Below are 201,271 nucleotides of genomic sequence, written 5' to 3' on the forward strand. Positions count from 1 at the left end.
AGACAAGCTTGCAGTTTTCAAGTGCTATAATTTTATTATTATTTTCATAGGCCGAAAAGAATTAATACGAATATTCATTCATTGGTTCCTCATTTTAGATAATCAGAATGTAGTTCAGGCAATTCACAATTACTCAATAAAACATTCAAGTGTTTTATGGTTATAAAGAGGTTTTACTATACTATGAAGTTCAACAATAATCAATCCTTTGTAACATCCTGGAGTGGAGGGAAAGATAGTTGCTTTGCCCTTATGGAAGCGGTAAAATTAAACGGGAAGCCAAAGGTTCTTATGAATATGATGAACGAGAATGGTTTGGTATCAAGATCTCATGCTATTCCGGAAAAAATTTTACATCAACAGGCTATTGAACTAGGTTTGCCAATGATCACTGTGCCATCTACCTGGAATGATTATGAAAGAAATTTTATAAATACTCTTAGACAACTCGTTGAAGAGTATGAAATCAATTCTGCGGTATTTGGAGATATTGACTTCGACTCCAACAGAGCCTGGGAAGAAAAGGTCTGTGAGGCAGCAGGCATAACACCTATATTACCATTATGGAAACAGGACAGAAAAGATCTTGTGATAAAAATGCTGGCAGAGGGTCTTCACTGTGTTATTGTTTCATGTAATCAGCAATTGGGAGAAGGCTTTTTGGGTAAAAAACTTGACGATGATTTAATTAATAGGTTAGAAGAGTTGGATGCCGATGTTTGCGGTGAAAATGGAGAATATCATACCCTTGTGGTGAATTGCCCACTATACAGAAATGAACTTAATGTTGAATTTTTGGCTAAAAGAAAACATAATAATTATTGGTTTCTGGAAATGAAGCTAAAACCATGAATGCTATCAGAAAATATTTAAATACAACTCTTTTGGAAAGATTCCATCTGGTGCAGACACCAGCCAGGGCGGAGGAAATGAACTTAATATTGAATTGACAACTAAGAGAAATCATAATAATTATTGGTTCCAGGAAATGAAGCTTAAAGGATGAATACAATCAGAATAAAAACATGCTCACGCTGCAACACAAATTTCTCATGCAGTACAGAAAACTGCTGGTGTAATGAATTGCCTCCAGTTATGTCCTTGCCAGATGAAGGAGACTGTTATTGTCCTCTTTGCCTGAAGGCGATAATTAGTGAAAAACTTGGAGTAGACGCAGTATCTGAAAATAAAGGAAAAACTGAGCCTTTAATAGAGCAGGAAGACTATTATTATAACGAACATGGGAACTGGGTATTTACAGCCAAGTATCTTTTAAAAAGAGGCTATTGTTGTAAAAACGGTTGCAAACATTGTCCGTATGGGTTTAGAAAGTAAAGTGTAATATTTTTAAAAAATAATAACCTCAGAAAAATGAATAATAACAAGCTTGGTTTCAATTTAAAATAAAATATTTCAGTCAATGCCCTATTTTTACTTTATCTTTTTAGTATTTCATTTTTTGTTCTTTGTTAACCTTGAAAGCTATTCCCAATCTTTTTATAAATATGAATTCCGAATATTTAAAGAAGGCAAACTCATTACTGATAAATCCAGAAACGTTCGGGTAGAGGCAGGTAAGTATAATTTGTATACTCAAAAGTATATCAGGCTCCCGGACACTTGTACCGATCCTGGGAAATACTGCTTTACCGGTCTCTTCGATTGCTTGGAAGAATCTAATGAAAAACTACTTTTAAAAATATTCACCAAGAATGATTCAATGATCATATATACCAGTGTATCATTAGACTCACTGGTTTATATGCCAGGTGAATATTTTTTTGATCAAAGCAATGCAGGTTATTTTAATATAGTAGGGAGTAAGCATTGAATTAGTAAGTGATCTTGTCAGATTAAAACGCAAAAGGTCCCATCAATGGAGCAATAAAAAGCCATCTTTTTTTACGAGTCTTCAACACGCATTGGATGAATATGAGGATCTTAAGATTGATCCGCTTGATTCTTCGATTTTTGTTACAAAAAAATATAACTCCTTATTATCTACAAAAGATCTGGGAGCTCATTGGAAGAAAATTGAACCAAGGTTTAATGATAAAATCCGAAATGTATGTTTCACAGATGATGGCAACAAATATCTGATTATAAAAAGAGGAGATCATACCTTTAAATGTGATTTCAATACTTATTTTAAAGGTGAGATTTTAATGGATTCCATTGAAGACAAGGGATGGTATCATTTTGAATGTCCGGAGAGTAATGCAAGACATCAATTTGCTTTTAAACTGAATAATAATTTTTTTGATGATAATTATTCAAAAGATGATTGCGATAGTTGTCCTGTAACTTATAGAGACCTAGGGAACCCAGTCTTTCAAATGAAACGTAATGTTAAGTTTTGGAATACAGCTGCTCATAAAATGGAATATGTAAACTCTGAGTATCCCATGCTTTATGAATTCAATCATAAAAAGGTTTTGCTATTAAACCATTGTTTCCTGTACTCTGAAGATGGTAAACGCTGGAAATATTATCCATTCCGTGATTTTGATGAATACAGACCATTTGAATATGACAGGTGGCTTCATTCTACAGAAGTATCCTACTTTTGTTGGCTGGAAGGGAAGGGACTACTATTCAGATATAAGGATATTGGATTGTTTTTGATAGATGTTTATCATTGATAACCGACTGCACAGACTCCCCGCCGGTGCCTGCACCGGACGAAGAGGAGAGATTATAGAATGATTATGACTATTGCTACACGGAGAAAACGACTATCTTAATTTTTAAATTGTCTACCTTTGAAACTGCAAGTCAATAGACTTGCTCTTATTTGTGGGTTGAAGTCAACAGACTTCCAACCAGAGAGCGCTATACTTTTAGGTCATGAGGACTTTTCCTTATGCAATCAACTTAACATTGTTTTGTATACAACAATCGGCTGTTTGGTCATCCTGAGCCCTGCTACGGATCTGATAGTCAAAAAATAATTTGCTATTTAAACCACCATTCTACCTGATAGCTTAATTTTATTCATTTTGAGAGTTCAGAGAGTTCAGATACTTCACAAGGTCAGCATGACAAAGTAAAGTTTATTAAGTTGTCAGTTATGATGCAGACACCAGCCGGGGAGAAGATTGCAAATTCGCAAGAGCCGAAGTAAATGGATATTACAGCAATCCATAAGCTATCGACTTGGAAAGCAGTTCTCCTGTATTTTTTGCATCCATCTTCTTCAGCATCTTCTTCCGGTGGTTATAAACAGTATGCTCACTTATAAATAGCATGTCGCTGATTTCATTGCTCGATTTTCCATGCCTCATTAAGTTCAGAATCTCAAGTTCTCTTATGGAAAGAATATTTGGCTCAGGATCTGAAAGGTAATTTTTTGAAAAAATGGGATGATAAACTCCACCTTCATTCTTCTTTGAGATTCCAAGAGTCATATTTCCGTCATTCTTAAAATCACTGATATCTGTAACCAGAATTAATGCTATACTAGCTTTTTTACAGTCATCACCATGAATAATTGACAATTGCTGAAGAAAACTACCAAGAGATCCGTCTTTACGAAATGCATTATAATTAAAAGTAACGCGCAGGTCTTTGATTTCCTCAAGACTTGTGCAACGATCAAAATGATCGAACATGATAGGGAATATTTGATTATGAATAATTTTAAGCTGTTCCTCCGGCAAAAGGGATATCGTCATCTGAATACCCTTCTCATAAAATTCCTCCTGTGAATACCCTGTTATACTTTTAACACTTTCACTCATGTAAATGTAGCTCAGCGTCGAAAAATCCAAAATACTTACCACCCCATGAAACTCCTTTAACAGTTGAGATAATTGAAGAATATCAATCAGGCCTTTTTCCCTTTCGCCTGTCAGCCGGTGCTCTGATATATAACCGTTAAATATCTTTACTGCTTCCTTGTGGTGATGTATATAAGACTTAGGGCTTTGTTTGGAATAAGGCATAAATATTCGAACTGTTTTTCTTAATCTATCCTAAGATAGTTCATTTTACGTAACTCTCTATATTTTTACTAGTTTCAGGAAAAGCTTTTTAACAGAAAAACAAGTGCTTACGTCGGAAGCATAAAAAAGCTTCCTTTCCAGAGCAGCCTTTTAATATAATATAGGTTTTTAATATATAGCAGGGAGTATACCATATAAAGAAACGTAACATAAATGCTATTGAGTCCAAATACAATCCAGATCTCCAATCTGGTGCATATTGAGTCGTTCCGGATTCAGATTTGCTCGGGATTGGGATCAATCAGAAAAGCTGGGGATTGATCTAGTTGTTTCAAGATCCCCCTCCCCGGAGATATCTGCACCATAGCAGTCAACATAACATTGTTTTGTATTCAACAATCGGGCTGTTTGGTCATCCTCAGCCCTGCGAAGGATCTGATAGTCAAAAAAAGTTATTTAAACTACCATTTTACCAGAAAGCTTAATTTTAGTCATTTTGAAATCTCAGATTCTTCGCAGGGCTGAGAGTGACAAGGAAAGATTTTGTTAAGTTGAAAGCTATGGTGTTTGCACCGGACGGAACCTTTTCTTAACTGCTTAACCTACAGAGTGACCAGTCAAGGACAGGCCATGGAACGGATAGGGAGATTTCCAATGCTCGCTATTACTTTGTTGTCTTTGGGCTTTTTAATTGGTATATTTAGTTGTGAAAAAAACATTTGTCTTTTTGCTTCATTTAGGCTTCTGGGCTTGCTATTTCCTGCTTGTATTTATCGCTTTAGGTTTATACTACAGAAGCAACCATGATATATCCCGTGTGATGAATGCTTTAAACACCATTTTGCTATTTGCATTTATTCCTTCCGTCGGATCCTTTTATTCTTATTATTTTCTTTTGTTTGCAAGATATCTTCAAAAGAAGAAGATATTTCAATCCATATTCATAGGAATACTTATTTCATTGGTAGTAGCCATCTTGGCATATATTTTACTGCGCTTTTTTATAGAATCGGGCCGCATCATTGATATGGATGAGGGAGGTAAAAATGGCAGATCTACTGCACCTCAGACAATATTGGTGATGACCATTATCGGCTTGTTGAGCGGAGGAGTTGCACTCGTCATGAAAGGATTCATCACCTGGTATAATGAAATAAAGCTCAAGGAAATTTTGAGGGAAAAGAACCACGAAATGGAGATGATGCTGATAAAAAAGCAATTTGATCCTCATCTCTTGTTTAATACCATTAACAATATTGACTCATTAATTTTAAGAGATGCCGTTTTGGCTTCTGATTATCTAAATAAGCTATCGGATATCATTCGATTCGTACTTTACGAAACACGGGCAAATGAGATCCTGCTTTTGAAGGAAATAGAATATCTGGAAAAATATATCGCTCTGCAAAAGATAAGGACTGCCAATGAGACCTATGTTTTTTTTTCGGTAACAGGTACTATTGGTGATAAATTAATAGCCCCCATGATCTTTATTCCATTCATTGAGAATGCCTTTAAGCATACTACCAATAAGAAAATGGAAAATGCCATTACGATTAAGATTAATATTGATGATGAATCTATTCGTCTCACCTGCGAAAATAAATATGATTCAAAAACGGTTCCGCAAACATCAGGTGGATTGGGTAATGAACTTATTAAAAAAAGACTAAGTCTTATATATCCGGATAGGCATACGTTAGAGGTTAATAATGACAACGAGTTGTACCGAGTAAACCTGATTATTAAAAATGGATAAGTATACCTGTGTAATAATTGAAGATGAGCCCCTGGCTCTGGAGAAGGTGAAAAGCTTTGTAGAAAAAGTACCTTTTCTGCAGCTGAGTGCCACCTTTGACAATGCGCTGACGGGACTGGCCTATCTGAACAACAACAAGACAGATGTATTATTTCTTGATATTAATATGGACGAGCTTTCCGGGATAGAGCTCCTCGAAAGTACAAAAATCAACAGCCAGGTTATTATTACAACCGCTTACCAGGAATATGCTTTGAAAGGATACGAACTGAAAATAACCGACTATCTTTTAAAGCCATTTACTTTTAATCGCTTTTTACAGGCGGTGAACAAAGCTCAGGAGAACCTGACTCTTCGTAGCTCAGAACCTCCTCTTGAATTCATTTTTGTGAAAACCGAAAATCGTCTGGAGAAGATTATGCTGAATGAAATCGTATATATTGAAGGGATGAGAGACTATCGGAGAATTCATACGCTCAACAAGAAAATTATGACTCTTCAAAACTTCAGTGAATTCGAAAAGCTGATTCCTTCAAGCCTGATTTGTAGGGTGCATAAATCATATATGGTGGCCCTCAATAAAATAGAGTCTATAGAACGTGGTCGGATTAAAATTGCTGACCAACTGATACCCATCTCTGACACCTATAAGGAAGCTTTTTATCAGCACATCCAAACCGGAGCTTAATCTGGCTATTTATTTCACAGAACAAAAACGGCAACATGCAGACATCCTTCCAGCTTTTGCATAATTAAATTTCTGGGCCAGAACCATTTCTATTTCTTTGTTAAAAAAATCAGGGAAATATGAATAAAAATGTAACAAAGGGAATTGTACTAGGTCTGATTTTCTTATCCGGAAATTTATTTAGTCAGACAACTGAAGTAACACCTGAAAAAGCCCCGGAGGCAACCAAGAGCCCCCAAACTTCTTTCCACTTTATATTAAATGCCGTAGGTTCAAACTTCAACTATGGTAAGTCAAACAGAGCTATGGCAGATTACAGGAAATCTGTTTCAGGTGTACAGGTAGGTGGGTCATTTCAGGCAGGTATCACTCCACGCTTGTCGTTTGTGTCGGAAGTTTACTTTGTAATAAAAGGCGGCAAACTGAAATCCAATAATCCTTTGACCACCGAGGAACAAACCACGAGATTATACACCATTGAATCACCGGTACTGGCGCGAATTCACCTTGGAAAATTCCATGTGAATGCAGGCCCTTCCATTGCCTACAATCTTGCGGGAAGACTAAAAAGAGATGAGTCTGTCGAAAAACTATCTTTTAGCAATTCAAATGGAGGATTTAAACGCCTGGATGCAGTAGTTCAGGTAGGTGTAGGATATACATTTCGTATAAAACAAAAGCAGTATGTCGTGGATGTGAGATATTCTTATGGATTAACAAATATCTCCTACGACAAAGAGATATATAACAGATACCTCACCCTTAGTCTGTATGGTTTAAAACCGTGGAAAAGAAACCCGCTCGGAAGAAATTAAAAAGTCTCTGCTTCTTACAGCCGTAAAGGTTTTATCAACCATAACGCATTAAGGAATTCAATAAATCTTAAAAACCAAAAAAATGAATGCAAATTTAAATGCCGCAGGAGTCATGATTAGCCAGACAGTGCCAGCCCCGGTAAGTTCGCACCGAAAGTCTTCACTTACTGCAGGTATACTTTACCTGCTCACTTTTGTTTCGATTCCGACGTTTGCTCTTTATGATCAGATTCATGCTCCGAACTATATACTTAGTTCTGGTTCTGGCACTGCTGTGATTATCGGAAACATCCTTGAGCTAATTGTAGGGCTCACATGTATCGGCTCTGCCGTTGCACTTTACCCTGTGCTCAGAAAGCAAAATGAAGGAATGGCACTGGGCCTGGTAAGCTTGCGGATACTGGAAGCGGCGACCATCTTCGTTGGAGTAATGTTCCTTCTGACAGTGGTCAAGTTGCACCAAACGTCAGCAGGAACTGAAGCATTGGTCAACAGCAACACACTGGTTATTATGTATGACCGTATCTTTCTTATCGGGCAGAGTCTCATGCCAGCCATAAACGACATATTGCTTGGCATCTTACTATATCAGTCGAGGTTGGTACCGCGCAGCCTTTCGCTTATCGGAATAATCGGGGGACCTGTACTTTTAGCAGGTGACTTCCTTATATTGTTTGATTTTATCGAACAGCGTGCCCCTTTGATTGCGCTCACTGCTGTTCCTGTTGCAGTATTTGAGTTCTCACTGGGGGTGTATCTCATTGTAAAGGGCTTTAAGCCCACGCCCGGTACTCTAAACAAATAATAGAAACTCTCCTGTATGACTTATGGGGAGGCAACATTCGGATTAGAAGCGTGTATATATTTGCTCTATGCGCTTCTATCCTTCAAAATATTGATAAAAAACTAATAAGACTTTAACAATGAAAGCAGTTGTTTATGAAAAATACGGGTCGCCTGATGTTCTCGAGTTAAAAGACATTAACAAACCTATTCCTAAAAGAAATGAAGTATTAATAAGAGTTTATACTACCTCCGTATCGGCAGGCGATTGGCGCTTACGAAAGGCAGATCCGTTTCTTGCAAGATTATTTAATGGATTGTTCAAACCCAGAAGAGTGAAAGTGCTCGGGTTTGAATTGGCAGGCGTTGTGGAGGAGGTCGGGGAAAAAGTTCAGTCGCTTAAGCGAGGCGATGCTGTTTTTGCATCGTGTGGCTTGAGATTTGGTGGCTATGCAGAGTATGCATGCCTTCCGGCCAATGAATTGATTTCATTAATGCCTTCGAATATGACATTTGAAGAGGCTGCTACGGTTCCAGTTGGCGGACTTACTGCATTGCGTTTCTTGCGACAGAACAATGTCAAGGCCAATGATAAGGTGCTGATATATGGCGCATCCGGAAGTGTGGGAACTTTTGCTGTGCAGATTGCAAAATCATTTAATGCTGAGGTTACTGCAGTGTGCAGTACCGCAAACACCCGTCTGGTTTCACAGCTTGGTGCACATCACATTATTGATTATACCCAAACTGATTTTTTAAAAGCAGAAACTCGTTTCGATTTTGTATTTGATGCAGTAGGAAAAACCTCAAAATCTGCATGTAGACATTTATTAAAACCGGGAGGTAAGTTTATTACTGTCAAGGGTTCTCCGAAATCAAGGCCTGATGATCTCTCGACCTTAAAAGAAATGATTGAAGCCGGAAATCTTATCACGGTAATTGACAGAAGATATACACTCGAGCAAATAAGAGAAGCACATGCTTATGTTGAATCATTCCGTAAAAAAGGAAATGTTGTTATCAATATAATACCGGGTCAGGAGCAGCAGCAGCTCTGACAACAAAGCAACTTTCAGATTCCTGATTGAAATTGCAATTTGTTTTATAACTATCAGATCCTTCGCAGGGCTCAGGATGACAAAGAAGGGACTATGCTTATCGCACTGTACTTTGCCTTCGTCATGTTGAGCTTGCGAAACATCTGAGCCTTCCAACAGAATAAACTTTACCTATCTTTAGGATTCTTGCTTGATATTGCTAGTTTATTTATAACTATCAGATTCTTCGCAGGTCTCAGGATGACAAAGGAAAGCGACACATTTAATACGAGGCGTTACCATGAGGAATAAGTGACTCATTTGAAAAATTAAATTTCATCATTCAGAAAATTCCATTCAGGATTAAATTCATCAATCAACTTCACTTTTTTATCTCTTGTCCACCCTTTTATTTCTTTTTCTCTTTCTATAGCATGATTTATATAGGAATGCCTTTCAAAATAAATAAGGTTATAGCAAAAATATCTTCCTGCAAAGGTTTTCTTTTTTCCCTTACAATCTTCATAATGCTGATTCATTCTTGTATAAAGATCATTTGTAACACCTACATATAAAACCGTCTTTTTCGGATTTGTAGTTATATAAACAAAGAAATTATAATCTCTCAAACCATTTAATTATTTAAAAATTGTATCCATTGTATAACCATCTGAGTTTTCAAAAGAATGGAACATGAAATATCTGTCAGATTCTTGCTTGATATTGCAATTTGATTTATAACTATCAGATCCTTCGCAGGACTCAGGATGACAAAGAAGGGACTATGCTTATAGCACTGTGCTTTGCCTTTGTCATGTTGAACTTGTGAGACATCTGAGTTTTCCATAAAAATAAACTTTACCTATCTGTCAAATTCTTGCTTGATATTGCTAGTTTATTTATAACTATCAGATCCTTCGAAGGGCTCAGGATGACAAAGAAGGACTATGCTTATAGCACAGTACTTTGCCTTTGTCATGTTGAGCTAGCGAAACATTTGAGCTTTCCAAAAGAATAACCTTTACCTATCTGTCAAATTCTTGCTTGATATTGCTAGTTTATTTATAACTATCAAATCCTTCGCAGGGCTCAGGATGACAATGAAGGACAATGCTTATAGCACTGTAATTTGCCTTTGTCATGTTGAACTTGTGAAACATCTGAGCCTTCTAAAAGAATAACTTTAACTATCTGTCAAATTCTTGCTTGAAATTGCAATTTGATTTATAACTATCAGTTCCTTCGCAGGGCTCAGGATGACAAAGAAGGGCTATTCATATAGCACTGTAATTTGCCTTTGTCATATTGAGCTAGCGAAACATCTGAGTTTTCCAAAAGAATAACCTTTACCTATCTTTCAAATTCTTGCTTGATATTGCAAGTTTATTTATAACTATCAAATCCTTCGCAGGCTCAGGATGACAATGAAGGACAATGCTTATAGCACTGTAATTTGCCTTTGTCATGTTGAGCTTGTGAAACATCTGAGTTTTCTAAAAGAATAACCTTTACCCATCTTTCGGATTCTTGCTTGATATTGCTAGTTTATTTATAACTATCAAATCCTTCGCAGGCTCAGGATGACAAAGAAGGACTATGCTTATAGCACAGTGCTTTGCCTTTGTCATGTTGAGCTAGCGAAACATCTGAGCTTTCCAAAAGAATAACCTTTACCTATCTGTCAAATTCTTGCTTGATATTGCAAGTTTATGTATAACTATCAGATCCTTTGCGGGGCTCAGGATGACAAAGGAAAGTGACATTCTCAGTGCACGGGGAGGCTATTCTGGATAATGCAGCTTTCTAAAAATTCATTCATGACCAGATCTACCACCTGCTGATTAAATAGCATATTTAGTGGCCGGATCACTCCAGGCACTTTGCCCTGCCGATGCTACTGCAGCAACTTTAAACCAGTATTTTGTACCACTTTCCAGATTCTTTATAGTAGCTCTGGACTTGGTAGAAATAATGGCAACACTCCAGCTTTCATCTTTGCTCAAGTCTGATGTAAGCTGTACTACATAACTCTTAGCACCTTTTACTGAATCCCAGGAAAGCTCTATTTCCTTTTCATTGGCTGCCACAGCCAGTAAGCCTTCCGGTGCTGAAGGAATTCCAGTAGGAGTCTTTGAAGCTTTTACGCTCATTCCCGCCAGCTTAATTTTGATTTCATCTCCCTTTGCTGTGCTTTCTACAAAAGCAGCCAGTTGATTCAGGACAGCATCAAGCTCTGATGATTTGTCATCTAAAATACTGTACTTGGTTGAAACAGTTTGTCGGGCTAGCTTTACATCTGCATGTGCTTTTTCCAATTCCCCAATAGCAGAACCCACTGTTTCCAGTGATGGAATAGGTGAAGGAAATTGTTCGTTTGCTGTAAGTGCCTGTACAATTTGTCTGGCGAGAGTAAGTTTTTCTTCTACGGAAGACCCTCTAAGGTTAAGCTTAACCTTTGCTTTTTTAGCGGTTGTCATAGCTGATATGTTTAATGTTGATAAAAAAATGATGGGACAAAAGTTTAAATATTGCCAATCAAATGCAAGAAATTTTTAAAAAATATTTTGTTGCATCTGTTTATGTGTCAGGTGTTTTTATGATTTTTTTTAGGTAGAAAACAAAGTCTACTAATATATAAGAAAAAATAGAAAATAAATAAGAAGAAAAAATTTCAATGACAAAATCAATTTCAGAATAAATAGCTCTTTCACCTATCTGAAATTCTAAAAAAGCATTGATTATATTCATTCTGATAAGTAAAAAAAACAATTTTATTGCATGTAAATCAGAATTACAGTCTTGCAAATCAGAATTACAAGCTTGTAAACTGAAATTACAGTCTTGCAAATTGAAATTACAAACATGTAAATAGAAATTACAAGCATGTAAACTGGAATTACAAGCATGCAAATCGAAATTACAATCTTGCAAAGTGGGATTACTGTCTTGTAAATTGTAAATTCAAGTTTGAAAAATGAAATTACAGTCATGCAAAATGAAGCCTCTTCATGAAAATCATTATTTCTTTGAATGAAATGATATACACACGAATGTTATTTCGGATATTATGACCTGTCCGAGGTTTGGTCTGTGGGAGTATTGTAATTGGATGAGGGGATCAGCTTCTCCATTTAGCTGCGATTCGATTATTTCTCATCCCAAATCCTTCTTAATAGTGGAGTGATTCTAAATTCTTCAATTTCGGATTCGTATAATGTCCATTTGTATATTGTATACTTGTGGATTTCAAAATCCTGATTTAAGAGATCTCGTACTTGATCTGCGATGTTTTCGAAGTTCTTCTTATTCTCAAATTCATCTAAAGCGTATAGAATAGCCTCCATTAAGACAAACTTTTCATCTTCATCTGTGATTTGTCCATATTCTTTAAGGCATATGTTAATGTCAATTTCATTCGAAATTTCCAATGGCCAATCCTGCATCCAATCTTTACAGGTCCAACCAAATTTATTGATTAAGGAATCTATAGCTGCCTTAGTTGAATATCTTGGCTCAGGTTTTCCTGTCTTCATATTTTTAATATTATCCAATTTTAACCAATATTCCAATAATCCTTTAAGGAAGATATTTAAAGCAAAAGCCAGGACTTGCCTTCGCATGGGGATTTAAAAAGAATAAATGATATGGTAGATGGTAATGTATTCTCGGAAATCCTCGTTGACCAAACGAGGACTTTTGGGGCAATGTCAAATAGACTTCAATCAGAGGGAGGAGTTGTTTATGTATGCTGCAAAAATAATGTAACAGAAATGCATATGATTCAGTAACTTCTTTTACAAAAAAATCGTAGGTTACAACATATTTTATATATTTGCCATTGGGACTATTTTTAATGCTATTATTTTGTTTTTTAAAGATTTTTGTGTGGTGCGTTTATAGTGCATAAGATAATCCAAAGATTTATTTTATAGGGATAGAGGCTTAGGCCTATTCATTAGTACCTCAAGTTATAAATAAACTTGCTTTCATTTTGTGGGAAGAAGTCAAATAGATTTCCGCCAGAGGGGAGATATAAGTTGGATAAACGCCATATTGCATTTATTTAAATGTTAGCACCATTTGTAGATTAATAGCTAGTATGTCAGGGCACGGAGCAAAGGTTTTACGATTGTTACTTGTAAGTATTAAATCATAGTTGCTTATTTTACTAAGCAAAATATAAATATAATATGTAACTGTAGTTTATTTTTACTTTACTATGTATTATTACTATAACTATATTCCTTCTACTGTTGAAGACGCTTTTAGAAAACTTCAATCCTATATATACTTTGAAAGTACGGACTTATATTTACGAAATCAATTAGCTGAATTTATTTCTGATGGAAAAATAGATGAAAAGCTAGATAGTATAAGTAAAAAACTATCTGAAAATGAAGGCACATTTAAGTATAGTGACATTAAATTAAGATATTATCCCAAAAAAGTATCAAATTCTTTTAAAAAGATTGATTCAGCATATATTCCACCAAATTTTTACACCAATCAAATTTTTACTGATAATGCAGAGGTTGAAAATATTGCAGTTTTTGCTGACGTACCAATGGAACTTCAAATCATTGCAGTACTTTGGATTCTTAAATATGGTTTTGTATTGGATAAAAATCTTAGTAAACATTGTTATGGAAACAGATTAATACTCCCAACTAATGAATTCTCTGGACAAGGAAGAAGTTTATTTAAACCTTATATAAAGCAGTACCAAAAATGGTGGTCCAATGGTTTAAGAGAAGCAAAAGAATTATTAGATAAGGGTGAAGATGTAACCATAATTACATTTGATTTCAAAGATTACTTTCATAGTGTTGAATTAAATTTTTCTGTTTTAGAGAAGGAGTTGTCAGAATTGCATAATGACTTTGATCCTAACGACATTATTCATAAAGTATTTCGAAAAATTCATGAAGAATATAAAAAATGTTTAAGGGAAATAGATCATCCTTCAGCAAGTTTATCCATGGAAGATGTCGTACCCTTACCTATTTCATTGTTAAGCTCATTTATTCTAGGAAATTGGCATTTAAAAAAGTTTGACAAAGAAATTTTAGATAAACTAAATCCTGTTTATTATGGTAGGTATGTCGATGATAATATTGTTGTTATAAGAGACTCTGTGATTAAAGAATTTAATAAAGAACATATAGAAGATCTAAGACAAAATTTCATTAAAGAATATGCATTTTTCGAAGACATAAGAGAAGAAAAAAAGATTAACATTTTAATGTATTTCATTTTTAAATACTTAGATAAAATATTTGTACCTGCAGTTGATGCAAAGGTAAAAGACAATTTGAAATTTCATCTACTTCAAAATGGCCTTTCAAATATTTTTTTACAAAACGAAAAGCTTTTTATTTACCAATTTAATGCAGAACATTCTCCGAATTTAATAAACAAATTTATTGAAGAACAAAAGGAAAGAAGTAGTGAATTTAGATTTTTGTCAGATGATGCAGATGAATCATTTAGCGATTTTGAAGAAAATACATTTGAATCAAACTTTGAAACTATTGATGTAAACAAAGCACGCTTTAAAAGTCTTGAGGATAATAAGTTTAAATTATCAGTCTTTTTTGCCAAACTAATCAAAAGGAAAATTTTAAATGGGAAAGATTATAAAAATGATGAATTAAACAAAATACAGAAATATTTTCAGGGGATTTACTCGATTAAACACTACTACTTTTGGGAAAAGCTATTTACTCTATATGTGGTATCGAATGACCATGAAAAATTTTCTAAACTATTAATTACAATAATAAACCAACTCGAAAAAATTCAGATAAAAAGTCAGATAAATATATCAAGGGAAAAATTAATTGGTTCTTTAAACAAGCATTTAATTTATTCTTTAGAAATGTCTTTAGGCTTGAATCCACGATTTCTTACAAAGAAGATCTTAAAAATTGTTGAAGAAAAAATTACTCATAATTTAAATATTAGAAAATTTAGAAATTCACATTTACTGAGAAAACAATATATTTATTATCCTCTAATTCAATTTACTCAAAGCATAAAGGATGATCAATCATCCTTATTTGATCCTAATTTTTTTAATAGTAGGGACTGGAAAGAAAAGGATTTTTTGATTATTAATAAATCTTATATTCCTTATCGAGTAAAATTTTATGAAACTTGTTTATTTACCTTTTACCAAACAATTTATTTAAAAACCATCCACCAAAATCTTAACAACAAAAGATGGCTAAATGATATTTTAAATAGTGAAAAATATTTAAATGACTCATTTGATTTATTTTATAGGATCAATATTTCGACATTTTCTCAAGATAAAGAAGTGGTACGTGATAAATACTTCAAATTAGGCAATTTAGACTCCTTTGAAGAAATAAAACATGATACTGAAGGGAGAGTAAAAGATAATTATAAAAATTTTGAAACATCCGAAATATATCTTCAGAATGGGAGTAAAGAGTTAAAAACATGTCGTATAGGCTTAGTAAATCTTTATGTTGATTTTGTGAATTATGAAAAAAGCTTAGATGGAAAACCTAATTTATCATCTGACAGGATTGAACTATATTCTTCCATTTTAGATAAAGTGAATGAGATAAAAGATATTGATTTATTTGTTCAGCCAGAATTAAGTCTACCTCATGCACTTCTATATACTTATATCAAAAACTGCGCTAATAAACAAATTGGGTTAGTTTCTGGAGTAGAACATTTAAAGGCGAAAAATGTAGGTTATAATTTTGTTTTAACATCATTGCCTATAAATGTTTTTGGTGATAAAGATGCTATTCCAATCATTCGCCTCAAGAATCACTATGCACCTGAAGAGGAAGAATGGATTAGAGGCAAAAAAATGGTTGTTCCTAAGCCAAATCCATACCGTTACGACCTATTTGTCTGGAGAAATGTATATTTTGCAACATATTATTGTTATGAATTGGCAGATGTATTTCATAGAATGGCTTTCTATTCTAAAATTGATTTTATCTGTGCTCCAGTTTGGAATGTTGATACACATTATTATAATAGTATCGTAGAATCAGCCAGTAGGGAATTACATTGTTATTTTATAAAAGTAAATACATCACAATATGGAGAAACAAGAGTAACGAGACCTACTAATATTGATAGAAGAGATAAAGTAAGAGTAAAAGGAGGGACAGTGGACGACTATAAAGTTGCTGTACTTGTTGCAGACTTGGACATAGAAAAATTAAGAAAATTTCAAAAATTGGAGTATTCCGCACAGAAAGACCTGAATAAAGATAAAAAATGGTTTAAACCTACTCCCCCAGATTTTCCTGTTGAAAGTGTATGGATTAGAGACAACAAAAAAATGTTTAGTGAAAAAAGAAATGAGGATTAAGAGATAGCCTATTCAATTTCTATGACTTGAAGATTAGAAAATAACTATTACAATTTATCCGCTTAAATATTTTATAATCACGGTTTCCAGATAACCTCTATACGCCCATCACAATGAGTTTTATTTAATTTTGGGGGGCAATATCTGCCGGAATGGCAGTAGCTGCCCCCGGGGGCAACTTCCCGGAATAAGGGGGCAATATGATCTGGGATCTCTAGCATACACTAAAGGCTTTATGATTCTTTAAAGTTAGGAATATTTTTCTTGAGAATTTTAATTAAATCAGTATGCTCTATATTTTTAGAATTTTTATTATCATAAACTCGATCAAGCATGCTTACTTTAATTTTAACATTTAATTTAATTATTGAAATTAACAATTCGAGGTTAATTTTTACTCCATAAAAATATTCTTGTTTCATTTTTCTGAAATTAACGTTCTTCATTGATAATATAGAAATTGACGAATTTGAGAAGTTTACATTTTCAAAAGTAACATTTTCAAAAACACAATCACCTAAATAAGATTCGGAGAAATCACAATTTTTAATTAAACATTCATAAAATCTTGTACAAAACATTTCAGTATGTGAAAATTTACAATTTATGATATCAGAACCTATGAATTGAGAATCATTAAGATCTGAATAACTGAAATTAATATTATGATTTATGACACCACCTACTCTTCCAAATAGAGTTGCATCTATCCTAGTCAAATCCTGGAAGCTTAAATCGTCAAATCTGAACGAGGAAAAGGAATTGCCTAAAGTTTTTAAATAATCAACTACTTTCTGCCTCGTTTTAATGTTTGATAGATAATTGAATTCAGGTGAAAGTAATCTTAAAAATAACCATGTTCCATTAAAAGAATATAATGAACGTAAAATTGGGTCTTCCTCTTTATTTGAATCAAATGAGTATAGAAAATCTTTAGCAACAAGATCATTAAAGAAAATATTTACCCTTTGGGCAATATTATCTTTATTATCAATTTTAGCAATCATTTGCATTAAATACCCTTCAATTTCTCTGCTAATAGGTTGTAAGGAGAATAATTCATTAATTAATTTTAGAGCATCATGAAAACTATTAATAACATACTTCCCTTTCATATCTTTATTTATAAACTCGAAAGAAAAACTTCTAACTAATTTTTCAGCTACCATAAATTCTTGAAGAGATTTATGAAGGAATTCAATTGCAAAGTCTTTATCATTTCCATTTTCAAGTATATCTTTTTCGCTTTCTTTAAAATAAAAGGAAATCATTATTCCTTTAATGCTTTCCCTAAACTCCAAATTGCCTAACTTTTCTAAGTAACTTTTTACCGAGCTCAGATTCATTAGTTCTTTTTTACTTATGTATCCATTGCCAGACTTATAAATTGCGAATGCGATTTCCTCAATAATTTCTCTTAAATCTTCTTTCTCGATGTTTTTTAAATTTTCAATTTGACCATCTTGGCTATACCTCCTTTCAATCAAATCTGTAAATAATCTATCGTATAAAGCTGTTCTATCAGTATACTTGTCAACTGGAGTTGATAAAGAGGCTAAGATGTGAAGAAGTAAGGGCTGTTCTATCAGTTCACGAATATATCTCTTTTTCTTGTATGAACTGATTTGTGAAAGTGTCAACCAAGAGTCTGGGTGAAATCTTTGATATTTTTCAACCCATTCATTTTGATGTTTTTCATCAAAAGAGTCAAGTTGAAAGATTAGTATATCTTCTTTTTTTAACTTTTCTAATTCAATATATCCGTATCTAGATGTTATTATAATTTGCAAACTATTGAATTTTTCTGTTTCTCTAATCAATTCTCGACAAAGTCTTTCAATATCATCCAGACGCAAACCTTCTTTCATAAATAATTCATCAAGTCCATCAAGTACAAGTACAGATTTTCTAAATGTGTGTTTGTTGATTTCTTTTTCTGTTAAAAAACACGCTTCTTCATAAAGTAAACTTAGTGGATTATTAATAAGATTTTTACTGTCTCTAATATCTTTAAGTTTAAAGTAGAATATATCTTTATTTCCAGATTCGGATGTCAAATGATCATAAACAAGTTTTATGCAAAAGGATGTTTTTCCTTGTCCTGGATATCCTAAAATTAGGGCTATGTTGGAAGTTTTAAATAGACTGTTATTAACGTTGTTAAAAAAGTGACTATTAAAGTAAGAATGTATGGAATGAAATTCAGTATTTTTATAGAAAAAGTCTCTTGAAGTATTGTTTTCCAATTTTAATACACTTTGATTGAGGATACAATATTCATGAGCTTTAAAATCTGGTTCCACATAAATATCTTTTAATGTCATTCCTTTTGCATCATTCATTACTACCTCATAATATCTCTTTTTTAAATTTTGGTAATACTTGCTTAGATCTTCTTTTGCTTCAATTTTCTCAAATTGATTTTTCAAGGCTAGCTCAATTAAGGAAAGTTGATTAATGTTATTAGTTTTATATAAAGTTTGAATGATGTCAATTTTATCAATAATATTTCTACTACTTGTAAATTTAAATTTTCTGTTACTTTTTAAACTAAACTCATTAATACATTTTTTTATGTGAATCTTTATTTTTGAATCGTCATATTTTTTTTGTTTCTCAGTGAGAATAAAAATATATAATGTATCACAGTTTGATTCGGATCCATATTTAAAAAATTTTGAGATGCAATCTTTAATCTTAGTGTTATTATTTGTGGATGTTATTTGAATGGCTATTCCTCTACTACTGTCGACTAAATCAATTGACGGATAATTCTTTTTTTCTGAATTGATATTTTTAAAGTTTGCATCATAGATAAGATTAAAAACTTCGATTAATGCATTTTCTGCGTAAATATTTAAACTATAATCTCCGATTGAATTTAATATTTTGACATTTTCTGATAATCGTGATAAAAATTTAGATATTGACTGAATCAATAATATAGTGTTCATTGGAAAAATATTAATTTAATAAAAACCTTTAATAGAGCTAAAATATGTTTTTTTGCACAAGTTAATAAACTTTCTTTTATTTGTGGGCTGATATCAATTAGACTTCAACCAGAAGGAGTGAGAGGTGGATTTATGATTTTGAGAAATAATAAATATTGTTCAAGTTCAATTAATAAATACTATTGATACCACTTCTCGCGATGCTATTAGTATTCCATAAAAACATCATTCAGGTAGTCGTCTCATTGATTCTCTAATCATAGTTTAGCTGGTTTTAAAAGTCCTTACTTTTCTTCAAAAAATCTATTTCTTCAATTACCTTCTTATTACAAATTACATCGATAAAAAACAATCCGTCTTCATTGTGGATAGTCAAGTTTAGTAGATATTCTTCCGGTTTTTTAACAAGATATTGAAACGTATTTCTATCCTCGACAAAGGATAACTTATTTACTGGTTTCCCTAGTTTTCTTGTAAGTTCGGTTTCACTTTCTCCGCTTTTAATATCTAATCCAATTTTCCTGAATATTTTATCCAGTATCGGTTTTTCAAATTCACTAAGATATAATGAAATACATTCTAAAGACTCCGGTAAGTCATAAGGTCTCAGGAAACTGCTGAATCCATAGATTTCTCCTGTCCATTGCTGGTCTAGATATTCATATCCGGAAGTTAATTCAATTTCTTCTTCAGAGATATAATCTTTTAATCTAATGGATGAAAATTCTTTGTGTGAAATCATCAGTGGATGTTTTTGTTTTCAAAGATGAAATTAGCCATTTTAACGGAGATTCGTACTGTTCAGGATCAATTATCAGATTAACAAATACTATTGACACCACCCATGATGCCAATAGTATTCCATAAACATCATTCAGGTAGTCGTCGATTTTTTAATCTAATCATAGTTTAGCTGGTTTTAAAAGTTTACTATTTCATTTGTTCTCCTGTATAAATAGGAGATAAGGAGCTCTGATAAAATTCACAGATGTTGACTTCAGTTAGGTACACCAATACTCACCTCGATAGTCATCGCATGGATAATCGGATCATAACTTAGCTGGTTTTAAAAATTTTTACTTCTTTAGTTCACCTGCCTTTGTAAAGAAATCAATAAGCAGGTAAAAGGTCTCTGATGTTGTCTTCAGATCGGAGCAGTAGACGTCGTTTTCTGCATAGTAGATGTACATGAAGAAGACATAGATCAGCACCTTGTTCATGTCTTGTGGTGAGATCAGCTTGAGCAGGATGTCCAGCTCATCGATGATTTCCTGATTGAGTACAGTGTCTTCTTGCAATATAACAGCTACTCTCTTTAATGGATTTGTTTCCATAAAATGTTTGTTGGGTTTTGAGCTTCGTTCCGCAAGCGGTTAAAAATAAGACATAAAAAAGCGTGGAACAGTAGCTACTGGGATAGAGGTACCGCGAAGAACCCGAAATACAATAGCTAAGTCCACGCAATAGCGGAACACCTAGCTATTCTTGTATTTCTGAAAATTCGCGGTTTTCTACACCCAAGAATATGCTAACGCAATTTTATTATATGTAAAAGTCTTTTAGTCTGGACTCTATTCGATAATCATTACAGTGTTTAGGTTGAACGAGGCAAAGATAGGGAAAAAGTTGAAAGTTGAAAGTCAAAAGTTTAAAGAAAAGAGATGATAATATATTTTAAATGAAGGTGATACGAATTTTGAAATGTACGGTTGAAAGAAGTTTTAAAAGTCAGTTTGAGTAAGTCAGCATTTTGGTTTTATGATTTTAGTTAAGGCTTATAGAAAAGGATAGTATAGTTGGGCGCGCTTTATAAAAGTGCGTCAGCCTGGTTTTCAAAGGATTATTATCGCCTTCTGTGTTTTTGTGATTTTTCTTGTCCAGGAATAATTTAAATAGGTATTTTTGTAGATGAAATGTTGAGGTGAGTATACTATTGAGCCCATATTTTTATGGATATATGAAGACCATTTTACTCCTATTTTTTTAATTATAATTGTCTGTATAAGGACATCTTTCAAATAATATATGTTCAAATTTCTTGTCAGTTTTACCCTTCTTTTAAAGCTTGTTCTTTTATCCGGAAATGCTATCGGACAGATATCGAATGATACTTTGTATTTCAACAGAACGCAGAAAATAAAAAGTATAACTCAAAGAGAAGGCAATACAAAACGCATTGTCAAATTTCATGAAAACGGGAATAAGGCTGAAGAATACACACTGGTAAATGATACGCTGGAGGGTGTTCAAAAACAGTGGCATACTACCGGAAACCTTTCGTCTGATAAAAATTATTACAAAGGATTGCTTAATGGTGTTTGTCGTAACTATTCGCCTTCAGGAGTATTATTGTATGAAGGAAATTATGCGATCATAACCAGAAACAATAAGGCCGTATCCGTTATGAATGGCTTTCAAAAAGAGTTTTATCCAAGTGGAAAGGCATACCGTTTTACCCATTACAAAGAAAACAAACAAGATGGTCCTAAAACTGAGTGGTATGAAAGCGGAATAAAAAAGGAGTTGCGTAATTATAGTAATGGGCATCAATACGGCAAGTCCACTGCCTGGTATGAGAGCGCAAAACTAAAATATACAGGAAGTTTTGATACCATCATTTCGAAAACAAATAAGAATGCACCTGCCAACTCTGTGAAGTCTGGAAAATGGAAAACCTATTACAAAACAGGTGAGCGGGAAAGTGTGCGTTTTTATAAGAGAGGTATGAAATCCGGATTGCACGAAGAGTGGTTTGAAAATGGACAAAATAAATCGAAGATCAACTATAAGGATGATCTTAAATATGGCTCTAATTATGAATGGTATTCCAACGGAAAACTTCATTTTAAATATAGTATTTATAGTACTTATGACTCTACATCAAAAAAGGTCATATCACACTATAAAGGAGCATATGAAGAGTATGAGGAGAGTGGAATGCCGGTAAAAACCTGTACATACAATAAATCAGGACAACTGAATGGCAAATGGCTCAAATATAATAAGGGATCTCTTGAGGAAGCAGCTGATTATAAAAATGGTTTAAAAGTGAATGCAAATAAGCTCTACCATCCGAATGGTATGGTAAAGAGCGAAAGAAGTTTTGTAATATCCAAAACAGGCAATAGAGATACGAGTTTTGCGCAGGGACCTTTTAAAGAGTATTATCCTGATGGAAAAATCTATAAGGAAGGTCATTACGTGAATGACAAGATTGAAGGTATTACTACAACATATAACCCCAACGGAGGTCTTCAACGGGAAACATTTTCTCTTAATAAAAACACCTCTGTCCTTCGTGATTACTTTGAAAATGGCAAGCTAAGAATGGAAGCTGATTTGTTTATCGATTCATCCACATCAGATATAAAGGCTAGCATAGTGCCAACGAAGTATTACAGCAGAGAAGGGAAGCTGTTAAAACGAATCTCGACCTACAAGGGAAAAGAACAAGGACCTTCTGCTGAATGGGATCTGGAGGGAAACCTAAGAGCAGAATCATGCATTTTTCAGGAGTATCACAACAGAGTAAGTTCCTGGAATTCTTTTTATTATTCCAATGGACAATTGATGAAAGAGTATTATAGTTCATCAAGGGGTTTTTATGGACCTTTAATAGAATGGTATATAGATGGGAAATTAAAACGCATCAGCGAAATACCTTTGTATGAAGTCTCCTGGCTTCAATCGGGAGAAGTAGCGAACGTATCTTTTTTTTCTCCACATAATCAAAATGAGGTCAAAGATACTATTATAGACAAGCGCTGGGTTGAAAGTCTTTATAAGAAATTCAGTAATCCTAAAGTCAAGAGTCTCAGAATAGAAGGGACGGAAGATGGCTATGTAGCCAGTTATTACGATGACAAGCAGGTAAAATTTGAAACCTACCTGAAAAACGGAAAACCGGACTCCATTTTCAGAGGATATTATCCGGATGGCAGGTTGATGGTAGAGCAAATGCTTAAAGAGGGAATACTCAATGGTAAATATACGCTCATGACTACTAATGGAAAGATACGTGGTTCCGGATATTATAAAATGGGCGTTCCTTATGGAAAATGGATATTCAATTCTCAATCAGGCCTTCCAAGCGAAGAATTTGAATTTGACAGTAAAGATGAAACACACAAGAAGTATATATATAAAAAGGAATTTCATGAAAACGGAACGTTGAAGAGTTATTCAAACTATGAAAACGGAGACCCCAGCGGTATTCAGAGAACCTGGCATCCTAATGGACAACTGGCATCTGAATATGTCATAAAAGATAAAAAAGCTTATGGGCAGAGTCAGTATTATTATTCCAATGGAACAGCAAGCAGAAAGGCCTTCTATGAAAACGGAAAAATTCAGGGTCTTGAGGAAACCTGGTACGACAATGGTAATAAGGAGAGATCACAGCAATACATTGATGGAAAAAGAAATGGGCCTTACAAATTTTGGTATAAAGATGGAAAGCTGAGAGTGAGCGGAATTTTTCTGAATGATTTGGCAGATAGCCTTTGGGTCTATTATGACAGTACAGGAAATTTTGATTATGAACTCACATATGAAAAAGGAATAAAAAAGTTACCTGAACTTAATGAACCCTGTGCATGCATAGAAAAAGAATATTACCCTGGATATGAACAACGCATCGTTTCTCTTTTGGAAGATCAGGACATTAGTATATGGGAATTTCCTTTTCATGAATCGTTAAAAAAATACCTACCTTCAATATATTCTTCTAACCTGCACGCCAATCCATCTCCATTCGAAAAAAGTTCCCGCTATTCAATGACACTGACATGTGATGAATCAATAGAGATAGGATTACCAGACAAAAATGGGGTAAAACTTGTGTTTAATCCATGCTATAGAAAAGGTTGGGTAGGTAAACTTGATCTTTCTGCTTTTATTTTTTCTAAAAGACCTCAACAAACAGGTATATCCCTGAAGTCAGAAGTTATGGCATTTAAGTTTAATAAAGCTTTATTGGTGTCACAGTCAAAAGATTTGGATGCACTTGCCTACTTCAGTTTAAAGTACCTTGGATATAATAAACAAGGAATATCAATTGAAGAACCCAAAGCCGTCTGCTTTATTCCGTCAAGGATTGGATCAACAGATGTATCCGTGACGCTCGATGATTTTCATCCATTGATTCTTGTCTCACCTCAGGGAAAGAACCGAAACTTTGACTATGAATCATCGATAAGACTATACGATGATCTGAAAGTCATCACATCCAATAACGAAACATTCGCAGGAATCATCAATGGTAAAGGTAAAGTCTCTTTCTCCTATGATGGTTCTAAACTAAATCTTCCAGTTAATGAATGTATTATCGGTAAAAATTTTATTGCAGGAACCTTGACGATTGACAACAATCTTAAACAAGAAGATAGCATAGAGCTGACTTCAGAAAAAGGTATTATTAAAACTTCTCAGAAATCATTGATCAGACATTTGACTGACCAAGGGTTCAAAGTTGCTGTGAATGTACTTGAAGAAGGAAACAAAAATCTACTTATCATCAAATTTGTATACATACAATAAAGGAAGAAACAATGAAAAGCATCTTTTTTATTATTTGTTTTTTGATTCAGTTAAGTCCAATAATGGCTAATGATGATAGGACAGTGACAGATTTGTACAACCATAAAAAAGTTGCCTATAAAACTGTATATACTGAAATAAAGAATTCCTCCTTTAATTTATTTGAACCAATAGATTTAACATATCCCCAATTGAGAGAGAAGAATGGAATAAATAATATAAATGTAATTAACAGAAAGTTACAGCAATATTGTGAGTCAGTAATAAAGACAGATTCTTTTAAGTTTGAATTTCAAGAACATGCAAAACTGACATTTATAAATTCAATCAAAAACTTAGAACGCAGGTCTCATTATTCTATAGATCTTCATGATTATTATGAAAATTTCCTACCGGAAATAAATGATATTAATTTCAGTTTTTCTTTTTTATTTGACGACCTGCTCAAACTCAATGTTGAATATGTCTATCATTTGGGATCAGGAAAGTTTGATGAAAATACATATTCGTATACCAAATCTTATTATATATCACTCAAAAATGGCAAGACTTATCTTAGCAATTCTCTGTTTGATGAATCCAAAATTTCTCAATTAGAAAATTACCTAAAGACGAAAGCAAATATTCTGTACAAGTCAATTTCATTGGATGAAAAATCTGAAAGCCAAAATTCAGAAGAAGGATATGAAGAGGAAAGATATGAAGAGGAAGGATATGAAGAGGAAGAAGAGGGTTCATATGTAGAACCTGAAGTTCCCGAGTCCGATATGCCCTTACTACTCAGTAATCTTGATTTTCAGATAACACCTCTTTATGTTAGTTTTAGAATTCCGGATGATTCTCCATATACCTCTAACTTCAAAGGACAAGGCGTATTCTTGTATCTTGATATAAACGAACTTACTCCTTTTATTAATCTTTCAGGCCCATTAAAGGCAATAGGCTATTTCGAAAAGAAATATACGACGAATCGTACCAATGCTAACATATATAAAGAACAGCATAGTTTCTGGCAGCCGATGGATAATTATATACAGGATACTCCATTCATTCATGGCCCAAAAGGGGTGAAGAGCATTACTTATTTTGTAACACATGAACATAATAATAGCAAGAACGTCTCATCTCCCAGAATGTCTTCCAAAAAAATCTTTAATACAAGAGGCCTGTTAGAAAAGAAAGAAAGCTATTCAGAGGGCATGGTTTATTATATAATTAATTATTTCTATGATACAAACGATAGATTAGTCAGGCAAGAGAATTTAAATCTGAGTAGCGAAAAGTCTGATATCTCAGATTTTATTTATGATAAAAAGGGAAATCTGATCATGCATACCCATAAAGATGAATATAACATGATTACAGAGAAAGTTTATTATTATCGTGGTGATACCGTATTCGAAGATTGCCGGGACAAAAATGCTCCATTTGAACGAAGGATTAATATTTATACAATTAATAAATATGGAAAAATAATAACTTCATATACGTGGGGGGAGGAATCACAATTTTTTGATATTTATGATCGGGATAAAAAAATGGCAACTGTCAATAGTAGATATCCTAAGCTTTATAATACCTTATTTTGCTATAGTACAGATGGTCGTTTGCTTACATATGAATATGATCATGATAGAAAACTATATGAATTTATATACAGTGCAGATAATAAGTTAACCAAAATAGAGCATATCCAAGGTCAGCGGGTAGTTGAAAGAAGTGAGTATTCCTATGGGGAAAATGGATTGCCGGTTAAGATCACACGATGTGAAGGGATATATAATTATTATGATTTTAATAATAAAAATCACTATATTCTGGAGTATGAATTTTATTAAGAGGCATAGGCTTTAAATAGCAAAATTATTATGTGACTTATCAGATCTTTCACAGGACTTACAGCTGATTGCAACTTAGTAAACAATGTTAAGTTGACTATGGTCAGAGTCAATGCGCTGGGATAAAAGGAAAGGAGCAACAGTTTGAGCAACAGCAAGAGATAAATGTGACTCAGTAAGGGCGCTCCCCGGCCGGTGTCTTCACCGGACGGAATCTATCAATCACAGCTTAGACAAAATATTCTCTGTAATCTGAGATAAAAGAATACCTTATCTTCAAATAAATTGAAGCAGAAGATCGATAGTCATCAGGCATTATTATTCTTAGCTTGTTTAATTCAAGAATAAAAAGGAATAATAAGCGAAAAATGTAACCCTGAATTTTACAATGCAGCACTTTGGGAAAGATTCCGTCCGGTGCAGACACCGGCCGGGGAGGAGGATCTGATAGAACCATTTACCAATTGTTTGTTAAACAATGTAAAATAAAAAAAGCCCTAACATAGAAGCCGGGCTTTTTTTAATTTGTTTGTTTTACTAATGATTATTACCTTCCAATAACCAGCTTACCATTAAACAATTCTCCATCGCCAGAAAGAAGTCTGTAAATATACATTCCGTTTGATAATTTCTCAGAAGGCTTATAGGACACAGGCACTGTTGTACCTCCTGTTATTTCACCTTTATAAATCTCTGCAACTTCTGTACCTCTTGTATCAAAAAGTTTCAAGTTGACAAATTGGGACTGAGGAGAATAGATTTGGAAAATGGTATACTCAGTTAATGGATTCGGTGCTACCTGAATAAATTTGTTCAGATAAGTCAAGCCAGAATTGATCTGAAGCGCTTCGCATTCTGCTGCATCCGTAATCTCTTCAACAAATATGGTGTCAGAGCTCGCTGTACATCCAATTTCATTAATGACTTTCAATGCAATCTTTCCAATCGAATTTACAGTAATCTGAGAACTACTTTCTCCGGTAGACCATGAATAAGAGGCCATATTAGCAGGGCCTTTTAATATAAGCGGTTTTCCTTCACAAAACTTAAATTCTGTACTTGCTGTAATCAATTGTGCAGGGAATGAATGAACTACAAAGTTTATTGAATCTTTGCTGCTGCAACCGCTGGCATCTGTTACTTCAATAATATATTTCCCCGAAACGCTTGTTGTAAAGCTGTTGGAATTTATTCCGTTAGACCAGCGGTAAGAAGCATATACCGGCAACACATTCAATTCTGTTGTATCTCCGGAACATACTGCTGTTCCTTTTGAAGAAAAAATCTTTGCAGGAACATGCTCTATAACATTAACATGATTTTGGGCTATATCAAAGATCGTATCCGATACAGAACTTACAATTTTTATCAGATAATCATTTTCTGTTGGAATATCTGATGGGAGAGGCCAGTAGAAGCTTTTAAGTTTGTCCGGAACATTTGTAGCCACCACGTTATATGTATTTCCCTGATCGGTTGATACATAAATATCCAGACTGTCTATGCCAAAGGAGTTCCATTCAATTGCATAACCGCCACCCTGACATATCGGTTGTTTTGTATCTGGTTCTTTCAGTCTTACAAATGGTTTTGCTTTAGGAGAGAAACACAAATCTGAAGAGGATTTTGACTCTTCGTTTCCTGTATTATCACGGGCTATAGTGTAAGCACAATACCTTTTATCCGGATCTCCTTTGATAGAAATAGTTGAATCAACCGGGATCTGTGATGCGTATTTTGTAAAACTATTTCCATTATCGTAAGAAAGGTATAAATCATAGTTTTTTACACCTGAACCACCCAGCCCATAATCATCTTTAATAGTTACAAAATAAGCATAAGAGGAGTCAGCAACAACATCACTACGCTTATAAGCCGATAAAGGAGGAACCGCATCAATCGTATTAAATATCGCAGGCGTCAGAAGCTCTTCCTGAGTATCAAATATAATGGACGCTACAGCATGCACGGTATCACCTGTAGACGAAACAGCATCAGGGATTATTGTAAAGTTAACATAACCTTCGCCTCTTCTGGTTATGGAATCATTGATAAGTAAGAACCCAAGATGGGCAGCGGGCTCATTTCCGGTTTTAGGGTCTTTAGATTCAAAGATCCAGAACGCTTCCTTCTTCAAAACATCTATCCCTGCAATAACATCAACGATCACTTCAAGAGAATCCTTTACATCCAATCGACCGGTATAGTAGGTACTGTTTGGTGGTACTTCAAAAGCGAAATTTCCGAAACCAAAACTACCAAGCCTGAATGAATAAATGTTCAGATGAGGGTCAATCGGAGTGCGTATTACAACCTTTTGTGCAGGAGCCGTTGCGAACTCAGGATCATTTTCAAAACGAATGGTATAAGGGAGGATGTCTTTTACAGAAATCCACCTCTGAGGGCCAAATCCTTCAGGACCGAGAATGTCATTTGGATCTCTTGGAAATACAACAGGAATATCTATGTCGTCATCATCATCGTCGTCATCACAGTCCTCTGTTTTAATCTTAACTTCCGTAGAATCCCTTTGAAAACATCCGGAACTGTCCGTTGCTGTAACCTGAAAATCTCCATCTCCACTAACCTCTATTTTCTCTTCAGTTGATCCTGTTGACCATTTTAGCTTACATTCCGCACAAACACTGGTGACTGCATGTAACTCGACATCCTGGTCTTCAGCATCGCTGCAGAAAGTCCTGTCGCCCCCGCCTTCAATCTTTACTCTTGGCTTGTCTTCCAGCACACCGACATTAATTGATTTTTCAAATATACAACTGTTACGGTCTCTTATGATAAGATAATAATCGCCCCTTGGTATATCATGAAGATGATCTTCTGTAGAGCCATCATTCCAGAGGAATGTATAAGGACCGTTTTTACCTTTCAGTGTTACATCTATTTTCCCATCTTCTTTTCCATTGCAGGTTGCAGGAGTAACTTTTATCTCTACCTGTGCATAGCCTTGCAGACTGAATGAACTGACAATGAGAAATAACAGGATGTATTTATAGGTATATAAAAACGCAGAAATATGATTCTTCATAACGTTTACTTTTTAATGTCTTTTAAATTAAGTGTAATACTGGCTGTCGGACTGATTTCACCTTTGTTTGATACTGCGGCAACTTTAAAGGTATATGCAGCACGACCAGGATTATTGATTTGAAAAATGAACTTTTGCTCCTTATGTAAATCACCTTTTGTAATTTGATGAAAGGCCTTTTCAGAACCTTCATCCGCAAAAAGCAGATAGCCTTTAATGTCCTTGATTTGTTCTTTATTGCATTCCCAGGAAAGGTCCACATATGATTTGCCTTTTTCTTTTCTCAATGCTGCCTTTAAATTCTCTGGCGAAGATAATTTATAGGAAGGCAGATAAAGAGGAGAGACCGAACTCTTTCTTGAAACTACTTCACCAATGGCTTCCACCTGATAGACATTGACTTTTTTTGCATCTTCAGGATTATAGAGTTGTACAACATATTTTCTGCTTTCCTTTAGAAGATCTTCAGGTGTAGCAATAATGTTTCCGTTTACCAGTATATTAAATCCTTTTATTGCTGTTTCTTTTGGATATTCCCAGGACAACTCTGTCAGGTTGTTTTTATTAAGAGTAGCAGAAAAGGAATTGAATAGGGGAAGGTTCAAAAGCGGAACACTGCATTTTACAGTACTTCCTTCTCCACGCATACCTTTTTCATTTACAGGAACAATGCTGAATTGATATTCTAAACCTCCGTCTCCGGATATTTCATATAAGATTTCATTGCTTTTAATAAGAGGAATACTGAGGTTTTCAATAAGCTTACCGGTACCTTCTTCATCTGAAAGAAACACAAAACCAAAGGTGTTCTTACTTGTGCTTTTCGCCCAGGAAAGATGTACATGAGGTTTGTCCATAATCATTTGGAATTCAGCTTTAAGACTGTCTGGTTTCACAGGAATTTTTACTCCGGTGTAGAACACGTCAGCAGGACTACCAAACCATTCCTTACCTTTCTTATCTGTAACTGAAAGTCTGTATATATATCTTTGGCCATACTGAAGGCCGGTAGTATCGGTATAAATTTTATTCTTATAATTCAGCTTCGTTATTCTGGTAAACTGTAAAGTGTCAGCATTTCTCCTTTCAAGATAAAATTCTTTGATCCGCTTTTTATCGGATAGGAGAGAGTCTGTTTTCCAATATATCCGGAGATCAGTATCATTTACAACCGCTATGGAATCTATGGAAGGTGTAGGAAGCCCCTTATACAAAGCTGCTTTAAACTTAAACTCAAAAGGTTTAAGTTGTGTCTGAAGAATTGTTACAGGAGTAAAAGTATAGGTATAATCAAGCAAAGCATTGGCACTTTCATCTGTAAACAACCAATGCAGTTGTCCGTTATCAGACTTTTGATATCCGATTAATTCTTCTGTAAGGTTCGTAACTTTTCCTGATTTATCTTCTTTTCTGCTGATCTTAAATCCGAATAGTCCTGCTTTAAAATAGTCTTTTTCATTCACTGACCAGATAAGTTTTACTTTTCCTTTGTTCACGCTTGCATCTATTACAGGATTGATTTTAACATTCCCGGGAGAGAACGTAGCGACAGGTTGTTCAGACTCACGTCCATCTTCAAATACATAAAATAATCCATAAGCTGTATTTTCAGATTTCTTAAAAGTATGATCAATAAAAGCGAATCCTAAAATTAATGCCACACTATAGTCCTGCTTCATATTTAATCTGTCACCGGATTTAAGACCTCCTGATTGCTGAAGCTTTTGAAGCAATTCTTCTTTAGTGATCTTACTTAATTTGCCTTCTGAAAGGTATTTTAAATAAGTTTGTTGAATGCTTTTGGCTTCATCATCATCAAGTCCCAGATTTTCCCAATTCCTTTCATCAACCTGAGGAAAGATTACCTCCTTGTTGAGTTTATACCACCCCGTATTCCTACTTTGCTTTTTTATATTAAACCCAACCAGATTTTGTGGCCAGTCATAGGTCTCCCAATAAAGCTTTATAGCCTTATCTGTTTCTCCACCCCTCAGGCTTGCCCCGCTTCTTTGGGCTAAAACCTGATATGCAGGATTAAGAAAGATAGCGACTATGAAAAGTAATATCAGTCTATAAATATTTTTCACAACTGCTTATATTAGAATTTTAATACAATAGGACGGCTTTCCTCTTCATGATCAGCTCCTGTGAATTTCAGATGTCCTTTAAGTATTGTAAATGATCCATCATAGCTCATCTCCATATCACCGTCTACATTGACATTGGAGGATCTGACACAATCAACACAGGTAGCGATACAAGGCCATTTGACACTTACTCTGCTTATTCCGTTAACATGTGTCTTTATGATTCCGGTAAAACCTTCAGAGTTCACCTGTGTATTGAATGACCCTCCCATTTTAAGACTGAAGTATCCATGTATTCCAAAGCCCAGCCTGGTATCTGAATTGTCCGCCGTAACACAATTCGTGGGATCAAACCTTTCAGGATAAATGATCTGCATTTCTTTTGAATAGTCAATAGCTCCCGTAACGGTTCCTGTGATTCCCTCGTCATCTCCTGCGGCTCCTCTGAGATCAATTGAACCATTCATTGTTACCTGCTTCATAATGTGTCCTGAGATTCCCATAGCCTTTGCGCTCCATCCACTTTGATTCACTTTGAAGTTCATTTTTCCTGTGGAAAGAGATAGTAAGTTACCGTTTCTTGCCGGAATTTTGAGAGAGGCATTAGTACTACCCGATACATCATTGGTGCCAAGTAAATAGGACGCTTTCAGAGCACCTTTAAAATAATGAGGTGATCTTGCAGGCACTCTTACTTCACCCTCTAGTTCAAGAGAGCTTTTGTTTCCAATCACAAGTGTTACATCTCCTTTAAGTCCTATAATATCAGCAGCATCTTTGATTCCCAGAACAAATCCTATCAGGTACGTTCCCTCACTTGCAGAATTGTTCCTGTGATCATAATTATAGCCGAAGCGACCACCCAGTTCGTCGATACGAATAACTGGGCCTACAGGAAATCCCTTGGCTGACTGCATTGTAAGTTCAAAAAAACCATAATTAAAATCCTCCATGGAGCCAAGCACTACTTCTCCTCCGATTTTTATTCCACCTTCAAGCGATCCAGTATATTTTCCTCTGAACGCATCATTGCCATAACTAAGACTTGCTTTGATTGTAAGCGGATAATTAGTGGATTCAAAAACAAGTTTACCAATAGAAACAGAACCTTCACCTGATATAATAAAATCTGTAACATCACATTTGGTAGACTTACCGATCTCAAGATTGGCACTGATTGTCAAACCTTTGTCTTTGACATATATCGCTTTACTTACATTGAAATTAATCTTCTTATATTTAACTTTTCCTTTAAAGCTGAATATAGTCAGTTCTCCATTGATGATTTTAAATTCACTAATTTCGAATGGATTCTCAAAATCCTGATGTTTTGCTTTTATTTTACTTCCGCTGATTTCATGTAAATTAAACTCATAGTCAACCGTAGTACTTAGACTTCCTTCTATTTTGCAACCGAATGCAATGAGATTAGAGAACTTGGCTGTTCCTTCCGCAGCATTTCCATTCATACTGACATCTACGGTTACTTCACCTTTGGTATTCTTGATTTCTTTGATTGCTATCTCTGCTTCTCCATCTTTAAATACAATATCGTTTTCATCAATTTTCCATGTGAATTTCCATCTTAGCTTTTTAATTGATGCATTAAATCCCTTGGTGGAAAAGCTCGCACTGTTTTTAGCTATAAGCTCTGCGTTCAAGTCCCCTTTGGAAGTAAGGCTTCCTTTAGCTTCCGCAATAACTGAAGTGTTCTTTTTTAATTGGATTATTACATTTTTTACACCTCCGAAATCATACTCTCCTTCAAAACTTGTAGAAGAAGTATATCTGTAAACGAATTCTCCTGATGTGCCTTTGGCTAACTCTGCAATACCACCTAATGAAACCGCCTCTACCTGATTAATTGTAAATTTTGTCTCACCTGAGATCGCTCCGTCTGATGTTACTGTCAGTTTCATACCTGTCAGATTTGCCATTATAGGTCCGAATTGCCTTGTAGGAGCTTTTCCACTCCATTCAAGTGACACTTCTTTAAAACTCATTTCGGCTCCGCTACCTTTCTGTTTCCATGAAGCTCTCACGCCATCCAGATCTATAGATACCGGTGTATGGAAGAAACCTTTCATATCAAGATGCAACCTGACTTTATTGGTAGAATAAGAACAATACCCATCGCCGGCTGAACCTGTTGATTGAATGGATTCAGTTAAATGTATCCGGAGCAATCCAAACTTCACTTCTCCTGACAAATCAGGGCAGCACTCTTCCGGATCACCTATACAGATATTTTCTTCCGAATAACATGTTTCTGTTTTATTATCTGCCGCTTGTTTATCTTGCGCTCTTACCTTTATTGTTGCTGGCTCAGTGGATGCTTTTACTCTTCCGTTACTTTCTCCGATGGTAGCATCTGATCCGCTTGCTTCTGAAATTGACCAGACAATAGTCCTTCCACTTGGTTCTGTTGTAACTGTTGCCAGTGATGTTGATCTCCCGTCAGCGGGCAAAGTAGAAGGATTAAATTTAATTCCTTTAACCAGAACAGGAGTGATGGTCACAGACTCCTGACAAGTAAAACCGTCAGCGTCTGTTACACGAACTACATAGACAGTTTTCACATCTGGCACTGTTATTTCTGGATTAGCTTCACTAGAACTGAATCCTCCCGGAACGGAATGCCATTGATAGGTGTATTTATCCGGTGAATCAGGGCCAGCTGTAGGACTTCCTCCAAGTCTGACTTTTGTTCCCGGACATTCTGTTCTGTTTTCTCCAGGATTTATATCTATAGCAAAGGTATTTTGCATACATATAAGGAGAAAGAAAAGTACAGTCGATAATTTAAAATATGCTCGCATTGGAATCTTCAATTTTTATATGATGCTAAAATTATTTCTTTAGAATTTTTAATTGTATATGAGCCCATGCAGAGACAAAGAATGTTTTATCACTGATCGCTCCTGGCCTGAGCACTCCTTCCGGGCCCTCTGGTTCGGTAAAATCCATATTCAGAGACGTAAAATAATACTGCAGGTCCTGAACTGACAGACCCAAAGGTACTTTGGCACCTGTACAGACGATAGTTCTTCTTGGTGTAGGAATATCAATATTTCCTCCATTGGCAAAATGAACATGTATCGGAACGATCTGTCCGGCTCTTGCAGATCGAGGATGATCCAGATCAGTTAGCAGAAGTTCTTGTGTAGATTTCTCAACTCTGAACCCATTGAACTTAACAGCTTCTTCTCCTGAGACAGTGTCTTTGGAAACAACATCATAGTATCCATGCTCAGCTCCATTCAGATCAAATGTCGCATATACTTTGGTCGGATTTACATAGAACACTTTGCTTGCCTTTATCGGACGATTGTTGCCGTAAATATAAAATTCACAACCAGGATTGAATTTAGCTCCCTGAATACAAGTCGTTACAGGACCGGAATCTCCACCGACATCAGTTTTCACTGAGCGTATCTCAAAATGAAGGATCGATGCTTTTAACATGATAGACTGTGTATGAGTAAACTCATTTTCACCATATACCATTACATAGTAAGTTCCAGGTTTCATTTCACTGATGATAGCTTCCTGATTCCCTGAGAATGGACGGCTGAATGCAGCATCATAGATATTTCTTGTAGGAGCATCTCCATATCGGATATACAACTCATTATGATTATTCTGATCTGCGCCTGTCAATTCTACCAGAAGGGTTTCGTTCTGAAGTGAATCAGGAATTACGACTTTGTACATCAGACTGCCTTTATGAGCAAGCATAGTATTTTCAGCAATATTCAAAACAAGCTCTCTGACATCCATAAGAACTGGATTCAGACTTGATGTTTCGTTATTGTTTTCATCTGTTTCCGGAATCTGATTTCTTGCATCCGTTCTTGCTATTATATAGTAAGAACCAACGGATGCATTAGTAATACGGAATGTGCCAGTATATGTATATGAACCATTCTGAGGTAATGTCATGTAAGTTCTGCTGCTTCCCAGATAAACATCATTGATATCCCATGTTTTGTTTCGGGACAGGTAAAACTGATCTTCCTGAGATCCATTAACCGGATTGATTCCTTTATTCATTATTGTCCAGGAAATTTTAATATCATCACCAGCAGTGTATTGATCTTTATCCGCTTTTACTTCAGATATTACAAGATCAACAGGCAATGGCATTTCTATATGAATAGGAGAGGCTGCAAGGTTATTACTTTCCTGATCTGCTTCATACTGCGTATTTTCCTGATCCGTTTTAACCAATATGATATAGTTTCCGGATTCTACCAATGGTAAATTAACTTCTTTGCTCACACTGTAACTGGTTCCGGCCACAAGAGAATCAGACCGGTCAACAGATCCCAGCAGTTTGTCGTTCTTATCAATAGTAAAGTCAGTTGACAGGTAAAATTTATCGACCCATTTTTTAGGACGGGTTGTACCTGTTCCCTGGTTGGTTACAGTATATTGAATAGTTATAGGTTGGCCTGATATTCCTTCTTCAGGAGCCTGGAGATCCGTTATTGCCAGGTCAGGTATTGTGTTCGCTATGATTTGTACTGGTCTGAACGAATAATTATTATTCCTGATTCTATCGCCAGAGTTTGTTAAGGTTTTTCCTTTATGAGTATAGTCTGCTACCACAATCCAGTAATATTCACCGGAGATCGCTTCTGGTATTTCAACTTTACGTGCACCAAAATAAGTTGCCGCTGTATCAAGTGCATGTTTGCTGAAGTATGATGATAAATAAATATCAGTTCCTGGTTGCCAGATGGTATCTTTAGAAAGATACACTGCATCATCCCATTCGGCATATGCTCCCTGTCTACCGATATTTTTCACATTCCATTCTACCGGATAGCTGACGCCGGTTAATACACTATCCGGAGCTTTCAGATTCAGCAGTTTAAGATCCGGACCGGGGCCATAAGTGACAGCAACAGGACCGTACATCGTGATGTTATTGCTTTCATCCGTATGCTCATATATTTTATTTGTTGCATCTGTATACACATAGAAGTAATAATCACCTTCTTCAGTCTCAAATGGTATTGGCACATCTATAGTATATTCATAGGAGGAATCCTTCTGTAGTATAAAGTCCGCCCTTGCACCTGTTAGTAACAATGTATCTTTTTTCTCCAGATCAGGAGAAGGGGATATATAGATCTTATCTATCCATGAAGCAGATTTGGTTGCTGCTTTTCCTTCGTTCGTCACTTTGATCTGAAGTGGGAATACGGAACCGGTTTCTGCTTCATCTTTTGCGGCAGTAATTTTACTTACTTTAAGATCTGCCCATGGACTAAGGTTTACTGCCACAGGCTTATTAAAGATGTTATTGACATTTCCTCCGGTCACTTCATAGATTGTCCTTTCAGCATTGGAATGAATCTGTAAATACACAGTCCCATTGGCTCCTTCCGGAATCCTGATTGAACCTGTTAAAGTTATTGTATCATTCGGGTTTAATATTCTATTGGTCACCACTTTTACCACCGATCTGGATTTCACCTCAGTTACATCAGATGCAACAGATTCCTTTATAAATAAGCTATCTGTCCATGAGATTGAATTAACCGCTCCGGCCCCTTTGTTTCTGACAAGGTATTGGAAGTAAAGCATTTCACCTGAATTTACTGTAGTATTTAAAACAGTAGCTTTTTCCACTATTAGATCAGGAGATTTGATTGTAAGTATAGAAAGACTTCTTCCAGCATTATTACCTTTATTCTCATGTTCAAAAACTTCATTCTCACGGTCTGTTACGACAAAGATGTAATTGGCTCCTGTGATATTGTCAGGGATTGTAACCATCGCTTCAGCAGTATAGCTTTCTCCCAGATTAAGTGTTGAATAATTAGTTCTTGAACCAATCAAAACAGCTTTTTTCTCATCAAAGAATACATTATTGGTTATGTAAATTTCATCTTTCCATCTACCGGTATTGGTAGCAGAACCTCCCTGATTTTTAACAGTCCACGTTACCTTGATCTTATCCCTGTTACTTGCTGTTGCAGGTATTGACGTGACTGTCGGTACAAGATCGGAAGGAGGCAGGAGCGTTACTGTAATAGAATTGCTTCTTCCGAAATTGTTATTGTTATAAGCATGCTCAAATATCTGATCATCCTGATCTGTCATTACATGAATAAAGTACTTTCCAAAAATTCCGTGAGGCAATGTTACAGCTACTGTGTTGGTATAATACTTTCCACCTTCCAATTGTCCATTGTGAGGAACGGTAGCCAACACAAGCGCTGATCCTGAACGGAATACTGAATCAGCGGAGAAATAGATCTGATCTTTCCAGATACTGGAATTTGTCTTACCCTCACCTTTATTGATAACAGTATACTTCAAATCTACTGTCTGACCTGAAAATACATTAGATAAAGTTGATACTTCCTGTACCTGAAGATCTGGTGGAGGAGTAAGGTTTACCAGTAAATATCTTTTGTTTCTATCTATATTATTAGCGTGATTCAGCTCTTTTATTTCATTATTCTGATTTGAAACAATAAATACATAGTGCGTACCGCTTACTCCTTCCGGCAGTCGGATTGTTGCAGATGAGATATATGACTGTCCAGAATCAAGAGATGTTTTATTCGCTACTCCTGTTAAATATGAATCAATTCCATATTCAAAGGTGCTGTCACTTGATAAATAAATTTTATCGAACCAATACTCTTTGGCTACAGTTTTTCCTGCACCTGAATTCTTAACCTCCCAAGACAACATGATCTCTTGTCCTGAGAATGCGGATGCCGGCACAAGTACGTTTTTCACTTCCAGATCCGGAAGTTTTCTCAACTCCAGTTGTTGTATAGGTCCGGCTGTTTCTGCACATGAGTTTTTAGATGTAATCTGCCAGTTGTACTTTTTGCCATATACCAATCCGTTTTCAATACGATACAATATCTGATTTGTGTTCTGAACAAAAGGCATCTCAGGAATGGTTTCGCTTGCATCCCAGATACGGATATCATAGTGACTTGCATTAAGCGCAGGGCTCCATGATAAGGATAGAGGAAGGCTTAAGTCCGCCTTATTATTTAATGGGATAAGATTCTTCACTTCTGCAGGCGCCACAGGATCAATTACAGTAATCTTAATTGAATCTGAATACAGACAACCATATTCATGTCGCCCCCTTACTGAATATGTCGTAGTTACAAGAGGACTCACTTCTATAGAAGCTGAAGTTGCACCAGTTGACCACAGATAGTCAGCGCCATTGATAAGACTTAGCTGCGCGGCATCTCCTTTACATATTGTCTGATATCCTTTTCCATCAATTACAATATGAGCCTTTTCCGGATATTTAGTGGAAACTGAAGCGGTTCTGGTACACATATATTGATTGAATTTCTCAAGCCTGTAAGTACCAGTGTCAGAAATAGTAATCGATTTTGATGTTGCTCCGGTTGACCATCTGATACTATCTGAAAAATTGCTTTCCAGAGTTATGGTCTGGCCGGGGCAGAATGTTAAATCATTACCTTGTAAAATAACAGGTTGCTCAGGAAGAGGTAATACGGTGACCTTTACATTTAAATAATCATTACCAATCTGATTAGCACATCCATTGGTAGCTTTTACTCCGTAAACTCTTGTCTCTTCTGGTTTTACCTTAACCCTGGTACCCACGTGTCCATCTGTCCATAAAAACTCTTTTGCTTTTCCTGAAACAGACAAGGTTATTTCAGTTCCCTGACAAATAGTAGTATCAGAACTGATTCCAGTAACTATTGGAGCTTCATAGATAATCACCTTAACTTTCTGCTCATATTTACAACCTTCCTTATTTTCAATAAGAACAGAATATTCAGTTGTCGTATCCGGATTAACAGTGATGGAACTTGCTGTTGCTCCTGTACTCCATTGATAATGATATCCGTTCTCTACAGTAAGGGTAGTAGATTCACCTTTACAGATTTCCTTTTTGCCAACTATATATGGAACTTTAGGATCTTCTATTTTAACTGTAGATGTTTTAACACAACCATGTTTACTTACATGGCTTAATGAATAAATACCCTGGCTTAAGACAGTAATGTATGGTGTCGTATCCCCTGTTGACCATTTTATATGTTCTGAATAGTCTGAAGATGTTAGGGTAATGGCGTCTGTCTCACAGAATGACAATGTACTGGAACCTGTAGCAACAATAATAGGAGCTTTTTCCGGGCCCGGTAAAACATCAACCACGATGGAGGAGGAAACAGTTTTATCTGAACATACACTACCAAGAGCAGTCACAGTATAAACCGTTTTTACAGTAGGGTTAACTTTAATCGTCGAACCAGACATTCCGTTTGACCAAGAAAAACGAGTAGCACTACCCTCAACTGTCAATACAGCATCACTACCAGGACATACTGCTGAATCTCCCTTTATGGAAGTTATTTTAGGAATCAGGTTTCCAGCCCTTACACTAACTGTAACATTACCTTCCATTTCACAACCATCATCTGATTTGTATTTTACATTATAAGTAGTTGTCTTACTTGGAGACACAACAATTGCACTTGTAATTTCTCCTGTTGACCACAAGAATGAATGTCCACCGTTAATAACAGCCAGCGAAACTTCCTGACCAGGGCATATAGTGGTTGCAGATGTGGACAATCTTGGTATAGGCGGACTCTTGATTTCTATTTGAGCTGATGATGAACAGCTTGAAAGAGGTGCGATATGTTTTACTGAATAATAACCTGGGCTACCTATTTTTATTGATTTAGATGTTTTTCCTGTTGACCAGATAATATTATCCTTAATACTTGAGGTAAGAGTCACAGAATCCCTGACACAAGCTCCGCCAAGACTTCCTACAGCGGTAATGACAGGTATTTCAGGACTAGGAATCACATCCACTATTACCGTGTCTGTATTAAAGCAACCATAAGTATTGTAAGCTTTTAATACAAAGATGGTTTTATATCTCAAATGGACAGGCTGCACTTTCTGAGTGGCATAAACAGTTTCTGAACCTCTGATATGCCATGTATATGTATTCCCGCCACTGGCAATGAGAGAATATTGAGCACTCTCACAAATAGTTGTGTCCTTGCCTGCATAGGCTGTTGTAGCAGGGAAGTGGTGAATGACATGATTCATAATAGAATCATTATCCCTGTTTGAATCATTATCTAGTGTTGTAAATATATCAAAAGAATATAACGTGTGATCGTTCATCAGCACCGGAGTCTTAAAGGTATAGTTATAAGATTGTCCACCTTTAAGTTTTATTCCTGTGAGTTCTTCACTGATCTTCAGAGTATCATTAAGCACATAGTGAATAGTTATATTTTTCAGTGTGTCTACTCCGAAGTTTTGAAGTTTTACAGCAAGGTATTGATTGCCATCCAACGTACATCCGCTCTTAGGGCCAATTACAGAGGTAATCCCTATGTCATTAGTAATTAATCCTGAGCCGAATTCATCAGCCCCAATATCAGGAGTTTGGGCATGACGGGTATGACCTTCTATATCTGTTTTGACAATACTTACAGGGATACCTGCTCCATCCAGATTTGACTGGCTTACACGTGGGCTTGTATAACTCTCGAATACAGGATCAATTGATAAAGAATGAGTATCCATTCCAGTAGCAGCCTGAAACGATTCAAGACTTTTATAAGATGAGTTCTGCCACATAACAAGCGTTTCTCCGGCAGAGAACAGATCATTATAATCGGAAGTGATTGTTTGAGAACCAGAAACGTTTATAGAACGACCTCTTCCAAAGTGAGCGAATATGTTATTTTTTACCTGAATATTTCTACCTGACTGAATATTGAAGGCTTCATATTGATACGTACCAGTTCCTGATATCCTAACACTATTGTGATAAACCCCTGCATTATCGCAAGAACTGAGATGGATCCCGATATTCTCTTCAGATTGTGTAAAACTAATGAAGTTGTTGTAAATCAAAATAGGTTCAGTAGTACTTCCTGTAGCTGTGTTCAGATAAATACCTTTACTTCTTGTTCCCGGAATGATAGTCTGATTGCCTGAAATACGCAGACCATTTCTTGAGTTAACAGCATAAATTGCATAATAATAGTTCTCATGAGAAAGTGGAGTAATAATATTATTTTCTACAACTGTATTTCTAGGATAGTTAAGATAAATACATGACTTAGTCTGTGTATGGAAAATATTTCCTGAAATGATGTTTGTTTGCGGATTTGAACTGGTTCCATCCATATACAGGCCATAAGAACCATCCTGGAATACATTACCTTCAAAAATATTTCCTGTTGAAGGGCTTGTAGCTGAGATCAGATATTGGCTTCCGGAATAAGTATATCTTTTTCCACTAAGCACACAATGCTGAATAGTGATATAATTTGTTCCTTCTTTCATTACCAGCACATTGGCATAATAAGTATCCAGTGCTTTTAATGTAATGCTCTTAAATGTTATGTAATTGACTCTTTTTAAAGAAACGATATAGTTTTTGTCAGATGTTGATTTAGAATTGATTGTCGTTTTGGTACTGTCTCCGGATGCGGACGTAAAGGTTACATTGTTAACGGATGATATTCCCGGAACTTTTGTTATTTCAATCTGTTCATTATAAATCCCGTCTGCCGCTCTGAACTCTACCGGACCTGAAACGCCGTTATACATAAGGGCTTCTGTCGCTTTGGTAAAGTTAGGGAAATCTGCATCCGTTCCACCGATGGTATAAACACCTGAAAGAGCAGGAGAGATGTTCTTTATGTTTATTGTATCATTTGATGTTTCTGTATCTGCTGTACCATTAGGATTTGAAACCCATGCTTTCAGCTCATATGACTTTTGTCTTTCAAATTCATATATACCAAGGTTAACCGATGTACTTCTCTGAGCTCCTAACGATCCGCTCCATGTGATACGGCTTTGCACTGATCCGTTTATAGTCCAGTCAATGATTGCACTACTCAGAATTTCTGAACCATTATTGAACAATGTTACTGTAACTTCCTGTGATCCGCTGGCAATAGGAGGTACCGGCTGTACCATTGCGACAAGGGAAGCATCTGTTCCTGAAGGGTTAAACTCATACGCACCTATATCCGTAAGTGATTTCCTTGTTACTCTATTAATATCAATATTGAGACCACCAACTTGTGGAGCTATGTCATTTAATTGAGCATTAGAGATAATACCTTCAGATGCATTTTTAAAGTTCGGATTAACTGCCAACGACTGATTATCTTTCCCTGTTAGTTGCTTCCATTCTTGCAGATCTTTGATATCTTCATTATAGAAGCCAGTATATTTTCCTTTTGAATAAAGGTTATTGTAGTTGGAAGAGAAAGATCCTTGTTCAAAGTAAACCACATATCCTTCATCCAAGACAGCAAGATTGTTGTTAAACAGCCTGTTGTTATTTCCAAGCAGTTTTACAGCTGCAACATCCTTGTCAAGAGAGGTACTCTTGATTCTTATTGTATTATGATATATTTCAACATTATCGGAATAGTAAACATAAATACCTCTTGCAACAGATGTTCCTGTAATATAGATGTCATTATTCGCTATCTCCTGAGTTTGTGAACTGTTCAATGATGTGAGATCTATACCCGAACCGCCATTGCTAAGGGTTATTCTATTTCCAATAACACGGCATTTCGTAATCATACTTGATAGTTTTATACCTGCCACGTTCGGGAAACTGCTGTTGCTTTCAATTTTGTTGTATTGCACTGTAGGTGCATCCAGACTAATAAGGTATATAGCTTGGGCATAGGAGTCTTTAAACTCATTTGATTGAATCAAAAGTCCTTGCTGATATTTACTGTAAGTGCTTAGACCAGATACATATACACCATATCCGGCTTTATTAAAGAGCGATCCTTGAATGATAAGGTTATTGTTGCACAGGTCACCTGCTTTAGAATAAATAATGGCCTGATTAACTGTTGAATTGGTGGATGTTACTCCATTAAACACCACATTGGATACTGTAATGTTATCTGATCCGTCTTCTATGCTCAGCGCTCTGCTATACAATGCACTGCTATTGCGGAAAGAAATATTTCTGAAGGTAATTCCATCTGCTGAAACTAATTGAATCAGATAGTTTTTCTCTGAACTACCTGTATTGGATATTTCGACATCTGTCTTGGCCCCGCTCTCTGATTGGAATACGACAGAGTTTCTTTTCGAAGCACCAAATATTGAAGGTATAACAACCTGTTCATTATAAGTACCTTTTCGAATGTTGAACTGGACAGAATCCGCTACACCACCTTTAATCAGAGCATCTACAGCATCACTGATCTTAATAAAGTCCGGATTAGTTCCTCCGATGGTATATAGCCCTTTTAATGCAGGATAAATCGGACCGCTTATGACAGTGTCATTGATACGATTATTATCCTCCATACCATTTGGAGCCTCTGTCCAGACTTTTATAGTGTAAGCTGTTTTAAATACAAAGTTGAAATTCCCTAAAGTTACCAGAGTGGTATCTCCCAATGCAAGGTTGCCAGTCCATGCAAAATCAGGTTGTTGAATTCCATTGATCGTCCAGTGAATGGTCGCTGATTCCAATGGAATGTCTCCGAAGTTTCTTAATTGTATTGCAATTGGCCTTGTCCCCGGAAGAAACGGCTGAACAGGACTTGCTATCTTATAGATACCTGCATCATTCGCATCAGGAACATTTTCATCTGCACCGATAGAAGGTTTAGTCAAACTTCTGATTTCACCATCAATATCTTCCTTAACTGCCGGAATTACTTTTCCGAGTGTATTCAATGCTACTTCCGAAGAACGCAAAATAGTATCAGACTGAAACTGAGGGTCAAGAGCGAAAGAATTAAAGTCAACACCTCTGGCTACCTGCCAGTCAATAAGCTTAGCATGAGAAGCAAAAACACTGGAACCTTTTGTATAATAGTTGTTATAATCCGAAGTCAGAGCTGAGGAGATATCATCAAATGAAGATGCAAAGCCCGGCCCTGAATTAGCAAAGATGTTATTTACAACGGACAGATATTTACAGGTATAACTTTTATAAGCACTGGCATTTAATGAAGTGCTCGTGTTGAGTACAGAATTGAAATAAACTTGTGTATACTCTGAGTTAGACAATTCAATACCATAAATATTGTTTGTGCCTCTGACCGTTATAAAGTTATTGGCAATAATTCCGTTTTTTGCTGTTACATATTCTGCCAGTATTCCTGAAGAACCGTATACAACTTCAATTTTATTTTTGTTGATCAGAAATGCGTCTGAAATGGTTCTGACAGAAATTGCATCGTAATAAATATTTGATTTTCCGGAAATGACTTTATTACCTGTAATCTGTATGTTATAGATATAGCCCACATAAATTGCACCTGACCCCTGTTCTTCAAAGTAGTTGTTTCTTATTATATTATTTCTGTCGTTTCTGCTTACCGAGCTTATGTATACACCAAAAGCTCCATCTTTTATGTAGTTATTTTCAATAAGGTTATTATTGTTTGAAAATTCACTTGAGTTCACATAAAAGTTTATGACAGCAGCGTTAGTGGTTGTTAAATTATTAACACCATCAAAATAATTGTCTTTAATTATATTGTTATCGGCACCGTTAAGCAAGTCTATGCAGATACCATAAGTAGAGGTTGGAACGAAATCAAGATCAATTATTCTGATGTAGTCTGCACCTTTCAACTGAATGATATAATTATCTGAAGACTTTGATGCAAAAGTAAGTTTAACAACTCCTTCTGACTTTGGCTTAAAGGTTACAGTACTTGTATCTGAAGTTCCGTAAATTTCCGGAATTATAAATTGTTCTGTATAAGTATCAGGTTGCACATGGAATTCCACATTCCCTGCAACACCAGCTGAAGTAAGTGCAGCAACTGCTGATGTAAAATTTATAAAGTCCGAATTCTCTTTACCAATAGTATAAATACCGCGCATTCCGGCACGCAGGTTATTCACTTTTAGTGTATCGTTATATGGATTGTTATCAGAAGAATTGCTTATCCATACTTTTACAGATATAGTTGCTCCTGATACAAGATTAAAATCTCCTACAGACACTTCAACGCTTTCAGAAGGGGCAAGCGAACCAGTCCATACTTTTGCAGTTTTTAAAGTATCGTTTACTGACCAGGACAGGTTAGCAGTTTCAACTGTTTCACTGCCATTATTGAAAAGAATTACTTTAACAGTCTGATTTCCAGCCGGGACTGGTGCAAGGGGAGAGGTTACAGATAATAATCCAAGATCACTTCCGGATATCATGTTTTCGTCAGCTCCAAGGTCAGGGTGTTCACCACGAAGGTCACCGTCTATATCAGTAGTAAAACCAGGAAGGGCTATTCCTCTGTTGTTGATCCGCGGATCGTTTGTCTGCCAATCTTTAGCAGCAGTAAATACAGGATCAATGTACAAAGAGTGCTGGTCTTGTCCTGTTGCATTCCAGGACTCTTTCATGATACCGTTATTATCCAGGTTAAAGAGATATTGTCCTTGTGAATAATAGTTATTATAATCGGAAGTAATCGTTTTTGAATTGTTGATAGTTAATGCAAACCCCAGGTTCCTGCTGACAGCTATGTTGTTTTTTATAACGCAGTTTGTGGTATTGTCTATACTAATACAAGTTGAAGAAGCATGATTATTATTGAGAATGAATGTATTGAAGTAAACCTTGAAATTTTTCGCTCCATAAATGTCTATTGCTTTTGCATTTTTTGATCCTCTTATATTGATATAGTTATTGGCTATAACAGTCTCCACTGTATCCGGATTTGATGCTGTGCTTACATAAATACCGACAGAACCATCACTTACATTGATTTTGTTACCTGTGATTATTTGTCCTATTGTACTGAAAAGGTAAATTCCCTGTTCTTTGTCAATGTTTATCGTATTATTTTTAATAGAGGAGTAATACTGATTGGATAGGAAGATTGCTGTATATTTCTGTCCGCTAAATGTGTTATTGACTATTTGATTGTATTCATCATTTCTGCCTGATGATGAATTACCTGATAAGGATATACCATAATTTCCATACTGAATATCATTGTTAATAAACAAATTGTACTTATTGTTTAATCCTGCAGTATTGGAATACATTTCAATTACATTATAATACCCCTGTGTAGCAGAAATTATTCTGTTATTTAAAAATTCGTTACCTGTCGTCCCATTAATTAAGCTTACCACTACTGAATAAGAAGAATTTTCAGATTTTATAGTGATATTCTTAAATGTTACATGATCAGTACTGTCAAGTCTCAATACATAGTTGGAAGACGAATTTCCTGAGTAATAGGAAAGCGTAACTGTTGAGCTGTCAGAATTTTCCGATTGAAATATCACTCTTCTTTCAGAATTTGAGCCTTTAATTTCTCTAAGTCTTATTTGTTCCTGGTAAGAACCCGGTCTTACGTTAAATGTAACTTTACCTGCTATGCCGATATTATTCAAAACAGCCGCAGCTGCAGTGAAAGTAGGAAAATCGGGATTGGTTCCACCTATGGTATAAACACCACTTAATGGTGCGCCTAATCCTGGAACAATTAATCTGTTGTCCGTAAGGTCAATATCAGTGAGGCCATTTGGATCAAGTGCAGCTATTTCGAACTTATACAATTGTCCTTTCTTAAAGTCAAAATTACCAATTACAATGGTATCAGATGTATTAGCCGCCAAATTGCCAGTCCAGAGATAATCTGTCTGGGCCGTTTCGTTGATTTTCCAGTTAAGAGTAAAACTATTGATTGCAGTAGTTCCGTTATTCCTTACAATAACAGATACCGGATTTATACCTGCAGAAAAGACCTGGTCAGACAGGAGGAGCTTGTGCAATACAAGATTTAATCCTTCCGGATCAAACTCTGCTGCTCCAATATCAGGGAACTGACTTCTTGTTATATTATTTATATCATCTGTTACAAGAGACGTTGATTTTGCAGTCCCGTTTAGTTTAGGGTTTGTAACCATATAGGAATCCTCTTCAATCATAGGATCAATTGAAGATGAATTATTATCATGCCCCGAATATGCTTTCCACTGATGTAAAGTGTACTGGCTGCGGCTGGAGTTATAGGAGTATATGATGCTGGTACCCTTGGTAAAATAGTTATTATAATCAGCCTTTATGTTTAAATAATCATTGCTGTTACTGAGGTAAAAAGCATTACTGGTTCCATAATTGATAAAATGGTTATTATATATATCAATGGAGCTTGAATTGTATAAATAACCGCTATATTGGCTTGTATTGCTTCCTGCTCCTATAAATGTATTATGATAGATGTCAGCTTCCTTTGAATAAGAAATAATGAATGGTCTGGAAGTCGATGCATTCCCTGTCCTTACATAGTTATTTGCTATCAGGGTTCTTTTTGATGCTGTTGCATTAATATTATCCAGATAGATGCCATAACCACTGTTAATATTGATACTGTTTTTCAGGATTTTTATTCCTTCTTTAGCATTAGAAAGATCAATGGCTCTGAAATAGGAATTAGTAGATAGGGTTGTAATTTTATTTGATATTATCTCCGTATTGGATCCATTATACATTCTGAAGCCACGAGAATACTGGTTCTTTAAAGTATTGCCTTTCAGTATCATGGTCCCTGATATATCAGAAGGTTGTGAATACACTAAGAAACCGTAAGCATTATTTTCCATCAGATTATTTTCAAAAAGTAAATTTCCTGACGGGTTTGTTTTGCCTGATATATATACGAGTGAATAGTTTTCTCCTTCACTGGTGGTTTCTTTACCTGTAAATACGTTATTGGAAAAATGTATATCGGAAATGTCTCCCTGAAGGTCAATGGCTTTTGCATAATAATCACCATTGATCTTAAAGGTCATATTCTTAAAATAAATATGGGAGATGTTTTCCAGTCTTACGACATAATTTGAATCATAGTCATATTGATTTACATAATAGCTCAATGTTACCTTGCTGCTGTCTCCGGATTCTGACTGGAAAACAATTCTGCCTTCGGGTCCGGAACCTGATATATCAGACAAGGCAATATGTTCATTATAGATGCCATCTCTCACAAGGAAACTTACACCTCCTTTAATACCACCATTTCGTAGCTGGCTTTCAACTTCTTTGAAAGAGGTAAAGTCAGGAGTTGTTCCACCAATAGTATAGGATCCGGATGGTAAAGCTGCATATAAGTTATCCTGAGAAAGAATGTTATCACCTGGATTTAAATCGTCCTTATTATTTGGTAAAGAAACTTCTACACTAAGTGAATTTCCTTTAAGAAAAGGAAAACTTTGAGGGCCAAGGTTTATCTCTACAGACTTTCCTTTTTCAAGATTGCCATTCCATTTTTGGACAGGTTTAATTTCACCATTAAATGTCAGTTGATAATCAAAAGAAGTGATCTTTTCATTTCCGCTGTTAACTACTTTGAATTTTACATCATAGTTACCGGAAAGGAAAGGTGCTACAGGTACAATTAGTGCCTGCAAATGCAAGTCTGCACCTGAAGAGGTAAACTCATCCGCTCCGATATCGGGATGACTGGCATCTCTTGGTTTACCTTCCAGGTCTTGTAATACTTCAGCTATAGGAATACCTGCTCCATCCAGTGAGCCTTTTGTACACTTATATCCATTTTCCTCAATAAATACAGCATCTACAGAGACTGAATTAGAATCAATTTTTGAAAGAAGCTGCCAGTCGCTCAGCTTTTTCAGTTGCTTTCCATTGATCCAAAATGTGGTTTTACCTGCGGAATAATAGTTGTTATAATCAGAAACAATATCAGTAAAAGTTTCATTAACATTGAAGGCTGCAGCAATTGCCCCTCCACGTGCACACACATTGTTATTGTACAATTCAATCTTATTGCCCGTTCCGCTAATATTGAGACCTGAGCTTTGTTCATTGGTATTGGTAATATTCAAGGTATTATATACAATTGCAAGATTCTGACAACCTTCTGCAACCATACCGTATACATATGCACCTCCATCCCCATGGAAAGCATTATTGCTTATTAGCGAACGCCTGCCTTCTGAAGAAGTTATATTTCTTACATAAATTCCATAGCCTACGATATTGACATAGATATTATTCTTGTCAATGGAAATATTTTCAGCTTTATCAACATATATACCTCGGTAATTCTCAAGCCTGGTCGCTTCAATTTTGTTCCCATGTACCTTTAGATCAGACATATTAACAAGATACATAGCTCCGGAAAACTGTCTTAAAAACGTGTTGTTTTCAATAGTCAGATTCTTTATAGTTTTACTCCCATTGTAGCTTTGGTCTACATAAATTCCATAAGACCCCAGGAATATGTCATTATCCTTTAAAAGAATATTATAGCATGGAATACTGTCTGTTCTCCCAAAATAGATAGTAGATGAACTTCCTGATCCAGAATTATAGTTTTTACCTAAAATTTTATTGTTGATAAATGATATATCATGTGATCCCTCTTCAAACAGAACAACGGTTCCATAGTCATAGATAGAATAGGAATTGGCTATTGTAAGGTTTTTAAATGTTAAATATGAAGCCCTTTTGAACGCAAGAAGATATTCTGCACGAGTGTTTACATCTCTTTCAATTATCGTACTGTTTCTGTCTCCGGAAATGGATTGAAAGGTAATTGTATTCAAAGGGGAGGCACCTGTAATGGCTGGAAACTTCTGATTTATATAATGTGTTCCATCTGCAAGATTAAACACCGTTGGTCCGCTCACACCCGCATCAATCAACGCATTCAGCGCTGCGTTTAAATTATCAAAATCAGCATTCTCTGTTCCTACACTATAGCTGCCTTCAAGAGCTGTATAAATTGTCTGGGTTATGGTATCCTGAACAGCTGGAGTATAAGTTCCATTAAGGTCAGATACCCAGGCTTTAAATACATAGTTCTTCGCTTTCTCAAAAAGTATTTTGCCAACAGAAAATTGATCTTTATTAAAGCTATTGCCGGAAGCTGCATCCAGCCCTTTTGTCCATTTGAACGAAGTCTGAAGTGTACCGTTAATCTCCCAATTAATCGTAGCTTCCGTAAGAGTCTGAGTCCCATAATTGGTCAGAGATACCCAAACGTCCTGATTCCCCTGACGTACACTTATCTTAGGTTCCGGCCTGTCTAAAGCTGCGCTTATTTCAGAAGGCTTATTTTTAAGACTCAGGATATTGGTTCTTAAATTAGTATACCCTGCTTGAGGAAAAACATACCTCATACTATTCAAGGTACCAAAGATTACAGTTCCTGCTCCCCACGGCTTTTCTGCAAGTACGATATGTGAATGATTTTCTTTATTAACAAGCAGTGGCTTTAATCCGCTGCCCTTGATAATCATATTTGCTCCGTTGTTTGTACTATATCCCCAGAACTCTTCTCCAACAGGCTTTTTAGGGTCGTTGAATATTTTATGGGTAATGTCTGAAGATATAATTGTATCTGAAACAAAGTTCGGATCCAATGATACCTCGCCAAATCCTAATAATAGCGTATTTCCATACATAGGATTGGAATTGACAAAGAGGATGTTCCCCTTTTTTACCCAGTCCTCAAATTTGGTTTTATTCTGGGTCCAGTAATCATGCATGTAACCAAAATGATACTGTTCTCCCTCAACATAAATGTAATTAATACCTGAGTTAAGTAATGAATCCGTATTAACCGTCTCAAATTCCAGTTGTTTCCACTTTCCAACCCCAAATGCCATATCCATACTTTGAGCAAAAGAGGTATGTAAAGTACCACCTCTTCTTGAGACCATCATAACCTGTGCTTCAGATTTGATTACAAATGCAGTAGTAAGGAAGAGAAGAAGAAAGCAAAAGGATAATTTATTTTTCATTATATTTTTCTGATTAAGAAAATGCTTAAATTTTATAAACCTGATCTCTTTGTTGAATGAAACAATTGATCAGTTTTTAAATCATTCCAACATCGTGATAAAACAATGCTTTTGGTGATTTAACTATATAATATATAGGAGCTCAACTGGAGAAAAGGAAATACCTGGACTTGAATTGAAGAAAAAGTAAATTTTGAAAAGCATGAAAGACTTCCCTTTCATTGTAATCGATTGAATTGATCATTATAATCTTATTAAAAGCCAGATACATTGAACAATCTTCAGGTTCTGAATGCTGTAGCGTCTGGATATGTATTTCAAGTCCCCCTTGATATATTACAGTTCTACAAAATTATCCTGCAAAGACCATTAAATAATTAACAATTGTTAAGAAAGCTTTGAGTTTTATTATTTAACACCTTATAATTTGATTTATAGTGGGTTATTTTATCCACATATATTGTCTTATGTGGAACTCTTGCTAATACATATTTAATGAATAATTAGAACAGTACTCCAGGTTATTTTACAAATGATCGTTTTGGCTTTAAGAACGTTTTTTGGGCGAATAAGAATGTTCTTTTTTAATTTGATAATGAGGGACTTTGAGAAAAATCAATTGAAAACATTGTTTATAAAATGCTTTGATGAAAAGTATGAAGAAATTAACATTTTAACCATTTATTATGAAGAAGGCTTTATAACTTCAGGTTGAGGTGCATAGTGCAAAAATACTTAAAGAAGTATATTTAGATCTTAGAAAGACAGAATAATAGTTGGATCAAATAGTGCTACAAAACGTCTCATTTTTAGTAACAAAGCAAAAGTATTGGCAATTCCCAAGATAGACTTTTTAAACCCTTCAGAAGCAAAATTATATGTAAAGTCTATCAGATTTAGATGGGCAATAGCCTTATAGTATGAGAACCAATTGCATCCAATAAAACTTTGCAAAAATTAAACTATATTTATATTTAGTTTTTAAAGAGTATAAATTATTAAAATGGCCTATAAGCACAATTTCTTTTTACTCATTGCAAGTTTGTTGCTTTCTTATTTTTGTTACGGGCAAAAGGAATCTTCTTCAACTCTTATGAACACAAAGCAAATGGATGAATTCGAACTTACTCCGAAAAATGCACATCCTAAAGCGAAAAAGCTTCTTAAGGAAAGTTTCTATTGGAGCCCTATTGACCCAACCGGTCCATTTGGAAGTGATGAAGGATCAGATGCATTCTACGGATTCAGACAATGGCGCTTAGCAAACAAAAGTACAAGTCCTTTAAATTATTTAGATGAATTGATTAGTAGTTGGGACTTTCCAAAGTTTGACTTGAATGAATCGGACACTTCAATAATAAAAGAATATATCACAGCCAAAAGCAATACAAGCTCTGATGTTTTTAATAATGCTGTGTTAATGGAGCAATTCAGGCAAATAGCAAAATCCTCCGGAAGCGAATTCAGCGAAGAGCAGTTTAAAGAGCTAATAACAACTATATCAGGAAGTATGGGAGGGACCTTTTTAACAGGAATTGACAATGCCGTCATAGCAGTGGGCTTTGGTCAATTTGTATTAGAAGGAAAGATTGATGAGGATATAAAAGCTTTAACGCAAACTGCTATTAAGAGAGAACTCCTCCCCATCCTTATCGAGAAATGGACAAATGAATATCAGGCAACAAGAGTGAACCAACTGAACCAAATGCTGAAAGTTTTGGATAAGATGAATCAATAAATACCCAATAAAAAAATAAGATCCGTTTTTTTAAACGAATATTAAAACCATTGTATCTGCAATCCAATAATTTTCATGCCTTTCTCATTCCAACAAAATCCCTTAATTTTGAACAGGAAAGGACTTTAAATGAGCAAGCCAATACATGAGTACGTTATAGAGGAGGTAAACTTTGCTTCGTTCAACAAAGGGCTTCTTTTTACCCATAGTTCAACCCTTGTCGCTACCGATTCCAGAAGTTTTTTCGATATTCAGCCTGAAATAATTGATATTGATTTCATCTCATTTTCAACCCTTTCCAACCTCAGAGATTCACCAACGGTTTCAGTCAGAAAGGAGGAGAGCTCATTAAAGTTTACCTGCACATGTGGATTTCCGGGAGACAAATTATGCAGTCATCAGATCCAGATCCTTTACAACCTCATGGATCGAATGAACCTGCGGATTTTCTTTGATGAGAAACTAAGACATGAAAAAATAAGAGAAGCAGCCAAAGAGTACGGACTTGAAAATGAACCTGATCCTGATGAGCTCTTTCAGATAGAATATGATCGGAGAGCTGTTGCCATAAAACCCAGGCTTAAAGGACTATTCGCAGTTAATGATTTAACCAATGCTTATTTTAAAGAGCATGTGCTGCCTAAGAAAGAAGTGCCTCAGGAAGAAGAGTTTGATTCTTACAAGCAAACCATCCTTGTATTTGGAAAACATCGTTACTACGACCACTTTGTTATAGAGCTGTTTGAAGCAGAAACTACTAAAGATGGAAATATCAGGAACCCTTTAATTCCCATCAATTCAATAGATTCCGTCTGGAAAACACAGGATGTTGACATACTTAAATTCTATGCTGCAATTGCCGGTTGTCAAAATAATTATTCCGAAACAAAATCACAATCAGATATAGAAGGCTTAAAAGCTGTTGTAAAAAATCCTTTAGGTCTGCCTGCATTCTTTCACGATCATAATATTACTGAAAAGATAACTGCTCAATCCATTTTTCCCGTCAGTCTTAAAAGCTCACGAATGGAGCTTGCACTTTCTGTTGATTTGAAAGAGCGCTTTCATGAAGTATCAGCAGAACTGGTCATTGAAGACCAGTTGTATAATCTGAAAAGCCTTCAGCTGAAATTCGGTTATTTCATCCGGATAGGAGAAACCATGCATCTAATAGAGGATGAAGACCTTGCCAGAGTGATCAGCTTCTTCAGACAACAAAACCACAAAGTACTCATACATCCTTCCAGGTTTGATGCCTTTCAGCAAACTTTATTGGCAGGACTGGAAAATAAATTTAGGATTACCTATTCACATATAAAAAAAGCAGCGCCTGCTTTGCTGGAGGAACAAGGCTTTACAGCGCCTTCCGAAAAAATCATCTACCTTTCTGATTCTGAAAACTATGTACTTATCACTCCGGTGATGAGATATGGTAATGTAGAAATACCAATCCTTTCCAAAAGACAGATCTATACAAAAGATCAGAATGGCAATACTTTCCTTGTAGAAAGAGATCAGGATGCTGAAGATCGTTTTGTTGCATTCTTAGTAAGACAACATCCGTTCTTTCAGGAACAGCAGAATGGTGATTGCTACTACCTGCACAAACAAAGACTCCTGGAAAACGACTGGTTTCTGGATGCATTTGAAGAATGGAAAAACTATAGTATTACTATTTTAGGTTTTAATGAATTGAAGAGCATTCAATACAGCCCTAACAAGGCTTCCATTAACATAAAGGTCAACAGTGGCATCAAATGGTTTGAGACAACCATAGATATAAAATTCGGCGATCAGAAGGTTTCATTAAAACAATTACAAAAATCAGTAAAGGACAAAAGCCGCTACATTCAGCTGGATAATGGAACGCTTGGAATCCTTCCTGCTGACTGGCTAAAGAAATTTTCAGCTTACTTCAATGCCGCAGATATTGATGTGGTAGCAGGAATGTTAAAAACTCCCAAAACAAATTTTAATGAAATCGCAGAGCTGTATGAAGAACATCTTCTTTCTGATGAAACACGTCATCAGATAAAAAATTTCCGCCATGCTTTTGAGCATTTTGAATCGATTCAGGAAATAAAGATCCCGAAGGAGTTAAATGCCACCCTTCGCGAATATCAGAAACAAGGCCTTAACTGGCTCAACTTCCTTGATGACTTTGGCTTCGGAGGTTGTCTTGCGGATGATATGGGTTTGGGAAAAACAATTCAGATCATTGCGTTTATTCTTCTACAAAGAAAGAAACAGACTCGTAATACGAACCTCATAGTAGTACCTGCGTCCCTGATATATAACTGGCAACAGGAGATTGAAAAATTTGCTCCTTCTATAAAAGCACATACATTTCACGGAGCAGGAAGAATAAAAGATATCTCTGACTTTGACAACTATGAAGTCATCATTACAACCTATGGAACATTATTGTCAGATATATCTACTCTGAAGAAATACAGCTTCAACTATGTCATTCTTGACGAATCTCAGGCCATTAAAAATCCTGAGTCACAAAGATACAAAGCGGCCTGTTTGCTCCGATCCCGGAATAAACTGGTACTTACAGGTACGCCTGTTGAGAACAATACCTTTGACCTCTTCGGACAATTTTCTTTTGTCTGCCCTGGCTTGCTTGGCAGCAAGCAACAATTCAAAGGACATTATTCTATGCCTATAGACAAGTTTGAAGATAGCGGAAGGGCAAAAGAGCTTCGCAAAAAGATCCATCCGTTTTTATTAAGAAGGACAAAAAGGCAGGTAGCAAAAGAATTGCCTGAAAAGACTGAGATGGTATTGTATTGTGAAATGGGAGAGCAGCAAAGAAGTATATATGATGCCTACGAACAGTATATGCGGGACTTCATAGCTGCAAGAAATGAAGATGAGCTAAATAAAGAACATATTCACTTCCTGAAAGGGCTTACAAGATTAAGACAACTTTGTAACTCCACAGCATTGATCAGTGAAAATAAAGCTTATGGAGAGGACTCTTCTAAAATAGATGTATTAATGGAGGAGATTGAGAACAAACATCAGGAACATAAGATCCTTGTTTTTTCTCAGTTTGTATCCATGCTTGACCTTATAAAAAAGAGACTTGAAGATAAAGGTATTCCACATGCATATCTGACTGGACAAACAAAAGAACGAGCGTCTGTAATCAATGAATTCCAGAAAAATGATCAGGTAAGGGTTTTTCTGATCAGTCTGAAAGCTGGTGGTACAGGCCTCAATCTGACAGAAGCAGATTATGTCTATCTGGTTGATCCATGGTGGAACCCAGCGGTAGAAAATCAGGCAATTGACAGAAGCTATCGAATAGGTCAGAAGAAAAATGTGGTGGCTGTGAGGCTTATTTGTCCGAATACAATAGAGGAGAAGATTATGAAATTGCAGCAGACCAAAAGGGAACTGGTGAATGATTTAGTAAAAACAGACAGCTCTATTTTAAAGGCCCTCTCCAGGAAGGAGTTGCTGAGTCTGTTTAAAAATGTATGAACTGGGACTGGAATTTATGGGATTAATGAAAAATAAAAATTGTCTGAACTGGGATCCATGGGATTAAAGGATAGACAGGATTATCTTCGAAAACCTTTTTACCCAAATAATAAAGTCAACTATAAATCAATTGTTCTTGTTTTTATAAGGAACAATCGATAGGAATGATATGGCTAAAATTGTCTGAATAGGATCCATGGGATTAAAGGATAGACAGGATTATCTTCGAAAACCTTTTTACCCAAATAATAAAGCCAACTATAAATTAATTCTGCTTGTTATTTCATAAGAACTAATCGATAGGAAGGATATGGCAAAATATGATAAAAAGGCTCAGGAGAAGGTCGAAGAAAATATCAAAGAGATGAAAGAAGGGAAGCTCAAATCAGGTCGTTCCAGAAAACCCGTAAAGAGTAGGAAACAGGCAATCGCAATCGGACTTTCTGAAGCCAGAAAAGAAGGAGCCAAAGTTCCGGAGAAAAAGAAATAAATTTCTTATATGAGGGCTTTCAATAAAGGAAGTCCCTCATACTTTTAGTTTTCAGCTTTCTACTTTAAGCTTATTTTAAACTTTTTTGTAACCATTTTCTTGTTCAGTTACTCTAATGAAGTATAACACAAAACAAAATAAAAATGGTAACATCAAATACAAGCACGCTAAGAACTGTTTTTAATTTATTAAAATTCACTTATGTAATTGTACCAATTGCTGCTGGTCTGGACAAGTTTACAAATATTCTTACCCACTGGGAAGATTATCTTAATCCAAGCCTTGAAACCATGCTGCCTTTTTCTCCTCACATATTTATGATGGTAGTAGGAGTCATTGAAATAATAGCAGGAGTCTTAGTATTGGTAAAACCACAAATAGGAGGACTTATCGTCGCAGCATGGTTAACACTTATTGCAATAACCCTTATCACAGGCGGTCACTATTTTGACGTAGCTGTAAGAGATTTGGCAATGGCCATAGGAGCATTTTCTATGTCAAGACTTTCCGCTTTTGCCGTTAAATCGTATTAGAGAAATGTTAATTATTGCACCACATCAGACAACTCACAAAACGCAATATAAGAGTAGCGACATGAAACTTGACCAATATTCAGACGGAGAAATTATACAAAAAATCCTGGAAGGAGAGATTGCATTATTTGAAATACTCATCCGAAGAAACAATGCACATCTGTATAAAACTGGCAGGGCTTATAGTTACAGTCATGAAGACACCCAGGATCTCATGCAGGATACTTTTATAAATGCCTACATAAATTTGGCAGGTTATGAAAATCGTGCTTCATTCAAAACCTGGATAACCAAAATAATGCTTAACAATTGTTTTAGGAAAAAACAAAAATCAGGTTATAAGAATGAAATTCCTGATGAAATCAAAACAGAATGTACTCCTATGTTTGCAGATGAACAGTCAGCTGATATGACTAAAACCATTCTTACCAAAGAGTTGGGACTGGTTATTGAAAATGCTTTACAGCAATTGCCTCTGGACTATCGTTTGGTATTCTCCTTAAGGGAGATAAACGGAATGAATGTTTCTGAAACATCCGACATATTAGGGATAAGCGAATCAAATGTAAAAGTCCGGCTCAACAGGGCAAAAGGTATGTTGAAAAAGGAAATTGAAAAATCTTACACTCCCTCAGAAATTTTTGAGTTTAACCTTGTATACTGCGATGCAATGGTCAAAAGAGTAATGGTAGAAATAAAAATATAATAAATGAACGCAATAACTGAAATATCAGATATAGGAGAGGAGCATATCGGCACTTCCATTGACACTCCACTACGTAAAGATGCCTTTGAAATGGATGATGAAGTTAAGATAGAACTTATTCAAAAACATTTTAGGGAAATCATATTTTTGTTAGGTCTAGACTTAAGGGATGACAGCTTAAACGGAACTCCGCACAGGGTAGCTAAAATGTATGTAAAGGAAGTTTTTAGCGGATTAAATCCTGCAAACAAACCTCGTATTAAACTTTTTGACAACAAGTATCAGTACAATGAAATGCTGATTGAAAAGAATATAACCCTTTATTCTTATTGTGAACATCATTTTGTTCCTATTATCGGTAAGGTCCATGTCGCATATATTTCCAAAGGAAAAGTAATAGGTCTGTCTAAGATAAACCGGTTGGTGCAATACTATGCGAAAAGACCACAGGTGCAGGAACGCCTTACCAATCAGATAGCCGAGGGCTTAAAAGAAGCTTTACAGTCTGAAGATGTGGCTGTAATTGTAGACGCAGTACATCTATGTGTTTCCTCCCGGGGAGTTCAGGATATTTCAAGCAACACCATTACAGCAAACTATTCAGGAGCTTTTCAGGAAGCAAAAAAAAAGGAAGAATTTTTAGGATTGCTAGGGAAGTTATAGGGTTTGAAGTTTTAAATAAATCTTATTACTAATTTATTTTATGTTTATCAGATTCTTCGCAGGGATCACAATGAACAAAGAAAAGAGATTTTATCAAAGCTACCTTTGCAATGCCGAATTTGTGAAATATCTTAACTTCTTAAGCTGCATTTCTAAGTACAGGTTTCACTAGAGCTTCATCCCATATTGAAATAAAGCCACCTATTCAGGAGGTCTTACCCTTCATCTTGTAAAGTTTTCTTCAGCCCCAGGGTGAGGTGATAACCGACACCTTGGGGTGAAGTCTTATTCTGTTTACAAAGTTAAACTCACAATCCTTTATATACCTCAAACCTAAGAACCTGTGTTTCTATGCTTTTAGTATATTGGTTCACAAATGTAAACTGTATTTTCGACTTCAGAATACATTAATCAAAATACATTCTCGGTATCAAAAGTTACATTATCAAAGAAGCTGCTAACTTAACTTCAATTCAAAAAAGGGATTACCATATTTCTAATTTGGAATCAAAAGAATATATAAAGTTTAAGAAATTAAAATGCATTACTCACTAAGCAGAATAAAATGATATTAATAACTCAAATTTTACTTATTCAGATTCAAATAAAATAATTCAAACTATAAGCCGTTGAGATCTTGTTTTTAAATAATTTTAAATAATAATTTTTAACAACTTTTATAATGAAACTTTTGAGTTACCTGAATTTCATTTTGTTTATTTCAATAATACATTCAGAAGTCATCGCACAAGATATACGTTATACTATAAGCGGGAACGTGCGCGATGCAGGAACCAAAGCAGCATTACCTGGTGTAATGATACTGGTATCTAACGGAGGTGAAGGAACAACAACAGATGCAAAGGGTTATTACAACTTATCTGTTTCACCTTCTGATTCTGCTGAAATTACCTTCTCATTTATTGGTTACAAAACTGTTAAAAAAGTGATATCCGTTAAATCTGACGTACGACTAGATATATCACTTGGAGAAGAAGCTGCTGAGATAAAAGAAATAATTGTGGAAGGGAAGAAATATAAATCAGTAAGTGATGGGGCAGATATTAGTAATATCGAAATACCAATCGATCAGATTAAAGATGTACCAACACTAATGGGAGAAAAGGATGTTTTGAAAACCATTCAATTAATGCCCGGTGTTCAAAAAGGAGGTGAAGGTACTGCTGGTTTGTACGTGAGGGGAGGAGGTCCTGGTGAAAATCTTTTCCTGCTTGATAATGCTATAGTTTATAATCCATATCATCTCTTCGGATTTTTCTCTTCGTTTAATGGCGATGCACTTCAACGTGTAGAACTTATCAAAGGTGGGTTTCCTTCAAAATATGGAGGAAGACTGTCTTCTGTAGTTGATATGGAAATAAGGAATGGGAACAATGAAAAAATACATGCAGAAGGAGGTATCGGACTAATTGCCTCCCGTCTCACTGTAGAAGGACCAATTAAAAAAGGGAAATCTTCCTTTATCGTTTCTGGTCGAAGGACTTACCTTGATGCACTGATGTTTCCGTTCCTATCTTCAGAAACCAAGGCAGGCTATTACTTCTATGACTTCAACTGGAAATTCAATTTCGACATTAATCCTAAAAACAGGATCTATCTGAGCGGTTATTTTGGAAGGGATAAATTCTTTGCAATTTTTAAAGATAGTTATAGTGATACTCGCGCCTGGTTAAAATGGGGTAATACCGCAAGCACCTTAGCATGGGACCACATTTTTAATGAAAAGATAAGCTCTCAGACATCGCTTATTTATAGTAATTATATTTTTGATATAAATAATGAAGAAAAATACCAGGATGAAGTCAATAAACTACGCTACTGTTCCAATGTAAAAGACATTTCATTAAAGCATGAATTCAATATATCAGCATCTTCTAGTCATTCATTAAAAATAGGACTGATCTCTACTCTTCACACTTTTAAACCTGAGGCTGTAGTATACCATGAAGAGAATTTTAATGATGTAAATTTTGACAATAAAATTCGTGCTTTAGAATCTTCGGTTTATGTTCAGGATATTTTTAAACCTGTTCCTCGTCTTACAATCAATGCTGGAATCAGATTGTCCAGCTATATTACAAAAGACAAAAATTATTTATTTCCAGAGCCCAGAATTAGCGCGGGATACAAGATAAGGGAGGATATTGCAGTTAAGGGAGGATTTGCAATAATGAATCAGTATGTACACCAGGCTACCAGTGGAGGTTTAGGCTTACCATTGGATCTGTGGGTTCCAACATCAGAAAATATAAAACCTGCTCAGTCAAGACAATTATCCCTGGGGTTGACAAAGGATTTCCGCGGGAAAAATGTGGTTGGCAGTATAGAAGGATTTTATAAGAAAACGAACAGAAGTGTAGGATTTAAAGAGGGAGCTTCTTTCTTTTTGTCCGAAGAAATGGTAGAAAAGGATAAAAACAGCTGGAAGAAGAATCTCACACAGGGACAGGGCTGGTCATATGGTCTGGAATTTTTACTTCATAAAAAAGCAGGAAAATTTTCCGGCTGGATCGGTTATACCTTATCATGGACTCAGTTGCAATTTGACTCCGTAAATTATGGTAAGAAATTCTACGCACGTTACGACAGAAGGCATGATATCTCACTTGTCAGTATCTACAAGTTTTCTGATAATGTACATTTTTCTGCAACCTGGGTTTATGGAACCGGCAATGCCATCACTATTCCGAATGCTTCTTATGGAGGCATAGCTCATAATCCAGGTAGCAGTACGTATGGTGGTAGGGATCTTATAGACTTTGGAGGAAAAAATGAGTATAGAATGAAGCCATATCATCGGTTGGATGTAGGAATCAAGTTTATTAAGAAATTTTCATCAGGCCGCGAGAGAACCTGGGATCTGAGCATTTACAATGCTTATTCAAGAAAAAATCCATACTTCTATTATATGACTGCTGAAGGAGGCAGAAATGTCATTAAACAGGTATCTCTTTTTCCTATTATCCCTTCAATAACCTATAACTTCAAATTTTAATTTCACATGTATCGTATACTTCTTAATATCATTTTTATTGCAGGCGTGTCTTCCTTGCTTTCAGCGTGCATCAAAACATTAGACGAAAAAGATATGCCCAAAATTGAATCTAAGCTTGTCATTGGAGGATATATTTCGCCTCAGGATACGATCGTTAAAATATTTGTAGGAAAATCAGTTCCGATTTACCAGAAGAGTAAGGGTTTCAATGCCAATCCTGTGAAAGACGCAACTGTATTATTGTCCGGCAACGGTGTTTCTACTTCGCTTCTTTATGATGAAAAATTATCATCCTATACAATTCCTGCTTCTCAATATCCGATAATTCCAGGAGCCACTTATCATCTCATAGTTTCCACTCCAGAAGGCTATTATGCTGAGGCAGAAACCATTGTTCCAAAAGACATTAATTCGAGTCTTAAATTTAGTTTAGATACTATTGAAAGATCTATCAATTATACATATTCTGGTAAGAGTCTTCAAATTTCAGTTTGGTGGGATGATATCCAAAATCAAAACAATTATTATAGAATTTATGGTGAGGCAGGGACAATCTATGATTCCACTTATTATAGTCCAAAATATAAACACTACAATGAGATATATTTTGATACGAAAAATATTGCGATTAAAGATATCGGTTATGAAAATGGTAAAATAGGACCTTTCAAGACAGATACACCACTGGAAAATATGAATAGGCGACTCAGTGATATTGGCCTCACTCTATTAAATACGGACAGGAATTACTATGAATTTTATAAAAGCTATGATTCAAATTATCAGGAAAATTTTTTCTCTGAACCCCAAAATATATATACGAATATAAAAGGAGGGTTAGGAGTATTTGCCTCTTACCAAAAGTACACGGTAAAAATAACTCTGAAATAAGCCCTGACTTTAAACTTTAAATTGCTCCAGGAAATATAATTTGATATATAACTCCTGGAGCATTTGAAGAACCTTTTACTATAAATCAAATCTTATTAAATGTCTTATCGCACCATTGAAATGTCTGGTCTCAATAATTTTGAAATTCCACTTCAGATAAAGTCTGATCAGTTGAGGAGTACAAGTGGCAAGAAGAAATTTACAACCTTGTTCTCTTGACTGTTCAAAACAATATCCTTTCAGAAAGGTCCTTTCCAGATTGTATAGATTGCCATCAAAATCAGTAGTTGAGAAAAGTGTTATTATTTCTCCATATTTCTCTCCAGTCATAGGAGGCTGAAAACCAAATTTGTCGAATTGGCAATAACTGCGATCATAGAGGCCGCCTACATAAATAACGCTTTGGGCCTTATCATTTCTAAATGAATACATAGTTATATGTTCATTAGGAATATTAAACCTTATGGTTTTTTTTTCATCATCCCAATTCCATATACTCCTTAAAAAATTTTGTTCCTTCAACTTATTAAAAGCTTTATAAAAGTGCTTCTCAAATTCTTTTCCATCTTCGGGATGATCAAGATCAATTCTTCTGCAAAAATTATCTACAACGTATGTTTGCATATGTATTGTTTTTTATGATTAAACCATTTGAACACACTAGTCAATGATCTTACATTTTATCCTTGAGTTTATAAATATTCTGAGAGCTATAATCAGTACTTTACTTTTCGGAAAGGCAATAACTTCATGGACCAATTCATGCGAATGGCTTTTGCTCTTAGATTATATTCGATCAGGACTTCTTGAAAGGTTAACTAATAATGTAAAAGTATGCAAGATTCGAATCTACATTATAGGGTATTTTACCAAGGGGTGTTTTGAATTGAGGGAAGAATAGGTTTAAGAAACAAACACTTTTAAATGTAATAATTTATGTTTCATACTTTCGGATATTAAAAGGTTCAGGCCTCTGTAAAAAACAATCAGCATATGAAAAAAAATGACAATTACTATAAGCCGCAGCCAATCCGGAAGGAATCTTTTATTTATTTACTACTTTAATATTTTCAATAGAGAGAGGAATAGATGTAGAGAACTAACACTTCTTAATGTTATAATATATGCTTCGTATTATTATAAGTTAAAAGGGTTAAGATGTATTAGTAAAAAATAGTGCTGTAAAAAAATGGACAATTCCTATAGGCAGCAGCCACAATCCAGGAATCGTCCACTTAGAACTTAAAACTTATTACTTAAAACTTTTTATTGTTTTATTACTTTAATTGTTTCCACAACTTTGTCGTTCACAAAGAACTTGCAGATATAAAATCCTTTTTCAAATGTTGAAGTATTAATTAAAGATTCTCGATCTGAGCTAGAATTAATATCATTAAATACAGCGACAGTCCTGCCTGAAAGATCTGAAATTTCAATTGATACTGAGCCATTGTCAGAACCAGGTAATTTTATGTTCAGGTAATCAGAAAATGGGTTTGGGAAAACCGTAGCCTCCAAAGCTTCTTCCTCATTTTCATTAGCTATACTTTCTCTCTTATCATCCTTGTCAAAGCATCTCAGATCTAATTTAAATACCAGAAAGTCTGTGCTGCCGCTGTTTCCATCTGTAATGTCTCCATCTGCCCCCATTGATTCTCCGCCAATAAGAATACTTTTGCTGTTCAGACCAAGGCTGGCCCAAGGAATATCTGCTTCACTGCTTCCGTAAGTTTTGTCAAACTCTTTATTTCCCTGAAAATTCGTTTTTACGATCCAGAAATCACTTAGTCCGTTGTTTCCATCAGTGACGTCACCGTTTGCGCCCCATGTATAACCACCTAATAGAAATCCATTATTGGTACCAATGATCTCTGTGAAATTATCAGAAGAGGAACTGCCATAAGTTTTGTCCCAAACTTTATTACCATGAGCATCCACTTTGATGATCAAAGCATCTGTATCACCATTGTTTCCATCAGTGATGTCGCCGTCTGTAGATGAGGTCATACCAGCTAGGAGATATCCGTGACCAGGTGTGGAACTTAGCGCAAATAACTGATCTTGCGATGAGCCACCATACGATTTATCCCAGATTTTATTTCCATGGAAATCCGTTTTTATGATCAAGAAATCAAAGCTTCCATTATTTCCATCTGTCACATCTCCATCAGAAGAGGTGGAGCGTCCTCCAAGTAGATATCCGTCGTGTGTTCGGATAATAGAAGATAAAATATCATACCCCGAACCTCCAAAACTTTTATCCCAGATCTTGTTCCCGGAATTATCCACTTTAATGATCCAGAAATCATTAAATCCTTTGTTAGGAACAGATACATCTCCATCAGATGATTCTGATATACCAGCAAGAATAAAGCCCCCATTTTTTGCAGGAATAATTTCAAGAAGATCGTCAAGGCCCGTACCGCCAAAGGTTTTGGTCCACACTACATTTCCCGCATTGTCAAGTTTAAAAATCTGCCAGTCCAGTATAGTAGAATCTGTTTCGGTTAATCCTCCGGCAAGATAACCACTTCCATCGGGATAAGGAACAATAGAGTATAAAATCAGGGAAGAGGCTGGCAGAGGATTTTGCCATACCACATTTCCGTCTTCATCTGTTTTTATTATAAATCTGGTACCTCCGAAAATATACCCTCCTTCGTTTGCGGGAGCGATAGTCCACACTCCTTCAGGGCGTGTACTTCCATAAGTTTTGTCCCATATTTTTCCGGAAGCAGGAATTACTGTTACCGTTATGGCCGTTCTAGGACCGATAGGGATTCCCCATACATAGGTTTCATAATAATAAGTAGTGGTAGTTGTAAGGGTAGGAGTTATAAAAACTTTACCCGTGCCAACAGGAGATCCACCCACTGGCACTGTAAACCATTTCACAGTTTGTTTAGGGCCCGCATCTGCTTTTAATTTAACACTGGATCCTGAACAAATGGTAGGATTCCGGTTTCCTGAAAGCAAGCTAACAGAGAGATCCGCAGAGTTCTTTGAACTACTTTTGGCTTGTAATGGAATGACCAGGGTTAGAAAAACCATTGAAATCATAAGACTCCATTTTGCATTTAAGAATACATCATTTTTCATCATGGTATATAGGTTTAAAGTTAAACAATGAATTAAATCTGGTTTTAAAAATCCTGAGTTCCACTTTATCTCTCATTATAAAAAAATAGTTATCCTCTGTACCCAGCAATAACTAAGTGCAACCCGCGTCAATCAAAAATGTTTAAAAAAGCTTAAAATTTTTATTGATTGAAATTCATAAATGCCAACAATTGTAATGGTGTTTATAAAAAGATATAATATTAAAAGATCAAATAAATAAAAAATATATTGTTAGCACTTGCATGTTAGTTTAAAAAGTATTTATATAGCGCAACATTTAGGTTTTCGATCAGCTGGAGAACCTGCCACTACCAGATTAATAATTTTATTTTACAGTTTAGCCATTACGAAGAAATCAGCTAAGATTTCTTTCAATAAATTCTTGTGGCTTTCAAGATTGCTTTTATAACAACAATAGGAGAGACGAATCCCGGGCTGTTTCTTTTATTTGTTATTCAATAAAAATTTGCTTTTAGATTTTAGTAAAATTTTCTAATTAAACAGTATCTGCATAGATACTGTCAGAATCAAATATTACCTATTCTTTTATACCCTTGCTAAGGGAATGTTATGTATTACTATTTAACATATAAATAACAATGACATTATCAAGAGAAGATATTGAACCCATACTGGAAAAATTACAAAACTGGTTATCCAATACAAATATAGTGGGGATGTATATTGGCAAAAAAAGAATTGCTGGCCTGAATACTGGTCAATGGGCAGTGGTGGTGCATGTAATACAAAAGAAACAGCTATCGGATCTTAATAAAGATGATTTCATACCAACATCAGTTGAGTTTCCTATGCCTATCCCAGGAGGAGGATACATAAATGAGTCCGTTCCAACAGATGTTGTAGAAAGCGGACCTGTTGTGGAACAGGGCAGCCTTGATAATTATAAACGCCCATGCCCAGGTGGATTCCAGGTAGAAGGTGAGGCAGTAGGTTTGGTTGGGACACTTGGTGTAAATATTGAATATCAAGGAACATATCGCCTACTTTCATGTAATCATGTTCTTTCAAAAAATGGACAAGCCCAAAATTATGTGTACCAGCCGGTGGATAGCTTGTGGAAATGGAATGGACTTGCAGATGTTTCCGGGTACATACCTTTAACACTTTATCCAAACAGGAATGAGCCTAATCCTGAATTTAACGAACAAGATCTCGCATGGTGTGATATTGATCCGACCCTTGGAGCACCTAACATATATTACCTTGGTGTACCCAAAGGAATCAGAAAACCTAAAGTAGGAGAAAGAATCAGATTGGTAGGAGCGAAAACTGGAAGTGTACAGACTGCCAACATACAAAGCATAACTTTCAGATGTGCTTCAAATTTCTGTAATACCGGACAATGGGCTTTTTATAAAAATCTCATACAGCTGGATCAGGTGATTACAGTATCAGGCGACTCAGGAGCCGCATACATGGCTGATGATGGATATATTGTGGGATTACATATGGCTGCAGATTCCTTAAACTCATATGGCTGTATGCTTTAGGGGGATTTCCAGCCAAATATGTTATGAACATTCATGAAGGTTCTTCCAGCTTAATTCTTTTGTTATCAAGTTGGTAAGACTTATACCTTAACATATCAAATAAAATTTTTAACCACTATAAAAAAAGGAGGCATTATGAACACTATTCCAGGTGCAGAAATTCTGGGCTTTGGCTTCAATATTATGGGAGAGTACAACGAATCATCCATTACTTTCCAGCTCTTTACCCATAAAAAACAAGATGCAACAGAGTATACTTATCCACCCACTGGCGTCACCTATCAGGTTCCGGACAATACTACAGTTTTAACACAAAATGATACATCCGGATCAACCAACGTTTTCACCACGCGTCAGCAATTCCAGAGTTACTTCTCAGCCAAGGCAGGCTTATCCGGTTCAGCAGGAGGATTCAGTGGAGAATTCAATATGGCCTATTCTCAATCTTTTAACACGGAAAACAGTTATTACTATGGTGTGTCAGAAGCTAATTACCAGAGCTGGCAATTGCTGATGAACAGCACCAATTCACAATGGCTTTCAACTTCTTTTACCGAAGATCCTGCAGTCCAGAACCTTCCTTCCAAGTACACCAATGAAAACAAAGAATGTTTCTTTGCTGTATTCAGAAAGTTTGGTACGCACTTCATCTCCAAAGCAACCGTGGGAGGAAACCTTTCTTATTTTGTAGCCATAGATCAAAGCTTCAGCAGTGATCAGACTCAAATACAGGCCAACCTTGCACTTGAATATAAAGGCGTATTCTTTTCAACCAAAGCAGAGGCAGAGGCTATCTGGAACCAGCTCGGTGAACAATGGGCTGAAAACCGAATTGTAAAAGTCGCAGCAGAAGGTGGGGACACATCTACTTTGGAAGCGCTTAATCCTGGCTTTGGAGATTCCGAAAATTCAGTTTTCACTTATTGGAAGTCGGCAGTAATGGAAAATCCTTCCATCATTTTATTTCAACTGACTCCATTATCAGAGTTATTTACAGGAGATACTGCTTCTGCCATTGCAGAGGCCATTAAGGTTTATACCAACAGTGCCATTGTTGCCACTGCCAATGCCGATGTATCTTTCGGACAAGGACCGGGTGGAGGAAATTATATCACCTCTTCAGCCATCATTGTAAATGGTGAAGTAGTACTTCCTGACCCTGTTCCGGTTACTCCACATCCCAGAGTTATTAATTATAATGGACGCAACTTCGTATTTCCAATCGGAGGATTTCAGATAGCAATATTTGACAGCGATTCTATGGAAGTCATAATGAGTCACAAGTATTATGTGGATAACACTTCATTGGAGACGGAACAAAATGTATATAATGAGATTATGAATGATATCAACGAGATCATTCAGACAAACTATACAGTTGTTATATCCGGCTTTGCAGTCGATCTTATGAATTATCCTACTACGGAATTCGCAACTTGGCTATATTCCTGCGGAGCAACGCTAAGTGGATGGAAGCATTATTTCGGCTTTACAGGAGTAACCGGAGTAGTTAATTATGTCTGCATTTGCAAACACGGGCAACTTCCGGGAACAGCCATTGAACAATTCGATTATGTAATGGATTGGATCTATGAGCCAAAAAGTATAGATACCGCTGCTGAAGTATTATTATATTCCAATCATGGAGAAGATCATATCAAAAAGTCTCCAAGTAATTTCGGAGTGTTATCATAACAATAAACAATCCAGGTGAAAATAACCGAAGTGGACGATAAGTCGCTTCGGTTTTTCTTTTTTTATAAATGAATCAATATGAAAATACTCATCATAGGTCAATTCAGCCATGCAACCGGGCTGTCACGTATTACAAGATTAATAGCTAAAGGATTGTCTGAAATATTTGAAGTACACATCCTGGGTTTTGATACAGATGAGAAGAGTAAAGAAACCATCAAAACATCTAAATTTATTCTGCACCATAACACCTCACCTGTAGATATTTTTGCTGAAGAAACTCTTCAAAGTCTTGTCAATAGCCTAAAGCCCGAAGCTATTTTAATTTACCATGATCTCTGGCTCATCCCCAGGTTTACGAAGTCTATTTTCAAAAGCAATCATAAATCAATACTTGTAGGTTATACACCACTAGATGGAAATATTCTTCAGTTAGATAGTATTCGACAATTAACTTGTCTTGATGCACTTGTTGTATTTAATGATTTTGGATATGCTGCACTTAGAGGCGCCGCGCAAAAGGCAGGAGTAGCCCAGAACAAACCCTTTCATAATATAGCTGTAATTCCACATCCGCTTTCTGAAGATAAATTTTATCGATTAGGAGGGGAGGCATTGCCCTCTTCCTTAAGGCGACTGGCAGCCAGAAAGCAACTTTTTCCTGATAATCCGTCAAGCTGGAAAGGTTTCTGGGTTTTGAATGCCAATAAAAATCAGCCTAGAAAAAGAATAGACATTACTTTGAAAGGCTTCGCAAAATTTGTTGAAGACAAGCCTGATGATGTTCGGCTCTATCTGCACATGGCCACGAAAAATTCATTTACAGACATAGAAAAAATGGTGAGAGAGCTTGGTCTTAAAAAAAGGATTATTTACACAGCAGAAGGTAAACAGCATCCAGAAGTTCCTTGTGAACAATTAAACCTTATCTATAATGCCTGCAATGTAGGTGTAAATACTTCTATGGGTGAAGGTTGGGGACTTGTAAGTTTTGAACATGCAGCAACCGGGGCTCCCCAGGTTGTACCAGATCACAGCGCCTGTGCAAATATCTGGAAAGAAGCTGCGGAATTAATGCCAATTGAAAGAAAAACATGTGGATATACCATGCTCGAAGGAGCTGAAGTTTCTCCTGAAGCATTGAGTAAATCACTTGAACGACTTTATGCAGATAAATTGCATTATGAGCATTTGCAAAGACAGGGCTTACTAGTGACCCAAAACAAAGCTTACCATAGAGATGAAGTAGCAATTCAGTGGAAAGATTTATTCCTGAAACTAACTTCTGGAGTTTATGCCTGAAAACCAGAACCAGAATATCTGTTTTATCAAACAATATGGTGAAATAAGAACAGGAACCAACCTTATCCGGGCTTTGATAGAAGAAATTTTTCAAATACAGAAGTGCTGATGCATGTTCTGGGGGACAAACATAGTCTGCCTGCGGATTATAAAAATTTAAGAAATGAGCTTATAATAGAAGAGGATCTTATACATAATAAACTTATTGAAGCGACCTGGTCTAAAAGTTCCAGAACGACTGTTCGGGATGATAGGATGCAGATGGATTATAATAAAATCAATAGCAGATCAGCTTAAAGATTGTATCGTCAGCGAAGCGATGAAATTTCTGATTTCAATTAAAAATCCGTATTCCTGGACAGCAAGTGTGCTAAGGATTTCCGGCTGACAATTAAAATATAAAAACGAAGAAAAGAGATACATGAAAGTCCTTGAAGAATCGGTGAATCTATTTAACATAAAATATAAATCCTGGATTGGCCTGGAGCAGGACTATCCAGGACAAACCTTTGTTCAGACAAGAAGATCTTATTGAAAATCAACCGTTAGTACTGAAAAAACTAAAGAATAAGTTTAATTTTAACCCGGTAAAGGATTATCCTGAATCCATAGAGAAAATTGTACTTCCGGCACATTGGGACAATACTGAAATGCAAATTCATTTTGAGCATTTCGGCAGGGAGTTTTATCGGGAAAAAGAATATATGAGAACATTGACGCCAGCGATGCTGCGGACTCTGGAAATGACTACAGACTGGCAAATGCTGGAAGCGTTAGGATACATACCAGAACGAATTAACCTAAAAAGGTAAAACAAGAGTTTTTTTAAAATATTCAAATTTTTACCCCAATAATCAGGATAAACTCAGCGAGTGGAATAAATGCAGATCAAAAATTGCAATTGAATATGGGTATAGTAAAAAATCAAAAACGAGTACTGATATAATGGCGGAATAATAGTTCTTAAAATTGAAAAAATAAAAGTTTAGCGGCTTAGTTGAGCCCAAAATAGTCAACAATATTTTAGGTAAAAGAAGAGAAGGACGTGTTTAAGGATATTGAAATTTTTGTCATTATAATATTATAACTAGTAGACTAATATTTAAAAAGCTATAAGGGTGGATTCTGTGATTTCCTATTTAACATAATATAAATTATATAACTCATCCATACGCTAAAGCCTTACGCTCAGTTACATAATGATATTATGTTAACCATCCAAACCTAACACAACCGCACGACCCAAACCCGAAAGGTTTGTCTGGAACTGCCAGCTTTCTCCATGCTCTCTTTATCATTATTCAAATAAAAAAAATCAGATCCGAGTCTGAGTTGCCAGAGTCAAGTAAGTTATATAATTTGTCGTTATGTGTAAATAGCCCCGCAAGGCCGTGCCCTGGGCCCACACTTGTGTAATCCCATCTCACAAACCTTGCGCACCTATTACACAACGAAATTTAGTTTTTTCCCACCGCACTTTTTGGCCGACCCACTCGCATAAGTAATTCAAAACCAGCAGCCCACAGGCCAACCCAATTGGTTTTGCATTACACATGCTTAGCCAGCGCTTTTTAAAGCTTGTATATCCGGTCAAAGTACAATTTGAATCCGTACAGCCGATTCTCAGGCCGAGTAATCGTACAGATGATTCTCAGACCGATCAGATTTCCCAATTTCGTCCGGCAGGATTCGGAGTCTCGTACAGCAGAAAAAATCCAATTTAAAATCGTACAGGCGATTCTCCAGCCGATCAATTTTCCAAATTCCTGGGCTCCAGGACCGAATTTCCGTCCTCGTATACGCCGACAAAATCCATTTTGAATCCGTACAGACGATTCTCAGACCGATCAGATTTCCCAATTTCGTCCGGCTGGATTTCGGAGTTCCGTACAGCCAGAAAAATCCAATTTAATTTCGTACAGCCGATTCTCAGGAAGATCAATTTTCCTAATTCCAGGTCGAAGATTCCGACCTCGTAAACGCCGACAAAATCCATTTTGAATCCGTACAGGCGATTCTCAGACCGACCAGTTTTTCCAAATTTCGTCCGGCCGGATTCGGTGTCCCGTACAGCCGGAAAAATTCTTTTCAAAATCGTACAGGAGATTCTCCAGCCGACCAATTTCCCAAATTCCCGACCTGGACTCCAGGTCGAAGATTCCGTCCTCATATACGCCGACAAAATCCATTTTGAATCTGTATAGACGATTCTCCAGCCGATCAGATTTTCCCAATTTCATCCGGACGGATTTTCAGATTCGGGGACTCGTAAAGCCGGAAAAAATCATTTTAAAATCGTACAGACGATTCTCAGAAGTGCAGTTTTCAGGAATTCCTGAACCAGACATCTGGACAGAATTTTCAGGATCGTATATCTGGCATGGCTAAATCAAATAACATTAAAAGGGTGGTGGCCGAACCATCAGCGAGGGGAGCGTAAGCCTGAGGGAAGGAGCTTTGATGGTTCTTGATTTTTCTTTGGTTCGTTTCTTTGTATCAAAACAAAGAAATGAACAAATCAGAGTCAGAGTCCGAGAATTTAATAACCATGAAAATTTAGCAATTATAACAGGAGAGGAGCTTAAAAAATTTAAACCTAGTTAGTTTTATCAAAATCCTTCTTGAAATCTCTGTACTCAATTTTTTCCTGCTACTCTCCTGCCCTATGCTGAATGTTAATGCAAAAAAAATATAATTTGTCAATATTTTTAATATATTTACCTCGTGGTATTGTATTACCGCCCCGTTTTTTGACATGCTGTTTTAAGATAAGCTATTGCTTGTGACCATTTCCATAATGACAAAATGCCATTTATTGATACTACTATTTATTGATGCTCCATACTAGAAACTTGATCTACTGAAAACTTTGATTTATACTGAATAATCTATCTGCTGAAAACTTCGATCTATACTGAATAATCTATCTGCTGAAAACTTCGATCTATACTAAATAATCTATCTGCTGAAAACTCCAATCTATACTGAATAATCCATCTGCTAAAAACTCCAATCTATACTGAATAATCCATCTGCTGAAAACTTCTATCTATACTAAATAACCTATCTGTTGAAAACTCCGATCTATACTGAATAATTTATCTGCTGAAAACTCCAATCTATACTGAATAATCCATCTGCTGAAAACTTCTATCTATACTGAATAATCTATCTACTGACAACTTCGATCTATACTGAATAATCCATATGAACCTACATTTAAAAACTAAGATAGGAAGCGGCCTAAGTGATTGTAAATTTTAAATCAAGTCGACAAATGGGCTGTCTTTAACTTAAATCTTATAGCAATGAAGATTAAATTTTGTGTTAAAATTAAGCCTAAACATATATATAAATTAGTAAGTGGGATTGCATTATTGATAACAATTCTGAAATATCTACTTTAAATTAAAACGGCAGCTTCTTATCGGAGCTGCCGTTTTTTTATATTCCAATGGAATATATATGAAGGTAATTATTCATCATTATCCTAGAGTGAACTTAAAAAAAATCCCTTCCTCAACCTCCCCGCAAAGACAATGCGGAAACTGTCCCTTTCTTTGCTTGGATCAAAGAAAGGAACCAAAGAAAATCAAGAACCAAAAAAGCTTCCAGCCCCTCTCCTCCCCGCACCTCGCTTTTGGTTCTCCCCTGCGCTCTCGGCGTGTTTCGCCAGCCCTCAAAATCCAACCGCACACACATCCTTCAACTGATACACCGGCCTCCGGCCGCTGTATTAATAAGGTTAATCTTCTTCAAGTTCTTATAAACCTTAGGAAAGAATTTAATAATATTTTATATTAAACGACTAATTATTAATGCAAATAAAATAATGGCAAGCCTGATTTTAAGAAAGACTCCCCAAAATTGGTATGAAGATCATCTTAAGTTTACTCTGGAATTAGTTGAATCTTTCATCAATAGTACCGAAAAGCAAATTTTAATAAGCATTCAAGAATTCATTAATACGAAAGAGACTATTGATTATGACGAAGATGATGAATTGAATACTATTCAAACTGTCGAGATGCATAATGGGCTAGATAGCTTAACTTGGGATATTGATACAATATTTAAAGAACATTTTCCAAATCTTCAAAGGAGGTCTGCCTTTATAACATTATTTGGTTTTTTAGAATATGAATTAGATCAGTTATGTATTCTATTTGAAAAAAATGAAAACTATAAAGTTCAATTAAAAGATTTTAAGGATTCTGGGATAGAAAGATCAATGAGTTATTTGGAAAAAGTAGCAAATTTAGGAGACATAAAAGTCAATAATAATACTTGGGATGAAATAAAGTCGATAAAACTAATAAGAAATACAGTTGTTCATAATGATGGAAAACTAGTTTCCTCAGATGGTAAATCAAGAACTGCTGAATTAATCTATATTAAAAAATGTATTTTTCTTGAAGGAGATAATGAAATAATTCTCAAAGACGGTTTTTTAATTCATGTATTAAGGATTTTTGAACAACTATTTATTAAGCTTGATAATTTGATTAAGGATAAGTATAAGAATGGTTCTAACTAGCTTATGGGAGGCTTATTTATTTGATTCCCCAAGTTATTCTTTGCTAAAATCAAAATCCATATCTCTGGGACAAATAACCCACTTATAAAAATTATCGAAACATTTTTTATTAATATATTCCATCTCCGTTTCACTAGCATGATATACAACCTCACCCTTATATTGCTTAAATGGATAATCTGATTTAAGAGTTTTAGGGTTATGAATGTAAACTAAATAATTGGGGGACAAAGGAAAATATATTTCAGTGTTAAAATTAAACCAATCAATATCTATATTTTCAATAATAACAGGTGAATCAGTTGTATACCAATGATCACCTTCTTTAGCTTGTAAGAAAATAAAATTTAATTGAGCAATTTCTAAATTAAATTGATTCATTAAAATTACACTTGCTCTATTGATGAGATCATGAGTTGGTATTTCAAAGTACTTTTCATCTATTCCGGGTACATGCCTTGAAAGATATTTAAGAAAATGAATACGATCTTCGGAATTCAGAACGCCTTCAATATGCAGTCTAAAAGGCATAGATCTAACTAAAAGATTAGCAACTACCATAACTAAATATGTTTGTGAATTGCTGCACAACCTTTTATTATTTTCTAGTTCATTTAAAATTTGAGGATATTGAGTTTCTATTATTGAACTATAATCTTCTAAAGCATAGGCAACTTCTTTATCGGTACTAACAATAGTAAATATATTATCCTCTGTTAAAAAAGTTTTTATACTTTTACGTCTAGGTTTATGAAAACCTGGCTCAATAAGGCAAACCTTGGGTGTAGTACCTTGTAAAAAGGAAAACTGCTTTAAGTAAACATATGGAATTATGTGTTGGTCTTGTTTTTTTAATGAGTCATTTACCTTTTCTGTCTGAGAATGGATACTAGCATAAGTTAATTTAAATAAACTTTCTAACCATTCATGTTTTTCCTCTTCATCCATTTTTTTTAGTTTCAAACTAAGATCATCTTTAATTATTTTCCTCTGCTCTTGAGAGAGTACTATATCTTTTGACGATTCAAAATCTGAAATAAGCTGAAGTAAGAGTTGATCATTTTCTATCTTTTTTATATCGACAAATTCTTCAAATTTCTCTTTCAGTTTCACTGAGAATGATTCTAGCTGATATTCATTTTCAGCAGACAAATAATTTTGAAGTTTTGATGATGCATTTTTCTTTACTTCATTTAACAGAAGAGACGCGGCTTCTGTATATTGTTTTTCATCCATCAATTCCACAAATTTTTTTATCTCTATCTCCATATTTATTTATAAAGTATTTAAGTAGGTTCAATTCAGGTCTACAATTTTCATTGTTCAACCGTCTTATTATTTATTTACCTATTTTTCTTCTTTAGTTAAGTGTTTAATAATTTCTTCGTTCGAGTTAAATTGTCCTACTTCACTTAAGTAATCAAAATAAAACTTAGTCTTTTCATAAAACATACAATATATTTCTCCGTTTTTAACCCAAGTTTTTAGTAAGTAATTTTTCTTGTGATTAATGTCTAAAAACAAATGACAATCTGTATTTCGAGCGATTAAGTATGTCCATTGTCTCTTATTTTTCCAAGTTGCTTTATAGAATTGCCCGGATTTTTCAATATCAAATGTATTTTTGAAATATTTAGTTGCATCTACAATCCAAGTTAATCGCTGATTAGATACACGTTTATAGAATTCTATTCTTTCTCTTACAATCCTGATATCTATGGGGGAAAGTTGTATTTCGATGATCGTGTTATTGTTGCCCACAATATCTGCCCGGTGTTCATTATTTTCACCAAAAATAATTTCACAACTATCATCTTTAACTAAAGATTTCCAATTGCAATGCCATATTGTTTCATTTTCATACCCCTCAGGCATTTGAGGTTTATCCCCAATATATGACCAATATTGCCTGAGTTCACCGACTTTAGCTTTTACTGGCATTCCAGACCAAGGACACTCTCCAATATCACCAGATATCGCATACTTTGCTCTTAATCTCTTTCCATTAAATTTTGCTATTTGCATATTACAGTTTTTACTTTTACGATATCAGGAATCATCAATTACTATTTTTAATTTTTATTATACTAACCCTCAAATCAACTTATTCTTCAACGTTTTCTCTTTCGACTTTTCTTTCTCCTACTTTTCTCTAATAGTTTTTTTATGCCACAAAATGCACCGAACGAAACACCTGCTGCTAAAGCTATTTCCATTAGAGACCAATTTTTATCAATGATTTTAAAACTTTCATCATCGTCATTGTAATAAACAATCCAGTCTTTCAGCCTAGTTTTTTCAATCAATTCTTCTTTAAGAGACTTTTGTATTTCTGAAATATTCTGAGCATTATAAAACTCTTTTAGACTTATTTCAATAACTGGTTTATTAATACTTTTCAAAATGGAGACTTTACCTGGTTTATCTTTTAAAAAACTTGTAACAGCGATTTCTACAATCAAATCCTGATGTCCATTACTTAGAATTAAATCCGGTCTTATTCCTTCTATCGATTGTTCCAATCTAACCTTACTGTATTCAAACTTTATGTTGCTTTCGCCCTTCTTTAAAACGACATAATTATGAGATTCAAAAATTCTTTTGGACTCAAGATGTAATTCTGTTTCACTCTGGCCACCAGAACATCTTGAAAGTTTATCAAAATGAAAAAAGCAACTTTCCTTTATCCGCGAAATCCGCGATCCCACTTGCCCTCCACATTCGGGACAAATACATCCACAATCTAAACCAAGGCCTGGCTCAAATTCATTAACATTAACATACTGTCCATCCTTTATTGCCCAAGTCAATTCTGCAGCCATATTTATATGATCAATGATTTATAGAATTAAGATCAAATTCAATTAACATATTTTTGAATAATTTACTATTTGGGCGTGGTCTCAAATCCATGCCCACAAACCTACCCATATTTTCGACACGGCTGTCCGCTGCAAGTCCGCGCAGACACACAACCAACCCTTAGCGGGCTTTCCACTTCCATCCTCACGCATTGACTTTTCATGCCTTTTTCGTACCTCAAAAGCATTCAAAGTAATATCGGATGTAAGAGTTACGAAATTTACTTTTATTATTATTAAAGGCCAGATCAAATTTCGTAACACTTACAATTTTATAAAAAAATATACTGGAGAATTAGTGTCCGAATATCACCCCTTTGGTAAATTATCAGTTAAGTTAAATGTAGTTATTATCTCTTTAATGTAATTAGGATCTTTATCAAAGTCCTTGTTGAATTTCTTAATTACAATGCTTTCAAAATTTTCATTTTCCTTCCATAGACTTTCAACTGATCGATTTCTGAAATGTCGCTTTTCAGCTTTTTTTAATTCCAAATGAAAATAATCAATAAGGTCATTTAGTTTTATTTTGCTAAAAACATTTAAATGATCAAGAAAAAAGGTTAAATCAATAAAAGTTAAATCTCTAATTCCATTAAACGATTGATGTAAATTTTCCTGGTCGATTCTTCTCCTAAATTCTTTCTTAAGATAATTATTTATCCCATATACTCTAAAAAACTTATCCGTGTAAACTATAATGGGATAAATCACAATATTTCTTGTTTTTAGATTTAACTCATTATATCCTTTTTCCTCAAAAGGCTCTTCCGTAAGTTTTTTTATTTGTTTAACAATTTGACCTATGCCCTTTTTTTTAGTGTTAAATTTAATATCTATATGTTCTTTTATCTTTTCATAAGAGTAAGAGTTTATAACATCAGTTGAAATGTATGTATCTTTTAATTCAAATAAATAAATGTACTTGCCATTTCGAACATACGCATCTGGAAAATTTGAAGTACCATTATCAAAAAGGACTTTTGCATATCTACTTTTAAAGATATATTTTACAATTCTCTGGAATGTATATTTCTCTGTAATATTTGATGAAATGTATTTTTTTAAATCTTCAAATTTTGTAAATTTTTCATTCTCCTTAATTCCAGAATTTGAGTAAAAGTCAAAAAGTAACCCATCATACATTTTATTAGTTATGTAGTTCCAATTAAGAACTAAATATTGTTCTTCTCCAATTTTATATAATGGCTTATCTTTAAAGCCTGTAAAATTTTGCTTACTTTTTTTGTATCTTTCTTTGTATTCATGAATATTTAATGACAATGATTCAAGCAGATATTCATATCTATCAGACTTATTCAAAAAGAATTTATAAAAACCACTTCCTTCCTTTTCATTGAGATTAGCCCAACCACTTTCCAACAAGTTTGATAACCCAATAACATAATCCCATCCTGTTTTCATACCATTCTTATTCAGAAATTGGATTACGTATTCTTTGTAAGGAGAATTATGCTCTAAATAATTTAAAAAAATCATTCCCTTTATCATTTCAGGAATTGGATAGATAGAATGATTTACTTCAATTTGTTCAATTATAATGGGCCAAGTCTTTATTGAAAAAAAATCGTCATCTTCATTAACAATTGACTTATCAATAGCGTCAGTATAATTTATATTTATTCTTTCAACGATTAAAAGATATGCTTTCAAAAAGTTTAAATCCGCTTCAGCTGCCCCATCTGATGCTTCGAAGACTCTATAATTGAGTAACTCCCAGTGAATAAATTCAAGATTGTATAACTTTGCAAAAATTACTCCTTTATATTTAGCAGTTAACTTCTTAATTATTTTATTTCTTAGTACAGGTTCCTGCCTTCTTAATAAAATCCCCAAAATTTTAAATTGAGTATTATTATCATCACTTTTTACATATAGCTCTGCGTTAATAAATGCAAGGAAAGTTATACATGTTTCTGAAGGAATATTTTTCAATAAATCTTCTAGATTTGGAATTGGTTCATCGAAAATATCTGTAAAGGCCGGAGTTGGAGTAAATCCCATCTTATTTATTCATTAGTTATTCTTACTAAAGCTCCCAAAAATTATTTTGAAGAATGGAAAACTCCTCAACATCCTTTTGTAACTTTTTTTCTGGATAATTTAAATGACAGTATATTATTCCAATTCCTAGGATTAAATATTTCAGCGATGCAATAATATTCCCCAAATCTATATCCATTCCTCGTCCTTGAAGGAAGTGAGTCATTATACCGAAATGTTCATACTTTGAATAATAGGTATAAAGATCGTAAACCTTTGAATACTTTTTAGTCAGCTTGTGGCTATTAATTCTAGTGAATAACTGTTTAGGAGTGATAAAATTCTTATCAATTAAGTTTTTCCAAGGTTCATCAAAATCAAGTTCTTGGTTGTTAAATAAAAAATTATAGTCAGAATGCAGTTTTATAACTCCCTTTTTATAATGCTCTTTTGTCAAAATACCATTTTCTATTGCGGTATTTAAGTATTTCAGAGAATTTTGAATTTGATCAGAAGCTAAACAATTAATTTGATCATTGTATTTTTTCTCTCCTTCAATATCATCCTGAGATTTTATGTCCGAATAGTAGGTATTTAGGAAGGCTATTGTCATAAAATCTAAAAGACCAGTTCGTGTAATAAGCCCAATGGATGTTTCAACTTTAGGATTACTTCTATAATGGATTAATAAAATTTTTATACTTTCAAGTCCAAACACGAACCTTTCAAGATAGCATATGTATGTAAATACAGATAATTCATAGTGATCATTAGGAAACTTTGATAATGAAGAAACACCGATTTTATTAATTTGAGATAACAACTCTATAGACTGTTTAAGTTTTTCCTCATTTTCCTTAGATAGCTTTTCCATAATAGCGACGATGCAACATTGAATAAATATGTAATAATTTAACTTAAAAAATTTAATTTTAAAAAAACACTCCCTAATTTGATCATTCTCAAAACATTACTACCTTTACAACTCACCATAGCTGGTTGATAATAAAAACAACCCAACGTTTTTGAGCCTTTTCAGATGGATAAGGCTTTTTTTATTTTATAGCTACTCATAAAACTCCTTTCTCAATTTCAATCTTACAATTTCTACATTAAAGTGCGTTGGCCGAACCATCAGCGAGGGGACGCAAGCACGTGGGGAGGAGCTTTGATGGTTCTTGATTTTTCTTTGGTTACTTTCTTTGTATTAAGACAAAGAAAGTAACAATACTAAAGAGATGTTCAGTCCAACAAGAGCTTACCCATTCAATTTTTAAAAGAAAAAAAGAGCTCGTTCCTCTACCCCAACCCATCCGTTAACATCACGCATTCACCACACCAAGCCAAAGCAAATCTACGGTTGTTGCTTCGGGAGAATGCAAGGGTGCGCTTCGCCTGCTCATAAAAAAATCTCCACCCTCCAACCGCACAAAAGGCCATCCCGCCCGGGTAGTATTTTTTTATGGCAGCCCTTGCATCAGCCTCAGCAAAACCGTGGGAACCGCTTTTCCTTGGTGTGGTTGCCAGGGGCACACTCAAACCCTATTCGTTATGTACATTTATCATTTTTGTCGTCAGTTCTTTGGTTGGTACTTATCCTTCCGTATCTGGTCAGGTTGCAGGCTCCGTGTCAGCATTGGTCCTATTGGCAGCTTCTGGGAGTTTTCCTTCCGCTTCCTATGGTTCGAGTTCTCACTTTCACAGCTCCCTTTTTAGGGGGCTTTTTTCATTTACTATTATGGGAAATCCATTTCAAGTCCGCACACACAGGCAATACAGAGCCTACAAAGCTGGCAAGTGGGCCAGGTATTACTGGCTGAAAGGCCAGCATTACAAACGCAGCCATATACGCTGCTTTGGCTATTCATGAAAAAAGCGGCCTACCAGCCGCTTTTTTTTGTGAATGCTTAAATTTACTTATTTTTAGATCTATATTTTTTCAATATAAACTCAAATTCTTCTTCAAGACTTTTAATCTTTTCCTTTGTTGTATCCATCAAACTCGTTGAAAACATATAGGGGTATAAACTTCCTCCAAGAACACTACTTGCTTTACATTCAGCCCTCAAGTCTCTATACTCTGTCCATTTAACAATGGCTTCATCAAATAATCTTTGATCAAAAGTATGCCCGTCGAAATCTTCGGTTCCATTTAATGTTTTAATCAAATCAAGAAGAATGTTTAACTCCTTATTAACATTTTTAAAATCTTCAGAAGCTTTAATATTTTGATCTGTTTGAGTTAGAGGAGCATTTGGATGTAGAAGATGCCAAATAAAACTATTTGCGCCTTCCAGGAATATAATACAATTATTTAAATTGTCTAAAATTTTTTCTGTATCCAGTTTAGTATTAGTTGCAAATTCATGACAAAAAATATGTCTTAATTCAAAAGTGCTTTTTATACTTTCTATAATCACACCGGAGATTTCCCCCTCACTATATTTCTTTATTTCTTCAAGGAAATCTTTCTGGATTATTGTAGAGATATTAGAGTTGATGTCTTCCAAATTGTTAAATGGAAGTATGTGAGCAATAAAATCTCCAACTGTTAAAATTTTGGTCTGGATTGCGGCAACGATTTCAAAGTCCAGCTTAATATTCTTTGATTGATTATACTTGGCAACATTTTCACTAAATGGCTTTCCAAAGTCCACTATTTCCTTTATCACTGATCTAAAAAATGCTTCGAAACATGCAACAGTTGAAATTGGAATATATTTTAAAAATTCAATAGACGATTCTTCATGGAAAATAGCATTTTCCAAAGCATTTCCAATTCTTGGTAATCGAAAAATCAATTCATGTCTTGAATTGTACTCTGCTCTTGATTTAATTAATATGATCTCTTCAATTAAATCCCTTTTCTTCTTTTCCATAATTATCAAAATTAAAAATTAAAGAGATTTTCCCAAACATTAACCACGTCAGGCAACAGCAAAAATACGGTTCCTTGCTTCGGGAGTTGCAAGGGCAAGTAAAGCCTGGCCTATTTAGCCACCCCACCACCCTCCCACCGTAAATCGGCCATGCCCCTTGCAACAACCTCAGCAAAACCGTGGGCTGAGGCCATTGCCTGTCGCGGTTGGCAGGCTGTTACTTAAACCATTATATTTATGTCCTACTACAAGCATGCGCAGTATAGCTACTCGCACAAGCTCAGAGTTTCCATTGCCAAGGGGCGTCGGTCCGCCTATGGTCATTATTTAGCAGAAAAAGCCTTAGAGCGGCAGCGGGCTATCGCCAAGTACAAAGACCGTCGGCCACCTGAAAAGCCCTAGACCATGCCGGGCCTCGCCCGGCATTTTTTTGTTAATTTCAAATTACTTATTAAATGCGAGAGGATGTCCACGACATTGTTGTCATCCATCCTTCTTTTATGCGCGGAGGCCGAACCATCAGCGAGGGGAGCGCAAGCATGTGGGGAGGAGCTTTGATGGTTCTTGATTTTTCTTTGGTTACTTTCTTTGTATTAAGACAAAGAAAGTAACAAGTCCAAGCAGATTACTAATTAAGTATTTAACCTGTTTTATGAGAAAACAAAAAAGCCCTTCCATAAATAAAAGGGCTTTTAAAACTAAATACTAAACTAACCTAAACACAAACCTTCCCCTTAATCCCATCCCCTACCGACACCACAATATTAATCACCAGCTTCACCACAGGATTTTTCACCATCGCAGCAATGGCACCAAGAGCAACCTTGGCATTGTCCCAGTTTTCACAAAAGATCACCTGAGCACTTTTACCTTTGGTTTTAGCTTCAAGATTAACACTGACATTTTCCAGATTGGATAACATAGCTAACTCTTTCATAATTGATAAAAATTTAAGGTTTAAAAATATTTAAAAACTATTACTCTCCAAGGAACACAAAGCCTTGGAGAGTTTTTTTACTTAAAACTTACTACTCACAACTTATAACTTCGTTAGAACACATTCGTAATCTTCATACTGTTACTCTGCGCCAACAAATACGGCCTGCTGGCAACCATCTGGTAGAACTCAACTCCTATACAGGCAACCAAAGCACTCGTTGCAAGCAAAGCCGGAGCTGGAGTAATTGTCGGAGTGAGCTCTGTTATAGAACCGACAAAACCACCAATAGGAATAAAGATACTCGAAGAAACAGCATTATGAGCATTGCTTGCAACATCTGTAGGTACATACTTTTTGGAAGTTTCATCAAACTCATATGAAGAAATTACACTCACAGTAGCTATGATCTTAAGGTGAGTAGCACCCTTAGGATAATGAATACTATTATCAGTACTGAAATCCGGAACAGTAAACGTCGCTGCCGTACGATCCGTATTCACTGCCACACTATACGGAGCAAGGAATACACTGTCAAACAAAGTGAAACGGTTAAAATTAAAACCAATAAGCAGGTCTTTATGCTTTAAGACCTCTACTGGTCTTTGACCTCTGGCTCCCGAATCAGCCCTGTTGATCATGATCCTGAACTGCTTCATAAGAGAACTTGTAACTCTGGAGTCAGACATCACATCCAGATAAGTTTGAAGCCCAAGGCGCAAAGCCTTACCGGCTGCCGCAGAGCCTGCAAACTCCTGATTGTTTTCTCTGGTACGCCTGAAGTTCGCATCAGAAGCAATCTTCTCCTTGGACGGACCATTTGTTTCTCTTGATAAGTTTTCACCTTGTTGTTGGTAAAAAGTGATTCCACCTAAGGAACCTTTGAGTCGAATTATGCCTTTCTGTCTGGCCATAGTCTTAAAAGTTTACGGTTTATAAAATTTATCTCAGACTTAAAAAATAAGCAGCCATTAATGCGCGCCTCAAAGCTGCAGCTGGTTTAAATCCTTGTCAGATAAACGACAAGTTTAGAGCCATAATTCAACAAAAAGATATGATTCCACACAGAGTACATCCCAACTATGCTTGAACCAAGAAAGATTCTTTAAAAGTTTATATCCTCTTTTATACTAAGCATTATTCTTCATCACCAAAATGTATTGAATTAGCTAAAAATGTTATATCTTAGGTATATAATTATAATAATATGTCACACATAAATTTGGACGACCTTTTCCATGGAAAAGAGGTTAATGAATCAAAGAAAAATTTAGCATCTGAATTATTATTGCTACAGGGAAAGTACTCAGATATTTTTGAGGATATAGCAAACACTGACAAATCTCAAGGCGAAATAACCAATCATTATATATTAATGATTACAGATCATAACAAAACTTTTTCCATAAGATCAGATTCCCAATTACCTGATTATATAAAGAAGGAAATGGTGGCCTGTTTTAATAAGAGTTTCAAAAAATAACTTTACAGGAGAAGTGCGTTGGCCGAACCATTAGCGAGGGGCGTGTAAGCTTCGAGGGGAGAAGCTTTAATGGTTCATGATTTTTCTTTGGTTCGTTTCTTTTTATCAAGAAAAAGAAATGAACAACTCTGAGGCAGAGAGCTCAATAATTGCAAATGAATCTAGCTGAAATACTTCCCCTCTCCTTTCCATTTTAGCTTTAATACTTTCCCCTTCCAACTTTTTTCCTATCTTTGCAACTCAACCAATATCAGAACACTATAGATTAAAAGAAGCACAAAAGACTATTATTACATATAAAAAATTGCGTTAGCATATTCTTGTTCTAGAAAACGGCGAACTTTCAAGAAATACAGGAAAAGCTGGTGTTCCGCTATTGCGTGGGGCTTAGCTATTGTATTTCGGGTGCTTCGCCGTACCTCTAGAATAGTAGCTACAGTTCCACGTAATTTTTTCGTATAACTCCAACCGCTTGCGGAACGAAGCACAAAACCAACAAACATTTTATGGAAACAACTCCAGAAAAGAGAGTCGCTGTTGTCTTACAGGAAGACACAATTCTTAACCAGAAGATCATTGACGAGCTGGACATCCTGCTTAAGCTGATTTCACCGCAGGACATGAACAAGGTACTAATCTATGTCTTCTTTATGTACATTTATTATGCAGAAAACGACGTATATTGTTCTGACCTGAAAACAACATCAGAGATTTTTTATCTGCTCATTGATTTCATGACAATGGCAGGAGAACAAATTAAAAAGTAAAAACATTTAAACCAGCAAAACTATGATTATTCGATTGACAATACGACGGCTGCCGAGATAAGATTACAAATTCAATTATCCATATTAATCCCAGGTGTTATAAAATCTCCTTGGGTCTATATTATGGTTAACTTTTTTATTAATTGAGGATGAATAGAAGTTAAGAATTCTTTAATATAACTGTGTATAGTTTCCTCAATCCTGATTATAAATTTAATTCTGTTTTGTCTATGCCCTTTAATTTTATCTTTTATTAAAAACATAGGAAACTTTTTTTTAAATTCCATATCTAAATCCATTCCAAGTCGTTCCATTCCTTCATAAATAGACAATCCAAAATCTATCTCAATTTTATCTTTTTCTGAATCAATATAAATACCTCTATGAGCATTTAAATGCCTTAAATCAATAAGTGATTCGAACGCAATAAAGAAGTTATCGATTATTCGCATTGGCTGACTATTTTTATCGAGCTTTCCAATAAGATTATTCCATGAACATTCCTTAGCAGTTATTTTTAAATCATAAACTTCATTTATTAGTAATTTCATTACTTCAAGTATCGTATGCACTTTATGAGATAGCACTTCTGTGTGGTATTGTATATATGTTAATTCATTAATTCCATTGCTTTGTAAGTAATTTTTATTATTAATTCTTTTTAAGAAAATCTTAATAAAATGAATTTGCTCAACGACATGAAATAAATTATACTGTAGCTTGGTTACTCCGGAAATATATTTCTCAGTATTGTTTAATAGATGAAAATTATTGGCACTAAAATTAAAGCCATTTCTCAAATGAAAATCTTTTAATATTGATTCATTCAACTCAACTAACTTAATAGTAAATGGATTTTCCAAATAAGCATGCTGCGATTTCATCTTCACTTTAGTTTTCATCTATTTTGATTATTATCCTTTTCTCTTTGAATTTCTTTTTAAAACCAGCTTCAACTGTAAGCCTTCTATTATGTCCCAAACGACCTGTATTGCTCTGATCTGAAAACAACATCAGAGATCTTTTATCTGCTCATTGACTTTTTCACGATAGCAGGAGAACAAATTAAAAAGTAAGAACTTTTAAACCTGTTTAATTATGATTATAAGATTGACGATAAGACGGCTACCGGGGCGAAAATTGGCTAAAATTACATTTTTTGCAAAAGAAAAAATACTTCCACAAATCAAGAATGAACAAATTATTTACGGGCTAAAACTAGCTTTCAACTTGGGCTAATTTTGGGATCAGCAACATGATTACCTTAATCCTTTTTTAAAATATCTGACAATTTTAAAATTTGAAGCGGAGGGCCGTCATATTGAATCTTCTTTAAGTTGCAAGTATAATGATCAGTTGCTAATGAATGATCCTTTATTAACTCCAATAATTCTTTTGTGTATTCAATCATAAGGTCATATAGGTCTATTGCTTCTTTTTTATCTATAGCTTCCCCGGAATCGTGGGATAATTTATTACCAATATTAATAATTTTTGTCAACTCGTCTTGTCTATTTTTTGGCTTATAGCGCTTTACCATTGCCTGTAAAGGGCCTAGAAGTAGCTCACTATAATCCTCTTTGAAAGATGCACTTCCAGTATTCTCAAATCCCCAAAAAGAAACTTTATGTTCAATCAAACAGCACTCTATTTTTAAGATAAACTCAAATATCCTTCGGGCTGTATTGGCTTTTTCACAAATAGAATCTTCATCCGATTTGTCAATTTCTAATAATTGCAACCTTCTTTTTTGTAACCTTTGCATACACTCATTAAAATTTATTTTAAACAACAACTCTTGAGATCGGTCGGCGCAAAGAGATGTATTTTTAGGGATGATTGCTACTGAATAAATAGGGCTATTCAAAACATCATATGATTCAAGCACAGCATCTGTAGTTTTTTCAATAGTTAATGCAAAATTTTTTACCTCTTTAAAAGAAAAATTACACTTACCATTGTTTAATATTTTTTTTATATTTTTCCTTTTTAAGGCATAACCACGCAAAAAAATTCCAGACAAAATATTACTATGATATGAAAGTAAATCTTTAAATTTTAAAACTAGACCATCCCTGTACCCTGCATCGGTATCTTCTTCTTCGATTAAATAAATTAAACCATTATCTTTATCAATGTGGCATTTATTTAATCTATCCCACCCTCCATAGTCTAAAAAATCTACTATTACCAACCCTTCAGTTTCTTTAATTACATTTATAAGTAATTGTGCAGCTGTTTCAATATCAAAAATTTGTTCAGGATATTCTTTCAAAATATCTTCAAAAATCTCATTACCGTTTTCAATAGGATTTTTTTTCATCTTTAATTCTATTTAAATACACTTGTTTACAACATAAATTTCAACAAAATAAAACTTTCTATACGCAGCATATCTGCGCACATGTTTTTTCTTGTTAACTTTTTTCTGAATTATAAAAGGAAACATAAATTTGAAAATCATATCTGCTTGTATGCAAAAATAGACGGTTATTACCTACTTCTATATTATTAAAATCTACTTGATTTTATATTAACTGCTTTTTTAAAAGAAAGGTAATTATTATTCATATTAAAATAGATAGACTTAAGCCAGGGCTGGACAGCGATGTGATAAAATGCTATTTCAATTTAAGTCAACTTCATATATGTTTTCCAATCTGTGTACTCTAATGTATTTAAGATGTTTGTAATAAAAGTTATCCCATCATTGGAAAGCTCTCCAACTTTATCAAGATGTTCATATTTAACATCTTTAAGCAAATACAGAGGGGCAATATAAGACCTTGTACTTAAAGATTTTCCGAAGCCAATTTTAAAACCAATCCTAAAATGTTCTTGTTTTAATTCAATGTTTTTAAAAACAGGATTATTTGATGTTGTTAACATTATACCTGTATAATCAGCATGTTGATCTTCCCAATAAACAAAAGGATGGTTGTAACATGCTGGAGAATAGAATTTTCTAAATTCATTTTTTAATTTATAGATTTCTCCTTTATTCATATAGTTAATTTTTTACACTTTAAAAAACTAGTTTATAGTCGAACGTTATATATAGAATAACCAAGGATATTAACAGACTCCTTTTACTCGAAAATATCTTTTAAAATTCCACTTGCAAATTTTTCCGATTCATTATCTATCTCTTTCAATCCTTTCATTTCGCTTATTTTTATCATTGCTTCTGAAACAAAAACGAAAAGAGAAAACCAAACAGCTATTCGAGGATTATTTAAGGAAAACTCATTCATTTTATTTTCCACGTCTTTAGTCATCATACATGAATTTAAAGAATCCTTCCACTGTTTTTTCTGATTTTTATCTAGATTATTCAAATGATTCATGAAATCAAAGTCTATATTCTCAACTTTATGAACTATGTTATTTCGAATTTCTGATAGCATTTTTATGAATCTTATTTGAGAATCTGGTACTAAATCATATGCCTTAATGATTTTAATTTTATTTGACTGATCACCATGCAATGGCAACCTTTCAATGAATGACTTCAATTTTATTTCATTTACTTTAACAACTATCAATTCGGTAATAATTGATTCTATGAGAGCATGAGACTTTATTACTAAAGACCAATCATCCTCCTCAAGTAATGATAACAAAAAGTCAGTCTTAATAATTAAATCAGATTTTAAGTTATGTGAAATATCTGAAAGTAGCTCTAAGGCCTTTTCTTTGTCAATGTACATTAGCTAAGTGCTCCTTTAAAAATAAATGAAATTATCTTATATACGCGAACGGTGCTTATGTTTACATTTAATATCTAACAAATTACCCATTTCTATCCTTTATTCAAATTACCACATTGATTTTTTAAAATAGCAAACTGATACATATTGTATCACAGAGGAAGACAACACTTCATTTGCTCTCAGACAAATGTCCAAAGACTCGGAAATAGGTACAGCTAGGCTGGTTTTTGCTCAACCATACTAAATTCTGTTACAATTTCATTTTGGAAAAAACATAAAAGTTCATCAAGTATTTTATTCAGCATCGAATCTTCCATATCGAGTAAAACTTCACTCATTTGGCATAATGATGCTGTAGTATATTGAACCGGATCTAAGAAACCGCAATCATTGGGTCCAGCTAAGAAATGATAAGATTCATATTCTTTTAAACTAAGTTTGTTTCTAATTCCTGAAACACCTGCATGTACGCTTTCATTTGCCCACGCGTAAATTACTCTCATGTTATCAATTCCAACATATTTTTCAAGTTCTTTAAAGTTCCTTTTTCCTTTTGGTAGATCTTTCATAGTCCAGCCATAGCTTTCAGAAAATTCTTTGCCATATCTTAAAATTATCGCATCTCGTTGTTGGGTCAATTCTTTCCATTCATCTTCTCCAAGTTTTCTTAGGTCAAGAGCTTCCTCACAATTCCTATACTCTTTAGCCTTTTTATACAATTCAATTACTTCATAGTCATTATACATATGTATGATTTCATAGTCTGAATCGTATAAATATAAAAATGTTACCGACAATTCGTGAAGTGTTCTCCATCTAGCATGAGCACCATCTGCATAACCATTCTTGATTAATACTAAAATTTCATTTGCCACCTGACAAGCTCGTACATGAATAGAAATTAATGTATCAAGCTTAATATGGTCATCAAAAGTGTCAAAAATTTTAAAGTATTTATTATAAGTTATGGAATTAATCTTTGCATTTAGTTCCATAAACCCTTCGAAAAGTTTTATTCCCAAATCATAATTCCGAGATACTTTATTGACAATTTCTTTTTCTCGTTTCCTTGAGTCGTTTTCCTCCTCAAAGCAATACTTGAAAACTTCCTCTAGCGTACCTTTTGAGATACTTTCAATGACAATTGGAAGTTTTTCATTTATCATTTTGCCAAATTCCTCCTCAGAGTTTTTATAATTTTTTTTCAATTTCTCAATAAACCTTTGAATAAGGTTTTCAATATAATAAGGCTCTTCCATGTGATTTTAGTGTTTAGATAATACCTACTTATTTATATACACATCCTTGATATAATAAAGAATTCTACCGAATATTTTTAATTCTGTGATTTAGCCTGCCCTTAGACATTGATTCAAAAATGAGCAACGAATCATCCTTACCTATTTTTCAAATTTGCTCAATTTGGTTTTATAGGATGGATAATTATCTCTAAAAGCTAGGTCAATGTGATTATAACAATTAATTACAAGTTTAATAACATCAATGATTCTTGGTACTTCAATTTGCTCTGTACCATCAACCTTAATTGAAGATAGATTTTTGATTGATATAAGTTTCTTTGTTTTTTTTTTACCTGAATCTAAAAAGAAGTAATCAATGTGATGATTTAGGCAATGATATTTTATCGCTAAATTTCTGCCATCTCCTATTTTATGTTTACAAATGTTATTTATATAATCAAAAAATTCTTGGAAGGTAAAATAATGATCTTTTATATTTAAAAGTTTTCTAGCTTTATCATTTTTAATATCATTCAAGTAAACCATCAAGTCTAGAAAATCTGTTAATATTTCCGATACCACCAAAAACAATCTAGTATAATATCTGAAAAGAGCTGTATTATGCTTTGAAGAAGCAAAAATAACCTTATCAAATTTTCTATCTGTCAATATATCCGTTATGTGATTGTTCCATTCTCCTATTGAACAAAATATGCTATTATGCTTATCTCCTTCTGTGTAATTATTTTGCCACAAGCATTCAAAACTATCAATTATACTATCATTAATGTATCTTTTTCTTTTAGTCTCAGCTAGCCAATACTCTTTTACTTCCAACCTTATTTCTTTGAATGTCCTTGTCATAATAAATATATCTTTACGATTAAAATTTACATTAATATTCATTTAAGATAAACCTGTTACACAAATCATTTTGATTTAATATAAATGGATAAATATAATTTCATTAAATATTTCATAAAATTGAAACATTACTACGCAGTCTACTTGCGTAATAAAAAAATAAAACTAAATTTCTTTTCGTAAAAAATTTATTCGACCAAATAAAATAGGTCGGATAAACCTACAAATCTTTAGTTTATCCGACCTTCATATTAGAATAATAGAGCATTTGCTTCTCCTTTCACTCTCTTTCTAAATTCATCTATTATATCGAGAACTTCTTGATAATAGCAAATATAATGCTCCTTCATACCATCTTTTCAAGTCTAAAAGGATTTTAATGAACCTGCCCAATCTAGGTTATTGATTAAAACCAAATCGATAAAAGATCAATATTTATTATACTGTTTATCCGTAAATTTTTATTCAATAAAAGACTTAGTTGAAGACTCAGACAACTTGTAACTTTGAAAGATTTTTTACCTTTTCAAAATAATTATCCCATACTTCATCTTTATCATGCTTCTGATTAAGAGGGTTTGATCTGTCATTATAAAGGAAAACTTTTACAATTTTGCCACTATCATCTCGAAAGATCCCTTCTTCTCCCCATGCAATTTCAATCAAAAGTTTTTCCGAAATTTTTTCGTATTTTGTATATACTGGCATATCTAAAAAATCCTTACCAGGATTTCCTTTATAGCTTGTATTATTATAACCAAGGGGCATATACTCCCGGTTAAACGCCATCCATTCTCCATTGATATTTTGGGCAATTCCATAGGGGAGATTAATTCTAAAAAAATCGTTTAGCATATTTGTATCTTTTTATTTAATGTTTTAAAACTCAAAAAAAATATCATCTTTAATTTATATATAATTCATTCAGAATTACTAAAAACTATGAACAAATTAATTCTTTGAAATAAATTCTTTACGATGTTTCCATTGCTCTAAAATAATAATTACAAGGTTTGAAACTTCTATCATTGTTTTAACAAAGTCGGTTTTATCACTCTCACTAAAATTATGTACAGATGCCCCAACTGCCATTTGTATTTTTCTATCCTCTTCCTTTATGTTGGCAAAAAAATGTTTTTCGCTCAAATGTATATATCCAGAAGTTGTACTGTAAAGTTTCAATGTTCCTGGAAAAATTTTCTCTAAAGATCGAGCCAAATAATTATCAGTTAACAAGTTTCCTTTGGAATCCCTATACCGATTAATAGGATTCCCCTCAAGATAATGTATAAATAAATCATCATAATTAGACACCAAAGTTGTTGCAAAAAATCTCAACACATTATCTAATTGTAACCTTATTAACGGAACGGCACAAATGTAATTATTCTCCCTAGCTAGCGAAACAAAACCTTTCGTTATCTGCAATGCACGGTTATTTACGGCAGTCGACAATAGATCCATTGAATAAATTTTTTTATCGCCGGCATTTATAATCCTTAACGAGCTTTGAAGAAATTCATTCTCCAACTTTTCTAGCTTTTCTATAAGTTCATTTAATTGACTCATATATTTTCATTTATAGTTTATGGTTTTTTCTTTCATTTCAGATGAAGTTGTTGTTATTTAGGAATCTCATCATAGAATCCCTAAAGCCAATATACCTTCTTTTTCAATAAGTTATATCTGATTTATACATAACAGATTTATCATTTGCGGACTTTAATGCACGAATTCTGACTTGTACAATAATCATATATACTACCAAGTGAAAGGCTAAAGACAATAACCAACAATTCACGTTAAAACTGATCTTTTTGATCGCATTTCTTTTTGTCATTGAATGAATCAAAATTAAAGACACACTGCGCATTCAATTTGCGTACTCTTTAAAAAATCACATTTATTTAATTATTTAAATAGTGGTTGTATTGATTCTTCAAAAAAACATCCCTATATCCCAAAGTACCATTATGTCCAATCACCAATAGAAAAGCAAAAAGCGCTAAGGTCGAACCATTAGCGAGGAGCGCATTTCTAAATAAAATAACTCTCCAAGAGCTTTCTCCTTGGAGAGTTAAATAAGAAGCCCTCTTCTTAAAAGACATCCGCAATCTTCATACAACTCATCATTTCAAGCAAATACGGCCTTCCGGCAGACTCCTGATAAAACTCAATAGCAATACATGTTACCAATCCTACAGCATCAGGAACCATGTTGTTTACATTCAATTGAACAGCCAGAGTTATCGCATCTTTCGTTCCATCCAGTGATTTTAGGTCAGAAAATTCAGGTATACATAACCTGTTAATAGTTGGCTCAACAGGTAAATATTTATTTTGATTTATATCAAACAAATAATCAGAGAATACCAATACTGACAAGATAATTCTAAAGTGAGTTGCACCTTGTACTTTTGATACTCCTGAAGATGCTTTAAATGTAGGTATGGAGAGAGCAATTCTCTTCCTGTCTTCATCAACTGTCAGAGTATAAGGTGCCTTAAAGAGATAATTGAAATTGACTTCTTCTTTAAACTGAAAGTCAAGAAACAATTCTTTGTTAGCTTTTAACTCAACAGATCGCTTTCCTTCCTCTCCTTTACCACGATGAATCAATTTATTAAAGAGACCATTTATCCGTCTATAAAGATCCTTGTCAGACAAATGATCAATACAAGATCCGAATGACTTTTTAAACATCGATCCAATAGCAGTTGCAGTGCCAAACTCCTTCGCATTGTTCTTTGTAGAGCTATATGCAGGATCATTGTTTATTTTGTTTTTAGAAGCTGAAGAAGGATTGCGTACATAGTATTCACCGTTCATCATGTAATAGATTTTCCCGTCAATAAATCCGATCATTTTGTTCGGGCCCTTTTGTTTTGCCATAGCTTATGTTTAAAAATGGTTAGAAAAAAAAACTAAAACCTTAACGCACGATACTTGAGTGTTTATTATATCTTGTATCAAAATATTTACAGAAATAAACGGCACAATAAATGTACCATAATACATTTTTATGATCTTATATTTAATATGATTATCCTTCTTTTGGCCCCACTAAAAAGCAGTTCAAGCATACTACAAGCATAGTTCAAGCGTAGTTCAAGCATAGTTTAAGCATACATGACTCATACATGACACCTATAAGACATATTCATGACTCGTACATGACATCTATACGAGTGCTGTATGAGCCATATATGACATATGCATAAGTAGTAATTTCGGGTACTCTTCGCCTGTAGAAATCTTAATTGTTTTGTTAGAATTTTAATTCAATCCTAAATCATTCATAGATTAATCTTATATTTGAATATCATATCACCAATATCTATTTATGTTTCTTTACCATTTTTCTGATTTAGAACTTTCAGTCAACGCTAATTTTCCTGTTGGTAATTTTGCCAAAACAGTTGCGCAAAATCCAATTGCTCAAAAATTCGAAGAAGAAATGGAAAATATTAGGAGGAATTATACTCCAACAAAGCCTTCAAGATTAAATTGTATTTTTGCTTTTGATAATGCAACAGCTGAAGGCTTTAAGACAAACAGAAAGTTTCTTTATGAGTTAGATATTCCAGAGACTTTACATCCAAGCATACATAATTATGAAGTTGGATCATTTTTTTCTGAACTTCTACTCAAAAACAACATTCAACTAATATTAAGTGAGGTAACTTTGATGGAAGATTATTGGACTTGTCCGGACCTTTATATTAACTCTAATGGTCAAATACTAAAATTTGTAAAAGAATATTTAATACCTGTTCCTGTTAGAATTAATAGGGTGATTAACTGGAACTAATACCCAACCCAAGCATCTGCACACATTCCATGCCCACACCGCCAGCCCTGCAATCCAAAGGCATGTAAAGAGTGCATCTGCCCCACCCTATTAAAAAAATCCCTCCTCAAAAAAACTAAATTTCTCCCGCCCAAACCGAAGCTATATTAACATAACGCAGCCATTATACAACACATATACATGTTAAATATCTGACTATTAAACCTATACATATTCAGTAATATATTACCATTTGACCCATATACTTCTTCAGCTTTCTCCCTTTTAGACTTCATTTAGATTTTATGAATTCGTACAGACGGTCCTCGGACCGATCAACTCTCTCAATTTTTTCCGGCCAGGTCTCTGATTTTTCAGTCCTCTAATACACGGACAAATTCCATTTTAAATTCGTACAGACGATTTTCAGACCATCAGATTTTCCCAGTTTCGTCCAGCCGGAAAAAATCTTTCTAAAACCGTACAGACGATTCTCCAGGTAAATCAATTTCCCTAATTATCCTGGCCGAATCACAGTCCATCCTTTAAATCACAAAAATCACAGTTCAGACAATTGCCCGGACAAACCCGGTGTCCCGTACAGCCTGAAAAATTATTTTCAAAACCGTACAGGCGATCCTCCAGCCGACCAATTTCCGCATCTGCACACATTCCCATGCCCACACAGCCAGCCCTGCAATCCAAAGGCATGTAGTTTGTGAATACATAATGGGGTAAATTTTTAATGGGTCTACAACAGTTATTCTGTTGTAAATATTAGGGATTGATTCCTTTAAAATCTATATTTTTAAAAATAACAAAAGGTCCGGGAAAATTTCCCGGACCTTTTGTTCACTAAACTAACTGATACTTGAATTTATTTTGTTTTCAGAATTTTCAGAATTTCTCTGCTGCCGTCTGTATAAATGACAGAGAGGTTGTAAATTCCAAATTCGAAATCTTTGCCAAATTCGAGATCGGCCCCCTGAGATATCGAGGCATTTGTATAAATCTGCTTTCCCTGGACATCTGTAACATAGATCATTTCTATAGCTTTTTCTGCTTTTAGAGTAAATGTTTCGATTGCAGGGTTAGGTATTACAATAAGCGATTTTTCATTGGTTTCAGCTATTCTTAAACCTGAAGCTTTGCAGACATTGATATTTTTGATAAAATCTGCTACCTGAGAAACTGGCTGTCCGTTCCATCTTAACCTGAAGACCAGATTGACATTTGAAGCTGTGACAGATGAAGTGATATTCACGGATTTGGTTGTAAAAGCAGATGAAGAATAACCTGAAGGAGCAGCTACCATTGACTGAGCAAGCTGCGGTCCGTTATTGGATGAGTTCAGTCCCTGTGCAAAACCAACATCTACACCTGTGACAGGTGCACCAGCATAATCTTTGAAATCAAAGCTGATCGTATAAACCTGTCCACTTGTCACGCTTATAGTTTTACCGGTTTCGATCACATACAATTCGCTCTGTCCGTAAGCTCTGTGAGTAACCTTCATAGATCCTGTAGCAGCATCTGCAGTTACCGAAGATCCATTGTTGTTATCTCCCCAATTGTTCCTCACTACATAAAGCGATGGTGCAGGCACAGGTTCAGTAATAAGGCATGTTGAGCTTGTACCGTTTACCGTAATTGATACAGGAGCAGAAGTCGTAAACTGACCAAGGTTGTTGTAGGCCCTTGCTGTTATTGAATAAGTATTCGCGCTTACTCCTGACCATGAATATGTGTAAGGAGAAGTCAAATCTTCACCCAGCTTTACAGTGCCATTGTAAAACTCCACCTTTGAAATTGTAGCACCTGTCGCTGTGGCATTGGCTGCAAGCTGCACAGTTGCAGGTGCTGTATATGTCTGTCCGTTTGCAGGAGAAGTAAGGCTGACTACAGGCAAGGTATTCCCTTGTGTTTCTATAAACAAACGACTGGCCGGTAAGGGTTGCATTGGAGTATTTGGTCCGTAGTACCCTAAGTTCATATACTCATCTCCTCCACGTTCAAAATATGCAGCGGAAATTTTGTGCTTTCCTGCTCTCAGTGCAATTGGGAAATCCTTGTCCTCCGACTGCCCAGAAAATCCATCATTGTTGATAAGAATAGTGTCACCTATAGAAAGTACAAAACCATCATCAGATCTGATCAGGTTGAAATAATAAATACCAGGATCAGTAATTTCAAGGAAACCATTGTACTTAAATCCAAAGTTGTCGTTCTGGTCTCTTGCCTCAATGCTGATTTCTGTTGCTGTTGTTTTCCTAACAAGTGTTGAGCTGTTCATATCGTATACAGAATCGAAAGAGCCTTGGTGATATTCGGTTGTGATCCCAGGAGCTGTATTTGCAGGGTTGTCAGCATTTCTGTATTGCAAAAAGGTCACATCTTTAACAGTGCTGCTTGCAGAGAAACCTGACTGGTCGGTAACTTTTGCATAAATACGGTAATTTCCTCTCCCGATATTTGTCCAGATGTGACTAAAGTCAGGTCCTGTTTTTGTTGCGATGCTCGCACCATTTACAAAGTATTCTACTTTTGAAATTGCAGCAGTTGCCTGCGTCAGTTCAACCTGTAATGGTAGAGAAGATCCAACGGTATAATATGTTCTGTCTGATGGTAACATCAGGTTAATTCCCGGTGTATTGGCCACTCCCTGATATGGGGAAAGTCTGTGACCTGCAATTGGTCTTTCCATTTCACCGCTTGGTAACTGCCAGCCTACAGCCAGGTTATCATTACCCTGGTTTTCTTTGTGCAATACCTCAATATAATATTTCTGTCCTGCTACAAGGTTGATGGATGCCGACTGCTGTGAGGTATAAGCATACCAGTCTCTTGCACCGGTTCTGTTTGTCAGCTCAACAATTTTTTGCTTCAGGGCTGGAGTCTGATCTGTACTGAGCCATAATTCAGCGACTTCATCACTTGATAACCAGAATTTGTAGACGCCGGTATAGGGTGCACAAATGTATCCTCTGAGTCTTACCCCATATTCATCTCCCATGTCTGCTCTTTGTTCAAGCAGGTTGCCCAACTGATCCTGAATGTGAGGAATAGTTGTAACCGGAATATCACCTACACTGAAGCCTGGGATCTGTTTCCAGATTTCACGGCTTATTGCACCACCACCTGTGCAGATTACTTCAGCAGGAAGTGTGAAAAGCCTGGAGGAAGTCAATACCTGTTTCGTAAGTGTTGGTGATGAGAATGAAACGGTCATTAAGGGAGTGCCTGTATTGTTGAAATATTCCACCCGAACTGCGTGTTTACCGGTCTTCAATCCTATTGTCCCGCTTTTCTCCGTAGTTGAGTTAAGAACGTCGTTATGAATAACCAGCTGGTCACCTATATACAATTTGCTTCCATCCTGAGAATTCAGGAAAAATGTATATACTGCATCTGCAGGAACATTTATATATCCTGTATACACAACACCAAAATATTCATTTCTATTTCTTACTGACAGGTTAAAATCACCTGTAGTACCTGTCTGAACAGGAACAAGAGAATTGAAGTTCGGAAGATGATCCCATGTGCCTTCGTAATATTTATAGCTTACTCCTGCAACAGCATTGGAAGGATTTTCAGGATTCCTTAGTATCGCAGGTTTCCCATTCAGGCTTCTTCTGAATACACCTCTTCCTGATGCAACCATCCTTAATTCAGAATTACTGGTTCCGTCATTGTATATAAGGAAATTAGTGTATTTGGCAAAAGCAGGAAGACCTTTTGAATAATTTGTCCAGGTGTTGACTGTGCTGTTGTTTTTATACCATACTCCTAATGCGGAAGCCGCATAAATCGATTCATCTGTACTGTAATCATCATGGATAAGTTTTATAATGTTTACATTGGATGGCAATACTGTTCCATTTATCACAGATCCCCAGCTTGCACCTTTATTACCAGATCTGTATACACTGCCACCGCAGCTGATATAAACTACATTCTGATTTCCTTTTACCGGAGCAATGCTGGCTGCATTCCATGCAGCGGCAGGGGCTGGATATGTTTGAAACACCGGTACTGGATCCAGGGCATTCTCAGTTACATAAAAGTTGTTGTTCGCATCGACAGCATATAGCAGATTGGGATTGGCAGGATGAGATGCCAAAGCCATGATTCTTGAACCGATACTTTTAATCTTTGTCCATGACGGAGAATTCGTAATATTGGTGGATCTGTAAATATCTGTTCTGGAAAGAAATGCGACATTCAGATTGGTAGGGTTGAATACCAGTTTTTCTTCATTACCATTTTCTGAAGCAGAAAACGGATAATTCAGACTTTCAGTGTTGCCGTTAGGCAGATACCTTCTTTCTCCTGTTAATCTGTATACATAATCTGCGCTGTTGTAGTCAAACTCCATTCTGGTATGGAAGTCACCACCGCCATTTGTAAACCAGACATTATCAGTATAAACAAGTTCACCATTGTCCTGAGTACCGATACACAATCTGTCTTTTCTGACCGGGCTCTGAGCTGCCACTGAAGCTTCTGCCCCTGCAATTCCGTCATTAAGCTGAAGCCAGGTGAATCCGCCGTCATCACTCGACCAGATTCCACCGTCATTGGTATTGTATAGCCTGCGGTCGTTATGAGGTGAGTAGATCAGGTTGTGCATATCTGTATGTACACTGGTGTGCCATGGATTGGTTCTGATCCAGTTTACACCGCCATCTGTTGATTTGTATACTACATGTCCGCCTGCATAAAGAATGTTTGCATTCAGGGGATCAACAGTGAAACAGAAATTATAGTCTCCTTGTCCGCCTTCAAATTCGGTATAACCGTTCAGATTGATTCCACCTGCTGGTTTTACAATTTCAAATGAGAGACCAGAGTTGTGAGATCTCAGTACTGGTGTACATTTTCTTGGCTTCGAATTATTGTCTCCGACAAAAGTTAAATAAACAACATCTGGTGAGGCCTTGGTCACACCAATACGACCACCGCCGGTCAGCCCTGTTCCAGGCAATGCAATTGGGTCCCATGAGTCGCCAAGGTTTACACTTCTAAAGAAACCGCTGTTTGATGCCGCATACATGGTAGTCGGATTATCATTCATTCTGAAAACCATAGAAGGAAATGTTCCTTCAGCCTTTTTGGTCCAGCTGTTTCCACCGTCAAGAGATTTCCAGATACCGTCATCAGTAGAGGCGATCAGTACATTGTGATCAAAGGGAGACATCAGTATTTCTGAAGTAGATCTGTTGCCGATTGTTGATTCTCCTATTCTGAACCATGTTTTGCCACCATTTACAGTCTTCCAGACACCGTTGGTTCTGTTCCATGCATTTAACCAGTGTTCATCCCCGGTTCCGAAGTACATGATGCGGTCGTCTGTATAGTCTATACAGACAGTAGTACCATGTGCCTGCGGAATGGTATCTGTACCCCCGGAGGTCCAGTTTTTACCCTCATCGTTGCTGATAAACAGACCACCAACAACACTTACTGCATACATTTTTTTAGGATCTGTAGGGTGAAATTTAAGATCACCTGTCCTTGATATTCCGTTGATCTGTCCTATTTTATTCAGGGGAAATTTCACAGGTCCGAGTGGTTGCCAGTCGGTAGCCTGCTGCCCCATAAGGCTGCTAATACTATTAAGTATCAGCAATATTGCCAATGTCAAAATTGAGTATTTCTTTTTCATAATTTTTTTCTAAAAAAATTATTCCTGTATCTGACTGTTAATTATCTGTAGCTGCTGTTCCCTCGTTAATATTTTACCGTCAGGTTGTATAAATGCCCGTACGTCTCTCCTCCAGTGTTGATAAGCTTTCCATTCAACAACCAGGCGGTCACTTTCCCTTTTTAACTTTTTGTCTGATTTAAAGAATCTTTTAAGAAATGATCTTTTCTTTTTTCCTTTCTCTTTTTCAAGTTTTTTTTCTTTGGGTTCGGGGCGCTCTTCCCAGAAAGTTTCAAATGCAGTCACAGTTTCATAATAATTGATTTCTGACTGATCCTTTAACATATCCACCCAGACAGGATGCTTTTTGTATTCTTTCAGCTTCCTTTTCTGATCTTTTGTCAGACTCTTTTGATCTCTGTTGTGGTATGGTCCTTCCCCACCTGATTCTTTCTGCTGGGAGAAAGAATGTACAGAAATGAAAAGGCATATCAGTATCTGGGCCAGAATAATTAAAGGCCGGGAAACAGGTCTTTTCATAGTTTTTAAATTTGATTGTAAGATTTGGATGTACTTTTTAGTCTAATCGGTAAAGCTTTACCTTGGCAAAAATGGAATTTTTAAAAACTGAATTTTGTAACCTAAGTTACACATAACCTTGTTTTTTTTTGTTTTGAGACGATTGTAATTACTTCTGTCATCTCTGGCTGAACCAAATAAGCCACTGAATATTGACTTGGCCCAAGGAATGTATTTGCTGAAAGTAACTAATGGAGCAGGTAATGGGTGCAGTTGATCAGGAGAAAGTAGTTTGCCAGCTCTTACTGGCATAAAAATTCTAGCAAATCTATTGATCATCCGCTGATTGCATTTGACAATCTGCATCGTGGCCTCGGACAGGCCACAATTTTATCTTTCCTAAAACCATTCCATATAATGAGTTAATATTCCAAATTCACCCATTCCATTTTTGTAAAAGTTAGCATGCGACCATTTTGAATAGATAAAATGATGAGTGTAAACTGAACCAGTATAAAATTCAGGCAAATCAATCATACCCTTTTATGCATATCTTTAATAAACTAGAAGCCCCGACAAAATCGGGGCTTCTAGTTTATTATAATAAAATCGTTCATTGTAATTGTAATTGTAATTCCAATTTTAAAATGAAAGTCGATCAATAATCTATTTTTTTGACAACTTTCCAATTGGTCTTATTTGGCAATGCATACCCACTATACTCTCTTCTTTAACATACCTACCTGGGTTAGGCCTGTTACTCCGTCTTAGCTTTTCTGATTAAAGTCCGCCAAAGAGTGCAAGTTTATAAACTTGCGATTTGTCATCCGGATCAGATAAATTGAATAATAGCCAGCATACTAACCGTTATTCATTTCCTGAAGCAATGTTTTATGACTGGTATTTCCGGCTCACTAAGAAGCCTTGAATATCAATTTCATATTTTTCAAATTGCTTATATGCCTCAAGGTAAGTACGGAATATAGCTGAAACAAAATATACACCAGACTTAATAAGAACAAAAAAGAAATAAATCTATTGTCAAATAAAATTGTACCATATGACTTAAGCATTAAGGACATTACAATCTTTTCCAAATTCAGAAAATAACCAATAGACAGCAATATGTAACAAATATAGTTTGAAGAAATCAGTGCATAAGTCGCTATGAAAATTACCATAGGATGACAATACCTTTCATGCATTTGAGTATTGAAATAAAAAAATACTAATGGAATTAATGCTGATGTCAAAAATACAATTTTATAGTACTCTATAGTTTTTTCACTCTTTTCAATCATAAGTCGAATTGTTGTGATTAAAAGTGGTACAAGAGCAAGAAAGGAAAAGAAAAAGAATAGTATAAATCCCCAAATTTTATACTTTATGCCCCAAAACAATAGTTCATCACTGGTTTCCATCAAATTTCCTTCTAGGAAAAGATACCACACGTTAAATGCATTCTTTGACACAACGGGATAATATCCTACTGATCCAAAAACAATCTTCCAAAGTAGATTTAATTTATTCTCGAGAATAAATGGCCATATTATAATCAACTGAATCAATAGTCCCCAAAATAACCCAACAAATAATGACTTGGGATTCTTAAAAACCTGTGGAATTAAAATAATAGCAATTATAGGTGAAAAAATAATTGCTTGAAGCTTAGTATTTAAAGCCAATACAAAAAATACAATAGTCCAGGAAACCCTTTCATTTAATGCGAAAAAAACTGATACAAATGCGAAAAATGTAACGATAGAATCGACTTGTCCCCAAATTATTGAGTTGTATAAATAAGATATATTAAACAGAACCAAAAATACTTTATAAGGAGAAATATTGAATTTAATAAGATATTGCAGAATGACATAAATTCCCATTATGTCAAACAATAAGGTAAAAATCTTAAGATAATTAATATTTCTATAAATCTCTGCACTTGTTCCTTGTAACCAACCATTTAACTTCAAAATATACATATAGAATGGAAGATAATTGCAATCTGCCATCTCATATCCTTTAACTATTCCATATTCGAGAAATGATGTGGACCAGGACGCCCAATAATTCATATCTATTGAAAAATTAACAGTCGGAAGTGAAAAACATAAAAATATGAAGATTAATGGAATGTAATAAAGTTTAAGATTTTTCAAATCTTCATTAACGCTAACGATAGTAGTAGTTTTCATAATAATTCTAAAGAATATTTCCGTTCTTATATTCTTCTATATATACACCTATAAATGATATTTTTTTGTAGAAAGTGAAGTTAAAAACATTTTCTTCTGGAATATAAAATTCAAAAATACTAATATTTACTAAGAAAACCCATAACACTATACCAATCAGAATTTAATTTTTCCAAGTAATCATTATTCTCTTACATTCTTTCATTTTTTTTGACCTTGGTATAACTTTCGAAATTCAGGCAAGGAATTTCTGAATCCTTTGGAAAAAACTGTTCCTAATTTTGTATCGGTTTAAATAGTGTTTGTAAAACCTTCTTTAAAGGATCAAGGGGCTCTGAACCGAAATTGTTAAACTTTTACATTCTTGTTCGATAATGATGGTACCGCTGCCCATGATTAAGACAATCTTGATACTATAGGGCATTTATGATGGGCGTTATATCTAAGATATCCTCATTAATTATACCTGCCAGGTCACTGCAGGTCACTCTAGACCACTTCTAATAAGCCACCTGAAAGAAATTATCATTGAGATTTTAGAAGCCTTCTTAGATAAGGCTATTTTAATCACCAAGAAAATAAACTTGCTCCCTATGGTTGAAGTCAAATAGACTTCAACCATAGGGAGTTTGATGATTTTAATCCTTTTTGTGTCAAGTTTTAAAAATTAACTAATCATTTGACCAGACATTAATCAGATTTCGAAGAAACTTATGATGTCCTAAATTTTCTGTCCCAGTACATCTCTGAACCCTACGAAATCTATTGCAGCAAGCCTAAATTAGTCGTCCGATATTTGTCTCTGCTTATTTATTTTGGGTCATACTCCACCATCCATTCAATGCCATATTTATCTCTGAACATACCAAAATATGCTCCCCCAGGGTTTTCGGTAAAGGGTACTTCTATTGATCCACCTGCCGATAGTCCATTGAATAATTTATCAGCTTCGTCTTTGCTTTCTGCACTTATCGAAATTTTACTTCTATTCTCATTCTCATTTACTTTCCCCATAAATTCCGGGACATCATTACCTATCAACATATTGTATTTACCGATGGGCAAAGCAATATTCATGAGTTTATTTTCTTCTTTTTCTGCTATAGGGAATTCGTCACTCGCTATATCTTTGAATCGTATAATCTTTGTAAATTCTCCGCCAAATACAGATTTATAAAATGTAAATGCTTCTTCTGCATTTCCGTTGAAGTTAATGTGAGGGTTGATGACTGCCATGATTTTTATTTTTGTTTTTTACTATTTTAAATGTACAGCTTATCAACAAAATGAACAAGGTATGAAAACGACAAATAAGAGGTTATCTGCGTCAGGACTCAGAAGCTGTATTTATTTATACTCCTTTACATCATCAATAAGAAGTTTATTATACTTAATGATAACAGTAATATCATGCACATAATCAGTTTCCCAACGAAGGTCTCGAACCACCGTATGGAAAATTTGGGCAGTGTCTCCCAGAGACTTTATATGTGTGCAAATGGGGATCTCTACATTTCCGTTATCCATAACTGAAGTAAAGCCCCCCTGCCAACATACCTTTTATCGTACTTTGCTTTCCATTTCTGATGAAAATCTTCTTCAGTCATTTCACTATATTCTAAAGTAATCGCATCCAGCTTATAGGTATAGTAGTCTTCATTCAATGCTTTCCGCATATTTTCACGAGCAACATTTAAGTCATTACTATTCACATAGTCAGTAATAAGCCTGGTCAGCCATTTATTATTTATACAGTATCCTGGATGATACTGGTCTTCATAATCCTTTGTTGTTTAATAGTATTGATGCTAGTTTCAGGAGGCTTTGCTGAAAAATCAGTACTGCAGCTAATCAATATAACATAATTGCCGGAATAATTAAAAAATTTATCATGATGTTAGTAGATCTTTATTGTGGTGTCAGGTTTTCGACCTGACACTTTTGGCGAGATCAGGAATATATCAAACTCCTACCCCTATTGAACGAAATCATACATCCTGGCCAATCTCTTGCCATAGTCAACTTAAAGAATCTTTCCTTTGTCATATTGAGCTTGTGAAATATCAGTTTAACATAACCCCAATCATCTTATAAGGTATTAAGCCTGAATACAGACTAGTAATTAATAAGATACAAATTTTCCTTTTCCTAATACACCGCTATTGTCATTGACTGAATAATAATATAAACCAGGCTTGGCAGTAAATTCAAATGGAATAAGCATTGGGTTTTGTCTGGAAGAATGGATTATCTCAGCTACAAGTCGTCCCTGAGAATCACATACTTTAATCACTACAGGAGAATTGATAGAATAGTGTGTTAATGAATTTATATAAAACTCTGCATTAGTATTAAATGGATTTGGCTGAACCCTTATTTCAAAATCCTTTTGGAAATTTTTAGGTTTTACTTTAATCTCAAGGCTATCCTTTCCTAAACATCCATTACTCCCCATATACGTGGCAGTATAAACTATAGAATGTTCAGGATTAGCTTTTGTCAGTGGAGACCACGATTCCATCAGAGCTATTGAAGGGGTCCATCCCTGGAAGGTAGCATTGAAGGAACTTGCAGCCAGATCAATGGTATCTCCCTGGAAAATAGTAGTATCATTTCTAATAATAATATCTGGCAAATTCTTTACTTCAACATGAATAATTCTAAAATCAGAACATTCATTAGCACCTCTTACCATTACCTTATAGTCAGAGCTATTATATGGCGATACGTTTAATGTTTCCTTATCCCCGACTTTGGTAGCGTTTAAATACCACTTGTATTCTACTCCACCTGCAGCGCTTAGCGCAGTAGCAGTACCATTACAAATGCTGGTATCTTTTGATGTAGTAATATGAGGAAGTTCTTTCACTTCTGTACCAAATATTTTTTTAGACATACAACCTCTGTCATTAATACCTGTAACTTCGTATTGAGTAGTAGTTAAAGGGAATAAATAAGCAGAAGATGATAAGCTGCGAACGCTTAAACCATTGCTCCAATTATAGGTATAGGTGGAAGGTAATTCTATTTTAGCAGTATCGCCTTTACAGATTTTTAATTCAGCAGGTATCGTAAAGAAAACGGAATCAATGCTGACTTTTACTGATTTATTAGTACTACAACCATATTGATCTTTACCTGTAACATCATAAATAGTTTCTTTAACAGGAGAAATTTGAAGTTCAGAATTGCCTGCCAAAGAATTAGTATTTAAAAACCATTGGTAAGTTTGAGCACCACTCGCAGTTACATAAATGGTATCTCCTTTGCATATTGTCGTATCTTTCGAAACTTGTATGTCAGGTAATTCTTTTACAGTAACAGAAATAGTGTCAAAACCAGAGCATTTAAAACTGTTGATTCCTTCCACCAAATACCTGGTCGATGATTGAGGGAAAACAACCACCTGATTTTGAGTAACCTTAGATAAAATATTTTTAGTATCCCAGATAAATTCATTTGCCCCGGTAGCAGAAAGCTGAATGGTGTCACCTTTACAAATAATCGTATCATTGCTCACCTTAATTTCTGGTAAAGGATTCACAACAATTGTATAGGTTATTTCTTTACTTTTCCCACCAGTTTCCAAAGCCAATGTAAACTCTTCAGTTTCTTTAGGAAAAAACAAAGGATTCTGACTATCGGTAGCATCTATAAACAGATTCGGAGTCCAATGATAAGATGAAGCAAGTGGTGTTTTTACAGATATCGTATCACCCTGGCATATACTAAAGACTTCTCCCGTTTTAATAGATCTGGCAAGAGACAAATCTGTATAACTTGTATCTTTTATAATTTGAGTTACTTCATTTGTAATAATAGCACTATTATAGTCAAAATAAATACCAGCCTTATTAGATAGTACAGTCCACTCCGGTAAATCCTTTTTGGGAGAAATTTTAAACTTAAAGAAACCACCGCTTTTAGCATCATTGGTAATACTATCAACCAGATTGATATTCCTGAATCGTATTATCAGTACCGGTGATTCTTTTCCTCTCAATTCATAAGTATATTCGTGAGAAGAAGCACCTGGAGAAAGCGTGTATAAATCCAAATGAGTACTTAATGTATCATGTATTACTACTGTGTAAGCAGTATCCGTACCTTTATTTTTAAACCGGATTAAATATTCAAGTTCTTCTGTATTTTTTATAAAATGCTGATCAAATAAACCTATTGGGTAAACACTTTTATCATTGGGATCATAACTGTCTCGTATTTCCATACAAAACGACTCCACATCTTCACTCCTATCGTCCTGATTAAACAAAGCGGCATAACCATAACTAATTGGAGACGTTCCAGAGCCACAGCCTTCAATAGTAACAGAAGGCTGATTTTTAAGAGGATGATACGGAAGCTGATCAGCTTCTGCTCTCACCATTTTTCCGTTAGCTGGAATATTAAGAACAATACTGTCTCCGGATACCAGTTTAACTTTTTTCGAATAAGCAATAGTAGCATTTAAAAAGACCCTGAAACCAGAACTGTCTGACATATTACCACTTCCAATATTGATAAGGCTAACCCTTACATAGCCATTATCCCTGCACGAAGCCTTCAGAATAAGGTCTGAACGATCCCATTTAGGATCTACAGCAATACAGTTATTGGCAGGAGTAATGATTGCTTCTGTACATTGCATCATCCCTCTTATCTCCTCCTTACCACAAATAACAGAATCAACCAGATAAATAGAGTTACATTGTCCTGGTTCTAGTTGATCACCTGAAAAGAAAAGCGTGTCTCCGGATTGATACAACCATGGTTTACTGCTGGAAACCGGTACTACATATTCAGGATAAATTACTTTAATCAACGGTATTCCGGAGGTCACATTTCCACTATTACAGTAAGTAACAGTAGTGTTATTCCTGAAACATCTTCTTCTTCGATCCGAAGCTATATCAATGGAAAGGAATGCACATTGTTTTATAGTATTGGCAAATTGAATATTATCTGCAATAGGCTCATCCGCAGAAACTACAGCCTGTCTTGTATTTATATTGGATGGACAAATTGATTTAAACTCTAGTTTTTGTTGTAAAGCACTGGGTAATTGTTCTACCTCGTAAGTACCCGTTTCGGTAGTAGAAAAACTATAAAAACCATTTTCGTCTGTGCTTCTGAAATCATTTATCGGTTTAAGTTTCACAACCATATTGGCAAATGGTTTATCTGAATCATTATAGATACAGTCACCATTCAGATCATGAAAAATCCTGCCAGTTATCTTATAAACAGGTTTAGATTCCAATGGAATGACAGCAAAATAAGGCGAATAGGTAGAACCTATCATTGTAAAGTTACCTCCCATGTAAAGGCTGCCGTTTAAATACTGTAATGTTACAGGTTTAAAATCAGAGTATAGTATCTCTTGAAATAATCCCGAAACTGAATAATCCAATCGGTTAATGACAGCTGCTTTTGAAACAGGGACACCATTTATACTTGTAAAGTCGCCAATAGCAAAAATAGAATTATCATTAATGGAGATGTCTGTTACCTTATCATTGAAATAAGGTGATGAAAGTACATTTCCATCAAAATCAAGCTCAGCATAGTTCTTAATTTCAGGATAACCTGTAATACCAAATTGTCCTGCCAGATAGATCTTATTGTCGCCTACAATGATTTTGTAAACTTCAGAATTCTCGGTTAAGTCAGGTCCCCACGAAATCAATTCACCGTTTTTTGGATCAATAGCAGCAAACCCATATTTGTTTTGCCCTCCAATGCTAATTAAAGATCCTCCTATTAAGAGTTTATCATCAAGGGAAGTAAATGTTCTTATTTTGCTCTCTGCGTTACATGTTGTATAGGTACCGGTTTTAGATACAATTATTGGTTTCCAGTTAGGGTCAATTGCTCCGGTTTTTAAATCAAATGCAGCAATTCCTGTAGTATAACCATTATTATACAACATCATATTATTTGCAGATGTCCAATTACCAACTACATAAACTAAGTTGTCTTTTATAAAAAAATCTTCTACAAAAGGAGCATCACCACAATATCCTCCCAATTTAATATCCCAATCGGTAATGGCATTGGTTGCTAAATCTATTTGCGCTATACAAAATCTCAATTTACGCTTTGCAAAATCATCTCCATATATATGATCAAACATTCCTCCAACAAATAAAGTATTATTATATAGTTTCAAAGAAGAAGCACTGCTGCGACCGAAATAATTATATCCGGAAGACACACTGAAATTCCAGTCTAAAACTTCATGAGTGTTTGCATCTAAAGCAGCCAGTCCATATCTGTTCTTTCCATTTATACTGGTAAAATTACCACCAGTGTAAACAATATCACCCTTAATTACAAAATCATGAAATTGATGATTTGCAGTAAATATTTTCTCTCTGTACTCTCCGGTTTTTATATTTATGCAAGAAAAATTGGGTTCTATATAGGTAGGTGATTTAAAATTAGGATAACCCGCAATATAGAGGTTGTCTCCTACTAATCTAATTTTATTGGCGCTTCCGTGAATTTTTGGAAACTTTGTTTGACTGCCTGTTTTAATATTATAAGCCAGTACAGAAAGGGTATCAGAATTCCAATCAGTCCAACCACTACCTATGATTACAAGACTATCATTCAGTTCCATAATATCCGTTCCTCTCCAAGATGTATTATAGCCATTTATTTTGAATATATTGCTATGCCCTGATATAGTATCTACACCTACAGTATTATAGATGTCTTCCCCGTTGACTTTATAAAAATGTCCGCTAAAGTATAAAGTATTCCCCTTACGACTTATTTGTGTTACACGAGGTTCATTGGTGGAGCCTTCTAAGAGAGGACTCCAATTCTTCAGAGAATAGTCGTGAATACTAAAACATGCTATTAGTGTTCTTGACTTCCCTCCGATTTGGTCAAATGAACCTCCGATATATAGAGAATTTCCGTCAATGAGAAGGCTGGCAACTCGTCCATTTGGATCTGGATTAAATGAAGTAACACTTCCGGTTGTTTTAGTTAATTCTGCAAAATTATTTCTAGACACACCGGACACATCCGTAAACGCCCCTCCAATAATTACAGATGTAGAAGTTACCGCAATACTTACAATTGTATTGTTAACTTCAGCATGCCAATCAGTTACCTGAAGGTCACGGTTAATATGTGCTATATTTTTACGTGGTTGTCCACCTACGTTTGTAAACATTCCGCCAAGAAAATAACCACCCCGACCATCTTCTGCAATACAGATAACTGCACCATCTACTTTAGGATATTTATCAAGAGGCTTACCTGTATTTATATTTACAGGGACAGCATTGCCCGTGTTTAAACCAATGTAACTAAACTCCCCTCCTATATAGATGGTATTACCATTTTTGACAACAGATTTAACAGCACCGTTTGTTGTCCAAGCAGAAGTGTCAATTGTCTGAGAAAATGCAATGATTTGTGAAAGAGAAAAAATGAAAAAAAAGATAAGACGAAACATATTTATATTTTGTAAAAATTCGTACATAAATTTAGCTTTTTAAAGACACCTTTTTTATTTTTTTACTAAAAAAGTATCTTTAATTAGGACAAATAATATTTTCACCTATTTAATTAATTGATTTCAAGCTTAATAAACTTGTAATCTAGCTTATCCAAATGCAAAAAACTTTAATTCTCAAAATATTATTCCTTTCTATTCTTTTAGTTAATCAATTCAATGCTTTTGGGCAGGTAAAAATTAAAAATCTGTTTTTTAATAGTCCCACCAATATCATCAAAGGAAATTTTTCAACGAATGGATTTCAGGTAACAAAGACCAATATTTCGTCAGGATCCTCCATGGGAGATTCCGAAGGCATTGCGCATGTTGAAGATAAAAATGGAAACATTATTATCTGGGTAAACGCAAGTGGAGTATACGACAAATCAGGAACTTTGATGCCTGGTTCTATTGGAATAGCAGCTCATCCATCTTCCACTGAAATCGGAATTTGCCCTGTACCTTCTGATACTAATAAGTTTTACATTATATATAACAGTCAATTATGTTCAGGACTGTATTATTCAATTGTGGACATGAGATTAAGAGGAGGATTGGGAGAAGTAGTTGCATTGAATAAACAACTTGACCTGGGAAATAATTTCGCAGAAGGACTTGAAATTATAAGAATACCTTGTACCAATAAATATTGGCTTATCATCTATCAGTGCTATACCGGCTTTAAACGTTTCTTAATAGATGAAACAGGAATCCATTCGAGTGTTTTAATTCATTCTTTCGATTCAGGAAATCATGGTGGTCGTGGTGAACTAGACTACCATGACGGGAAACTGGGGTATGCGATGACCTTTACTAACAAAGCTTTTTTTGCTGATTTTGATCCTGTATCCGGCACCTTAACAAAACCTCTGGAAATAAATTTTCCGGCATCCAACGGGATGTACGGACTGGAATTTTCTCCGGATGCCAGCATCGCTTTTCTTACAGATTGGGACAATAAAGACTTTTCAGGAAATGTAAATGGACCCAACCTATTCAGATATAATTTTACAACTGCTACCATCGATTCGTATGCGATAAAAAACAACGGAGCAGACTGTGGCAGCAACGATGTAAGAGGACTTGGACAGATTGAATTGGGTAGTGATGGAAAACTTTACATACCTCACATGGGAGGCTGTCAGATATCGGTAATAGAAAATCCGACGTTTCCTGCACCTGTATTTTCATTGATTGATGCAGGTGTGATACTTTCTGCAGGTGTTTCAGATCACATTCAATCAGATTTTTTGCAACGCATGACAGTCTCTAATGATACACTAATATGTAAAGGAGATAGCGTTTTATTAGTTGCCAGTGGCGGAACAAATTACATCTGGTTTCCGGATATTGGATTGAAATCTCCTGGCTCTGATCAAACATATGCACTACCATCATATACCACAGAGTATAAAGTCTTTTCCGAAAACATGTATGGATGTAAGGATTCTGCTATTGTAAAAGTCAACATTTCTACCCCCTTAAAACCAGAGATCATTGGCCCAGCTACTCTTTGCAATGGAGATTCGGTCACAATTAAATCCTCCATTGAATACCCCGAATACAATTGGTATTCAGGTGACCGTCTTATTTCCAAAGGAACAATTAATGAGATTACTATAAAGGAAAGTGGATTATATAGTCTGGTCATTCAGGACACCCATAACTGTAAAACCCAGTCTGACTTATTTACGATAAACAAAATTAAACTAGCTCCCCCTGCAATATTTCCCACAGGCGACACCGCTGTTTGCCAGGGAAGTACTATTAAAGTTGAAACGTTAGCAAACAAAGATTACCTATATCAATGGTATCACAATAACACACCTTTGGAAAATGGCAATTTGAATACTATTAACATCAATACCAATGGAAACTATTATGTGAAAGTGAGCTATAACTCCTGTAAAGATTCTTCTTCTATATTAAACATCAATGTAAACCCTTACCCTGTTATAAATCTTGGTGAAGACAGAAAAATATGTATGTCGGAGGAAATCACTTTAGATAATGTCGCTAACAGTATGATAGAATGGTCAGATGGAAGTAATCAACCCAATTTTACAATTAGCAAATCAGGGGAATATTGGGTAAAACTTAATAAAAATAATTGCCAATCAATTGACACTATAAACATAATAGTTCTTGAACCGGCAAAACTGTTTATACCTAATTTGATTACCCCTAACAAGGATAAGTCAAATGAATTTTTTGTTCTGGATTATAATGATGACATAGAATTTTCAGTATATAACAGATGGGGAAGCGAAGTATTTTATTCAGAAAACTACCATAATAACTGGAATGGAGATGATTTACCCGATGGAGTTTATTTTTATAAAGTCTTGGATAGAACCGGATGCCTGAATGTAAAAGGCTGGGTTGAAATAATAAGGTAAGGAGTTGAAAGATGAAAGCAAAAAGCTTAAAGTATTATTCTTTTTTATCTTTTAACTTTTAAACCACCACTCTGCCAGATAGCATAATCTTATTACTTTTGAAAACTCAGATGCCTCACAAGTTCAGCATGAAAAACCTTCTCTATAAGAACAAGTAGAGAAAGGATAAGTAACTATTTATTGTTTTATCATAATGCTGAATCATCTTGTAAAACAAATATTTAACCTCTTGATTTTATTTATAAAATAACTTAGACGTCAACCATTGACTGGCATTAAGACTTTCTAGATCAACAAAATTCATTCCCCTATTATTAAACAAAAAGCAATTCCTTTTATGTTTTTAAATCATTGTATACTCATGATAGTTATAATTTATTCAGTCATTTAAAGGTATTTAATTTATTAAACAAAAATTTAATCTATAGGTTAGGCTAACACAATTTTATTTCATTGTTAAATTATCATATACTGATAGAAGGATTCAATGCGGCAATGATTATCGATAATTTTTAAACCTTTTTAAAAGACTATCAATTACAGGGAAAAATAAAGGAATTAAATTTATTGTATCAAATAAAATAGTTGAAAAAAAAGAAAGAATTGAGTGTGTAAACAAGGTAGAAAAGATTCTATGTTTACTAATTTCTTTAAACAAGAGTAAGATTATAATTTAAGTTTAATTAAGGAAAGTAGATCATAATTATGGAAAGCACCTACATCGTTCCGGCGCAGACACGAATAGGACATGTACACTTAAAAGTTTCAGATTTACGCAAATCTCTTGAATTTTATTGTAACCTATTAGGATTCCAGGTAACAACAATGTACGGAAAAGAAGCTGCATTCATCTCCGCCGGAGGTTATCATCATCATATTGGATTGAATACATGGTATAGCGAAGGTGCATCACCTGCACCAATAAATTCTGCAGGGTTATTTCATATCGCAATACTTTATCCATCAAGAAATGACCTTGCTATTATATTCGAAAGACTACTAAAAGCCGATTACCCTTTAACTGGTGCAAGTGATCACGGCGTATCTGAAGCGTTATATCTCAATGATCCTGATCGCAATGGAATAGAACTATATTGGGATAGACCTAAAGAGCTATGGCCCCAAAAACCAGATGGCTCGCTGGATATGTATACAAGGCACCTTGATCTGAATGATTTATTATCTGAAATTATAAAATCAAGTTAAAAAGACAATTAGAATCAACCCCATGCATAATTGGTATACTGCCTGGAAATCCATCTCTTAGTTTTACATTTCTTTCTTGTCCACTGCACTCTAGCTATTTCACACTTTTCATTATGCGTATTTGAACCAGGAAATAAAATTATTTTTTCTATTTCTTCTTGATGGATGATTATTCAGGAAGATATTCCTTTATTTTATCATCAAACAAATAATCGGAAAAGGAAGCGGATAGAGATTGAAAACCCTTAATTCCTTTTTAGTAAACAATCAGTTAAGATACACAGCTATCTTTGAAAAAAATAATTCAGCAGAATCTTTTATTGTCAACTATAACCAGGCCTACTTTCTAACAAAATTTAATGAGATGCATGGTAAGGGATGGCATGTGCATTCGTTTGATACCTATTTTATCAATGGACAATTAAAGTATTCTGTCATATTCAGACCAGGAGCTGTAACTGAAGTGATTGTTGCCAACTATGCCTATAACGATTTTATCAATACACCTTACTTTAACAGTTCAGGATATGCATCCGGATGGAGGCTGGATGAAGTTTCTATATCCGGTAATCCTAAAGAAGTATGTAATGATGTAATTCTAAAACCGGTAAATGAAAGAGTTGCAGCAACAGAAGAAGAGCCAGCCCTTGAAGTAAGAAGCGGTGACATTGAAGACATCTATTCATCAGAAGTAATCAAAACGATCCCATCCCATTCTCCAGATGGATTGTTTAACCTCTCTATTGAAAATGTTTCGAATGCAACATCTTTTTCACTCGAAGTACTGGATTTCGCAGGTAAAGAATATTCCATAGAAAAAAATACCTATGCGCTGTCTACAGGGCAAAATGAAATTATGCTCAACCTCTCTGATTTTCCTTCCGGAGGATACCTTGTGAAAATGAATATAGGAGAAGCAACTGTAAAAAGAAAAATCTTTATAGTGCGATAAAATTATACTACTTGTTAGGTTTATGCATACAGGCTGTTCATACACAAGAACAGCCTGTAATTAAAAGAAATCAATCAGCAAAGCCGAGAATACGTATTCGGAAGTTTGACGCACCTTTGTTATGCGTGCTTTATATCTGACAAATTAGAATATCCTTTCGCTGATAAAATTACATGAACATGACTAGGCATTTTATCCAAGGCAACTACTATAATTAATTCAAAAATTAATAGAATTTACAATTAAGAGAGGTAATTCTTTGTGTGTAGATAAATCTATTCGTTCTACTATTAAATAGATTCCTTGCTGGTGTTTTTAATTCCGTATCTGACATAGCTGCTCTTTGTCTTAAAATAGACAAAATTACAAGATCATTACAACTGGCTATTTAAAATCTTATTCATTAGTTCACTCATTACCAATGCGAATACATTTATTCAATAGGTACATAACTTTCTAAACTCAGCCTTCTATTTCAAATTGCACTCGCTACAAGAAAGTGCAAGCATCAGACTCATAAGAATAGCAATTGCGTTGATATTCTCTAAAATCCTCTCCCCGACAGGAGTTTAACCGAAATGTCTTTTAGAATCATTTAAATGAATTCATTCAGACTAAAAAATAATTAATTCATAACTGCTAATCTTTCATAAGCACACTTATATCTCCATTTCTTTCAAGACGAGCTGCTTTTATATTGCTTACATCAGAGGTTTTTGCATTCAGACGGATTGTCTGCATTAAATCATGCTTACTTAAATTACTTTTACGCACTTCGTCCCATAGTATTTCTCCATCCTTAATCAAAAGCCTTTCGTGCCCCTTTATCCAATCACCAAATCTATCGGAATAGACAGCAATGAGAGAAAAAATTCGATGCAAAAATATTAAAAATAAACAAGCGGCTAAAATTTCAACAAATTGATCAGAATTTGTAATTGCTCTGCTCAATAAAGAACCAAGAATAATTGCAATGATCATATCAAAAGCCGACATCTTCCCAATAAAACGCTTTTTCCCGAAACGTACCAAAGCGATTCCTGTAATATATATCACAAAGCTTCTTAGCAGGACCTGCAATATCGATATATGGTCATCAATTCCAAACATGGATTTTAAGAACGAACCTATTTCTTCCATAAATATTATATACAAAATTATTGATAATGAAGTAGAATTGAAGAAAAACACATATAGAGAAATAATGTTTGTTGCTTTCAAAATTAAGATGGTGCTCTTCTCTCCGGCCGTTAAAAACTATGTTATAAGGAGTCTCTGATAACATACTACCAAAGACTCACTTATAGATTATTAATTGAATAAGTGATTACTTAACTACTAATTTTTCAGTAAACACTTTATCTCCCATAATTACTTTCATTAAATAAACCCCAGGCTTTTGATCAGACACATTCCAGGAAATACTAAGATCTTCTCCCATTTGAACCGCACCTGTAAACAAGTTTGTCAAAAATTTTCCTCTATTATCATATATATCTACCATTGCTTCAACAGATTCAGTAGCAGGTATGGATATATGAAAAATATCAGATGAAGGATTAGGGTAACAAACTGATCGGATTGCATATTCATTGGAAATTCTAGCTGCGCTGTTGATGACAGAGAAATTTACTGTTAATGGTGTACCAACTGTTCCTGAACCGCTGGCTCCTTCATAAGGTGTAGCTGTAAGAGTATGGCTTCCTAATGTAAAATTTCCTGAATTATAATTCCCGTTATTATCGCCAAACATAGCATAAGGAACAGTACTTTCTACGCGGTTAAAAGTACCGTCCATTTGAAATCGAACACTACTTATGGTAGCAGGATTAGTATTAGCTCTGACATTTAAATTAAGTGTAGGCAGCATTGTCCGATCAATCATAGTTCCATTCGTGATTGTCATAATATCCGTATCATTATCGGCATTGATAAGTGTGAGACTAACTACCGCTTGGGTGGCCGATGCGATTACATCCACTATAACATTGTCTGAATAAGTCAGACCCGTATTATCCAAAACTGTGAGTCTGAACTGATATGTGCCGGGAACAGTAAAACCTGATAAAGATAAATTAAGTGAATTACTATTGCTCATAGTAAAGTTAGTAGCAGGTCCTGAAATGAAGCTCCATTGCACAGATTGAATTGTGCCATCCCGATCATAAGCGTCACCATCCAATACAACAGAATTATTTGGCAATACAATTTCTTTATCATGACCTGCATTTGCATAAGGAGGGAAAGAAATCATAACCTGAAATTTCACAGTTCTTGTAAGACCTTTTACTCCAGTCGCATTGGGGCCAGAATAAGGTGTAGCTGAAATAATATGAGTACCTAATGTTAATGGGCCCGGATTAAAATTTCCATTGACATCTCCATATAAGGCATAAGGTGCACTATTTTCTATACTCACCTTTCCATCATATTCGAATCGAACGCTTCCTACTGTTCCAGGTATGGTTGAAGCTACAATATTAAAATTACTAGTCGAATAATGTGATAAATAAAATATATGACCTTCCTGAAAATTATTAAAAACAGATTGATCGGTATCGGCGTTTATCAAACTAAAGGAACCCATGGCTTGTCCTGATACTGTAACGGAAACTTCATCTATATTCACGGCCCCTTCACTGCTTGTAACAGTTAATCTGAAGATATACGTCCCTGGAAGGATTAATTCAGAAACAGTAGTACTTAGTGAATTAGGATTTGTAATAACAGGGCTGACAAAGCCTCCGGGGCTTGATTGAAGAGACCAGAAAACAGAAGAAATACTTCCTTCCTGTGAAATTGCAGTACCGCTAAGCGTCGTTGCAGAAACAGAGTTTAAGGTCTGATCTGGGCCTGCATTCACTAAGGGAGGAAGAGGTAATTTATCCAGAAAAAACTGAACGGTATCAGATGCTATCAATTTGCCGGAAGCATTGGTGCCAGAATATTGTCTGGCAATTAAAGTATAATGCCCCTTACTGGCATTCCATATATTGTAATTTCCACTATTATCTCCAGCTAAAGCAAAAGGCACTGTATTTTCTGTTATAAAAGCAGAACCATTAAGAAAAAATCGAACACTCTTAGGATTCTTTACAGGATTAAATCGAATATTAATACCTTCACCGGGAATCACTACAATAGTATCACCTTTCCTCAGCCATGCTCTGTCTTCATCTGTAACTGCATTTACCACGGTGAAAAATGCTTTGTTAGCAGAAGGGGCAAGAGGATTATATTTTAATAGTTTTAGTTGTAAATTATCAGGTGTTGTAAAGAACAGCGCCCCATTTACATTGGTGAGATTATCTGAATCGCGGAAAGAAGTACCTGGAAATATATTCTTCACGGGTTTTGTGTTTACTGAAGTCAAATCCGATTGCCATAATTGATTTCTATCTTCTGGGGTCTCCGGTCCTCCTCCAGGATCATGGTTAATATGATCAGTAAAAAGTAAAGTATTGCCAACTATAGTAAAATTCGAACCTGTAGTAAAGCTAACCCTTTCTGTACCAATAATAGTACCATTGCTTCTATATATCGAGCCAGAGACACTTTCAAACAAAGTATTAATAGCAAGTAAATTATTTACTTCACCTATAATATGCGTCTCGTTTTCAGGTCCAAAATCCGTCACCAGCTGAGTACCCTGAGCAGTTCCATTCGTTACATAAAACATATATCTGCTGTATGAATTAACTATAAAATATAATTTCCCCTGATAACTTGTTAAATCGTTCAAATCGTCATAATCTAATTGAAAGGAAGTAACACGTTCTGTACCTGCAGCAGTAGCATTGCTTTTCCAAAGTTCCACATCCTCAGCACCAGGATATTGACTATTTGAAACTCTAAACTGAAAATATAACAACCCATCAACATTAGTAAACTGGTTTAAATTATAGGGAGTCTGGAAACCTTTTACCTTAACTGTTCCGGCAATAGTTCCGTTTGTCTTCCATAACTCTGGCCCTGAGTTACCCATAACCTGGAACATTAATAGCCCGTTCACCACTTCATGGTCATCTGAAATAAACCAAAAATTTTCGAATGAAGGAAAAGAAGGTACCAACTGAGGGTAGGGAGAAAGATTTATTGTTTTTAAAAGTACTGGATTTCCTGTGCTTACTTTATATAAATTAGATGTACCTCCGGATTGTGCACCAAAATAGAATTCATTATTAAGTACACCTAAAGGTTTAATATTATTGTAAGTAGCTATAGCTGCTGTACCGCCTGAGGTCCCATTACTTCTCCATAAAGAAACATTGGCACCGTTCTCTGTAGTAAAAAAAAAGGCTTTGTTGATAGCAAAAGGTTTTTGTCTATAACGATCTTGCCCGTAAGGGTGTGTTGAATACACAATACCCTTTCCTCCAAGATCTTTTACAAATACTGTTCCCCCTGCTGCTCCATTTGACTTCCATAAGCTATCATTATGAAAGAAGTATAAATAGTCCAAAGCTTCAAAAAAACCATAACTATTGCCCGGAATGTTTTTCACTACAACCGGTTGCGCAGCTGCAATCTGATGCATAACTACAGCTAGCAAACTTATTAATGTTAGTCCAAATTTTTTCATAAGGTTTAATTGGATTTGTTAACTGATTCATTAATAAAAACCTGAATTATTCTTATTGAATAACCTTTAATGGTGAAAGAAAATATACTATTTCAAATTCATTTTTATGATGAATAATTGATGCAAAAATGGCCAATTGATATGCATCAACAGAAATGTATTAGGAAAATTCATATAGTTATCCACATCCCTAATGCTTCATGAAGTGAAAGGAGGAATAAGCTGAAGTTGTCAAGTGCCAAATGATATGTTATACAAACCGTTGATCACTAATTAAGTATTTGCTGGATTTCAAATCTTCTGGCTTATTAAGCCTAATCAGAAGCATAACTATTATATACAACATTTGTTATATAAAAATAAATATAATGTTATGAAAAAAGCATTATCTTAATTCTGCTCGAAGACCGGAACACTTTTGTAAAGCGGGCAATTTATGACAGGGATTTATTAAAGCAATTAAGAATTATGTTGATAGTGTATTCGCATTTATATTGGTTAAACAGTGATTCAAAGATTCATTCTAGTGCAGTCATTTTAACATTATTTTGTCAACCACAATCAACTGTTTTGTCATCCTGACCACGTAAAGGATCTGTTAGTTACAAAAAACAATACCATTTAAACCGCCATTCTGCAATATAGCTTCATTTTATTCATTTTGAAAGATCAGCTGCTTCAGATGTTCAGATGAAAAAGGAAACAATTGAGTGTAGTATTTGTCAGACTTTTATTTGATAAATTCTTGATTCTTCTCCCCAGGAATGATAACCTTGACCGATATATTCAAAACCATATTTTTCATAATATCCGACATGATCCGAACTAAGATATAAATAGTTAAATCCAAATTGCTTAGTGTCTTTTTTAGCCTTTTCAATCAAAAGATTTCCATAGTTATTTCCTCTATGCACTTCTTCGATAAATAATGCACATAGCCAGGGATACAAATCCATTCTGCTAATAAAATCATTAGGTATTAATCCAGCACAGCCAATAATTATATCCTCTTTTTCTAACAGATACCATTGAGGTAATGTCTGAGGAGCATTAATAGCGTTAAAGATACAGTCTTCATATAGTACCGGTAGTACTTTAGGCCAACTACTCTGAAAATATTGAATTGCTTTTTCTTTGTATTCTGGGTTTTCTCTAACAGAAACTATTCTCATTTATTTTGAAGTCTTGCAAAGCTATAAATATAATTACGTCATTACTTTCGGGTAAGAATCTCCTAGGTCAATGACTGCAAGGGATGTAAACTTTCATTTGTGCGAAGTCTATTGACTTCTGCCTACAAATAAAAGTAATGTTATTAATTTTAGGTTTTAATGCAGGTATTCAGAAATGAAATTGTTATAATAAAACTTTAGCCTTATCTCAAACTACAATATAACTCAAGGTTAAACAATTGCTTCAGGATCTTTATCCAACCCGATTCTTTCAAGAAATTTATTATTAAAAACCCTCATTGATGCCCCTAAAAGAGACTTTCTAATCTTTAGCCATTTATGAATCCTCTCCTCACCATACATCTTTCTCACCATCTGAGGTGTCATATTGTAATTTAGCTTTCCCCAGTGTAAAGTAAAGGGCACACCCATTTCATCCAGTTTCTGGCAGGTATTGATAAAAAAGGCCCTGGTTATTTTAGAATCCATACCGTCTAACTCCATTACACAACTCTTTTCAAATTTTGTAAAACCTAATAATGCCTTTGTACCTTTTACAAATCTAAAACCTATAGCTCCGCTGAAAGGGTTTTCCTTATTGATTTTGATGACTGCTTCAAGTACTTTGGAAGTATGAGCTGAATCTATACAAAATGCAAAGCTTGCAAGTTTTCCTCTGTATGCCGTATTTCTGAAAGTCTCCCCTATGGTACCAGTAACCGTGTCTGTAACAGCATAAGCGAGCGGAAACAATTTATTGACAAGAGGAGGAATAATATGATCTGCTAAAGGCCCGGCAGAATCAAGTACTTTTTGTATGAGTCCTAAAGTATCGTCACCATAAAAAAAACCATTTTCGTCTCTTGGGATTCTGGTATAATTTTCCCTGAATGGTAATTTATACATTAGACGAAGGTATACACCTTTCTTATCGTTATCCGGCTCAAAGCTATGAGGATTTACCACAACGTCAAGATGGTATATCTGAGGCTGATCCGGGCTCTGCGGATATGGTAACTTCGAAGCAATACCTGAGAAATCTCTTTGATTAATAAGCTTTTTAACAGCATCAGCATAAGGTACATTTGGAATCTTGTGCTGTTCAAGAAGAAATATTGGTTCGACTTCAAGCAATACTCCATGTATAAATCCAAAGCTTCCGAAACTTACAACTGCTGCATTAAATGCATCATCGTCCCTTATAAGTTCTGCTCCAAGCCATTGAATAAAATTATCAGAAGCAATAGGATTTGAACTTCTTTCAAGCCACACATGTGAGTCTGGCCCTGTAATGATATGAAGTCCGACAATAGTATCGTGTACGGCCCCCAGATTGAAAGCGCCTCCGTGAGTTCCTGTAGACGTAGCCCCGGCAACGGTTTGACCGTTACTATTTCCTGAAGCTCGGAGCGAACGTTTCTGGTTACTTTCTTTTTCCAGCTTTTCATTCAGATCAAGTATACTGACTCCACATTGGGTAAAAAATAAGCTCTCCGGTTTCTTACCCTGATCCAGCCATGCCTCATCAATGAATGATTTTCCCATATTAAAGGTAAGCCTCAGAGACTTAGTATCTATTACTCCTCCTTCTGATACGGCCACATCAGAGAACGACCATCCGCTCCCCATGGCTCTAAGCTGAATGTTATGCTCCAAGGCATATTTGATAAGCCATTGGAAATTTGCTGTAGTAGCCCTGTATTTGGCAGTGCCATCCGGCGCAGATTCAGGAAGGCGTAGTTTAAAACTTGAATGCTTTTTAAAAGTATGGGTAAAGTTCTGATGTATATTTTCCCACTTTCCCAGCTCTAGCGGTTCAATTCCTTCTGGTAGTTTCATGTTGGATCAATGTTTTCGTTAAAAAATTATTCTCCCAATTGCTCGGTTGGTATTGATTTAGGATTACAGGTCCATTCAAACTTAAGAGGCACTGCTATGCCAAGTGTTGCTGCAGATATCAGTATAAAGCCAATATTGGTCTTTACTGTTACGCTGGTCATAGAGCCCGATTCACATTTGGGATTGATATCTTTAATCTGAACCAGTCCCCAGGCATAAGTCCAAGCCGTTTTTCTGTTAGCAGGATTGTTTACCATTGTATCACTGTCATACTTTGATACAATCCTTGTAGTCATGCAGCTTTGTAAAGTCAAAGAGAAAGCCAGCAATGTGACCAGTAACAAAGACCTTCTGCTGTGATAAGATAATAAATAATTGCTCATAGGTTAATATTGTAATTCTGATAAAAACTCAGGCCTAATATAAAAGACAAAATAAAGAAAATCAAAAAGTTAATCTGCACAATCAGATAAGCACGTTTTTTAGAATTTAATTATCTGAGCTCTCGCATTACTGCTCCTAGGTCGATATCTCCATCTAAAAAGCCAATCCCTCTTCTCTCCTGCTGTATTTCTACTGTATAAAATGACTGCGTTCCAAACAAAGTCCCATCCATAACCTGTTACTCATTTTGCCAGGTTAAGAATTCTAAATGCCCCTCTCGCAACAATTATAAAAACTGCAGTCCCAATGATTAAATCCGGATATTTTGAATTCAGGAAATAGACCAAAAAACCAGCGGCTATTACACTTAAATTGATTACTATATCATTAGAAGTAAAAATCATACTTGCCTGCATATGTGCTTCTTTATCGTTTGATTTTTGAAGTAAATAAAGACAAATTACATTCGCTAGCAATGCAAAAACGGATATGATTACCATAGTGGCAAAATCGGGGACTTTTTCATAACCCAAAAATCTTCTCACGACTTCTGCAAATCCAAATAAAGCTAATACCAATTGAAAATAACCGCTTATTTTGGCTACATTTTTCTTTTTAGATACAGAACTACCGACAGCATATAAACTGAGCCCATAAACCAAAGAATCAGCAAGCATATCCAAACTGTCAGATACCAGACCCATTGAACGGGATAAAAAACCTGATACGACTTCAATTACAAAAAAAACAAAATTAATTAATAGTACAGTCCATAATAATTTAGATTGATTCTTTGATACCTCTATAAAAGAAAGGCTTTCAACGCTTTCAGTTTTAATTAGTGATGCGTTAAAATTCAGGTCATGAATTGATTTTTCAATATCACGAAGGTTTCCAAAATGATACACTGTCAACTTTCTATTGGGTATATCAAAATCCAAAGATTTAATCTCCTCTATACCATCCAATTTCATTCGAATCATGCTTTCCTCTGAAGGACAGTCCATTTTACTAATAAGAAACTCTGACTTTTCCATTTAGCTACAATAATACCCTAATATAAAGATTAACGAACTTATATCACAGGGTATGCAGTTTTCCCCCCTCGACTGACTTGTTCCTCACCTATTTGGGACAATGCATGATTTTTCACGTTTTAAATCGCTTTCTTCTCTTATGGCCTTCCTTAGATTTACATCACATATGACTGGTTAAAATAAAATTAACGAGGATTCACGAAAATAGCGATTGAATCGCTACTTCAGATTTTAGCTATCAATACGATCTCCGGCCCCGACTGGTGTCTGTTCCCGAAAGAATCTTTGATAAATGATATACTCTTCTGACAAAATATTCATCATACTCTTTTTCTGCATATCTTCCATAAAACAAAAAGCCCCGCCAAAACGGGGGCTTATAGTGATATTTATTGAAATGTAATCCCTCATTTTCACTTTTCCATTTTGAAAATGAAAGTTGATATACAATTTATTTTTTAACAACTTTCATTATTTCTTCCAGACCTTCGACATACACAAAATAAATTCCGCCTGGCAAATGTGAAAGGTTAACAGATTCGGAGATGTATTTTTCCTGATGTACTATAGTGCCTAATGCATTTGTCAGGGTGATGGATTTTCCATCACAATTTTTCACCTGCAACTTATCATAAAAAGGATTGGGATAAGCTGCCATTTCAGTATCAGGTTTCTCAATCACCGAGGTAACAACTTCAGTCAGGAATGGAGGACTATACTTCCATAATTGGGGAGTTAAATCTTTGCTGAAAAATCCAGCATTTAAATAACCCGTAGCGAAATACAATACTCCATTTACATTAGTAAGATTATAAGTCCCAACATACCTATCTGTAGGATCTGCAGTAAGTTTATTCACTTGAAACGGAACATTATCATGTATATTCATCTGAAAAAGTCCATAGTCACTTATTAAATCACTAGGATCATCTTCATCTGTCTTATCAATGTAAAATAACGTAGAGCCAATATTTTCAACACCTCTATACTCTGAATAATAAGATTCAATGAATAAAAAGTGAAAAGTATTTTCCGGAGTACCATCTGTTTGCCAGAAATACCTTCCGGATTGAGTTTCTATGATCAAAACAGCCTCTCCGTCAACTTCTTTAAACTCCACTTTATGCGGATCACGTCCAATAGGTTCAGTCAACTCTATAGTACCTTCAGCGGTTCCATCTGTAATATAGACAGGGTAGTTCAATGCCAAATGATTATCCACTATAAATAACATCTTGCCTTTGTAATATTCTATCAGGCTAAACCTATGTCCCGGATTTATTCTTTGTAAAAAAGTAGTATCATCTGCAGATCCATTGGTCGAATATACTTTAAGAACATCATATCCTGTGGCAGTTTCATAAAAACTAGTTGCAAAGATCAACTTATCATCAAGCACCCCAAGTATCACAAATGCAAAATTATTATCCCACATTCCGTCTACATTATCTGCAAAATCATCATCTTTTAGAAATACTTCAGGCGTAGCTTCAGGACTACTGGTACGAAGCAAAGAATCACCTGATATATAATAAGTGAAGCCATTTAGTACATATTGTGGATCTTCAGATGGAGGAAAGGGAAAATCATCACCATTGGGTTGAAGAACAGTTCCGGCAGCTGTGCCATCTGATATATAATATTTTGATGAAGGCCCTTGAGTAACTATATAGATATTCTCATTATCTGTTAAGATGGATGTAATGATTTCATTCAGATCTATTACCATATGAGTATTTGAAGGGTTACCATTAGAATGCCACAATTGATCTTTTATAGCAAAGTAAAGCTCTTCGTCCTCTCCAAATGGTGTAAAATGACTTGGACGATCAGGCAGGTCAGAAACCAGTTGTGGCTGTGACATCAGTAGGCCACTGAGTAAAAACATAGCGACGAAAAGTAAATTTTCTTTCATGAGTATTGTAAAATTTAAGGCGAGATATAGTCACCAAACCAAACAAAAAATAAAATGTTTAATTAGGTTATTTCTGGTTGGGATGCCTTTATTTTATCGATTTCCCCGTTGCACTAAAAACCTACACCATCCTTAATAATTCTTAATTCTTACTGTTTCAAAATAAAAATAGCCAGCTCTAAAAGAACTGGCTAATCTTAATTTTTTTCTCAAAACGTTCGAATTACAAATGTGAATGCCTTTATTAAAATTGAGGAGAACCTTTCCGAAGATAATCCTGTCTATCCTTAAATCCCATGAATCCCAGTTTAGACAATCCCCCTTAGCATCCCGGTTTTATTTCAGGACTTGTACATAGCCACTGTATTGCTCTGTATAGATCTGACTGTTCAGATTAATGATGTAGAAGTAGGTTCCGTCTGGTAATACTTCACCGTTTTTGTAGTTAGTTCCATCCCAATTCTTCAAGTAACCAGTACTCTTCCAAACCAGATTGCCCCAACGGTTGTAAATTAAAAACTCTGCATTCGGAAAGCTCTCTATATTCTCGATCTCCCAGGTATCATTATTTCCATCTCCGTTTACTGTAATTGCATTCGGTATCCTGATCGGTCTTTCAACATATACTGTTACCGAATCCTTACTCTTACACATATTCGTTGCATCCGCTACCGTTAAGGTGTACACGATTGTCCGATCTGCAATAAATGTCGGGTTGCTCACAGTTGTATCACTAAGGCCTTTCGCCGGTGACCAAATATACAATGCGCCCCCTGTTCCATTTAATTGACCAATTTCACCATCCTTTATGTATATATCTGCTCCTGCATTCGCTACTGGTGTCTGGATGATTGTTAGATTCCTTCCAGATGAAGTTTGGGAACACGTTCCATTGTCTTCAATAACTGTATACAAACCGCTCTGTGTAGCTGAATAACTTGGATTGGTTGCTCCGGGAATTACAATCCCATCACGAAGCCACTGGTAGGTAGCTCCCGCACTTACAGGAACAGTATACGTTACTTTCTCTGGAGAACATATAGTCTGATTTCCCTCATTAATGACAGGATTCGGAATCGGTTTGATATACATCGTAATTTTAGCAGATTCTACAAAGTTCGGGCCTATCACACAGGCCAGATTTGAAGTCATCCCTACCCAAACCTGATCTCCTGTTACCAAAGTGGAACTGCTGAAGGTCGTACCAGTTGCTACCGGAACAGTCGAATTGTTAACATACCAATTGTAAGTCGGTGAGGAACCTGTACCACTTGACGACTTAATACTGAATGTACTTACCAAACCTGCACAGTTAGGATTCGCTTCAATCGATACAGCTGCGGCCTCTGCATCTACTATATTTAAAGTAACAATATTAGAAGTTGCATCTCCTGCATTACATGTATTAGAAGTCGATACGACAACTTTTACTGATTTGCCATGATCTCCACTGACAGGATTGTAAGAATAAGCCTGCGCTGTACTTACAGGTGTAGTGCCTGAACCCAGGTACCACTTATAGCTAAATGTTCCTGTACCCGTTGTACTTGCGTTCGCCATGAAGGTGAATGTTGCTGAACCGGAACATACCTGCCCAGGATCGTTAATACTTGCTGTTACTACTTCAGGAGCAGCTACTGTGACAGTAATTACATTGCTGGAAACTGAACCACAATTACCGGATGTCTCTATCCTGCGGAATTGTGTTGTCGATGTCAAAACTCCTGGTGAGTACGTTGCATTGATTGCACCACTGATATCCGTCATAGTCGGGTGCGCTGCATCTGTGTATTGCCATTGATACGTGTAAGAGCCTGCCCCCCCTGAAGGAACATTAACACTAGTAAACGGATCAGGAACTTTTCCAGAACAAATTGCCTGATCACCACCGATCTCTCCGGCTGCCAGAGCAGGATTTACAGTGATCTTTACAGGGGTTGTAAATGCTTTATTACAAGGTGCAGGAGCAGATGCATCATCCACTCTGCGTCGATAATAAGTAGTGGTGGTTAATGTTGCTGTGGGTGTAAAGTCTTTGCCACCGTTACTTGGTGTTCCTATTGCAGGTGCCCAGCTTGCATCAACTGTAGGAGTTTCTGACTGCTGCCAGGTATATACTGCACTGACTGCATCTGAGGCTGCTATTTCTTTCAATATAGCTGCGGATGTATTGTGGCAAATAGTCTGATCATCACTGAGCTTCCCAGGCTTTATTCCCGGATTTACTGTAATCGTTATTACATTCGATGCCACAGGTATAGCACTTGCACATTCTTCATTGCTTACAAGTTCAACTTTCACCGTATTGCCAGGACTTGATGTAGAAACTGTCAGGTCGCTGGTCGTAAAGGTATTGGAGGAAGTTGCAGCTCCTTGTTTCGTCGTGCCGATATACCACTGGTATAGTGGTGATGGTCCTCCATCTGTTGGAGTTGCAGTAAAGTTTACCGCATTACCTTCACAAACATCCAAAACATCCGCTGTAATACTTACCGCTGGAGCTGGGACAGGTTTAATGTCTACATTAACTGGTATTGATACATCTGCAATTGGGCTTGCACACAACTCTGAGCTTGTCATGGTTACGGTGATCGAATTACCGGGCAGAAGAGTGTTTGTAGTATAGGTTGCTCCCGAGCCACCTACAGTTGTATTACCGTTTTTCCATACGTAAACCGGAGTAAAACCTCCGTTGGTTGGCACTGCTGTGAACGTTACGCTCTCATTCGGACAAATGCTTGATTTATCCGCTGTTACTAATACTTCTGGGATTACCGTCGGTTTTACGGTTATGATAATTTCTGGTGAGATTGCATCTGATGGGCTTGCGCAATCAGAATTGCTCACCATTTTAACAAAAACTCTGTCTCCGTTTTCTAATGTATTGATCGTAAACTTATCAGAATCAACTGCTGAACTTGCAGGCCCCTGGCTTACAGGAGTTAGATCTATTGCTTTCTTCACAAACCATTCATAAGTCGGATTGGAACCACCATTGCCAGGGGTAGCTGCAAAAGTTACATTCGTATTTTCACAGATAATATTGCCAGGATTGACCGCTACTGATACTGCTGGAGCTACCTGGTTCGTTACTGTCATTACAATTATATTGGATACAGCAGGATCAGGCTTTGCACAGGTCAATGAGCTTGTCATTTCGACATAATAACTGTCTCCATTACTTACAGCTCCTGCTCCGGAAGCCGGTGTTGTATAGGTAGCACCAGTTGCCGATGGAATTATGATACCAGAACCAATTGTACCTTTATACCATTGATAAGTTGGAGTACCGCCATTGGTTTCTACAGCAGTAAACGTAACAGCAGCATTCGCACAGGTTGTGCCAGACGGGGTTGAAATCACAACTGATGCCGCAACTGTTGGAGTAACCTTTATTTCGACGCTTGCAGTAGGCACACCTAAGCAATACCCTGATGAATCTATTCTTCTGTAATAAGTGGTGCTGCTCAATACTCCAGGAGCATATCCTGTTGCCGTTGTACTATAGGTTCCAAGATCTGTCCATGGGCCTGTCGTACCGTTTGTTGTCGAACTCTGCCACTTGTAATACTTAACGGTGACTCCGCCAGTACTTGGAGTACCAGTTAATGGATCCGGTGTTTCTCCTGAACAGATGGACTGATCTGAAGAAATGATACCAGCTACCGTTGTCGGTGTTACTGTAATCGCAATACTTGTAGTTGGCACTGCTGGACAATACCCTGAAGAATCTATTCTTCTGTAATAAGTAGTGGTAGTCAATAGGCCCGGAGCATAATCTATCGCTGAGGTGCTATAAGGTCCAAGGTCTGTCCAAGGACCAGCATTCGTAGCCGAACTCTGCCATTTATAATTCTTTACTGTTTCTCCTCCAGTGCTGGCTGTGCCGGTAAGAACATCCGGAGTAGAACCAGAACAAAGATTCTGGTCTGAAGATATCGTACCTGCAACCATAGGAGCAGTTATCCTGATCACTAATTTAGCTGACTCTTTATAACAGGCAGGTGTACCATCATTTCCATCTTCTACACGGAGTACGTATGTACCTGTGTCTGCCATAGTTGTAGCAGCTATTGTATACGGTGCATAGGTATTGCTTGGTGTGGTTACCGCAACACCATCTTTATACCAGGTATAATAGTAGTTTGGATTTGGCGGTATAGCTGTACCAGATACACTTAGAGCAGCACCCAGACAAATATTTGGATTCGAAACCGAGGTTGTAACTGATGTTGGTGGAATACAGTTTTTAATAGCTCCACAATTTACAACATACTGGGATTTGATATTGGTTACCCCATAAACAGTTGCATAACCAATATTAGTGATAAAATCAGCACAGGTATTTACTGTTGCATCAAAAGTACGTTCAATAATCGCATTGGCCAAAATCGGACCGGGAACTGTTGGCCAGGTAATTGTTGAACCTGTCAAAACTCCATTATCTGAAATATTCGTAACATTATTTAATTCCGCAGGTACAGGGTCTGTGATTACTAAATCAAATGCTGAATCAAAATGAGCTGTATAAGCTGAAAGTGCTTGCTGCGAACCTTTTGCGAAAATTCCGGCATAACCTGCTCCCAGTTCTGTAATTCCTGTTATTACTTTAAGAGGAGCTCCGGTAAAATCATTTATCCAGATATATAATTTGTCATCCTGCAACTCAGTTCTAACCTTTACCGAACTAAAGCTTCCGGGAAATGTCAGACCTGTAAACGCAGCTATAGGTGTATTGCTGCCATTTTGGTACAGTCTGATTTCTATAAAATTATTGCCATTAATATTAGGAGCGATCTCTAGTCTTAAACCTTTAAAATCAGCCAGTCCAGGTGTACCTGACTGGTAACGGTATAAAAAAGAGAAGGAACTTGAATTAGTAGGTGCTATAGTTGCTTCCATCCAACCGTTTACCCCATGTGCTTTTTTAGGTCCAAAAGCATAGCCATTGGCCCCTGGGGCATTGTTACCACCATTCTGGTCAAGAGAAATAACCGACCCGTTTAATTTAGGCATGGTTACCCCGGTACCTAATGTCTGCCAGTCTGTAAGTTGTGTGCCTGCTCCTGCCCATGAAGCTGTTGATCCGTCTTTATTTGTAAAAGTTAATTTATAATTGATAACATCTCCAACAACTGCAGAAGCCGTATTTGCTGATTTTACCAAAGAAGTCTCTTTAGGTGGTGTCGGAGGTACAGGATTGCAGGTAAGTTTTAAAATGACCGCAGAAGAATCTGGTGAATCCACATCTGACCAGATCCAGCCGGCATTGATAAACGTTTTTTCCGAGCACGGAGCCTTGGCTATTGTTCTATAGGATAAATTAGCTTTTTCCCCTGTAAGCATTGCAGGGATAGTCCATTTTACATATCCGGAAAATTTAGAATTCCCTGCTAAAGGTGTATAAGTAGCAGTAACACCAACAGCATTATCATCCGTAAACGCACTCCATTCCAGTTCGATAGGAATAGAGTCAGTCACCACTACATTGTATGTTTCACGTCCAGGAAGCGGACCATCACCAGCAATCCTTCTCCAGGTGTATCCATCAAATTCCTCAACCAAGACTTTTGAAAAATTCTTAACAGGTCCACCACAAGCATCTTTGCTGTAATTGTCAACCACTTCTGGTTCATATTTAGGTACTGAATTAAAGTTTGTGAAAGCCGGACTGATAGGAAAATAACTGTCCTCCTGTCCGTCATGGTCCGTGGTCCTTATGTTTGGATCGTAGGACCAATCATCTATTAATCTCGGCATTAACAACGTCGACGGATTGGATTTGAGTACCGTACGTATAATACTTGGCCCTACGACTCCTTTGTGTATTAGGTATTCACTATCCAGCTTATCATACACATGCATGGTAGGAGCTGTCAAAACGTTTGCAAATTGGGTTACGATTCGCTGGTTCCAGGCCCCTTTGGAATCCTGCCCCCATGGAATTTTCTGATATATAAATCTCATGGGATCAGAAGGAGGATTGTATCCGTATTTATCAAGATCATTTTGGTTGTCAACTCCTGCAGTCCAACCTGTCGGATTTGTTGCTGCATTGTATTCGCCAATTGCAGCAGGATCATTCATAAAATAAGAAACACGGTAATTTCCAAGATTTATATACGCCTCATGTGCGGTATGCCAGATTCTGTAAAACTGATAAAAACTCCTTTCGGCAAATCCGCTGGCTTGTGCATAGTTGGCATAGGAAACTACCACGCGAGGACGCCCTCCGTTCAGCCACAGATTTGAACCCGATTTATTTTCAAAATCCAATGTAAAGTTTACTACATCTCCTGGATTCATAACGCTTCTATCAGTAGTTTTTTTGATAGCCAGAACTCTGTCTTTCAAAAGATCAACACAGTTACGCTCCATCGTATACGTCGCGTTGTTCGGATATTCGTTGCTGGTCCAGGATGGTGCGTTCGATGCAGTAATAGTGCTTGTAAGACAAACCGTAGTAGCCATATCAATTGGCCTTACCCTTACCACAAATTTTCTGACACCCTTTGTTTGTTCAAGCCCACCGGTTTTGAAGCCAGGAACAGTTCCGATGTTCCATGTTATGGTAGATCCTGAAGCTGTTCCGCCACCACTCACAGAAACCACTTCATAGTTAGGGTCAAGAGTTGTTGTGATTACAACACCAGTCGCATCAATGGCTCCAAAATTTCGGTAGCTTACTTCATAATTCAGAATATCTCCTTCATATGCAAAGGTTTTATCTACATCCATATAAACCTTAACATTGGCACCCGCTTTCATATCTTCTGGTGAATGCAGGTTACCGGAGGCCGTTAACATTCCGAGTATCCTGAAAAAACCGTGAAAATATTTGGGGGTACTTCCTATATAACGTTCGTAGGGTGTCAATTTAGCTGAACCACTCTGGTCATCCCAGGCTAATTCACATTGTCTGTACAATTCAGCAGTCAAATCTAAATCACCTGAAGCAACTGCGGCAGGAGTTCCAGTTCCTGCCATCCAGTTTACACCATAATTTGCTAATACATTCCCATTTGGAAGATACTGCTGTTTTATTTGCGCTACTCCTTTCCAGTTTGGCTGACCTGGATCGGGAGAAGCTCCCAGTTTACTACAGAAAGCACTTTCTGAACTACTTGGAATAGAGCCCGGAAACTTCAGGAATTCCTTGTGCCTCAAAGCCATATCATATTCAAAGGTATTTCCTCCCGGCTCCACCTGATGTGTAACAGGATTCCAGGTTGAATCCGGATTACCATGCCAGACATAATTTAATATTGTCCGCCAGGAACACCTGAAATCTTCACCTGCAGCAAAAGGACCAAATGTTGTTACCGAACCATCATCGTTGACCGTATAGTTACCAGCACTTGCAATATATCCTTTGTCATACATTTGTTTTATTGTCCAGTCTGCAGAGGCCTCACACCGTTTACATTGACTGATCTGCCATTCTGTTCCTCCATTTTCTTCCAAAAACTTTGCAAATTGTCTAAAATACGCAGGTGCATTATAATCCACATATTTACTGGTTACCTGAATAGGATCTGGCTTGACCTTTGCCCAAGGGTATGCTGTATTAGCTGCAGAATACCGCCAATTGGTAAGTTCCCCCCAGGTATTACCACTTTTCAGATATCCATCAACACCTACGATCCCTGTTAAATAGCCTTTCATTCCTGCCTCTGCACCTAAAGGACTTACTGAATAATACAATGTATCAACCAGAAGTTTGATCATTTTCAATGCTTCATTTTTATAGCTGATCTCATTGCCGCAAGCATCAGTAATTCCCATATTATCTCCCCATTGCTTATGAGCCATTAAAAGTGCCATGGCAATATCCAAATCTCCATCAGCTGCAGAGTTGATAGTTGTAGAACTGATATTTGTATTTTCATCACATTCCCAGCCTGGGAAACCTGCTCCATATGTATAGGTAGGCCTTAGAGGAGCACAATCATAGTACTTTTTAACACCACTTAAGCGGTTGTCATGTACCCAAAGCCACAATCCGTCAAAAGTCTTTTTATCAGCAAAATGCGCCGCTGCAAGCATCGCATATCCATCACCTTCCGACACGAAAGTACCATACCCCTGAGGAACACTAGGATGGTTATAAACAATATAAGGAGTGGCATTGGCGCCTGTGCCCAGGGTTTTTCCCGGAACTTTCAGTGCTCTCCTCATCATAATAGTATAGGCCTCTCGCATAGCCTTTTCCATATCTGCATGTGTCACACCAACAGCATTGTTGGCTGCCAGAGTCTTACCTTCTTTGTACTCTAAGAACTGCGGAAACGGAAAAGCTGGATTATGCGTATTAATTTCTACATGAATGGTATCTCCGGGCCAGACCTGAGCATTAGCTGCTTTTGTAAAAACTAGAAATATAAAAATTGTACTTATTATGTAATTCAATGCATTGAATTGCCTATCCATGAATATTATCTTTTTGTTGCAAATTGCATTAAACCTATTTTGTTTATCCATCTATTTAAATTTACTCCTGTTTTCTATAAAAAAAATACAATTTTTTAATAAGAATACAACTCTACCGTGCCACGTAATACCCCAAAAAGGCCTAAAAGTAAACAGATCAAAGAAGCTAATTAGAAAGTTTTTTTTCAGGATTTGCAGAACTAAAGGAATGACAGGGATTCATGGAATTAAAGGATAGACAGGATTTGGTTGGCTGCAGCGGAAAGGTACCCATACACGCCTGGGGGAGTACTAATTTGAGAGAAGTTGTGACCTCGAAGAGGTCAAATGTTTATAGTAAAGACCAGAAAAATATCATACGCCCCTGTAAGGGTCGCACCAAGACAATGCCCAATTCTTAGTATTTAAATTAAAAGCTGTAACCCAATTTCAGGACAAGGCATATCCTTTAATCCGATGGATCCTAGTTCAGTCAATAATCCCTGCATCCCACGAATCCCAGTTCAGACAATTTCTCTGGCAGAAACATCTTTTAACAAAAATTCGTCCGCCCATTCTTTTAAGGCATCCATGATGGGAATCAAAGCTTTTCCTTTTGGGGTCAAAAAATATTCAACACGGGGTGGAATTTCTGGGTAAATCACTCTTTCAATCAAACCATCCTGTTCCAATTCCCTCAATTGAGTTGTAAGCATTTGTTTGCTGATATCCTTTAGCATCATATTTAGCTTCCCAAAACGATTGATATCGTTCATGATTAAGTATACAATTAGCATTTTCCACTTTCCCCCTATCACGTTTAAAGCAACAGTAACAGAGCAGTTTTCAACTTTTTTGAGTTTGGCATTATCCATAAAATACTGATTTACAATAAAAGTATGATTTCTATGACTATATCAGATTAATATAACTACTTACAATATAAGGACTAAAAAGTTAGAATTGCAATGTATATACTGACAAGGATCCGGAGTCAGGTCGAAAGTTCTTTACAACAAGGGGACAACCTTCCAATTCTAACACAGACTACTATGAAAAATTATGTAATAACCGGTTCGATAGGACATATCAGCAAACCAATTGCGGAGCACCTTATTGAAGCTGGCAAAAATGTAACGATCATCACCAGCGACGTCAATAAAGTAAACCAGATTGAAGCTCTTGGAGCTGAAGCGCTGATTGGTTCTCTTGAAGATAGCCAGTTTGTACAAGATGCCTTCAAGAATGCGGAGGTAGTGTATACCATGATTCCTCCGTTGATGAACACCAATGATCTGAGAGGAACTCAACTTAAAATTGCATCCAATTACGCTGAGTCTATTCGTGCGAATAAAATACCGTATGTGGTTACACTGAGCAGTATTGGAGCGCATATGGGAAATGGCTGCGGACCGGTAGATTCTTTGTCAGCCTATGAAAAGATGCTGGATCAGATACCTGGATTAAATGTAAAGCATCTCAGACCCTCCTACTTTTTCTATAATCTGTTTAATCAGATAGGTTTGATTAAAAATATGGGGATAGCAGGAGGAAATTTTGGAAACAGTAATTTGAGGCTTCCACTTGTGCATACCAATGATATTGCTGCAGCTGCAACAGAAGAACTGCTATATCTTAATTTCCAAGGTAGTTCATTTAGATATGTCGTGAGTGATTTCAGAACCACAGAAGAGATTGTACAAGTCCTGAGTAAGGCAATAGGAAAAAAGTTTTCATGGGTTGAATTTACAGACGATCAGCAGAAAGAAGGGCTATTGAATGCCGGTCTCTCTGTCAGTCATGCCGATGCCTTTACTGAAATGGGAATAGCAATGAGAACGGGTAAAATGTTTGAAGACCTCTACAAACACCACCCCACGCTTAGTCCAGCCAAGCTTGAAAACTTTGCAAGTGAATTTAGCCTTGCTTATAATGCTTTTTAAAGTTGAAAGTTAAAAGTTTAAAGCTTAAAGTTATATCACCCAATGGCCTGTTCTCCTGAACAGGCATTATTTTATTGTATTAAAACCTTTCAATATGATGAGCAACATTTCTCAAATGTTTCACAAGCTCATCATGAACAGAAACAAAGTATAATACTGAAAGCATATTTCTTTTGGTCATCCTGAGCTTGCGAAGGATCTGACAGTTATAAAAATGCTTTGCCAGTTTAATCTTTGCAGTACTTCTCTATCAAATCTTTGGTAATGAAATATCCTCCAAGCTCTTTTGCTACGTTTAAATCTGAACAAGCATTTACTAAATCATTCTTTTTTATGTAGTACAAAGCTCTGTTTTTATAAGCAAAGGAATTTCCAGGAAAGAGGCTCATTGATTTATTTATTAATAATATCCCCTCCTCATCCTCTATTGAGCATTAATTTAGAATAGGCTATATTATTCAGATTTACTGCCATCCATATTGAATCCTGAAACTTATAGGCATATTTTTCACCAATATCTATTGCCTCTTTATAATGACCTAATTCATTACTATAAAAACCATGTTTATAATCGGCCCAATAGAATTACTATCAATCTCACGCATTTTAAAAAAAAAATACATTGAGCTATCGTAATGGTTGAGGTTTGCATAAAATTCACCCATTGAAGAAAGATTGTACTGATCTTTAGGTCTTTCTTTCAACACATGATTAAAATGAATCTTTGCAGAGTCTGGTAGGTTTAGAATGCTGAAAAAATTCCCTTGTTAATGTATGGGCATTAATACAAACTGAATCGCAACTCTTGCTCAATCGAATAGTTTTAAAAGTTACTGCTTGTCCATTTATTAAATGATGCATGTGGACTTTCTTTTCCGTTTAATTCAAGAAGCTCCCAGAACAAATGCATGTGATTGGGCATTATAACATATGCATAAACTATTATTTTCTTCTTATCTACAAGCCAATTTAACTCTTCTAGAATTAATAATTTAAATTTATCCTCTTTTAAAAGATGTCTCCAATCCTTTATAGTATTTATCCAGTAGTAAACCTCATTGAAATCCATTCTGGAATTGCGAATTGTCTGTAAATAGGGGTTTTCCATAACTTTTGAAATATTAAAAGATTATATGTTAGCACCGATTGGCCTGTCGGGGGACTGGCCACGGTGAAGAAATTTACAAAGATTAAATGTTAGAGTGGTCTGTCAGGGGACAGGCCACGGTGAAGTGTTGTAATAAAAAAATAGAGGCTGCCCTTTTGAGGCAGCCTCTATTTTTGAAATCTATCTTGAATTTTGAATTTGTACGCTTTTATAAACGCAAGTCTATTGCTTGATTATTTTGTAATTGGACGAACTATTTTGTCCATCTATGGTCAGAAAATAAATCCCTGGGGCTAATTCTTTACCGATTGTTTCATTGTAGGCCCCTTTGCCCTGCTCTACCACTGCACCATGCAAGTCGGTGATTCTGAATCCGAATTCACCTGATTGTTTTATGTGCAGTCCTTCGTTGTTAAACGGATTAGGATAAATGTTGTCTTTATTCAGGCCTACTACATCTTCAATCCCTGTGACGATGGATTCCTTGAACTCAATGTAATTAAGGTTTACATAGTCAGTAGTCCCAATGGTAAGACGCATGATTTTTTGGCCTTCTGTTAATGGAACATTAGGTATGGTCACTGTTGTCCACGATTGCCAAGCTGTTGTGTTTGGAATGGCAATTGAAGCGGCGTTTGGCAGGTTTGTCCCATCCATAGCGACAGCTACTGTACGGCCAGCTCCCTCGCAAGCTACGCGAAGCGATACGTCGTAATTGGCTGATTTTGTCACATTTACTGTATATTCAGTCCATTCGCCTGCCGTAGCCCAACCAATATTGTATCCACCTCCCTCGTCCGTGCAGTTCTCAATGTCCACGTCCTCGTCTGTTCGGAAAGTGGCTCCACCTTGATTGCCCGAAGTGCCGTCAGAATATGCAAATGTATTCCCCCCCACATCATAGTTTTCTAGTTGTATGATGCCAGGAATGGGCCAAGCTGTACCTTTGTAAGGGCCTTGTGGCACGTTCACTTTGATCGTGATCACTGCTTCAGTGGTATTTCCGGAGTTGTCGGTAGCTACAGCCTTTATAGTATGTGTGCCAGCTGTTGCGTTGGTCCAACTAAAACTATATGGAGAAGAGTTGTCGGTCGTCAATAAGGTTGCACCATCATAAAATTTAACACTAGCTATAGATCCGTCCGCATCAGTGGCGGTTGCAGTAAGTGTGATTGCCGTGCCTTGAGTAAATGAGGCATTGTTTGCTGGAGAAGTGAATGCAACGGTTGGTGGGTTGCTGCCATTGCAGGCTGCAAACGGCGCTGGTGCAGGGCAACAAGAAAGGCTTGGTCTTGAGGCCATATATTGTTTTAACCAAGTCATGGCAGGACGATCTGTTAAGTCGGCATATTGAATTCCAGAGTCAGTACCACCTGAACCTTTTACGCCATTACCTGGAATCCATGTTGCACCTTGTACATAACCCCATAATGTAATACCAGCAACGTGAGGATGTTCCCAGGCAATTGTAAAAAACTCCTGATACTTAGTTCTTTGAGCAGCTTCATTTGGATCTGCAACAAGATCAAGTTCCGTAATGTGAAGTGGTAAATTCGTTTTATTCCATATCTCATCCAGACAAGCTTTAAAATTTGCCGCAGACAAATTAAGTTGTCCGTTCATACCATGAGCTTGCAGTCCGATACCATCAATCAAATTCTTTTTTCCGTCAGTAAGATTGGGAGCATTTTTAATTGCATTAGACATCTTTATATATTCTGCACGACAATTATTCCAGTTATGCTCTGTATTAAACTCGTTAATTAAAAGTGTAGCATTCGGAAAGTGTTTTCTTGCCAACTGAAAAGGCCATATTGCCCAACCGTAAGGATTATTTAAATCATTGGCGTTAGCTGCTTCCCTTTGATAGCCTAATGTTAATGCAGCTTTTAAGTTTGCAATTTCTCTATTAATGGGCGTATTAACTGGTTCATTCAATACATCAATAAAATTTAAACCACCCATAGGTTTATAATGGTCTTCAACAGCTTTATACCAATTTCTTATAGCCGTCTCAATTTGTGCTGCAGATGAATTTTTGAGATATCCTGGTGCTTGTGCGCCCCAAATTAAAGCATGAAACTTAAATAACCCCCCAGAATTTTTAGCAGTATTATAGGCCAAATCGGAATTAGAAAAATTATACTGGCCATTCCCTCTATCGCAACTTCCCCATTTGGAGCCATTTTCAGATGTGGTTTGGTTCCATAATGAAGTATAATTACTAGGTACACTGTAAGCGGTTATATTTCCCAAATATTTTCCCTTACATTTTCCCAACTGGGCATTGGCAGTATTCGTAAATATAACTTGCGACAAAAAAACGCCTGCCACATAAAACAACTTAAGTAGATTCTTTTTCATACTGTTGTGATTCAAAATGATTACAAAAATTTCCTATCTACAAACAAAGAGGTTAAAAGGTAATCACAAGGGGAGAAAAAAATATTACTTTTCCTTATTTTTTTTCATTTTTTCATAGAAACGCCTGATTTTTACCTACATCCCTACAAGTGTCTGAACCGGACGGAATCATTCTCCGTGGTCTACCCACTGACAGACCACAACTTTCCTTACCCCAAAATCCATTAAAATTAATGAGTTAAAATTTTTTATCTACTTCTATTTCATAAAAGTTAGCTAACGACCATTTATGATTTTCTGGAGTTATTACAAGAGTTCACATATACAGAGTGGCGGGAAAGGAGCAACAGTTTGAGCAACAGTATTCGTTTTTTTTCAAAAAGAATAAATTTTATCTATCTGGCAAACTCCTGATCGAAATTGCTAATATATTCTTAACTATCAGATCCTTCGCGAGACTCAGGATGACAAAGTATAACTATGCAGGTTTAAATAATAAGTATTTTAAAAGCCAGTTTGTCGAGAACTGGCTTTCTGTTTTAAGATATTTTCAAAGGTATCATTGTATGATCAGCTTTTCATTACTGGTAAAGCCTTCTGAAGTAACCTGAATCATATATACTCCGGATGTCATAGAACTAAGATCCAGTATGGTATCTGAATGGTAATTTTCTATAGAATATACCATTGTTCCTTTATCATTATAAACTCTTAGAAGATTTATGGTCTGGGAATCTTTAAGGCTGATCTTTACATTACCCGTTGTTGGATTCGGGAAGAATGTAAATCTTCTTTCTTTTATACTTTCAGTACCTGTTACCAGGTGCGTTTCAGCAGTTACAGGTCCTGCATAATCTGAACGGCTGGATGCGTTATAGGCATATACTCTGTACGTATAGCTTGTACCGGAATATAAGAACTTGTCAGTATACTCAGATGCGTTATATACAGTATCCAGAATTTCAAACTCCAGCGAGTTATTGGATTGTTTTTCAATAATAAACCCTGACTCATCTGTTGATTTATCTGTCCAGGTAAGCTTGATCTGGCTTGAGGAAAGAGCTGTTGCGACCAGATTTACAGGTGCTGCAGGAGGAGCTTCATAAGACTTCACTTTAATCTGTTTACTCCTTTCAGTACAACCTGCAGCAGTTGTAATTTCAAGATAGTACACTCCTGCCCCTGTCTTCATCACTGCATCTACATTTTCCTCCAATATCACATTGTCTTTGTACCAGGTATATGTAAGATCAGTTCTCGGCATTGCAGTATAAAGATAATTGCCATATTCGTAAATCAGCACATAAGCAGAAAGCTCTTCTGCTGAGACATCAACCATACTTTTTTTACCACCATATGTCATCTCAAAGAATCCGTATTGTGAAGGCTGAGGATTAAGGACTACAGGATCGCTCAGAGATGAAACAAAGTTTTCAGGACCTTTCCAGGAAACAGCTTGTCCGGAAGGAACGGAACTGTGCAATTTTATATCTCCTCCCAGACAGATTGGCTTTTCGGCATAGGCAGAAAAGTATTCACAATTAGTTGTAAAATCCCATCCCGTATTATTAGAGATATTGGTACTGTTATGACCTGCTTTAAAGGTTGCTCCACCACTTGCTTTAATATCTTTTAAATGAAGGTAATCAAGACATACTGTACCGGAAGGTTTAACGATGTGTACCTGCTTTCCCCCTGTTTCTGATGAAAAATAAATAGGGAAATCAGGTTTTCCATAAGCATTAAAATCATCATTGATATAGAGCGTATCACCGGCAGTCATGGTTATATTGCAACCCGGGGCCAGCTGCAAATAATCAAATTTAACACTTTTATATAATCTGATTTTGTAAGACAGAAGTATGGACTTGTTTATTTTGGATTTATATTGACTTAAAAACAGATTTTCAGATTCACAATAAAATTCCTTGACCAGGCCACTAAAAAGATTTGCCTGAAATTCGCTTGTTTTATCTACTGTAACCCGATTTACATGGCAATATTCCAGATGCAGATTAGTTCCGTTATCCCATCCATACAAGTTAGAACCAACTTTAAAATGGATATTATTTAATTCGATTATTTTGTCCGGAATACCACTATACGGATCATTCAATATATTGGTAACCATTACATTCGAATAATTATCTCCTGAATAGCAATAGATATCAGAATTTGCAGCATTCAGCACTAAATGATCACCTTGTATATGCATCTGATAAAAGATATGAATTTTTGAATTACTTATATCCAGATTTATTGGTTTTTCTGGTCCTAACTGAAAATAAGATCCAATATTCACTACGATATTACTGAGCAAAACGGTACCTGAATTGATAAGTAAATACGATGCAAAAAGGTCATCCACAAACGTAATGGACTTTTGCGCATTAATAGTAATGTTCTCAAGTTTGTTACCACTTGTTTTCACCTTTGAATCTTCCAATGCATTAAAATTAATGCTTGTATTAAAAAACATAGCAGAATCAAGGGTTAAAGAACCGTTAACTGTAACTATTGAACCAGATGTTGCAGGATAGTATTTAACATTTTGCCATGTCATGTTTTTGCAGGAAGCAGGCACATCAAATCTTAGTTTTTGATTAAAGTCATAAAAAGAATGCTCGTCAAAGACTACATTGTCCTGTAATGAAGGAACACAATTAGCGGGTTTACCACCGCTGGTATATGACCATTTCTTTCCGTCAGACCAGTTTCCGTTTCCACCTATCCAGTAAAAATTTATATTCTCAGACACAGAAATATTCCAGCCATTGTTTCCTCCCTGATCTATTGAATTGATAGCAGTAAACGTAGCCCCACCTGAAGCTGCAATATCCTTAAGAGTCATACGATCAAGATGTATTGCACCGGAAGACTTACTGATAGTGGGCTTTCCATCAATACCTGAAAGTTCAGTATAGGTACATGAAGGATTTACAATAAATATATTATTGATATACTGGGTCGTGGATCCTTTGAAAGATACTCCATGACCCGCTTCAAGCCTAAGGTTTTTAAAAGTATTCTTATCACCTTGGATAGTACATTTTTGACCCAGATATAAAGATTCTATTGTCACTCCTCCAGCGAATACTGTTACACCCTTATTTATATTTACAACATTAAAAGTATGATTGCTTCCCAAATCAACCGAATAGCCATCACCATGACACTCAATGGTTGAATTACCTGACTCTATTACAAGTGGATTTGACAACGATTGCGAAAGATTAAGACCGCGATTTATCCTTAGTGTGGAGGAATCTAGAATAAGTTTTCTTGATCCTTGTGTCTCTGAATTGCTTGGACCGAAAGAAGACGCTATAACCTTTTTATTATTGGTATTTAAAGTACCTGCAATAAAAGTAAAAATAGATGCCTGAAGGGAATCTTCCAGAATGTAGGATCCGGAACATCTCAATGTTATGTTATTCTTAAAATTCGTTTTGGCAAAATCTATCTTATTATTCATATCAGGTGACAGGAATTGTATCGGATTTAAACCGGCCACATCTATTCCTTTCTTAAAATACAATGAACCATATACCGAAAGTTGTCCAAATATCACCGGAAGGTATTTCACCGTTCTGAAGTCTATGGTTTTACAAACTGCATTACTCAAATCAACTTTCTCTTTATCTTTAGTAAAGCTATTCTCATCAAAGACAGCATCATTCATAGATGTAGGTACGCAATATGCAGGAGTGCCTCCGCTTGTCAACGACCAATGTGCAGGATCATTCCAGGAACCGGCTCCTCCAATCCAATAATAAGTTGCAGCAGACGCAGGTGTTATTGTTATACCTTTCGTGTTGCCATGATCAACGGAATTCGTAGCATTAAAAACAGCACCTCCTGTAAACTCTACTCCGCTTGCAATCACATAACTCATATCAAGCACACCTGATCTTTTTATAATTTTCCCCTTACCAAAGATCGAAAGATAATTGCCACAGTCTTTTCCTGATAGATTGGTCTGTTCCAGTTCAATACTTTCTGGTGCGTCCTTCACTTCAAATGATTTCAGATTATGAAACTCTGATTCTTTTATCAATACCTGTCCACGGACACTAACACTCTCTGCATTCGAAATAAGCTTGTCAATAGTAACTTTGGTGTTAAGGAATATAATTCCACCTGTCCGGTCAAAATGAACTGTATTAATCTTCAAATTTCCCTGAATGTACATCGAATAAGAACCTAGTGATACAGGGCCTGGAGAAAGAGTGTCCAGAGTAATTGCCGGCAAATCATAGTTCACAAATTCCAGGGTCGAGATTTTAGAGCCTGAGAAATCTGAGGTCAGGTTTTTACCATAAATAGAGCACGCTTTGATTACCGCTTTGGTATTTTTGAAATTAATAGATCGGACATTTGATGACTTGGATATAAACTCATTCAATCTAACATTTTTTCCTTCCGCATTGAGAGAGCCGTTTTCAAGGAACAGAGAATATGCATTTAAAGAATCCAGTATCTGCCATCCTCCCGTTTGGGAATCTAAAATAAAGTTTCCAGACTTGCCTGTAATAAACCTCGCACCTCGTTGAGCAATGGTATTTCCTGCATTGACAGATTTTAAAACAAAATTACCTAAGTAATCGATGCTCAGATTCTTATGAAGTTGAATACTTCCATATATATTGAAATTAGAGCCAATAGCCCCGCTTAATGTCATGACTCTGTCCTCTAAATTAAACGACAGGTTATTACAGGCGATAACAGTTTGATCCAGAGTAACATGAAAGGTGCCACTATGTGAGTTGAAATCAAATATGACATTATCAAAAGCTGAAGGTACTATCGTATGAAAGGAAGTTCCTCCGGAAGTAGTAGCCCAGTGGTTCTGATAATCAGACCACTTTCCTGTACCACCAACCCAGTAATAATCAGCAGCAAAAATTTTGACAGGTAAAACAAAGAAAACAATAAGGATTAAATGAAAGAATAGTTTATAGTTCATAAAAGTGTAATTTCAAACAAAAGATTTACAATATCCAGAAGGACAAATAGATCCGATTTAAAAATTTTATTGTATGTGAAGTTAAAGATTCATTTCCTTATATTCTAGGTGATACATACAATAATTTTACCGTGATAGTTGCACTTTTAGTTTAATTACTGAACTACAATCACTTTATTAAAAACTGAAAGTTTTTTTTTTGAGGCTTTTCCGAAATTCGCCCCTGAGCCTCCGACAGGCCACGGTGAAGGATTCAATTTATTTTCATTCAAGAATTGTTTTCTCCCCTCCCATTCTTTTTGTTCTTTTTGAATCTAAAAAGATAATTATCCGTAGCAGTATTAATATAATATCATCAGCAGCACTCAAACAAATCCTTTATTGTGAAAGAATTTAAATGTCAAAAGCAAGGTCTTGAAATCCTTTAGGATTTAACTTTAGACTAATATCACAAGGACATATTCGTTATTTTCAAATAAGTATAAAAACATAATTACTGGTTACTATGCATAAAAAAATATTTTCATTTTCTGTTGTTCTGACTGCACTTACAATCTTGTTGTGTTCATGTTCTGATAATAAAGAAAATCCCCTTCCGGCAATATTCACAAACTCAGCAACTTTAAACTTTAAAGGTGTAGAACAAACCAAAATGATTGCCACTTCCCAAAAAGATAATTCCAATAATTATATTCAAACAGGTACTTCAGGAAACAGCGGAGTATTATTCAATATTACGTTTGCTAATAAACCTACCAAGGATACCACTGTCAATCTATCTGAATCAGGACTGAAAGTGACATTAATTGTCCGTGAAGGTAATACTATTTGGAACGCTTCAACAGGTATTATTAACACAAAGGTAAAGGATGGAGTTACAACCAGTAGTTTTAATTCTATTGATTTTACCAAACTTGGAGGAGAGCAGGCGCAAGGGACAGGATCAATTACTACTAAAGACTAAAACTGAACTTTATCTATAAAGAGGAGAATGTAAGACATTTTTTCATTATACCGTCCTTTGTGGGTTAAAGTCAATAGACTTTAACCCACAAAGGAGAGCTCGGTATTCACCCTCTTCCAAATGCCGGATAAGCATTATTCTTGTATTCGTTGATTCTTTTCATTGTCCCGGTTGAAATATCTTAAGGAAGACTATTCAGGCTAAAAAATTTAAACTCACTTATTTCTGAATTACCCTTTTTGAGAAATATCTAAATTCCTTACAGATAAATACAGTTATACTTTCATTCTTCCCTTCATAGATTCTGTTATATAATCCAAACAATTCCACCTTATATACTTCCGCATTTAACTCTTCTTTTAGTTCTCTTTTGAGAGCATCTTCGTATGTATGGCTCCTCTTTTTTTAATACACCACCAGGAAAAATACCAGCTTGTTTGATAGGTATGTTTAACCAGAAGCACTTCATTATCCTTCATTAACATGGCCCTTGCTCCAAATGACTTTGGTTTTAAGATTTTCAATAAAAACGAAGCTGCCTTATATGTTAATAATTTATATCCTAATTTCCTCATAATGTCTTCATTTCACTATTTCCCAATTTACTTTTTCAGACAACAAATTCATGAATAAAACACCGAATCATTCACTTCTCTTTTACCAATCTTTTTTCTGATGTGTCCAACAGGTAGGTATGTCATTTGTCTGATTAAGCCATACAATTTTCCGGATAACCTCAGGGAAGAATTCCTTTTTCCAGATAAGAATTTTAAGTTTTTTATATAGGAGTTCCCTTTTCCTATATTGGAATTCTTTTTTACTATGTAGGAATTTCCTTTTCCTATATAGGAATTCTTTTTTCCTATATAAGATTTTTTTTCTTCTATGTAGGAATTTCTTTTTCCTATATAAGAATTCTTTTTTCCTATATTGGAATTCTTTTTTACTATGTAGGAATTTCCTTTTCCTATATAGGATTTCTTTTTTCCTATGTAGGAAATCCTATTTCCTAGTAATAATTGGATGTTTTTCTATGCTTTATCGGATACATTGAATTCATTTATCCGAACTGGGTCTCGTTGGATTAATAGATAGACTGGATTATCTTCGATGCACTGATCTTCATGGGATTAAGACATAAACAGGATCTTCGATAAGCTCTATCCTGTATACTCTAAAATCATGTAAATAGTGATTCAGACACTCTCACAATCCGAAGTAATTGAAAGTTTATAGATGGCTGCTCATTACCTTGTTGCACCCCCTTCAGGGTCGTATATTAATTACCTGTTCTTTTCTATAAATATATGACTTCTTCGAGGTCAGAACCTTTCTCAAATTACCCCTTCTTTAATCTCTTAAAAATTCTGATTCAGGAATTATTGAAATAAAGAATAACAAGATCCATTTAACTCTGAAATCCTACAAATCCTGATTCAGACGAACCGGAAAAACATTCATCTCCTTCTGTTGTTACCTTAGCATTATGAAATATTTATTTTTAATCGTTTTTAGCTTTCTATATAATCCTTCCTATCTTTTTTCCCAGGAACATCAACAGCATCAGATGCCAATGGATAGTACCGGCCACAAAGAGCATGATACAATAGCCGATCACCAAATGGATCATAAAGAAACACCAATGGACAGCATGATGATGCATATGCCTAGTGCCCTTTCCAGAAACCTTCCTATGAACGTAAACGGATCAGGAACAAGCTGGCAGCCCCGAAATACTCCAATGTATATGATCAAGTTTCATAAAAACGACTGGAACTTTATGCTTCATTACGGAATCTTTTTTACCTATTCAAATCAGAATATTAACCGTGCTCCCGGTCAACGAGGAGATGCCTCCATTAGTGCTCCCAATTGGGTAATGCTTATGGCAAACAGATTAGTAGGAAAGCGGGGCTTGTTCATGGTAAGAGCTATGTTTTCCGGAGATCCTTTCACTGTTGGCGGACAAGGATATCCGCTTTTATTTCAGAGTGGAGAATCCTGGAAAGGAAAACCTTTAATCGATCATCAGCATCCACACGATTTAATCAGTGAATTATCGGTTGCATATAGCCTTGCATTTAATAAAAATATCGACCTCTATGCATATCTCGGTTATCCTGGTGAACCAGCTATTGGTCCTCCGGCTTTCATGCACAGGCCATCATCTCTTAACATGCCAGCAGCGCCATTAAGTCATCACTGGCAGGATGCGACACATATTATATTTGGAGTGGCAACAGTAGGTTTCAGATACAAAATTATTAAGATCGAAGGCTCCACATTTACAGGAAAAGAGCCTAATGAAAATAGATACAATTTTGATAAGCCAAGGTTTGATTCCTATAGTTCGAGAATCTCTCTAATACCAGGTCGATCGCTGGCTTTGCAGGCATCTTATGGTTATTTGAAAAGTCCGGAAGTGCTTTTTCCTGAAGAAAATCTGGAAAGATATACTGCCTCTGTGTTACATAATTATTGGTTCAACGATGAGAAGGTGATTTCTACTTCCCTGACATGGGGCATGAACAAATACCAGGATGAAGGTAAAACCAGCTATGGAAATTCTGTTGTATTAGAATCCAATCTTCAAATAAAACACTGGTCTTACTTTACAAGGATGGAATTTGTGCAGAAAGACAATCATGAACTGGAAATTGAGTCAGAAGAAGAACATCAAAGCAACAATATCGGCGCATTGGCATTGGGTATGTCAAGGTATATCTCAAAGAATAAATACTTCTGGCTTGATCTAGGAGCAATAGGTACAGTCTATGCTTTCAGCAATGACCTGAATCCTTATTATGGCAATAATCCTTGGTCCTTTCAGATTTTTCTGAGGATTATTCCACCAAGAATGAAAATGATGGGGATGTGATCGATTCAATGTCTCTGATGTAAAGGAAAATATAAAAAGTATAATCAAATCAAAGAAAAGCAAGTTACACAAATAAAACCTATTCTCAGAGATAAAATACACCTACAATGAAAATATTAAAATTCAAAACTAACATACACAATCAGGAGATGCTGGATAAAATTGCTTCGGTATTGAACAAAGAAGAACTTATAAGCAGATGGAAAGTAGATCTTGAAAGTGAGGAAAAAATACTAAGCGTTTCAGGAGAAGAAATTACACAGGATCTGATTACATCGGCTTTGAAACAGAAAGGTATTGAAGTGGAAATGATTCATATTATTGCCATAGCTGGGCATGATTTATAAGTACTATTAAACATTAGAAAATGTTATCTCCTACTGAATTCACTGAACTTGTGAAGCATCTAAGCTTTCAAAAGGATGATAGTTTACCTATATGAAGATTGGTGATTTAAACTGCAAGTTATTTTGTAACTATCAGATCCTTCGCAGAGCTCAGGATGACACAGAAAGACAAGATTATCACCCAAGTTATAATCACCTTCCAATATGCCAATCGAACAAATTTTCTACTATTTAAATACCCACAATTCTAACATCGTTACTTATTGAATATCAACTGCTAATAAAACTTCCCTAAAGCATTTCATTTAACCTAATAAATAGTTAAACAATTCAGTGTCTTAGTATTCAGGTTAAAGGTAGAATTTACCAATCATTCAAGCATGAATAAACATCAGCACGACAATTCAAAACATCCTCACCATCATCACATGGAAAATAAGCGTTCTGACAAAGCAATGCATGGAGAAAATAACCATGATATGTCAAATCATCGACATATGGGGCATAACCACCATGAAATGATGATAGATGATTTTAAAAAGCGATTCTGGGTATGTCTTATTTTATCTGTACCTGTGATCTTGTTTTCTCCGATGGTACAGGAAATCCTCGGATACCATTTAAGCTTTCCTGGGATTCAATACCTTGCTTTCCTCCTATCTTCCGCGGTTTTCTTCTATGGAGGCTGGCCTTTTCTGAAGGGACTTCTAGAAGAGGTAAAACAAAGAAACCCGGGCATGATGACACTTATCGGTGTGGCCATCTCTGTTGCTTATATCTATAGCTCTGCCATCGTATTTGGTCTGAAAGGAATGGATTTTTTCTGGGAGCTGGTAACATTGATAGATATCATGCTATTAGGCCATTGGATAGAAATGAAGTCTGTTCTTGGTGCATCCAAAGCACTTGAACTTCTGGTGAGCATGATGCCTTCCGAAGCACATTTGATCCACGGTGATCATATTATGGATGTCAAAGTAGATGCATTGAAAGTCAATGACATTATCCTTGTCAAACCCGGAGAAAAGGTGCCAGCAGATGGTACAGTCATAGAAGGTGAAAGCTACCTGAATGAATCTATGCTTACTGGAGAATCCAGTCCGGTAAAAAAAGTTATTGAAGATCAGTTGATCGGCGGCTCTGTTAACGGAAATGGATCCCTGAAAGTAAAAGTGCTGCATACCGGAAAAGACAGTTATCTGACGAAGGTAATTAATCTGGTAAATGAAGCACAGAAGGCAAAATCTACTACTCAGAATCTGGCAGATAAAGCAGCAAAATGGCTCACATTTATTGCGATTGGTGTTGGAGTAGTCACTTTTATAATATGGTTAATTATAGGAAAAGATCTTGAATTTGCTCTGGAAAGGATGGTAACTGTGATGGTAATTTCTTGTCCTCACGCCCTGGGCCTTGCTGTTCCTTTGGTAGTAGCAATATCTACAGCCATATCTGCTAAAAATGGTTTACTGATACGCAACAGAACTGCATTTGAAAATTCAAGAAAAATCACTGCAATGGTATTTGACAAAACGGGAACCCTAACACAAGGGGAATTTGGAGTTACCCGCTATGAATCTGCTTCAAATGAATTTAGCAGAGAGGATATCCTCATGTTTGCCGGGGCAATAGAACAAAATTCAGAACATCCTATTGCAACAGGTATATTAGCAAAGGTTAAAAAGCTGAATTTTCAATTACCCAAAACAGCAAACTTTCAGGCCATTTCAGGAAAAGGTATTGAGGCAAGCGTTGCAGGAAGAAATACCAAAGTAGTGAGTCCAGGATTTCTGATAGAAAATGATATTAGCATTCCTGAGAATGCCTTTAACTCTTCTTCTGAAACTGTTGTATTTCTGTTGATTGATGAAAAACTTGCAGGATTTATAGCACTGGCAGATGAGATCAGGCCTGAGTCTAAAGAAGCTATCGAAACATTCAGAAGAAATGGCATTAAAGTGATGATGGCTACCGGAGATAATACAACTGTAGCAGAAGCAGTAAGCAAACAATTAGGTCTGGAAGGATTTTATGCAGAGGTATTGCCGCATCAGAAAGTAGAGATCATAAAAGAACTCCAGAGACGGAAAGAATACGTTGCCATGACAGGAGATGGCATTAACGATGCTCCTGCATTGGCACAGGCTGATGTGGGGATAGCTGTTGGCTCAGGAACTGACATTGCTGCCGAAACTGCAGACATTATTCTGGTAAACAGTAATCCGAAAGATATTGCAAACCTGATACTTTTTGGAAAAGCTACGTACAGTAAAATGATTCAGAATTTAATCTGGGCCACAGCTTACAATGCTCTTGCTATTCCGCTTGCAGCAGGTGTTCTGTATACAACGGGTTTTGTGTTAAGCCCTGCTGTTGGTGCAGTATTGATGAGCTTAAGTACTATAGTAGTAGCGATCAATGCTCAATTTCTGAAAGGGTCACTAAAAAAATAAGGAGAATAGCTCTTGATGCTCACACTATGTTGCTCTCTATCCTGCCATTGTCATTACTATAGCCATCAACTTGATGAAACTTTAATTTGTACATGCGGAACTCCTGAAACATCTGATTTCTTTTAAAAAGAATAACTTTTGCTGTCTGGCAGATTAATGATTCTAATGCATTTCTGTAAACTGATAAAAATAATTAATGTATTTAAAATACTTATGCAAACGAAGATTTGTCTGAGTATTTTTATCCGTTATGAATTACCTTAAATTTCAAATTTATATTATCTAAATAATAAAGGAAAGACCAGCCAGAGGAAAGACTTTAGAGAATGTAATACCTAAATATATAAATAGACACATTATTACCTATTTAGGTATAGTAAAATAAAAGTCACTTCCCTTTCCCAATTCGCTTTCTACCCATACTCTTCCGCCATTAGCTTCAACAAGCTGTTTTACAATAGAAAGTCCAAGGCCGTGGCTTTCTATGTTTTCTTTACTATGTGCTATTTCAAACCTCTCAAATATTTTTGCCAACTTATCCTCGGGAATTCCTGAACCGTTATCACTGACACCTATCTGAAAATATTTCTCCCTTTCAACCGACTCGATTTTAATATGCGGATTCTTTTTGTCCATATATTTGATAGCATTTCCGATTAGGTTCTGAAGAATTTGCTTAAGCGATGTCCTGTTATAATTCACTATAGGCAAAGAATCTTGAATATCAATATGAAAATGAGATGGAGGATTTAATGTAGTCAGCACATCCTGACATAGCTGCAAAAGATCGATAGGCTCTTTAATTTGTTTTTGCATTTTTGCAGTCCTCAAAACATTTTCGATAATGTTTTTCATGTCCTCAACCTTCGCCCCTACCATATCCAGCATTTTTAGTCCTTCCTCATTAACAGGTCTGGCTTTGCAATCCTCTTTAATAAAAGGCACCAGTCCCTCTATAACAGTAAGTGGAGCTTTAAGGTCATGAGATATAATATATGCATAGTTATCCAGTGAGTCATTCAAAATTTTCAAATTATGAATGATAACAGATAATTCTTTCGTTCTCTCATTCACACGACCTTCAAGTCCGGCATTAAGACCTCTTAATTGCTCCACCATCATTACTCTTTCTGTAATGTCCTGAATAAACCCTGTGACCTTAGTTACCTGATTATTTTCATTTCTGAATACCGTGGCTTTTCCATAACTTACCCCAACTGAGCCATCTTTCCTTACACACGCAAACTGGTAATCAAATGCATTCTCCTGAAAGATTTTCTCCTCAAATATTCTTTTAAAATATTGTTTATCATCGGGGTGAACAACCCTTAAAAGATTGTCCTCGGTAAGTTCGAACTCATTGGGTTCATAACCATACATCTTGTATAATTGATCCGACCAGGTCGTTTTTCCATTCTCAATATCGAATTCGTAACTTCCTATATTAGCCATTTCCTCTGCAAAGCTTAATAGAATTTCTCTTTTCTGAATTTCATGCTTGCTTCTCTTCCATTCAGTAATATCGAGAACAGTACCTATCATTTTAATTGGCCTATCCTGGTTATCATAAAACACTTTTCCCCTTGACCATACATATTTAATTATATTGCCAGGACATAAAATGGTATATTCTACATTGTAAAGATTATGGTCATAAATTGCTCTCCTGATCGTCTGGTTGGCTTTTTCCTTATCATCAGGATGAATTACCGCTTCAAAAGGATGCTTTTCCATTGAAATATCCGCAACATCTTTAATAGCATAACAGAGTATTTCAGACATAGCTGGAGTTAACGTCAGTTTTTTATCCAGGAAATTCCATTCATAACTTCCTATTTTACCCAGAGACTGAGATTCCAGGAATATAGACTGAAGATCTTCAATCTGAAGATTGGCTTCTTTTTGTTGCGAAATATCATCAAATGTAACAAGCAGTTCTTCATCACTTATTTTTATAACTCTGTTCTTAAACCATTTATTGAGCCCCTGAAATCCATAAAAATAATCTGTAGTCATTGTCTCCCCTGTATCAGCGACTTTTACTTGCATGTCGAATAACCCTAAATCCTTCACATGGGGATATTCTTCTACCCATCTTTTTCCTATAAGATCCATCCTTGTCCGATCAAGTAAAATTTCAGCCCAATGATTTACAAGAACAAACTCAAAATCTTTAATCTGATCAGGAGAGTCTCTTATTACTTTAAATAATATAATTCCTTGTTCTACCGAATCAAATACTGTAGAAAACATCGTGTCTGATTTCACGATTTTCTTTTGCAGCCTTTTAGCCATTACATTGAAGGAATGTGCTAATACCCCAATCTCATTTTTTGATCTGATGCCAGATAGTTGAGAAAAATCTCCTTCCGAAAATTTATTGGCATTGAAGGTAAGTTCTTCAATAGGTTTCACAAATGCACTTCCAAGGAAGTAAGCCAGGATTGTGGAAATAAGGATCACAATACCATTAAATAAGAGCAATCTGTTTCTCAATAAAACAATCGGAGCCATAGCTTCTTTGTAACCAAACTCCGTTATCATTCCCCATCCTGTTTCCGGAAAATATTTCAATGCAGCAAGTACATCTTTCCCTTGGTAGTCTTTACCCCTAATCAATGTATCCTTCTTGGCATTCATAATTTTCCCCATTGAAGTAGAAGAATCGTTAGCAGGAAAAGATCTTTTCAGGGCCGCATTTTTATCGAAGCGCAAGGGAGTAAGATACACGACCGAATCTCCATATTGCTTTGCGAGATAGGTTTCTCCGGTACTCCCCATACCTGTATAAACATTGCTCAAAGAGATAATGCCCTCTGCAATTCGCGACATTATAATTACTCCGATAATTCTATCCTCAAAGTATATGGGAGAAGATAAAAAGGCATTCAGCAGTTGATCCTGGTCATAGTGTAAGTCACCAAAAAATTTTCTTCCCAAAACAGCTGCTCTGAAACTCTCATCCGAAGACCAGTTCATTCCTATTACTGTCGTATCTGTAGAAGCAATAATTTGTCCGTCTTTGGACAATACGTACCCCTCTTTAAAACTTTCGATCGTCCGCTTATAACTGCTTAAAATCTGAGAAATTTCTGCCCGATGCTCATTGTTTGGATGATTAAGATAATTATATAAACCAAATACTATTAGCGGATTGCTGGCAGAAAAACCTACGAGCTCTTTTCGGGATTTTATAATGGATTCTATTCTAAGCTCTTTTGATTTTGAAATTGCCCTTAAATGATTTTCAATATAGGACCTTAAGACTTGCTGCTGGCTTTTATAAAACAAAATGCTGATTGAAGAAGTAATCGTAATGATTATTAATAAAAATAACAGAATTAACTGATACTTTAACTTCATACATTTGAATTCATCTTTAATCTTATTGTTTATTCACAAGAGCTGTTGATGATAAAACTAAGGTTAATTTCCCTTTGATTCAATTACCTTTATCCAATTCTTACTTAAATAAGATAACACCTTAAAAGTTATAGTTGTTTTGAAGTACTTTCCGGTAGAAATATGTTTTATACTCCTTAGAACTGAAAAAATAGATGAGTTTTGGAGATAAAATTTCCTTCTCATACACAAGGGTAAAGAAGTGGCCTGATCCTGATTTTTATCCCATTCAAAACTAAAAAAGTTACTTTGTAAAATATATTTATTGAAAATTATTTTGATCCTTAAAACATCTATCGTAATATTGCATTATTATAATTAACTATCCTGTTTTCATTATGGGAATTACCAAAACCGATAACTTCAATGATAAACAAAACAGAATGGCAAGCCTTGCTAAGGCAATCGGCCATCCTGCCCGTATTGCCATCCTGGAGTTTTTATTAAAAAAGAATACCTGTATTTGCGGAGATCTGGTAGAAGAACTCCCCCTCTCCCAGGCCACAGTATCACAGCATTTAAAAGCATTAAAAGAAGTGGGTCTTATCAAAGGAGAGATTGAAGGCACCAGCGTTTGCTATTGCATTGATGAAAAGGTCTGGAACGAAGCTAAAGAGGCATTTGGCAAACTGTTTAGCTCCTACAAGGGAGTCAAGTGTTGTTAAAAATTTTTTCACCTTAACTATCGCAATATTACATTATAACAATAAATGTCAATTATATGGAAAACAATAATAAACTAAAAGAAATAGTAAGAGAGACATACTCAACTATTGCTGGTCAGTCTAAAGAGCACAACGAAACCAGCTGTTGCGGTGCAGGAAGTTGTGGTACCGGCACTTATACCATTATGAGCGAAGACTACACTAACCTTGAAGGATATAATCCTGATGCTGACCTGGGACTTGGTTGCGGTCTCCCGACGGAGTTTGCAAAGATCAAAAAAGGTGATACGGTTGTAGACTTAGGTTCCGGAGCAGGAAATGATTGCTTTGTCGCAAGATCCATTGCAGGAGAAGAAGGAGAAATCATAGGTATAGATATGACAGAAGCTATGATTCAGAAAGCCAGAGCTAATGCAGAGAAATTAGGATTCAAAAATGTGCAGTTCAGATTGGGTGATATAGAAGATATTCCCTTATCTTCCCAAAGAGCTGATGTTGTTGTAAGCAACTGTGTCATGAACCTTGTTCCGGATAAGAAAAAGGCTTTTGATGAAGTATTCCGCATACTAAAACCAAATGGGCATTTTAGTATTTCAGATATTGTTCTTAAAGGTGAACTACCGGAAGCCATCAAGAAAGAAGCAGAAATGTATGCAGGCTGTGTTTCCGGCGCTATTAAGAAAGGGGATTATTTAGAAATACTATTAGATGCGGGTTTTTCCAATATCACAGTCCAAAAAGAAAAACAGATTATTATTCCAGATGAAATTCTCCTGAATTACCTTAATCAAGATCAGCTAAACGAATTCAAATCAAACGGATCCGGAATTTTCAGCATAACAGTTTATGCAGAAAGACCAGAAACAGAGTGTGGCTGTGAGCCGGAAGCAAAATGCTGCTAATATAGCCGGAATGTAGCATATTTTAATTTTTAAAATCCTTCTCCTTATGGAGGAGGATTTATGATAAGTTAAACACAGGACTCTTTTTTATTCAATTCAAACAAGACATAAAAATGATATCATATTCATTGGCTATTAATGAAGACAGGAAAGAGATTTCAAATCTTTTAACCCTGGCTACTTTGCCAACTGATGATATCAAAATTAATAGGCATCATTTCATTGTAGCTAAAACCGAAAATATTGTTGTTGGTTGCATAGGACTCGAGGGTTACTCAAACATCGGCATACTTCGTTCCTTTGCAGTAGATGAGCGTTACAGAAATCAGAAAATCGGAAAAAACCTGATAAGTCAACTGACTAATTATGCTTTACAAAAAGGAATAACAAAGTTATATCTGCTCACCACCACGGCATCAAAGTATTTTTCCCGGGAAGGGTTTGAAGTAATTGACAGAAATATTGTACCAGAACTTATCCAAAAAACTTCTGAATTCAAGTATTTATGCCCTTCCGAAGCTATATGCATGTATAAAACTATAGCCTTATAAAAGGGTCTTAACGATGATCTTATATTATTGAAAATTCATTTACCATTCTTAAACTATCTAAAACTACTGCTTTAAATGCTCTCCAAAATCAAAAATTACATCGAAGATGCTATCAAAACTTTTGATACTATCCCAGAAGAAAGAAAAAGGACGCTGGAAAAAATCGCTTTGTTTATTCAAAGGAAACAAGATGAAGGTAAAACAACGGAACTTATCTACGTTTGTACTCATAACTCAAGAAGAAGCCATCTTGGACAAATATGGGGAAAAACTGCTGCCGCTTATTATGGAATAAAGAACATCAATACATATTCGGCTGGAACGGAAACAACTGCATTCAACCCTAATGCCATCAAAGCTGTTCAGAATGCAGGCTTTGAGATTTCTAAAGAAGAAAAACTTCAAAATCCTTTATACAGCGTTTATTACAGTGAAAACCAAGCTCCTGTTTCCTGTTTCTCCAAAACATACGAAGATAGTTCCATTCCTAAAAAAGATTTATGCGCCATCATGACCTGCACTGAAGCAGATGGGAATTGTCCATTTATACCCGGAACCGAATTGCGGATATCCTGTCCTTATAATGACCCAAAAGCATTTGACGGCACGCCTCAGCAAGATGAAAAATATGCTGAAAGGTGCAAACAGGTTGCAACAGAATGTTTATATGTATTTTCAAAAGTTAAACCTTTTTAAAATTTACGAATGAATAATTGCAGCCCTGGACAAAGAAAGCAATTGAGTTTTTTAGACAGATATTTAACTCTTTGGATATTTCTTGCAATGGTAGTTGGAGTAGGTTTAGGTTATTTTATACCATCAACTCCAACTTTTATAAATTCCTTTTCAAAAGGAACAACCAATGTTCCTTTAGCGGTTGGTCTGATATTAATGATGTATCCGCCTTTGGCAAAAGTGAAGTACGAACAGATGTCAGAGGTATTTAAGAATTTTAAAGTTTTAGGTATTTCCATCCTCCTCAATTGGGTAATCGGTCCTATATTGATGTTTGTGCTTGCCTTATTATTTCTTCATGACTACCCTCATTACATGGTAGGTTTAATTCTTATTGGACTGGCAAGATGCATTGCCATGGTTATAGTTTGGAATGAATTGGCTGAAGGAAGCAGAGAGTACGCTGCTGGTTTGGTAGCATTGAACAGTATATTTCAGATTATCTTCTACAGTATTTACGCTTGGCTTTTCATTTCCTATTTACCTCCCCTTTTAGGTTTTAAAGGAGTTGCAGTAAATATTGGTTTAGGAACTATAGCAGAAAGTGTATTGATATATTTAGGAATTCCATTCTTTGCAGGAATTTTAAGCAGGATAATTTTGCTGAAACTAAAAGGCGAAGTATGGTATCAGGAAAAATTTATTCCTAAAATTTCACCTGTCACATTGATAGCTTTACTTTTTACAATCATAGTAATGTTCAGTCTCAAAGGTGAACTCATAATTCGAATTCCGATGGATGTAGTTAGAATTGCAATTCCACTGATGATATACTTTGCGGTAATGTTTTTTATAAGCTTCTTAATAGCAAAAGCATTGGGTGCCGATTATTCTCAAAATGCCTCTATAGCTTTTACCGCCTCAGGGAATAATTTTGAATTGGCAATAGCTGTTGCTATAGGTGTTTTTGGTATAAATTCCGGAGAAGCTTTTACTGGAGTTATTGGCCCCTTAGTGGAAGTTCCGGCTCTAATAATACTTGTTCAGGCAGCATTTTGGTTAAGAGATAAATTTTACTCAGAAAGCATCCCGAATAAAAAATAAAATTCCTGACGACCATATAAATTCTTAAAGAATATCATGATGGTGAAATAATTTTCGTGCAATAACTTTTGCCTATATCAAAATGACTTGTAAAAAAGAGTAGCCTGTCGGGTGACAGGCCACAGTGGAGATTTTCAATTTAATATCGTATTTATCTTAAGATTGTTGAGGAAATTTTGAAATGTCCATATAGAAAACTTCCCAGGTATGACCGTCAAAATCCTCAATTGTTCTTTGTTGCATAAACCCATAATCTCTCATCTCGTTCGGTTCTGTCCCACCTGCTTTAAGTCCATTTGTAACAATGTTGTTTACTTCTTCAACGCTATCCACAGATAATGAAAATAGTCCTGCTAACTTCGATTTTGTATCTGCAATAGGTTTGGTTGCAAAGGATGAAAACTTTTCATGGGTCATTATCATTAAAAAAATGTTTTCACTCCAGACCATACATTTTCCCTGGTCATCTGAAAACTGAGGATTGTTTGTAAATCCTAATGCAGTATAAAAGTCCATAGATTTTTGCAGATCTTTTACTGCTAAATTGATAAATATTTGTTTCATTATAATAGCTTATTTTAATTATTAAATATAATTATTCTTTTGATTATACCGTACTACAGATTGGCTTTAATAAGATTTTTTTCCATAGCTCGTGCCAAATGACAATTAAAAGTTATAGATAGTGCGGCTATGTTATAACAGACTACTATGAACTCATAACAACATCTCTCCATTATGTTTTAAGTCTTAACCATTAAGTTTCGGACTATCTTCACGAATAATTTTTATGGTTGCTTTAATTTCAGTTTTTAAAGGATGATTGAGTTTGCTTACAAACTCTTCAACTTTTTTATTGCTCATAAGTATGTTTTTTAGATTTGATGAATAAAGAAATGACAGCGCTGAAAACTCCTCCTGTAATCAATCCTCCAATGATGCTTGACACAAGGTAATTTTTGATATTGTATTGTGCTTCTGCCTGCTCCTGCGTATATACACCTGACTGAACAGTATATTTAATGATGTTGGCAAAATAGTCCGGAGTGATAATGTATGAAGTGATCACCTGATTAACCGGGCTTAGCAAAACAATGAATAAAGTCAATGCCAATCCGCTCATAAAACTTTGTTTATAATTTATGACACCAGAATAAAAGCTTTTCTTTTTATCCAATAGTGCCTTAGAATAAATTATAATAGAAGGTATCAGAATAAGCATGGAAACAAATTGTTGTTGTTCTAATCTCTTGTCGTGAAAACCGGCTAATTTTTCAAAGCTCATCCAGAGGAGGAACATGGCGGCATATATGAATGTCCATTTGATTTCTGTTTTATACTTTATCATATACATAAGGTTTATTTAGTTATTTATTGGTTTCAAAGTTGATCATCCAGTTCATGCCAAATCGGTCCTCACACATTCCGGAGTAAGCTCCCCAGAACATTTCGTCCATAGGCAAAAACACTTTCCCTCCTATGGACAGTGTGTTGAAAATTTTGTTTGCATCGTCTTTAGAACTTGCATTAACAGAAAGCGTAATATTTTTTCCGAATGCAACTCCACCATAAGCAGGATTAGCATCACCACCGATTAAAGTACATCCTTCATTGATGGGCAGAGCAATGTTAAGGATTTTGTTTTTATATGCTCCGCTAATCTTATATTCTGCAGGTAACTGGGAATACCTTTTGACATAGGAAAACTTTCCACCAAAGACAGATTGGTAATAACGAAAGGCTACCTCACAATTTCCGTTGAATGTTAAGTATGGATTAATCTGTGTCATAATTATTAGATTGATGACACAAAAATAATGCACCAGGAAAGCGGGCGCATTGATCTATGGTAAGAAATGAATTTTGAGGTTAATTAAGAGCGTTTTGCCAGTCCGTTCCTCACCCTGCTTAGACTTTCAGGAGTAATTCCCAGATAAGAGGCAATCATCCATTGAGGAACTCTTAAGGCTACATTAGGATATAATTTTAAAAATTCCAGATACCTTTCTTCTGCAGTAGCACCCAATAGCTGATTGATCCGTTTTTGTAAATGACGTACGTGATTATGCAAGGCCCGATGATTGTTTTCTCTAAATGTTCTGCTGATCTCTGAAGCTGTATTTATAAAAGTTTCGTCCATTATTACAACTTCTGTGTCTTCAATGGCCTCAATAAAATATTCGCTCATTTGGTCGAAATAAGCTCCACTTCTGTCACTTACAATCCAACTTTCAGGAGCAAAATGTATAATATGATCTTTCCCTATACTATCAATGGTGTATTGCCTGAGCAGACCACTTTCAACAAAAAAAATGTCTTTGCAGATTTCCCCTTTTGATAATACTAAAGTTCCTTTAGTATATAGTTTAGATTTTGGGATATAGGGAAGTTTGGCTAGCTCTTCATCAGTAAGTCCTGCCTTATCGTTAAGATAAATTTTAAAGTTGTTTAAAGGAATTAATAAATTCATCTTTTAAAGATTACTTATTAGCATAATTTTATTCTGATTACAGAATAAAATTATGCTAAATATAAAGAAGAAATTTTATTTACAGCTCATTTTAATAGACCATTATAAACTGTTTATTAATGAAGCAATTAGCAAATAACCATTCATAATGGCAGAAATCATAATGGCGAAATCTTACTGCCATTTATGTTTGAAATCCTTTTCACTCTTCACTTTCTCATTTGAAAAACAACCGTGAATTATTACAGACTTTCTTTTCGAATTAAAATACTCTTGCCTTGCTCACAAAGTTGCTGTCCTTCCTTCTACTTACTCATCTTTACAACCTTCTTTGACAAAGCTCCTTTATCAGTTACGATCATCAGATAGTATACTCCATCCGGTACATTGGAAAGTTCAAGGGACATAGATGAAGCATGGTGGCTGTTGTTGTCAGCATATACTACTTCACCAAGCTGGTTCATTACCCGTAATCCATGAAGACTATAGTCCGTATTTTTTACATCAAGAAAAAAACTTCCATTATTAGGGTTTGGATAAACAGAAAGTATATCTTCCGCTGCTTCACGTGCAATAATATTCGTGACACAATGATTATATGGCACTCCAGGAGATCCGTATTTGCAATAAGTCATCCAGCTTCCTGGCAGGCTTTCATCAAAAGAAGGATCTCTAAGCTCCAACGTGTACCCCTTACCATCAGCAGCTTTATCCCACGGAGCCTCATCATCATAGCTGAAAGAGACATAACAATTTCCAAGGTGATCGTACAACCGGATCATATCTCCGGAATTGGAAAGGTCAAATTCGAACGGACCGATGTAATTGGTGATTGAAGGATATACCTGATGAAACTTAACTGGATCATTACATAGCACCAGTCTTCCGTTTGCAGGAATCACAGTGTTGGCAGGGAATACATATTTGTTATAATCATTAAAATCCTTGAAGGTCCAGTTTGAAATGTCCACATCAGATGTTCCATTATTGAAAATTTCCACCCAGTCACCGGATTCCATTGCATCCTCTGAGTGGTAATTTATTTCGGAAATCTTCAGATCCAGCGGTGCTGGTGATCCGGTAAAATAAGCGGTAAATGTTTCCTTAAGATTTACATTCAACGTGACAGTTTTGTCGGAACTTCCTGCAGGGATAAGAGCAGGAACTTCCCAGTGGGTAAAAGTATAGCCTGGATTTGGAACAGCTGTTACAGTTACCGGAACTCCATCAAAGTAAATGCCTTTCCAAGGATACGTATCAGGATATATGGTATTTATTTTTATTACTCCTGCTCCTGCTGGCATAACATTAAGTGTAACCTCAACCTGCTTTACCAGATTGAACTCAGAAACCATTTGCGCTCTGGCCGGTGCAGGTCTGGCATTAAAAAAGTCCATTCTATTTTTGATTTCAGAGTCCCAATAACCAATCCATCCATTCCAACGTGCAAGATGTCTTGGCATGTCACTCGCAATACTGTCTTTCATCGCAGACAAGAGCTGAGATAAGTTTTGCGGAGTAAAGATGGTATTCATCAGATCCGCAGAACGATTAATGAATCGGTTTCTGAAATCCACATTCTTTGTCAGGTTAAAAAATATTCCGGCATGAGGTCCCATGTCCTTGGACATAGCCTTGCGTAACTGATTAAAGGAAGCAGTCTGCAAGTTCCATAAACCAAGAGAAATATCGGTATCATAAAGAATGTAGCGGTATTTCTTATTGCCGGTCTGAGGTCGCCAGGCCTTGATATTGTTAGTTGGCCAATCCCAATTGGAAATATAAATCTCAGTTGCAAAAAAGTCGATCATATTGTCCAGGTCAAAGTTATCTGCAACAGCATTAAAGTTTGACTGGTTATTCATATTGCTGTTGGCTGCCTGCCACTCTAAAGCATACAGGTCATTACTCCCTTCAATTTGTTTTGCCCAGGCATCTAACATGTCAACACTATTAGCCGATACTCCGCTGTTTGACTCTACATAGTCTTCATTTAGTTTTTCCCGGATATTATGAATTCCCCAGTACTGTCCGTTAATGAAAACAACAGATGGTCGATAAGCCTGAATATCCAGTGCTGTTTTCCCTAATACACTCATTTGTATAAATCCATCCATCAGATGAGTGGTATTAAAATCACTTCCTGAATTTCTCAGCACAATAGATTTAAACCGGTTAATATTCTTATATGGAAAAAACTTATAATTTATTTCAGGGGCATCGTATTTGTCTCTCATCATGATTGCCAGACTCTTCATAGAGTTGGCTCTGGAATAATTTCCGAATATCCTTGCACCGGCATCTACTTCAAAACATCTGTTCTTTTGCTTATCATAGTATTCTATATGCACAGGCCTTTCCCAGTCAAACCAGAAGTTAGCACCGAAGTGGGGCGAGTTAATGCTGTCAGCCCCTGGTCCCAGCACATATATCCCGGTTTGAGGATGGAAAAAATTGTCCGGTTCTGTCGAGATCGAAAATACAGGAAGGTCTATATTCTCATTTATAAAATAGGTTTTGGTGTATACTTTCGGTGCTGTAAGAGTTGCACTATAACAGGCAGCTTTCACTACTGTCGTGGAGGTAATGGATATCGGAGTGCTATACAAAGCAGAAGTTTTATGCGGATCGCTGCCATCCAGAGTATAGCGTATTTCTGAAGAACCTCCGAGCGTTAATGACTGTGAGGATGAATAAAAGCCTCCATCCAGAGAAAAGGTAATTACGTCATTGCAATATCCTGAATAACCAGCAGTATTGGCAAGGCCTGGCGTAGTATTGACAAAAATATTATGAAAAGCAGCTCCATCAGGAGTTCTGCCATAGGAATTATTCTCTCTCATTTGAGGAATGACCAGCTGATCTATAACCTTTGATGCAGGATCGAACAGGTAAAGCAATTCTGATCCATTATTGGATAACTTAAAATTGGTATGAAACATTTGCAGCGGTTCGTTGAACCAGGAAGGTGTAGGAGAAAACTGAGATTCCTCTCCTTTCATACCAAAAGAGAGAAATGCACGTACCGCCAAATCGCTTTTCAGACCACTGGTCACATGGTTATGAACTTGAACAGTCAAAACGTTTGTCCCATTTACCAAAGCCCTTTTAAGAACATCTTTCTGAACGGTAAATTTTTCATAGCTTCCTCCTTTTTCCACCAAAGCTTCTCGCTCATTTTCAGCGGGATCCCACCTTCCTGGACTTATATTCTTTATATTGGCTCTCGCTATTTCAACACCGTTGAGGTGAGCAACAAAACCATCATCATAGTCTATATGCAAAATGGCTTGAAGTATCTCAGAGGTATCCACAACTGTAAATTTCTTTCTCATAAACAAAGAAAGGGTACCTTTGGGAACAATCGTTAACAACCCATTGTCTCCATAGCCGACAACCCCTTGACCGCTTTTCCAGTCTGAATCATCAAAGTTAATGCTCCTCCAGTTTGCAGGAAGGTCACTTGCAGGTGTTATGTATTTCCATGTATCATTTTCCGTAACCGCGGTTTCCCAATGATGTACAGTAACGCTTCTGTTTTCTCCGGATGCGAATAAAAGTAAATGTGCATCAGGTGCAAGGGTTATATCCGGAAGGTTCCATATGGATGCAGCTGGATGCCTGTCAGCGATGCGGTATCCCTTCAGGTTTACAGGTGCGTTGCCGGCATTGTACAATTCAATCCAGTCTTCATAATTATTTTCTTCATCCGGCGTATCGCTCACATTATTGGAACATACTTCATTGATCACCAACTGTGGATACGCAAAAAAGGGATGACATAAAAAAAGTAAAATCAGAAAACACCTGGTAAAGATTACTTTCATAATTATTTATTTTAGAATGAACGTATTACGATCTGTTGTTTAAATATATTGTTTATACCTCTTCTGTTCCACTATCCAGGAAACTAACCTTTCAAAGGTATCAATAAAATACTAAGTGTACCCAAGAAGTATTTATGGTATAGAAAACAGGCTAATCCAACTTCAAAATATATGTTATTTGGTATTAAGCATTTATATTCCAAAATTCCTGCAGCATATTTAGCATTTAAAACTTTTAAACCTGTTTACATTTCCAGAAAATACCTTTGCAGAAAGTAAAAACAATGCTTTTACAAAGAAATTTAAAGCAGGAAGTAAAGAAACACAGTCCCAATCTATTGCTCCTCACCCAGTCATATACATTATGAATATAAATTTGTAGCAATTATTCCAGGAATCCTTGTTCTGTCAGCATTAATACTTCTGACTATCAGCTCTTGTCAGTTAAAATACCTGAAAACCAATAAATATATGAATACAACTTTCTTTCTGCAATAGGAATATTATAGTTTACGAAATTTTATCCCGGGAGGACAAATGGTGAGCAAGAGTTTTGAGCAAGAGCAATAAGATGGTTTAAAAATTATCTTACATGCGCTAAAACCCTATATTATTGATAGTTAACTATCATTACTATTTTATATGTTCAACTATATAAAGGGCCCTAGAAACTTCCTCTGCAAACTCAGGATCTACCTTCTCAAAATAAAAAAATCCTTTTTCAATCATTCCCTTCCTATCATTTATCCAGGCAAGAACTTTATCTATAGTTTCTTTATCAATCTCCTTAAATGATTTTTTTCCATATAAGAGATCTTTATAATAATTGATTACCAAGTCAATATAGGTTATAAAGCTGTTATCCTCAAATGATAATACCCATTTATTGATCAACAGTTCTATATCTCCAAGAAGTTTATATATTTCGACAAATGCTTCTTTATCAAAATAGGTTTTATGCTTTACAGAATCTGTCCACCAGGAAATCAAGAACTCTTTAATTGCAGTTTGTTCATCACCAGGCCAACTGGTCCAATTACCATAATTCACCTTACCTAGTACAACAAATGTATTCACAATAAAATTAGTAGTAGATAATAATTCTAAGATTCGTGGTAAGAAGTGTTTAAAGTCTTCAACATCCCCCCAGGTTGTTATTGCCTTAAAAGCATATCTGGAAAGATCCTCTTCTTCTAGTGATCTAAGTTTTTTAGTATGCAGCTTTTCCTTATCACTTTCTGATACACAGCAAGGACAACCATCTATTTCAGAGCGAAATGGATAACGGGAAAAAGTTGAATAAAGTCTTTCAATTGATAATTCAAGTTCCTTTGTCATAATTTGATGAACCTATCTGATGAGTTATAGTTGCTGGTATTAGAAGTCTGACTAAAGTAAGAGTTATGAGCAAAAGCAACATAACGATTCAGCAATGTTCTCTTGCTGCTGCTCAAACTGTTGCTGCGATTTTTTTGATAAATCACAAAGAAGATGGTATAGCATTTCAAAAACGACTTTGATTTCATCCAATTATTTATTGCCGAGCTCTTCTGCCAGTCCGACGAGAATTCCTTCATGCCCACGGATATAACAGAGTCGGTATGAGTTTTCGTATTGAACAATTTCCCCCACAAGCTTAGCACCGTGCCTATAAAGTCTGGTAAGTAACTCGTCAAGGTTCTCCACTGCGAACATGACACGTAAGTATCCTAGAGAATTCACCGGAGCTGTTCGGTGATCAGAAGTTGTTTGTGGAGCAAGAAACCTCGAAAGCTCAAGCCTGCTGTGTCCATCTGGAGTAGCCATCATAGCGATCTCGACCTTTTGTGAATCCAATCCTGTAACTCGTCCAGCCCATTCTCCTTCTATGGTAGCTCGTCCTTCCAGCTTCAATCCTAACTCAGTGAAGAAAGCAATAGCACCGTCAAGGGATTCTACCACAATCCCGACATTGTCCATTCGCTTTAATTTACTTTTTTCCATAGTTATATATAGTTTAATTTAAATGATTCTGATTATAAAAGGTGAGAATAAGAATTTCTGCAGGAAAAGGAGCTTTAAAAAATATTTTCCTAAAAATTCCTGTAATGGGGAGAGAAGCTACAATTAAACATGTAAGTTATCAAGGCATCAATAATTATTTAATCTTTTCAAACCAGTTCATTTTTGCAATTTCACATTGCATTCCCATTTCCGGTGATCTTTCCGGATAAAATATTTTGATAAAGTAAGGCTTTCCTGATTGATCAACTTCCTGTTTAAAGAAGCCATCCTCATTCAATGTGTATAGGCTGTAACTTTCATAAAATGGCCCATGAAAATCGCCTTCAAATTTTGGAGAAAGCAAATTAATAGTTCGGTCTTTGTCGAAGTCATATAAGGAGAAGCAATTCATTGCAAAGTAACTGAAGTAACTTGTGGTTTTTTTCTGAACATCATAGAAAAGAGAATTCCCTCCAAAACAATTCCCTCCACAACCATTGACATAAAATTCAATTACTATAATTTCTTTATTATTAATAGAGTATAATCGAATGCCTCCTATAGAATAAGATCCTTCTATATTTTCAGCTTCCAGATTCAAATATTGATTATCAATTTTTACAATTGTAGTAGTCTCATCATACTTCCAATAAACAATGTGATTGCCTACCTTAAAAATGGTTGTTGTATCATTTCCATCATTATAGGAATTGTCAATAACAGGCTTTATCTGATAATTATTAAAATATTGGAGAATGGTATCGCAAATCCCAGGCTTTATGATATCTTCTCGCGAATCATTTTCTTCCATCATTATACTTTCATTGTCCGATTCCTGTTTGTCAATACTATCTTTTAAAACTATGTCCGTACTGCTTGTACTGACTTTGTCACAGGAAGTGAAAATTAATAGTAGAACAATATGAAGTAATATACTTTTCATTGAATTAATTTACTATCTATTACAAAAATTAAAAAGCGTTAAAAGCTTATACTTTACTCTAATTTGGTTCCTCATATTGATCATCATTCTTTTAATGGCTCATAATAAAGAATTATAGCACCGCCTTTAAAGGTCTTCGTCCTTATAAGTTTAAGATCGATTCTTTCGCGTATGTTTTTAAATAATTGTCCCCCCTTTCCATGTATAACCGGATGTACACATATCTGCAGTTCATCAACTAAATTAAGATTCAATGACTGTATAATCATACCAGGACTGCCAACCAGAATATCTCTCCCGGATTGTTGTTTGAGCGCTGTAATTTCTTCTTTAATGCCCTCTTTGGCCAACCTGGAATTCTTCCATGTTAATTCTTTAAGTGTGTTGGAAAAAACGATTTTATTAATATTGTCTATTGTTACGGCAAATTCATCCGTTGCTTTGATACCAGTAGGATTTGCAACTACAGTAGGCCAATACTCCATAAGCTGGTAAGTAATCCTACCGTATATTATGTCGTCAGCAGTCTTTAACAAATCACTGTAATGTTGATGTATATCTTCACCCGGAGTAACAACCGTATGATCACAAATTCCATCAAGCGTCATATTTATTCCTGCAATTAGCTTTCTCATTCTGTTTTATTTAAATCAAGTTATAATCTGTTTTAGCTATTATTTTTAATTTTTTGATTAAATATATAAGATATTACGAGAATTGCACCTACTACGATTGGCATTAAAATATAGCTTACAATTTTGTCCACCGCAACATGGCTGATTACGGCAAATATTAAATTGAATGTTAGCCCTGCATAGGCCCATTCTCTCAGCTTTTCAGGTAACATAGGAAGCATTAATGCTGTTGCACCTAAGGCTTTGCAAATGATTAAAGCATAGGCAAAATAATCAGGATAGCCTAAAGGCCTTGTCCCCACTGTGGCAAATTCAGGCTTAAACAAAAGTGTACCAAGAGGCATCAGACCTTCCCATAGAAATATTATGGTTGTTGCTACCCAGAAAATGATTTTGTTCTTTTTCATTTGTTTATTTTTTTAAGGTTAATAAAAATTCATCCAGATTTTCTAGAGCCAAAGTAAACCCTTCTTTAAAGCCCATCTCAATCATCATTTCAATGTCTTCAAGTTTTTCGTGCTGTAAAGTAATGCTTACGGTTGTGACGCCATTGTTTTCGGTAAAGTCAATTATCCATAAAGAATGCTTACGGTTGTTTTCTATTCCGTTTTCATCACAAAAAGCATCCAGCCATGACAGCAGTTTATTTGATTCGATAGCTTTATAATCAGCTTTACACCACATTTTTTCATCCTTTGGACTCACCATTGCATAGAGCCACATTCCGCCTACTTTTAAATCCAAAAATTTAGTTTCGATATGACAGGGTTTCGGTGCCCACCACTGCTCTAACAAGTCAGCTGTAGTCCACGCTTGCCAGACCAGTTCAAGGTTAGCATCAAACTCACGCTTTATATGAATGGTTTTGCTTTCCTTATTTACGGAAAAATCAAATAGAAGATTGCTGTTCATTTTTTCTGTTTTTTAATGGTAGATAACAAGTTGTCAAGTTGGTTAAAGTGCGTTTCCCAAATTTTGCGGAAATGTTCAAGCCATTTGTTTATTTCTTTCATTTTGTCAATTTCAAGAGAATAGTATATCTCTTTGCCCAGATGTTCTTGTTTTACAAGTTCGCATTCAGTAAGTATGCGTAAATGCTTTGAAACAGTCTGTCGTGATGTATTGAAGTTTTCGGCAATCGCATTGGGAGCCATTTCTTGCATTGCAATTAAGGCTATGATAGCTCGCCTTGTGGGGTCAGCAATAGTCTGAAATATGTCTCTTCTCATATATCTGTTCTTTTGTTTTAGAAACCGAACAGTTGTAAATGTAAACGCAACCAATTGTTTTCACAAATTAATTTTTCATCAATGATGAATTACATGATTTAAAAGGACTTAGCTTTTAGAAGAATGGATTGAAAATGAGAAAACTGTAAAATTTTGAGAGAAAGATTTCTTCTTTTGAAAAGAAGTTTAAAAAGAAAAGAGCAAATGAAAATATTAAACATTCTACCACATACAATAGATTATAAAACCTTAGTATAAATCAGATTTCCATTAAAAAAGAGAATTTCCAAACCTATTTTAAGTTTATTACTAAAATGGTATTTGCTCGTTGCAGATAAATGAGGAAAATTACATATGATGGCCCTTTACAATAGGTTTCGACATATGAGCTAAAGATATGTCCTTTATATATGTTAAATCATATCTTATAATAATAAAAAAGTGCAATGTTCAAACATTGCACTTTTTCATTAACAAAGTAAAAGAATAATACTATTTAGAGATTATAAGCTTATCAGAATACACATTATTTTCTCCCACGATCTGAATAGTGTATATACCTGAAGGTAACAACTCCAGATCCAAAGTTCCATTATAAGTATCTGAATGTTTATACACTTCTTTACTATATACAATAACTCCATTAACATTCATTAGCTTTATTTCGAAATATGATAAATCTAAAGATTTGATATCTAATTTTATCTTTCCATTTCCAGGATTCGGATAAATAGTAATGTTGTTCCCAATGAAATTCTTATATAGTCCTGTATTAGTTGCAGTGCTAAAGCTGATTTCATTTCCATAAGATGTGCCTATTCCATTAGTTGCATAAGCCCTCAAATAATATGTTACATTTGGAGTGAGGTTTTCCAATAGACTTGAAAAGGATCCTAAACCTGCTCCAACTGTTGTTTTATTATCATTAATGGTCGGGTCAGGAGAAGTACTCCAGCAAAATCCTCTGGAAATAATAATGTTTCCTCCATCATCTGTAATATTCCCTTCTACATTCACACTAGTTTCTCCATCCTGTAAGACATGAGTTGTAACCACAGAAGGAAGTTCACCAGAAGGTTTAAGTATATGATTCAATTCTAAAACAAGATTATTTTCACCTGCAATGTAACCTAAGCCATTATAAAAATAAACTGAATAAAGATTATCTAACAATGGAAGAGGATAAATTTCCCATGTTTCTCCACTATCAAATGTAACCAGAACAGTGCCTGTGTTTCCAACGACATATCCTATTTCCTTATTCGCAAAATAAACAGAGTTCAGGTTAACAGTTGTTGGCACCTGAACCTTATTCCATTGACTACCTCCGTTAGTTGTTGTTAGTAATGTTCCTGAATTTCCTACAACTACTCCTCTATTGGCATCTACAAAATAGATATCATTTAGAGTTGCTGAAACTCCGGTGGTTTGACCAACCCAGCTTATTCCATTAGTACATTTACTAATCTTTCCATTGGTACTAGCCATGTATCCTGTAGATGCATCAGGGAAAAAGATGGATCTTATACCACTTCCACCTGAAGTTACATATTGGACACTCCAGGAGGCTCCATAGTTTGAGGTTCTTCCAATCTGATAGCCTGTTTCATGACCATAATATCCTGTTTGGGCATCTGTAAAGAAAATTGTTTGGGCATCTATTGTCTTAGATGAATTCCATGTTTTCCCTCCGTCAATAGTCTTATATAAAATGTGAGAAGCAAGATAACCAGTATCCTTATCTATGAAAAACATATCCAGTATGTAACTTGAAACCGAATTTTTTGTCCACTTCTGTTCCCCTTTATTTAATTTATATATATAGCTTCCTCTGGATACAAACACTGAACTATCAGGGGTTACATTTACATTAATAGAATTACCTTCCGGATTAGGTACATTCAGAGAAGTAATTTGCCCGAAAACAATCTCTGCCTTATCATTTTCCAAACGCAATAAATTTTTACATTCACTATCATATGCAAACGCTATTCCGTGTCCATACTTAATTACATCAATGTTATTTATATCGTTAGGATTATTAAGTGAAGCCCAGTTTCTTCCTGCATCTGAAGTAGAAAAAAATCCTAAATTACGAGAAATACCATAACCATTTAAAGAGTCCATAAACCATGCATCATCTATGGTAATAGGATTACCTTCACGTATCCAAGTAATTCCTCCGTCTCTTGTCCTGGAAACTCCAGAGGAAGTTCTAAAACCTATGTCCTTTGTTATAAAAACAGAATTGGAATAACTTCGAAATGTTGGTGTCCATGTTACACCTCCATCATAGGTATAACAGTTCCCGTTATAACCAAACAGTGGTTCTGGAAAAGTAAAATCTCCACATCCTTCGCATACACTTTTAAAAATCCAATTTAGGCCACCATCTTCAGTATAACTGATGCTGGAACCTATAACCGCATTCCCCTTAAGTCCATTGAAATGAAGTTTATTAAAATATGCCAAACCTCCAATGTTCGTAGGAATAATATCCCAATTAATTCCTCCATCAATTGTTTTTAAAAGAAGCCCTTCTTCTCCCCCAGCATAACCTGTTTTTGAATCAAAGAAAAACAAAGAATAAAAAGTTCTGAATTTAGGATCATTATACACTACTTGCCATTTCCTCCCTGAATCAACTGACCGAAGAATACGGCCTTCTGTACCAACCATAAAGATTGTATCCTTGCTAGCAATAAAAAGATCCCTAATGATAGAACCTGAACTAAAATAACAAGTTTGGGCATAAACACCTTTTAATAAAAGGATACAAACAAAGAATAAAATAACCTTCCGCATAAACCTTTGATTTAAAAATATTACGATAATATAAATTCAAAAATAGCCCCAAATAAAACCTTTTAAAAATTATCTCCAAATTAATAATACATGAGGTCCATTTCTCCACTGTCTCTTTTCCATCATAATTTATCTTTTAACCTAAAACAACCTGATTGATGCAATCGCTCTAAGCTATGGCATCAATAATTCAAACCTCAAGGTGGTCAGGCATTTAAAGATAATGCATAGAAATATCATAAGCCCCAGTTCAGATTCTCATCAACAACTAGAACCTATTAAGCTTTTCTCTTTCAGCTTTAAGCTTTAAGCTTTCTACTTTCAACTTTAAACTTTCAACTTTCGACTTTCTCCTCTTCTTAAAAAACAGCACAAGACCAATCACTACAACAATTAAATTGGCAAGAGCAGCAATCACAGTAATAACATCTCTTCCGGTTTTACCCAGTGAATCTGCAAAATGAAATTTATGAAGAAATGCAAAACTAAGTCCCTCGTAAAGATCTTTATCTTCAATACGGACAGAAAGTTTACCGCTTGATGTTTCCACGTAGTAGCGCTCGTTTCCATTGCTATTGTACTGGACTTTCATGACAGGCAAACGTTTGTTTACAAAGCCATACTCCCCACCGAAGCTATTGATTTTATTAATGGATACAATCGCATCCGTTTTATTGCTGCTATAGCTGTTGGCAAGAAAAGCAGCATATACCTCCTCACCATTGTTTAGTTCCTGCAATGTAGAAACGTTCAGGTAAACTGTTTTTACTTTATTTTCTTTATCAATAATGTTTGCCTGCCAGTACAAGGAAGTACCCATATTTACTACCGATAAATTACTCAACAATCCCAGTTCTTTAATTTTCGTAAAAAACTGAATACTATCCCAATGAAACCGTTGAACTGGAACAGACGTTTTTATCAAAGATGCAGATCTGCTGTCTGGTTTTATTTTTTCAAATGCATGATATCCACCGCTGAAAGCAAACATCAAGGTGGTAACGGAAACAAAGATAGAGGTGATCCTGTGAAGCCTTCTGGTTTTTGTGTAACTGTTCGAACGATCAGTAACCCTTACTTCATTGGAAATAAAATAAATATAGATCCCGCTGATGGCTACAAATAAAGCAAGACCACATAAAACTACAATCACAACATATCTTAGGCTGCCCAAAGCCTCCAGAAAGCTCCAGCTGTGAAAGGCAGAGAAAAACCTGCTGAACCCATAACGCAGGTCATTCACTGCAAAAGCCATCCTGTCCCCGAATGTCTCCACAAAAATCCTCAACCCATCTTCACGCTGAAAAGAAACTTTATAAACAGGCAACAAACGGTTAATGAAAGGATATTCATCTCCGAACTCACGCACGAGTTGTGTATCCGTTATTGCAGTTTTTGTATCTCCAAGAAAATATTGAGAAAGCTGGATAGCATACTTCTGATCTCCGTCCACCAACAACTTTCCATCTTCAACATTAATGTAAACCGGAATATCTTTCTGATCATGCAAAACCTGATAGTATACTTTACCATCAAGTGTTATAAGCCTGAAATTATCAATAGATTCAATTCCATTCATTGTAAGCGCTTCTGTAACGCTCAGGCGAACCTTATTCATATCAACAGGCAGAGCAGGCAAGGACTGATTCTTTATCCTGGGCTTAAAGGTACTCATGACAGGATGCAGAATACCGCTGAGGGTCCACATAAGCACAGGCACAGCAATTACGATGCTGATGCTTCTGTGCCACTTATAAATATTTTTTCGTATCATCTCAGTGTGACTTAGGTTCGTTATTTTTTGCCGGTAAAGTTGTATTGAATGCCTATTACAAATGATCTCGGAGCTGCAGGGGTATAGGTTGTTCTGTCAGCTGCGTTATTACCTCTGGTAGCCGCATGCGCATAAAGTTCATCTGTAAGATTCAGAATATTTACAAAGCCTTCAATGCCCTTGTATTCATATCCCACTCTGAAGTTTAATACACTCACTCCTTCCATGCCCAGAAAGGTTTTGTCCTGGTATCTTGCAGTATTTGACTGATTCTGATACCATGTACTTATCCGCTGCCATTCAAGTGAGGTCCTGAATCCTTTCAGATATCTTTGTGGTTTATAGGTAATTTCGCTATTACCAATCCAGGCTGGAGCAGAGGGCATGATCTTTCCCCCTGCATCCCTGAACTCATCCGTTGACTTGCTGCTGATAAGGAATTCTTCAAATCTATGTACAGAATAACTTCCTCCTGCACGCAGGGTCAATGACTTGCAAGGCCGAAAGGTAATCGATCCTTCTAAACCTTGATGAAATGTTTTTCCTGCACTTGCATAGTCTGTTGAATTATCCGGCATTCTTATACTCAGCAATTCATTTTTACCCCACATCGTATAGAATGCCCAGTCAATATAAACAACATTGTTCAGCAGTCCTGCCCAGCCTCCGATTTCTGCATTGTCGAACTTTGCAGGTTTTAAATCATAATAAAACTGATTGGGATCTCCTGTTGCTACATTGGGACGCCTTCTGAAAATGGAGGCCAGGCTGGGTGGAGAAAAGCCCTGGCTATAGTTTAAATATACTCCTGTGTTCTTTACAAGTACATAAGTGGCTCCTACTTTACCGGTTAACTGATCATATAACTTCGAACCTTTTGACTGATCCAGATTATTCTGGTAATCAAAAGACATACGGTCATACCGCAGGCCAGCCGTAAGTTTAACCTTTTTAACAGGACTGGTCACAAGCTGAAAATACCCTGCTGAATTCAGTAGGTCTGTACTGTAATCTGCCAACTTCAGGTCGGGTCTTTCTTTTAATAATTTGTATTTCTCTACAGATTTATGATCAGGTCTGAGTTGTGCCTCCAGATCTATCTGGTGAGCTGAATAGGTCGTCGGTGAATAATCCAGATAGATGCCTGTTGTCAATCGGGTATCCCAGAAACCAAATTGTTTGGTATGTTGGGCAAGAAGTCCAAAGCTCTTGAAGATGCTCTCGTTTATTTCTCCTGTTGCAGTTGCGCTGCCAGATTTCCAGCGGATTCCGTAAGAGGGATTTTGTCCTATTAAATTGTCCCGGAAAAAGCCGGATATCGTTGTCTGGTTGTTTTTATTCCAGCTATGTTCCAGCGTCAGCTTAGATCTCAGTGAATAGACTTCTCTGTAGGTAAAATTTGAGGTACTGGTATAAGCTCTGTTATAAAAAGCAATGCTGTCGACACTTCCGCTCATATCGCTGTGATATTTGTTATAGGAGGTGGTCAGATAGAGCCTTGTTTTTTCGGTAAAAAGATAATCGAGACGAATGTTAAAAGAATGTTTGTTAAAGTCTGAAAAGGCCTGCCATCCGTTGTTCTGGAAAGCATAAAATCCTCCGGCATAGATTCCGAGCCTTTTGGTGATCATGCCTCCTGCTCCGTACTGGACTCTTCTGTATCCATAGTTGTTGGCCTGAATTCCGATCTTTGCTGTGGGCACAGCTGTTGGCTTCTGCGTTATAAAATTAATCGCTCCACCTACTGCCTCCGGACCATATAAGGACGATACCGGTCCTTTTACTACTTCCACATTACTGATGGCAAAGATGTTCATTTCTATCAAACCATTGTGATTGAACAGCCCCATTGGCCGTAGCGGTAATCCGTCTTCCATATACAGGAAATAAGAAGAGGTCCCCATGGGCTGACGGATAGACATACCATGCTGTTCATTGTTGAGATTTTGCATTACCACTCCCGGCACCTTACTGATGATCTCTGTCAGCAAGACTGGCTTGGTATCATTGATTACTTCCTGCGAAATTTTACTGATCGCGATAGGTGCTTCCGATCTAAGACTGGCTTCCCTGTTAGCAGTTACGATAACTTCCTGCATATCAGTCGCTGAAACTTTTAGAGCAACTGTAATCTTTTTGTTTTGCTGGGGTTTTACATATTTATCTTCATACCCGAGTGACCGGATCAGAAGGCTGTCCGGGCGATCTGAAAGTTTAAGTATAAATGTTCCGCTGCCATCTGTAGTAGTTACATTGACGGAATCTGCAATAATCAGGGCCCCAGGAAGGCTTTCTTTGGTCTGTGAATCAAACACCTTACCCTCCACTATATATTGCGCCCATGAAGAACTGCTGCTTATTAAAAGATATAGAATTAATATAAACTTACAACTCAGTTTCATAAATTTGATTGATTGTTAAAATCAACCGGACAGGAAACTGTTGATATCTGACTCTTCTCACGACAATTTGAATAGCAGAATATCGGCAGGATTCAGGTCCGGATTTTTTTTATTATATTGAAATTGAACTGTCCGTGAAATACGGAACTTTGAGAAACCTTTGATCTGTAGTTCTGCTCAGCAGATATTTTTTATAAACAGCAATAAATCATATGCACAAGTACCACAAGCATTCCAGATCGTTGTTTTATGATGATAGAAAGCGTGTAGCGTTTTTCCAGATGTTTATACATCAAGAAATGGGCTATCCAAAGTGATAAATGCTGTTAAAACAGAGTGGTTTTCTCCTTAGCTGTTCTGCCGTGGAGGATGAAAGAATGAAAAATGAAACTGAAGGTGGCTTTCCTTTTTATAAGGAAGAAAATCAAATGAGGAGATCTGAATTAAATTGAAATGAACCGGAAAGGTTGTTTCAATGAATTGAATTTCAGAAGATACCTTGTCGGAACTTAAAGTGTTTGTTTTTTTACTTTCGGTATCTAACTGCTTTTTGAGATAACACTTTCCCTGGCAATCATTACTGGCTTGATCCTTCTTCACACAAAGGGTTTTGGCAATGATATCCCTGTTTCCTTCGAAAGAAGCAACGATCATGAACTTACTGAAATTATGCAGTAATATTCCGATAATGGCCGCTATAAGTAATAGTTGTTTCAAATCTTCCAAAAGATGCGCAAATATAACCCTGAAAAGAACAAGTACAATTATATGTTTCACAAAATTTGAAACCGGGCTTGACTGTTTATGTTATTACCAATTCAAAATAAATTACTTAGGCATTTTCCCTTCTTCTCAATTTTGAATCGGAATTTATGGGATCAGACTTTTTTCTTCATATAGGTTTGCGGCAACTTTATATCTGCTGAATGCCAGAAAAAACAGACCGCTTTGTTCCAGCTCAAACACTCTCTCATTAATTCTATTGATACCAATGCTGTCTGTAGCAGTTATATTCAGAGATTTGTCAAGATTAAGGGTATCGGAACCTTTTTTACTACTGTCAGCAATAACCGCTGTTACGAAACTGTCCTTGATGGATATTCCTTCTGCATGCTCCTTTTCTTTTACATTACAACCTTCTAAATAAAAGAAAAGCATTGTGACAAGTACTTTCTCCATTATAACTCAATTATATACTTTTTACTTAATAACCGTCTAAAGACATAGTTTTCAAATAAAAAGTAAGTAAAGAAATACTAACTATTTATATAATGTTTCTGTTTTTTACAGTCTATAAAGACAAAGGTAGAAAGTAATATCCCCGGATAGGTTTCCCTAAAAACATTGCAGGTGTCCATTTCTTATCATTTTTAAATAACTTTTTCAATAGCACATTTAACTCGTTCGTTTCTGGTAGTTGCTTCATATTAAATTGCCCCTCAAACACAAGTATGTCAGCAACATTTCCTTTTTCATCTATATCAAAGCAAACAAGCTTATGAGGATATTCCTCAAATGGCTTTTTCTGAGCTTTTAAATAAATGAATTGCCTTAATGAATCTTCAGACAATGGATAGCGAACATCCTTAAACCCCTGTCCTATACTATCCAGACTATCCGAAATCTTAATCTGTGCTTCCAAAAAGCCTTTACCAAACTTTTGCTCAATCGCCCAGATCATATAGTCATCAAAACAATCGCTGCAGAGTATAATACACCCAGAGCAATAACTATAGTCATAAATACTATACTTGCTTTTAAGCCAGAATACATATGTATCGGTAACTGGAAACTCATGCTTATATTGAGGCAAGCATATAGAATCTTTTCTGACAAGATTTTCTGCCATATCCAGATAATAGCTACAAATACGCTCGCTAAATAGATTAGAGGATTTATTCTTAACATTTTGAAAAATGGAGTCTTTTACAGCTTGCTGTCCGAATGCAGCACTAAAGCTAAACAATAACCATATTGTAAAGGGCCACTTTTTCATTTTCAAATTACTAAGTTTTATCATAAAACTAATACCCCCCTATTTCAAAGTCCCGAATAACCTATCCCAAACCTTGGTATAAAATCCGAAATTGTGCTGCTCATGCTGATGATGACCCACATGAAAGCCTGTATTGGCAAGCCATTGCAAACATTCATGATGTTTAAGTGCTGCCGGAACAAATTCTTTACGGAGATGTCCGATAATGCCCATTGCAACATTCAATACCAGATAAATCACTACAGCATAAATAGAAAAATCCACTGCAAACAATAACAGCAGCCAGAGCGATCCGAAACCCAGTACTTCTATCGGATGCAGAACAAACAATGAAATAGCCGTTGGTGTATCGTAAGCATGATGCAGGTCATGATACCGGTATACAAAACTCAGTTGATGTATGACCCGGTGAAACACATACATCAGCAGATCCATGGCAAAGATCAATACCACAAAATCAATTACAATACTTAAAAGACTGGATTCTAAATGGAAAACAATAAAGCCGTATTTAAAAAGCAGATACCCGGTCAGCGTAACAAGAGTGTTAAAGAAAATAGTAGAACAAGTCCAGTAAATTTCTTTTAAGCTGATAAGGCGTTTCATCTCAGGCAGCAAACCATCCAATGCAAAGCCAAGCAGCACGGCTACCAAGGCAATGGCAGCATTTTCCAGTAAGAACAGGAGGAATAAGAAAACAAGATCTAAACGCTCTAAATATGCAAAAAATGCCTGCATGTAGTAATTTTTTAACTACAAATTATTATTTTTTTCCAACATCTCTAACCCTCTTCTTCTTGTCAAAAACATAAAACTATTTAACTACTTAATACTTAAGACTTACCACTTAAAACTTCTCCCACTACTTAAAACTTACCACTTATAACTTAAAACTTTTTATGTTCTTCATTTTTCACTAACTTTCAGTAATGAAGTTATTTGTAACCTCTCTCAATTCCGGCAGCAACGGAAATTGTTACTATATAGGAAATGAAAAGGAAGCCATTCTGGTAGATGCCGGAATCAGCTGCAGGGAAATCGAACAGCGGATGAAAAGACTCGAACTTTCAATGAAAAAAGTAAAGGCTTTATTCATCTCGCATGAACATACGGATCATATAAAGGGAGTCAGAGTTCTTTCTAAAAAGCACAACTTACCTGTTTATATTACCAGGGATACACTTAAAAATGCCAATCTGGATGACACCAATCCATCTATTGTCATCATGCACCCTGAAAAACCGATCACGATCGGACAGCTTGAAATTACTGCCTTTCCTAAGTTTCATGATGCCAGAGATCCTCAGAGTTTTGTAATCCGATATAAAGATTTGTGTGTCGGAGTTTTTACAGATATAGGTTCTGTCTGCGATAATGTGATCAGGTATTTCAAATGCTGTAATGCTGTATTCCTGGAAGCCAATTATGATGAGGATATGCTTCAGAATGGCAATTATCCATACTTCCTAAAAAAGAGGATATCAAGCGATGTCGGCCACTTATCTAACAAACAAGCGCTGGATCTCTTTCTGACACATAGATCTGAAAACTTAAGCCATCTTTTTCTTTCTCATTTATCTGAAGAGAATAACTCACCCGAACTGGCAAAAGCGTTATTTGACAAACATGCTGTAGCGGTAGAGATTGTAATAGCTTCCCGTACTCAGGAAATTCCGGTACATGAAATTGGATTAACTACTTCAGGAAAAAGAGAAACCTATCAACAACAAGCACTGGAGTTTTGATAAAAGGTCGTTTTTATCATAGTGATTCAAGCTGTTACTTGACCTTTCGGGGAAACAAAATAGGGATAAGCATATTTTATCATGCTTATCCATTGAAATTTAAATCATAAATAAATATGGGTAAAATTAAAGGGCACTTTCTCTTGCGACAAGATTAACTATCTGCTTAAGCTATTAAAATGTCCTTACCTTTTAATTCGTCAAAGTTGATTAGTCCATTAGATTTTAAAAATGTCAAGGTTAAAACAATCGTCAATAAGCCAAGTACCTGCACCCTCTGTTTAATTTTAAACCTTTCCTTTAAAGCATAAAAGAATTGTATTAACACTATAAAACCAGGCACTATGAAACAATAAATAAAGCCAGTATGCTGGCATTGAAAATATATCGATTTCCCCTTCCAAATAGTAAGACGTATTCACTAAAAGAAAGAAAGTAATGGTCGTTATTATTAGTCCATTATGTTTTAATTTGTATGTCATTTTTTGGTGATCACTAACATTAGGTTATACGTTCTATAGAGAGAATACTGCTGATATTACTCATTCCTATTTGAGTATTATATAAAATACCGGATTAAATAATACTTTATAAACGCACCACATTATCACTCAAAAAAATAAGAATAGCCCCAATGGCAAGGATATATCATTTATCACCTACGATTTAAAAAAATAAGTTGCCTGAATCTTAAGACTTTTGATAATATTTTTTTTGAAGCGCATATAAAACTTTAAAATCAGCCCGTTCCAAAATCACATTATGAATAGCAATCCTTTAATTTAAAAAGTATTAAACATTATTAAATAAATATATTAAATCCTATTTTTAACTCTTAAACATTTTTTAAATATCATGAATAAACATTTACGTAGCTGCATTAAAGGTGCATTATTAATTTTTACAAGTGTTCTGGCAACAAATAGTCAGGCTCAATGGAACAAACAAACAAGCGGGACTGCAGAGATTTTAAGATCTGTTAAATTCACCGGTTCAGGTTCAGGTTATGCCGTTGGTGATAAAGGTACAATTTTATATACCAGCAACGGCGGTTCAACGTGGGGAGCTCAATCCAGCGGAGTCACTACTCATCTGAATTCTGTAGATTTTACAGATAATACTAAGGGATGGGCTGTTGGTGACGATGGCATTATATTAACTACGGTTAATGGTGGAACAAACTGGAGTAAACAAACAAGTCCTGACAAAAACAAACTTAGATCTGTTGATTTTATTGATGAGAACCAGGGTGTTGCAGTAGGAAGCACTTCCAATTTTGGACTTTCATACATTATTTATACGACAAATGGTGGACAAAACTGGACGAAAGCAGAATATTCAACAGCTGATATATTATTTACTGTTGTTCAATTGAACTCCTCTAAAGGATTAGCTATGGGAAATCATGGAGGTGTATTTAGAAGTAGCAATGGTGGTGCAAACTGGAGCGTATTTACAATAGGAACTGGTCCTTCGATACGTTCAGTAAGTTTTGCAGATGCCAGCAAAGGATGGTTAGTTGGAACGTCAGGAGATATCTACCATACCACTAATGGCGGAGATTTCTGGGATGAACAAAACAGCGGGGTAAGTACACAGCTTAATGGTGTGTATTTTGTAAATTCAAGCAAAGGTTATGCAGTTGGAAACGAAGGTGTTATTCTCGTTACCACGAATGGTGGCACCACCTGGACTGAACAATACAGCGGCACCACAGAAGATCTATACTCTATTGCATTTACAGACACTGACAACGGATGGATTGTAGGTTCCAATGGTACAATATTGCACACTTCTAATGGCGGAAATCCTACCAGTACATTAAATGCGAAAGATATGGGCATTCAGTTTTATCCTAATCCGGTTTCAAGAACTTCTGGTATCAATGTAGAGTATACTAATAATTCTGCTTTAGATATATCCTTATTGAATCATTTGGGTACAGTGGTTTACAAATCATCAGAATTCGATACAAAATCTGAAAGAATTGATTTAAATAATCTGGAACTCACTCCGGGTGTTTATCTATTAAGAATAGCCGATGGAGATAAGCAAATGAGTAGCAAGGTTCTTGTTTATTAATTCTGAATTTTAATACCTTTTGTTATTAGTGATTAAGGGTATAATTATAGGTTGGCTGTAATTGTACCCTTATTTTTTTGAACTATGCTATTGTTTTTGCAGGTTATAAATATTCAGATATAATTCTGTCTATATTCTCTCCGACCCCATAGCAATTAAGTTAATATTTTTAGTAAACCACAATCAGCTACTTTGTCATCCTGAACCCTGCGAAGGATCGGATAGTCACAAAGTAATTTGCGATATAAACCACATTCTGCCAAACAGCTTAATTTTATTCATTTTTGATAACTCAGATGCTTCACAAGTCCAGCATGACAAAGTAAAGATCCGTCAGGTTGAGGACTATTATCGGGGCCATAGTACTATCAATGCAGCATGTTTAGATAAGAACAGATTCTCATTAAACTTAAACATATATTCCTTTTCTAAAAATCAGTACATTTGTATTTTAAAGATTATTATAAAAAATCTTTACGTTATTTTTCGAAGGAACATTAAATAAATATAATGGGCTTAGATATAACACATTACAAAGCTACACTGATAAAGCCGCAAACAACTGATCCAACCTCAGTTTTAAGCGAAACTAGAGAGTCTTACAATGATTTCAACGTACCATTTCAACATTTTAAGCAATACATTCAAGAAATTGATTGTCCGAATATCCTTGATACAGTGATAATTGCAAAGCAGGAAAACCATCTCGATGAGGCGAAAGAATTTTTAAAGAACTATAATTACACATTTTTCTTAAAAACAAATGATGAAGAATTAAACAATCTATTGACAAAACATGAAATAGAAAATGGACTTATTGGGCTTCACAAACACATGCATGATCAGGTTTTAGGAGCCAGATGGATAGTTCTTTATTATTATGAAATTCTGAAAAAAGAAGGTTTTTATTACGAAGAAGTAGGTTATCAAAGAAAAGGAATGAGTAGCAAATTCTGGGATCGCTTTTCTTCTGAAGACATTTATAATTTTGCATTGAAGGAAGATTTTGAATATGCATACTCATGCGTAGACTATTGTTGGAGCATTGATACACGTGAAATTGTTAAACAAAGAAAAGAAGATTTTAAAAATAACTTTATCGACAATTTTGAATCAGGTGCAAGCTTTCTAAGTCTATCTTATTAGCCTCTCCTCTGGTTAAGAGGAGAGGGCATTGTAACAGAAGAATTCATAAGAGAAAAAACTAATAACTGAACATGCAAGACTTTATTGATCAAGCAATAAAAAATGGCGTTACTGTTTCTGACATGGGACCATGTCAATTCTGTGGTGGTGACTATCAAAAAGGTATTTTTGATTGCATGGACAATTACAACAACGGCCTTGTGCTAATAGACTTTAATAACCCGAAAAATCACCTGTCAAGACCTGAACCTTTGAAAAGAGGAAACATAACGACCAAAGACCTGACTAACTCAACAACAGTAGACGAGTGTATTGAATTAATAAAAAAATGGGCGGACGAAGTTTATAATGCATGGAGATTAAGCCATCCATTAGTTATACAAATCGCAGACGGTTTTATAAATAAGATTCTTAATAAGAAAACATACGACAGAAATTAACGAATCATTCTGGATAAAGATGACTAAAAACTTAAATAAAATAAAAGCTGAATACAGAAGAACAGAATACCTCCCCTCTGAACACCTTGTAATTACTGTTGATGGAGAGCCTCTTGATCAGATCTTACGCAAATTCTACACAGATCATCATTTTTCAGGACTAATCCCAACCCTTCTTGATTGCCTTGATGACGATGAGGAAAGAAAACTCGTCTGGGATAAAATTGAAAGCAATGCTAAAATAATTCCAATATTGATGTGCCCTGATGATTGTGACCTTTGGTACACAGTCATCATAGTTGAATGTGAATTTAATGATGACATAGTTAAGTGGGAAAGAATTGGTTTAGATATGACAAGTAAAAAAGACTATAGTTCTGAGAAAGTTGGAAGCAATATCAAGTGGCTTGACAAAATTTTGCCAATGGAATTTTCCAGAGAAGAATATCAAAACTGCATTAACACTTTTAAGAAGGAGCTTTGAGAGGACATGATAGTTCCTTTATTAACCCAGTATCAGGAGGTTAATTCAAATTGGCTTTTGTCTTCTATAATGGGTAATTTAATATGAAAATTATCCAATCAATTTCACCCCGAGATTCAAATTAATCCCAAGCTTAAAACAAAATGAACAACAATATATCCAGAATACAGAATAACGTTCAAGACAGAAATAGCGAAGCGTGGAAGAAGCTTTGTAAATACGTTGAGCATGTAGCACAAAATGAACTGGAAATATTTGCTCCGGGAAAATATCTCGGAGGTGAATTATTTGCACAAATATTCACACTTCCCGAATCAATCGAAAAGTTAAAAAAGGTTAAGAAACTAATCTTATACGGCAGCAGACTTAAAAGAATACCTCCGGAAATCGGGCAAATGGAATCCCTCCAATATTTTGATCCATATACTTCTTACGATTTGCATTGGTTTCCTTATGAAATTACAAAGTGCAAAAATCTAATAGATAGCAGAATAAGTACCAGGGTATTATATGGTAATTTTAAAAATAGATTGCAATTTCCTCAATTGGACCATAACCCGGTAAGGTATGAAGGCGCTACTTTAAAATGTAGTGTCTGTGAAAAGGAAATCTCCTATGAGGAAACTAATCAATTCTGGATTACTTTAAGAATAGGTACAGATGTTGTTCCACTGCTTGCAAACTTATGTTCGCAGGATTGTAAAACAAAATTACCTACCCCTCCAAAAGGATATGTTCCATATCCGCATAAAGGTGGAGCAGATTTAAAACAACCTTCTTATAAAGAATGGGAAGAAGCCAATGTAGTCAAATTTAAACTTGATGATATAAAAGAATCAATTGAAAAAAATAAGGAGGTACAACCTACGCTTTTACAATTGATAAAGAAAATATGGAAAAAGTAAAGAGCATCTACGTCTTACTATTAGCAGTTTTTATCATTAGCTGTAGATCCGAAACAGAGAGCAAGAAGACGACAATAGAAAGCAAAACTGATACTATTAATAAAGTCAATCAACATATCTATAAAAATATCTCTGATACAACCATTGATATAAGGAATCGTGTTTTTGAATTTGGATCTACAACTCACCTGGATGAATGTCGATTTTACTTTGAATGTGATTGCTGTTCGGGAGAATTTATTTTTAAGCCTGATTATACTTTTTACTATATTGATTATTGCATGAGTGACTTAAGCGTTACCAGAGGTACCTATCACATCAACAATAACTATGTATATTTAAGCGCTGACAGTATCCGGGTTCAGGAGCTTTATAATTGGGAGCAAGAAAGTGATACATCAGCTATAGAATACATTCTTTCCGACAGTATCATAAAGCCTTATAAAATGCAATTTGCAATTCACAAATGTGAATCTAATATCAAGTTGATTGATATGGAAGACCCGGCATTTGTAGCATTGAGTAGTGATAAAAACCAAGATTCTATATTGACAATATTAAAGAAAAAGGGAATCATTAAAAGGTTTGTTTATTAGCGACTAACACGTTTATAGATAAGAACAGAACAGAAAAGAAACATACACCCCTGAAGGGCTCGCATCAAGGCAATGCACTCCTATCTATTAATTACATTAATAGTCGCGAAGATCTTCTGATTTATTGGTGAAATGGAAAACTTCTCGGTGGATACAAAGAAACACATCTTCCATTTGTCTGAACTGGGATCCATGGGATTATGAGATAGACAGGATTATCTTCGAATAGGAATAGTAATCTAACCCATTAATTCTGATTCAGAAATTTTAACCTAAAAAAAGAGGTTGCTAAAAACAACCTCTTTTAAAGTGAGATTCTATATAACTAATCTATCCCTAAACGAATAGCCTGCTTAACAGGAGCATATCCCGTATCAGAACCTGAAATAGACAATTCACCCTTTAACAGCAAAGGTGGTTGTGCCATAAATTTAGGAGTACTTCCCCGATGCACCTGAGCCGAGTGAACCAAAAACGGGTGACATAGATAAACGGTACCAGCTTTACCGGTTGCATACACTTCTTTTTCTTTCAGGCAAGTCGTGTAACTTATTTGCAAGCTCCATAAATGAAAGACCTGCATCTCCCTCTTTAGACAATAGCTTTGCAACATCAATATGTGAACCTTCATATATGACAGTCGGGGCATCATGTTCGCTGACATCTGAATACAAAACCAACATTAACAATGCCCGTCCTTTTGATTTGACATTGACACGCCACTCAAAATAATTATTAGGATCATTACCTGGAAAACTTGCATCTACGTGCTTACCGGTATCGTTAGGCTGTCGAACAGATGGAAATCTGACAGGAAACGTGCCTACACTGCGGCAAGGAATCCATTTATCTTTTCCAATTAACTGATCAAAAGCATTATATAACTTTGGAGTGTTTACGGAATTAACAAAAGGTTCATTGGTATACATTCCCAAACGAATTACAGGCTCTATCCAGGTAGAAGGATTTGCTCTGTCACAAGGAAGGTCTTTCCATAGAATCTCTAAAGCTGCATCTGCAATTTCCCTGGTAAATGAATGATCAAGACGAACAAAACCGTTATGAATAAAATGCTCTATATCCTTTTTACTTAGTATATCTGACATAATGTAATTGTTAAAAACCATTTGCAGACAGCAATAGATTCTGCTGACCAGCGAGCATGGTTATATAATTATCAATAAAATGGGGTATAATAGAAAAGTACGCTTTGCATAAAGAAAGCGCATTGCTTTAAGAACTAAGCCAGGAAGGAATATTATAGCATTACGGTCATTCTCATGGCTACAAAATTAAAAAAATATCTCCGAACGAACAAAATAAAAAAAGGATACTGCAGATAAACTGCATCATGGCTCTTGATAGGAATAATATAATTTTAACATCTATGCCTGGCAAGGAGCAGCTACAATTTAATCGTATTCTGCATTAGATGATTTTTACTCTTGCTATTCCATTCATAATTCCATCTTTTATCATTTTACCATATCCGTCATCGGGCAGAAAATGGATAAAAGAATGTGCTAATTCATAATTCTTTTTTGCATTGTCAATATCATTCAGATCTTCATGGCATTTTCCAATATTCAGATACAAAGAAGGGTACAACCCTTTTACATTTTCGTCATTAACTTTTAAGGCCAGAACTAAAGCGATTTCATCCCACTTTAATTTTTCAGAAATATTCCTTTGATGTCTGGCAATATAATGTGCAGAAGTAAATTTCTCTAAATTATTTATAGCATCATCCCATGCCATTTGAAAGAGTTTTAGAGCTTCTTCCCTTTTCCCTTCTCCCTCTAAGTTCATTCCCTGAGCACAAAGTTTTATTACATGGTTGTTAGGGTCAAACAGCATCATTCATTTCAATTTATTAGGTCTGCAAAATTAAAGGATTTAAAGTAACAGGCTTCATCGAGATTAAAAAATCATTTCTACACTGAGCCCCGGTCAGGGAAATTTAAATAGGGATTAATCGGACAAAAGGATGGCGATTCAAAATTCCTTTTGCTGACGAACAGTTTTTTCCACCCTAATACTTCCCTTAGAAAAGTAAATAGAAAGGTAATGATCACCACATTTTAATTTCTACCAGAAACGAAATGGATTTAAACTATTGCTTCCGCTTTCCACTTTCCACCCTAAGCTTTATTCTTTTTCTAAAACATCCGGAAACCTTAACAGTTTGCAATATATAGACCAACTGAAAACATGATCCAATCTGCATTTGATAGAGAATTAGTTATCCAAGTAGACTCAATTGAGTTAAAAGGAATTCTTACAATTCCAGTGAAATCAACGGGCATTATAATGTTTTCTCATGGAAGTGGCAGCAGCAGGCTCAGTCCCAGGAATAATTTTGTCGCTAAAGTCCTTCAGAAAAAGGGCTTTGCAACATTCCTGTTTGATCTTCTTACTTACGAAGAAAGTCTTAATTACAGCACAAGGTTCAACATTTCTATGCTTACTCAAAGACTCGTTAATATTTGTAACTGGCTTAAAGAAAATGAAAGAACAAAAGATCTCCCAGTAGGCTTGTTTGGTTCAAGTACTGGTGCTGCTTCTGCCCTGGCAGCAGCAGCAACAATGGGTAGCAAAATAAAAGCTGTTGTCTCAAGAGGAGGACGTCCGGATCTTGCTTTACCTTATCTGGAAGAAGTAAATGTAGCCACTTTGTTTATTGTCGGAGAAAATGATCCGACTGTTAAGGAATTGAACGAAGAAGCTTTTGCTCTATTGGGAGCAAAGGAAAAAAATATGGTCATTGTTCAAGGGGCTACACATCTGTTTGAAGAATCAGGTAAACTGGAAGAAGTAGCTGAACTGGCAGGAAACTGGTTTAAGGAAAATGTAAAATAAAAGCACAATTGACTCATTATTGATACCCTAAATAAGAATATATGTACGGGAATGAAACTGGTCGAATTTTTACTAACAGAGAAGATGCAGGCATTCAGTTGGGAAATGAGTTGTCAGCTAAATTTAAAAATAAAAATGCTTTGGTATTGGGAATACCCAGAGGTGGTGTGGAAGTTGCCTATCACGTTGCAAGGATTATCAATGGGGAGCTTTCTATTGTAATTGCGAAAAAACTACCATATCCTGGTCAGCCAGAACTGGCCTGCGGTGCAGTGACGGAAGATGAGTCTGTATATCTATCTGCTCTGGGAAGACGTTTGCCTGAACCAACCATTAAAGCCTTAATCGAAGATCGTATTCAAGAAATAAAAAGAAGAATTTTAGAATACAGAGACGGTAAACCACTTCCCGATATGAAAAACCGCACAGTAATAATTGTGGATGACGGAATAGCCACAGGTTCTACAATTGCTCCAATTCTGCAATTGTGTCGTAAGCAGCAAGTAGCGGAACTTATTGTAGCTGCCCCTGTTTCCGGTAACAATTACGCTGACCTGATCGATGAACTGGCAGATGAAGTAATTGTGCTCGAGGTTCCTTCCTATTATTATGCAGTAGGTCAGGTTTACTATGATTTTCATCAGAGCACTGATGAAGAAGTTGTTTCCTTCCTTCATAAATCACCTTCTACCAGATAAGCCATATCAATGTTTATATTACCTCTATCATGAAAATTCATAACTGCATTTTGGTTATATTTTTTTATAACAAGTAAGAGAAATTTTATTTATCTGAAAAGATTATGGGTAAATGATCAATAAAGACCATAACGTAAGCACAAGTGAAATTGTAAAGTTTTTATCAGATAGCAATCACTTCCCTGAATATTCCAATAATGTTGAGCTGAAAGAGACGCATATGTCCTATGTCTTCATCACAGACAACTTTGTATATAAAATGAAAAAGCCGGTGTTGTATCCCTTTCTCAACTTATCCACTCTGGATAGACGGAAGCACAATTGCCAGAAAGAAATTGCTTCCAATAAAACCCTTGCACCTGATGTATATATTGGCACAGTCCCATTGTCCCTGACTGATGTAGGAATGAAGCTCGAAGGTCAGGGAACCGTCATAGAATGGTTTGTTAAAATGATTCGTTTGCCCGAACAGGAAATGTTGGATTATAAAATTCGTGAAGGAGAAATAAGCATTCAAGAAATAATCTCCCTGGGAAGAAAGCTCTCTGTATTTTACAAACAAGCCAGGAAGAAAGAGATGCATGAGCAAGAGTATCTACGCAGATTGAGGACTTTCCTGTCTGACAATCTTGAAAGCCTCAGGCATCCGGCATTTGAGATAACAAATGAAATACTGGACAACATAAAAACGCTTCAGTTGAATTTCATTGCAAGGAATGAACAACATTTAAGCTCAAGGTCTGCCAGAATAATTGAGGCTCACGGAGATCTTAGGCCAGAGCATATTTGTTTTCTGAATGAGCCTGTAATAATTGATGCCCTTGAATTTAACCCTGATTTCAGAATACAGGACCCTGTTGAAGAGCTTTCTTATTTTTCTCTTGAATGTGAAATATTAGGAAATGAATGGATAGGGAAAAAATTATTAGAGGTTTATGAGAGTGAATCAAATGATCATTACTATAAAGGGATAGAGTCCTTTTATAAAAGCATTCGTGCAACACTCAGGGCCTTATCTTCTTTCCGCCATCTTTTGGATGATCACAGAAATGATCCTCTTAAATGGAAACTTAAAGGTTTGAACTATCTAATGATGGCCCAGATGTATATTTCCGGATAGTAAGTTAATGGAACAATTCTGTTATTGATTCATTGGTAAGCAGTCTTCGTATGCATTCCGCAATCAATGGTACCGTGTCAAGAATCACTATCTTTTTTTGGATTAGATCATTATTTATTTTGAAATCAGGAATGGAATTCGTGATTATAATTTTGTCAAGTGCATCAGACTGTAAATTCACATTTGCTGCTTCGCTGAAGACACCATGAGTGGCTGCTGCGTATACTTTTAAAGCACCGAATGCTTTACATGCTTGAGCAGCTCTCGAAAGCGTAGTTCCACTGCTGATCAGATCATCTATGATAATTACAGTTTTGTTCCTGACATCTCCGACAAGGCTGCTTCCAGTTACTATCCCTTTGCTTCTTTTCTTTTCCATAAAGATAACAGGAAGTTCTTTTTGTATTTTTTTACCCAGGCTTATGCTAAATGCGTCTGCCCTCTTCATTCCTCCCGCATCAGGGGACAAAATAACGATATCATCGTTGGCTGCCAGTTCAGCAAAATAGTCTGTAAATAACATTTTTGCTTCAAGATGATCTGTAAAGCAATGGAAGGAATTCTGATATGCCTGAAGATTATGAACATCCAATGTTATCACATGATCCGTCCCAACGGCTTCAATAATTTGTGCAAGGTATTTGGTCGTAACAGGATCCCTGTCTTTGGTCTTTCTGTCCTTCCTTGCATAACAAAGGTACGGGATTATTAAAGTTATTTTGGAAGCACAAGCATCTTTTAAAGAACCGGTCAAAAAAAGCAGTCTGCACAATTTGTCATTTACACTCATGGTATCATCAGAAAACAAAGCCTGGATAATGTATACTTCTTTTCCTCGTACATTTTCAAGTGACCTTATTTTATGTTCACCGTCTTCAAAGTCCCTCTCTTCGTGTGATGCAACATACATTCCAAGATGCCTTGCAACATCTTCGGCATATTGCTTTCCGATATTAAGAGAAAAAATTCTCACCGTGTCCGTGATCATTGCTCATATACTTTCAGAATAAAACATGTTTATTATTAAAGTGTTTACAGGATAATCTATGATAAGGATGTTACAAAATAATTTTCCATTTAAACTCCCATTCACCCATTTACCTCAATTTTATTCTCTTTGATAGCTCAGATTTTCGCAATCTCAACATGAACTGTAATTCTAAAAATTGATTAAAAATGAAAATATTGATATAAAACTACTTTATACATTTTTAGTACTCATAGTCCTGTACTGTGTCGGCGTCATCCCCTTTAACCTTTTAAACACCCGGTTATAATAAGGAACATCTGAAAATCCTGAGGCATTACATACCTCCGCTACAGACAAAGAGGTATTCAATAGAAGCTTACATGAAGCCTCTATCCGGTATTCAGTTAAATATGAAAAAAAGGAAGTCTTCGTCATTTTCTTAAAAAACACACAAAAGGAAGCTTTTTCCATACCGATGAATTTAGATACCATATCAAGCGTAATCGTATTCTGAAAATTATTCATCACGTATAATTGCAAAAGCTGCATCCTTTTGTCATTCGTATCTTCCACAACAGGCCCTCCCACTGTATTTGCTATTTCAGGCTGAGCTATTAATGGCAGTAGTCTGATCATGGAGGAAAGCCTTTCCACTTTATTCTGCCTGATCATAGATTTTACGATGCGTTGCATGGCTGACAGGCCACTACCACCAAAAGAAATGGCTTGGGAATGTTCCATAATCCTTTTGATTACCGCCTCCAGTTCCGGAAAAACAATTCCGTTATTTTTAAGGAAAACATCGGAAAAGAAAATACATATATTTTCAATCTTTCCTTCCTTATCGCATATGTCTTCATCAAATGACCAGCAATGAGGAATATGTGGAGGAATCAAAATCACCTCTCCTTCTGAAAAAGGCCCCATAGCATCTCCAATGACCCTCGTTCCCCTGCCTCCTATGATGTATGTAAGCTCCCAGAAATCCTGCTGATGCAGATTAACTTGCTTATCCCAGGCAATACCACATGATCAAAAAGAAATGAAGTATTTTCTTTAACCGGTATATGACAATATTTAATACTTTTTACCATTCTTCTTAAGAAACGAAGAAATTGCAAATATCGGACAACTAATAACAAATATCAGACAAATACAATAAATAGCTTTCTTCTAACTTGTACTAACCTTAAAGCGACATACAGAATTTATTTAATAAATTAATAATGAATACCTTATTAGATTTATCAAAATCAAAACCTCACTATGAAATACCTTGATGGCTTAAGAGGCATAGCTGCTATAATGGTTGTCCTGTTTCACAGTTGAAATTCACTCCGGAGGAGATCATACCAAACAATGGATTAATCATGGTTATCTGGCTGTAGATTTTTTCTTTATTCTTTCGGGTTATGTTATAGGCTATGCCTATGATGACCGGTGGAGCAATATGTCACTGGGACACTTTTTCAAACGACGGATTATACGTCTGCAGCCTATGCTTATAGTTGGATCAATTATCGGAGCATTGCTGTTTTATTTTCAGCATTCACCTGTATTAGGCTGGGGTGGCATTTCCGAAGTTCCTTTGAGCAAAGTTGTTATTGTAATGATTCTTGGTTTTTTTCTTATTCCAGTTGGTAAAGGATTGGATATCAGAGGATGGAATGAAATGTTTCCCCTCAATGGTGCAACCTGGACACTCTTTTTTGAAGAGATCGCCAACATCTCCTACGCCTTATTATTAAGGCATTTACCTGCTTTTGTTTTAGGCATCTTTGCAACTATTGCAGCTGGTTTTACTATTCACTATGCTCTTACCAATCCTGCAGGAGATATTATAGGTGGATGGGCCTTAGACGATCCTCAGCAATTGAAGATCGGTTTTATTCGCGTGGCCTTTCCTTTTCTGGCAGGATTATTACTGGCAAGAACAATCAAGCTAAAATATATTAAAAATGCCTTTTTGTATACAGGTCTCTTATTGATTCTGATTCTTTCTATACCACGTATTGGCGGAAATGAACAGCCATGGCAGAATGGCTTATATGAATGTTTTTGTCTTGTCGTTGTATTCCCTTTTATTGTATGGCTTGGAGCCGGAGGAAAAGTGGAGGGAAAAGCCAAACAGGTATCCCAATTTCTGGGAGACATCTCCTATCCCATCTATATTACACACTATCCTGTAATATATTTATTTTATTCATGGGTTGTGAACAATGGATACAGCTTCAATAAAGCCTGGCCTGCAGGACTGCTGACTGCTATTGTTTCTTTGGCGCTTGCCTATGGCCTTATGAAGTTATATGATATACAATTAAGAGCCTGGCTTAGGAATCGCTTTTTATCTGCTAAAAATAAAGTAGCGCTCTCTAAATCACTTTAGGTCTTCAAGTCAGTCAAGTGATCCTGAGAAGCATTTCATTGTCCCCGGAAATCCACTAATAGTTCTCAAAAACTATTCGAGGATTTCCGGGAACAGAGATTGAATCGCGTATCATGACTGTTACCCTCAAAACCACATTTTTCCCTTACGACCTTTCTTTATAATTAATAATTATACTAATTCATCTCTCAAAAATTAGCTAAACTACCATTTATAATCTTTAAAATGTAAAAAAATACTTCCCATAACTCCTGCTATTTACCAAAATTTCTTCCTATTGACCAACTTGCTTTTCCGTGAATAAATCATTGAGCCCGCACAACTGTGGATTTTGAATCATTGCATACTTCAGTTTTAGTTTTTTCATCGCCTCCAAAATATGTGTCAGAATAAATCAGCGAAATTTATGTTTACCTTTTGCATTTTACTTGTATATATTATAATAATATTCTAGGTCCTCTGGTAGAATTTAAAATTACTTATTTATATTAAAAATCTTTGAATAAAAAATGTAATCCCAAAGACCAGATCCCCAATTTTTATACATCATCTACCCACCGTTTGGTTCTTTAATAAAAGCTCTCCTACCAAATTTAACAATGGAGCTATCAGATATGGAAGGGACGTTTATTCAGTGTTGATTTAACAAATATTGAAATAGTGGAAACGATAGATTATATACTCAATAATTCAATACGGAGCAAGATTAATAGATGTCTCTCTTACGAGTCTATATTTTTTTATGCTCATTTAAACATTATATTCTTATGCGTGTTTTTTTACATCTTGATATTCCTAAAGTTATATTTCATAAATTAATTAAATCTTAAATTGTTTATATCCTATTTTATATAAAAATAATTCTTAGACAGTATTAATAGATAAGTTATTTTTGTAGTTGTAACATTGATTTATACCGCTTTTTATTTACGATATGAATAAAAGAATTACCGCTTTAGTATTCCTGTTGAGCATTTACTTTCAATTTAAAGGTTATGCTCAATGCGATAACTGCACTACTTCTTACGCCACGAATGCATCCATTGTTGCAACGGCAAATAATCAGACAATTTGTATTTCGGGGGGAAGTAACTTTTCATTCAGTTCAACTTTTAGGAATGTTAAATTAAAAATTTGCGCCCCGAATGTACAATTAACAAACGTTCAGATAAGTACAGGAGCATTGAACAATACCATTGAAAGTTTCGGGGATAATACACGCATAAGCAATTTAGTAACTGAGCCCGATACATTTTCCTTTATTGCTCATAATACAGGCGCTCTATTATCTTCAGCTACGATTAACGGTATGTCTTCTTTTACTACAAAAACCGGGGCTTCTCTTACAATCTCTCAGAATGTAAATCCGGGAAACAAGATATTTATTACAGCAGAAGATAATTCAAATATTAATACAGCAGACGTTACTTCCAATAAAGGCGGAAGGATCATTGTTGGCAAGGGAGCTAATTTTACTTCCAGCGGTAAAGTTTTTCTTCAAAATGAGGGTTTTATATTTAACACAGGTGATGTATATGCCGCCGGGGATTTTACAGTTCAAAATGCTGGTAATGCTATGACCAATTATTGCGGTGAATCGCATATTACGATTGGAGGTAAACTAACGATCAACAGTGGTAGGATATATAATGCAGGTACTGTAACCGCCGGAACCATTGCTGTGAACTCCAATGCAGGTCCTATTTATCTGAATCAGGGTTCTGTCATGCAAGCCAATCACCTGGAAACAAACAATACAGCAAATTTATTCAGAGGGGATAGTATTAATAGTGGAGAATGCGCTTTATTTAAAATAAATTCTTATGGTTCGTTTAATGCGCCCTTATCTAATTCATCTAAAATCAAATATTGCGGTCCGGCTACGACTCAAATAGGACAAGCAACACCAGACTGTAATTGTACAACGGAAAAAGCTTTATGTACACCATTGTGTGAGGCCCCAAAAGCAGTAACGATAACAGGGCCTTTGTCGAACATATGTGCAGGAGACTCTTCTGTACTAACTGCAAATGCAACTGGTTTGAAAACTGGAGACACCTACAAATACAGCTGGTATAAAGATAGTATAGCTCCTGCCAATCTTGTTATAACCAAAATTAACATTTCTACTTTAACAGTTAAAGAAAGCGCAACATACTTTGTGGTTGTAGCAAATACCATTGATTCGGTTAAATGTTCCAATCAGAATATGGCAGGTTTTAAATTTACTGTTCATCCGAATCCTCCGAAACCACAGATAACAGCTAGCGGCCCGCTGATCTTCTGTGATGGTGGTTCTGTGAATCTTACTGCCAGCAGTTCAGGTTTTACAGGCGGTACCTTTACATGGTCCACAGGGTCAACGGCTAATCCTTTGCGCGTAACTACCTCGGGAAAATATACCGTCACTTATGTTTCTACCGATGCTTGTTCATCTCCCGTGTCCGCAGAGGTAACTGTTGTAGTAAATCCAGTTCCTCCGAAACCACAAATAGCAGTCAGCGGACCATTAACTTTCTGTGACGGTGGTTCTGTAAATCTTACTGCGAGCAGTGCAGGTTTTACTGGTGGTACCTTTACATGGTCAACAGGTTCGACTGATAATCCGCTGAAGGTAACTACATCCGGAAAATATGCTGTCAGTTATGTTTCTGACAATGTTTGTTCTTCCGTTTCATCAGACAGTATTACAGTTATTGTTTACCCAAATCCTCCAAAACCTCAAATAATAGCCAGTGGCCCATTGACTTTCTGTGATGGTGGTTCGGTAGATCTTACGGCCAGCAGCTTAGGATTTACCGGTGGTACCTTTACCTGGTCCACAGGTTCAACAGCTAATCCATTGCATGTAACAACATCCGGTAAATATACAGTTACATACAGAAGTTCAAACCTTTGTCCTTCTATAGTATCAGACACTGTTACTGTTACAGTTTACCCTAATCCTCCAAGACCAACAATAACGGCCAGCGGTCCTTTGACTTTCTGTGATGGCGGATCTGTAGATCTTACTGCCAGAAGTACTGGTTTTACAGGTGGTACCTTTACCTGGTCCACAGGGTCGACTGCTAACCCTTTGCGTATAACGAAATCAGGAAAATATACTGTCACTTATGTTTCTGACAATCTTTGTTCATCACCTGTATCTGCAGAGTTAACTGTTGTAGTTCACCCAAATCCTCCAAAACCAACAATATCAGCCAGTGGTCCATTGACTTTCTGTGATGGCGGTTCGGTAGATCTTACTGCCAGCAGTTTAGGCTTTACCGGAGGTACTTTTACTTGGTCGACAGGTTCAACGGCTAATCCTTTGCGTGTAACGACATCAGGGAAATATGCGGTTACTTATAGAAGTTCCAACCTCTGCCCTTCTGTAGTCTCAGATAGTGTCACTGTAATAGTTCATCCAAACCCTCCAAAACCAGAGATAGCGGCCAGCGGCCCATTAACTTTCTGTGACGGAGGCTCAGTAAATCTTACTGCCAGCAGCCAAGGCTTTACAGGAGGTACCTTTACATGGTCCACTGGCTCAACCGCTAATCCTTTGCGCGTAACAACCTCAGGAAAATATTCAGTCACTTATGTTTCTGATAAAGCTTGTTCATCACCAGTATCAGCAGAGGTAACAGTAGTAGTTCATCCGAATCCACCTAAGCCTCAAATCTCAGCAAGTGGTCCATTGACTTTTTGTGATGGCGGTTTTGTAGATCTTACTGCAAGTAGTTTAGGCTTTACCGGAGGTACATTTACATGGTCAACAGGCTCAACTGTTAACCCTTTACGTGTAACAACATCAGGAAAATATGCGGTTACATATAAAAGTTCTCAGCTTTGTTCCTCTGTTGTATCCGACAGTATTACAGTTATTGTAAATCCAAATCCTAACAGGCCACAAATAGATGCCAGTGGACCAACGACTTTCTGTGATGGTGGTTTCGTAGATCTTACTGCCAGCAGCTTAGGTTTTACCAATGGTACCTTTACCTGGTCCAATGGATCAACAGATAATCCTTTACGTGTTACGACCTCCGGGAAATATACAGTCAGCTATGTTTCTAATGATGTTTGTTCCTCGGTTAGCTCTGCTGAGGTAATTGTTGTCGTTCATCCGAATCCTCCTAAACCGAAGATAGCTGCAAGTGGTCCTTTAACCTTCTGTGATGGAGGTTCAGTTGATCTTACTGCCAGCAGTCAGGGCTTTACAGGAGGAACTTTTACCTGGTCTACAGGTTCAACTGATAATCCGCTAAGGGTAACTGCTTCAGGGAAGTATGCAGTCAGTTACGTATCTGGCAATGTTTGTCCTTCGGGAACATCAGACAGTATTACAGTTATCGTTCACCCAAACCCTCCAAAACCTGAGATAACAGCAAATGGTCCATTAGTATTCTGTGATGGGGGCTCTGTTGATCTTACTGCAAGCAGCAAGGAATTTGCAGGGGGAACCTTTACCTGGTCGACCGGTTCAACTGATAATCCATTAACCGTAACTACTTCAGGAAAGTATGCTGTTAGTTATGTTTCTGACGATGTTTGTCCTTCAGGTACATCAGACAGTATAACAGTTGTCGTTCACCCAAATCCTCCTAAACCAAAGATAACAGCAAGTGGTCCTTTAACCTTCTGTGATGGTGGTTCAGTAGATCTTACTGCAAGTAGTCAAAATTTTACAGGAGGAACCTTTACCTGGTCTACAGGTTCAACTGATAATCCATTAACCGTAACTACTTCAGGAAAGTATGCTGTTAGTTATATATCTAAAGATGTTTGTCCTTCAGGAACTTCAGACAGTATTACAGTTGTCGTAAACCCAATTCCTCCAAAACCAGAGATAACAGCCAGCGGTCCATTAGTATTCTGTGATGGTGGTTCAGTAGATCTTATTGCAAGCAGCAAGGACTTTACAGGAGGAACCTTTACCTGGTCGACCGGATCAACTGATAATCCTTTGACCGTCACTACTTCAGGAATGTACTCCGTGAGCTTTGTTTCTGACGAGGTTTGTTCTTCTGAAGTATCAGACAGTATTAAAGTGGTCGTTAATCCTATTCCTCCAAAACCTGAGATAACAGCCAATGGTCCAATAATATTCTGTGATGGTGGCTCTGTTGATCTTACTGCGAGCAGCAAGGACTTTACTGGGGGAACCTTTACCTGGTCGACAGGATCAACTGATAATCCTTTGACTGTAACAACCTCAGGAAAGTATGCAGTTAGTTTTGTCTCAGACGAAGTTTGTGCTTCTGAAGTATCAGACAGTATTAAAGTGGTCGTTAATCCTATTCCTCCAAAACCAGAGATAACAGCAAACGGTCCACAAATCTTCTGTGATGGAGGGTCTGTAGATCTTACGGCTAACAGTTCCGGTTTTACAGGGGGAACCTTTATCTGGTCCACTGGTTCAACTGATAATCCACTTAGAGTAACTACTTCAGGAAGGTATGCTGTCAGTTATGTATCTGCCAATGATTGTCCTTCAGGAACATCAGACAGTATTACAGTTGTCGTAAACCCAATTCCTCCAAAACCTGAGATAATAGCCAATGGTCCAATAGTATTCTGTGATGGGGGCTCTGTTGATCTTACTGCAAGCAGCAAGGACTTTACTGGGGGAACCTTTACCTGGTCTACAGGTTCAACTGATAATCCTTTAACTGTCACTACTTCAGGCATGTACTCCGTGAGCTTTGTTTCTGACGAAGTTTGTTCTTCTGAAGTATCAGACAGTATTAAAGTGGTCGTTAATCCTATCCCTCCAAAACCTGAAATAACAGCCAATGGTCCAATAATATTCTGTGAT

Annotated in this window: 136 protein-coding genes (1 of these 136 running past the window's edge); 58 read left to right on the forward strand and 78 right to left on the reverse strand. The window is 35.8% G+C overall.

The genetic code is table 11. The features are described from left to right. The 5 genes from MYP_RS25215 to MYP_RS15645 all read left to right on the forward strand — a co-directional run. Nucleotides 1-50, forward strand: partial view of a helix-turn-helix domain-containing protein gene (locus MYP_RS25215; protein ID WP_052430258.1) — the end only. 1,117 nt of this gene lie to the left of the window's left edge; only the last 50 of its 1,167 coding nucleotides appear in the window; its start codon lies off the left edge, out of view; its stop codon occupies nucleotides 48-50. Nucleotides 51-183: 133 nt separating this feature from the next. Next, nucleotides 184-852 carry a diphthine--ammonia ligase gene (locus tag MYP_RS15630; protein WP_045465115.1) on the forward strand — a complete coding sequence of 223 codons (669 nt, stop codon included), beginning with the start codon at nucleotides 184-186 and terminating at the stop codon, nucleotides 850-852. 243 nt (nucleotides 853-1,095) lie between these two features. Next, the gene (locus MYP_RS15635; protein ID WP_197060099.1) at nucleotides 1,096-1,335 is read left to right on the forward strand and encodes a DUF5522 domain-containing protein; all 240 of its coding nucleotides are present in this window, start codon (nucleotides 1,096-1,098) and stop codon (nucleotides 1,333-1,335) included. An 85-nt stretch (nucleotides 1,336-1,420) separates the two neighbouring features. Then, on the forward strand, nucleotides 1,421-1,831 hold the full coding sequence (locus MYP_RS15640; RefSeq protein ID WP_045465119.1) for a hypothetical protein: 411 nt from the start codon (nucleotides 1,421-1,423) through the stop codon (nucleotides 1,829-1,831). A 91-nt stretch (nucleotides 1,832-1,922) separates the two neighbouring features. Further along, nucleotides 1,923-2,642 carry a hypothetical protein gene (locus MYP_RS15645; RefSeq protein ID WP_045465121.1) on the forward strand — a complete coding sequence of 240 codons (720 nt, stop codon included), beginning with the start codon at nucleotides 1,923-1,925 and terminating at the stop codon, nucleotides 2,640-2,642. A 489-nt stretch (nucleotides 2,643-3,131) separates the two neighbouring features. Here the strand turns inward: MYP_RS15645 and MYP_RS15650 are convergent, their stop codons facing one another. Then, a complete protein-coding gene (locus MYP_RS15650; protein WP_045465123.1) occupies nucleotides 3,132-3,944 on the reverse strand; it encodes a LuxR C-terminal-related transcriptional regulator in 813 nt (270 codons plus the stop codon). 706 nt (nucleotides 3,945-4,650) lie between these two features. Between MYP_RS15650 and MYP_RS15655 the strand changes: the two genes are divergently transcribed. From MYP_RS15655 to MYP_RS15675, 5 genes are all read left to right on the forward strand, one after another. Beyond that, nucleotides 4,651-5,703 carry a sensor histidine kinase gene (locus MYP_RS15655; RefSeq protein ID WP_045465569.1) on the forward strand — a complete coding sequence of 351 codons (1,053 nt, stop codon included), beginning with the start codon at nucleotides 4,651-4,653 and terminating at the stop codon, nucleotides 5,701-5,703. Further along, nucleotides 5,696-6,391 carry a LytR/AlgR family response regulator transcription factor gene (locus tag MYP_RS15660; RefSeq protein WP_045465124.1) on the forward strand — a complete coding sequence of 232 codons (696 nt, stop codon included), beginning with the start codon at nucleotides 5,696-5,698 and terminating at the stop codon, nucleotides 6,389-6,391. Before MYP_RS15655 ends, MYP_RS15660 begins: the two co-directional genes overlap by 8 nt. Nucleotides 6,392-6,510: 119 nt before the next feature. Then, nucleotides 6,511-7,206, forward strand: a complete 696-nt coding sequence (locus tag MYP_RS15665; protein WP_052430259.1) for a porin family protein — start codon at nucleotides 6,511-6,513, stop codon at nucleotides 7,204-7,206. 82 nt (nucleotides 7,207-7,288) lie between these two features. Then, nucleotides 7,289-8,011, forward strand: a complete 723-nt coding sequence (locus MYP_RS15670) for a DUF4386 domain-containing protein (RefSeq protein WP_197060100.1) — start codon at nucleotides 7,289-7,291, stop codon at nucleotides 8,009-8,011. A gap of 118 nt (nucleotides 8,012-8,129) precedes the next feature. Next, complete coding sequence (locus MYP_RS15675) at nucleotides 8,130-9,047, forward strand: NAD(P)-dependent alcohol dehydrogenase (RefSeq protein WP_045465127.1); 918 nt, start codon at nucleotides 8,130-8,132, stop codon at nucleotides 9,045-9,047. A 308-nt stretch (nucleotides 9,048-9,355) separates the two neighbouring features. On the opposite strand, the gene MYP_RS15680 is transcribed toward MYP_RS15675, so the two are convergent. The 3 genes from MYP_RS15680 to MYP_RS15700 form a co-directional block, all read right to left on the reverse strand. Beyond that, nucleotides 9,356-9,655, reverse strand: a complete 300-nt coding sequence (locus MYP_RS15680; RefSeq protein WP_045465129.1) for a GIY-YIG nuclease family protein — start codon at nucleotides 9,653-9,655, stop codon at nucleotides 9,356-9,358. 1,212 nt (nucleotides 9,656-10,867) lie between these two features. Then, a complete protein-coding gene (locus MYP_RS15690) occupies nucleotides 10,868-11,503 on the reverse strand; it encodes a fibronectin type III domain-containing protein (protein WP_045465133.1) in 636 nt (211 codons plus the stop codon). A gap of 669 nt (nucleotides 11,504-12,172) precedes the next feature. Then, a complete protein-coding gene (locus tag MYP_RS15700; protein WP_156140663.1) occupies nucleotides 12,173-12,559 on the reverse strand; it encodes a hypothetical protein in 387 nt (128 codons plus the stop codon). 686 nt (nucleotides 12,560-13,245) lie between these two features. On the opposite strand from MYP_RS15700, the gene MYP_RS15705 reads away from it, so the two are divergent. Next, nucleotides 13,246-16,389 carry a hypothetical protein gene (locus MYP_RS15705; protein WP_045465137.1) on the forward strand — a complete coding sequence of 1,048 codons (3,144 nt, stop codon included), beginning with the start codon at nucleotides 13,246-13,248 and terminating at the stop codon, nucleotides 16,387-16,389. 233 nt (nucleotides 16,390-16,622) lie between these two features. Here the strand turns inward: MYP_RS15705 and MYP_RS25220 are convergent, their stop codons facing one another. The 3 genes from MYP_RS25220 to MYP_RS15720 form a co-directional block, all read right to left on the reverse strand. After that, nucleotides 16,623-19,343, reverse strand: coding sequence for an SMEK domain-containing protein (locus MYP_RS25220; protein ID WP_052430260.1), 2,721 nt, complete (start codon nucleotides 19,341-19,343; stop codon nucleotides 16,623-16,625). A gap of 274 nt (nucleotides 19,344-19,617) precedes the next feature. Next, nucleotides 19,618-20,085 carry a hypothetical protein gene (locus MYP_RS15715; RefSeq protein ID WP_045465139.1) on the reverse strand — a complete coding sequence of 156 codons (468 nt, stop codon included), beginning with the start codon at nucleotides 20,083-20,085 and terminating at the stop codon, nucleotides 19,618-19,620. Nucleotides 20,086-20,419: 334 nt separating this feature from the next. Then, nucleotides 20,420-20,677 (reverse strand): hypothetical protein, encoded by a 258-nt coding sequence (locus tag MYP_RS15720; protein WP_045465141.1) that lies wholly within the window; start codon nucleotides 20,675-20,677, stop codon nucleotides 20,420-20,422. Nucleotides 20,678-21,368: 691 nt separating this feature from the next. On the opposite strand from MYP_RS15720, the gene MYP_RS15730 reads away from it, so the two are divergent. Both MYP_RS15730 and MYP_RS15735 read left to right on the forward strand, forming a co-directional pair. Further along, complete coding sequence (locus MYP_RS15730; protein ID WP_045465147.1) at nucleotides 21,369-24,881, forward strand: toxin-antitoxin system YwqK family antitoxin; 3,513 nt, start codon at nucleotides 21,369-21,371, stop codon at nucleotides 24,879-24,881. Nucleotides 24,882-24,892: 11 nt separating this feature from the next. Next, the gene (locus tag MYP_RS15735) at nucleotides 24,893-26,719 is read left to right on the forward strand and encodes a hypothetical protein (protein ID WP_156140665.1); all 1,827 of its coding nucleotides are present in this window, start codon (nucleotides 24,893-24,895) and stop codon (nucleotides 26,717-26,719) included. Nucleotides 26,720-27,266: 547 nt separating this feature from the next. Here the strand turns inward: MYP_RS15735 and MYP_RS15745 are convergent. From MYP_RS15745 to MYP_RS15760, 4 genes are all read right to left on the reverse strand, one after another. Then, on the reverse strand, nucleotides 27,267-29,765 hold the full coding sequence (locus MYP_RS15745) for a T9SS type A sorting domain-containing protein (protein ID WP_045465155.1): 2,499 nt from the start codon (nucleotides 29,763-29,765) through the stop codon (nucleotides 27,267-27,269). Nucleotides 29,766-29,770: 5 nt separating this feature from the next. Further along, a complete protein-coding gene (locus tag MYP_RS15750) occupies nucleotides 29,771-31,852 on the reverse strand; it encodes a fibronectin type III domain-containing protein (RefSeq protein WP_045465158.1) in 2,082 nt (693 codons plus the stop codon). A gap of 11 nt (nucleotides 31,853-31,863) precedes the next feature. Continuing rightward, nucleotides 31,864-34,620 (reverse strand): hypothetical protein, encoded by a 2,757-nt coding sequence (locus MYP_RS15755; RefSeq protein ID WP_045465161.1) that lies wholly within the window; start codon nucleotides 34,618-34,620, stop codon nucleotides 31,864-31,866. Nucleotides 34,621-34,702: 82 nt separating this feature from the next. After that, entirely contained in the window at nucleotides 34,703-51,646 is a 16,944-nt protein-coding gene (locus MYP_RS15760) for a CARDB domain-containing protein (protein WP_045465163.1), read from the reverse strand. A gap of 1,093 nt (nucleotides 51,647-52,739) precedes the next feature. Between MYP_RS15760 and MYP_RS15765 the strand changes: the two genes are divergently transcribed. The 8 genes from MYP_RS15765 (at nucleotide 52,740) to MYP_RS15800 (ending at nucleotide 63,178) form a co-directional block, all read left to right on the forward strand. Further along, nucleotides 52,740-53,384, forward strand: a complete 645-nt coding sequence (locus MYP_RS15765; RefSeq protein WP_156140667.1) for a hypothetical protein — start codon at nucleotides 52,740-52,742, stop codon at nucleotides 53,382-53,384. A 129-nt stretch (nucleotides 53,385-53,513) separates the two neighbouring features. Next, nucleotides 53,514-56,879, forward strand: a complete 3,366-nt coding sequence (locus MYP_RS15770) for a DEAD/DEAH box helicase (protein WP_045465168.1) — start codon at nucleotides 53,514-53,516, stop codon at nucleotides 56,877-56,879. Between the two features lie 310 nt (nucleotides 56,880-57,189). Further along, on the forward strand, nucleotides 57,190-57,369 hold the full coding sequence (locus MYP_RS15775) for a DUF6496 domain-containing protein (protein WP_045465171.1): 180 nt from the start codon (nucleotides 57,190-57,192) through the stop codon (nucleotides 57,367-57,369). Between the two features lie 143 nt (nucleotides 57,370-57,512). Then, nucleotides 57,513-57,902, forward strand: coding sequence for a hypothetical protein (locus MYP_RS15780; RefSeq protein WP_045465175.1), 390 nt, complete (start codon nucleotides 57,513-57,515; stop codon nucleotides 57,900-57,902). 4 nt (nucleotides 57,903-57,906) lie between these two features. After that, a complete protein-coding gene (locus MYP_RS15785) occupies nucleotides 57,907-58,608 on the forward strand; it encodes a sigma-70 family RNA polymerase sigma factor (protein ID WP_231570056.1) in 702 nt (233 codons plus the stop codon). A 3-nt stretch (nucleotides 58,609-58,611) separates the two neighbouring features. Beyond that, complete coding sequence (folE, locus tag MYP_RS15790) at nucleotides 58,612-59,271, forward strand: GTP cyclohydrolase I FolE (protein ID WP_045465178.1); 660 nt, start codon at nucleotides 58,612-58,614, stop codon at nucleotides 59,269-59,271. Between the two features lie 682 nt (nucleotides 59,272-59,953). Further along, complete coding sequence (locus tag MYP_RS15795) at nucleotides 59,954-62,287, forward strand: TonB-dependent receptor (RefSeq protein WP_045465181.1); 2,334 nt, start codon at nucleotides 59,954-59,956, stop codon at nucleotides 62,285-62,287. A gap of 6 nt (nucleotides 62,288-62,293) precedes the next feature. Continuing rightward, a complete protein-coding gene (locus MYP_RS15800; RefSeq protein ID WP_045465185.1) occupies nucleotides 62,294-63,178 on the forward strand; it encodes a DUF4249 domain-containing protein in 885 nt (294 codons plus the stop codon). Between the two features lie 78 nt (nucleotides 63,179-63,256). Here the strand turns inward: MYP_RS15800 and MYP_RS15805 are convergent, their stop codons facing one another. After that, a complete protein-coding gene (locus tag MYP_RS15805) occupies nucleotides 63,257-63,802 on the reverse strand; it encodes a hypothetical protein (RefSeq protein WP_045465188.1) in 546 nt (181 codons plus the stop codon). A 43-nt stretch (nucleotides 63,803-63,845) separates the two neighbouring features. Between MYP_RS15805 and MYP_RS15810 the strand changes: the two genes are divergently transcribed. Next, a complete protein-coding gene (locus tag MYP_RS15810) occupies nucleotides 63,846-64,079 on the forward strand; it encodes a hypothetical protein (RefSeq protein WP_045465191.1) in 234 nt (77 codons plus the stop codon). Between the two features lie 365 nt (nucleotides 64,080-64,444). On the opposite strand, the gene MYP_RS25225 is transcribed toward MYP_RS15810, so the two are convergent. Then, the gene (locus tag MYP_RS25225; protein ID WP_081990544.1) at nucleotides 64,445-66,280 is read right to left on the reverse strand and encodes a T9SS type A sorting domain-containing protein; all 1,836 of its coding nucleotides are present in this window, start codon (nucleotides 66,278-66,280) and stop codon (nucleotides 64,445-64,447) included. 617 nt (nucleotides 66,281-66,897) lie between these two features. Here MYP_RS25225 and MYP_RS15820 point away from each other — a divergent pair. The 6 genes from MYP_RS15820 (at nucleotide 66,898) to MYP_RS15855 (ending at nucleotide 75,343) form a co-directional block, all read left to right on the forward strand. Next, nucleotides 66,898-67,809: a hypothetical protein gene (locus MYP_RS15820; RefSeq protein ID WP_045465194.1), complete on the forward strand. Its 912-nt coding sequence runs from the start codon at nucleotides 66,898-66,900 to the stop codon at nucleotides 67,807-67,809. Between the two features lie 135 nt (nucleotides 67,810-67,944). Beyond that, the gene (locus MYP_RS15825; protein WP_045465197.1) at nucleotides 67,945-69,504 is read left to right on the forward strand and encodes an MAC/perforin domain-containing protein; all 1,560 of its coding nucleotides are present in this window, start codon (nucleotides 67,945-67,947) and stop codon (nucleotides 69,502-69,504) included. 78 nt (nucleotides 69,505-69,582) lie between these two features. Beyond that, nucleotides 69,583-70,806: a glycosyltransferase gene (locus MYP_RS25230; protein ID WP_052430262.1), complete on the forward strand. Its 1,224-nt coding sequence runs from the start codon at nucleotides 69,583-69,585 to the stop codon at nucleotides 70,804-70,806. A 108-nt stretch (nucleotides 70,807-70,914) separates the two neighbouring features. Then, nucleotides 70,915-71,103 carry a hypothetical protein gene (locus MYP_RS15835; protein ID WP_045465199.1) on the forward strand — a complete coding sequence of 63 codons (189 nt, stop codon included), beginning with the start codon at nucleotides 70,915-70,917 and terminating at the stop codon, nucleotides 71,101-71,103. 179 nt (nucleotides 71,104-71,282) lie between these two features. Beyond that, the gene (locus MYP_RS15840; RefSeq protein WP_045465202.1) at nucleotides 71,283-71,618 is read left to right on the forward strand and encodes a hypothetical protein; all 336 of its coding nucleotides are present in this window, start codon (nucleotides 71,283-71,285) and stop codon (nucleotides 71,616-71,618) included. Nucleotides 71,619-74,638: 3,020 nt separating this feature from the next. After that, nucleotides 74,639-75,343, forward strand: coding sequence for a hypothetical protein (locus tag MYP_RS15855; protein ID WP_045465211.1), 705 nt, complete (start codon nucleotides 74,639-74,641; stop codon nucleotides 75,341-75,343). A 33-nt stretch (nucleotides 75,344-75,376) separates the two neighbouring features. On the opposite strand, the gene MYP_RS15860 is transcribed toward MYP_RS15855, so the two are convergent. The 5 genes from MYP_RS15860 to MYP_RS15885 form a co-directional block, all read right to left on the reverse strand. After that, a complete protein-coding gene (locus tag MYP_RS15860) occupies nucleotides 75,377-76,612 on the reverse strand; it encodes a DUF4238 domain-containing protein (RefSeq protein ID WP_045465215.1) in 1,236 nt (411 codons plus the stop codon). Nucleotides 76,613-76,690: 78 nt separating this feature from the next. After that, entirely contained in the window at nucleotides 76,691-77,368 is a 678-nt protein-coding gene (locus MYP_RS15865) for a competence protein CoiA family protein (protein WP_045465218.1), read from the reverse strand. Between the two features lie 86 nt (nucleotides 77,369-77,454). Beyond that, nucleotides 77,455-78,165, reverse strand: coding sequence for a hypothetical protein (locus MYP_RS15870; protein ID WP_045465221.1), 711 nt, complete (start codon nucleotides 78,163-78,165; stop codon nucleotides 77,455-77,457). A 348-nt stretch (nucleotides 78,166-78,513) separates the two neighbouring features. Then, nucleotides 78,514-80,229, reverse strand: a complete 1,716-nt coding sequence (locus MYP_RS15880) for a hypothetical protein (RefSeq protein WP_045465228.1) — start codon at nucleotides 80,227-80,229, stop codon at nucleotides 78,514-78,516. A gap of 25 nt (nucleotides 80,230-80,254) precedes the next feature. Further along, a complete protein-coding gene (locus MYP_RS15885; RefSeq protein WP_045465231.1) occupies nucleotides 80,255-81,082 on the reverse strand; it encodes a hypothetical protein in 828 nt (275 codons plus the stop codon). A gap of 588 nt (nucleotides 81,083-81,670) precedes the next feature. On the opposite strand from MYP_RS15885, the gene MYP_RS15890 reads away from it, so the two are divergent. After that, complete coding sequence (locus tag MYP_RS15890; protein ID WP_045465234.1) at nucleotides 81,671-82,078, forward strand: hypothetical protein; 408 nt, start codon at nucleotides 81,671-81,673, stop codon at nucleotides 82,076-82,078. 43 nt (nucleotides 82,079-82,121) lie between these two features. On the opposite strand, the gene MYP_RS15895 is transcribed toward MYP_RS15890, so the two are convergent. Next, nucleotides 82,122-83,087, reverse strand: a complete 966-nt coding sequence (locus tag MYP_RS15895; RefSeq protein WP_045465237.1) for a lysozyme inhibitor LprI family protein — start codon at nucleotides 83,085-83,087, stop codon at nucleotides 82,122-82,124. A gap of 455 nt (nucleotides 83,088-83,542) precedes the next feature. Here MYP_RS15895 and MYP_RS26140 point away from each other — a divergent pair, with 455 nt between their 5' ends. Next, nucleotides 83,543-83,698 carry a hypothetical protein gene (locus tag MYP_RS26140; RefSeq protein ID WP_156140669.1) on the forward strand — a complete coding sequence of 52 codons (156 nt, stop codon included), beginning with the start codon at nucleotides 83,543-83,545 and terminating at the stop codon, nucleotides 83,696-83,698. A 104-nt stretch (nucleotides 83,699-83,802) separates the two neighbouring features. On the opposite strand, the gene MYP_RS15900 is transcribed toward MYP_RS26140, so the two are convergent. Both MYP_RS15900 and MYP_RS25235 read right to left on the reverse strand, forming a co-directional pair. Beyond that, nucleotides 83,803-84,024, reverse strand: coding sequence for a hypothetical protein (locus tag MYP_RS15900; RefSeq protein ID WP_045465240.1), 222 nt, complete (start codon nucleotides 84,022-84,024; stop codon nucleotides 83,803-83,805). Nucleotides 84,025-84,137: 113 nt separating this feature from the next. Next, nucleotides 84,138-84,938, reverse strand: coding sequence for a hypothetical protein (locus MYP_RS25235; RefSeq protein WP_052430263.1), 801 nt, complete (start codon nucleotides 84,936-84,938; stop codon nucleotides 84,138-84,140). A 293-nt stretch (nucleotides 84,939-85,231) separates the two neighbouring features. Between MYP_RS25235 and MYP_RS15910 the strand changes: the two genes are divergently transcribed. Together MYP_RS15910 and MYP_RS15920 are read left to right on the forward strand one after the other, a co-directional pair. After that, nucleotides 85,232-85,507, forward strand: coding sequence for a hypothetical protein (locus MYP_RS15910; protein ID WP_045465241.1), 276 nt, complete (start codon nucleotides 85,232-85,234; stop codon nucleotides 85,505-85,507). A gap of 506 nt (nucleotides 85,508-86,013) precedes the next feature. Next, the gene (locus MYP_RS15920; RefSeq protein ID WP_045465246.1) at nucleotides 86,014-86,274 is read left to right on the forward strand and encodes a hypothetical protein; all 261 of its coding nucleotides are present in this window, start codon (nucleotides 86,014-86,016) and stop codon (nucleotides 86,272-86,274) included. 116 nt (nucleotides 86,275-86,390) lie between these two features. Here the strand turns inward: MYP_RS15920 and MYP_RS15925 are convergent, their stop codons facing one another. The 9 genes from MYP_RS15925 to MYP_RS15970 all read right to left on the reverse strand — a co-directional run bounded on the left by MYP_RS15925 (nucleotide 86,391) and on the right by MYP_RS15970 (nucleotide 94,984). Then, a complete protein-coding gene (locus MYP_RS15925) occupies nucleotides 86,391-87,176 on the reverse strand; it encodes a Cthe_2314 family HEPN domain-containing protein (protein ID WP_045465249.1) in 786 nt (261 codons plus the stop codon). A 362-nt stretch (nucleotides 87,177-87,538) separates the two neighbouring features. Then, nucleotides 87,539-88,597 (reverse strand): hypothetical protein, encoded by a 1,059-nt coding sequence (locus MYP_RS15930; RefSeq protein ID WP_045465250.1) that lies wholly within the window; start codon nucleotides 88,595-88,597, stop codon nucleotides 87,539-87,541. Nucleotides 88,598-88,905: 308 nt separating this feature from the next. Beyond that, nucleotides 88,906-89,280 (reverse strand): hypothetical protein, encoded by a 375-nt coding sequence (locus MYP_RS15935; RefSeq protein WP_045465251.1) that lies wholly within the window; start codon nucleotides 89,278-89,280, stop codon nucleotides 88,906-88,908. Nucleotides 89,281-89,363: 83 nt separating this feature from the next. Then, nucleotides 89,364-89,984 carry a hypothetical protein gene (locus tag MYP_RS15940; protein ID WP_045465253.1) on the reverse strand — a complete coding sequence of 207 codons (621 nt, stop codon included), beginning with the start codon at nucleotides 89,982-89,984 and terminating at the stop codon, nucleotides 89,364-89,366. Nucleotides 89,985-90,202: 218 nt separating this feature from the next. Then, nucleotides 90,203-91,246, reverse strand: a complete 1,044-nt coding sequence (locus MYP_RS15945; protein WP_045465256.1) for a DUF5677 domain-containing protein — start codon at nucleotides 91,244-91,246, stop codon at nucleotides 90,203-90,205. 141 nt (nucleotides 91,247-91,387) lie between these two features. Further along, on the reverse strand, nucleotides 91,388-92,134 hold the full coding sequence (locus MYP_RS15950) for a hypothetical protein (RefSeq protein WP_045465261.1): 747 nt from the start codon (nucleotides 92,132-92,134) through the stop codon (nucleotides 91,388-91,390). Nucleotides 92,135-92,581: 447 nt separating this feature from the next. After that, nucleotides 92,582-92,947: a hypothetical protein gene (locus tag MYP_RS15955; RefSeq protein WP_045465264.1), complete on the reverse strand. Its 366-nt coding sequence runs from the start codon at nucleotides 92,945-92,947 to the stop codon at nucleotides 92,582-92,584. Between the two features lie 96 nt (nucleotides 92,948-93,043). Beyond that, complete coding sequence (locus MYP_RS15960) at nucleotides 93,044-93,661, reverse strand: hypothetical protein (protein WP_045465267.1); 618 nt, start codon at nucleotides 93,659-93,661, stop codon at nucleotides 93,044-93,046. A 528-nt stretch (nucleotides 93,662-94,189) separates the two neighbouring features. Then, nucleotides 94,190-94,984: a hypothetical protein gene (locus MYP_RS15970; protein ID WP_045465273.1), complete on the reverse strand. Its 795-nt coding sequence runs from the start codon at nucleotides 94,982-94,984 to the stop codon at nucleotides 94,190-94,192. Between the two features lie 451 nt (nucleotides 94,985-95,435). Between MYP_RS15970 and MYP_RS15975 the strand changes: the two genes are divergently transcribed. Further along, nucleotides 95,436-95,903, forward strand: coding sequence for a hypothetical protein (locus tag MYP_RS15975; protein WP_045465275.1), 468 nt, complete (start codon nucleotides 95,436-95,438; stop codon nucleotides 95,901-95,903). Nucleotides 95,904-96,759: 856 nt separating this feature from the next. On the opposite strand, the gene MYP_RS15980 is transcribed toward MYP_RS15975, so the two are convergent. The 8 genes from MYP_RS15980 to MYP_RS25240 form a co-directional block, all read right to left on the reverse strand. Then, nucleotides 96,760-101,550, reverse strand: coding sequence for a PA14 domain-containing protein (locus MYP_RS15980; protein WP_045465278.1), 4,791 nt, complete (start codon nucleotides 101,548-101,550; stop codon nucleotides 96,760-96,762). 18 nt (nucleotides 101,551-101,568) lie between these two features. Next, the gene (locus MYP_RS15985; RefSeq protein ID WP_045465281.1) at nucleotides 101,569-102,069 is read right to left on the reverse strand and encodes a hypothetical protein; all 501 of its coding nucleotides are present in this window, start codon (nucleotides 102,067-102,069) and stop codon (nucleotides 101,569-101,571) included. Nucleotides 102,070-102,126: 57 nt separating this feature from the next. After that, complete coding sequence (locus tag MYP_RS15990) at nucleotides 102,127-102,387, reverse strand: hypothetical protein (RefSeq protein ID WP_156140671.1); 261 nt, start codon at nucleotides 102,385-102,387, stop codon at nucleotides 102,127-102,129. 575 nt (nucleotides 102,388-102,962) lie between these two features. Further along, nucleotides 102,963-104,246 carry a hypothetical protein gene (locus MYP_RS15995; RefSeq protein WP_045465286.1) on the reverse strand — a complete coding sequence of 428 codons (1,284 nt, stop codon included), beginning with the start codon at nucleotides 104,244-104,246 and terminating at the stop codon, nucleotides 102,963-102,965. A gap of 810 nt (nucleotides 104,247-105,056) precedes the next feature. After that, a complete protein-coding gene (locus MYP_RS16000; RefSeq protein ID WP_045465289.1) occupies nucleotides 105,057-105,482 on the reverse strand; it encodes a VOC family protein in 426 nt (141 codons plus the stop codon). A 111-nt stretch (nucleotides 105,483-105,593) separates the two neighbouring features. After that, nucleotides 105,594-105,773 carry a hypothetical protein gene (locus MYP_RS16005; protein ID WP_045465292.1) on the reverse strand — a complete coding sequence of 60 codons (180 nt, stop codon included), beginning with the start codon at nucleotides 105,771-105,773 and terminating at the stop codon, nucleotides 105,594-105,596. After that, entirely contained in the window at nucleotides 105,755-105,958 is a 204-nt protein-coding gene (locus MYP_RS16010) for a hypothetical protein (RefSeq protein ID WP_045465294.1), read from the reverse strand. The genes MYP_RS16005 and MYP_RS16010 overlap by 19 nt, the downstream gene beginning before the upstream one ends. Nucleotides 105,959-106,368: 410 nt before the next feature. Next, nucleotides 106,369-111,744 carry a DUF7619 domain-containing protein gene (locus tag MYP_RS25240; RefSeq protein ID WP_156140673.1) on the reverse strand — a complete coding sequence of 1,792 codons (5,376 nt, stop codon included), beginning with the start codon at nucleotides 111,742-111,744 and terminating at the stop codon, nucleotides 106,369-106,371. A 131-nt stretch (nucleotides 111,745-111,875) separates the two neighbouring features. Between MYP_RS25240 and MYP_RS16020 the strand changes: the two genes are divergently transcribed. From MYP_RS16020 to MYP_RS16030, 3 genes are all read left to right on the forward strand, one after another. Beyond that, nucleotides 111,876-114,158 (forward strand): gliding motility-associated C-terminal domain-containing protein, encoded by a 2,283-nt coding sequence (locus MYP_RS16020; protein WP_045465297.1) that lies wholly within the window; start codon nucleotides 111,876-111,878, stop codon nucleotides 114,156-114,158. A 705-nt stretch (nucleotides 114,159-114,863) separates the two neighbouring features. Next, nucleotides 114,864-115,364, forward strand: coding sequence for a VOC family protein (locus MYP_RS16025; protein WP_045465300.1), 501 nt, complete (start codon nucleotides 114,864-114,866; stop codon nucleotides 115,362-115,364). Nucleotides 115,365-115,599: 235 nt separating this feature from the next. Beyond that, the gene (locus MYP_RS16030; RefSeq protein WP_045465303.1) at nucleotides 115,600-116,316 is read left to right on the forward strand and encodes a T9SS type A sorting domain-containing protein; all 717 of its coding nucleotides are present in this window, start codon (nucleotides 115,600-115,602) and stop codon (nucleotides 116,314-116,316) included. 639 nt (nucleotides 116,317-116,955) lie between these two features. Here MYP_RS16030 and MYP_RS16035 read toward each other — a convergent pair. From MYP_RS16035 to MYP_RS16080, 11 genes are all read right to left on the reverse strand, one after another. Then, nucleotides 116,956-117,456, reverse strand: coding sequence for a DUF421 domain-containing protein (locus tag MYP_RS16035; RefSeq protein ID WP_081990545.1), 501 nt, complete (start codon nucleotides 117,454-117,456; stop codon nucleotides 116,956-116,958). 187 nt (nucleotides 117,457-117,643) lie between these two features. Beyond that, nucleotides 117,644-120,898 (reverse strand): PKD domain-containing protein, encoded by a 3,255-nt coding sequence (locus MYP_RS16040; RefSeq protein ID WP_045465309.1) that lies wholly within the window; start codon nucleotides 120,896-120,898, stop codon nucleotides 117,644-117,646. A gap of 722 nt (nucleotides 120,899-121,620) precedes the next feature. Then, entirely contained in the window at nucleotides 121,621-122,070 is a 450-nt protein-coding gene (locus MYP_RS16045; protein ID WP_045465312.1) for a GNAT family N-acetyltransferase, read from the reverse strand. 231 nt (nucleotides 122,071-122,301) lie between these two features. Next, the gene (locus MYP_RS16050; protein ID WP_045465315.1) at nucleotides 122,302-123,909 is read right to left on the reverse strand and encodes an FAD-binding protein; all 1,608 of its coding nucleotides are present in this window, start codon (nucleotides 123,907-123,909) and stop codon (nucleotides 122,302-122,304) included. Between the two features lie 26 nt (nucleotides 123,910-123,935). Beyond that, the gene (locus MYP_RS16055) at nucleotides 123,936-124,292 is read right to left on the reverse strand and encodes a hypothetical protein (RefSeq protein ID WP_045465322.1); all 357 of its coding nucleotides are present in this window, start codon (nucleotides 124,290-124,292) and stop codon (nucleotides 123,936-123,938) included. A 110-nt stretch (nucleotides 124,293-124,402) separates the two neighbouring features. Then, on the reverse strand, nucleotides 124,403-124,525 hold the full coding sequence (locus tag MYP_RS26785) for a hypothetical protein (protein ID WP_262506785.1): 123 nt from the start codon (nucleotides 124,523-124,525) through the stop codon (nucleotides 124,403-124,405). 10 nt (nucleotides 124,526-124,535) lie between these two features. Further along, nucleotides 124,536-125,330, reverse strand: a complete 795-nt coding sequence (locus tag MYP_RS16060; protein ID WP_045465324.1) for a cation transporter — start codon at nucleotides 125,328-125,330, stop codon at nucleotides 124,536-124,538. A 231-nt stretch (nucleotides 125,331-125,561) separates the two neighbouring features. Continuing rightward, nucleotides 125,562-125,741: a hypothetical protein gene (locus MYP_RS16065; RefSeq protein ID WP_156140674.1), complete on the reverse strand. Its 180-nt coding sequence runs from the start codon at nucleotides 125,739-125,741 to the stop codon at nucleotides 125,562-125,564. Nucleotides 125,742-125,781: 40 nt separating this feature from the next. Next, nucleotides 125,782-127,245, reverse strand: a complete 1,464-nt coding sequence (locus tag MYP_RS16070; protein WP_081990546.1) for a T9SS type A sorting domain-containing protein — start codon at nucleotides 127,243-127,245, stop codon at nucleotides 125,782-125,784. A gap of 336 nt (nucleotides 127,246-127,581) precedes the next feature. Then, on the reverse strand, nucleotides 127,582-135,675 hold the full coding sequence (locus MYP_RS16075) for a glycosyl hydrolase family 8 (protein ID WP_197060101.1): 8,094 nt from the start codon (nucleotides 135,673-135,675) through the stop codon (nucleotides 127,582-127,584). Nucleotides 135,676-136,178: 503 nt separating this feature from the next. After that, entirely contained in the window at nucleotides 136,179-136,529 is a 351-nt protein-coding gene (locus tag MYP_RS16080) for a winged helix-turn-helix transcriptional regulator (RefSeq protein ID WP_045465339.1), read from the reverse strand. Nucleotides 136,530-136,706: 177 nt separating this feature from the next. Here MYP_RS16080 and MYP_RS16085 point away from each other — a divergent pair, with 177 nt between their 5' ends. After that, a complete protein-coding gene (locus tag MYP_RS16085) occupies nucleotides 136,707-137,597 on the forward strand; it encodes an NmrA family NAD(P)-binding protein (protein ID WP_045465342.1) in 891 nt (296 codons plus the stop codon). 227 nt (nucleotides 137,598-137,824) lie between these two features. On the opposite strand, the gene MYP_RS26145 is transcribed toward MYP_RS16085, so the two are convergent. The 4 genes from MYP_RS26145 to MYP_RS16100 all read right to left on the reverse strand — a co-directional run bounded on the left by MYP_RS26145 (nucleotide 137,825) and on the right by MYP_RS16100 (nucleotide 146,035). Then, nucleotides 137,825-137,986 carry a hypothetical protein gene (locus MYP_RS26145; protein WP_156140676.1) on the reverse strand — a complete coding sequence of 54 codons (162 nt, stop codon included), beginning with the start codon at nucleotides 137,984-137,986 and terminating at the stop codon, nucleotides 137,825-137,827. Nucleotides 137,987-138,420: 434 nt separating this feature from the next. Further along, complete coding sequence (locus tag MYP_RS16090; protein WP_052430265.1) at nucleotides 138,421-138,705, reverse strand: hypothetical protein; 285 nt, start codon at nucleotides 138,703-138,705, stop codon at nucleotides 138,421-138,423. A 222-nt stretch (nucleotides 138,706-138,927) separates the two neighbouring features. Then, nucleotides 138,928-141,069, reverse strand: coding sequence for an endo-1,4-beta-xylanase (locus MYP_RS25245; RefSeq protein WP_052430266.1), 2,142 nt, complete (start codon nucleotides 141,067-141,069; stop codon nucleotides 138,928-138,930). 559 nt (nucleotides 141,070-141,628) lie between these two features. Further along, the gene (locus tag MYP_RS16100) at nucleotides 141,629-146,035 is read right to left on the reverse strand and encodes a T9SS type A sorting domain-containing protein (RefSeq protein WP_045465345.1); all 4,407 of its coding nucleotides are present in this window, start codon (nucleotides 146,033-146,035) and stop codon (nucleotides 141,629-141,631) included. Between the two features lie 505 nt (nucleotides 146,036-146,540). On the opposite strand from MYP_RS16100, the gene MYP_RS16105 reads away from it, so the two are divergent. Further along, nucleotides 146,541-146,999, forward strand: a complete 459-nt coding sequence (locus tag MYP_RS16105) for a hypothetical protein (protein ID WP_045465349.1) — start codon at nucleotides 146,541-146,543, stop codon at nucleotides 146,997-146,999. 359 nt (nucleotides 147,000-147,358) lie between these two features. Here MYP_RS16105 and MYP_RS16110 read toward each other — a convergent pair whose 3' ends face one another. Continuing rightward, nucleotides 147,359-147,574, reverse strand: a complete 216-nt coding sequence (locus MYP_RS16110; protein WP_045465352.1) for a hypothetical protein — start codon at nucleotides 147,572-147,574, stop codon at nucleotides 147,359-147,361. 911 nt (nucleotides 147,575-148,485) lie between these two features. On the opposite strand from MYP_RS16110, the gene MYP_RS16115 reads away from it, so the two are divergent. The 3 genes from MYP_RS16115 to MYP_RS16125 all read left to right on the forward strand — a co-directional run bounded on the left by MYP_RS16115 (nucleotide 148,486) and on the right by MYP_RS16125 (nucleotide 152,677). After that, nucleotides 148,486-149,877 (forward strand): hypothetical protein, encoded by a 1,392-nt coding sequence (locus MYP_RS16115; protein WP_231570057.1) that lies wholly within the window; start codon nucleotides 148,486-148,488, stop codon nucleotides 149,875-149,877. 107 nt (nucleotides 149,878-149,984) lie between these two features. After that, nucleotides 149,985-150,224: a hypothetical protein gene (locus tag MYP_RS16120; protein ID WP_045465358.1), complete on the forward strand. Its 240-nt coding sequence runs from the start codon at nucleotides 149,985-149,987 to the stop codon at nucleotides 150,222-150,224. A 380-nt stretch (nucleotides 150,225-150,604) separates the two neighbouring features. Further along, on the forward strand, nucleotides 150,605-152,677 hold the full coding sequence (locus tag MYP_RS16125; RefSeq protein WP_045465361.1) for a copper-translocating P-type ATPase: 2,073 nt from the start codon (nucleotides 150,605-150,607) through the stop codon (nucleotides 152,675-152,677). A gap of 363 nt (nucleotides 152,678-153,040) precedes the next feature. On the opposite strand, the gene MYP_RS25250 is transcribed toward MYP_RS16125, so the two are convergent. Further along, nucleotides 153,041-156,040 (reverse strand): PAS domain-containing protein, encoded by a 3,000-nt coding sequence (locus MYP_RS25250; protein ID WP_052430268.1) that lies wholly within the window; start codon nucleotides 156,038-156,040, stop codon nucleotides 153,041-153,043. Nucleotides 156,041-156,417: 377 nt separating this feature from the next. Between MYP_RS25250 and MYP_RS16135 the strand changes: the two genes are divergently transcribed. The 5 genes from MYP_RS16135 to arsB all read left to right on the forward strand — a co-directional run bounded on the left by MYP_RS16135 (nucleotide 156,418) and on the right by arsB (nucleotide 159,976). Further along, nucleotides 156,418-156,744, forward strand: coding sequence for an ArsR/SmtB family transcription factor (locus MYP_RS16135; RefSeq protein WP_045465364.1), 327 nt, complete (start codon nucleotides 156,418-156,420; stop codon nucleotides 156,742-156,744). A gap of 56 nt (nucleotides 156,745-156,800) precedes the next feature. Then, nucleotides 156,801-157,646, forward strand: coding sequence for an arsenite methyltransferase (locus MYP_RS16140; protein WP_045465368.1), 846 nt, complete (start codon nucleotides 156,801-156,803; stop codon nucleotides 157,644-157,646). 113 nt (nucleotides 157,647-157,759) lie between these two features. Continuing rightward, on the forward strand, nucleotides 157,760-158,197 hold the full coding sequence (arsN2, locus tag MYP_RS16145; protein WP_045465371.1) for an arsenic resistance N-acetyltransferase ArsN2: 438 nt from the start codon (nucleotides 157,760-157,762) through the stop codon (nucleotides 158,195-158,197). 75 nt (nucleotides 158,198-158,272) lie between these two features. Continuing rightward, nucleotides 158,273-158,893 (forward strand): protein-tyrosine-phosphatase, encoded by a 621-nt coding sequence (locus tag MYP_RS16150; RefSeq protein ID WP_045465374.1) that lies wholly within the window; start codon nucleotides 158,273-158,275, stop codon nucleotides 158,891-158,893. Nucleotides 158,894-158,902: 9 nt separating this feature from the next. Next, nucleotides 158,903-159,976 carry an ACR3 family arsenite efflux transporter gene (gene arsB, locus MYP_RS16155; protein WP_045465377.1) on the forward strand — a complete coding sequence of 358 codons (1,074 nt, stop codon included), beginning with the start codon at nucleotides 158,903-158,905 and terminating at the stop codon, nucleotides 159,974-159,976. 156 nt (nucleotides 159,977-160,132) lie between these two features. On the opposite strand, the gene MYP_RS16160 is transcribed toward arsB, so the two are convergent. The 19 genes from MYP_RS16160 to MYP_RS16250 form a co-directional block, all read right to left on the reverse strand. After that, complete coding sequence (locus tag MYP_RS16160; RefSeq protein ID WP_045465380.1) at nucleotides 160,133-160,540, reverse strand: VOC family protein; 408 nt, start codon at nucleotides 160,538-160,540, stop codon at nucleotides 160,133-160,135. 289 nt (nucleotides 160,541-160,829) lie between these two features. Continuing rightward, nucleotides 160,830-161,324 (reverse strand): DUF4199 domain-containing protein, encoded by a 495-nt coding sequence (locus tag MYP_RS16165; protein WP_045465383.1) that lies wholly within the window; start codon nucleotides 161,322-161,324, stop codon nucleotides 160,830-160,832. A 19-nt stretch (nucleotides 161,325-161,343) separates the two neighbouring features. Next, the gene (locus MYP_RS16170) at nucleotides 161,344-161,766 is read right to left on the reverse strand and encodes a VOC family protein (protein WP_045465386.1); all 423 of its coding nucleotides are present in this window, start codon (nucleotides 161,764-161,766) and stop codon (nucleotides 161,344-161,346) included. Between the two features lie 83 nt (nucleotides 161,767-161,849). Further along, nucleotides 161,850-162,446, reverse strand: coding sequence for a Crp/Fnr family transcriptional regulator (locus MYP_RS16175; RefSeq protein ID WP_045465388.1), 597 nt, complete (start codon nucleotides 162,444-162,446; stop codon nucleotides 161,850-161,852). A 305-nt stretch (nucleotides 162,447-162,751) separates the two neighbouring features. Next, nucleotides 162,752-166,273, reverse strand: a complete 3,522-nt coding sequence (locus MYP_RS16180; RefSeq protein WP_081990548.1) for a CotH kinase family protein — start codon at nucleotides 166,271-166,273, stop codon at nucleotides 162,752-162,754. A gap of 633 nt (nucleotides 166,274-166,906) precedes the next feature. Further along, nucleotides 166,907-167,611: a hypothetical protein gene (locus MYP_RS25255; RefSeq protein ID WP_052430269.1), complete on the reverse strand. Its 705-nt coding sequence runs from the start codon at nucleotides 167,609-167,611 to the stop codon at nucleotides 166,907-166,909. Between the two features lie 192 nt (nucleotides 167,612-167,803). Then, nucleotides 167,804-168,232, reverse strand: a complete 429-nt coding sequence (locus MYP_RS16190) for a VOC family protein (RefSeq protein WP_231570058.1) — start codon at nucleotides 168,230-168,232, stop codon at nucleotides 167,804-167,806. A gap of 178 nt (nucleotides 168,233-168,410) precedes the next feature. Beyond that, nucleotides 168,411-169,199: a hypothetical protein gene (locus tag MYP_RS16195; protein ID WP_045465397.1), complete on the reverse strand. Its 789-nt coding sequence runs from the start codon at nucleotides 169,197-169,199 to the stop codon at nucleotides 168,411-168,413. Between the two features lie 83 nt (nucleotides 169,200-169,282). After that, nucleotides 169,283-169,834, reverse strand: coding sequence for a dihydrofolate reductase family protein (locus MYP_RS16200; RefSeq protein ID WP_045465400.1), 552 nt, complete (start codon nucleotides 169,832-169,834; stop codon nucleotides 169,283-169,285). 32 nt (nucleotides 169,835-169,866) lie between these two features. Continuing rightward, a complete protein-coding gene (locus tag MYP_RS16205) occupies nucleotides 169,867-170,241 on the reverse strand; it encodes a DoxX family protein (RefSeq protein WP_045465403.1) in 375 nt (124 codons plus the stop codon). Between the two features lie 4 nt (nucleotides 170,242-170,245). After that, nucleotides 170,246-170,746, reverse strand: coding sequence for an SRPBCC family protein (locus MYP_RS16210; protein ID WP_045465406.1), 501 nt, complete (start codon nucleotides 170,744-170,746; stop codon nucleotides 170,246-170,248). After that, nucleotides 170,743-171,063, reverse strand: a complete 321-nt coding sequence (locus tag MYP_RS16215; RefSeq protein WP_045465409.1) for an ArsR/SmtB family transcription factor — start codon at nucleotides 171,061-171,063, stop codon at nucleotides 170,743-170,745. The genes MYP_RS16210 and MYP_RS16215 overlap by 4 nt, the downstream gene beginning before the upstream one ends. A gap of 492 nt (nucleotides 171,064-171,555) precedes the next feature. Then, on the reverse strand, nucleotides 171,556-173,868 hold the full coding sequence (locus MYP_RS16220; protein WP_045465412.1) for a T9SS type A sorting domain-containing protein: 2,313 nt from the start codon (nucleotides 173,866-173,868) through the stop codon (nucleotides 171,556-171,558). A 268-nt stretch (nucleotides 173,869-174,136) separates the two neighbouring features. Next, a complete protein-coding gene (locus MYP_RS16225; protein ID WP_045465415.1) occupies nucleotides 174,137-175,642 on the reverse strand; it encodes a PepSY-associated TM helix domain-containing protein in 1,506 nt (501 codons plus the stop codon). Nucleotides 175,643-175,662: 20 nt separating this feature from the next. Continuing rightward, nucleotides 175,663-178,044: a TonB-dependent receptor gene (locus MYP_RS16230; protein WP_045465417.1), complete on the reverse strand. Its 2,382-nt coding sequence runs from the start codon at nucleotides 178,042-178,044 to the stop codon at nucleotides 175,663-175,665. A gap of 348 nt (nucleotides 178,045-178,392) precedes the next feature. Then, the gene (locus MYP_RS25260) at nucleotides 178,393-178,821 is read right to left on the reverse strand and encodes a hypothetical protein (RefSeq protein WP_052430270.1); all 429 of its coding nucleotides are present in this window, start codon (nucleotides 178,819-178,821) and stop codon (nucleotides 178,393-178,395) included. A 93-nt stretch (nucleotides 178,822-178,914) separates the two neighbouring features. Continuing rightward, nucleotides 178,915-179,223: a hypothetical protein gene (locus MYP_RS16240; protein ID WP_045465420.1), complete on the reverse strand. Its 309-nt coding sequence runs from the start codon at nucleotides 179,221-179,223 to the stop codon at nucleotides 178,915-178,917. 112 nt (nucleotides 179,224-179,335) lie between these two features. Next, a complete protein-coding gene (locus MYP_RS16245) occupies nucleotides 179,336-180,040 on the reverse strand; it encodes a hypothetical protein (RefSeq protein ID WP_156140678.1) in 705 nt (234 codons plus the stop codon). A gap of 39 nt (nucleotides 180,041-180,079) precedes the next feature. Beyond that, a complete protein-coding gene (locus MYP_RS16250; RefSeq protein WP_045465426.1) occupies nucleotides 180,080-180,778 on the reverse strand; it encodes a sterol desaturase family protein in 699 nt (232 codons plus the stop codon). Between the two features lie 191 nt (nucleotides 180,779-180,969). On the opposite strand from MYP_RS16250, the gene MYP_RS16255 reads away from it, so the two are divergent. The 7 genes from MYP_RS16255 to MYP_RS16285 all read left to right on the forward strand — a co-directional run bounded on the left by MYP_RS16255 (nucleotide 180,970) and on the right by MYP_RS16285 (nucleotide 187,438). Further along, complete coding sequence (locus MYP_RS16255) at nucleotides 180,970-181,785, forward strand: MBL fold metallo-hydrolase (protein ID WP_045465429.1); 816 nt, start codon at nucleotides 180,970-180,972, stop codon at nucleotides 181,783-181,785. 855 nt (nucleotides 181,786-182,640) lie between these two features. After that, nucleotides 182,641-183,867, forward strand: a complete 1,227-nt coding sequence (locus MYP_RS16260) for a YCF48-related protein (protein ID WP_052430271.1) — start codon at nucleotides 182,641-182,643, stop codon at nucleotides 183,865-183,867. A 510-nt stretch (nucleotides 183,868-184,377) separates the two neighbouring features. Further along, nucleotides 184,378-185,013, forward strand: coding sequence for a hypothetical protein (locus tag MYP_RS16265; RefSeq protein WP_045465432.1), 636 nt, complete (start codon nucleotides 184,378-184,380; stop codon nucleotides 185,011-185,013). A gap of 71 nt (nucleotides 185,014-185,084) precedes the next feature. After that, nucleotides 185,085-185,453, forward strand: a complete 369-nt coding sequence (locus MYP_RS16270; protein WP_045465435.1) for a hypothetical protein — start codon at nucleotides 185,085-185,087, stop codon at nucleotides 185,451-185,453. A 19-nt stretch (nucleotides 185,454-185,472) separates the two neighbouring features. Beyond that, complete coding sequence (locus MYP_RS16275) at nucleotides 185,473-185,937, forward strand: hypothetical protein (protein WP_052430272.1); 465 nt, start codon at nucleotides 185,473-185,475, stop codon at nucleotides 185,935-185,937. A gap of 143 nt (nucleotides 185,938-186,080) precedes the next feature. Next, a complete protein-coding gene (locus MYP_RS16280) occupies nucleotides 186,081-186,842 on the forward strand; it encodes a hypothetical protein (RefSeq protein ID WP_045465438.1) in 762 nt (253 codons plus the stop codon). Then, complete coding sequence (locus MYP_RS16285) at nucleotides 186,830-187,438, forward strand: hypothetical protein (protein ID WP_045465440.1); 609 nt, start codon at nucleotides 186,830-186,832, stop codon at nucleotides 187,436-187,438. The genes MYP_RS16280 and MYP_RS16285 overlap by 13 nt, the downstream gene beginning before the upstream one ends. A gap of 503 nt (nucleotides 187,439-187,941) precedes the next feature. Here the strand turns inward: MYP_RS16285 and MYP_RS16290 are convergent. Continuing rightward, nucleotides 187,942-188,544, reverse strand: a complete 603-nt coding sequence (locus MYP_RS16290) for a phytanoyl-CoA dioxygenase (protein ID WP_231570059.1) — start codon at nucleotides 188,542-188,544, stop codon at nucleotides 187,942-187,944. Nucleotides 188,545-188,866: 322 nt separating this feature from the next. Continuing rightward, a complete protein-coding gene (locus MYP_RS16295) occupies nucleotides 188,867-189,298 on the reverse strand; it encodes an rRNA adenine methyltransferase (protein WP_231570060.1) in 432 nt (143 codons plus the stop codon). Between the two features lie 351 nt (nucleotides 189,299-189,649). Between MYP_RS16295 and MYP_RS16300 the strand changes: the two genes are divergently transcribed. The 3 genes from MYP_RS16300 (at nucleotide 189,650) to MYP_RS16310 (ending at nucleotide 192,115) form a co-directional block, all read left to right on the forward strand. After that, the gene (locus tag MYP_RS16300; protein WP_045465441.1) at nucleotides 189,650-190,297 is read left to right on the forward strand and encodes a dienelactone hydrolase family protein; all 648 of its coding nucleotides are present in this window, start codon (nucleotides 189,650-189,652) and stop codon (nucleotides 190,295-190,297) included. Nucleotides 190,298-190,338: 41 nt separating this feature from the next. Then, nucleotides 190,339-190,995: a phosphoribosyltransferase gene (locus tag MYP_RS16305; RefSeq protein ID WP_052430273.1), complete on the forward strand. Its 657-nt coding sequence runs from the start codon at nucleotides 190,339-190,341 to the stop codon at nucleotides 190,993-190,995. A gap of 112 nt (nucleotides 190,996-191,107) precedes the next feature. Beyond that, nucleotides 191,108-192,115, forward strand: coding sequence for a hypothetical protein (locus MYP_RS16310; protein WP_045465443.1), 1,008 nt, complete (start codon nucleotides 191,108-191,110; stop codon nucleotides 192,113-192,115). 4 nt (nucleotides 192,116-192,119) lie between these two features. Here MYP_RS16310 and MYP_RS16315 read toward each other — a convergent pair whose 3' ends face one another. Continuing rightward, entirely contained in the window at nucleotides 192,120-193,103 is a 984-nt protein-coding gene (locus MYP_RS16315; RefSeq protein WP_045465446.1) for a ribose-phosphate diphosphokinase, read from the reverse strand. 213 nt (nucleotides 193,104-193,316) lie between these two features. Beyond that, on the reverse strand, nucleotides 193,317-194,108 hold the full coding sequence (locus MYP_RS16320; RefSeq protein ID WP_262506789.1) for an AraC family transcriptional regulator: 792 nt from the start codon (nucleotides 194,106-194,108) through the stop codon (nucleotides 193,317-193,319). Between the two features lie 286 nt (nucleotides 194,109-194,394). Between MYP_RS16320 and MYP_RS16325 the strand changes: the two genes are divergently transcribed. Both MYP_RS16325 and MYP_RS16330 read left to right on the forward strand, forming a co-directional pair. Further along, the gene (locus MYP_RS16325; protein ID WP_197060102.1) at nucleotides 194,395-195,471 is read left to right on the forward strand and encodes an acyltransferase family protein; all 1,077 of its coding nucleotides are present in this window, start codon (nucleotides 194,395-194,397) and stop codon (nucleotides 195,469-195,471) included. Nucleotides 195,472-196,405: 934 nt separating this feature from the next. Beyond that, the coding region (locus tag MYP_RS16330) for a hypothetical protein (RefSeq protein ID WP_045465448.1) at nucleotides 196,406-201,271 on the forward strand (4,866 nt) is incomplete at its 3' end.

It is taken from the genome of Sporocytophaga myxococcoides, from assembly GCF_000775915.1.
In the GTDB taxonomy this organism is placed as follows: Bacteria; Bacteroidota; Bacteroidia; order Cytophagales; family Cytophagaceae; genus Sporocytophaga; species Sporocytophaga myxococcoides_A.

Bases quoted from the DNA above. Each gene is read 5' to 3' on its own strand.
- MYP_RS15630 (WP_045465115.1), top strand. From the start codon at position 184: ATGAAGTTCAACAATAATCAATCCTTTGTAACATCCTGGAGTGGAGGG.
- MYP_RS15635 (WP_197060099.1), top strand. From the start codon at position 1,096: ATGTCCTTGCCAGATGAAGGAGACTGTTATTGTCCTCTTTGCCTGAAG.
- MYP_RS15640 (WP_045465119.1), top strand. From the start codon at position 1,421: ATGCCCTATTTTTACTTTATCTTTTTAGTATTTCATTTTTTGTTCTTT.
- MYP_RS15650 (WP_045465123.1), bottom strand. From the start codon at position 3,944: ATGCCTTATTCCAAACAAAGCCCTAAGTCTTATATACATCACCACAAG.
- MYP_RS15660 (WP_045465124.1), top strand. From the start codon at position 5,696: ATGGATAAGTATACCTGTGTAATAATTGAAGATGAGCCCCTGGCTCTG.
- MYP_RS15665 (WP_052430259.1), top strand. From the start codon at position 6,511: ATGAATAAAAATGTAACAAAGGGAATTGTACTAGGTCTGATTTTCTTA.
- MYP_RS15670 (WP_197060100.1), top strand. From the start codon at position 7,289: ATGAATGCAAATTTAAATGCCGCAGGAGTCATGATTAGCCAGACAGTG.
- MYP_RS15675 (WP_045465127.1), top strand. From the start codon at position 8,130: ATGAAAGCAGTTGTTTATGAAAAATACGGGTCGCCTGATGTTCTCGAG.
- MYP_RS15690 (WP_045465133.1), bottom strand. From the start codon at position 11,503: ATGACAACCGCTAAAAAAGCAAAGGTTAAGCTTAACCTTAGAGGGTCT.
- MYP_RS15700 (WP_156140663.1), bottom strand. From the start codon at position 12,559: ATGAAGACAGGAAAACCTGAGCCAAGATATTCAACTAAGGCAGCTATA.
- MYP_RS15705 (WP_045465137.1), top strand. From the start codon at position 13,246: ATGTATTATTACTATAACTATATTCCTTCTACTGTTGAAGACGCTTTT.
- MYP_RS25220 (WP_052430260.1), bottom strand. From the start codon at position 19,343: ATGAACACTATATTATTGATTCAGTCAATATCTAAATTTTTATCACGA.
- MYP_RS15715 (WP_045465139.1), bottom strand. From the start codon at position 20,085: ATGATTTCACACAAAGAATTTTCATCCATTAGATTAAAAGATTATATC.
- MYP_RS15720 (WP_045465141.1), bottom strand. From the start codon at position 20,677: ATGGAAACAAATCCATTAAAGAGAGTAGCTGTTATATTGCAAGAAGAC.
- MYP_RS15730 (WP_045465147.1), top strand. From the start codon at position 21,369: ATGTTCAAATTTCTTGTCAGTTTTACCCTTCTTTTAAAGCTTGTTCTT.
- MYP_RS15735 (WP_156140665.1), top strand. From the start codon at position 24,893: ATGAAAAGCATCTTTTTTATTATTTGTTTTTTGATTCAGTTAAGTCCA.
- MYP_RS15745 (WP_045465155.1), bottom strand. From the start codon at position 29,765: ATGAAGAATCATATTTCTGCGTTTTTATATACCTATAAATACATCCTG.
- MYP_RS15755 (WP_045465161.1), bottom strand. From the start codon at position 34,620: ATGCAAAATACCTTTGCTATAGATATAAATCCTGGAGAAAACAGAACA.
- MYP_RS15760 (WP_045465163.1), bottom strand. From the start codon at position 51,646: ATGAAAAATAAATTATCCTTTTGCTTTCTTCTTCTCTTCCTTACTACT.
- MYP_RS15765 (WP_156140667.1), top strand. From the start codon at position 52,740: ATGAACACAAAGCAAATGGATGAATTCGAACTTACTCCGAAAAATGCA.
- MYP_RS15770 (WP_045465168.1), top strand. From the start codon at position 53,514: ATGAGCAAGCCAATACATGAGTACGTTATAGAGGAGGTAAACTTTGCT.
- MYP_RS15775 (WP_045465171.1), top strand. From the start codon at position 57,190: ATGGCAAAATATGATAAAAAGGCTCAGGAGAAGGTCGAAGAAAATATC.
- MYP_RS15780 (WP_045465175.1), top strand. From the start codon at position 57,513: ATGGTAACATCAAATACAAGCACGCTAAGAACTGTTTTTAATTTATTA.
- MYP_RS15785 (WP_231570056.1), top strand. From the start codon at position 57,907: ATGTTAATTATTGCACCACATCAGACAACTCACAAAACGCAATATAAG.
- folE (WP_045465178.1), top strand. From the start codon at position 58,612: ATGAACGCAATAACTGAAATATCAGATATAGGAGAGGAGCATATCGGC.
- MYP_RS15795 (WP_045465181.1), top strand. From the start codon at position 59,954: ATGAAACTTTTGAGTTACCTGAATTTCATTTTGTTTATTTCAATAATA.
- MYP_RS15800 (WP_045465185.1), top strand. From the start codon at position 62,294: ATGTATCGTATACTTCTTAATATCATTTTTATTGCAGGCGTGTCTTCC.
- MYP_RS15805 (WP_045465188.1), bottom strand. From the start codon at position 63,802: ATGCAAACATACGTTGTAGATAATTTTTGCAGAAGAATTGATCTTGAT.
- MYP_RS15810 (WP_045465191.1), top strand. From the start codon at position 63,846: ATGATCTTACATTTTATCCTTGAGTTTATAAATATTCTGAGAGCTATA.
- MYP_RS25225 (WP_081990544.1), bottom strand. From the start codon at position 66,280: ATGATGAAAAATGATGTATTCTTAAATGCAAAATGGAGTCTTATGATT.
- MYP_RS15820 (WP_045465194.1), top strand. From the start codon at position 66,898: ATGACATTATCAAGAGAAGATATTGAACCCATACTGGAAAAATTACAA.
- MYP_RS15825 (WP_045465197.1), top strand. From the start codon at position 67,945: ATGAACACTATTCCAGGTGCAGAAATTCTGGGCTTTGGCTTCAATATT.
- MYP_RS25230 (WP_052430262.1), top strand. From the start codon at position 69,583: ATGAAAATACTCATCATAGGTCAATTCAGCCATGCAACCGGGCTGTCA.
- MYP_RS15835 (WP_045465199.1), top strand. From the start codon at position 70,915: ATGCATGTTCTGGGGGACAAACATAGTCTGCCTGCGGATTATAAAAAT.
- MYP_RS15855 (WP_045465211.1), top strand. From the start codon at position 74,639: ATGGCAAGCCTGATTTTAAGAAAGACTCCCCAAAATTGGTATGAAGAT.
- MYP_RS15860 (WP_045465215.1), bottom strand. From the start codon at position 76,612: ATGGAGATAGAGATAAAAAAATTTGTGGAATTGATGGATGAAAAACAA.
- MYP_RS15865 (WP_045465218.1), bottom strand. From the start codon at position 77,368: ATGCAAATAGCAAAATTTAATGGAAAGAGATTAAGAGCAAAGTATGCG.
- MYP_RS15870 (WP_045465221.1), bottom strand. From the start codon at position 78,165: ATGGCTGCAGAATTGACTTGGGCAATAAAGGATGGACAGTATGTTAAT.
- MYP_RS15880 (WP_045465228.1), bottom strand. From the start codon at position 80,229: ATGGGATTTACTCCAACTCCGGCCTTTACAGATATTTTCGATGAACCA.
- MYP_RS15885 (WP_045465231.1), bottom strand. From the start codon at position 81,082: ATGGAAAAGCTATCTAAGGAAAATGAGGAAAAACTTAAACAGTCTATA.
- MYP_RS15890 (WP_045465234.1), top strand. From the start codon at position 81,671: ATGGCAGCCCTTGCATCAGCCTCAGCAAAACCGTGGGAACCGCTTTTC.
- MYP_RS15895 (WP_045465237.1), bottom strand. From the start codon at position 83,087: ATGGAAAAGAAGAAAAGGGATTTAATTGAAGAGATCATATTAATTAAA.
- MYP_RS26140 (WP_156140669.1), top strand. From the start codon at position 83,543: ATGCGAGAGGATGTCCACGACATTGTTGTCATCCATCCTTCTTTTATG.
- MYP_RS15900 (WP_045465240.1), bottom strand. From the start codon at position 84,024: ATGAAAGAGTTAGCTATGTTATCCAATCTGGAAAATGTCAGTGTTAAT.
- MYP_RS25235 (WP_052430263.1), bottom strand. From the start codon at position 84,938: ATGGCCAGACAGAAAGGCATAATTCGACTCAAAGGTTCCTTAGGTGGA.
- MYP_RS15910 (WP_045465241.1), top strand. From the start codon at position 85,232: ATGTCACACATAAATTTGGACGACCTTTTCCATGGAAAAGAGGTTAAT.
- MYP_RS15920 (WP_045465246.1), top strand. From the start codon at position 86,014: ATGGAAACAACTCCAGAAAAGAGAGTCGCTGTTGTCTTACAGGAAGAC.
- MYP_RS15925 (WP_045465249.1), bottom strand. From the start codon at position 87,176: ATGAAAACTAAAGTGAAGATGAAATCGCAGCATGCTTATTTGGAAAAT.
- MYP_RS15930 (WP_045465250.1), bottom strand. From the start codon at position 88,597: ATGAAAAAAAATCCTATTGAAAACGGTAATGAGATTTTTGAAGATATT.
- MYP_RS15935 (WP_045465251.1), bottom strand. From the start codon at position 89,280: ATGAATAAAGGAGAAATCTATAAATTAAAAAATGAATTTAGAAAATTC.
- MYP_RS15940 (WP_045465253.1), bottom strand. From the start codon at position 89,984: ATGTACATTGACAAAGAAAAGGCCTTAGAGCTACTTTCAGATATTTCA.
- MYP_RS15945 (WP_045465256.1), bottom strand. From the start codon at position 91,246: ATGGAAGAGCCTTATTATATTGAAAACCTTATTCAAAGGTTTATTGAG.
- MYP_RS15950 (WP_045465261.1), bottom strand. From the start codon at position 92,134: ATGAATATTAATGTAAATTTTAATCGTAAAGATATATTTATTATGACA.
- MYP_RS15955 (WP_045465264.1), bottom strand. From the start codon at position 92,947: ATGCTAAACGATTTTTTTAGAATTAATCTCCCCTATGGAATTGCCCAA.
- MYP_RS15960 (WP_045465267.1), bottom strand. From the start codon at position 93,661: ATGAGTCAATTAAATGAACTTATAGAAAAGCTAGAAAAGTTGGAGAAT.
- MYP_RS15970 (WP_045465273.1), bottom strand. From the start codon at position 94,984: ATGGCAAAACAAAAGGGCCCGAACAAAATGATCGGATTTATTGACGGG.
- MYP_RS15975 (WP_045465275.1), top strand. From the start codon at position 95,436: ATGTTTCTTTACCATTTTTCTGATTTAGAACTTTCAGTCAACGCTAAT.
- MYP_RS15980 (WP_045465278.1), bottom strand. From the start codon at position 101,550: ATGAAAAAGAAATACTCAATTTTGACATTGGCAATATTGCTGATACTT.
- MYP_RS15985 (WP_045465281.1), bottom strand. From the start codon at position 102,069: ATGAAAAGACCTGTTTCCCGGCCTTTAATTATTCTGGCCCAGATACTG.
- MYP_RS15990 (WP_156140671.1), bottom strand. From the start codon at position 102,387: ATGATCAATAGATTTGCTAGAATTTTTATGCCAGTAAGAGCTGGCAAA.
- MYP_RS15995 (WP_045465286.1), bottom strand. From the start codon at position 104,246: ATGAAAACTACTACTATCGTTAGCGTTAATGAAGATTTGAAAAATCTT.
- MYP_RS16000 (WP_045465289.1), bottom strand. From the start codon at position 105,482: ATGGCAGTCATCAACCCTCACATTAACTTCAACGGAAATGCAGAAGAA.
- MYP_RS16005 (WP_045465292.1), bottom strand. From the start codon at position 105,773: ATGGATAACGGAAATGTAGAGATCCCCATTTGCACACATATAAAGTCT.
- MYP_RS25240 (WP_156140673.1), bottom strand. From the start codon at position 111,744: ATGTACGAATTTTTACAAAATATAAATATGTTTCGTCTTATCTTTTTT.
- MYP_RS16020 (WP_045465297.1), top strand. From the start codon at position 111,876: ATGCAAAAAACTTTAATTCTCAAAATATTATTCCTTTCTATTCTTTTA.
- MYP_RS16025 (WP_045465300.1), top strand. From the start codon at position 114,864: ATGGAAAGCACCTACATCGTTCCGGCGCAGACACGAATAGGACATGTA.
- MYP_RS16035 (WP_081990545.1), bottom strand. From the start codon at position 117,456: ATGGAAGAAATAGGTTCGTTCTTAAAATCCATGTTTGGAATTGATGAC.
- MYP_RS16040 (WP_045465309.1), bottom strand. From the start codon at position 120,898: ATGAAAAAATTTGGACTAACATTAATAAGTTTGCTAGCTGTAGTTATG.
- MYP_RS16045 (WP_045465312.1), bottom strand. From the start codon at position 122,070: ATGAGAATAGTTTCTGTTAGAGAAAACCCAGAATACAAAGAAAAAGCA.
- MYP_RS16050 (WP_045465315.1), bottom strand. From the start codon at position 123,909: ATGAAACTACCAGAAGGAATTGAACCGCTAGAGCTGGGAAAGTGGGAA.
- MYP_RS16055 (WP_045465322.1), bottom strand. From the start codon at position 124,292: ATGAGCAATTATTTATTATCTTATCACAGCAGAAGGTCTTTGTTACTG.
- MYP_RS26785 (WP_262506785.1), bottom strand. From the start codon at position 124,525: ATGGATGGGACTTTGTTTGGAACGCAGTCATTTTATACAGTAGAAATA.
- MYP_RS16060 (WP_045465324.1), bottom strand. From the start codon at position 125,330: ATGGAAAAGTCAGAGTTTCTTATTAGTAAAATGGACTGTCCTTCAGAG.
- MYP_RS16065 (WP_156140674.1), bottom strand. From the start codon at position 125,741: ATGAGGGATTACATTTCAATAAATATCACTATAAGCCCCCGTTTTGGC.
- MYP_RS16070 (WP_081990546.1), bottom strand. From the start codon at position 127,245: ATGAAAGAAAATTTACTTTTCGTCGCTATGTTTTTACTCAGTGGCCTA.
- MYP_RS16075 (WP_197060101.1), bottom strand. From the start codon at position 135,675: ATGGATAGGCAATTCAATGCATTGAATTACATAATAAGTACAATTTTT.
- MYP_RS16080 (WP_045465339.1), bottom strand. From the start codon at position 136,529: ATGGATAATGCCAAACTCAAAAAAGTTGAAAACTGCTCTGTTACTGTT.
- MYP_RS16085 (WP_045465342.1), top strand. From the start codon at position 136,707: ATGAAAAATTATGTAATAACCGGTTCGATAGGACATATCAGCAAACCA.
- MYP_RS26145 (WP_156140676.1), bottom strand. From the start codon at position 137,986: ATGAGCCTCTTTCCTGGAAATTCCTTTGCTTATAAAAACAGAGCTTTG.
- MYP_RS16090 (WP_052430265.1), bottom strand. From the start codon at position 138,705: ATGGAAAACCCCTATTTACAGACAATTCGCAATTCCAGAATGGATTTC.
- MYP_RS25245 (WP_052430266.1), bottom strand. From the start codon at position 141,069: ATGAAAAAGAATCTACTTAAGTTGTTTTATGTGGCAGGCGTTTTTTTG.
- MYP_RS16100 (WP_045465345.1), bottom strand. From the start codon at position 146,035: ATGAACTATAAACTATTCTTTCATTTAATCCTTATTGTTTTCTTTGTT.
- MYP_RS16105 (WP_045465349.1), top strand. From the start codon at position 146,541: ATGCATAAAAAAATATTTTCATTTTCTGTTGTTCTGACTGCACTTACA.
- MYP_RS16110 (WP_045465352.1), bottom strand. From the start codon at position 147,574: ATGAGGAAATTAGGATATAAATTATTAACATATAAGGCAGCTTCGTTT.
- MYP_RS16115 (WP_231570057.1), top strand. From the start codon at position 148,486: ATGAAATATTTATTTTTAATCGTTTTTAGCTTTCTATATAATCCTTCC.
- MYP_RS16120 (WP_045465358.1), top strand. From the start codon at position 149,985: ATGAAAATATTAAAATTCAAAACTAACATACACAATCAGGAGATGCTG.
- MYP_RS16125 (WP_045465361.1), top strand. From the start codon at position 150,605: ATGAATAAACATCAGCACGACAATTCAAAACATCCTCACCATCATCAC.
- MYP_RS25250 (WP_052430268.1), bottom strand. From the start codon at position 156,040: ATGAAGTTAAAGTATCAGTTAATTCTGTTATTTTTATTAATAATCATT.
- MYP_RS16135 (WP_045465364.1), top strand. From the start codon at position 156,418: ATGGGAATTACCAAAACCGATAACTTCAATGATAAACAAAACAGAATG.
- MYP_RS16140 (WP_045465368.1), top strand. From the start codon at position 156,801: ATGGAAAACAATAATAAACTAAAAGAAATAGTAAGAGAGACATACTCA.
- arsN2 (WP_045465371.1), top strand. From the start codon at position 157,760: ATGATATCATATTCATTGGCTATTAATGAAGACAGGAAAGAGATTTCA.
- MYP_RS16150 (WP_045465374.1), top strand. From the start codon at position 158,273: ATGCTCTCCAAAATCAAAAATTACATCGAAGATGCTATCAAAACTTTT.
- arsB (WP_045465377.1), top strand. From the start codon at position 158,903: ATGAATAATTGCAGCCCTGGACAAAGAAAGCAATTGAGTTTTTTAGAC.
- MYP_RS16160 (WP_045465380.1), bottom strand. From the start codon at position 160,540: ATGAAACAAATATTTATCAATTTAGCAGTAAAAGATCTGCAAAAATCT.
- MYP_RS16165 (WP_045465383.1), bottom strand. From the start codon at position 161,324: ATGATAAAGTATAAAACAGAAATCAAATGGACATTCATATATGCCGCC.
- MYP_RS16170 (WP_045465386.1), bottom strand. From the start codon at position 161,766: ATGACACAGATTAATCCATACTTAACATTCAACGGAAATTGTGAGGTA.
- MYP_RS16175 (WP_045465388.1), bottom strand. From the start codon at position 162,446: ATGAATTTATTAATTCCTTTAAACAACTTTAAAATTTATCTTAACGAT.
- MYP_RS16180 (WP_081990548.1), bottom strand. From the start codon at position 166,273: ATGAAAGTAATCTTTACCAGGTGTTTTCTGATTTTACTTTTTTTATGT.
- MYP_RS25255 (WP_052430269.1), bottom strand. From the start codon at position 167,611: ATGACAAAGGAACTTGAATTATCAATTGAAAGACTTTATTCAACTTTT.
- MYP_RS16190 (WP_231570058.1), bottom strand. From the start codon at position 168,232: ATGGACAATGTCGGGATTGTGGTAGAATCCCTTGACGGTGCTATTGCT.
- MYP_RS16195 (WP_045465397.1), bottom strand. From the start codon at position 169,199: ATGAAAAGTATATTACTTCATATTGTTCTACTATTAATTTTCACTTCC.
- MYP_RS16200 (WP_045465400.1), bottom strand. From the start codon at position 169,834: ATGAGAAAGCTAATTGCAGGAATAAATATGACGCTTGATGGAATTTGT.
- MYP_RS16205 (WP_045465403.1), bottom strand. From the start codon at position 170,241: ATGAAAAAGAACAAAATCATTTTCTGGGTAGCAACAACCATAATATTT.
- MYP_RS16210 (WP_045465406.1), bottom strand. From the start codon at position 170,746: ATGAACAGCAATCTTCTATTTGATTTTTCCGTAAATAAGGAAAGCAAA.
- MYP_RS16215 (WP_045465409.1), bottom strand. From the start codon at position 171,063: ATGAGAAGAGACATATTTCAGACTATTGCTGACCCCACAAGGCGAGCT.
- MYP_RS16220 (WP_045465412.1), bottom strand. From the start codon at position 173,868: ATGCGGAAGGTTATTTTATTCTTTGTTTGTATCCTTTTATTAAAAGGT.
- MYP_RS16225 (WP_045465415.1), bottom strand. From the start codon at position 175,642: ATGATACGAAAAAATATTTATAAGTGGCACAGAAGCATCAGCATCGTA.
- MYP_RS16230 (WP_045465417.1), bottom strand. From the start codon at position 178,044: ATGAAACTGAGTTGTAAGTTTATATTAATTCTATATCTTTTAATAAGC.
- MYP_RS16240 (WP_045465420.1), bottom strand. From the start codon at position 179,223: ATGGAGAAAGTACTTGTCACAATGCTTTTCTTTTATTTAGAAGGTTGT.
- MYP_RS16245 (WP_156140678.1), bottom strand. From the start codon at position 180,040: ATGAAAAAGTGGCCCTTTACAATATGGTTATTGTTTAGCTTTAGTGCT.
- MYP_RS16250 (WP_045465426.1), bottom strand. From the start codon at position 180,778: ATGCAGGCATTTTTTGCATATTTAGAGCGTTTAGATCTTGTTTTCTTA.
- MYP_RS16255 (WP_045465429.1), top strand. From the start codon at position 180,970: ATGAAGTTATTTGTAACCTCTCTCAATTCCGGCAGCAACGGAAATTGT.
- MYP_RS16260 (WP_052430271.1), top strand. From the start codon at position 182,641: ATGAATAAACATTTACGTAGCTGCATTAAAGGTGCATTATTAATTTTT.
- MYP_RS16265 (WP_045465432.1), top strand. From the start codon at position 184,378: ATGGGCTTAGATATAACACATTACAAAGCTACACTGATAAAGCCGCAA.
- MYP_RS16270 (WP_045465435.1), top strand. From the start codon at position 185,085: ATGCAAGACTTTATTGATCAAGCAATAAAAAATGGCGTTACTGTTTCT.
- MYP_RS16275 (WP_052430272.1), top strand. From the start codon at position 185,473: ATGACTAAAAACTTAAATAAAATAAAAGCTGAATACAGAAGAACAGAA.
- MYP_RS16280 (WP_045465438.1), top strand. From the start codon at position 186,081: ATGAACAACAATATATCCAGAATACAGAATAACGTTCAAGACAGAAAT.
- MYP_RS16285 (WP_045465440.1), top strand. From the start codon at position 186,830: ATGGAAAAAGTAAAGAGCATCTACGTCTTACTATTAGCAGTTTTTATC.
- MYP_RS16290 (WP_231570059.1), bottom strand. From the start codon at position 188,544: ATGTCAGATATACTAAGTAAAAAGGATATAGAGCATTTTATTCATAAC.
- MYP_RS16295 (WP_231570060.1), bottom strand. From the start codon at position 189,298: ATGATGCTGTTTGACCCTAACAACCATGTAATAAAACTTTGTGCTCAG.
- MYP_RS16300 (WP_045465441.1), top strand. From the start codon at position 189,650: ATGATCCAATCTGCATTTGATAGAGAATTAGTTATCCAAGTAGACTCA.
- MYP_RS16305 (WP_052430273.1), top strand. From the start codon at position 190,339: ATGTACGGGAATGAAACTGGTCGAATTTTTACTAACAGAGAAGATGCA.
- MYP_RS16310 (WP_045465443.1), top strand. From the start codon at position 191,108: ATGATCAATAAAGACCATAACGTAAGCACAAGTGAAATTGTAAAGTTT.
- MYP_RS16315 (WP_045465446.1), bottom strand. From the start codon at position 193,103: ATGATCACGGACACGGTGAGAATTTTTTCTCTTAATATCGGAAAGCAA.